204 protein-coding genes, 2 tRNA genes and 2 pseudogenes (2 of these 208 cut by a window edge) are annotated in these 230,686 nt (G+C 46.8%); 130 read left to right on the top strand and 78 right to left on the bottom strand.

The annotated features are described in order from the left end of the window. The 3 genes in view from ACINK7_RS09825 to ACINK7_RS09835 are tightly spaced (each overlapping or abutting the next) and all read right to left on the bottom strand, a layout consistent with a single transcriptional unit that may run on beyond the window. On the bottom strand, positions 1–1,570 hold the start of the coding sequence (locus ACINK7_RS09825; RefSeq protein WP_404361179.1) for an efflux RND transporter permease subunit. It extends 1,592 nt beyond the left edge of the window; only the first 1,570 of its 3,162 coding nucleotides appear in the window; it begins with the start codon at positions 1,568–1,570; its stop codon lies off the left edge, out of view. Continuing rightward, a complete protein-coding gene (locus tag ACINK7_RS09830; RefSeq protein WP_404361180.1) occupies positions 1,563–2,903 on the bottom strand; it encodes an efflux RND transporter periplasmic adaptor subunit in 1,341 nt (446 codons plus the stop codon). Before ACINK7_RS09830 ends, ACINK7_RS09825 begins: the two co-directional genes overlap by 8 nt. Beyond that, positions 2,896–4,179 (bottom strand): TolC family protein, encoded by a 1,284-nt coding sequence (locus tag ACINK7_RS09835; protein ID WP_404361181.1) that lies wholly within the window; start codon positions 4,177–4,179, stop codon positions 2,896–2,898. The genes ACINK7_RS09830 and ACINK7_RS09835 overlap by 8 nt, the downstream gene beginning before the upstream one ends. A gap of 317 nt (positions 4,180–4,496) precedes the next feature. Between ACINK7_RS09835 and ACINK7_RS09840 the strand changes: the two genes are divergently transcribed. Together ACINK7_RS09840 and ACINK7_RS09845 are read left to right on the top strand one after the other, a co-directional pair. After that, a complete protein-coding gene (locus ACINK7_RS09840) occupies positions 4,497–5,219 on the top strand; it encodes a hypothetical protein (RefSeq protein WP_404361182.1) in 723 nt (240 codons plus the stop codon). A 290-nt stretch (positions 5,220–5,509) separates the two neighbouring features. After that, a complete protein-coding gene (locus tag ACINK7_RS09845; RefSeq protein WP_404361183.1) occupies positions 5,510–6,100 on the top strand; it encodes a DUF502 domain-containing protein in 591 nt (196 codons plus the stop codon). Between the two features lie 64 nt (positions 6,101–6,164). Here ACINK7_RS09845 and pyrC read toward each other — a convergent pair whose 3' ends face one another. Further along, positions 6,165–7,214 carry a dihydroorotase gene (gene pyrC, locus ACINK7_RS09850; RefSeq protein ID WP_404361184.1) on the bottom strand — a complete coding sequence of 350 codons (1,050 nt, stop codon included), beginning with the start codon at positions 7,212–7,214 and terminating at the stop codon, positions 6,165–6,167. A gap of 101 nt (positions 7,215–7,315) precedes the next feature. Between pyrC and ACINK7_RS09855 the strand changes: the two genes are divergently transcribed. From ACINK7_RS09855 to gpmI, 18 genes are all read left to right on the top strand, one after another. Next, complete coding sequence (locus ACINK7_RS09855; RefSeq protein WP_404361185.1) at positions 7,316–7,591, top strand: FmdB family zinc ribbon protein; 276 nt, start codon at positions 7,316–7,318, stop codon at positions 7,589–7,591. A 69-nt stretch (positions 7,592–7,660) separates the two neighbouring features. After that, complete coding sequence (aspS, locus tag ACINK7_RS09860) at positions 7,661–9,451, top strand: aspartate--tRNA ligase (RefSeq protein WP_404361186.1); 1,791 nt, start codon at positions 7,661–7,663, stop codon at positions 9,449–9,451. A 270-nt stretch (positions 9,452–9,721) separates the two neighbouring features. Then, positions 9,722–10,819 (top strand): quinolinate synthase NadA, encoded by a 1,098-nt coding sequence (gene nadA / locus ACINK7_RS09865; protein WP_404361187.1) that lies wholly within the window; start codon positions 9,722–9,724, stop codon positions 10,817–10,819. Positions 10,820–11,201: 382 nt separating this feature from the next. Further along, positions 11,202–12,554, top strand: a complete 1,353-nt coding sequence (locus ACINK7_RS09870; RefSeq protein ID WP_404361188.1) for a Na(+)-translocating NADH-quinone reductase subunit A — start codon at positions 11,202–11,204, stop codon at positions 12,552–12,554. After that, positions 12,554–13,756 carry an NADH:ubiquinone reductase (Na(+)-transporting) subunit B gene (locus ACINK7_RS09875; RefSeq protein ID WP_404361189.1) on the top strand — a complete coding sequence of 401 codons (1,203 nt, stop codon included), beginning with the start codon at positions 12,554–12,556 and terminating at the stop codon, positions 13,754–13,756. Before ACINK7_RS09870 ends, ACINK7_RS09875 begins: the two co-directional genes overlap by 1 nt. Next, a complete protein-coding gene (locus ACINK7_RS09880) occupies positions 13,749–14,585 on the top strand; it encodes a Na(+)-translocating NADH-quinone reductase subunit C (protein WP_404361190.1) in 837 nt (278 codons plus the stop codon). The genes ACINK7_RS09875 and ACINK7_RS09880 overlap by 8 nt, the downstream gene beginning before the upstream one ends. Positions 14,586–14,594: 9 nt before the next feature. Beyond that, a complete protein-coding gene (locus ACINK7_RS09885; RefSeq protein ID WP_014148702.1) occupies positions 14,595–15,275 on the top strand; it encodes an NADH:ubiquinone reductase (Na(+)-transporting) subunit D in 681 nt (226 codons plus the stop codon). Continuing rightward, positions 15,275–15,883 carry an NADH:ubiquinone reductase (Na(+)-transporting) subunit E gene (nqrE, locus tag ACINK7_RS09890; RefSeq protein WP_404361191.1) on the top strand — a complete coding sequence of 203 codons (609 nt, stop codon included), beginning with the start codon at positions 15,275–15,277 and terminating at the stop codon, positions 15,881–15,883. Before ACINK7_RS09885 ends, nqrE begins: the two co-directional genes overlap by 1 nt. Positions 15,884–15,895: 12 nt before the next feature. Next, positions 15,896–17,116, top strand: coding sequence for an NADH:ubiquinone reductase (Na(+)-transporting) subunit F (gene nqrF / locus ACINK7_RS09895; RefSeq protein ID WP_404361192.1), 1,221 nt, complete (start codon positions 15,896–15,898; stop codon positions 17,114–17,116). Positions 17,117–17,158: 42 nt separating this feature from the next. Continuing rightward, positions 17,159–18,223 carry an FAD:protein FMN transferase gene (locus tag ACINK7_RS09900; RefSeq protein ID WP_404361193.1) on the top strand — a complete coding sequence of 355 codons (1,065 nt, stop codon included), beginning with the start codon at positions 17,159–17,161 and terminating at the stop codon, positions 18,221–18,223. Next, entirely contained in the window at positions 18,220–18,399 is a 180-nt protein-coding gene (nqrM, locus tag ACINK7_RS09905) for a (Na+)-NQR maturation NqrM (RefSeq protein WP_404361194.1), read from the top strand. The genes ACINK7_RS09900 and nqrM overlap by 4 nt, the downstream gene beginning before the upstream one ends. 225 nt (positions 18,400–18,624) lie before the next feature. After that, positions 18,625–19,020 (top strand): CBS domain-containing protein, encoded by a 396-nt coding sequence (locus ACINK7_RS09910; RefSeq protein WP_404361195.1) that lies wholly within the window; start codon positions 18,625–18,627, stop codon positions 19,018–19,020. A gap of 17 nt (positions 19,021–19,037) precedes the next feature. Continuing rightward, positions 19,038–20,492 (top strand): exodeoxyribonuclease I, encoded by a 1,455-nt coding sequence (gene sbcB, locus ACINK7_RS09915; protein WP_404361196.1) that lies wholly within the window; start codon positions 19,038–19,040, stop codon positions 20,490–20,492. Between the two features lie 493 nt (positions 20,493–20,985). Then, positions 20,986–22,572 (top strand): hypothetical protein, encoded by a 1,587-nt coding sequence (locus ACINK7_RS09920; RefSeq protein WP_404361197.1) that lies wholly within the window; start codon positions 20,986–20,988, stop codon positions 22,570–22,572. A gap of 246 nt (positions 22,573–22,818) precedes the next feature. Then, positions 22,819–23,361 (top strand): hypothetical protein, encoded by a 543-nt coding sequence (locus ACINK7_RS09925; RefSeq protein WP_404361198.1) that lies wholly within the window; start codon positions 22,819–22,821, stop codon positions 23,359–23,361. Between the two features lie 50 nt (positions 23,362–23,411). Further along, positions 23,412–23,486: transfer RNA gene (locus ACINK7_RS09930), tRNA-Gly, on the top strand. A gap of 47 nt (positions 23,487–23,533) precedes the next feature. Next, positions 23,534–23,607 (top strand) — tRNA-Cys (locus tag ACINK7_RS09935). Between the two features lie 654 nt (positions 23,608–24,261). Further along, entirely contained in the window at positions 24,262–25,914 is a 1,653-nt protein-coding gene (gene gpmI, locus ACINK7_RS09940) for a 2,3-bisphosphoglycerate-independent phosphoglycerate mutase (protein ID WP_404361199.1), read from the top strand. 578 nt (positions 25,915–26,492) lie between these two features. Here gpmI and ACINK7_RS09945 read toward each other — a convergent pair. Next, complete coding sequence (locus ACINK7_RS09945; protein ID WP_404361200.1) at positions 26,493–28,442, bottom strand: helix-hairpin-helix domain-containing protein; 1,950 nt, start codon at positions 28,440–28,442, stop codon at positions 26,493–26,495. 329 nt (positions 28,443–28,771) lie between these two features. Between ACINK7_RS09945 and ACINK7_RS09950 the strand changes: the two genes are divergently transcribed. The 5 genes from ACINK7_RS09950 (at position 28,772) to ACINK7_RS09970 (ending at position 39,463) form a co-directional block, all read left to right on the top strand. Next, positions 28,772–29,872, top strand: coding sequence for a two-component system response regulator (locus ACINK7_RS09950; RefSeq protein WP_404361201.1), 1,101 nt, complete (start codon positions 28,772–28,774; stop codon positions 29,870–29,872). A 4-nt stretch (positions 29,873–29,876) separates the two neighbouring features. Further along, positions 29,877–32,108, top strand: a complete 2,232-nt coding sequence (locus ACINK7_RS09955) for a PAS domain-containing protein (RefSeq protein WP_404361202.1) — start codon at positions 29,877–29,879, stop codon at positions 32,106–32,108. Between the two features lie 490 nt (positions 32,109–32,598). Then, entirely contained in the window at positions 32,599–34,218 is a 1,620-nt protein-coding gene (locus ACINK7_RS09960; RefSeq protein WP_404361203.1) for a PAS domain S-box protein, read from the top strand. Then, positions 34,215–37,775 (top strand): PAS domain S-box protein, encoded by a 3,561-nt coding sequence (locus ACINK7_RS09965; RefSeq protein WP_404361204.1) that lies wholly within the window; start codon positions 34,215–34,217, stop codon positions 37,773–37,775. Before ACINK7_RS09960 ends, ACINK7_RS09965 begins: the two co-directional genes overlap by 4 nt. A 416-nt stretch (positions 37,776–38,191) precedes the next feature. Further along, a complete protein-coding gene (locus ACINK7_RS09970; RefSeq protein ID WP_404361205.1) occupies positions 38,192–39,463 on the top strand; it encodes a response regulator in 1,272 nt (423 codons plus the stop codon). 75 nt (positions 39,464–39,538) lie between these two features. Here the strand turns inward: ACINK7_RS09970 and ACINK7_RS09975 are convergent, their stop codons facing one another. Genes ACINK7_RS09975 through ACINK7_RS09990 form a run of 4 tightly spaced genes read right to left on the bottom strand, consistent with a single transcriptional unit; the run spans position 39,539 to position 42,764 of the window. Then, positions 39,539–40,477 (bottom strand): ABC transporter ATP-binding protein, encoded by a 939-nt coding sequence (locus ACINK7_RS09975; protein ID WP_404361206.1) that lies wholly within the window; start codon positions 40,475–40,477, stop codon positions 39,539–39,541. Between the two features lie 12 nt (positions 40,478–40,489). Beyond that, entirely contained in the window at positions 40,490–41,119 is a 630-nt protein-coding gene (gene hflD, locus ACINK7_RS09980) for a high frequency lysogenization protein HflD (protein WP_341325254.1), read from the bottom strand. After that, entirely contained in the window at positions 41,116–41,556 is a 441-nt protein-coding gene (locus tag ACINK7_RS09985; RefSeq protein WP_404361207.1) for a rhodanese-like domain-containing protein, read from the bottom strand. Before ACINK7_RS09985 ends, hflD begins: the two co-directional genes overlap by 4 nt. 8 nt (positions 41,557–41,564) lie before the next feature. Beyond that, positions 41,565–42,764, bottom strand: coding sequence for an EAL and HDOD domain-containing protein (locus ACINK7_RS09990; RefSeq protein WP_404361208.1), 1,200 nt, complete (start codon positions 42,762–42,764; stop codon positions 41,565–41,567). 216 nt (positions 42,765–42,980) lie between these two features. On the opposite strand from ACINK7_RS09990, the gene ACINK7_RS09995 reads away from it, so the two are divergent. The 4 genes from ACINK7_RS09995 (at position 42,981) to ACINK7_RS10010 (ending at position 49,957) form a co-directional block, all read left to right on the top strand. After that, a complete protein-coding gene (locus tag ACINK7_RS09995; RefSeq protein WP_404361209.1) occupies positions 42,981–43,190 on the top strand; it encodes a heavy-metal-associated domain-containing protein in 210 nt (69 codons plus the stop codon). A 143-nt stretch (positions 43,191–43,333) separates the two neighbouring features. Next, entirely contained in the window at positions 43,334–45,589 is a 2,256-nt protein-coding gene (locus ACINK7_RS10000; RefSeq protein WP_404361210.1) for a heavy metal translocating P-type ATPase, read from the top strand. Further along, entirely contained in the window at positions 45,589–46,101 is a 513-nt protein-coding gene (locus ACINK7_RS10005; RefSeq protein ID WP_404361211.1) for a hypothetical protein, read from the top strand. Before ACINK7_RS10000 ends, ACINK7_RS10005 begins: the two co-directional genes overlap by 1 nt. Before the next feature lie 1,060 nt (positions 46,102–47,161). Further along, a complete protein-coding gene (locus ACINK7_RS10010) occupies positions 47,162–49,957 on the top strand; it encodes an EAL domain-containing protein (RefSeq protein ID WP_404361212.1) in 2,796 nt (931 codons plus the stop codon). Positions 49,958–49,977: 20 nt separating this feature from the next. Here the strand turns inward: ACINK7_RS10010 and ACINK7_RS10015 are convergent, their stop codons facing one another. Next, on the bottom strand, positions 49,978–50,517 hold the full coding sequence (locus tag ACINK7_RS10015) for a hypothetical protein (protein ID WP_404361213.1): 540 nt from the start codon (positions 50,515–50,517) through the stop codon (positions 49,978–49,980). Positions 50,518–50,956: 439 nt separating this feature from the next. Here ACINK7_RS10015 and ACINK7_RS10020 point away from each other — a divergent pair, with 439 nt between their 5' ends. From ACINK7_RS10020 to ACINK7_RS10055, 8 genes are all read left to right on the top strand, one after another. Then, positions 50,957–52,105: a DUF484 family protein gene (locus ACINK7_RS10020; protein WP_404361214.1), complete on the top strand. Its 1,149-nt coding sequence runs from the start codon at positions 50,957–50,959 to the stop codon at positions 52,103–52,105. A 503-nt stretch (positions 52,106–52,608) separates the two neighbouring features. Next, positions 52,609–53,970 carry a V-type ATP synthase subunit B gene (locus ACINK7_RS10025; RefSeq protein ID WP_404361215.1) on the top strand — a complete coding sequence of 454 codons (1,362 nt, stop codon included), beginning with the start codon at positions 52,609–52,611 and terminating at the stop codon, positions 53,968–53,970. Further along, positions 53,951–54,553: a V-type ATP synthase subunit D gene (locus tag ACINK7_RS10030; RefSeq protein WP_404361216.1), complete on the top strand. Its 603-nt coding sequence runs from the start codon at positions 53,951–53,953 to the stop codon at positions 54,551–54,553. Before ACINK7_RS10025 ends, ACINK7_RS10030 begins: the two co-directional genes overlap by 20 nt. Beyond that, positions 54,554–56,350, top strand: a complete 1,797-nt coding sequence (locus ACINK7_RS10035) for a V-type ATP synthase subunit I (RefSeq protein ID WP_404361217.1) — start codon at positions 54,554–54,556, stop codon at positions 56,348–56,350. It abuts the gene before it with no gap. Beyond that, positions 56,350–56,799, top strand: a complete 450-nt coding sequence (locus tag ACINK7_RS10040; protein WP_014148134.1) for an ATP synthase subunit C — start codon at positions 56,350–56,352, stop codon at positions 56,797–56,799. The genes ACINK7_RS10035 and ACINK7_RS10040 overlap by 1 nt, the downstream gene beginning before the upstream one ends. An 11-nt stretch (positions 56,800–56,810) precedes the next feature. Further along, the gene (locus ACINK7_RS10045) at positions 56,811–57,500 is read left to right on the top strand and encodes a hypothetical protein (protein ID WP_404361218.1); all 690 of its coding nucleotides are present in this window, start codon (positions 56,811–56,813) and stop codon (positions 57,498–57,500) included. Next, the gene (locus ACINK7_RS10050; protein ID WP_404361219.1) at positions 57,497–58,183 is read left to right on the top strand and encodes a DUF2764 family protein; all 687 of its coding nucleotides are present in this window, start codon (positions 57,497–57,499) and stop codon (positions 58,181–58,183) included. Before ACINK7_RS10045 ends, ACINK7_RS10050 begins: the two co-directional genes overlap by 4 nt. Before the next feature lie 10 nt (positions 58,184–58,193). Continuing rightward, positions 58,194–60,035: a V-type ATP synthase subunit A gene (locus ACINK7_RS10055; protein WP_404361220.1), complete on the top strand. Its 1,842-nt coding sequence runs from the start codon at positions 58,194–58,196 to the stop codon at positions 60,033–60,035. Between the two features lie 625 nt (positions 60,036–60,660). On the opposite strand, the gene ACINK7_RS10060 is transcribed toward ACINK7_RS10055, so the two are convergent. Continuing rightward, positions 60,661–62,406: a methyl-accepting chemotaxis protein gene (locus ACINK7_RS10060; RefSeq protein ID WP_404361221.1), complete on the bottom strand. Its 1,746-nt coding sequence runs from the start codon at positions 62,404–62,406 to the stop codon at positions 60,661–60,663. A gap of 1,183 nt (positions 62,407–63,589) precedes the next feature. Here ACINK7_RS10060 and ACINK7_RS10065 point away from each other — a divergent pair. The 6 genes from ACINK7_RS10065 (at position 63,590) to rplI (ending at position 67,820) form a co-directional block, all read left to right on the top strand. Next, positions 63,590–64,072, top strand: a complete 483-nt coding sequence (locus ACINK7_RS10065) for a low molecular weight protein-tyrosine-phosphatase (RefSeq protein WP_404361222.1) — start codon at positions 63,590–63,592, stop codon at positions 64,070–64,072. A 392-nt stretch (positions 64,073–64,464) separates the two neighbouring features. Next, positions 64,465–65,187: a dienelactone hydrolase family protein gene (locus ACINK7_RS10070; RefSeq protein WP_404361223.1), complete on the top strand. Its 723-nt coding sequence runs from the start codon at positions 64,465–64,467 to the stop codon at positions 65,185–65,187. A gap of 523 nt (positions 65,188–65,710) precedes the next feature. Then, entirely contained in the window at positions 65,711–66,148 is a 438-nt protein-coding gene (gene rpsF / locus ACINK7_RS10075; protein WP_014148141.1) for a 30S ribosomal protein S6, read from the top strand. Between the two features lie 24 nt (positions 66,149–66,172). Beyond that, positions 66,173–66,400 (top strand): 30S ribosomal protein S18, encoded by a 228-nt coding sequence (rpsR, locus tag ACINK7_RS10080; RefSeq protein ID WP_341328708.1) that lies wholly within the window; start codon positions 66,173–66,175, stop codon positions 66,398–66,400. A gap of 16 nt (positions 66,401–66,416) precedes the next feature. Next, complete coding sequence (locus tag ACINK7_RS10085; protein ID WP_404361224.1) at positions 66,417–67,316, top strand: hypothetical protein; 900 nt, start codon at positions 66,417–66,419, stop codon at positions 67,314–67,316. A gap of 57 nt (positions 67,317–67,373) precedes the next feature. Next, positions 67,374–67,820: a 50S ribosomal protein L9 gene (gene rplI, locus ACINK7_RS10090; RefSeq protein WP_404361225.1), complete on the top strand. Its 447-nt coding sequence runs from the start codon at positions 67,374–67,376 to the stop codon at positions 67,818–67,820. A gap of 86 nt (positions 67,821–67,906) precedes the next feature. Here rplI and ACINK7_RS10095 read toward each other — a convergent pair whose 3' ends face one another. Further along, positions 67,907–68,269 carry a hypothetical protein gene (locus tag ACINK7_RS10095; RefSeq protein WP_404361226.1) on the bottom strand — a complete coding sequence of 121 codons (363 nt, stop codon included), beginning with the start codon at positions 68,267–68,269 and terminating at the stop codon, positions 67,907–67,909. 567 nt (positions 68,270–68,836) lie between these two features. Here ACINK7_RS10095 and ACINK7_RS10100 point away from each other — a divergent pair. Beyond that, on the top strand, positions 68,837–69,226 hold the full coding sequence (locus ACINK7_RS10100) for a C40 family peptidase (protein ID WP_404361227.1): 390 nt from the start codon (positions 68,837–68,839) through the stop codon (positions 69,224–69,226). Here ACINK7_RS10100 and chrA read toward each other — a convergent pair. Beyond that, positions 69,216–70,550, bottom strand: a complete 1,335-nt coding sequence (chrA, locus tag ACINK7_RS10105) for a chromate efflux transporter (protein ID WP_404361228.1) — start codon at positions 70,548–70,550, stop codon at positions 69,216–69,218. The genes ACINK7_RS10100 and chrA overlap by 11 nt on opposite strands. A gap of 704 nt (positions 70,551–71,254) precedes the next feature. Here chrA and ACINK7_RS10110 point away from each other — a divergent pair. The 33 genes and pseudogenes from ACINK7_RS10110 (at position 71,255) to ACINK7_RS10270 (ending at position 112,518) form a co-directional block, all read left to right on the top strand. Then, positions 71,255–71,593 carry an STAS domain-containing protein gene (locus ACINK7_RS10110; protein WP_341328712.1) on the top strand — a complete coding sequence of 113 codons (339 nt, stop codon included), beginning with the start codon at positions 71,255–71,257 and terminating at the stop codon, positions 71,591–71,593. A gap of 8 nt (positions 71,594–71,601) precedes the next feature. Beyond that, entirely contained in the window at positions 71,602–72,027 is a 426-nt protein-coding gene (locus ACINK7_RS10115; RefSeq protein WP_404361229.1) for an ATP-binding protein, read from the top strand. A 252-nt stretch (positions 72,028–72,279) separates the two neighbouring features. Continuing rightward, on the top strand, positions 72,280–76,974 hold the full coding sequence (locus ACINK7_RS10120) for an NAD-glutamate dehydrogenase domain-containing protein (protein WP_404361230.1): 4,695 nt from the start codon (positions 72,280–72,282) through the stop codon (positions 76,972–76,974). Between the two features lie 654 nt (positions 76,975–77,628). Further along, complete coding sequence (gene tagH, locus ACINK7_RS10125) at positions 77,629–79,098, top strand: type VI secretion system-associated FHA domain protein TagH (protein WP_404361231.1); 1,470 nt, start codon at positions 77,629–77,631, stop codon at positions 79,096–79,098. Positions 79,099–79,649: 551 nt separating this feature from the next. Continuing rightward, positions 79,650–80,987 (top strand): type VI secretion system baseplate subunit TssK, encoded by a 1,338-nt coding sequence (gene tssK, locus ACINK7_RS10130; RefSeq protein WP_404361232.1) that lies wholly within the window; start codon positions 79,650–79,652, stop codon positions 80,985–80,987. A gap of 5 nt (positions 80,988–80,992) precedes the next feature. Beyond that, the gene (gene icmH, locus ACINK7_RS10135) at positions 80,993–82,354 is read left to right on the top strand and encodes a type IVB secretion system protein IcmH/DotU (RefSeq protein ID WP_404361233.1); all 1,362 of its coding nucleotides are present in this window, start codon (positions 80,993–80,995) and stop codon (positions 82,352–82,354) included. After that, positions 82,351–85,920 carry a type VI secretion system membrane subunit TssM gene (gene tssM / locus ACINK7_RS10140; RefSeq protein WP_404361234.1) on the top strand — a complete coding sequence of 1,190 codons (3,570 nt, stop codon included), beginning with the start codon at positions 82,351–82,353 and terminating at the stop codon, positions 85,918–85,920. Before icmH ends, tssM begins: the two co-directional genes overlap by 4 nt. Further along, complete coding sequence (gene tagF, locus ACINK7_RS10145; protein WP_404361235.1) at positions 85,920–87,518, top strand: type VI secretion system-associated protein TagF; 1,599 nt, start codon at positions 85,920–85,922, stop codon at positions 87,516–87,518. The genes tssM and tagF overlap by 1 nt, the downstream gene beginning before the upstream one ends. Before the next feature lie 27 nt (positions 87,519–87,545). Continuing rightward, the gene (tssA, locus tag ACINK7_RS10150; protein WP_404361236.1) at positions 87,546–88,598 is read left to right on the top strand and encodes a type VI secretion system protein TssA; all 1,053 of its coding nucleotides are present in this window, start codon (positions 87,546–87,548) and stop codon (positions 88,596–88,598) included. Between the two features lie 47 nt (positions 88,599–88,645). Further along, complete coding sequence (gene tssB / locus ACINK7_RS10155; RefSeq protein ID WP_404361237.1) at positions 88,646–89,176, top strand: type VI secretion system contractile sheath small subunit; 531 nt, start codon at positions 88,646–88,648, stop codon at positions 89,174–89,176. 3 nt (positions 89,177–89,179) lie between these two features. Beyond that, positions 89,180–90,679, top strand: coding sequence for a type VI secretion system contractile sheath large subunit (tssC, locus tag ACINK7_RS10160; RefSeq protein WP_404361238.1), 1,500 nt, complete (start codon positions 89,180–89,182; stop codon positions 90,677–90,679). Between the two features lie 118 nt (positions 90,680–90,797). Continuing rightward, on the top strand, positions 90,798–91,289 hold the full coding sequence (locus ACINK7_RS10165) for an Hcp family type VI secretion system effector (protein WP_404361239.1): 492 nt from the start codon (positions 90,798–90,800) through the stop codon (positions 91,287–91,289). Between the two features lie 149 nt (positions 91,290–91,438). Further along, the gene (locus tag ACINK7_RS10170; protein WP_404361240.1) at positions 91,439–92,242 is read left to right on the top strand and encodes a type VI secretion system accessory protein TagJ; all 804 of its coding nucleotides are present in this window, start codon (positions 91,439–91,441) and stop codon (positions 92,240–92,242) included. Between the two features lie 3 nt (positions 92,243–92,245). Then, on the top strand, positions 92,246–92,746 hold the full coding sequence (gene tssE / locus ACINK7_RS10175) for a type VI secretion system baseplate subunit TssE (RefSeq protein ID WP_404361241.1): 501 nt from the start codon (positions 92,246–92,248) through the stop codon (positions 92,744–92,746). Positions 92,747–92,749: 3 nt separating this feature from the next. After that, positions 92,750–94,630 (top strand): type VI secretion system baseplate subunit TssF, encoded by a 1,881-nt coding sequence (gene tssF / locus ACINK7_RS10180; RefSeq protein ID WP_404361242.1) that lies wholly within the window; start codon positions 92,750–92,752, stop codon positions 94,628–94,630. After that, a complete protein-coding gene (gene tssG / locus ACINK7_RS10185) occupies positions 94,594–95,610 on the top strand; it encodes a type VI secretion system baseplate subunit TssG (protein WP_404361243.1) in 1,017 nt (338 codons plus the stop codon). Before tssF ends, tssG begins: the two co-directional genes overlap by 37 nt. Before the next feature lie 153 nt (positions 95,611–95,763). Continuing rightward, positions 95,764–98,481 carry a type VI secretion system ATPase TssH gene (tssH, locus tag ACINK7_RS10190; RefSeq protein WP_404361244.1) on the top strand — a complete coding sequence of 906 codons (2,718 nt, stop codon included), beginning with the start codon at positions 95,764–95,766 and terminating at the stop codon, positions 98,479–98,481. Positions 98,482–98,551: 70 nt separating this feature from the next. Then, the gene (locus ACINK7_RS10195; RefSeq protein ID WP_014148418.1) at positions 98,552–99,082 is read left to right on the top strand and encodes a papain-like cysteine protease family protein; all 531 of its coding nucleotides are present in this window, start codon (positions 98,552–98,554) and stop codon (positions 99,080–99,082) included. Between the two features lie 141 nt (positions 99,083–99,223). Continuing rightward, positions 99,224–99,838, top strand: coding sequence for a hypothetical protein (locus ACINK7_RS10200; protein WP_404361245.1), 615 nt, complete (start codon positions 99,224–99,226; stop codon positions 99,836–99,838). Positions 99,839–99,962: 124 nt separating this feature from the next. Then, positions 99,963–101,906, top strand: a complete 1,944-nt coding sequence (locus ACINK7_RS10205) for a type VI secretion system Vgr family protein (protein ID WP_404361246.1) — start codon at positions 99,963–99,965, stop codon at positions 101,904–101,906. A 10-nt stretch (positions 101,907–101,916) separates the two neighbouring features. Further along, positions 101,917–102,504, top strand: coding sequence for a DUF6931 family protein (locus ACINK7_RS10210; RefSeq protein WP_404361247.1), 588 nt, complete (start codon positions 101,917–101,919; stop codon positions 102,502–102,504). A 46-nt stretch (positions 102,505–102,550) separates the two neighbouring features. Further along, a complete protein-coding gene (locus tag ACINK7_RS10215) occupies positions 102,551–102,844 on the top strand; it encodes a PAAR domain-containing protein (protein WP_404361248.1) in 294 nt (97 codons plus the stop codon). Between the two features lie 113 nt (positions 102,845–102,957). Further along, complete coding sequence (locus ACINK7_RS10220) at positions 102,958–103,518, top strand: papain-like cysteine protease family protein (protein ID WP_404361249.1); 561 nt, start codon at positions 102,958–102,960, stop codon at positions 103,516–103,518. Between the two features lie 42 nt (positions 103,519–103,560). After that, positions 103,561–105,693 (top strand): type VI secretion system Vgr family protein, encoded by a 2,133-nt coding sequence (locus ACINK7_RS10225; protein WP_404361250.1) that lies wholly within the window; start codon positions 103,561–103,563, stop codon positions 105,691–105,693. Positions 105,694–105,877: 184 nt separating this feature from the next. Beyond that, entirely contained in the window at positions 105,878–106,363 is a 486-nt protein-coding gene (locus ACINK7_RS10230; RefSeq protein WP_404361251.1) for a DUF6484 domain-containing protein, read from the top strand. Between the two features lies 1 nt (position 106,364). Beyond that, positions 106,365–107,480 carry a DUF2169 domain-containing protein gene (locus ACINK7_RS10235; protein WP_404361252.1) on the top strand — a complete coding sequence of 372 codons (1,116 nt, stop codon included), beginning with the start codon at positions 106,365–106,367 and terminating at the stop codon, positions 107,478–107,480. Then, entirely contained in the window at positions 107,477–108,505 is a 1,029-nt protein-coding gene (locus ACINK7_RS10240) for a hypothetical protein (protein WP_404361253.1), read from the top strand. Before ACINK7_RS10235 ends, ACINK7_RS10240 begins: the two co-directional genes overlap by 4 nt. Before the next feature lie 9 nt (positions 108,506–108,514). Beyond that, positions 108,515–109,294, top strand: coding sequence for a DUF4150 domain-containing protein (locus ACINK7_RS10245; protein WP_404361254.1), 780 nt, complete (start codon positions 108,515–108,517; stop codon positions 109,292–109,294). A gap of 117 nt (positions 109,295–109,411) precedes the next feature. Continuing rightward, positions 109,412–110,038, top strand: a complete 627-nt coding sequence (locus ACINK7_RS10250) for an ankyrin repeat domain-containing protein (RefSeq protein WP_404361255.1) — start codon at positions 109,412–109,414, stop codon at positions 110,036–110,038. Beyond that, positions 110,004–110,207, top strand: a complete 204-nt coding sequence (locus ACINK7_RS10255; RefSeq protein WP_404361256.1) for a hypothetical protein — start codon at positions 110,004–110,006, stop codon at positions 110,205–110,207. The genes ACINK7_RS10250 and ACINK7_RS10255 overlap by 35 nt, the downstream gene beginning before the upstream one ends. Before the next feature lie 272 nt (positions 110,208–110,479). After that, positions 110,480–111,013 (top strand): annotated as a pseudogene (locus ACINK7_RS10260) (Uma2 family endonuclease). Positions 111,014–111,057: 44 nt separating this feature from the next. Next, complete coding sequence (locus ACINK7_RS10265; RefSeq protein ID WP_404361257.1) at positions 111,058–112,332, top strand: TIGR02270 family protein; 1,275 nt, start codon at positions 111,058–111,060, stop codon at positions 112,330–112,332. 15 nt (positions 112,333–112,347) lie between these two features. Beyond that, a complete protein-coding gene (locus ACINK7_RS10270; RefSeq protein WP_404361258.1) occupies positions 112,348–112,518 on the top strand; it encodes a hypothetical protein in 171 nt (56 codons plus the stop codon). Between the two features lie 35 nt (positions 112,519–112,553). On the opposite strand, the gene ACINK7_RS10275 is transcribed toward ACINK7_RS10270, so the two are convergent. Next, positions 112,554–114,437: a protein kinase gene (locus ACINK7_RS10275; RefSeq protein WP_404361259.1), complete on the bottom strand. Its 1,884-nt coding sequence runs from the start codon at positions 114,435–114,437 to the stop codon at positions 112,554–112,556. A gap of 490 nt (positions 114,438–114,927) precedes the next feature. On the opposite strand from ACINK7_RS10275, the gene ACINK7_RS10280 reads away from it, so the two are divergent. Both ACINK7_RS10280 and ACINK7_RS10285 read left to right on the top strand, forming a co-directional pair. Then, a complete protein-coding gene (locus tag ACINK7_RS10280) occupies positions 114,928–116,286 on the top strand; it encodes an autotransporter outer membrane beta-barrel domain-containing protein (protein ID WP_404361260.1) in 1,359 nt (452 codons plus the stop codon). Between the two features lie 190 nt (positions 116,287–116,476). Beyond that, on the top strand, positions 116,477–120,307 hold the full coding sequence (locus tag ACINK7_RS10285; RefSeq protein ID WP_404361261.1) for an autotransporter domain-containing protein: 3,831 nt from the start codon (positions 116,477–116,479) through the stop codon (positions 120,305–120,307). 11 nt (positions 120,308–120,318) lie between these two features. Here ACINK7_RS10285 and ACINK7_RS10290 read toward each other — a convergent pair whose 3' ends face one another. The 7 genes from ACINK7_RS10290 to ACINK7_RS10320 form a co-directional block, all read right to left on the bottom strand. Then, positions 120,319–122,076 (bottom strand): protein kinase, encoded by a 1,758-nt coding sequence (locus tag ACINK7_RS10290; protein WP_404361262.1) that lies wholly within the window; start codon positions 122,074–122,076, stop codon positions 120,319–120,321. 254 nt (positions 122,077–122,330) lie between these two features. Continuing rightward, the gene (locus ACINK7_RS10295; protein WP_404361263.1) at positions 122,331–124,601 is read right to left on the bottom strand and encodes a PAS domain S-box protein; all 2,271 of its coding nucleotides are present in this window, start codon (positions 124,599–124,601) and stop codon (positions 122,331–122,333) included. A gap of 60 nt (positions 124,602–124,661) precedes the next feature. Then, on the bottom strand, positions 124,662–125,675 hold the full coding sequence (locus ACINK7_RS10300) for an NAD(P)/FAD-dependent oxidoreductase (RefSeq protein WP_404361264.1): 1,014 nt from the start codon (positions 125,673–125,675) through the stop codon (positions 124,662–124,664). Between the two features lie 11 nt (positions 125,676–125,686). Next, a complete protein-coding gene (locus ACINK7_RS10305) occupies positions 125,687–125,854 on the bottom strand; it encodes a rubredoxin (protein WP_404361265.1) in 168 nt (55 codons plus the stop codon). A 126-nt stretch (positions 125,855–125,980) separates the two neighbouring features. Further along, the gene (gene hypA, locus ACINK7_RS10310) at positions 125,981–126,331 is read right to left on the bottom strand and encodes a hydrogenase maturation nickel metallochaperone HypA (RefSeq protein WP_404361266.1); all 351 of its coding nucleotides are present in this window, start codon (positions 126,329–126,331) and stop codon (positions 125,981–125,983) included. Next, positions 126,324–126,560 carry a HypC/HybG/HupF family hydrogenase formation chaperone gene (locus ACINK7_RS10315; protein ID WP_341328889.1) on the bottom strand — a complete coding sequence of 79 codons (237 nt, stop codon included), beginning with the start codon at positions 126,558–126,560 and terminating at the stop codon, positions 126,324–126,326. The genes hypA and ACINK7_RS10315 overlap by 8 nt, the downstream gene beginning before the upstream one ends. Positions 126,561–126,580: 20 nt before the next feature. Beyond that, a complete protein-coding gene (locus tag ACINK7_RS10320) occupies positions 126,581–127,168 on the bottom strand; it encodes a HupE/UreJ family protein (RefSeq protein WP_404361267.1) in 588 nt (195 codons plus the stop codon). A gap of 200 nt (positions 127,169–127,368) precedes the next feature. On the opposite strand from ACINK7_RS10320, the gene hypE reads away from it, so the two are divergent. Next, on the top strand, positions 127,369–128,394 hold the full coding sequence (gene hypE / locus ACINK7_RS10325; protein WP_404361268.1) for a hydrogenase expression/formation protein HypE: 1,026 nt from the start codon (positions 127,369–127,371) through the stop codon (positions 128,392–128,394). 393 nt (positions 128,395–128,787) lie between these two features. Here the strand turns inward: hypE and ACINK7_RS10330 are convergent, their stop codons facing one another. From ACINK7_RS10330 to hypB, 6 genes are all read right to left on the bottom strand, one after another. Next, positions 128,788–129,462 carry a response regulator gene (locus ACINK7_RS10330; protein ID WP_404361269.1) on the bottom strand — a complete coding sequence of 225 codons (675 nt, stop codon included), beginning with the start codon at positions 129,460–129,462 and terminating at the stop codon, positions 128,788–128,790. Between the two features lie 150 nt (positions 129,463–129,612). Next, complete coding sequence (locus tag ACINK7_RS10335; protein WP_404361270.1) at positions 129,613–129,753, bottom strand: hypothetical protein; 141 nt, start codon at positions 129,751–129,753, stop codon at positions 129,613–129,615. 182 nt (positions 129,754–129,935) lie between these two features. Beyond that, on the bottom strand, positions 129,936–130,430 hold the full coding sequence (locus tag ACINK7_RS10340) for a hypothetical protein (protein WP_404361271.1): 495 nt from the start codon (positions 130,428–130,430) through the stop codon (positions 129,936–129,938). A 581-nt stretch (positions 130,431–131,011) separates the two neighbouring features. Further along, positions 131,012–133,285, bottom strand: coding sequence for a carbamoyltransferase HypF (hypF, locus tag ACINK7_RS10345; RefSeq protein ID WP_404361272.1), 2,274 nt, complete (start codon positions 133,283–133,285; stop codon positions 131,012–131,014). Between the two features lie 20 nt (positions 133,286–133,305). Then, positions 133,306–134,430, bottom strand: coding sequence for a hydrogenase formation protein HypD (gene hypD / locus ACINK7_RS10350; protein ID WP_404361273.1), 1,125 nt, complete (start codon positions 134,428–134,430; stop codon positions 133,306–133,308). 9 nt (positions 134,431–134,439) lie between these two features. Further along, positions 134,440–135,297 (bottom strand): hydrogenase nickel incorporation protein HypB, encoded by an 858-nt coding sequence (gene hypB, locus ACINK7_RS10355; protein ID WP_404361274.1) that lies wholly within the window; start codon positions 135,295–135,297, stop codon positions 134,440–134,442. 193 nt (positions 135,298–135,490) lie between these two features. Between hypB and ACINK7_RS10360 the strand changes: the two genes are divergently transcribed. Further along, a complete protein-coding gene (locus ACINK7_RS10360; RefSeq protein WP_404361275.1) occupies positions 135,491–135,931 on the top strand; it encodes a VOC family protein in 441 nt (146 codons plus the stop codon). 72 nt (positions 135,932–136,003) lie between these two features. Here the strand turns inward: ACINK7_RS10360 and ACINK7_RS10365 are convergent, their stop codons facing one another. Then, positions 136,004–136,411 (bottom strand): ketosteroid isomerase-related protein, encoded by a 408-nt coding sequence (locus tag ACINK7_RS10365; protein WP_404361276.1) that lies wholly within the window; start codon positions 136,409–136,411, stop codon positions 136,004–136,006. Between the two features lie 476 nt (positions 136,412–136,887). On the opposite strand from ACINK7_RS10365, the gene ACINK7_RS10370 reads away from it, so the two are divergent. Continuing rightward, positions 136,888–138,009 (top strand): aminotransferase class V-fold PLP-dependent enzyme, encoded by a 1,122-nt coding sequence (locus ACINK7_RS10370; protein WP_404361277.1) that lies wholly within the window; start codon positions 136,888–136,890, stop codon positions 138,007–138,009. A 144-nt stretch (positions 138,010–138,153) separates the two neighbouring features. Beyond that, positions 138,154–138,840, top strand: a complete 687-nt coding sequence (locus tag ACINK7_RS10375) for a metallophosphoesterase (protein WP_404361278.1) — start codon at positions 138,154–138,156, stop codon at positions 138,838–138,840. 135 nt (positions 138,841–138,975) lie between these two features. Here the strand turns inward: ACINK7_RS10375 and ACINK7_RS10380 are convergent, their stop codons facing one another. Then, a complete protein-coding gene (locus ACINK7_RS10380; protein ID WP_404361279.1) occupies positions 138,976–139,290 on the bottom strand; it encodes a pyrimidine/purine nucleoside phosphorylase in 315 nt (104 codons plus the stop codon). A gap of 212 nt (positions 139,291–139,502) precedes the next feature. Then, entirely contained in the window at positions 139,503–139,886 is a 384-nt protein-coding gene (locus ACINK7_RS10385) for a hypothetical protein (RefSeq protein ID WP_404361280.1), read from the bottom strand. Positions 139,887–140,214: 328 nt separating this feature from the next. On the opposite strand from ACINK7_RS10385, the gene hrpA reads away from it, so the two are divergent. After that, positions 140,215–144,102 carry an ATP-dependent RNA helicase HrpA gene (gene hrpA, locus ACINK7_RS10390; protein ID WP_404361281.1) on the top strand — a complete coding sequence of 1,296 codons (3,888 nt, stop codon included), beginning with the start codon at positions 140,215–140,217 and terminating at the stop codon, positions 144,100–144,102. Between the two features lie 294 nt (positions 144,103–144,396). Here the strand turns inward: hrpA and ACINK7_RS10395 are convergent, their stop codons facing one another. From ACINK7_RS10395 to smpB, 5 genes are all read right to left on the bottom strand, one after another. Continuing rightward, the gene (locus tag ACINK7_RS10395; protein ID WP_404361282.1) at positions 144,397–144,759 is read right to left on the bottom strand and encodes an exosortase system-associated protein, TIGR04073 family; all 363 of its coding nucleotides are present in this window, start codon (positions 144,757–144,759) and stop codon (positions 144,397–144,399) included. A 123-nt stretch (positions 144,760–144,882) separates the two neighbouring features. Continuing rightward, a complete protein-coding gene (locus ACINK7_RS10400) occupies positions 144,883–145,455 on the bottom strand; it encodes a class I SAM-dependent methyltransferase (RefSeq protein ID WP_404361283.1) in 573 nt (190 codons plus the stop codon). Further along, positions 145,421–146,500 carry an NAD(P)/FAD-dependent oxidoreductase gene (locus ACINK7_RS10405; RefSeq protein WP_404361284.1) on the bottom strand — a complete coding sequence of 360 codons (1,080 nt, stop codon included), beginning with the start codon at positions 146,498–146,500 and terminating at the stop codon, positions 145,421–145,423. Before ACINK7_RS10405 ends, ACINK7_RS10400 begins: the two co-directional genes overlap by 35 nt. Positions 146,501–146,541: 41 nt before the next feature. Then, positions 146,542–146,895, bottom strand: a complete 354-nt coding sequence (locus ACINK7_RS10410; protein ID WP_404361285.1) for a HopJ type III effector protein — start codon at positions 146,893–146,895, stop codon at positions 146,542–146,544. Between the two features lie 351 nt (positions 146,896–147,246). Next, positions 147,247–147,732 carry an SsrA-binding protein SmpB gene (gene smpB, locus ACINK7_RS10415; protein WP_017839606.1) on the bottom strand — a complete coding sequence of 162 codons (486 nt, stop codon included), beginning with the start codon at positions 147,730–147,732 and terminating at the stop codon, positions 147,247–147,249. A 103-nt stretch (positions 147,733–147,835) separates the two neighbouring features. Between smpB and ACINK7_RS10420 the strand changes: the two genes are divergently transcribed. Genes ACINK7_RS10420 through ACINK7_RS10430 form a run of 3 tightly spaced genes read left to right on the top strand, consistent with a single transcriptional unit; the run spans position 147,836 to position 149,908 of the window. Continuing rightward, positions 147,836–149,197, top strand: coding sequence for a sodium-dependent transporter (locus ACINK7_RS10420; protein ID WP_404361286.1), 1,362 nt, complete (start codon positions 147,836–147,838; stop codon positions 149,195–149,197). A gap of 2 nt (positions 149,198–149,199) precedes the next feature. Next, complete coding sequence (locus ACINK7_RS10425) at positions 149,200–149,631, top strand: type II toxin-antitoxin system RatA family toxin (protein WP_125219487.1); 432 nt, start codon at positions 149,200–149,202, stop codon at positions 149,629–149,631. A 7-nt stretch (positions 149,632–149,638) separates the two neighbouring features. Beyond that, complete coding sequence (locus ACINK7_RS10430) at positions 149,639–149,908, top strand: RnfH family protein (protein ID WP_404361435.1); 270 nt, start codon at positions 149,639–149,641, stop codon at positions 149,906–149,908. A gap of 56 nt (positions 149,909–149,964) precedes the next feature. On the opposite strand, the gene ACINK7_RS10435 is transcribed toward ACINK7_RS10430, so the two are convergent. Then, a complete protein-coding gene (locus ACINK7_RS10435; protein WP_125219489.1) occupies positions 149,965–150,432 on the bottom strand; it encodes an outer membrane protein assembly factor BamE in 468 nt (155 codons plus the stop codon). 452 nt (positions 150,433–150,884) lie between these two features. Between ACINK7_RS10435 and fur the strand changes: the two genes are divergently transcribed. Genes fur through lolD form a run of 3 tightly spaced genes read left to right on the top strand, consistent with a single transcriptional unit; the run spans position 150,885 to position 153,252 of the window. Continuing rightward, positions 150,885–151,301 (top strand): ferric iron uptake transcriptional regulator, encoded by a 417-nt coding sequence (gene fur / locus ACINK7_RS10440; RefSeq protein WP_014148470.1) that lies wholly within the window; start codon positions 150,885–150,887, stop codon positions 151,299–151,301. Positions 151,302–151,328: 27 nt separating this feature from the next. After that, on the top strand, positions 151,329–152,576 hold the full coding sequence (locus tag ACINK7_RS10445) for a lipoprotein-releasing ABC transporter permease subunit (RefSeq protein ID WP_125219490.1): 1,248 nt from the start codon (positions 151,329–151,331) through the stop codon (positions 152,574–152,576). Next, positions 152,569–153,252: a lipoprotein-releasing ABC transporter ATP-binding protein LolD gene (gene lolD / locus ACINK7_RS10450; protein ID WP_404361287.1), complete on the top strand. Its 684-nt coding sequence runs from the start codon at positions 152,569–152,571 to the stop codon at positions 153,250–153,252. The genes ACINK7_RS10445 and lolD overlap by 8 nt, the downstream gene beginning before the upstream one ends. 418 nt (positions 153,253–153,670) lie before the next feature. Here the strand turns inward: lolD and ACINK7_RS10455 are convergent, their stop codons facing one another. Next, positions 153,671–154,177: a DUF2062 domain-containing protein gene (locus ACINK7_RS10455; RefSeq protein ID WP_404361288.1), complete on the bottom strand. Its 507-nt coding sequence runs from the start codon at positions 154,175–154,177 to the stop codon at positions 153,671–153,673. Between the two features lie 83 nt (positions 154,178–154,260). Here ACINK7_RS10455 and ACINK7_RS10460 point away from each other — a divergent pair, with 83 nt between their 5' ends. The 5 genes from ACINK7_RS10460 (at position 154,261) to sufD (ending at position 160,691) form a co-directional block, all read left to right on the top strand. Beyond that, entirely contained in the window at positions 154,261–156,534 is a 2,274-nt protein-coding gene (locus ACINK7_RS10460) for a DNA internalization-related competence protein ComEC/Rec2 (protein ID WP_404361289.1), read from the top strand. A gap of 103 nt (positions 156,535–156,637) precedes the next feature. Then, positions 156,638–157,087, top strand: a complete 450-nt coding sequence (locus tag ACINK7_RS10465; RefSeq protein ID WP_404361290.1) for an SUF system Fe-S cluster assembly regulator — start codon at positions 156,638–156,640, stop codon at positions 157,085–157,087. A gap of 14 nt (positions 157,088–157,101) precedes the next feature. Then, a complete protein-coding gene (gene sufB / locus ACINK7_RS10470; RefSeq protein ID WP_404361291.1) occupies positions 157,102–158,550 on the top strand; it encodes a Fe-S cluster assembly protein SufB in 1,449 nt (482 codons plus the stop codon). 64 nt (positions 158,551–158,614) lie between these two features. Beyond that, positions 158,615–159,367, top strand: coding sequence for a Fe-S cluster assembly ATPase SufC (gene sufC, locus ACINK7_RS10475; RefSeq protein WP_404361292.1), 753 nt, complete (start codon positions 158,615–158,617; stop codon positions 159,365–159,367). A gap of 1 nt (position 159,368) precedes the next feature. Continuing rightward, positions 159,369–160,691, top strand: a complete 1,323-nt coding sequence (gene sufD, locus ACINK7_RS10480; protein WP_404361293.1) for a Fe-S cluster assembly protein SufD — start codon at positions 159,369–159,371, stop codon at positions 160,689–160,691. Positions 160,692–160,776: 85 nt separating this feature from the next. Here the strand turns inward: sufD and ACINK7_RS10485 are convergent, their stop codons facing one another. Then, positions 160,777–161,337, bottom strand: a complete 561-nt coding sequence (locus ACINK7_RS10485; protein WP_404361294.1) for a Uma2 family endonuclease — start codon at positions 161,335–161,337, stop codon at positions 160,777–160,779. 229 nt (positions 161,338–161,566) lie between these two features. Between ACINK7_RS10485 and ACINK7_RS10490 the strand changes: the two genes are divergently transcribed. The 12 genes from ACINK7_RS10490 to ACINK7_RS10545 all read left to right on the top strand — a co-directional run bounded on the left by ACINK7_RS10490 (position 161,567) and on the right by ACINK7_RS10545 (position 173,529). Next, a complete protein-coding gene (locus ACINK7_RS10490; protein WP_404361295.1) occupies positions 161,567–162,790 on the top strand; it encodes a SufS family cysteine desulfurase in 1,224 nt (407 codons plus the stop codon). Continuing rightward, entirely contained in the window at positions 162,790–163,242 is a 453-nt protein-coding gene (sufU, locus tag ACINK7_RS10495; protein ID WP_125219500.1) for a Fe-S cluster assembly sulfur transfer protein SufU, read from the top strand. The genes ACINK7_RS10490 and sufU overlap by 1 nt, the downstream gene beginning before the upstream one ends. 6 nt (positions 163,243–163,248) lie before the next feature. Then, a complete protein-coding gene (locus ACINK7_RS10500; RefSeq protein ID WP_404361296.1) occupies positions 163,249–164,028 on the top strand; it encodes a class I SAM-dependent methyltransferase in 780 nt (259 codons plus the stop codon). Positions 164,029–164,043: 15 nt separating this feature from the next. Continuing rightward, complete coding sequence (locus ACINK7_RS10505; protein WP_404361297.1) at positions 164,044–164,364, top strand: non-heme iron oxygenase ferredoxin subunit; 321 nt, start codon at positions 164,044–164,046, stop codon at positions 164,362–164,364. Between the two features lie 132 nt (positions 164,365–164,496). Next, positions 164,497–165,595 (top strand): peptide chain release factor 2 gene (gene prfB, locus ACINK7_RS10510; protein WP_404361298.1). Its coding sequence is split into 2 segments (ribosomal slippage): positions 164,497–164,571 and positions 164,573–165,595, totalling 1,098 coding nucleotides; the frame shifts between segments, so codons are not numbered across the junction. 140 nt (positions 165,596–165,735) lie between these two features. Next, a complete protein-coding gene (gene lysS, locus ACINK7_RS10515) occupies positions 165,736–167,232 on the top strand; it encodes a lysine--tRNA ligase (protein WP_404361299.1) in 1,497 nt (498 codons plus the stop codon). Positions 167,233–167,638: 406 nt separating this feature from the next. Further along, the gene (locus ACINK7_RS10520; RefSeq protein WP_404361300.1) at positions 167,639–168,199 is read left to right on the top strand and encodes a Uma2 family endonuclease; all 561 of its coding nucleotides are present in this window, start codon (positions 167,639–167,641) and stop codon (positions 168,197–168,199) included. A gap of 21 nt (positions 168,200–168,220) precedes the next feature. Then, positions 168,221–171,544 (top strand): VanZ family protein, encoded by a 3,324-nt coding sequence (locus tag ACINK7_RS10525; protein WP_404361301.1) that lies wholly within the window; start codon positions 168,221–168,223, stop codon positions 171,542–171,544. An 87-nt stretch (positions 171,545–171,631) separates the two neighbouring features. Beyond that, on the top strand, positions 171,632–172,042 hold the full coding sequence (locus tag ACINK7_RS10530) for a hypothetical protein (RefSeq protein ID WP_404361302.1): 411 nt from the start codon (positions 171,632–171,634) through the stop codon (positions 172,040–172,042). A 76-nt stretch (positions 172,043–172,118) separates the two neighbouring features. Beyond that, on the top strand, positions 172,119–172,670 hold the full coding sequence (fae, locus tag ACINK7_RS10535) for a formaldehyde-activating enzyme (protein WP_404361303.1): 552 nt from the start codon (positions 172,119–172,121) through the stop codon (positions 172,668–172,670). 487 nt (positions 172,671–173,157) lie between these two features. Next, positions 173,158–173,295, top strand: coding sequence for a hypothetical protein (locus ACINK7_RS10540; RefSeq protein WP_404361304.1), 138 nt, complete (start codon positions 173,158–173,160; stop codon positions 173,293–173,295). 42 nt (positions 173,296–173,337) lie between these two features. Beyond that, positions 173,338–173,529, top strand: coding sequence for a hypothetical protein (locus ACINK7_RS10545; protein ID WP_404361305.1), 192 nt, complete (start codon positions 173,338–173,340; stop codon positions 173,527–173,529). 355 nt (positions 173,530–173,884) lie between these two features. Here the strand turns inward: ACINK7_RS10545 and ACINK7_RS10550 are convergent, their stop codons facing one another. Next, a complete protein-coding gene (locus ACINK7_RS10550) occupies positions 173,885–174,160 on the bottom strand; it encodes a nitrogen fixation protein NifZ (protein ID WP_404361306.1) in 276 nt (91 codons plus the stop codon). Positions 174,161–174,355: 195 nt separating this feature from the next. Between ACINK7_RS10550 and ACINK7_RS10555 the strand changes: the two genes are divergently transcribed. From ACINK7_RS10555 to ACINK7_RS10570, 4 genes are all read left to right on the top strand, one after another. After that, positions 174,356–174,712 (top strand): HesB/IscA family protein, encoded by a 357-nt coding sequence (locus ACINK7_RS10555; RefSeq protein WP_404361307.1) that lies wholly within the window; start codon positions 174,356–174,358, stop codon positions 174,710–174,712. 18 nt (positions 174,713–174,730) lie between these two features. After that, positions 174,731–175,627, top strand: a complete 897-nt coding sequence (gene nifU, locus ACINK7_RS10560) for a Fe-S cluster assembly protein NifU (protein WP_404361308.1) — start codon at positions 174,731–174,733, stop codon at positions 175,625–175,627. Positions 175,628–175,629: 2 nt separating this feature from the next. Next, positions 175,630–176,838, top strand: coding sequence for a cysteine desulfurase NifS (gene nifS, locus ACINK7_RS10565; RefSeq protein ID WP_404361309.1), 1,209 nt, complete (start codon positions 175,630–175,632; stop codon positions 176,836–176,838). A gap of 760 nt (positions 176,839–177,598) precedes the next feature. Continuing rightward, the gene (locus ACINK7_RS10570) at positions 177,599–179,974 is read left to right on the top strand and encodes a M48 family metallopeptidase (RefSeq protein ID WP_404361310.1); all 2,376 of its coding nucleotides are present in this window, start codon (positions 177,599–177,601) and stop codon (positions 179,972–179,974) included. A gap of 145 nt (positions 179,975–180,119) precedes the next feature. Here ACINK7_RS10570 and ACINK7_RS10575 read toward each other — a convergent pair whose 3' ends face one another. From ACINK7_RS10575 to ACINK7_RS10630, 12 genes are all read right to left on the bottom strand, one after another. Further along, entirely contained in the window at positions 180,120–180,395 is a 276-nt protein-coding gene (locus ACINK7_RS10575) for an antitoxin (RefSeq protein ID WP_404361311.1), read from the bottom strand. Beyond that, positions 180,385–180,666, bottom strand: coding sequence for a BrnT family toxin (locus tag ACINK7_RS10580; protein ID WP_404361312.1), 282 nt, complete (start codon positions 180,664–180,666; stop codon positions 180,385–180,387). The genes ACINK7_RS10575 and ACINK7_RS10580 overlap by 11 nt, the downstream gene beginning before the upstream one ends. A 118-nt stretch (positions 180,667–180,784) precedes the next feature. Then, positions 180,785–181,549 carry a DUF2971 domain-containing protein gene (locus tag ACINK7_RS10585; protein WP_404361313.1) on the bottom strand — a complete coding sequence of 255 codons (765 nt, stop codon included), beginning with the start codon at positions 181,547–181,549 and terminating at the stop codon, positions 180,785–180,787. A gap of 81 nt (positions 181,550–181,630) precedes the next feature. After that, entirely contained in the window at positions 181,631–182,221 is a 591-nt protein-coding gene (locus ACINK7_RS10590) for a hypothetical protein (RefSeq protein ID WP_404361314.1), read from the bottom strand. 64 nt (positions 182,222–182,285) lie between these two features. Next, entirely contained in the window at positions 182,286–182,903 is a 618-nt protein-coding gene (locus ACINK7_RS10595) for a hypothetical protein (protein ID WP_404361315.1), read from the bottom strand. Between the two features lie 112 nt (positions 182,904–183,015). Then, positions 183,016–184,113 (bottom strand): hypothetical protein, encoded by a 1,098-nt coding sequence (locus ACINK7_RS10600; protein WP_404361316.1) that lies wholly within the window; start codon positions 184,111–184,113, stop codon positions 183,016–183,018. Positions 184,114–184,198: 85 nt separating this feature from the next. Next, positions 184,199–184,672: a hypothetical protein gene (locus tag ACINK7_RS10605; protein WP_404361317.1), complete on the bottom strand. Its 474-nt coding sequence runs from the start codon at positions 184,670–184,672 to the stop codon at positions 184,199–184,201. 139 nt (positions 184,673–184,811) lie between these two features. Then, positions 184,812–185,366: a hypothetical protein gene (locus tag ACINK7_RS10610; protein WP_404361318.1), complete on the bottom strand. Its 555-nt coding sequence runs from the start codon at positions 185,364–185,366 to the stop codon at positions 184,812–184,814. A 98-nt stretch (positions 185,367–185,464) separates the two neighbouring features. Further along, positions 185,465–185,839 carry a hypothetical protein gene (locus ACINK7_RS10615; RefSeq protein WP_404361319.1) on the bottom strand — a complete coding sequence of 125 codons (375 nt, stop codon included), beginning with the start codon at positions 185,837–185,839 and terminating at the stop codon, positions 185,465–185,467. Positions 185,840–186,077: 238 nt separating this feature from the next. Further along, a complete protein-coding gene (locus ACINK7_RS10620; RefSeq protein ID WP_404361320.1) occupies positions 186,078–186,443 on the bottom strand; it encodes a hypothetical protein in 366 nt (121 codons plus the stop codon). Between the two features lie 343 nt (positions 186,444–186,786). Continuing rightward, positions 186,787–188,265, bottom strand: a complete 1,479-nt coding sequence (locus tag ACINK7_RS10625) for a hypothetical protein (RefSeq protein WP_404361321.1) — start codon at positions 188,263–188,265, stop codon at positions 186,787–186,789. Between the two features lie 149 nt (positions 188,266–188,414). Next, positions 188,415–188,615 carry a DUF2281 domain-containing protein gene (locus ACINK7_RS10630; RefSeq protein WP_404361322.1) on the bottom strand — a complete coding sequence of 67 codons (201 nt, stop codon included), beginning with the start codon at positions 188,613–188,615 and terminating at the stop codon, positions 188,415–188,417. Positions 188,616–189,020: 405 nt separating this feature from the next. Here ACINK7_RS10630 and nifV point away from each other — a divergent pair, with 405 nt between their 5' ends. The 8 genes from nifV (at position 189,021) to ACINK7_RS10670 (ending at position 193,804) form a co-directional block, all read left to right on the top strand. Beyond that, the gene (nifV, locus tag ACINK7_RS10635; protein WP_404361323.1) at positions 189,021–190,145 is read left to right on the top strand and encodes a homocitrate synthase; all 1,125 of its coding nucleotides are present in this window, start codon (positions 189,021–189,023) and stop codon (positions 190,143–190,145) included. A gap of 8 nt (positions 190,146–190,153) precedes the next feature. Then, positions 190,154–190,306, top strand: a complete 153-nt coding sequence (locus ACINK7_RS10640) for a hypothetical protein (RefSeq protein ID WP_404361324.1) — start codon at positions 190,154–190,156, stop codon at positions 190,304–190,306. Further along, positions 190,306–191,055, top strand: coding sequence for a serine O-acetyltransferase (cysE, locus tag ACINK7_RS10645; RefSeq protein WP_404361325.1), 750 nt, complete (start codon positions 190,306–190,308; stop codon positions 191,053–191,055). The genes ACINK7_RS10640 and cysE overlap by 1 nt, the downstream gene beginning before the upstream one ends. Then, positions 191,055–191,555 carry a hypothetical protein gene (locus tag ACINK7_RS10650; protein WP_404361326.1) on the top strand — a complete coding sequence of 167 codons (501 nt, stop codon included), beginning with the start codon at positions 191,055–191,057 and terminating at the stop codon, positions 191,553–191,555. Before cysE ends, ACINK7_RS10650 begins: the two co-directional genes overlap by 1 nt. Before the next feature lie 107 nt (positions 191,556–191,662). After that, entirely contained in the window at positions 191,663–191,971 is a 309-nt protein-coding gene (locus ACINK7_RS10655) for a (2Fe-2S) ferredoxin domain-containing protein (protein WP_404361327.1), read from the top strand. Between the two features lie 2 nt (positions 191,972–191,973). Continuing rightward, entirely contained in the window at positions 191,974–192,432 is a 459-nt protein-coding gene (locus ACINK7_RS10660) for a hypothetical protein (protein ID WP_404361328.1), read from the top strand. A gap of 2 nt (positions 192,433–192,434) precedes the next feature. Next, the gene (locus ACINK7_RS10665) at positions 192,435–192,803 is read left to right on the top strand and encodes a hypothetical protein (protein ID WP_404361329.1); all 369 of its coding nucleotides are present in this window, start codon (positions 192,435–192,437) and stop codon (positions 192,801–192,803) included. Between the two features lie 5 nt (positions 192,804–192,808). Continuing rightward, positions 192,809–193,804, top strand: coding sequence for a Rossmann-like domain-containing protein (locus tag ACINK7_RS10670; RefSeq protein ID WP_404361330.1), 996 nt, complete (start codon positions 192,809–192,811; stop codon positions 193,802–193,804). Between the two features lie 193 nt (positions 193,805–193,997). Here ACINK7_RS10670 and ACINK7_RS10675 read toward each other — a convergent pair. Beyond that, positions 193,998–194,777 (bottom strand): annotated as a pseudogene (locus ACINK7_RS10675) (nitrogenase component 1); the annotation flags it as partial. A 137-nt stretch (positions 194,778–194,914) separates the two neighbouring features. Beyond that, a complete protein-coding gene (gene nifH / locus ACINK7_RS10680) occupies positions 194,915–195,784 on the bottom strand; it encodes a nitrogenase iron protein (RefSeq protein ID WP_404361331.1) in 870 nt (289 codons plus the stop codon). A gap of 556 nt (positions 195,785–196,340) precedes the next feature. On the opposite strand from nifH, the gene ACINK7_RS10685 reads away from it, so the two are divergent. The 3 genes from ACINK7_RS10685 to ACINK7_RS10695 all read left to right on the top strand — a co-directional run bounded on the left by ACINK7_RS10685 (position 196,341) and on the right by ACINK7_RS10695 (position 199,525). After that, the gene (locus tag ACINK7_RS10685; RefSeq protein WP_404361332.1) at positions 196,341–197,099 is read left to right on the top strand and encodes an SIR2 family protein; all 759 of its coding nucleotides are present in this window, start codon (positions 196,341–196,343) and stop codon (positions 197,097–197,099) included. Positions 197,100–197,837: 738 nt separating this feature from the next. Next, the gene (locus tag ACINK7_RS10690; RefSeq protein WP_404361333.1) at positions 197,838–198,296 is read left to right on the top strand and encodes a hypothetical protein; all 459 of its coding nucleotides are present in this window, start codon (positions 197,838–197,840) and stop codon (positions 198,294–198,296) included. 14 nt (positions 198,297–198,310) lie between these two features. Then, positions 198,311–199,525, top strand: coding sequence for a hypothetical protein (locus ACINK7_RS10695; RefSeq protein ID WP_404361334.1), 1,215 nt, complete (start codon positions 198,311–198,313; stop codon positions 199,523–199,525). Here ACINK7_RS10695 and ACINK7_RS10700 read toward each other — a convergent pair. Then, entirely contained in the window at positions 199,522–202,392 is a 2,871-nt protein-coding gene (locus ACINK7_RS10700; protein WP_404361335.1) for an EAL domain-containing protein, read from the bottom strand. The genes ACINK7_RS10695 and ACINK7_RS10700 overlap by 4 nt on opposite strands. 4 nt (positions 202,393–202,396) lie before the next feature. Then, positions 202,397–203,131, bottom strand: coding sequence for a PEP-CTERM/exosortase system-associated acyltransferase (locus tag ACINK7_RS10705; RefSeq protein WP_404361336.1), 735 nt, complete (start codon positions 203,129–203,131; stop codon positions 202,397–202,399). 95 nt (positions 203,132–203,226) lie between these two features. Here ACINK7_RS10705 and ACINK7_RS10710 point away from each other — a divergent pair, with 95 nt between their 5' ends. Continuing rightward, positions 203,227–204,009: a methyltransferase domain-containing protein gene (locus ACINK7_RS10710; RefSeq protein WP_404361337.1), complete on the top strand. Its 783-nt coding sequence runs from the start codon at positions 203,227–203,229 to the stop codon at positions 204,007–204,009. Between the two features lie 13 nt (positions 204,010–204,022). Here ACINK7_RS10710 and ACINK7_RS10715 read toward each other — a convergent pair whose 3' ends face one another. The 14 genes from ACINK7_RS10715 to ACINK7_RS10780 all read right to left on the bottom strand — a co-directional run bounded on the left by ACINK7_RS10715 (position 204,023) and on the right by ACINK7_RS10780 (position 215,019). Continuing rightward, positions 204,023–204,802, bottom strand: coding sequence for a TatD family hydrolase (locus ACINK7_RS10715; RefSeq protein ID WP_404361338.1), 780 nt, complete (start codon positions 204,800–204,802; stop codon positions 204,023–204,025). Positions 204,803–204,873: 71 nt separating this feature from the next. Then, positions 204,874–205,227, bottom strand: coding sequence for a PilZ domain-containing protein (locus tag ACINK7_RS10720; protein ID WP_404361339.1), 354 nt, complete (start codon positions 205,225–205,227; stop codon positions 204,874–204,876). An 8-nt stretch (positions 205,228–205,235) separates the two neighbouring features. Then, positions 205,236–206,225, bottom strand: a complete 990-nt coding sequence (locus ACINK7_RS10725) for a DNA polymerase III subunit delta' (RefSeq protein ID WP_404361340.1) — start codon at positions 206,223–206,225, stop codon at positions 205,236–205,238. Then, complete coding sequence (gene tmk / locus ACINK7_RS10730) at positions 206,209–206,850, bottom strand: dTMP kinase (RefSeq protein WP_404361436.1); 642 nt, start codon at positions 206,848–206,850, stop codon at positions 206,209–206,211. The genes ACINK7_RS10725 and tmk overlap by 17 nt, the downstream gene beginning before the upstream one ends. Next, on the bottom strand, positions 206,850–207,842 hold the full coding sequence (gene mltG / locus ACINK7_RS10735; protein ID WP_404361341.1) for an endolytic transglycosylase MltG: 993 nt from the start codon (positions 207,840–207,842) through the stop codon (positions 206,850–206,852). Before mltG ends, tmk begins: the two co-directional genes overlap by 1 nt. Continuing rightward, positions 207,836–208,666, bottom strand: a complete 831-nt coding sequence (gene pabC, locus ACINK7_RS10740; protein WP_404361342.1) for an aminodeoxychorismate lyase — start codon at positions 208,664–208,666, stop codon at positions 207,836–207,838. The genes mltG and pabC overlap by 7 nt, the downstream gene beginning before the upstream one ends. A 28-nt stretch (positions 208,667–208,694) precedes the next feature. Next, positions 208,695–209,939, bottom strand: a complete 1,245-nt coding sequence (gene fabF / locus ACINK7_RS10745) for a beta-ketoacyl-ACP synthase II (protein WP_404361343.1) — start codon at positions 209,937–209,939, stop codon at positions 208,695–208,697. 231 nt (positions 209,940–210,170) lie between these two features. Next, positions 210,171–210,401, bottom strand: coding sequence for an acyl carrier protein (gene acpP / locus ACINK7_RS10750; RefSeq protein WP_014148504.1), 231 nt, complete (start codon positions 210,399–210,401; stop codon positions 210,171–210,173). Positions 210,402–210,542: 141 nt separating this feature from the next. After that, the gene (fabG, locus tag ACINK7_RS10755) at positions 210,543–211,271 is read right to left on the bottom strand and encodes a 3-oxoacyl-ACP reductase FabG (protein WP_404361344.1); all 729 of its coding nucleotides are present in this window, start codon (positions 211,269–211,271) and stop codon (positions 210,543–210,545) included. Further along, positions 211,264–212,214, bottom strand: coding sequence for an ACP S-malonyltransferase (fabD, locus tag ACINK7_RS10760; protein ID WP_404361345.1), 951 nt, complete (start codon positions 212,212–212,214; stop codon positions 211,264–211,266). Before fabD ends, fabG begins: the two co-directional genes overlap by 8 nt. A gap of 11 nt (positions 212,215–212,225) precedes the next feature. After that, positions 212,226–213,194, bottom strand: a complete 969-nt coding sequence (locus ACINK7_RS10765; protein WP_404361346.1) for a beta-ketoacyl-ACP synthase III — start codon at positions 213,192–213,194, stop codon at positions 212,226–212,228. Further along, positions 213,191–214,219: a phosphate acyltransferase PlsX gene (plsX, locus tag ACINK7_RS10770; protein ID WP_404361347.1), complete on the bottom strand. Its 1,029-nt coding sequence runs from the start codon at positions 214,217–214,219 to the stop codon at positions 213,191–213,193. The genes ACINK7_RS10765 and plsX overlap by 4 nt, the downstream gene beginning before the upstream one ends. 93 nt (positions 214,220–214,312) lie before the next feature. Continuing rightward, positions 214,313–214,495, bottom strand: coding sequence for a 50S ribosomal protein L32 (gene rpmF, locus ACINK7_RS10775; RefSeq protein WP_083877628.1), 183 nt, complete (start codon positions 214,493–214,495; stop codon positions 214,313–214,315). Continuing rightward, a complete protein-coding gene (locus ACINK7_RS10780) occupies positions 214,495–215,019 on the bottom strand; it encodes a YceD family protein (protein WP_404361348.1) in 525 nt (174 codons plus the stop codon). Before ACINK7_RS10780 ends, rpmF begins: the two co-directional genes overlap by 1 nt. 60 nt (positions 215,020–215,079) lie before the next feature. On the opposite strand from ACINK7_RS10780, the gene ACINK7_RS10785 reads away from it, so the two are divergent. Further along, a complete protein-coding gene (locus tag ACINK7_RS10785) occupies positions 215,080–215,664 on the top strand; it encodes a Maf family protein (protein ID WP_404361349.1) in 585 nt (194 codons plus the stop codon). Positions 215,665–215,690: 26 nt separating this feature from the next. Here the strand turns inward: ACINK7_RS10785 and ACINK7_RS10790 are convergent, their stop codons facing one another. The 8 genes from ACINK7_RS10790 to ACINK7_RS10825 form a co-directional block, all read right to left on the bottom strand. Then, the gene (locus tag ACINK7_RS10790) at positions 215,691–216,545 is read right to left on the bottom strand and encodes an HDOD domain-containing protein (RefSeq protein WP_404361350.1); all 855 of its coding nucleotides are present in this window, start codon (positions 216,543–216,545) and stop codon (positions 215,691–215,693) included. Between the two features lie 13 nt (positions 216,546–216,558). Next, on the bottom strand, positions 216,559–217,131 hold the full coding sequence (locus ACINK7_RS10795; protein WP_404361351.1) for a transglycosylase SLT domain-containing protein: 573 nt from the start codon (positions 217,129–217,131) through the stop codon (positions 216,559–216,561). Between the two features lie 294 nt (positions 217,132–217,425). Then, complete coding sequence (locus ACINK7_RS10800) at positions 217,426–219,039, bottom strand: DNA mismatch repair protein MutS (RefSeq protein ID WP_404361352.1); 1,614 nt, start codon at positions 219,037–219,039, stop codon at positions 217,426–217,428. Beyond that, a complete protein-coding gene (locus ACINK7_RS10805; protein ID WP_404361353.1) occupies positions 219,036–219,227 on the bottom strand; it encodes a hypothetical protein in 192 nt (63 codons plus the stop codon). Before ACINK7_RS10805 ends, ACINK7_RS10800 begins: the two co-directional genes overlap by 4 nt. Before the next feature lie 45 nt (positions 219,228–219,272). Beyond that, complete coding sequence (gene folE / locus ACINK7_RS10810; RefSeq protein ID WP_404361354.1) at positions 219,273–219,815, bottom strand: GTP cyclohydrolase I FolE; 543 nt, start codon at positions 219,813–219,815, stop codon at positions 219,273–219,275. A 39-nt stretch (positions 219,816–219,854) separates the two neighbouring features. Next, positions 219,855–221,063: a tRNA dihydrouridine(20/20a) synthase DusA gene (gene dusA, locus ACINK7_RS10815; RefSeq protein ID WP_404361355.1), complete on the bottom strand. Its 1,209-nt coding sequence runs from the start codon at positions 221,061–221,063 to the stop codon at positions 219,855–219,857. Between the two features lie 8 nt (positions 221,064–221,071). Continuing rightward, entirely contained in the window at positions 221,072–221,632 is a 561-nt protein-coding gene (locus tag ACINK7_RS10820; RefSeq protein WP_404361356.1) for a gamma carbonic anhydrase family protein, read from the bottom strand. Positions 221,633–221,713: 81 nt separating this feature from the next. Beyond that, complete coding sequence (locus tag ACINK7_RS10825; protein ID WP_404361357.1) at positions 221,714–221,893, bottom strand: hypothetical protein; 180 nt, start codon at positions 221,891–221,893, stop codon at positions 221,714–221,716. A gap of 88 nt (positions 221,894–221,981) precedes the next feature. On the opposite strand from ACINK7_RS10825, the gene ACINK7_RS10830 reads away from it, so the two are divergent. The 3 genes from ACINK7_RS10830 (at position 221,982) to ACINK7_RS10840 (ending at position 225,711) form a co-directional block, all read left to right on the top strand. Continuing rightward, complete coding sequence (locus ACINK7_RS10830) at positions 221,982–222,989, top strand: SPFH domain-containing protein (protein WP_404361358.1); 1,008 nt, start codon at positions 221,982–221,984, stop codon at positions 222,987–222,989. A gap of 5 nt (positions 222,990–222,994) precedes the next feature. Next, a complete protein-coding gene (locus ACINK7_RS10835) occupies positions 222,995–223,657 on the top strand; it encodes a zf-TFIIB domain-containing protein (protein WP_404361359.1) in 663 nt (220 codons plus the stop codon). A gap of 1,127 nt (positions 223,658–224,784) precedes the next feature. Next, a complete protein-coding gene (locus ACINK7_RS10840; protein ID WP_404361360.1) occupies positions 224,785–225,711 on the top strand; it encodes an ExeA family protein in 927 nt (308 codons plus the stop codon). Here ACINK7_RS10840 and ACINK7_RS10845 read toward each other — a convergent pair. Next, positions 225,708–227,438: a hypothetical protein gene (locus ACINK7_RS10845; RefSeq protein ID WP_404361361.1), complete on the bottom strand. Its 1,731-nt coding sequence runs from the start codon at positions 227,436–227,438 to the stop codon at positions 225,708–225,710. The two genes, ACINK7_RS10840 and ACINK7_RS10845, sit on opposite strands and share 4 nt — an antisense overlap. 129 nt (positions 227,439–227,567) lie before the next feature. Between ACINK7_RS10845 and ACINK7_RS10850 the strand changes: the two genes are divergently transcribed. From ACINK7_RS10850 to ACINK7_RS10860, 3 genes are all read left to right on the top strand, one after another. Next, positions 227,568–228,848 carry an HDOD domain-containing protein gene (locus ACINK7_RS10850; protein WP_404361362.1) on the top strand — a complete coding sequence of 427 codons (1,281 nt, stop codon included), beginning with the start codon at positions 227,568–227,570 and terminating at the stop codon, positions 228,846–228,848. Between the two features lie 5 nt (positions 228,849–228,853). Then, positions 228,854–230,200, top strand: coding sequence for an HDOD domain-containing protein (locus ACINK7_RS10855; RefSeq protein WP_404361363.1), 1,347 nt, complete (start codon positions 228,854–228,856; stop codon positions 230,198–230,200). A 219-nt stretch (positions 230,201–230,419) separates the two neighbouring features. Continuing rightward, positions 230,420–230,686, top strand: the start of a protein-coding gene (locus ACINK7_RS10860; protein ID WP_404361364.1) for an HDOD domain-containing protein. 891 nt of this gene lie beyond the right edge of the window; 267 of the gene's 1,158 nt are visible here — the first part of the coding sequence; its start codon is at positions 230,420–230,422; the stop codon falls past the right edge of the window.

A 230,686-nucleotide genomic window follows, 5' to 3' on the forward strand; every position in this document is an offset into this window, starting at 1 on the left:
GGAGGAAATGCAGAAAACGGTTAGCCGGGTTCTTGTGTTCGGGAATGACTTTTCCGTGAATACAATAGCCCATCAAGACCGGTACGGCCGTAATCGTCAAGATAGCCGCTGCGGCCATTGCGTAAGTTGCAGTGAAGGCGAGCGGGCTGAACATACGGCCTTCCTGAGCCTGCATCACGAAAATGGGTAGGAACGACACGGTGATGACCAGCAATGAAAAAAATAGTGACGGCCCAACTTCCTTCGATGCGGTGGTAATGGCTTGCCAGCGTTCTTGCTGCGTCAGTTCGGCCTGTTTTTTTTCGGCGGCTTCGGCCAGATGCTTATGGGCGTTTTCGATCATCACGATGCCGCCGTCGACCATGTCGCCGATCACGATGGCAATACCGCCCAACGACATGATGTTGGCGTTCAGCCCTTGCATCTTCATGACGATGAAGGCCATCAGCACGGCCAGCGGCAGGGTGATTACGATCACCAGCGACGAACGTAGATGCAATAGAAATAAGCCGACCAGTACACAGACGATGACGAGTTCTTCGGACAAGGCCTGATATAATGTATCGACCGCGCGTTCGATCAAGTCGCCCCGGTCATAAACCGAGACAATTTCGACGCCTTCGGGCAGGCTTTGTTCGAGTTCTTTCAGTTTTTCCCGCACGCCGAGAATCGTAGCCCGAGCGTTTTCACCGTAGCGCATGATCACCACGCCGCCGACGACTTCGCCTTCGCCGTTCAACTCGGCGATGCCCCGGCGCAATTCGGGTCCGATCTGTACATGCGCCACGTCTTGTATACGGATCGGCGTGCCGTTATTGTCGACTCCGAGCGGAATCGTCTTAATGTCTTCCAGGGAGCTAATATAGCCTGGCGCGCGCACCATGTATTCAGTTTCGGCCTTTTCCAACAAGCGGCCGCCGATGTCGTTATTGCTGCGTTTGACGGCCTGTTTGACTTGCGCCAGCGAAATGCCGTAGGCGGCCAGCGCGTTCGGGTCGATCTCGATTTGATATTGCTTGACGAAGCCGCCGATCGACGCGACTTCGGCAACACCTGGCACGGTTTGCAACGGATAACGCAAATACCAGTCCTGTATCGAGCGCAATTGCGCCAAATCGTGCCGTCCGGTTTTATCCACCAAAGCATATTGATAGACCCAGCCGACTCCGGTCGCATCGGGACCCAGCGAAGGATTGACGCCTTGCGGCAAACGGTCGCGGATATAGTTTAAATATTCCAGGACGCGCGAGCGGGCCCAATAGATATCGGTACCGTCCTCGAAAATGACATAGATGATCGATAATCCGAAATCGGAACTGCCCCTGACGACTTTGGCCTTCGGTACGGCCAACATCGCCGTGGTCAATGGATAAGTGATCTGGGTTTCGACGACTTGCGGCGCCTGTCCCGGATATTCGGTGAATACGATGACTTGCACGTCGGATAAGTCGGGGATCGCGTCGAGCGAGATAGTCTTAAACGACCAGAATCCAGTCACAGCTAGAAGCACCGCCGCGAGTAAAACCAGAAAGCGGTTGTTCAAGGCGCTGCCGATAATGAATTCAATCATGCCGATGATCTCCCGCATCATGATGCATCGGCATTGCTTCGTCTGTTGAATGGGGCGATGGCTCCAGCATTTTTGCCGTCGCCTCGCGCAGTTTCGATTCGGAGTCGATTAGAAATTGCGCCGAGATAACAATCTCTTCGCCTTCGTCGAGACCTTCGATAATTGCCACTTGTCCATCCGAGTCCAAGCCTAGTTTGACCCGGCGAGGTTCGAATTTGCCGGGTTCCCTGACCACGAATACTTGGTTCCGGGTGCCGGAGCGGATGATTGCTTCAGTCGGAACGACTAGGGTTTCCAACTGCTTTTGAGTGGCTATCGTCACGTCGGCAAACATATCCGGCTTTAATAAGCCTTCGGCGTTATCGAGAACCAAACGAATTCGTGTTGTGCGAGTTCGTTTTTCGGCATAGGGATAGATGAACTCGACACGGCTTTCGAAAACTCGTCCCGGAACACCGACTAATCGGATTTCGGCTCGGTCACCCGGCCTAATCCACGGCAACTCGTATTCATAGACATCGGCATAAACCCAGACATTGGCGATATTGGCTATCGTGAAGATTTCTGTATCCGGCGTGACATATTGGCCTTCGCGGGCGCCGATTTGTATCACAATGCCGTCGGTTGGTGCATGAATATGCAGGCTTTTTGTGATGCGTTGTCTATCGGTCAATTCGTGGAGTTGGTGAGCCGGGACATCGAGTAATTGCAGACGTTTTCTTGAACTTGCCAGTAATTCTTCCGCGCCCTGGCGGATGCTTTCGAAGGGGCTGTCGATAAGAATTTTCTGATTTTGTAGCGCTAGAATATATTCCTGCTGAGCCGCAACGAGTTGCGGCGAATAAATACTCAACAGGTCGGTATCCTTTTTGACCCATTGGCCGGTTTTATCCACATGAAGCGACTCAATCCAGCCGGCCGTTTTCGGGTGCAGACGGACGATACGTTCCTCATCGTAATCGACTCGACCGACCGCACGCACATTTCGGGAGAGCGTGGTGCGCGTCGCTTTTGCGGTACGCACGCCGATATTTTGTACCGTCACAGGATCGATTCGAACCGTTCCGGGTTCGGCGGCGGTTTGTTCGTCCGCGTAAACCGGAATGTAATCCATGCCCATCGAGTCTTTGGCCGGAACCGGCGAAGTAATTTCAGGGTTCATTGGGTGGCGGTAAAACAATGGCTGACGGTCTTCCGGCTTGTTATCGTCGAGTCGATGTTCGGGTAAGTGTGCTTCAATGGATAGTCTGTCGATACGGTCCGCTAACCAATAGCCTGCGCCGAGGCCCAAAGCGAGCATCGATAAGCCCGTGATCAATAAGCGTCTACTCATAAATGTCTTCCTTGCCTGTTGCTGCGACAAGCTGCGCCAAAGCTTGGTTGGCTTCGGCGAAGGCCTGCCAATATTGCGCTTCATAGTCGTAGACCGTAATTTGGCTGCGTATGAGATTCAGGAAGTCAACTTTATTGACCTGATATCCGGCCAGCATCGATGCGACTGTTTGCTGGGCTTGAGGAATGATGCCTGTTTCATACAATAGCACTTGTTCCTTGGCTCGCCGGTAGTCGTTGCCGGCTTGCGATATTTGTTTGCGGACGCCGTTCCATTGATCTTGCAGCGCGTATCGTTCACGCATCAGCTCGCTCGAAGACTGGCTTACGCCCTGGGCCTGTTTTTGCGCATAAAATATCGGCACATTCATGCTGATACCGAAGCTGAGCAAATCCGAGCGCCGGGTGCCGTCGGGCGTATTATCACGAGCGCCGTAAGCGGCATTGACATTAAAATCCGGTAATATCTCTTTTTTGGCCAAGTCTAGCTTGGATCTTGCCGCGTTGATCCTTTCCCGTTCGCTTGCCAATAAGGGTCTGTTGGTTTCGGCCAATTGATAAAGCACTCGATCGTCATAAATGTCGGGCAATTGTAACGGTACTTTTGTGGGCAGTTGCACGGCGTCATTGCTTGGCCGGTCCAGTAGGGCATTCAAACTTGCAGAGGCATTGGCGCGCATGCCGTTGATCTTGATTTTCCGGTCCAATAATTTCGACAATTCGAGTTGCGCCAGCAAGACGTCTTGCTGTAAACCCTCGCCAACTTCGTATTTAGTTCCGGCAATATCGACTAATTGCTGCAACAGTATTCGATTGTTATCGGTGATTTCTAGTAAGCGGTCCAAATAAAACAGTTGCCACCAGACAGTTTTGACGTCGCTCAGCAGACTCAAGCGCCATTCATCTTCGTTGTAGGCAGCGGCTTGTGCTTCATAAGTTGCCGCTTGTTCGCGTAAGGCCAGTTTTCCCGGAAACGGAATGGCCTGAGAAATACCGAATCCGATTTGCGCCATGGGTTCTTTCCGGGTATCGAAATGATCGACCGGCAAGTTCATGACATTGAAGCCGATGACAGGATCGGGCAGCGCACCGGCTTGCGAAGGAACTGCCGCTAATGCCTCTGCGGCAGCCTTGATTCGGGCCAGATTGGGATTGTTTTGAAGGGCCGTGGCAAGCGCCGCTTCGAGCGTCAAAATGTTTTCTGCTTTTGCAAGGCAAGATACCGGGACTAAAGCAATAGCAATGCAAATTATTATTATGAATTTTCGGGCTGGCATCAGAAGCTCTTATGTCCTTTAAAAAGCGATAGGTGGTTCATAATGAGAGTTGAGGAGCGTGGCAAAAGTCCGGTTTAATTGATGGATCTAGCATTCATACTGCGTTTCGCGTTTTAATACTTCTTGAAAGGTAATGCAAAACGGCAATTATTAGGCGATTTCCATCCTTAATTTATCGTAACGCTGCCTTTTGGGGTTGTCAGCCGTTTTATAAAAATGGCTGCATAGCATGAAGGCTTTAGTGTAGCGAACCTTCAAATTTATTTTTAATTATGGGTATATAATGCCAAAACTTATAAAATAAAAAGGATATATCTATGCCATTGGATATTTTGTTAACAATCGTAGCGACGACCGTTATTCAGTCGATTTTTGGCGTTGGCGTTTTATTGTTTGGAACGCCCTTGTTATTGTTGTTGGGCTATCAGTTCATCAATGCACTTGAGATTTTGTTGCCGATCTCAATCGCCATCAACTTGTTGCAGTTGGTTAAACATCATTATTTTATAGATATCAACTTTGTTAAGAATGTACTTAAATACAGCATACCATTCATTGTGGTATTTTTATTTATCGTAACTAGCGTTCGGATCAATATCGGTGCATTGATTGGGGTATTTTTAATTTTCGTTGCACTTAAGGATGCGGTCGGCGCCGTCAATAAAATAATTAAAAAACTGGTCAGTTACGAAAGAACTTATTTAATTTCAATGGGCATCGTGCATGGCTTGACTAATTTAGGCGGTTCTCTATTGACTGCTATGGTACATAGCAAACAGTATGAAAAAAATCAGACTCGGTCGACTGTTGCGGTTTGTTATGGCATGTTCGCAGTATTTCAGATTTTGACGTTATTTTTTGTTAAACATAAGTATGTGATTTCTTATGCCGATAATGTGTCGTTGTTGCAAATTGCCGTGGTTGTATTTTTGTTGACTGAGGAAATGCTTTATAAGAACATCGATAACGAAAAATACGCTAAAATCTTCGCGGCATTTTTGGGAATTTCGGGCGCTGTATTGATTTGGAAATCTTTGTAGTCTTGTTGTCAGATTAAGTCTATGAGTACAGAACAAATAGCCTGTTATAACTTTCGCACTTCAAATTTCGGCAGTGCCTAAGCAGGTACCGGGGTGCTCGGTATAGAGCCTAATGGATGTATTCACTCGGCACCTAAATTTCATAGCCCATTAGGCTATGCTTAACCATCTGGGATAATAGGTGCTTGGTTCACGGTGTTCTTTGACGAGCCCTCGGTGCCGAATTTTGATCTACGATGGATATAAGTGTCACGGTCTACCATATTACATAACAACTAAAAGGGGGCATAATGAATCAACAGCTTAAGGCGATTTTAAATAATTTTTTGATCGGAATTTTCGCGGTTATTCCGATTGTGGTCATTTTACAGATCGTCATATTCGTAAAAGATCGGGTGTCCGACCTCTTTAGAATGGTATATGGTTATGCCGATAATTACTTGTATACATTGATGGTATTTGCGGTTAGTTTTTTAATTTTATCGATGATCGGGCACAAAATCGTTAAGGAAGGTAAGTTTTGGGCTATCGCGGCGTTCGATTTTATTATCGATAGAATTCCGTTGTTAAATAGCATTTATCGGGTAACTAAGAAAATCATTAATATGTTTTCCTCGCATGAGCGTAAGGAAGCGCGCGAGGTAGTTTATATTGAATACCCTAAAGAAGGGCTTTGGGTTCCTGCTTATGTAACCAACAAGCAGGATGATCAGTATGTGTTGTTTGTGCCGACATCGCCGAATCCGACTTCAGGTTTTACGGTGATTGTGCATCAATCCAGAGTCATAAAGTCCGAAATGAATATTGAGCAAGCGACTAGCTTTATCGTAAGTGTCGGGGTTGATTTCGATAAAATGGATGAGATGAAAAAACTTTCCTAATTGTAAGAATGGTTTTAACCGAGGGAAATGCTTCATGGCTCCTTCATGGTATATGCTATCGGAGTCAGTATTTACGGCCCTCGACTTCGAGTTTCCAAGCTAACGGCTCGCCGGCTTTAAGTGGTGTGATATTAATTTCCCCATGCCCATAAAATTCAGGTACGAGCCAAGGTTCTTTAATCAGTGTAACCGAACGAGTATTTCTGGGTAATCGGTAAAAATCGGCGCCGAAAAAACTCGCAAACCCTTCCAGTTTTTCTAAAGCGTCGGCCCTATCAAAGGCTTCGGCATAAAGCTCTATCGCTGCATGAGCGCTGAAACAGCCGGCGCAACCGCAGGCATTTTCTTTTGAGCCGGTTAGGTGTGGAGCGCTGTCGGTGCCCAAAAAGAATTTTGGGTTGCCGCTGGTTGCGGCAGCGACCAGAGCCTGGCGGTGCTGTTCTCGTTTCAAGATCGGTAGGCAATAGTAATGGGGTTTTATGCCGCCGACTAACATCGCATTGCGATTGTAAAGCAAATGCTGCGGCGTAATGGTTGCCGCAATCGTATTCGGTGCCGATTTTACGAATTCGACCGCATCACTTGTGGTGACGTGTTCGAGTACGATGCGTAAATTAGGAAATTGGCGAGTAATATCGTTGAGCGTGCGCTCGATAAATACGCGTTCCCGGTCGAATATATCGCAGTCCTGATCGACGACTTCGCCGTGAATCAGCAGCGGTATGTCGAATTGTTGCATCGTCTCGAAAATCGGATAAATCGTCTTCGGGTCGGCAACTCCGGCATCGGAGTTAGTAGTCGCTCCGGCCGGGTATAGTTTAAACGCATAGATGTGTTCGCATTCGGCGGCTTCTTTGACGTCTTGGCTAGTGGTTGAACCGGTCAGGTAAAGCGTCATCAACGGCGTGAAATAAGACCCCGAGGGGAGGGCGGACAAGATTTCATTGCGATACTGCAAGGCCTGTCGGGCCGTCGTCACCGGAGGCTTTAAGTTGGGCATGATGATGGCTCTTGCAAAGCGTTTAGCGGTATGCGGCAGTACGGTTTTGAGTATCTCGCCGTTTCTGATATGCAAATGCCAATCGTCGGGCTGGGTAATGGTGAGTTTATTCATTATAATGCGCGTATTTTTATAAACAATGATTTTACCTTATGGGCTTGAAAAATTAAATCGTGCCCTTATTTTGGCAATTATTTCTTGTTACGGAGTTGAAAATGCCTATTTACGAATATCAATGTCAAGCCTGCGGCCATGAGCATGAGGCTTTGCAAAAAATGAGTGATCCTGTTTTGGTTCATTGTCCTGCCTGCAGTCGTCCCGAGTTGATGAAAAAAATTTCCGCGGCCGGTTTTAGATTAAAGGGCGGTGGTTGGTATGAAACTGATTTTAAAAGCGGCAATAAGAAAAATGTCGCCGGCGAGACTTCTGCGCCTTCGTCGTGTTCTTCAACTGACGGCGGATGCTCCAGCGGTGCTTGTTCTGCCCAATAACGGCGGCTTGCATAACAGGGTGTAAGTAAGTAACATCGGCGAATTTTTTGGATTAACACGAGAAGAGTTATGCGTAGCCACAAGTGTGGAGAATTGAATACCCAACATTTAGGACAATCGGTTGCTTTATGCGGCTGGGTGCATCGTCGCCGGGATCATGGCGGCGTTATATTTATCGATCTGAGAGATCGTGCAGGCTTGGTGCAAGTAGTATTCGATCCCGATGCGCCGGAGTCGTTTTCAATAGCCGAGAGTGTGCGTAGCGAATATGTATTACGTATCGAAGGTATTGTTAGAAACCGTCCTGAGGGTACGCATAATTCGAATATGGCAACCGGTGAGATTGAGGTGCTGGGTAAAAGCATCGAAGTCTTGAATGAATCCGAAACGCCCCCGTTTCCAATCGAAAGCGAGATCGAAGTCAATGAGGAAATGCGTCTGCGTTTTCGTTATATTGATCTTCGCCGCACCGAGATGCAGCATAAAATGAAGGTGCGTCGCGATGTGACGCGCAATTTGCGTCAGTTTCTCGATGATAAGGAGTTTTTCGAAATTGAAACGCCTTATTTAACCAAAGCAACGCCGGAAGGTGCGAGGGATTACATCGTACCGAGCCGCACGCATCCAAACGCCTTTTTTGCCTTACCGCAATCGCCGCAACTCTATAAGCAGTTGCTGATGGTTGCCGGCATGGAGCGCTATTACCAGGTGGTACGGTGTTTCCGAGACGAAGATTTGCGCGCCGACCGACAGCCGGAGTTCACGCAGCTCGATATCGAGACTTCGTTCATGAACGAACAAGAAATTATGGCGATTATGGAACAGATGATTCGCCGTTTGTTCAAGGATATCATCGATGTTGATTTGGCCGATCCGTTTCCGGTTATGAGTTATAGCGAGGCGATGCGTCGATTCGGCTCCGATCGCCCGGATCTCCGTATACCTTTGGAATTAGTCGATATTGCCGAAGAAATGCGTGAAGTCGATTTCAAAGTGTTTTCAGGGCCTGCCAACGATCCTCATGGGCGTGTCGTTGCGATGCGCTTGCCTGAGGGTGGCGAGTTGAGTCGCAAGGAAATTGACGATTTGACTCGATTCGTCGGAATTTATGGCGCGAAAGGACTGGCATATATTAAAGTTAATGATTTGGAGGCTGGTGTCGAAGGTCTGCAATCGCCGATTGTTAAATTTGCGCCTGATGAAGTCTGGGCCAAGGTGATGGCTAAAGCCGGTGCGCAAAACGGCGATTTGATTTTCTTCGGTGCCGATAAGGCCGATGTCGTCAATGAAGCCATGGGTGCTTTACGGGTTAAGTTGGGCCTGGATCGCGGCTTGCTCGATGGCGATTGGAAACCGGTATGGGTCGTCGATTTCCCTATGTTTGCTTGGGACGATAAGGCTCAACGCTATACCGCGATTCATCATCCGTTCACGGCGCCGAGTTGTTCGATTGAGGAATTGAAAGCCGATCCGGGCCATGCTTTGTCGCGTGCTTACGACTTAGTGCTGAACGGCACCGAAGTCGGAGGCGGTTCGATTAGGATTAATCGGACCGACATGCAGCAAATCGTATTCGCGATTCTCGGAATAGGCCACGATGAAGCGCGCGAGAAATTCGGCTTCCTGTTGGATGCATTGAAATACGGTGCGCCGCCTCATGGCGGTATCGCTTTCGGCTTGGATCGTCTAGTGATGCTGATGACCGGCGCGCATTCGATCCGCGATGTGATTGCATTCCCGAAAACGCAGACCGCGGCTTGCCCTTTGTTCAATGCCCCGGCGTTCGTCAGCGAGGAACAATTGAAGGAATTGGGTATCAAATTGCGTAAACCGGCCGGAAAAGACGAAAAGCAAGATTAACGTTGCTCGAATTGTGGATCTCCCATTTTAAACGGGACAGATTGACCTTTCGTTTAAGCGGATCAATCGAGCTGCTGGCTGAGCGGAGTCGGAGCCAATCGCTTTGTTCGCTTCGACTCCCCTCAGCGAACAAAGCTTAAACCGTCCCGGCTTAAGTGTGTAGCCGGAGTGTGTTTATCGGTTCGTATGCGACGCTAGTCTTATGAATAAAGCGAACGAAGTTTAAAAACGGTGCGCGCTGCGCACCCTAACAAAATTTGAGTGATAAAAATGTCTGCGACAGCCTTAGCAATCCAAGATTATGCGCTTCTCGATGATGACGAATGCGATGCGCGTATCGTAGCCGCGAAGGAAAAACTCGGTTCGCGCTGTGTCATTCTTGGGCATCATTACCAACGTGACGAAGTGTTCAAACATGCCGACTATAGTGGGGATTCGTTGAAGTTATCGCGTAATGCGGCAGCGTCCGAAGCCGAGTATATCGTGTTTTGCGGTGTACATTTCATGGCCGAAGTCGCCGATATTCTGTCTCGGCCCGACCAGATTTCAATTCTTCCCGATTTGGCGGCCGGTTGTTCTATGGCCGATATGGCGAATGTCATCAAAGTCAATAAATGTTGGAAAGAATTGTCGTCGGTTTTAGACCCGGATAGCATGGTGACGCCAGTCACATACATTAATTCCGCAGCCGATTTAAAGGCATTTTGCGGTGAGCATGGCGGTATCGTTTGTACATCGTCGAATGCGCAAAAAATTCTTGAATGGAGTTTTGCTAGACGCGAGAAGGTGTTATTTTTTCCTGATCAGCATTTAGGACGTAATACCGGTTATCGGATGGGCATCCCACTTGAGGAAATGGTAACCTGGGATTTCGATAAGCCGATGGGAGGCCTGACCGAGGAGCAAATTCGAAATGCAAAAATGATTCTTTGGAAAGGGTTTTGTTCGGTTCATCAAATGTTTAAGCCCGAGCATATCGACCGGTTCCTGGAAAAACATCCCGAAACGCATGTGATTTCGCATCCCGAGGCCAGTTTTGAAGTCTGCCAAAAATCCGAATACATTGGCTCGACCGAAGCGATTTTGAAGATCGTGCGTGAGGCCGAGCCCGGTACACGTTGGCTGGTTGCTACCGAATTGAATCTGGTCAATCGATTGCACGACGAATGCAAAGGTCAAGGCAAAAATGTGCATTTTATGTCGCCGACGGTATGCATGTGCTCTACGATGTTCCGAACCGATCCGCAGCATTTGGCTTGGGTGCTGGAAAATCTGGTCCAAGGACATGTTGTTAATCGGATATCGGTGCCGGAGCGCGAGTCCGTCCTAGCTAAAAAAGCATTGGATAATATGCTTTCGATACATTGATATCCTCTTAAGAAGTAGGCATCCAATGACTTTGGTATTTTATTACTCTGAATAGCATTTAAGATCTATATAATGATAGGAAACTTTAATGTTGTGCTTTTTATATAGCATCGAATCGACACAAAAAGCCGTTACATACTTGGTATGTAACGGCTTTTTTGATTTTCAATATTGTGTCGCAAATTTTCAATTTATAACAGTAAGCCGAATTGTGCTCGATAGGTGACAGTGTGTTGACTCAATAGACATTTTAACGATCTTGAGAACGGCACGAAATTATGGTCTAATGCCTCGGTTTACGTCTTCAAGTGCCTCTTGTTCCGGCTGTTTCGAATAAGGGGGTTGTTCGCCGCGATATGTCTGGAGAGCAGGCTTATTTACTATGCAATTTAATTTAAAAAAAGGTTTGGATCTTCCGATCACGGGAGAGCCCGAACAAATAATAGAAAACGGTAATAAGGTTAAGTCGGTTGCCGTTCTGGGGATGGATTATGTGGGAATGAAGCCTACCATGACGGTAGCCGAGGGTGACAAAGTCAAACTCGGTCAGGTGCTTTTTTCCGATAAAAAAAATCCAGGGGTCAATTTTACATCGCCCGGTGCCGGTATCGTCAAGGCGATTAACCGCGGAGCCAAGCGCGTTTTGCAATCGGTTGTCATCGAGCTGAAGGGTAACGAAGCAGAATCGTTTGCTAAATATAAAGATTCCGAATTGGACGGTTTATCAACCGATCAAGTCAAGGAAAATCTCATCGCTTCCGGTTTGTGGGTTGCGTTGAGAACGCGTCCTTATGGTAAAACGCCGACAATCGATAGCAGTCCTAGCTCGATTTTTGTAACCGCAATCGATACCAATCCATTGGCCGCCGATCCGTCAGTAATCATTCAGGAACGCTCTGCCGACTTTAGCAACGGCCTGGCAGTGATTGCTAAGTTGACCGATGGCAAAGTTTATGTTTGTAAAGCTCCCGGTGCCGAAATACCGACCGGAAACGCGTCTTCCATTACAGTTGCCGAGTTTTCAGGCCCGCATCCGGCCGGTTTGCCAAGCACTCACATTCATTTTATTGACCCTGTTAACGCTAATAAATCGGTTTGGCATTTAGATTATCAAGCCGTGATGGCAATCGGTGCGTTGTTCACGACCGGTAAATTGAATGTTGAAAGAGTGGTTTCATTGGCGGGGCCTACCGCTAAAAAACCAAGATTGCTTAGAACCCGTGTCGGTGCATGTCTCAGCGAACTCGTTGCTGGAGAGCTGATGGACGGGGAAAGTCGTGTGATTTCCGGTTCGGTCATCTATGGCCACAAAGCGGCCGACTGGTCGGACTATCTGGGTTATTACAGCAACCAAGTTTCGGTGTTGAAAGAAGGTCGTGACCGTGAGTTCTTCGGTTGGATCGTTCCGGGCAAGGATAAATATTCGGCCCTCAATGTCTACACCTCCAGTAAAGACCGAAATAGTGAACGTAAGTTTCCGTTGACGACGAATAAAAACGGCAGTAATCGGGCGATTGTTCCGGTTGGCGTATACGAATCCGTGATGCCGATGGATATTTTGCCAACGCCATTGCTAAAGTCTTTGGTTGTCGGGGATACGGATCAAGCGCAAATGCTAGGTTGTTTGGAGTTAGACGAGGAAGATATGGCTCTGTTTACCTTTGTCGATCCGGGTAAACATGAGTTCGGTCCGGTTCTGAGAGCGAATTTAACTAAAATCGAGAAGGAAGGCTAATGTCGGCTAGAAATTTTTTAGACAGCATAGAGCCGCATTTTACCAAAGGCGGTAAGCTAGAGAAGTACTACGGTCTCTACGAGATGGTCGATACTTTTTTATATACGCCCGCCGAGGTGACGCGCGGTAAAACTCATGTTCGAGACGGTAATGATTTGAAACGTACGATGACGTTTGTCGTTATTGCAACGTTTTTTTGTATCCTAATGGCTTGGTATAATACAGGTTATCAAGCGAATGTCGCGATGGAAGCGATGGGGCTAGAAAAAGCGGACGGCTGGCGTAGTCTGCCAATGATGATATTCGGTTATAGCCCATATAATCCGCTATCCAACTTGATTCATGGTGCTCTGTATTTTTTGCCAATTTATATAGTAACTCTGGCTGTCGGCGGTGTTTGGGAAGTTCTGTTCGCGACCGTGCGTGGTCATGAGGTCAACGAAGGCTTCTTGGTCTCGTCGATGCTTTATACCCTGATCATGCCGCCGGACATGCCGTTGTGGCAGGTCGCGCTGGGTATTTCGTTCGGAATTGTAATCGGCAAGGAAGTTTTCGGAGGTACCGGTAAAAACTTCTTAAATCCTGCATTGACTGGACGTGCATTCCTATACTTTGCCTATCCGGCATCGATTTCAGGTGATTCAGTCTGGGTTGCGGTTGACGGTTACACGGCTGCTACGCCTTTAGGTTTGGCTGCGTCAGGTGGCCTGGATGCCGTGCATGAGGCCGGTTACGGCTGGATGCAAAGTTTTTTCGGTTTCATGCCAGGGTGTTTGGGTGAAACCTCGACAGTCGCTATTTTGATTGGTTGTGCATTTTTACTTTACACCCGTATCGCTTCTTACCGTATTGTGGGCGGCGTGTTTCTCGGCATGCTGATTATGTCATCGCTATTCAATTTTATCGGCAGCGACAGCAATCCTATGTTTGCTTTCCCATGGTATTGGCATTTGACTGTCGGCGGTTTCGCTTTTGGCATGGTTTACATGGCTACCGATCCTGTAAGTGCAGCAATGACTAATACCGGTCGCTGGATTTTTGGAATGTTAGTGGGTGTTATGACGGTTTTGATCAGAGTAGTGAATCCGGCGTTTCCCGAGGGAATCATGCTGGCGATTCTATTCTCGAACATGTTCGCGCCTATCATCGATTACTTTGTCGTTCAGGCAAACATTAGAAGAAGGGTGAAGCGTCATGCCTAATCTAAAAGATTGTAAACACTACGAAAAATTCAAGATATACGCGGATAAAGTTTTAGCGCAGAGCAACGATAGTCTCGAGAAGACGCTTGCGATTGCGTTATGGGTTTGTTTTGTTTGCGCGATATTGGTTTCCATTGCAGCGGTTGCGCTGAGGCCAATGCAAGCCAATAACAAAGCCTTGGATATGAAAAAGAATATCCTGGATGTAGCCGGATTGCTGGAAGAAGGCGTCGATATCAATGCTGCTTTCGATCAGCAAATCGAGGCTAAGTTGGTTGATCTGGAGACCGGCGATTATGTCGAGGGCATCGATGTTGCGACTTACGATCAACGGAAAGCGACTAAGGATCCTGAGCTAAGTATCGCTATTCCGCCGGAAGAGGACATTGCCAGTATCAAGGCCAAAGCCAAGATTGCTAAAGTTTATCTGGTCAAGAAAGGCGAAGAAATACAATCGATCATTCTGCCGGTTAGCGGATATGGTTTATGGTCGACGCTCTATGGCTTTTTAGCGCTGGAAGCTGACGGTCAAACCGTGCAAAGCATCAACTTTTACGACCAAGCTGAAACGCCGGGCTTGGGCGGTGAAGTGGTCAATCCAAATTGGCGAGCTTTATGGCAAGGTAAAAAAGTTTACAACGAAGCCGGTGAGCCTGTTTTGAAATTGGTCAAAGGTACGGTCGATACCAACAAGCCGGGCTCCGAATACCAAGTTGATGGATTAGCCGGCGCCACTTTAACCAGCGTGGGTGTGTCCAATCTGGTTAAGTATTGGATGAGCAAAGAAGGCTTTGCTACCTATTTAGATAAAGTCAGAACAGACGGGTAGGGGTTAATCATGAGTGCAATATTAACGAGCGAAACTAAAAAGGTTTTAATTAAACCTTTAATTAACGAAAATCCGATAACCCTTCAGGTATTGGGTATCTGTTCGGCTCTGGCGGTGACGTCGCAAATGTCGACGTCATTGATCATGGCGATTGCTTTGACGTCGGTAACGGCGTGTTCAAGCGCATCAATCAGTTTAATCCGGAATCATATTCCGAGCAGTATCCGGATCATCGTGCAAATGACGATCATTGCTTCTTTGGTTATTGTTGTCGATCAAATATTGAAGGCGGTTGCTTACGACATCAGCAAGCAATTATCGGTATTTGTCGGCTTGATCATCACTAACTGTATCGTGATGGGGCGCGCCGAAGCTTATGCGATGAAAAACCCGCCACTGGAAAGTTTTATGGACGGCATCGGTAATGGATTGGGCTATAGCTTGATTTTGGTTATCGTCGCGTTTTTCCGCGAATTGTTCGGTTCCGGCAAACTTCTTGGTATCGAAATTTTCGAATTGACCAAAGACGGAGGTTGGTACGATCCGAATGGTTTGATGCTGTTGCCGCCTAGCGCGTTTTTTATTATCGGAATGATCATTTGGGTGTTTCGTCAATTCAAGCCCGAGCAACGCGAGCATGTTGAATTTGAAATCATGCCGATTGCTCACGGTGAAGGAGGGCATCACTAATGGAAGCCTATATCAGTTTGTTTGTTAAAGCGGTTTTCATCGAAAACCTGGCGTTATCGTTTTTCCTGGGGATGTGCACATTCCTGGCGGTTTCGAAAAAGATTTCGACTGCTATGGGGCTGGGTATTGCAGTGATGGTCGTGCAAACTATCACAGTTCCGGCCAATAATATTATCTATCACAGCTTGTTGAAAGAAGATGCGCTGTCATGGCTAGGGATTACCGGCGTCGACTTGAGCTTTCTGTCGTTGTTGAGCTGTATCGGTATGATCGCCGCACTGGTTCAAATCCTGGAAATGATTTTGGATAAGTTCTTTCCGGCTTTATACAATGCCTTGGGTGTGTTTTTGCCGTTGATTACGGTCAACTGTGCGATTCTTGGCGGCAGTTTGTTCATGATCGAGCGCGATTACAGTTTGGGCGAAAGTGTCACTTACGGAGTCGGTAGTGGTTTCGGCTGGGCATTGGCTATTACGGTCATGGCTGGCGTGCGCGAAAAGCTCAAATACAGTGATATACCGGGTGGCCTGCAAGGTCTTGGCATCACTTTTCTTACCGCGGGTCTGATGTCTCTTGGCTTCATGGCTTTTTCTGGAATCCAACTTTAAAAAGGTATCGTAATGCTGGAAATTGCATTAGGAATTATTATTTTCACGGTTATCGTGATTGCGCTGGTCTTCGTGATCATTGGCGCAAAGAGTAAATTAGTGGCTTCGGGAGACGTCGAAGTTCTCATTAACGATGAAAAATTGATTCATGTTCCTGTCGGCTCCAAGTTATTGACCGCGTTAGCGGACAACAAATTGTTCGTTCCCTCGGCTTGTGGCGGCGGCGGGTCATGCGCGCAATGCCGTGTGAAAATATCTGAAGGAGGCGGCGAAATTTTACCGACTGAGCGTTCTCATATAACTAAACGCGAAGCGGCAGAAGGCGAGCGTCTGTCTTGTCAGGTAACGGTAAAGCAAAACATGAAAATTGAAGTCGAAGATTCTGTTTTCGGCGTCAAAAAATGGGAATGCACTGTCAAGTCCAACCATAACGTTGCGACGTTTATTAAAGAATTGGTTTTAGATTTGCCGGAAGGTGAAGCGATCAATTACCGCGCAGGCGGTTACATTCAAATTGAATGTCCTCCTCATGTCGTAAAATACAAAGATTTCATTGTAGAAGAACGTTTCCGTGAAGATTGGGATAAATTCAATCTTTGGCGTTATGTTTCCGAAGTCAAAGAGCCTGCCTTGAGAGCTTACTCGATGGCGAGTTATCCGGAGGAAAAGGAAATTATGTTAAACGTCAGGATCGCCTCGCCGCCACCGGGAGCACCTGAAAACGTTCCGCCAGGCATCATGTCATCCTACATCTTTAATTTAAAACCAGGCGATAAATGTATAATTTCAGGTCCGTATGGTGAATTCTACGCGCAGGAAACTGATAAAGAAATGGTGTTTATCGGGGGGGGGGCCGGTATGGCACCGATGCGATCGCATCTCTTCGATCAGTTACGTCGTTTAAAATCGAAACGCAAGATCACTTTCTGGTATGGCGCAAGAAGCAAACGCGAAATGTTCTATGTTGAAGACTTCGACATGCTGGCGGCCGAGAATGATAACTTCGAATGGCATGTCGCGTTGTCCGATCCTCTTCCTGACGATGAGTGGGACGGGTACACAGGCTTTATTCACAATGTGTTGTATGAGAATTATCTTAAAAACCATCCGGCACCGGAAGATTGTGAATACTACATGTGTGGGCCTCCAATCATGAACTCGTCGGTTATCAACATGCTGTTGGAAAACGGAGTTGAACCTGAAAGTATCTTCTTGGATGATTTCGGCGGTTGATAATTTAAAGGCAAACACCTCTCCCGAGTCTTTCGGGAGGGGATGAAAAAAAGATCTATGAATGTAAAACAAAATCAACGAGGATTCGGGATTTTCCTGGTCCTCGTTTTTTTATTAGTGGGCTGTGATGATCAGGGGGCTAGTAAACCGGTTTTCCCTTTCGAGATGACCGGTCAAACGATGGGTACCAGTTTCAGCATCAAAGCATCGGTGTTGCCTGTCGGGGTCAAAACCGACCAGCTTAACATTGACATTAAAGAATTGCTGGAACTCGTCAACGATCAGATGTCTACCTATCGGCCGCAATCAGAATTATCGATAATCAATAACAGCGACTCTGTCGAATGGCAACTGGTTTCCGAGGCTCTGTACAGTGTTTTGGCCGAAGCTAAACGCATTAGTGACTTGACGGAGGGCGCCTTTGATATTACGGTCGGTCCGTTAGTTAATTTATGGGGCTTCGGTCCTGATCCTTTATCGTTTCAGGCACCTTCGAACGAAGCGATTCTTCTTGCGATGCGGCGAATTGGTTATCGGAATCTGAAGTTAAGGGACGAGCCATTATCGATCAAAAAAAATTATTCTGATCTCTATCTTGATTTATCGGCGATCGCTAAAGGTTATGGGGTCGATCAAGTTGGTTTGCTGTTGGAAAAGCTAGGTATTAAAGATTATTTAGTTGAAATTGGCGGCGAGCTTCGATTGAGAGGACGCAAACCGGATGGTAATGCTTGGCGTATTGCTATAGAAAAGCCGTCTTCAGAGCAGCGAATGATACAGAAAATCGTATCGATTACCGATATGTCGGTGGCGACCTCCGGAGATTACCGAAACTATTTTGAAGTAGAAGGGGTCAGATTTTCACATACAATCGATCCAAGAACGGGAAAATCTATCAATCATAATCTTGCCTCGGTAACGGTATTGAGCGAAACCGCGATGGAGGCTGATGCATGGGCAACAGCCTTTATGGTCTTAGGCGCCGAAGACGGTTTACGATTGGCAGAGCAACTACATCTTCCTGTCTTATTTATTACTAAAACCGCGCAGGGGTTCAGTGAAACATCAACCTCTGCGTATCGCGATTATTTTAAGGAGGGACAATGACTTATTTTTTAGTAACATTTGTATTTATGCTCATTGTTATTGCGATAATGGCAGTGGGCGTTATTTTTGGAAGAAAAGCTATTAAGGGCTCGTGCGGCGGGGCTAATAAAGGCGATTGCGTTTGCATTAAAAAGTGTGATAAAAGAAAAAAAATGGAAGCGGAAGGACAAGTTTAACACTTGTGTTTGTGTGTAATGGTTCCTTTTGTTGATATACTTCGCGCGGTCATGTTTGCGGTTTTTATGGCAAAGCTATTTTGTTCGGTAGCAAGGCGCGAAAACAGGCGCATAGCAAGCTATGTAACTGTTTTCATAACGCATATACCGGACAAAAGAGCGCGTCAGAAATCCGCAAATGTGGCCGCGCGAAGTATAATAATAACCATAATCAGGAGTTAATCCATGCTGGCTAAAATTACTGTTGCCGATTATATGACCAAAAGAAATATGGTCACACTCAAGGAAAATGCTAATGTCGTTGAAGCAATTAAACAATTACTTTCCCATAAAATTACGTGTGCTCCCGTGATAAACGGTCAAGGCAAGTTAGTCGGTATGTTCTCCGAAAAGGATAGCATGAAGGTCGTATTGGAATCGGCTTATAACCAAGGTTCGGCGGGTAAGGTTTCCGAATTTATGTCCACAGATATTGTTTCGGTCGATGCGGATGCGAGCATCGTCGACATTGCGGCCAAGTTCAAGGACTCTACGATTAGAAGTTTTCCTGTTTTTCGAGATTCCGAACTTGTTGGCGTTGTCAGTCGGACCGATGTGCTGAAAGCCCTGGTCAATCTTTAAAAGGCTGTCGATCCATTGTGACCGGACGGACTTTTTATTGGCATGACTACGAAACGTTCGGAATAGATCCTAGGCGCGATAGGCCGGTTCAATTTGCCGGAATTCGCACCGATTATGATTTCAATGTTTTAGGCGATCCGCTTGTCATTTACTGCAAGCCCGCACTCGATTGTCTTCCCGATCCCGTTGCCTGTTTAATTACAGGCATTACTCCGCAAATTGCTGAAGCAAAAGGCATTTGCGAGGCTGAGTTTATCGAGGCGATTTCTCGTGAAATTTCTCAGCCTAATACTTGCACTCTAGGCTATAACAATATTCGTTTTGATGATGAAGTCACACGCAATACTTTGTATCGAAACCTTTACGATCCTTATCAACGAGAGTGGCAAAACAGTAATTCGCGTTGGGATATAATCGATGTAGCCCGAGCCGCTTACGCGCTTCGTCCCGGCGGTATTGAGTGGCCGGTAACCGAACAGGGTGTTGTTACTTTTCGGTTGGAAGAATTGACTAAGGCTAATGGTATTGAGCATGCGATGGCTCACGATGCCTTGTCGGATGTTTACGCAACGATAGCCGTGGCTAAACTGATTCGAGAGTCGCAACCGAAACTATTTAATTTTCTTTTTGATAATCGAGTTAAATCTGCTGCAAACCGTTTGTTGCAAACAGGCAGCTTTAAACCGGTTGTTCACATTTCAGGAAAATACTCTGTCAGAAATCATTGTATGGCCGTGGTTCTGCCTATTTGTCGGCACCCGAGCAATAACAATGGAATCGTGGTTTATGATCTTTCTAGTGATCCTGAAATTCTGCTTAATTTGTCTGTCGATGAAATCAAGCAAAGAATTTTTACAGCTATAAAAGATCTTCCGGAAGGAGTCGAACGGATTCCGCTAAAAACCGTGCATGTCAACAAATGCCCTGTTCTGGCGCCGATAGCAGTTATAAGGCCTGATGACGCAGTGAGGCTTAATTTAGATATCGATCGTTGCTATCGGTATATTGATAAAATCCGCAACGATTCTAATATCTTAGAAAAAATTACCCATGTCTTTGAAACGGATTTTCCGGGATCTGATGCCGACCCTGATTTGATGATTTACAGTGGCGGTTTTTTCAGCGATAGCGACAAAAAAACAATGGAGAAAGTTCATAAAACTCTTCCTGAGGATTTAGCTAGTTTGTGTTTAAACTTCAGCGATCCGCGGTTACCGGAAATGTTTTTCCGATATCGAGCCCGGAACTATCCTGAAACGTTAAATGAGGAGGAGTGGCCTCGCTGGATGAAAGATTGTGTTAATCGTTTAACCGGTGCTGTTAGCAATGGTATGGCTATTAATGAGTATTGTTCAAAACTGCAGGAGTTGCAGGCCGAGAGCTCAGCGGATCCAGCGATTTTATCGGCGTTGCGAGAATATGCGCTGGATAAAATGAGACTTTTGTCGATTGCCGGAATGGATTCAGAATAATTTTAATAATACTCCCTTTATACTTAAAAATGGCTAACTTTATGAAGACATGAGGGTTTGGTTAGCCAAAATGTCGGCAGCTGGGCAAATTTTTCTTCTCGGCAGTTTCTGAGTTACAGGGATGTAATGAATGCAGCAAATGCAGGAGCATTTTCTGTCCTGCATCGCCAAAGCGCCTACTGTTGGTTCCCTAATATACGCCATCCTTGGTGTTCGAGAACTGTCGTCAAGCCTCCAGCACCTGAATTTCATAGAATATTGACTATAATTAAAAATTTTATGTGCTAGGTGAATACAATCTTGTAAGTTCTATAATCCTAACCTGCTTACCTTGCGCATTATAAATAGGGAAGTTATTTATGACCGAATCCTTTAAAGGTGTATAAAAACATTTGTAATAATCGAGCGTTTTTTCTGTATATTTGTTGCAAACGAGATGTTGGGTCAAGCACATGTTTCAGTTTTTGGTTGAGCGCTTAAACCTGAGGGATCAGTGAAAAATTCTTTTTTTTTAGTAATACCCGCCCAACAGAATATTCCTGAAAGATTAAGAATATTCGAAGAAAAGGCATTGAAACATTGGTTGGATGAGCTGCCGGTTGCCAACCCCGGGTTGTCTACGCGTTTAATATACGATTTTTTGAAAGAGTTTAATAGTCTGGCAATGAGCGCTCAGACCCGTCTCGATGCGCTGGAAATATTAAGTTTTCGAGTTTCCAGTGTAGAGGAATATTTGCGTTTCAGATTAATGCAGGAGGGATTTCCGAAAGAGCCTGACGAGCACAAAATATTTAACGTATTGATCGCAATAGAAAAGGAATTTACGCTCGGCTATTGGATTGTTGTGAAAGAGCTTACTCGCAGAAGCTTAGGTTGGTTTCAAGGTAAGAGTGCTCCTTTATCTATTCAAAGAGCGATCAGAGGTCTGAGCAACATTGTCGTCAGTTATTATCTAATGAATTTTCCGGTTCCGGATTGGGTATGGATAGATATTCATTCGCTGTATCGCTTAAGCGTGAAAATCAAAAAAGATTCGACCAATGTTCCTAAAAGTCATTTAGAACCAGGGCAGGGGCTTTCCGTGGGTGATTGCTATAGGCAAATTTTGTTGCTTTGCCTGGCTGAACCTTCGGGTCTTATGCAAAAAGAGGTGTTGCAGGTATATAATTTCATTGAACAACACAGCGCTCATTTGGTGATAGGTCATAGTCCCTTCGAGACTCAGCCACATCAATGCATTATTTTGACGGATGAGGACCAAGGACCTCATTTTATATCGGAATCTGCTCCGCCTTCTGATTCTTCGGTTTTATATTTGGGTTTTAATAAGCTAATAAAAGTACTTCAAAACAAATCCAGGTTTGTTTCGAAGGAGCAAGCGCGTTTTAGTTCATTAATGCTAGTGAAAGACGGTGATGGCTTATTGCCGGCTGAATTACTAGATTATTTGATTTCGAGATGGACCGGAATCGAGTTTCATGGCGTGCCGGTATTCGGTGACAGGTTGGAGCGGTATTTTTGTATTGGATTGGAAGCATGCCACGATTTGCTTAGCGGAGACCCCGCGAAAAAATTAGGAGAGGATGAGATGTTAGCCGAGTCGGCTTCGGAAAGGTCGCTGGCGTGTCACTTCAACAAGGCAGGCATGATCTCAATCGGAAGTTTAATCGGTTTTAGAAAAAAAAATTCACCGATTTCTAAACGATCACTAGGTGTTGTCAACAAAATTTCTTCAGTTAAAGCTGACGGAAAGATTGGATTTGAAATCCAATTGTTGGCTAATCAAGTGTTTGCGGTTTCTTATAAGTCTTACACAAGGAACGAAACAGACGAGTTACCTCAAAAAGCATTGATTTATGGCGTTAAGAGTCAAGAAAGCGAAAAAAGCTTTATCATACTTGAGTCCTTTAATCTTAAAGATGGTGATTTGATTCGTATGGCTATGAATAACGAAACGTTCCCGATTATTCTCCGGGATAGAAAAAATATTGGATTGGGTTATTGGCAGTTCGAATGTAGAAGAGTCGAGGAGTTAAGTGCTCAAAAGACTGAAACCAAAAAAGGATATGACTTCATTTGAGTAGGCCGGATTTAACTAAAGCGTGCTAAAAAACTCTGATAATTCTAATTATTATTGAAGTAGAGTTAAGTGACTTAATTTTAAGCTTGAAAACTTTTGCTATCGTGGTAATTTGATCAGTCCGAGTCGAGTGTATTAGCATTGCAATACTTAATGCAATGGGATTAGGTTTGTACTGACTTTGTTTGATAAGGAGTAGAGACCTATTATTAACTTTATAATAACTAGAAGATTGAGAGGAAAAATATGAGCAGCGAAGACAACAATAACCAAGCTTCGGAAAGCACCCAGGAAACAATTGAAAAAGAGACAGCTTCAAAGAGCTCTGAAGATAAAGCAGAATCAATAAAAAAAATGGCGGGTGGTTTTTTAAGTTCCGCATTGAAGCTCAAGGATGAAAAACCTAAGATTTTTTACGGTGCTGTAGGCGGTGTCGTAGTCTTGTTGGGTATTATGATGTTTGGAGGCGGGTCAGGTTCCTCCGTATCCGGGCCGGTTATGAAAAACTTGGTCATCGGTCAAAAATATGTTCTACAAGGGCCGAATGCTTACGATAAGAACTCCACAATACGATTGGTTGCCGTACCGGGTACGATTGCAGCTTATGATGATACAGAAGAAGACGACAGAGTAGGCGGATGTAAACATATGGCGCCTGGAACACCTGTTACTATTCTAGGTTTTCAAGATGCTTTCGGCAAAAAAAATGCCTTCGTTAACATAAAAATTGAAGCAGAAGGTGAATGCCAAGGCAAAACAGCTTGGACCAATTCAATAAATGTTCAATAAAAAGTTGACGGGCTGAAATATTCAAGTATAATGCTCGTTATTGAAGCGATGCGGGAATAGCTCAGTGGTAGAGCACAACCTTGCCAAGGTTGGGGTCGCGAGTTCGAATCTCGTTTCCCGCTCCAATAAATTTTTAAGCCGCGAATCTCGCGGCTTTTTTATTTAATACTATGGCTGCGTAGCAAAGTGGTTATGCAGTGGCCTGCAAAGCCATCTACGCCGGTTCGATTCCGGCCGCAGCCTCCATTGATTTTCAAAAAACCGCTTGTCAAAGCGGTTTTTTTTTGCTTGAAATTTATCGCACTAATTCAACTAAATATACTCATTTTTCAGCGGTAAAGTTTATCGACCGTTAGTACTTGGGTTTAAATTCAAAAAAAACGTACACCGATAGAAATCTCCTGGCTCATTAAATTCTACGCACTTGGATCTATTTGAAAAATGTTCTAAGCAGAATCAATGGTTTACAGCGGTTGCAATAAATAGGTTAGAATAACTAATTAGGAATAGTTTAAACAACTTTGCTGAAAATACCTTTCGCCCTTCAAATTTCGGTGATGCTTAAGGAAGCGCCGGTGCGGTCCCTCTCTTAACGCTAAGTGAGGGACCAACATGGGTGCAGGCATAGAGCCTACATGGACGCTTCACCCAGCCCTAAATTACCCAAGATGGTTAGCCATAGCAAATGGACTATGGAAATTAGGTGCTGGGTTCACTGCGTCCTTTGACGGTCTCGCCGGTGCCGAATTTTGATCTACGATGGGTATAGGTAAGTGTGTTAGCTATGGCAGTCTTTATGAGTTATCAGCGGATTCAGATAGATTCAGCTAACGTATCATTATCGATGTTCATATTGAAACCGAGTTAAATAGTCTTAGCTTATCTCTAAAGGAGTTTGAAATGATTGAATTAAAAAAGAATAAGGATTTTGCGGGGCCTAAGGGCCCTTTGGTATTGGCCATTATGGATGGTATAGGAATTGGTAAAAACCCGGAAAGCGATTTTGTGTTGCAATCTGCGACTCCAAATTTGGATTGGTTACGTGAGCAGGCCTTGTATACAGAGTTGCGTGCTCATGGCGTTGCAGTGGGGCTCCCCGATGACGGCGATATGGGCAATTCGGAAGTCGGTCATAACGCGATTGGTTGCGGCCGTGTTTTTTCTCAAGGGGCATCCTTGGTTGGCAAGGCGATCGAATCCGGGGCTATGTTCGCGCCCGAGTCGGTTTGGGATGAGTTGATTCGAAACGTCACTAACAAAGAATCCTCCTTACACTTTATCGGCTTGTTTTCGGATGGCAATGTGCATTCTAATTTGAATCATTTGGAAGCGATGTTGCGGAAAGCCAAGGAACAAGGCGTTAAAAAGGCGCGAATTCATGCCTTGATCGATGGTCGCGATGTGCCTCCGACTTCGGCGCTGGACTATGTCGAGCGCTTCGAAGCCTTTTTGAACGAGATCAATTCCGACGGCAGCGTCGATTATTGTGTCGCATCCGGCGGCGGACGCATGAACATTACGATGGATCGTTATAATGCTAATTGGGATATGGTGCGGCGCGGTTGGGATACGCATGTGAAGGCCGAAGGCCGGCGATTTGCGTCGATGAAGGAAGCGATAGAAACCTTCCGTAAAGAAAAACCCGGCATTTTGGATCAAGATTTGCCTGCGTTCGTCATCGAGCGTGACGGAGCGCCGGTCGGACCGATTGTCGATGGCGACAGCGTAATCTTCTTTAACTTCCGAGGCGACCGAGCATTGGAAATTACCAAGGCTTTTGAAGCGGACGAATTGACCGAGTTCGATCGTGGTCCGAAACCGGATGTATTATATGCGGGTATGATGCAATACGACGGCGATCTTGGTGTGCCCGAGCGTTATTTGGTAACGCCACCCGCGATCGATCGTACGATGAGCGAATATTTGTCGAACGCCGGCGTAAAGCAGCTGGCGATTTCCGAAACCCAGAAATTTGGACACATGACCTATTTTTTCAATGGGAATAATTCCGGCAAATTCCCGACCGAGACATGGGTGGAAATTCCGTCGGATTCCTGTCCGTTCGAGGAAGCGCCGCGAATGAAAGCGGACGAAATCACCGATGCCGTCGTGCAGGCGATCGAGAGCGGGGAATATAAATTTATCCGCTTAAATTATCCGAATGGCGATATGGTCGGTCATACCGGCGATGTTAATGCGGTAAAGGTGGCTGTCGAAGCCGTCGATCAAGGTATCGGCAGGATTATCGAGGCGCTGAAAAAGACCGGCGGAATTCTGGTGTGTTCGGCAGACCACGGTAATGCGGACGACATGTGTGAGTTGGATAAAAAGACAGGTAAGCTTGTGCTCGACGATGAAGGTAAGTTCAAGCCGAAAACGGCGCACTCGTTGAATCCGGTCCCGGCAATCATTTACGATCCTTCAGGGGCGGCGCATGCGAGTTTGGCCGGAGTGCCAAACGCCGGTATTGCGAATCTGGCGGCGACTTGCATCTCGTTGTTAGGCTTCGAGCCGCCTGAAGATTATGTTCCAAGCCTCGTGAAAGTCGGTTAAGAAATGAGTACGAATTAACTTAGGCTTTTGATTCCCTCTTCCTGAAGGGAAGAGGGGGTATCTATTGTTCCCACGCAGAACGCTGATTGTTATAAATAAGTTGTAAAAGGCGTCTTTCCGTCTTAGCCAATGTGACTTCGATACCATTTATTGTCACCTAACGTTCATGAAGAAGCCGCCATCAACCCGGGTAATGAAAGTTCTCCGGGTGGTGTGGGCACGGTCCCTCGCCCGACAGGACGCCGTGAACCCAGCACCTAAATTATCCAAGATAGTCAACCATAACCAGGACTATGGAATTTAGGTGCTGGGTGAATACGTCCTTGTAGGCTCGACGGCGGAATCTGATTGCCATGGATGGCATGAATGCAGATTTTGCATTACGCCATGGATGGCGTGTATTAGAGCAATGCAGGAGCAATTGTCGAGGAGCAAAAATCTGCCCTGCCGCCGACGCCTGCCGGTCGAGCAACCGCACCCTCTTCGGAAGCGGCTGAGGTTTAATATCCGCAGACTTATTAAGCAACCTCGTTCCTAAATATACGGCGATAAATGCTCAATCTGGGTGTCAGGCAATTCTAATGACCTATTAAATCCAGATATTCGGCTTCGCTCAGTATGCGAACGCCGTGTTTTTCGGCGGCATTTAATTTTGTTGCGCCTACCTTTTCCCCGATGACTAGATAGTCGGTTTTACCGCTGACCGCGCTACCGACTTTCGCGCCCATTGCTTTGGCTTCGCGAATCATATCCTCGCGCGAGCCTTGTTGCATCGTGCCGGTGAACACCAAGGATTTGCCGGCGATAGTGCTTTGTACCTCAGGCATTTCCTGGGTTTTGGTTTCGTTCAATGCAAAACCTAAACGATATAAGCGGTTGAACAACGGTTCGATTTTTTTCAAACCTTTCAGCACGACATCGGCGGTTTTTTCGGCGAAGCCTTCGAGCGCGACGATCTCTTCTTCGCTCAACGAAAAAATTTCCGGTAAACGGTAGTGCGCGAGCAGTTTTTCGCAGTTGCCCAGCCCCATTCGGAACACGCCGAACGCAGCCAGAAAACGCCAGTCCTCGATCGGTTCGGACAAACTGCGCTGCAATTGATCAACTAGATTTTGCGACTGTTTCGGGCCGAAACCCATCGCTTCGAAATCCGATGCGTTCAGTTGGTAGATCTTATCGATCGTTCGGATATCGTTATCGTAAAGCTTTGCGATCGTTGCCGGGCCGAAGCCGTCGTTATTGCCGAGTACCCGAAAAAAGTGTTCTATCGAATGACTGACTTGGGCGGGGCAGTCGAAATTGTTCGTGCAGTATAAAAAGTCGCCATCCCAAACCAACTCGCTGCCGCAACTCGGGCATTGTCCCGGAAGGTCGGGTTCGGCCGGTGTGATGACTTCCTCGATTTTGGGGATTACTTCGCCACTTCGGGCGAGTCTAATCACCGCGCCGGGACCGATCCCTTTGTCGACGACCATCTTATAATGGTGAGCGGTCGCTCGTTGCAACAGTGCGCCGCTCAAGCGGATCGGTTCGACTTCGACGACCGGTGTGATGCGGCCTGAGCGCGAGGTTTGCGGTACGACTTGGAGGATTTTGACTTCGGCTGTCGCGACATTCTCTTTGTAGGCGATTTGCCAACGATGATGATGGCGGGTGGCGCCCATATCGGTTTTTATTCGCTCGTCGGTAATTTCGAGTATTACGCCGTCGACGTCATAATCTACCGCATGCCAGATTTGTTTTACGATCTTATCGAAGCGTTCGACAAGTTCCGTCCAACTGCCTTGCCAAGCGGGGAGCACGGCAAATGGAAAAAAAACCGCGGCCCGATCCTTGATGGCCTGTTCGGCATGTTGCTCCAGTTCTTTTTCCTTGATGACGCTGGCTTGAAAGTTACGCGTGTTATCGAAAAACTCGGACAAATGCCGTTGAAAGTAGGTTTTATTGACGACGATTTCGCCGGCGCCCAGTCCGCGGGAGCCATTATCCGCGACTTGTAAGCCGCGCTCGAAGACGCGTGTGATGTCGGTGCCTTTTCTGCCGTCGCCGCGCGTGTAAAGTCGTTCGCCGTCGTCATAGGCCGCATAGCCGTCTAGCTTCGGCGTGACCTTGAAAACGACCGAATCGAAGTCGATGTTTAATTCGTCCGCCGATTTTTTGATGCGCTTGGCCCAATTTTCGATTTCGCCCTGACTGTAGGCTTTGTCGGTCGATAACATTCTGACCGGTAATTCAACCGTCTTACCGGCGAAAGCCGATTCCGGTTCGACGCGTGTTACGAAAGGGTGGTTCGGTTGACGGCGCTTCAGTTCGGCGATAAAAGTAAGGTCGTACTCGGCATCGCTAATCAGTGCATCGCCGCCTCGATACAAGGCATTGGCTATCTCTATGAATTCGATGAGTTCCTTGTCGTTGAGTTTCGCTTCGTCGGTCACGCGCGAGGCGATTGCCCATAGTTTTTTTTCGTTCAGATGTTTTAATTGAACATTTGAGTGCTCGAGAATGTCTTTCTGATTATCGGTTAGCATCTGCGGAATGATTTAATAATTTTTATGCGGATAAGGACGAAATTATAGCCGAAATCTCCATATGACGCCTGAGTGGCTGTCGAGCGGTATGCGGAAGACACTAGGTTGAAGCAATCTTCCTATCGGATCAAAAAATATATCCATAATCGTTGTGCGGCACTTGCGTTTGTATGTTAGATTTAATGAAAATTTCGTAGTTATTAAGTCACCTTCAATTCTCGTTCCCATGCTCTGCGTGGGAAGAATAGGAGGGGGAATAATTACAAAATTTCAGGTGCTTGGAAGTTTTTAGCGCTCTACTCCATTTCCACTCATCCATGAGCCTGTCAATGCCGGAAAACTCTAACGCTAAAATACTGATTGTCGACGACTCGCCGGAAAATTTATGCGTTCTCAGCGATTTGCTACAAACTCAATTTCAAGTACGCGTTGCCACGTCCGGAGAGAAGGCCTTGCGTATTGCCGGTACTGCGCCGCATCCCGATTTAATTTTGCTCGATGTGATGATGCCGGGTATGGACGGTTATCAAGTATTCAAGCATTTACGAGCCGATTCAACCACGCGAGATATTCCGATTATTTTCGTGACTGCGATGGACAGTGACGAAGCGCAACTTCAAGGTTTGGACTCCGGTGCGGTCGATTATATTACCAAACCAATTTCGCCTCCGATCGTCATGGCGCGCGTTCGAATTCAATTAGAGCTTAAACAAGCGCGCGATCGCTTGTCGCATCAAAACGCCTGGTTGGAGGCGGAGATTGCCCGGCGTATGGCGGAATCCGAATTGATACAAGAAGTCAGTATCAGGGCTCTCGCCCATCTTGCCGAAGCGCGCGATCCCGAAACCGGCAATCATATTCTACGCACCCAAGGTTATGTGCAGGAGTTGGCCATGGCTTTGCAAAATTGCCCAGGATTTTGCGATGTGCTGACCGATAAATTTATTAAGCTATTGAGTCGTTCGGCGCCGTTGCACGATATCGGCAAGGTCGGTATTCCCGATGCCATCTTGCTAAAACCGGGGCCATTGACACCTGCCGAATGGGCCGTGATGAAGACGCATGCCCGTATCGGTAGCGAAGCGATAGAAATGGCCGAACAAGAAGCCGCAGGACAAGTCGAATTTTTGTCGTTGGCTAAGGAAATAGCCCATTGGCATCATGAAAAATGGGATGGTTCCGGTTATCCGGATGGCTTGGCCGGCGAAAGCATACCGGTTTCGGCGCGCATCATGGCGTTGGCCGATGTATTCGATGCTTTGATTTCTCCGCGTGTTTATAAGGCGCCGATGAGTTACGGTGAAGCCAGGGACATTATTGCTTTGGGGCGCGGCAGTCATTTCGACCCGGTCATGGTCGATGTATTTTTGAAGCATTTCGATGTCTTTTGCGAAATAGCCGACCGATATAGCGAATCGGTAATGGCATAACAACATGTCTCGTCGATACCCTCGGGCCGAAATTATCTGTGTCGTATTGACTTATGCGTTGTGCGCCGCATTGTGGATATTCTTTTCCGATAGGTTGTTATCATGGCTTATTGATGAGCCGAATAAAATAGCGTTTATCAGTATCGTTAAAGGTTGGCTCTTCGTTATCGTCACATCGTTGCTGCTGTTTCAATTAATGCACCGCTTGATGGACCCGAAGGCAATTGCAGAAAATACCGATAAAAATCATTTCGGTACCGGCTTGCATTGGACGCTATTGATTGTCGCCGTTCTTCTACTCGGGTTTGCCTATAGCCAATATCGATCTTTCGACAATCAACAATTGCAATTATCGCGAATACAATCGGCAGCGACGCACGATACAGCTTGGCTAGGGCTTTTCGTTTTGATGACGATATTCACCGTCGGAGTGGTTTTCTATCTGTTTCGCCAGCGGCAACGTTTAGCCGAATCTCAAACAATACAACGAGCTCAAGCCGAACGTTTGAAAGCGCTCGGTTTATTAGCCGCAATTGCCGATAGTTCGAACGATGCGATTTTTGCAAAGGATTTGGAAGGTCGTTATACGCTTTTTAATCCTGCTTCGGAGCGTTTTACCGGGAAAAAGGCCGTCGATGTTCTGGGGCTTGACGATACGGTGCTTTTTTCACCCGAACAGGCCGAAATGCTTATCGCGAATGATCGGGCTGTATTGGAGGAAGGTCGAACCGTCACTTACCACGAGGAACTCGATGTTTCGAACGGAAAACGCACTTTTCTCGCGACTAAGGGGCCTTTGTTCGATAACGATAACAATGTTATCGGGATATTCGGGATTTCGCGCGACATAAGCGAGCTAAAACAGGCTGAACAGTCGTTACGCGATAGCGAGGAGCGTTTTCGGGCATTGGTGGAACAATCGCTAGCCGGTATTTATATCATTCAGGATTATCGATTTCTCTACATCAACCCTGCTTTTGCATCGATTTTGGGATATGACTCCACCCGATATATTATCGAAACTATGACGGTCGGCGATTTAATCAGTCCCGAGTATCGTGAGGAGGTCATGGTAAACATCGCCCGTTTGGTAGGTGGATCGGTATCGTCTATTAGTAATTACCGTTTTACCGCATTACGCCGCGACGGAAGCCCAGCATATATCGAAGCGCATGGCAGTGCTTTCGACTATCAAGGCCGACCGGCCGTCATAGGGCTCTTTCTCGACATCAGCGCGCGCAAAGCCGCCGAAGACGCGCTTCGTGAAAGCGAGCGGCGTTTTTACGATATCGCCAATGTTTCTGCGGACTGGATTTGGGAAACCGATGTCTACGGGCGGTTGACTTATTCGTCGGGCGGCGTATTGGAAATGCTCGGCTATACTTCCGAGGAAGTGTTAGGTAAGACACCCTTCGATTTCATGCCGTCCGATGAAGCAGATAAGCTACGTGAATGGTTTGTCGACATTAGAGCCCATCGAAAATCGTTTCGTAATATTGAAAACATATGCCGGAAAAAAGACGGTCACTTGCGTTATATTCTGTCTCACGGCACGCCGATCTTCGATGATAACGGGCGGTTACTCGGTTTTCGGGGACTCGATCAAGACATCACGGAACGAAAGCAAGCGGAATTGGCTGTGCGGCAAAGCGAAGCGTTTAAGCGTGCGATTTTGGATTCGGTTAATGCGCATATCGCCGTATTGGATAAACTGGGAATCGTTGTAGCGGTCAATCAACCGTGGCGGCGCTTTGCTAAGGACAACGGACTGGCGTCTGGAGAGGCGTTTAATTCAGTTGATGTCGGCGTAAATTATTTGGAGGTTTGTCAAAGAAGCATCGGCCCATCGTCCGAAGGCGCGATGACGGCAAGAGACGGAATTTTAGCGGTTCTGGAAGGCCGTGTTCCAGTTTTTTACTTGGAATATGCCTGCCATTCGCCGGAACAACAGCGCTGGTTTATGATGACCGCCACTCCACTGGAGACAGATGAACACGGCGTGGTCATCGCTCATACCGATATCACCGCTCGCAAGGCCGTCGAAGAGACGCTCCGCCGGCAAACCGAAGAGCTAGAGGATCGTAACCAGGAATTGGAGCGTTTTAATCGTGCGACGGTTGGACGTGAACTCGATATGATTGCTTTAAAGCAGAAAATCAATCAACTTTCTCAGCAGTTAGGGCAGAGTCCGCCTTATCCGCTGGCTTTTCTCGATAATTCTCAGCAAGAGACTTAAAATAACAATACCTGGTAAGAATATGGCTAAAGATATGTTCTCGAATGAAAGAAAGGATTCTGTCGCTCGCTAAAACTGGAAATTATTTCGCCTCCCTATCCTAAGAATTTGGTCATAAATAACTTCCCTATTTTACCGAACCCTCAACATAGCTCATAGTCCCCGGATATTATTTATCACGAAATCATAAGTGTCTATTCATGGCTATGTCGGCATGAATGCCGATTGAATAGACTATGCCATGGATTAATGATCAAGCTTATACCTTTCGCATTTCAAATTTCGGCAGTACCTTAGGAGGCGCCGGGGTGCTCGACAAAGGCTTTGCCAGCATGGAGCTGGCATAGAGCCTACATGGACGTATTCACGGCGTCCTTTGACGGGCACCCCGGCGCCGAATTTTGATCTCCGATGGGTATAGATTGACAGCTAGGAACTATTGAAATATGTCAAATACAATTAATTCTTCAAGCCTTGATTCGGTGGCATTATGATCGATGAACTGAGCCAATTTCTTTCGATAAAGGGGTTGCTCCCTCACGGTTATTGTTTAAGTTGGTCGCCGCCTTTGGTGATGACTTATGTCGTTAGCGAAACATTGATTTTTCTCGCTTATTTTTCCATGCCGGCCGCGTTGTCTTATTTCGCGAGACGGCGCAAGGATTTTCCTTATCAATGGGTGCTGTGGATGTTCGCCGCGTTTATCATGGCTTGTGGACTGACTCATTTGATCGGGGCAGTCTTACTTTGGCAACCTTGGTATGGCTTGGATGTTATTTTCAAGTCGGCTACCGCGCTGATCTCGATCGGCGCCGCCGTGTCGCTCTGGTATGTGCTTCCTGACGCGCTTAGATTACCCAGCCCCGCGCAATTGCGTCGAGTCAATGAGCAATTACAAGCTGAAATCATCGAACGAAGAAGGGTTGAAGAAGAATTAAGGCAAGCGAAGTCTAAAATCGAACTTAGTTTACATAAGGAGCGAATACTTCGTGCGGCTATTGTCGAGTTTTCCGATGATGCGATTATTGGCGGCAGTGCCGATGGAATCATGACGGATTGGAACAGAGCCGCTGAGGTTATGTTTGGTTATAACTCAGAGGAAGTTCTAGGGCAATCGCTGCTCTCGCTGATGGCACCCGTGCAACGCGATCAAGGGCAGGCGCTAGTCGAAGCTATCGGTGAAGGTCAATCGGTCAGGCAGCACGAATTACAGTGTTTACATAAGAATGGTAATTTGTTCGATGTGGCGATGACACTTTCACCTATTTTCGATAAAGAGAAAAAAGTGGTGGCTTTATCAACGATTGCTCGGGATATAACCGAACGGAAGCGTAACGAGCTGGAGATACTCAGACTTAATGCCGATTTAGAACGACGCGTAAAGGAACGAACCGCTGAACTGACCTTGGCGAACCGAGAGTTAGATAGCTTCGCTTATGCGGTTTCTCATGATTTACGGGCTCCGATCCGAGCATTGAACGGTTTTAGTTGGGCCTTGATCGAAGACTATGCGGATGAACTGCAAGATCAGGCTAAAGAATACTTGCAACAGATCGGTGTTGCGACCCTCCGGATGAATGATTTGATCGACGGTTTATTATCGCTATCGCGAAATACCCGCGGCGAGTTAAGCCGCGATCGGGTTGATATTTCTTCGCTGGCAATTCGTGTACTTGCTGAATTGTCCGATAGTAATCCCGATCGTCATGTCGATGTGCGGGTCGAACAGGGCCTGAGTGCCTGTTGCGATAAACGCATGATCGAATCGGTCATGTTTAATTTGCTCGAAAATGCTTGGAAATATACGGCTAAACAAAAGACGGCGCGCATTCGAGTGTTTGCTCGAGATCGAGACGGCGTTCGCTATTTTTGTGTGGGCGACAATGGGGCCGGCTTCAATAAAGCAAATGCCGAGCGTTTATTTCAACCTTTCCAACGGCTGCATCATCAAGACGAATTTCCCGGTATCGGCATTGGTTTGGCTACTGTTCAACGTATCATCAATCGGCACGGCGGCGTAATCGAAGTCGATAGCGAACCGGATAAGGGAGCCGAATTTTGTTTTTCATTACCTGAAATAGCGACCGAAGGAAGCAAGTTATCACAATGAATGACGTACAAAAAATTCTTGTCATCGAGGATAGTGCGGCAGATTTTTTGTTGCTGGAACGCTATTTACGCCGACATGGACTTGCGTCTGTGTGTTTTTGCGTAAAATCCAATGCGGAGTTGCGGCGGGCTTTGCAAAGCAAATGGGATGTGGTGCTCTCCGATTATAATGTGCCCGGCATGAATTTTCGTTCGACACTGCAATCTATCAAAGCACACCGGAGTGACTTACCGATTATTTTAGTGACGAGTGCGATCGGCGAAGAAGCCGCCGTGGACTTGTTATGGCAAGGCGTTAGCGATTTCGTGCTCAAGGATAATCTTGCCCGATTGCCATCGTCCATCCATCGTGCATTGAATGAAGTCAGAGAGCATCGAGCTTTGCAACAAGCCGAAGCCGCACTGAAACAAAGCCAGGCGAGATCTCTCGAAGAACAGCGTCAAGCACGTTTGGCGGCGTTAAACTTAATGGAGGACGCGATCGCGGCGCAAACTAGGGCTGAACAGGCGCATGCCGCATTGTTGGAGTCGGAAGCCAAGTTTCGTTTATTGGCCGAAAACTCTTCGGATTGTATTTTTTGGCTCGATCTTGAGGATCAATTTAAATATATATCACCGGCGTGTGTGCAATTAACAGGTTATCCCCCTGATGCCTTTCTAGAGAATTCGACGCTCATGAACGACCTAGTGCATGAAGAGGACCGGGACAGATATCGACACTATCTGGTGAGCGATAGCGAAGACAAAACGGGCTATTTGGAGTTTCGAATCGTGCACAAAGATGGTGCTATCCGTTGGGTCAGTCATCAGAATAAGGCAATCCATGACGAGAACGGGACTTATCTGGGCAAGCATGGTTGCCATCGCGATATTACCGCGCAAAAATCGATGGAGCAAGACCTGCGCGATAGCGAAGCGCGCTTCCGGGTGGCGGTGGAAAACATTTGCGATGCCTTTATTTTAATGGATGCGGACGGCCGGATAGTTATTTGGAATCCCGGAGCCGAGACAATATTCGGTTATACGCAAGACGAAGTGAAGGGGAAGTTGCTTCATGCTACGATTGCGCCTTCCCGTTTACATGATTCAGCCTCAGCCGGGTTATCGCATTTCAAACAAACAGGGGATGGACCGGTTGTCGGCCGTACTTTGGAATTGCCTGCCGTTCGCCGAAACGGCGAGGAGTTTTTGGTCGAGCTTTCCCTGTCTGCTGTCGAATTGGACGGGCATTGGCACGCTGCCGGTATTGTTCGCGATATTACCGAGCGCAAACGAACCGAAGAGCAGTTACGCAAGCTCGCACAGGCTGTCGAGCAAAGTCCCGAAAGCATTGTGATTACCAATTTGGATGCCGAGATCGAATATGTCAACCAGGCTTTTTTGATGATCACAGGCTATAGCCTTGACGAGGTAATCGGTCGTAATCCTAATGTTTTACACTCCGGTAAGACACCGCCTGAGACTTACGCTCAATTTTGGGATGCCATGACTCGCGGTGAAACTTGGAAAGGAGAATTTATCAACCGGCGCAAGGATGGTAGCGAATATATTGAGTTCGCGATCGTTTCGCCGCTGCGTCAACCGGATGGTCGTATTACGCATTATGTATCGGTCAAAGAGGATATTACCGACAAAAAACATAACGGCGAGGAATTGGATCGCTATCGTCATCATTTGGAAGAATTGGTCGCCGATCGAACGGCGGAGTTGGAAAAGGCGCGTGCCTTGGCGGATGAGGCAAATAGGGCCAAGAGCGCGTTTCTGGCAAATATGAGTCATGAAATCCGCACGCCGATGAATGCGATTCTCGGATTGACTTATTTATTAAAACAAAGCCCGTTGTCGCCCGTGCAAGGCGAACGACTGACTAAAATCGAGGTTTCCGCTCAGCACTTGCTGTCGATTATTAATGATATTTTAGACTTATCCAAGATCGAGGCAGGGCGCTTGCAATTGGAGCAAACCGACTTCGCGCTCGAGGCCGTATTGGATCACATTAAGTCATTGGTTGCCGATCAAGCCAAGCTCAAGGGCTTGTCGGTTATTTCGGATAGCGACGGCGTTCCTCATTGGCTTAGGGGCGATCCGACGCGTCTGCGTCAAGCGATGTTGAACTATGCGGGCAATGCCGTGAAATTCACCGAACAAGGTTCGATTGCTTTGCGCGCCAAACTGTTACAAGAGAGCGAGCATGGCTTATTAGTTCGTTTTGAAGTTCAGGATTCGGGAATCGGCATCGCCGAAGAGCACTTGCCGTTATTGTTTGAATCTTTTTCTCAAACCGATGTGTCGATTACCCGAAAATACGGCGGTACCGGTTTGGGATTGGCGATCACCAAAAGGCTTGCGGCTATGATGGGCGGGGACGTCGGCGTTGAAAGCCGAATTGGCCAGGGTAGTACTTTTTGGTTTACCGCTTGGCTTCGTCGCGGGCGTGGCGTGATGCCGGCGATACAAGTTGAAACAACTCAAGCTGTCGATGATCTATTGCGTCGCCGATATGCGGGCGCGCGTTTACTTGTGGCGGAAGACAACCCGATTAATCGAGAAGTCGTTTTGGAATTATTACATGGTGTCGGTTTGTCGGTGGACACGGCCGAAAATGGTCGTGTTGCATTGGATAAAGTCCGGTCGAAACAGTACGATTTGGTATTGATGGATATGCAGATGCCCGAGATGGACGGTTTGGCGGCTACCCGGGTGATTCGTTCTCAGCCGGAGTATGCGCCGTTACCGATTTTAGCGATGACAGCTAATGCTTTCGACGAAGACCGGCGCGTTTGTTTAGATGCCGGCATGAATGATTTCGTGGCCAAACCGGTGATTCCGGAGGTGCTTTATACCGTGGTGTTGCGTTGGTTGGCGCACGGCAAACATGATTTGCCGGAGCACGATAACCTGTCTGAAGAGCCTCAAGTAGTGTCCGATAAATCGAATAGCCAAAGCGAGTTAGGGGATATACCTGGCGTGGATACGGTTAAGGGGCTACAGATGGTCAATGGCGATATCGGTAAATACCGACGGCTGTTACGTATGTTTGCGCAATCGCATCGGCAAGACATGAGTCTGGCACGGAAACAATTAGCCTCCGGCGATAACGAAGCCGTTCGTCGCTTAGCACATGCTCTTAAAGGTGTAGCGGCGACTTTAGGCGCTAGCGTTGTCGCCGATTGTGCTGCAGCATTGGACAATGCCTTACGGGCAGATGCCGGGCTGGACGATTGTATGAAATTGGCGCTTGTATGCGAACTTGAATTAATACAGTTGGTCGAGGCAATTCAGTCTTTGCCCGAAGCAACCGAACAGGATGATTTCGAGTCGATTGATATCGATCTTGAGCGCTTGAGGAGCCTCATACAAGACCTTGAGCGCTTACTGGATGAGAGCAATGTTAAAGCCGGCAGTTTAAGCCGTGAATCGGCGGCGATGTTGCAGGTCTATTTGGGCGATCGTTATGCGATGTTTAATCGGTGTATTGATCGGTTCGATTATGATGAGGCTTTACGGATATTGAGAAGTGTACCGGATAGCGATAATGACGGTTTGTCTATATTCTAACGATCATGAATAAGCCGTCATTACACCGGCAAATGAAAGTCCGAGGCGAGGGTAGGCATTTTCGTTGCTGAACTTTTGCATATCGCAAAATTAGATAAAGAGTCTACATCTCCGAACTTTCACAGTAACGTTCATGAAGGTCTAGCCATCGCCCCGGCAAATGAAAGTTCTCTGGTGGCGGAGAGTGCGGTCACTCGCCCGACAGGACGCCGTGAATACGTCCGTGTAGGCTCGACGGCGGCTGTCCCTGCCGCCGACGCCTGCCGGTCGAGCAACCGCACCCTCTTCGGAACCGGAATTGCCAGAACGGAGATTTGTATATCGAAAAATTAGATAAAGAACCCAAATCTCCGAACTTTTACAGTAAGAGTTCGGTATGCGATTAATGCGCGGCGTGATAAGTATGAGAAATGAGCATGGATAATAAAAAAAAGATACTGATCATCGACGATATGCCGGCTAATCTTGAATTGATGGCTGGAGTTTTAAAAGATGATTATAACGTTCAAGTTGCAACCTCCGGTGAAAAAGGTTTGAAATTGGCGCGTGAGCACATGCCTGATTTAATATTGCTTGATGTGATGATGCCGGGCATGAGCGGTTACGATGTTTGTCGTCGACTTAAAGCCGAACCGGAACTTTGCGAAATCCCGGTGATTTTCGTGACGGCGCTAGACGATCAAGCCGATGAGGCGTTCGGTTTGCAATTGGGGGCCGTCGATTATATCGTTAAACCGGTTGTGCCGGGCATCGTCATGGCACGCGTTAAAAGCCAATTGGCGCTAAAAAACGAGCGCGACTTACTGGAAAGTCATAATGCTTGGTTAAAAAACGAAGTCGAACGCCGCATGGGCGAATTAAAAGAAGCTCAGGCGTTTTTATTTCAATCCGAAAAAATGGCGTCATTAGGTTTATTGGCGGCCGGCATTGTTCATGAGATTAATAACCCGTTGAGTTATGTTTATGCGAATCTTGAAGGCTTAAAAGATCGCTTACAGTCGGTATTGTCTATTTTTGAATTGACCGAAAAGTTTTCCCGGCAATTGCCGGAAGACCAACCCGATGTGTTGTTTTTCCAAAAACTTAAAGAAGAATTGGAGTTCGATTGTTTTAAAGTCGATTTAGCAGAATTGATCGAGGAGTCGATCGAGGGGGCATTGCGAGCTAGAAAAATAATTCAGAATCTTCGCGAGTTTTCGCATATGAATGAACGAGAAAGCGGTCTGCATGATATTGAGTCAGGCATTGATGCAACACTTAATATCGTGAATAACGAATTAAAATATAAGGCTGAAATTATCAAGGAATATGAAGGGCTTGCACCAATTGACTGCGTCGGTTCACAGATCAATCAGGTCGTGATGAATTTGCTGGTGAATGCCGCACAAGCCATCGAAAAATCAGGAAAAATAATGATAAGAACGGGCAGTCAAGGTAGCGATAGGGTATGGATAGAGGTTGAAGATACCGGTTGCGGTATATCCGAAGAGGTCAGGCGGAAAGTATTCGAGCCGTTCTTTACGACTAAGCCGGTCGGTCAGGGGACGGGTTTAGGTTTATCGCTGTCCTATAAGATCATTAAGGAGCATGGCGGTGCGATCGATTTAACATCGGAATTAGGTAAGGGGACAAAATTCCGTGTCTATTTGCCGGTCAATAAAGAGGCGGGAGCTGAGACTCCATCATAAAGGATAGAGCTGACTCATATTGACTTTTATTGACTTTGCTCAGAAAGTCACCGGATACCGTTAATAAATTACTTGTTATCTAGATGCATCACGGCCGCTCGATTCGGTCAGTTTAACAAAGACATCTTCAAGCGATTGTTTTATTTCGGTAGCTTCTATTAATCCCCAGCCCAGGCGAACGGCTGTTTCGGTAATATGTTCGTTAAGATTTTGCGTATTATCGTGCTGTATTTGCGTAATGTTTCCGGGTAGGCCTTCGACCGATAATATGCCGGGTATCGCTTTCAAGCTATTGAAATCGGCCGGTAGTCGAGTTTTAATTTGCAGTATGCTGGTTTTCATCTGCCTGTTGAGCCCTTCGATCGTTTCGTGAAAAATCAATTTGCCGTGCTGAATGATTTGTACATGAGTGCAGGATTCTTGAACTTCAGGCAGAATATGGGTGGACAGAATGACGCCGTGGTCTTGCCCTAATTCACGAATCAGACTTCGAATTCCTCGGATTTGAATTGGATCGAGGCCTACGGTCGGTTCGTCGAGAATGACTACATCGGGATTGTGTAAGATGGCTTGAGCGATGCCGACCCGTTGCTGAAAGCCTTTGGAGAGATTGCCGATGAGTCGTTTGGAGACTTCTCTCAGGCCGCAGCGCTCTTTGGCCGTTTCGATGGCTTTTGAGATATGTCCGCGGGTTAAACGATGGAGTCGCGCGCAATAATGCAAAAATTCATCGACAGTCAATTCACGGTATAGCGGAGGTGTATCCGGTAAATAGCCGAGTTTCAGTTTGGCTGATTTCGGCTTATCGAGGATGTCGTAGCCGTTGATAGTAATGAGCCCTGCGCTGGGAGCAAGATTGCCGCAGAGCATCTGCATCGTCGTGGTTTTACCGGCGCCGTTCGGGCCTAAAAAGCCTAGTACTTCGCCTTTAGACAGTGTAAAACTGACATCGTCGACCGCACAAAGTCTGCCGTAATAACGGTATAAATGTTCGGCTATTATCAGATGACTCATAACGCAATTCGATTAGATTCTTTGGAGCAGTGCTTCGACTTCCGTTTGTAGTTTTTTTCGGAAAAACAAAAATTTCCAACGCGAACCGCCGCATTGCTTCCATAGGATTGCCGAGCGTATGCCGGCGAGCAGCAGGGCTCTGATTTTATTGACGATATCGGGTCTCGATAGATAATGTTGTTCGCCGTTGACCATGATCCTCGGTTGCAGCGTACTGATCGTATTGTGATAAATGTCACCAAGGTTGGCTAATACGTTTTCGTGCAAAAGACCAAAAGTTTCGCTCTGCCGTTGGGCTTTTTCGATGCCTTTGCCGATGACTTCCATTAAGTCGGGACGGTTCGACACTTGTTTTTCTAAAAATACTAGCGATGCCGCATATCGTGCTTGTTCGGGGTCGGCGATATCGAAACCGGTCATTTGTTGGTTGAGTTGTTCCAATCCGAATTTGATACCGGCTAGACCGCCATAGATATCTTCTACCGTATCCGAGTCGATTTTAAGAATGCTGGCAATACTAGCTTCGGTTGCATCGGGATCTGATTTGCCGGTTGTTGCCAATTGCCTGACTAAAGCGGCCGCTTGGGCGATGCCTGCGAGTGCGATCGCTTGGTTAGTAATGGTGTTGAGATTGTTTGTCATTGTTTGCAAGCCAGTAAACCGGGGCAATGTTGAGTGGTGGCATAGCCAGCTTGAATCCAAGTCTGAATACCGTTTTGTAGATGGTTGATGTTGCCTAAACCGAGCTTTTGCGTCAAGAGATTACCGGCTTTTTCACTTCGGTTACCGGAACGGCATACCAGCACGACGGGTTGGTTCGGTGAAGTGCGTAATTTTTCCATTTCGCTTAGCCATTGTTCGGCATCGTATCGGCCTCGGTCATCGAAAAATTGCAGCCTTACGCTATGAGGTATGGTCCCGGTCTCGGCCCATTCTTTTTCTGTACGAATATCGATGATCAGCGCATTCTGCTTGGTTTTCATGTCGAGCATTTGCGGTATATCGATAGCTTCAAGCTCACTCGCCGATAGTAACTGCGTATGGATCATCAATAAAAATAAAAATAAGAGCTTGTTCACGGAATCGGTTATTCGATGTTGTTCATTATTTGATTTGCCCAGTTGATGCTTTCCAGATACGCATCATTAATCATTGCTGGCGTTAAAGTCTTAAAGTGTATCGATTGCGGCAACCATTGTTCGAAACCGAGCACAAATTGAAGGATTTCTCCGCCCAATCCTTTTTTTTCCAAAATAGCAATCGCGACATCGGCCGTCAATGGTAATTGACCAAGCGCTTCATCGATCGGCAAGTCTAGAATACTGTCGAGACTCGATAGTATACCGATTAAAAAGTAATGTTCGGGTTCCTCGCTAAGGTGCCGGGCTAATAGTTCGCACATTTTAGCCCGAATCAAGGTTGTTTGAAGTATGGCTTTCGGTTTATTCGATAACGAGGCGAAGGTCAGAATATTACACCATCGTTTGATTTCATTCAGGCCAAGATAAGAAACGGCATGCCGAATCGATTCGATGCGTCTTGGAATTGCAAAAAAAGCCGAGTTAATGTAATGCAATAATTTAAAGCTTAATGTGACGTCTTGCGAAATGATTTGTGTCAGTTCGAGAAATTCTACGTTGGGATTATTGATCGCAGCCAACAATCTGATTGCCGCTGTTTGGTTTATACCCAAACGTCGGCCTTCGACTATGTTCGGTTTGCTGAGAAAAAAACCTTGAAAATAGTCGCAGCCAAGTTCAAGTAGTTGTTCGTATTGTTGGTGGCTTTCGACTTTTTCGGCTAATAACTTAATGGGGTAATGTTTGAGTTGTTTAATTATGCCGAGGGTTTCTTGCTCGGACATTTGCAATACATCGAGTTTGATGATGTCGGCGTACTCTAATAAAGGCCTCCATTCGTCAGTCAATACAAAATCGTCCAGTGCTACGGTATAGCCGAGTTGCTTTAGCTCTTTAATATTGTTGATGATTCTTAGGTCGACTTTGATATCTTCTAGTAGCTCGATAACAATGCGTTCTTTGGGGAGGCTTAGCGGCGTTTTTTCAAGTATATTTTGACCGGTAAAGTTAATGAAGGCTTTGTGGCTTTCGACTAATTGATTAATGCCGAGTTCGAGTATCGTATCGGTAACGATTTGGTTCGTCGCTTGCGTGGCTTGGCTTTCTTGCGCCAAATCGAATTCATGGCCTCGAAAAAGAATTTCATAGGCATAAATTTCAAGTTTTCTATTAAAAATTTGTTGGCGACCAATCAAAAAGTTTGTCATTTAGATATGCCTTTTGCTGAATATCCCGGTGCTTCTTTAAACCTGCGCCAAAAATTGAGTATAAAATAAAGTATGAAAGCATAGTATTTGGTTGTATTGCATTTGAGCGTTAGACTATCGCAAATTATTGTTTAAGTTTATATCATGTTTGGCAAACAAGCGTCGATTGATGTGTAGGGCGATTCATTAGAATTATTTAAAAATAGTGGAGAGGAAATGAGCGAGAAAATTGTGCTGACGGTAACAGGTATGAAATGCGGCGGTTGCGAAACCAATATCAGCGATAAATTAAAAACTCTGGATGGTGTGTTATCGGTTTCCGCAAGCCATAAAGACAATAAAGTGGAAGTCGACTACGAACCGGCTAAGATCGATGTCGAAGAAATAGAAGATGCCGTGATCGACGCCGGCTTTTCAGTGGAATGAAAGAGGTTAAAGGTTAAAGATGAAAGATGAAAGATGAAAGATGAAAATTTATGTTCCGGATTTGGCCTTCGTTTATTTACCATTGCTCCTTGAACCTTGAACCTTGAACCTTGCCCCTTATTCACTTCTATTCGGAGATTATCATGAGCACGCAAAACGAATCCGAGATGCCGATGCCCGAACTGCGCCTGTCGATTTTGGGCATGCGCTGTGCCGGGTGCGTTGGAGCCGTTGAAACCGCATTGGCGGAAGTTGAAGGCGTGGCCGAAGTTTCGGTCAATTTTGCCGATCATTCGGCTCAAGTCAAAGGCGATGCCGATCCGGACGCATTGACCAAGGCGGTAAAAGCGGCGGGTTACGATGCGGCCGTCATGGAAGGTTTGGATGAAGATCCCTCCGAACAGGAAGAGCTCGAACTCAAACGCTATCGTTCGTTGATGAAAAAAGCCGCAGCTGCTGCCGCGTTGGGTATTCCGTTGATGCTGGCCGATCACTTCGACTGGTTACCCGAAATCGGTTCCGAAGCCGGGCAATGGTTTTGGCCGCAACTTTCCTTGATGACTTTGGGTATTTTGATTTATTCAGGCTGGCATTTTTATAGCGGTGCGATCAAGTCGTTGTCTCACGGTCAGGCCAACATGGATACCTTAATCGCGCTGGGAACCGGTTCGGCATGGTTGTATTCGTCGATTGTGATCGATTATTCCGATGCCTTGCCGTCGCTAGCCAAGCATGCTTATTTTGAAGCGGCCGTGATTATCTTGGCGTTCATCAATTTAGGTTCCGGTTTGGAAACTTTGGCGCGCGGCAAAACGTCGGGTGCGATTCGTCAATTGATCGGGCTTCAACCGCGTACCGCGAGAGTCATCCGTGAAGGAAAGGAAAGCGATATTCCGATTCACGATGTCGGGCTCGGCGAAATCCTGCGGGTTCGCCCCGGCGAAAAAATTCCGGTGGACGGAACGGTGACCGAAGGGCATTCGACTGTCGACGAATCGATGTTGACCGGCGAACCCTTGCCGGTCGAAAAAACGGAAGGCTCATCGGTTGCAGCGGGTACGATGAATCAAAAAGGGAGTTTTATTTTTAAGGCAACCCGTATAGGCCGCGATACCGCGTTGGCTCAGATCATTAAAAGCGTGCGTCAGGCGCAAGGCAGCAAACCCGATATCGCGCGTTTGGCCGACAGGATTTCGAGTGTCTTTGTCCCGACCGTTGTCGCTTTGTCAATACTCACATTTTTTATATGGTTGGGTTTGGGGCCCGAACCGTCACTCGGGTACGCTTTCGTCACTTCGATGACTGTGTTGGTGATTGCTTGTCCCTGCGCCTTGGGTTTGGCGACCCCGATTTCAGTTATGGTTTCGGTCGGACGCGCAGCACAAATGGGAATTTTGATTCGCAATGGGGAAGCCTTGCAGACGGCCGGTAAGATGACTTGTGTGATTCTCGATAAAACCGGCACGGTGACCGAAGGTAAGCCGTCGGTTTCAACAATCGAGGCAGTGAACGGTTTTTCCGAAGAACAAGTGCTGCAAATCTCCGCCAGTATCGAATCGGGTTCCGAGCATCCTTTGGCGGGAGCTATTTTGGCCGAAGCGGAGCGACGCGGTATCAAGCCGTCACGGGCACGGCGTTTCCAAGCTGTGGCAGGTCACGGAGTTTGTGCTGAAATCGATAAACGTCAGGTATATTTCGGTAATACCGCGCTAATGGCGCAAAAAGACGTCGATTGCGCAGCTTATTCGGAGCCAATGCAAGCTTTGTCGAAGCAGGGGCAAACGCCGATGCTGTTAGCGGTCGATAATGAAATCGCCGGTATTGTCGCGGTGGCCGATCCGATTAAAAAAGATTCCGAACAAGCGATTAAACAGCTTAAAGAGCAAGGCATACGCATTATTATGGTGACCGGCGATAACGAAGTTACGGCAAAAGCGATTGCCGGCCAGGCCGGTATTTCCGAAGTTAGGGCGCAAGTGCTGCCGCAGGACAAAGCCGCCGTCGTCAAGGAATTACAAGAGAGAGGAGAAAAGGTCGGCATGGTCGGTGACGGCATTAACGATGCGCCGGCCCTGGCGCAAGCCGATGTAGGTGTCGCGATCGGTACCGGCACCGATGTTGCGATAGAAAGCGCGGATGTCGTTATTTTGCAAGGTTCGTTGATGAAGGTGCCCGAAGCGATCGAATTGTCTAAGGCGACGGTCGTCAACATTAAACAAAATTTGTTGGGCGCCTTTTTCTATAATACGATCAGTATTCCGGTTGCGGCCGGCTTGTTGTATCCATTGTTCGGTATTTTATTGAATCCGATGATTGCCGGTGCTGCGATGGCTATGTCGTCGGTCACAGTGGTGATGAATGCCAACCGGCTGCGGTGGGTTAAATTAGGAGGAAGGTGATGAATAAATTATTAAAGCTTATTTTTTGTATGACTATTGTGTCAGTGGTAGCGGCTTGCGGTGATTCTTCCAGTAGCGCGAAACAAGTCGGGGTCAACTCCTCGCATGTTATTGAAGGAACCGTGACCGACCGAGACGAATTGATTGTTAGCGGAAAAATTGTCGCGAAGGATAAAAAAGGAGCGACGATTGCCACTGCTGAACCTGATCAAGAAGCCCACTATTCGATAGCATTGCCGCCCGGCTCCGCTTATCCGGTGACGCTCGAGATTGCCGTCGACGAGAATACTTTATTGCAAGCCGTCGTGATGGATTCGGCATTGGCGATGCAGGATATTTCGACGATGTCGACGCTGGTCGTCGAATCGGCTAGAAATTTGGGCGGTTTGACCAAGCAAAACATGGCTCAGGCCGCTATCAATGCGATTCGGCAAAATAAAAAATCGAGTGGAAAAGGAACGTCTACCGGCTTTAAAGGCGACCCGACTAAGCAATACGGCGGCTGGCATTAATGGAGTACGAGCGCTCACTGATTGGTTATCCTGGCCGGGGTTTACTCCTCGGCAATTGCTCCTACATTGCCCTAATACACGCCATCCGAGGCGTAATGCATTTTCTACATTCGTGACATCCTAGTCACTCAGCAGTTGCCGAGGGACTAGGCATAGGTATCTACACAAGCACTTGCCCCTTTTTCCTTGCGGGAGAAGGTTGGGATGAGGGGAACATAAGTGGTTGTTTTTACTCTCACCACCGCAGCCCTCTCCAACAGGAGAGGGTGCTAGGCCAGCTTATAACTCATTCTATTTATGATATAAAAACTTGTGTAGATACTTATGGGGACTAGGGGAGATTGTTAAAAAATCCCCTTTCAATCTCCCTTTTCTAAAGGGAGGCTAAATCAGCAACCTGTTTTATCGAAAGACCACCGGAGGGTGCCGTAGAACCTTTTTATGGTTTTTGTTTTTATATTTGCTCTGTCGAATATTTTTGTACTTCCATTTTTTGAATCGATTTCGTCAATTAATACCGGAATGATAAGGTTACGATAAATTATTAGTGGCTTGATTGAACAAAAAGGTTATACTTCATCCGTTAGAATTTTTTGCTTCAAAGGGTTTGTTATCATATTATTCTGAGATTACATCCATAAATTTTTTGTAAGTAATTGATTAATATATTTAAGTTTGTTTGAAAAATAAATTAAACCAATTCAATTATCTTTAATCCTAGAAACAGAAGAGACGGAAAGCGCGAAGTAACACCGTAGGGTTAAATAGGGTAAAAAGCGCTAAACTGCCGATTTTTGTTAAAACTTATCAGTTAACTATTTTCAAATAGTTATATTCCTAATGTTTTAATTGCTCAATTGAAGTAATTCGGTCCGCATTGCCTTGTGTGACCGGCTACGATAAGCCAAGCAATAGATTTCGGCAATGGTCAGATTGCTCTCGAATAGAGTATTTATTTCAGTTGAATCCGACGTCGCACTTTTTATGTCGTTCACCTTATGCGGAGCCATAATATTCAGGTAATAGAGGTGTTTATGTCATGGTTTGATTGGTAAGTCCGATGGATGAAGCCCCTTTTTTCAGTTTGCGCTGGAAATTATCGATTTTATTCGGCATAGGAATGTTGTTCGTTTATGGCGCTTATTTCTATTATGCTTATAACGAAGTGAATCGGGCTTTCAAGCTCGAACGCGAACATATTCAAAGCAAGCAATTCGACACCGCTCAGGTATTATCCAACGAAGCATTCCAAACTTTAGACCAGCTCGCCGAAGGTTTAGCTCTCTCGGTAGGGGATACTGATAAAGAAAAAAAACTGTCCGAAATGTTGGAGCGAAATGGAGAGCAATTACAATTAATTTGGGATATTGAAAATGTTACTCTATTTGATGAGAGTGGGCGACTCATTGGTGCATGGGGGCGTAAGCTGGCAATATCCGATGCTGATGTGCATCAGGTTTTAAAGGCCGAAGAACCTGTTCACCGGCTTGTATGTCCCGATGCTTGTTTTCAACAAACGATGATTCCAATGTTGGGGCAATCAAAGTCGTCCGGTGTATTGAGTGTATCTCAGTCTTTTGCAGACATTATCATAAAATACAAAAAGCTAACGAATAACGATATCGGCATTTTGGTCGAAGACTTCCTGACGTCTGAAGACCCAAATTATGCGGTCAAATTAACCGCTAAAACTTTTTCCGGTTTGGATTTCGACATCTTAGGTATTTTATCCAAGAGCGACGCAGTCAGTCGTTTTGCCGATCGTAACGAACGATTATCTTTCGGAGACCGTTACTATGAGCTCGGTATGAGACGCATGAATCACTCGGAGACAAATCGTGCGCCATTTTTTGTTTTTGTTAACGATATCACTCACGAAATAGATGTTTTAAATGTCGAGCGGAGATCAATTTGGATTCAAGTATTGATGAGTTTTTTCTTATCGCTACTTGTATTATTGATTGTTCTCCGGTTTTTCATTGGTCGCGTGGACAGACTGTCAAAAGCGATTCCGTTATTGGCCGGCAGGCAATTTCCGGCATTCAGGCAGCAAGTAAAGTCTAAAAGATTGTTTCCATTTTTTCATGATGAAATCGATCAACTAAATCATTCCGTATTAGGATTGGCTCAACAGCTTGAGTTGGTGGAACAAATCGTAAATACTAATACGCTTGAAATCATAGAGCATAACCGGAATTTAGCCGAAGAAAGAGATTTTATTAATCGTATGGTGAGTGCCGCTCCCGTCATAATGATTACGCAACGGATGAATGGATTGATTGCGAGTGCGAATCAGGCGGCGGCGGATGTTTTAGGCGAAGAAAGGGATTCGATTATCGGTAAATTATTCGATCTTTATTTGCCGTCTTCCGAGGAACATCATCGGGCTCAATTAGCCCGGCTAAGAAGCGATAGGCATGCGCAACGGTTGCAAATAGAAGGTAGTTTGTCATCGAAGCTAGGCGGAAGTCGCGACATATTTTGGATTCATGCGCCATTTTATCAGGATGGCGAAAACCAAGAAGCATTTGTGCTTTCGATGGGCGTCGATATGAGTGTCGAACATATCGTTGAGCAAAAGTTATTAGTCATAGCAAATTTTGATCCGGTTACCGGTCTGGGTAATCAGAGGAGCTTTGAATCCGAACTAGCCGATCGGCTCGCATCGGCTAAAAGACATGGTGGCAAGTTAGCCTTGCTGGTATTTGATGTGACTCCGCGCGGCACTGGCGATTTACGTTTCGATATATCTTACATGGTTCGTGTCGCAAGCAGGCTTAAGCCCATTCTGCGATCTTCCGATCGATTGTATCGTATTGGCGATAATCGTTTTGCGTTGATAATGCCGAATTGTCAACAACGAGGGATTATTGTATTAGCGAATAAAATCATTGATGAAGTCGAATCACTCAATGTGGAAATTGATTCGCCAAACCTTTTCTTATCAACGAATATCGGAATAGCGCTCTATCCGCAGCATGGCGATACGGTCGATCAATTAAGGGCTAATGCTCATTCGGCGATGCATCATGCAAAAAAAGACGGCTTCTATTTATTTTTCGATCAGCAACGTAATAGTCAAGGCAACGGCAAGAGGCGAAGCGAATGGCAAGTTTTATTCGATATTGCTTTCGATAGGGATCGATTTGTGTTGAGTTACCAGCCGGTTTGGGATATCGATCAGCGTTGCGTAAGTTATTTTAAAACTCGCTTATGTATACGACGAGATGACCGTAGTTTGATTTCGCCGGAGGAATATTGGCTTTATGCTGAGCAATTAGGACTCGCGGCTCGACTGGAGCGCCTTCTAGTCGTTACAGCAATTAATGAACTTGCTTTTTATAATCAATCGGGGAATCGGATTAGCATCTCGATCGGTTTATCCGGTGCTTTGTTTTTAGATCCCGACTTTTGCTCGGATATGGCTGGATTATTAAACAAAAACGCGGTTGATCCGAGTCAGATCATGTTTGAAATCAGTGAGTCTTCGGTGATTGGACAGTTCGTTATCGCACAACGTTTTGTAAGGCGCATTAAAGAATACGGTTGCCGGTGCGCATTAAACGATATCGGAATTGAGTTTTCATCGTTTTTTTACCTTAAACATTTGCCGGTCGATTTTGTTGAAATCGATGGGCAGTTCGTCGATCAAATTAAAAAGAACCAAGACAACAGCAAAAATTTACAGCTGATGGTCGAAGTGGCACAAGCACTTGATAAAGTTACTGTTATTGAGTCGGTGAGTACGCGTCGGATTTTCGATGTGGTTAGGAAAATGGGGGTTAATAACGTCGCTGGAGACTTAATCGGTAAGCCGAGCGAAACCCCAATCATTCAAGCGAATCGAGTGGGGTGATCGCTTTCTTGATTTGCAATTTACGCGTAAAACTCATATGGGTTATCGACTGATTCTTGTTCGATAGACATAACGGCTTGATTCAGAGCGATCAATTTTTTTTCTTCCTCGATTTGTAGGCCGATCATATAGAAAATAGGCATCCACAACGGGTTGATCAATAATCCGCCGAGCACTGATTTAAAGGTACGCTTGATATTTTTAAAGGGATTAAAAGATTGACCGAGCGATTCATAGGGCGATGCTTTAAGCGCTGCTTGAATTGGTCTGAGTTTGGATTGTTCCGGTTCTTCAATCATCACTAGGAAATTCGTCAATTTCCGTTCGATTTTTCGATAATTTAATCGCGCCAGTCCCGCCGATACTGCGAATGTAATAGCGACAAAAGGCAATAATACTGCCGGAGGCGCTATCGGTGCAAAAAAAGTCGACATCATTACGATACATAAGCCTGCCATCACAATGTCCTCTCCACGTTCGACATCACGATCAATGGACGCAACGATTTTAGTTACGTTATCGTCCAGACTATTAGCTGAATTGTCTGTTTCTCTATTCATTTTGCATGCTCCACAAGAAGAGTCAAACTGAGAGTATCCATACAAAGCTTACCTCTTTAACAGGTTATCATCAAAGTTTCAACGAACAAGTTGTGCTATAAAAAATTATATCAATAAGAAAGATGACGGCATTCGTAAATTTTTATTTTACTGCTAATCTTAATGTGCGAACTGTAGAGATGGTTATTACTCCTTATCCGAGTGGAAAACGTCTAGTTTTCAGTTGGTTTTGGGCGCGTTTGTCGGGAATGACGGTAGTAGATCAGCTTTTGCTTCAGCAAAACTGGTATTTCCGTCATCCTTCGTGGTTAGGATCTGCCGTCAAGTTCCCTAAAGATGAGTTTTTTCCGGCTCCTAAATCTTTCCATCTTTCTTATTGGATCGAATTTCGCTAAAACATCGAACAGTTTTATTAATAGGGGAGTAGGGCTTTTTATTAATGAGAGATTTAGCTTTGGAAGAAGATTTAACGACCGATTTGTCGATATTACAAAGTCATTTAGATGGCATGATCAATCGGGTCCAACAGAACAGTAATGCCTTAAGGCGATTTCAAGCATTTGAAAGACGCTTGCTTAACTTAAATTCTTTATCCGAAATGATTATTCATATCCTTGAAGACGGGAAGGCGTTTTTCGACCTCGATGCCATTAGTCTATGTTTGGTCGATAAAGAAAACGAATTATCGGAGTATTTGATACAAGACGGTTTCGATATCAAGGCCGCAAGGCAATTGACGTTGCTTAAAGATCGTCATCAGCTGAAAACTCTTTTCGGTTTTGCAGTAAAGCCATATATCGGTGCCTATCATCCAAAATGTTCTGAATTTTTTAATTATACTGATCGAAAGCCTATTAGTGTCGCATTGATTCCGTTAATCCGACGGGGAAAATACCTCGGATCGTTGAATTTCGGTAGCTTTCAGCAGGAACGCTTTATCGATACGATGGCAACTGATTTTATCGAACATATGATTTCGGTGGTCAGTATTTGTTTGGAAAATAATCTCAATTTCGAGATGATGCGCAGGACCAGTTTTATCGATACACTGACCGGCGTCAACAACAGACGTTTTCTTGAGCAAAGACTTGGAGAAGAAATCGATCGTTGCCAACGAAGCGGTGAGCCATTGTCTTGTTTGTTTCTCGATATCGATTATTTTAAGTCAATCAACGATACCCACGGACATCAAGCCGGAGATTATGTTCTAAAGCAAGTGGCCGGATCGGTAAAAAATCTGCTACGCAATAATGACGTTCTGGCTCGATACGGTGGAGAGGAGTTTGTAGCTTTGTTGTCGAACCTTAATGAAAGTAAATTAATAGCTATCGCTGAACGTATAAGATCTACGATTGAATCGCTCAATATGGTTTTTGATGGTAAACCGATTCAGGTGACTATTTCGATAGGGGCCGCGTCTTACTCGGCATCTAAGCATATACTTTCGAGCGCAGCCGATATTGCGATGCGGCTAATTGAGTCGTCCGATGCTGCGTTATATCAAGCCAAGCACAACGGTCGCAATCGTATTGAAAATAATGGCTTTATTATTGACCGAACGCTAATGGAAAGCGCGGTATCCTATTAACCTAGAAAAAGTATTTAACCATCAAGAATAAGAAGTTAGGATTCGGTCAAAAAGTAGGTGTCGGCGGTAGGGAAAGCCGCCGTCTAGCCTACACGGACAACATCTAAACTCCAAAGTCCATTGGCTATGGTTAACTATCTTGGATAGTCTAGTTGTTTGGCCTGGGCCTGCCACGCGAGCCGCCGAACTCTTAGCTCCAGGAAGTTATTTATCGCGAAATCCTTAATTGAATAGTTTGACATGCATTTGCAAAACAACTTCGCTATTTTGAACGGTTATTCATAGTTTATGAAAATATCCTCTTGAAGTACTTAAATGATCCCTCCAAGCTATCACTAGCCTAAGTATAAAATCACAACTTCCGCTCTGTGCGTTCAATATAACTTCTCTGTTCCGTGCCACATGTCAAAAATTAGACTTTTTATCGGCTTAGACTTGTTATCATAATGTCATCTTACAATATTATAATCCGCTTATATTTAGCCTAATTTTCGGGGTAACACATGATCGAGCATATGGTCAGACATTACAATATTTTGTCCATTGTCGGTAATATCATTACTGTAAATGTTGACAGTGCCTTTGCAAACCAAGAAATCACGACTCGATTCGGGGATTTAGCCGAAGTCGAAGACGTCAACGGCAGCGAATCTTTGGCTCAAGTCATCAAAATCGATGGAAGCAAGGTGGCTTTGCAGGTTTTTTCGGGAACTCGGGGCATTTCGACCGCAGCTTCGGTGCGGTTTTTAGGTCATTCGATGCGAGTGACTTATTCGGCGAATATTCTCGGCCGGATTTTTAATGGTACGGGGGGGCCGATGGACGGTGGTTCGATGCTTAAACCGGACCCGAAAGTGACGATTAACGGTGCGTCGGTGAACCCGATGAAACGAGTGTTAGCTTCGAAAATGATCCGAACGCAAGTTCCGATGATCGACCTATTCAATTGTCTGGTGGAAAGTCAGAAAATACCGATTTTCTCGATTTCGGGTGAGCCGTTTAACGCATTTTTGGCTAGAATCGGTATTCAGGCCGATGCCGATATCGTAGTTTTTGCTGGCCTTGGCTTAATTTTCGATGATTTTCATTATTTTAGGTCGCAATTCGAGGAAGCGGGAGTCTTTGCGAGGACAGTGATGTTTTGCAATCTAGCTTCCGATCCTATCGTTGAACGCCTATTGGTGCCGGATATGGCATTGGCGGTTGCTGAACGCTTCGCAGTCGAAGAGGGTAAACGGGTATTGGTGTTGATGACCGATATGACCGCTTATGCCGATGCAATGAAGGAAGTCGGTATTTCAATGGAGCATGTTCCGTCGAATCGCGGCTACATGGGGGATCTCTATTCGCAGTTGGCGCGCCGATACGAAAAAGCCTGCGATTATAAAGGTGCCGGTTCCGTTACAATTTTGTCGGTGACAACGATGCCGGGTAACGATGTGACGCATCCGGTTCCGGACAATACCGGTTATATTACCGAGGGTCAGTTTTATTTGCATGACGGCATGCTCGATCCGTTCGGTTCGTTGTCTAGATTGAAGCAGCATGTCATCGGTAAGGTCACACGCGAAGACCACGCACAAATCATGAATACGATGATCCGTTTTTACGCGGGCTCGGTCGATGCCGAACAAAAGCAGGCAATGGCCTTCGATTTGTCCGATTACGATAAAAAACTGCTCAGATTCGGACAATTATTCAAAAAACGTTTCATGGACATCAATGTTTCGATTTCATTGGAGCAGGCCTTGGATTTGGGATGGCAAACCTTGGCCGAATGTTTTGAGGAAAATGAACTGTTGATGAAACAAGCGTTGATCGATAAATATTTCCCGAAGAAAAATTATGGCAAGACTGTCGCTTAATAAGGCTTCATTGCATAAAGAAAGCGCTAAACTCAAGCGCTATCGACAGTATTTACCTTCGCTCGATCTCAAGCGAAGACAGTTGATGGCCGAGCGTGCAAAAGGCTTGGCACGGCTCAAAAATACCGAACTGCAAATCGAACAGTGCCGGCAAAAAGTTAGCGAAACATTACCGATGCTGTCTTATCGAGAGATTAATTTAAATAACCTGGTTAAAGTTTCGGGCGTTGAAATAGGCGAAGAAAATATTGTCGGTGTCAATGTGCCGGTATTGATCAATCACAATCTGGCGCTGATGGCCTATTCGCCTTATCTTAAGCCGCATTGGGTCGATGCGCTGGTTGTGCGATTAAAGATCATGTTGGAATTGAAATTGCGACAACAAGTCGATAGGCAGCGCTTGATGATTTTAGAAGCGGCAGTCAAAAAAGTAACACAAAAGGTTAATTTGTTCGATAAGGTGTTGATTCCTAAAACGGAGCGTAATATACGCAAAATCCGTATTTATCTGTCTGATGCCGAACGAGCCGATGTGGTCCGGGCTAAAATGACCAAACAAATCCGAATTAAACAGGGTGTCTAAATGGCAATCGTTAAGCTGAAAAAGATTACATTTTGCGGCATGCTACCTGATAAGCGTCAAATTTTGGAGCAAGTGCAAGCATTTGGCGGATTGCATTTGATTCCGCTCACCGATCCACCGGATCAGGAGTTCGGCGTACCTAAAAATACTGAGGGCGTGCTTGAAGCGCTTAAATATTTGAACGCTTGCGGAAACAAAAGACATCAGATCAGAGACAGTACTCGCTTCGATCTTGAGAAGGTTACCGAAGAAGTTTTGGCTATTAAATCGAAAGTCCGTGAATATACAGATACTTACGACACATTATTAAAGCGAATCGAGGAGGTCGAGCCCTGGGGCGATTTTCATTTGCCTGCCACAGAGCACTTGGCCGGCCACCGATTATGGTTTTACATCGTCCCGAAAAGAATGATGAAAAAACTCGAGGGCTGTGATTGGATTTGGCAGACGGTTTACCAAAACAATTTGTATTGTTATGTCGTGGTCGTTGCCGAATCCGAGCCGCCCGAAAGTAGCATGCCGGTGGCAAGAACGCATACCGGATCCGTTCCTCTTTCGACGTTGAAAAGCCAGCTCAGTCAGGTCGAGTTGACGCTCGAGGATTTACAAGCCGAACGAGAGTCTTTAACTCGCTGGATAACTTTAATGACAGTGCATTTCAGCGAGGCGCTCGATCTAGCGGATTTGACTAAGGCACAAACTATCACGCACGACGAGGCCGGCGTGTTTGCATTGCAGGGATGGTTGCCCGAAGCGCAAGTCGATAAATTCCGCCGTTTTGCCGATAATCAAGGCTTGGCTTTATTGGTCGAAGACCCGTCGCCAGAGGATAATCCTCCGACCTTGCTTGATAATCCCCGGCAATTGGCTGGTGGAGAAGACATCGTAAATTTTTATCAAACGCCGAATTATTACGGTTGGGATCCATCGGTTGTGGTGTTTTTTTCATTTAGCGTTTTTTTTGCGATGATTTTATCCGACGCAGGTTATGCCGCGGTTTTCGGATTTATATTGTTGTTCAAATGGCGCCGCCTCGGACAAAGCCTCAAGGGTCGGAGACTAAGGGTGTTGGCAGCTAATACGGTGGTTATCTCGCTCGTCTGGGGCGTTATTTCGGGCGGTTATTTCGGCTACAGTCCGCCCGAAGAAAGATTAGTGTCCGCATTAAAGATCATCGATATTAACGATTTCGATGGCATGATGCGCTTGTCGATCGCGGTCGGTGTCGGGCATATTGCGTTGGCCAATGCGATTCGAGCCTATCGGCGATACCCTTCTTTAACGGCATTGGCCTCTGGCGGCTGGCTGTTGGCAGTCGTTGGCGGATTTTGTTTTTGGTTGTCTGAGGCGATAGATAGTGTGCTGTTGCGCCAAATGGGCATTATTTTGCCGAGCGTTGGTGGCGTTTTGTTGTTGCTTTTCAGTAGTGAACGCGGTTTAAAACGCTGGAACGACTTGTTATGGCGTTTACTGGACGGTTCTAAGAGCTTGATCGGCATTACCCAATTATTCGGCGATGTACTCAGTTATATGCGTTTATTCGCATTGGGTTTAGCGAGTGCTTCGTTAGCGCTGACTTTCAATCAATTAGCGATGCAGGTTTATCATGCTTTACCCGGTCCCGGTTTGTTGTTTAGTATTTTGATTTTAATCGTCGGTCATGTCTTGAATCTGATGCTATGTCTGATGAGCGGGTTAGTGCATGGCTTGCGTCTGAATTTTATCGAGTTTTATAACTGGAGCGTTTCCGATGAAGGTTATCCCTTTAAAGCATTTTCCAAAAAAGGAGTCCGTTGATGGCTGAGGTATTAGTGATTTTAGGATGGATCGGTTTATACGCCCCGATGGCCTTGGGCGCGATCGGCAGCATTATCGGTTGTGCGGTCGCAGGTCAAGCAGCGATCGGTGCGATGCTCGATACCGAAACCGGGCATGGTCGCTATGTCGGCGTTTCGGCGATGCCGTCTTCTCAGGTGATATATGGCATTGTCGTGATGTTTACACTGAATCGGCCGATTACCGAAGCGAATGCTTCCGGCATTTTTGCGGTAGGCGTCTTGGCCGGATTCGCGCTGATGTTTAGTGCGATTTATCAAGGACAATGCTGCGCCTCGGCGATTCATGCCTCGAAAGCTAAACCTGAAATTTTCGGTTTATCGGTCGCTCCTGCCGCGATCGTCGAAGGCTTTGCCGTCTTTGCATTTATTTTCGCCCTCGTTATCAGCGGCGGAATTCCTCAATCTTAAGAGTCGAGAGTATGAAAGCGGAAAAAGCGGGAATCGCGTCAAGCGGCGTTGAGAAGCTGATCGAGCGCTTGAGAGATGAAGCGATTAATGCCGGACAGGCCAAAGCCGAGGATATCGTGCTTAATGCTCAAAAGCGTGCGGCTTGGATTATCGAAGAAGCCGAGCAAGAGGCGCAGTTATTGATCGAAAAAGCTCGTGTAGAGGCTGATGCCCTAAAAGCTTCCGGTGTCGATGCGCTACGCTTGGCGGGCCGAGATGCGTTGCTTAAATTACGCGATACTTTGCTCGGCAGCTTCAGTCAGGAAGTCATGCGCGTGGTCGGAAAACAAATGGCGAAAAGTGAGTTCATCGAACAGTTGATTTTGGCGCTTGCAGGGCGTGTTCGGGAAAAAACCGGCCTTGATCAAAATTCTAAAATTATTTTTCAATTACCCGAAGACGTTGTCGGCGTCGAGGATTTGCGAAGAAATCCGGAAGAGCTCAAGCAAGGTGCCTTATCGCATTTGACTGCCGCGATTGCATCGGATTTGTTGCGGGAAGGTGTATCGTTTGAGGTTTCGGATCAAATTAAAACGGGCTTGGTAATCAAGCTCGAAGAGAACAATATGATGATCGACTTTACAGATGAGGCGGTCGCGACATTGTTTCTCGAGCATTTGCAACCTCGCTTTAGAGCGCTATTGCAAGGTATCGTTAAGTGAGCGGCTGGAATTTTAAATATACCTTGTTACTTAGCAGTCTGCCTGTCCACCCGGTCGATTTATTCGAAGCTCGCCAGCTTCCGGTTTCTCGAATTCAATTAGATAAACGTTTGGCTTTGTTAGATGCCGAAGATGCCCAGGATTTGGCGCGTATTGAAGCTTTGCTGCATTGGTCGAAAATGAAAGAGCTTGATGACGAAGCCATTGTTAAGCAAGGTATGGCCGACTGGTATTCGATCAGGAGTCCGTTTTTAAAAGATATCGTTATGTGGCGATTGGAATTAAGAACTATTTTATCGGCGCTTAGAAGAAGGCGGGACGGCATGAACTTAGCGCCGGACATGCCTTTTTACGGCTTTGGCGATCGGTTGCGATTCATTAGACAGCATTGGCGTGATGCCGCTTTCGGGTTAGATTCTATATTGCCCTGGGTTAGGCAAGCCAGTGAACTAATCGAACAAGATCGATCACTGGAATTAGAAAAACTGATGCTCGAGGTGGTTTGGCGACATTATCAGAGAGTTGGGCAGGGGCATTATTTCGATTTTCCCGCAGTCGTTATTTATGTATTGAAATGGGATGTCATCAACCGTTGGTCGAGTTACGACAAAGAGCATGCCATGCTGCGCTTCGACGAATTAATCTCGGCCGGACTGGAAGGCGTTTCGATTGAATTTGGATAAAAACCCTACGATGAATGAAAGCAAATTGATAGCTGATTTAGATCAAGCGTCGGCGAGAGTCGTCTCTGTTCAGGACGATATTGTTTCGATCGAGTCGGTTGCTGACACGCCGCTGACAAAAAATGAAGTCATTTATATTTTGCCGAGCCGAAGCGAAGCTAAACATAAGGAGCGGCTTAAAGCAGAAGTATTGCGTATCTATGGTAATCGTGCCGATGCACAAGTTTATGAAAATACCTCAGGGGTTGGTGTTGGCGATCCGGTTGTACAAACCAGTGAATTACTGTCGGTCGAACTTGGGCCCGGGCTTCTGGGGCAAGTCTATGATGGCTTGCAAAATCCCCTCGATTTATTGGCAACCGAATACGGCTATTTTTTGCCTCGGGGCGTCGATTTGCCGGCTTTGGATAAAAATACCAAGTGGGCATTCACGCCGTGCGTGCAAACCGGTGCAAAACTGTATGCCGGCTGTGCAATCGGAGCCGTTCAGGAGCGACGCTTCAGCCATAAGATCATGGTGCCGTTCGACATCAATGGAGAGGTCGAGGTCACTTGGATTCAAGAAGGTAGTGTTACGGTCGATGAGGCCGTCGCAAAAATCAAACTGGCCAATGACAAAGAGCAAATCATTACGCTCAAACAGAGATGGCCGATTCGCTTGCCGTTATCGCAACAATTGCTGCGCAATAATGTGGTGCAACGTCAATATCCAACCGATCCCTTGATAACGCATTTACGTTTGATCGATACTTTTTTCCCGATTGCCAGAGGCGGTACCGGCTGTATTCCCGGGCCGTTCGGTGCGGGTAAGACAGTTTTACAAAGCTTGATATCGAGAAATTCGGAGGTCGACATTGTTATCGTAGTGGCTTGCGGCGAGCGAGCCGGTGAGGTTGTCGAGACCATTACCGAGTTTCCGTTGACGATCGATCCAAAAACCGGCGGGTCGTTGATGGACCGTACTATCATTATCTGTAATACTTCGTCGATGCCGGTTGCGGCTAGGGAAGCGTCGATTTATACAGGAATCACGCTCGGTGAATATTATCGGCAAATGGGCTTGAATGTATTGCTGCTGGCCGACTCGACGTCTCGTTGGGCGCAGGCGATGCGCGAAACCTCGGCGCGGCTTGAGGAAATTCCGGGGGAAGAAGCTTTTCCAGCCTATTTAGATTCGGCGATCAAAAATATTTATGAGCGAGCCGGCGTCATTAAAAATCGTGACGGAGGAACCGGAAGTCTGACTATGATCGGCACCGTTTCGCCGGCCGGCGGTAATTTCGAAGAACCGGTTACGCAATCGACATTGAGCACGGTCAAGACTTTTTTAGGACTTAGTGCCGACCGGGCCTATAAACGTTTTTATCCGGCTGTCGATCCTTTGTTGTCCTGGTCTCGTTATTTAGAGCAACTTAGGTCTTGGTATGATCGTGAGCTTATTGCAGGGTGGACTGAGCTCGTGTCCAAAATTTTGGACTTGCTTGCTCGGGGCGACAGTGTCTATCAAATGATACAAGTCGCCGGCGAAGAAGGCGTGACATTGGAAGATTTTGTGCTGTATCAGCAAGCCATATTCATCGATATGATCTATCTGCAACAGGATGCTTTCGACGATGTTGACGTGTCGGTGCCGCTTGAGCGGCAAAAAGAAATATTTATGCTGATTATCAAGTTGGTCGATGCGGAGTATCGCTTTACCGACCAAAACCATGTGCGGGATTATTTTACTCGGCTGACCGGACTGTTCAAAAATCTTAATTATGCGGTTTGGCGTTCAACCGAATATAACGATTTACTCGCTAAAATAGAGAATTTGTATAAATCGGCCGCTAATCAACAATTCCCGGTTTAAACATGTTCTCGCAGTTTAGAGTGGGGTGTGGAGCATGCCTGTCCAAGAATGTCGTGAACTTAGCGCTTTATCGCGTTAGCAGTTGAAACGGTTCTCTTTCCTACTAAATAAACCATTTAGGAAATAGTCAATGATTGCTTTCCAATACACTGATCGTGGAAGAGGGTGCGATTCAGCAATTCCCAATTTGAGAATAAAAAAGGGTGCGGAGTGTGCTTGGCGAAGATGTCGGCGGCAGGGGGTGATTTTTGCTCCTCGGCAATTGCTCCTGCATTGCCCTAATATACACGCCATCCTTCGCGTTTAGCCGCCGCCAAGCCTCCTTGGATGGGTTTACGGCGTTCCTCGACAGGCATACCCCGCACCCTGAAAACGGAGAAATTTCTCAAACTGAGAATTGCTGGGGTACGATTGCTCGCTTGACAGGACGCCGTAAACCCAGAACCTAAATGCCATAGCCTATTGGCCATGATTGGTTACATAGATAATTTAGGTCTGGGTAAATACGTCCATGTAGGCTCAATGCCAGTCCCTCGCCTAGCGTTAGGTGAGGGGACCGAAATCCACTGTGCCTCCTTAGGTACTGCCGAAATGTGAAGTGCGAAAGGTATATTTTTGTATATTCCTAGGTTTTAAATTGACCGACCATTTCTTTCAATTGGCTAGCTAAGGTCAACAATTCTCGGCATGCGGTCGTTGTGTTTCTAGCGCCGACCGATGTTTCGTTGGAGACCGAGCTGATATTGCTGATGTTGCGGTTGATTTCCTCGGCGACCATGCTTTGTTGTTCGGCGGCGCTCGCGATTAGATTGTTCATGTCGTTGATTGTATCGATTTTGTCGCTGATGCTGGCGATCGCCTCGCCTGCCGATGCGGCTTGATCGACGCTGGTTGTGGCTTGTTTTTTGCCGTTTTCCATAACTTTGACAGCTTGTTCGGCACGGGTCTGTAAGCGTTCGATCGTTTTTTGGATTTCCAGCGTTGAATTTTGCGTGCGGCTTGCCAGTGTTCTGACTTCGTCGGCGACAACCGCGAATCCTCGGCCTTGCTCTCCGGCTCTAGCCGCTTCGATTGCGGCATTCAGTGCCAGGAGGTTGGTTTGTTCGGCGATACCTTGAATGACGCCCAATACTTCGCCGATGCTATTGCTATCCGACTGTAGTTCATGAATGACATGCGCGGCATTTTCCACTTCGGATGCCAACCGGTTAATGTCTGCGACGGCAGCCGTCACAACATTTTTTCCTGTCAACGCTTCTGCGTCTGCTTTTGATGCGGCCTCTGAGGCTTTAACAGCATTGCGAGCGACTTCTTGAACGGTGGCTGTCATCTCTTCCATTGCAGTTGCCACTTGTGTGGTTTCGGATTGTTGCCTATCGACACCGTGTTCGGTTTCTTCGGAAATATTAGCAAGTCGTTGCGAGGCTTGAGTCAATTGTTCGCTGGTCGTGCTGATATGGTCGACTGTCTTGGCTATTTTTTTCACGAAATTGTTGAAGCTGTGCGCAACCCAAGCAAATTCTGTTTTTCCTTCGGTTTTTAGCCTGGCTCTGAGGTCGCCTTCTCCGCTGGCAATGTCCTGTAGTTTTATCGCCAGATCGGTTAGCGGTGCAATGATGATGCGGTTCATCGAAATATAACCGGCCGCACCTATTACGATCAATGTGATAATCGTAAAGCCGATTGCGTACAGTACATGGGTTCTTAGTTGTTCATTGACACGATTCAAAGGTGTAATGATTTCAAAAGCGCCATGAAGGTCGCCGGCACGTTTGTTTTCCATGCGATAACCAAGTATATCGCTTCCTGCATAATTGCCCCATAGTTCGCCTGAAGTAGCCGGATCGCCATGACAGACTTCGCATTGCTTGGCCAATCTTACCGGTCGAAAGTAACGGATTTCTTGGGTTTCTTCGTCGATGTAGGAGTATTCAGTGGACTGGGGATTATTTTGGAAAAACTGAAGGGCTTTTTGTTCCAGCGCATCGGCTTCGTTAGCAGGGTTCCGTGCGCCGACTCGAGGTGCTTTGAATCGGAAGTTCCCTTCTTTGGCTTTGGCTTCGACGACATCCATTGCATTCATAACCGGGACCGTCGCCAAAATTTTTGCTCTGCGTTCGGGGTTAATGCTGTCGCCGGCCATTATTTTTACTAGCTCGACAGAAAAAATACCGCTTTCCCATTTTTGATTGGTATTTTCCCTAACCGATTCGGAAACCAATAGCAGGTTCTTGGCATTTTGAATTTCGGATTCGATCAGTTTTTGTTTTTCCGATATCCCGTACGTTACCAATAAGCCGCAAGCTATGATTGCCAGTCCCGTAAGGGTGATAGCCACTACTTTAACGCCAACAGAGTTCCAATTCATCATTATCATTTTTGTTCTCCAGCATATCCTGAGTAAGTATTATATGCGATATGCATTGTCAATTGGCCGTACCGTCAAGCCTGGTTACGGATTTAGTTGTTAAAAAGTAATTCTTCGACGTAGGTTCTTTATTCATGGACAAGCTTGACCCGAGGCGCCGATTAGCTCGAAGCCGGTATTGTAAGTTGCAATCTAATCGACTTAAGTACTTGCCTATGGACTGATTACAAATCCGACTGCCGAAATAGCGGGTTTTGTATGATTAAAAAACAGTCTCGCCTCGGACCTCCTATAGAGTAGGCCTTTTTTCGATCGGATCAGGGTAATTTACGTAGAAAATAGTTACATTAAAAATTTAATTTTTACAGTACTTTCTATTACGTATTTATATCTAAAGAGCGGTTTAATGGAGCGGTCGCGAAGATCGCATCGTTAATTAGGATAGCTTATAAATCGGCTGATGAGTATTTTACTTTAATCGTCGTAAGGTTATGTCGCTAAATAACGAATTTTATGAATTAAATCATAAAAATAACCTGAGTCATCAGGTGCGTAAACACGAATCCGGAACCGCTTTATTGATTTTTTATCATAAATAAATATCTTAAACTAGTCTTAATAAATGCAGTGCCTATCGGCTAACATATTGAACTACATAAGTTAAAAGTCACCCTGGTTTTTAACCCGACGTTTAAAAGCATGACTGGATTTTATATAGAGTTATAATATTTATTATTTATTATTCAATGCTTTATAAGCGGAAGATGGTAAAGCTTGGTTGGTTTGTTTGAAGAAATCGCTTGTATGCATCGTATAGAGTATGCTCGCGGAAAAATCGGATCATTCGCATATCAAATTGCGGTTTTGTCTGAGTAGTCGGCTTCCCGGTGCCCGGTTTTTATCGACTTGAAAGTATAAATTGGATGAGACCAAATCGATACTCCAAAGAGTTATTGCCAGCAATTCCCATGTTGAACATGTTCTCGGAATTTAGGGTGTGGAGCATGCCTGTCGACAACTTCGCTAGCCACGCTCCATACATTCATTAAAGTTAGTCATTTTTATGAGTATAAAGGGAGTGATAGTGGTGTTCATATCGAAGATTAGTCGAGAGGATTCAATCCTTCAATCGTGATCAAGCTAATGTAAACTATAAGGCGTTTTAATCAAAAAAGATCGAACAGCTATGAAAAAAATCAAAGTTCTTTTTGTTTGCATGGGTAATATTTGCCGTTCTCCGACTGCCGAAGGAGTGTTTACCAAGCTAATTGAAGAGGAAGGGCTTAGGCACTTATTCGAAATCGATTCAGCAGGAACGCATGCCTATCATGTTGGCGAACAGCCGGATTTAAGGGCTCAAAAAGCCGCAAGAGAACGTGGTATCGAGTTGCAACATTTGCAAGCCAGGAAAGTTATTTATGGGGATTTCGAGGACTATGATTATTTGCTGGCGATGGATGACGACAATTATTCGATTCTGCTTGAAGCTTGTCCCGAAGTTCATCGGGACAAGATAAGTTATTTGTTGGATCATGCGCCGCATGTTGGTACACGTGAGGTGCCGGATCCATACTACGGCGGTCGGTATGGATTTGAACGTGTGTTGGATTTGGTTGAGGAAGCTGCGGCGGGTTTTTTGAATCGCTTAAGAGAGAAAGGCGAGATATGACCCGGAAAAATTTAAATCCAAGTTGTACTGGTTTGGCTTAAAAAAGCGGAGTCGTTCGTTAGGCGGCGAAGAGTTCGTCGAAGAATACTCATCGTAGATCAAAATTCGGCACTAGGATGCCTGTCAAAGGCCCAACACCTAAATTATCCAAGATCGTTAATCATAGCCAATAAATTATGGAATTTAGGTTCTGAGTTAACGGTGGTTCTTGATAGGCGCATCCCATGCCTTTTACTGTTTTTAAATCAAACAGAAAATAAAGTCGGTGCCGAGATCTGATGTGTGAAAAATATATACCTTTCGCGTTTCAAATTTCGGCAGTGCCCGAGGAGACGCTGAATTTTGATCTACGATGGGTGTAATTTATAAATTCAATCAACGAGGAGAACAATATGGCGATTGTATCGAATACTGTCGACTATCTGGATGGCGATGCGGTTTTAGAAGGTTTTTTTGCCTATGACGATGCATTGAAAGGTCGGCGTCCTGCTGTGTTGATTAGTCATGCTTGGGGTGGGCGAGACGAATTTGTTGCCGATAAGGCAACAAAGCTTGCAGAGTTGGGATATGTCGGTTTCGCATTGGATGTGTACGGTAAAGGCAAACGAGGGAACAGCGTCGAAGAAAACTCTCAATTGATGCAGCCTTTTATGGATGATCGCGCGATGTTGCAAAGAAGAATTGCTGCAGCATTGTCGGCGGTTAAATTATTGCCTTGGGTCGACGATCAAATGATTGCGGCGATCGGTTTTTGTTTTGGTGGCCTATGTGTGCTCGATTTGGCTAGGACCGGTGCCGATCTAAAAGGTGTGGCTAGTTTTCATGGTTTGCTGATTCCACCGGCCAATCTGTCTGCAGTTGATATCAAGGCTAAGGTATTAGTGATGCACGGTAATGATGATCCGATGGTGCCGGTCGACCATGTCGTGACATTGGAAAAGGAATTGACCGACGCAGGTGCTGATTGGCAAATGCATATATACGGTAATACCGTTCATGCGTTTACAAATCCGGTGGCTAACGATCCTGGTTTCGGTACCGTCTATAACGCTCTTGCCGATAAGCGTTCATGGAAAAGTTTGGTTGCTTTTTTGCAAGAAGTTTTCGTGCGATAGCTAAGGGACGAATATGAAATAACTTCGACAAATGCTGGAAGGAGCTTGATTGATAGGTGTCGGCGACATGGCGGATTTTTTGCTCTTCGGCAATTGCAGAGTTACAAGGATGTAACGAATGCAGAAAATGCAGGAGCATTTTTCTACCCTGCATCGCCTACGGCGCTTACTGTTGGTGCCCTAATACAAGCCATCCATGACGTAATGCAAACCTGCATTCACGCCAACCTTGGTATTAGAATTGCCATCAAGCCCCATAGGTTTACTCAGCACCTAAATTCCATAGTCTATGGCTATCTGGATAATTTAGGTGCAAGGTGACGGTATTCCTCGTCAAGCATATCCCACGGCCTAAGATCGGCGAAATTGCTTAAACTGGGGTTGCTGAGATAATAAGCAATCGCTTGCCTAGTATGAATAAAACATTTATAATTTCCGGTTTTGGCGCATTCCGTGCCATATCCTTGCTTTACCATCTTTACTTAAGACAGAGATGGAAGGCTTTTTCCCGAAAGGAGTAATCATGCGACATTATGAAATTGTCTTTTTAGTCCATCCCGACCAAAGTGCTCAGGTTACGGCGATGGTTGATCGTTACAAAGCGACCATTGAGGCTGCGTCTGGCAAAATTCACCGTCTTGAAGATTGGGGGCGTAGGCATTTAGCTTATCCCATCAACAAGATTCATAAAGCTCATTACGTGTTGATGAACATCGAATGCGATCAACCAACCCTTGAAGAACTGGAAAGCGGTTTTCGTTTTAACGATGCAATTTTGCGGAGCATGACGTTGCTGAGAAAGGAAGCCGTTACCGAGCCTTCTAAAATAGCGACCTCGACAGCGGATGAAAATAAAGCGGCCGAATTAAAGGCTAAAGCCGACGCTGACGACTCCGATGCCGAAGAAGTCAAAGACTCGGCAAAAGATGATAAGGCCGACGAAACAGTATCCGAAGAATAACCGTTATTGAATCGAGAGAATATTATGGCACGTAACATGAGACGTAAAAAACTAAGCCGCTTTAGTACGGATGGATCAAACGAAATCGATTACAAAGATATCGATACCTTGAGCGAATATATTACCGAAACCGGAAAAATAGTTCCTAGTCGCATCACCGGAACGAGCGCCAAGCATCAAAGACAGTTGTCGGCGGCAATTAAGCGCGCGCGTTTTATCGCATTATTGCCGTATTGCGACGCACATAAATAAAATTTAAACCGGGCGTATGAAATTTTTAGCGGAATACATCATGCGAGGGAGGATGCAGGCCATCATGGTTGCATCGACCTTGGCTTTAATATCGCTGATCATTCCCCCGGTAAGTATTGTAAGTTCGGCTACTGTTGCATTGGTGACATTGCGCCGAGGCGCGTATGAAGGGCTATGGGTGCTATTATTTGCCAGCGCCGCAGCTGCTGCATTGGGCCTTTTGGTTTTAGGCGGATATCAATTTGCACTGCTATACGGTTTGGTGATGTGGTCACCAATCTGGATTATCTCAATCGTTCTGAGAGAAGGCAGGCATTTGTCTCTTGCGGTTGAAATAGCAATATTGCTCGGTGCGTTTGGAGTGCTAGGGTTTTATCTTTATCAATCCTCCCCGTCCGAATTTTGGCTGCCGATGCTGGAACAGATGATTAAGCCAATGATGGCGTCATCGCCGGATGTTCCTGTTGACAATATCGAGCAATCGGTTCAGGCCATGGCTCATTATATGACAGGCGTCGTTGCTGCAGGCACCATATTTAGCCTTTTATTTGGGCTTTTTTTAGGCAGATGGTGGCAATCGATACTCTATAATCCCGGAGGCTTCAGGGCCGAATACTTGTCCTTGAGTACCCATCCTCGTCTGGCCATCGGTAGCATCATCGTAATAGCAATTGCGTGGTTTGACAGCGGCATATTTTCGGAAGTCGCGTGGAATATCACAATTCTATTGTTTGTGCTCTATACCTTCATCGGGGCTGCTGTATTGCATTTGATGTTATCAAGGTTGAGCTCCGGGCGTTTTTTGGTACCGATGTTTTACGTCACGTTATTAATCATACCTCATGTCATGTTTCCGGTTGCCGGTATAGGCCTGGCTGATGCGTGGTTGAACTTACGAAATAAATTTTCCAAATAATCCGGCGCCTGATGGCGCACAATAATTCGGTAATAGCCGAAACAGAGGTAGATAACGATGGAAGTGATTCTTCTTGAAAAAATTGCAAAACTAGGCAATCTGGGTGACAAAGTCAGCGTAAGATCCGGTTACGGTAGAAACTTTTTATTGCCGAAAGGCAAGGCCGTTGCCGCAACCGCTTCAAAAATAGCTGAATTCGAAGCGCGCCGGGCCGAATTAGAACAAGCGGCCGCCGAGAAATATTTGGCGGCTCAATCGAGAGCGGAAGCATTGAATAACCTATCGGTAACCGTTACACATAAAGCTGGAGACGAAGGCAAATTGTTCGGCTCCGTCGGTACTCAAAACATTGCCGATGCATTAACTGAAGCCGGTGCAAAGGTTGAAAAACATGAGGTTCGGTTGCCTGAAGGGGCTATTCGCCAAGTCGGCGAGTATGAAATCGATATCGATTTGCATTCGGATGTTGTTGCAACCGTTAAATTGATTGTCGCAGCCGAATAAATCTCAAGTTCGTTTAACCAAGGCAGGACCTTTCTGCCTTGGTTGCCTTTTAATCATTAGTCTTATACCACCCACCGTTCACCGGTTTAATGCTCCGGTGCCTTGATATCACCATCGTCTTTCGCAACTTGGTAAAAGTTAATGAATGAGGCAATGGCTTTTTTTAAGTCCTCCGATGCCGCTTGTTCATCAACGATGCCTGTTACAATCGCATAAGCAACGTTAAGATGAATATCTCCGTAGTTATATTTTTTATATAGAGATTTTGATGCGCCTGTTTCATGACGATGCACGCGATGACTCAATTCGCCACTGCTAATCGAACCATTGCGCCATTCAGCAAAACTTTTCTCCAGTTTTTTGAGCTCAAGAGCAAGTTCGTTTTCATAGGCTTGTGCAGCTAATTCTCGTAACTCGCGTTTAACCTTTTTAGAATAATTGTTGATCATAACTTTTAACCTAGAAAAAGCATTTCACCATGAAGAGTAACAGCAATTCTCAGTTTGAGAAATTTCTCCGTGTTCAGGGTGCGGGGTATGCCTGTCGAGGAACGCCGTAAACCCATCCATGGGGGCTTGACGGCTGCTTTCCCTGCCGCCGACGCCTGCCAATCGAGCAACCGTACCCTCCTTTCAACGATCCGCTCAATATTGAATAAAGCAAGTTATTTAGAGCTATATCCTTTGGTTTATTCTCAAATGGGTATCAACTATTAACGCGAACATAGCTTTAATTAAAGCATCTTTAATATTGAAATTGCGCGATTGAATCCCTCCAATTTCAGTTTGTCTTGAGCATATTCGAAAGTCTTCTACACGATTAGCGGATTTTATATTGCATAATATTTTTTAAGTTTGCGCTAGAATTGACCGAAATATAATGATTTTATCGTAATCAATATGAGTTTTCCTATGCGCTTCTTAACTAGTGATTTAAAAATTATTGTTTTAGTTTTTGCGCTCGCGCTGTTAACTGCTTGTTCGGGAGGTCAGAAAAAAACTTCCTCAATAGCTACTATGCCCGATTCCGAAGCGGCATTAAAGCAAACACTCTATGGCCATTACCGCGAATGGGCGTCGATTCCTTATCAATATGGCGGGCTTTCGAAATCCGGTATCGATTGCTCCGGTTTTGTTTATCTGACATTCGCAAAAAAGTTAGGTGTTCATTTGCCTAGAACATCCGACCGCCAAGCTCAGACTGGTAAGTCTATACCGCAGCAACAATTGAGAACCGGAGATTTGGTGTTTTTTAATACGGGGCCTCAACAACATCATGTCGGCATATATATCGAGCAAAGAAGATTCTTGCATGTCTCGACGATCAAGGGAGTTGCGATTTCCAGTTTGGATAATCAATACTGGTCCGATAGATATTGGAAATCGGTGCGTGTGTTCAGTTCGTAATGGACAACGAATAAAGTAATCCCAAAATTGCACTTAAGCCGATTACTGTCACAATTCCACGTTTAAATTTAAACAACAGTAAGAAAGCGGCTATGCCGGTTAATGCGGAAAACGGATCAAAAGACCCATTCAGGTTTTGCGGCCAAAGAACGTGCCAAGCAAAAAATACCGCAAGATTTAAAATTACTCCGACCACGGCGGCAGTAATGCCTTTGAGCGGTGCAGTCAATTTTAGGTCGTCGCGAGTGGCTTCGACTAAAGGCCCGCCGATCAATATAAATAAAAACGACGGTAAAAAAGTAAATAACGTTGCGATGCTTGCCGCGGCGATGCCGGACCAAGCTAAACTGTCAGGTTCGAACACCGGATGATTCCAACCGCCGACGAAGCCGACGAACGCAACGACCATAATTAACGGTCCGGGAGTTGTTTCGCCCAATGCTAAGCCATCCATCATTTGTGTGCCGGTCAGCCAAGAAAAGTGCTCGACTCCTCCTTGATAAACATAGGGCAATACGGCATAAGCTCCGCCAAAGGTTAATAGAGCGGCTTTGGTAAAAAACCAAGCCATATGTGTCAATAAGCTGTGTCGACCGAAGTTGATCAGCAATACTATAATCAGGCTTACCCAAATCCCGAAACCGGTCAAACCGGTTTTATAGATTTTTGACCACGTAAACTTAGCGTGGTCAGGCATGGGCGTATGATCGTCAATAACGGCAGGTCCATGGGATGTTATAGAGTTCACAGGATGTTCGGATATATGAAATTGGTTCGGAAAATAATGCGCGCCGAGCCAGCCTAGGATGCCTGCACCAAGCACGATCAAGGGAAACGGAATATTCAATGCGAAAATGGCGAAGAAGGAAAGTGTTGCAATCAGTTTAAGATATCGGTTACTTAGCGCCCTGGAACCGATTCGATAGGCGGCGAAAACGATAATGGCGGTGACAGCTGGTTTAATACCGTAGAGTATGCCGGATACGGCGGGAACCTCGTTGAATACCAAATAACTCCAAGTCAGAGCGATTAAAATAAACAGCGAAGGTAGTACGAATAAAACTCCGGCGGCAATACCGCCGCTTACACCATGCATCAACCATCCGATGTATGTGGCTAATTGCTGGGCTTCCGGGCCGGGTAGAACCATACAATAATTCAATGCATGCAAAAAGCGGTGTTCGGAGATCCATTTTCTTTTTTCAACCAACTCTTGATGCATCATGCTGATTTGGCCGGCCGGACCGCCGAAACTGATGAAGCCGAGTTTAAACCAATACCAAAGTGCTTGTTTAAAAGGAATCGTGTCGATATTCTTGTTCAATGTGATTGCCGAAGTGAATTGAGTCTCTTGATTTGCAAAGTGCTTCAGATTACGATGTCGTCATATATAACTTCCTAATCCCATTTGATCGAAAAACCGTCTAAGAATAAAAGGTATGGGATGTGTTTATTGAGGACCGCCGTTCACCCAGCACCTAAATTATCCTAGATAGCTAATCATAGCCAATGAACTATCGAATTTAGGTGCTGGGTAAACCCATCTATGGAGGCTTGACGGCAGCTATCGAGCGCCAGGGATGGCGTGAATGCAGATTTTGCAGGAGCAAAAATCTGCCCTGCTGCCGACATCCTCGCTAGCCACACCCCATACCTTCATAAAGTTAGCCATTTTTTGAGTATAAAGGGAGTAGAACTATGCGCTTTTTTGAAGGGGCGGTCACTCGCGCTTAACAGACTCCTCACCCTGAATACGGCAAAATTTCTTAAACTGAGAATTGCTGCCCCGATGCGGAATTTTGATCTACGATGAGTATATACCTTTCGCACTTCAAATTTCGGCAGTGCCTTAGGAGGCACCGGGGTGTTCGGCAAAGGCTTTGCCAGCATGGAGCTGGCATAGAGCCTACATGGATGTATTCACGGCGTCCTTTGACGGGCACCCCGGTGCCGAATTTTGATCTCCGATGGGTATAACTACTACAATCGGCAATTTTCGACTACTTTTGATTAAAGAATATTAAAAATATGAATTTAACGCAGCAACAATTAGACGGTTTCAATGTCCTTCACATCAATGAAGAACGGATCGATGCTCACAATTCGAGTGATTTAAAAGCATTTATTATCGATATGATAGAAGAAGGCGAACCTAATATCGTCGTGCAATTACAACAGGTCAAGTTTATCGATAGTTCGGGGCTGGGTGCGTTGCTGGCGGGATTTAAACATGCGACTGCAAAATCGGGTAAATTAGCTTTGTCGAACCTCCAGCCGCAAGTGTTGTCTATGTTTGAATTGACCCGACTGAATCGGGTATTCGAAATTTATAATGATTTGGACGAAGCGACCACCAGTGAATCTTAGAGGCTTTTATGCAAAGTGCGGATATTCAGGTTGATGTAATTATTCCGACACAAACCAAATACCTGGATTTGATCGGCAGCATCGGGGAGCGGATCGGTAGAGAGCTGGATCATTATTCCGGTGATCGAGATGCGTTGGCTTATCAATTGAACCTTGTGTTAACCGAAGCGACAACAAACGCAATTAAACATTCTAAATATAAAGGGCCGAAGGACTGTGTCAGAATTACGATTCACATACAGGAAGACGAACTCGATATTAAAGTTTTCGACCATGGACAAGGCTTTGATATCGAGTCAGTGCCGATTCCGGATTTCGATAATCCGAAGGAAAACGGAATGGGTATTTATTTTATTAAGACACTGATGGACTCGGTCACTTATACGCGAATGGAAGAAGCCAACGTTTTAGAAATTAAAAAAAGCCTACGATAATTATCGTCCCAAATTGTTGATCAAATGTATGTTTGATGAGCAATCTCCTTGCTAAATAGCCAATCTTTATCTCAAATCTTCATGCGCTACAATTTTCGCGTGGTAGAGTAATAACTGTGCATGAAATAATAGTCTCAAGTGATTCCCCGACCCCTCTTTGAAAGGAATGGCTTTCTAAGTCTTGATACATTTATTCCATGCGCGACTCTTAGCCGTGACGTTTATTATCAGAAACCAGTCAAGGAGTAGTTCGTGAAAGTATATCTGAGAGCCGGTAATCTTGCTCTAAAGGCATCGCGTCAGCGTCGGAAATTAAAGGCGGTGCAACATATCCTCGAAGGACAAGGCGACAATCAAAACCGACGGTTTTTAATTAAATTGGCGGAAATGCTGTTGTTTCCGGACAGCTATTTTGTTTCATTGCCGCCTAATATATCGTCATCGCTGATTGTCAGGATATTTGAGCTTTTTACTGACAATATCGAAACGCATAACGTCAAAGAACTAAGGATACCGAATGATCCTCAACAATTTATCGTAATTGTCTGTCGTAATTTAACGCATGTTGTCGATTCTTTATTGGCGTTACAAAGCGATCAACAACTTCCGTTTCAATTATTGGCACATCCTGTTTTGACTGTTAAGCGTCAGGGAGAAATGATAACCGGATTAGAAAGTAACGGTTTATCCGGAACCAAGCAACTGTTGATCGTATTGCGTCTAGAAGCGGTTGATCCAGGTATAAAAAATGCTTTTTTCGAAAGGATAACGGCAATTATCGAATGGGCCGAAGCCCTTGATCGAGACCGCATAGCCTTGAAAGAGAGCTTGCTTGGCCTCAATGATATTTCCGAGTTTTCTCAATTTAGCGCTTTGATCGATTGGCTTGAGCAAAAGGCTTTTATTCCTTTTAAGAGTCATCGATTGTCGGTTGACGATCAAGACGCGTTCACTTCGCTTAAAGCCTTGGGTTCAGAGTTTTGTCACGACAATAATCCCACTGCACTATCGAACTTTCTCCGAGTGATGCAGGCTGTTTTGGCGCGTGATTATCCTTTGATCATCCAATACTTACCGATACGAAGCCCATTGATTCACGACCAACCCTTAATTTACATAGGGTTCAAGCATTCGTTGCCGGATGGAGGCGGTGTTTGCGAATACGGTTTTTTCGGCGTTTTTGACGAAACCGAAATGGGGGGAGCATGTAGCAATATCCCGTTTTTACAGCGTAAAATCGAACAAACATTAGCGCATCATAAAACCCCTGAAAACAGTTATGAATATCTGCAGCTCAAAGAGATATTCAATTTATTTCCGAAAGTCGATTTATTTTTGCTCGAGATACCTCAACTCGATTTATTGATTCAATCGCTCAGGCGTTACCTGTATCGTCCGGAAGGCATCAAGTTAGTGGTGCTCGGTGGCTTCGGGTTGGAGTCGTTGTCCGCGCTGATTATTGCCCCAGTTCATTTGTATAGCGAAGAAATTGAATCCGTATTGTTAGGGCGCTTGTCGTCAAGTCTCGATAGCAGCGCCGAATTAGTCCGGAAAATTGTGCTTAGCGGTCCTTATCTGGGGCTGCATTTTTTGCTGAGGCCGACTTCCGAAACAATTACGATCGATGTCGATCAATTAGATAGAGATCTCAACAAACAGATCAGGCCCTGGTCTACGTCGTTGTGTCGAACTCTGGAGCGCGCCTACGGTAAATACAAAGCCTGTAAATTATGGCAAAAATACCGTACGGTTTTTCCGCCCGGATATCAAGCCTTGATGCCTCCGCGCCATGCCATCAAGGACATTGGCTTAATCGAATCGTTGTTGAATGATGATCCGATGACGATCGGCTTGTTGCGCCCGTACGGCCAGATTCGGCATTATCGTTTGCATTTTTGCAGCCGGCAAGAACGCTATTTGGATGAATATATTCCAATTCTCGAAAACTTTAATTTGCGAGTCTTGGATCAGGTTCAATTTCCATTGACAGTGTCCGGCCGTCCGGTTTTCATTAAAAGTTTTACGATTTCCGCTGCGAAGTCTCAACACGACAGTTTTACCGAGTTAAAATCTCGCTTATTATCCGGTATCGGTGCGGTATTTAACGGAAAAGCTGAAAACGATCAGTTGAATAGCTTACTCGTATTGGCTGGTATGACTTGGCAGCAGATCGATGTGCTGCGAGCATATCGCAATTATTATCTGCAATTGGGCTACCCGACGACGACTAGTAGCTTCAACCAGGCATTACTTGCTAATTCTAGTACCGCCTTCGCCTTGTTTGAGTATTTCGAGGCCCGTTTTAGGCCCGACCCTAATTTAGGGGAGCCGATGCAACGCGAGGAACAGTTGTTGTTTCCGTTACGTCTTAAATTGCTAGAGAATCTTAGCGGCGTTACCGATATCAATCACGACAAAATTTTGCGTACGCTGTTTAATTTAATCGATGCAACGATGCGCAGTAATTTTCATGTCAGACAAAAGCGGGACGATTTTTTTATCGCGTTCAAGATCAACAGTCTCGGCATTATCGACATGCCGGCTCCTAAGCCTCAAAACGAAATTTATGTCCATGCGGTCGATATGGAAGGAATACATTTGCGCGGCGGTAAAATCTCTCGGGGCGGCATTCGCTGGTCGGACCGGCCCGACGATTTCAGAACCGAAATATTGGATCTGATGCAGACTCAGATGAGCAAAAACGCGCTGATCATTCCGAAAGGCGCGAAAGGTGGATTTATCGTTAAAACGCCGGTTACGGACCCCGATTTCAAGGAAGCGGGCCGGAAGGCTTATGTCAAGTTGATTCAGGGCTTGCTCGATTTGACCGACAATTATGTCGAAGACCGGGTCGTGCGTTTGCCCGGTATCGTGAGCTATGACGATCATGATCCTTATTTGGTCGTCGCCGCCGACAAAGGAACGGCTCAATTTTCGGATTTGGCGAATTCGGTTTCAGCTCAGTATCATTTTTGGCTCGGCGATGCCTTTGCGAGCGGCGGCTCAAATGGCTACAACCACAAAGCGCTAGGAATTACCGCCCGTGGGGCTTGGGAGTGCGTTAAACGGCATTTTCGCGAACTCGGCAAGGACATCCAAAGCGAGCCTTTTACAGTCGTCGGCATCGGCAGCATGGACGGCGACGTGTTCGGAAACGGCATGTTGTTATCGAATAGCACGCACTTGCTTGCCGCAATTAGCGGTCGTCATATCTTTATCGATCCCGCACCGGCCGATCTTGAAAAATCGTATTTAGAGCGTAAGCGTTTGTTTGAATTGCCGGGGTCGAGTTGGGACGATTATGACCGAAGCCTGATTTCCGAGGGAGGTGGAGTTTATTCGCGGCATGCGAAGGACATTGTAGTTTCTCCGCAATTGCGCAAATGGTTGGGTATACGTTATAAAAGCTTGGATGGCTCGACCTTGATTCGCTTATTATTGACTGCGCCGGTTGAATTACTATGGTTTGGCGGTATCGGTACCTATGTGAAAGCAACTAACGAAAAACATGAAGATGTAGGCGACCGAAGCAACGACGATGTACGTGTCGATGCGTTGCAATTGCGTGCGGCGGTTGTCGGCGAAGGCGCTAATCTCGGTTTCACTCAAAAGGCCAGAATTGAGTTCGCGCTTGGCGGAGGGCGTATCGATACCGATGCGGTACATAACTCGGGTGGGGTCGATTGTTCCGATCATGAAGTCAACCTCAAAATATTATTGACCGGGCTTCAGAAAAAACAAGGCTTGAAGGATTATCGGCAAACTTTCGAATCCTTGACCGACGAAGTATGCGCGGCAGTATTAACCAATAATTACAAACAAAGTTTATGTTTGTCGCTCGAACAATTACGTGTAAAAGGGAATGCCGAACAGTACTTGTTGCTTTCAGAACGATTGGAAAGTGCCGGTGTACTCGACCGTGCCGTCGAGTCTTTTCCATCTTACAAAGCAGTGATGGGGAGATCCGGTCAAATCATTACACGACCTGAATTTGCCGTGCTGATGGCCGCCTGTAAGATTCAACTGACGCAAGACATCATGGATAGAAGCGAATTGATATCGGTTTCCGATTACGATATTTATTTGCAAAGCTACTTTCCAGATCCGATACGGCAGAACTTTGCCGAGCATTTAACCAGTCATCCTCTCGCGCCGGCAATTAAGGCGACCGTAATCAGTAATACGATTATCAATCAAGCAGGGTGCAGTTTTTTGAATTGGCATAATGACAATGGCGGCAGTATCATCGACAGCATTACCGTTTATTTGACCTTCGATCAAGTACTGGAAGCCGAGGATTTTCGCCGTGAAGTTTTTAGTTTGGATAATCTCATTTCTGCCGAACAACAGTACGGTCTGCTGTTGCAACTGGAAAATGTCTTGGCCGAATTCAGCCAATGGGTATTGATGAACGAACTGGTTGTGCGTCCTGATTCTCTTACGCTGGAAAATTATCGCTCTTGTTTAACGGCTTTCGCCAATGAGTTTATTTCGCCCGATTCAGAGAATGAAGCGGTTAATGGTATACCCGTCAAGCTGGCAAAGCGCATCGCATTCATCAATTCACTAAACGACTTTCCACAAATTGCGCTATTGTCTACTGAATCCGGGCATTCCTTCAGTACAGTACGCAAGACGTTTATCGATGTTGCGAAATTTTTGGACTTGGACAAGTTGTTGGAGCAACTGACGGTTATAACGGTGCAAAATCATTGGGAGCGCAAGGTTTTTAACAATCTCAAGGCTGAAATCAAACAAACGCAAGGAAGGCTCGTGCAATCTCTTTTGGCCTCGGATGCATACGATTGTAAAGCTTATTTTGCAGACTCATCTAATAAGCAGAAGCTCATCCGTTATCAACGAGTTTTTCAAGAAGTTTCGAGAAGTGCGACAAACAGCTTGATGCCTTATTTAACCTTGAATAAAGCATTGATGAATTTGATTTGATTATACTTTTCGCACTTCAAATTTCGGCAGTGCCTAAGGAGGAGGCACCGGGGTGCCTGGCAAAGGCTTTGCCAGCATGGAGCTGGCATAAAGCCTACATGGATGTATTCACGGCGTCCTTTGACGAGCACCCTGGCAGCAATTCCCAATTTGAGAATAAAAAAGGGTGCGGAGTGTGCTTGGCGACGATGTCGGTGGCAGGGGCAGATTTTTGCTCCTCGGCAATTGCTCCTGCATTGCCCTAATACACGCCATCCCGGCGTAATGCAAAATCTGCATTCACGCCATCCTTGGCGTTTAGCCGCTGCCAAGCCCCCATGGATGGGTTTACCCAGCACCTAAATTCCATAGTTCATTGGCTATGATTAGCTATCTAGGATAATTTAGGTGCTGGGTGAACGGCGTTCCTCGACAGACATACCCCGCACCCTGAACACGGAGAAATTTCTCAAACTGGGAATTGCTGGCACTCCGGTGCCGAATGTTGATCTACGGTATAGAATTCGGTAAATCCGAAGTTAATGCGTATTTGAAGAACCATCGGACAGAGACTAGAATTAATTGAATTAAGATCGAACGTATTTTTATTAAGACGTGAGTAGAACTAAATTTGCTTGAAAATAACGATTTTGTATTTATCATCGAGTAGTTGAAATGGCTTTATCTCTTAAGATCAAAATGTACAAAGGCAAGCCTTTATCCGAACCTAAACTAGTGGCCTTTCCAAACGACGAAGGCACGATAGGCCGTTCCGATGATAATACGCTGGTTTTACCTGATCCTGATAAATTTGTATCTCGACATCATGCATCGATCAAGTACGAAAACGGCACATATTATCTGACGGATTCAAGTCTTGCTGGCTTATTAATCGATAATGAAGCTAACCCGCTGCATAACGATTCGGCACCTCTTCATAACGGTACCCTTTTAAAAGTCGGCGAATATGAAATAGAAGCCATTATCACTGAAGACACTAGCCAGGATGATTTTCCTTTTCCGGACATTTTTGCTGATTCGCCATCAAAACCGACAGAACCCGAAGAGTTGTTTTCAACGCAGATCGATACAGAAGCCAATCGACTGATGGGCGATAGCGGTTCACCCTTTCCACGTCATGAAGAATTAATCGACGCCAAAGAAAGCGAAACGCCCGAATTTGAAAGTCACTTGCAAGATCATGCTTCACCGCTTTTCGACAGCTTTATCGCTCCTCAGGTAGAAGCGGCACCGAAACCTTTTGAGGAAATTCCTGAAAATTTGAGTTTCGAGGACCTTTTCGCCGACTCCGATTCGCCCTCAGGTAATGTAAAGATAAAGAGCGATTCAAGAGCATCGAGCACGGATATGCTTAACGAGGATTTCGATCCGAAACCGTCTCTAGCCGAGCCTGACCAATCGGCTTCAGAATCTTTTACATCGCCCGTCGCCCCTCCTGATAGTCCGCAAACTTCAAATATAAACAGCATTCTAGCCGAACCGTCCGATTCTTCCCCTGAAACGCCGCTAGATCAATCCGTACAGAGTATTTCCGACAACGGGCTATTCAATGCTTTTTTGCAAGGTGCCGGACTTGATCAAAACGAATGCGCAACTAAAAATCAATTGGAGGCGATGCAACGAGTTGGCAGAATGTTTCGGCAATTGGTTGCCGGCACCGTGTCGGTCTTACGAAGCCGAGCCGAATTCAAGAGTTTATTTCGCGTCAATGTGACCGTAATAAGAGCGGTCGACAATAATCCGTTGAAGTTCGCCGTTTCAACCGATGATGTTTTGAAGCAATTGATTCAAAACAAAGAAGGCGGTTTTCTCGAATCGGTCGAATCGATCGAGCAAGGCTTCAATGACATCATGAATCATCAGCTCGCCATGCAAGCAGGGATTCAAGCCTCATTGACCGACTTGTTGAAACGATTCGATCCGAAAACGATCGAAAAACAATTCGAGCAAGGCATCGTGTTACAAAAAAAAGCCAAGTGTTGGGACAGTTATCAGGACACTTATCGCATTGAGTCCGAAGAAGCCGTCGAGAATTTTTTCGGCGATGCCTTTGTAGAGGCTTATGAAGAACAAATGAAAGCCCTAACTGCAGCGCGGAACAAAAATGAAAAATTTGGACTATGATGATTGGAGGTTTGAGAAAGCCGTTCTTCAACAGCAACTCCCAATTTGAGGGTAAAAAGGGTATGGAGCATTGCTTGGCAAGGGTGTCGGCGGCCGGGAGGGGTTCAAGGCGTTCCTCGACAGGCATGCTCCACACCCTAAACTGCGAGAACATATTCAAACTGGGAATTGCTGCGTTATTCAATATAGTTGAACAATGATTGAGTACTTAGGATTTGGTCGTAAATAACTTCCCTATTTTACGGAGGGTTCGGTTGCTCGATTGGCAGGTGTCGGCGGCAGGACAGATTTTTGCTCCTCGGCAATTGCTCCTGCATTGCCCTAATACACGCCATCCATGGCGTAATGCAAAATCTGCATTCATGCCATCCATGGCATCAGTCGCCGCCGTCAAGCCTACAAGGACGTATTTACGGCGTCCTGCCAAGCGAGTTACCGTACCCTCAACAAAGCTCATAGTTTCAGGATGTTATTTATCACGAAATCCTTAATGGTATTAAACCAAGGTTAGCTCGAAAATTCATATCACAGGATAAAAGGTTACAAGAATAATGGCGGAAAATAACAGGACGGTTTGGTCGGAAGGCATGTTTTTGCGGCCCCAACATTTTCAACAACACGACCGGTATATCGAAACCCTCGTCAAGGAACGGTGCGGCAACCTTACGCCTTATGATTGGGGAGTCAAAAAAATTGCTATAGACCAGCGGCAGCTTGCCATGGGCAAATTTGCATTGGCCGAATGTAGCGGGATCTTTCCGGACGGAACGCCGTTTAATTTACCCGAAGACGACGACTTGCCTTTACCGGTCGATATTCCAAGCGACGTGCAGAATAATATCGTTTATCTATCGCTACCGGTCCGCCAACCGGGTACGATTGAAATCGATACCGACGAGAACCGTCATAATCTGGCGCGCTATCATGCTTTCGAAAGCGAAGTTCGCGACCATAATACCGGATCGAATGCGACCTCTGCGATCTTGGTCGGCAAACTTCATACTAGACTGTTATTGGAGCGACAAGAGCTTTTCGGTCATGTTTGTATCGGGGTGGCAAGAGTCATCGAATCGAGGGCCGATAAAAACGTGATTCTCGACCAGGGTTTTATTCCACCTTCGCTCGATTGCAATGCTATACCTGTCTTGAGCGGGTTTATCAAAGAATTATTTGGCTTATTGCATACGCGCGGAGAAGCTCTCGGCGGGCGGGCTTCCGAAGCGGGCAGGGGAGGTGTTGCCGAAATTTCCGATTACATGCTGTTGCAAATGGTCAATCGTGTCGAGCCGCTATTCGAACATTTGCAATCCATTCCCGCATTGCATCCGGAAAATTTTTACCGAATTGCGGTGCAATTGGCCGGCGAGTTATCGACATTTTGCAGGCCCAATAAAAGACCGGTGAGTTTTCCGGTTTATAAGCACGACGATTTACAAACGACCTTTATGCATGTCATGGAGGAATTGCGCCAATTATTGAGCGCGGTATTGGAGCAAAATGCGATTCCGATTCCGTTGACTGCTCCGAAGTACGGCATTCGCGGCGCGAAAGTACCGGATCCGAATTTGCTCAAGGATGCGGTGTTCGTACTAGCCGCCAATGCGCAAGTGTCTAAGGAACAATTGCGCAGCAGTTTTCCGACGCAGGTCAAAATCGGTCCGGTCGAACAGATTCAGCAATTGGTTCGTTCGGCCTTACCCGGTATTTCGATTCATGCGCTGCCGGTCGCGCCACGGCAAATTCCTTATCATGCAGGTTTCGCTTATTTCGAGCTCAACAAACAAAGCGAGCTATGGAAGCAAATGGCTCAGTCGGGCGGTTTTGCGATTCATATCGCCGGTGAGTTTCCAGGGCTTGAACTTGAATTTTGGGCAATCAAAAACGGGTAACGACAGTGAATCAAGACGACCCATTCGGTAATTACATCGATGACGACAAAACCATCCTCAGGCCTACGCCGGGCGGAAGAAAGCCCAAGCCTCAGGAACCGATGCCGGCGCATGTGCCCGATAATACGCCAATGCCTCTTGAAGGCCTACACGAACGAATCGTCTATTCGAAAGATAACCCGTTGACCGCCTGCGCGTTGTCATTGTTGTCTTTAGTCGCGCAATTACGCAATACCGCATCGCATCCGGACATTGCCGGTCTGAGAGATAATGTGATCAACGAAGTCAAGCGATTCGAAGCAAAAGCGCTAGGACGTGGCATCCCGCCCGATCAAGTACAGGCCGCGCGTTATTGTCTTTGTACCTTACTCGACGAAACGGTGCTAAATACGCCTTGGGGCTGTAACAGTATATGGAGCACGCACAGTCTGTTGATTACTTTTCATAAGGAAGCTTGGGGCGGAGAAAAGTTTTTCCAAATTTTGAAAAACATTATGCAGCAGCCCGGCACGCATCTGCATTTGTTGGAATTATTGTATTTTTGCCTTTGTCTCGGCTTCGAAGGGAAATACCGCATTCAGGAACACGGCATGACCCGGCTTGAAGAAGTTCGGGAAAATCTATATCAAATCATACAGCGGCAGCGCGGCGATATTGAAAAGGAACTGTCGATACAATGGCAGGGCATCAAAGACAAACGTAATGTGTTGACCCGCTTGGTGCCGCTATGGGTCATCGGCGCGGTGGTCGGTATGGTTCTAATGCTGGCCTATCTCGGCTATCTCTATTTAATCAATGCCGCGTCCAATCCATTGCTGGCAAAACTTTATGCGATCAAGGACGGTCTTGAGCCGCTACAAGTCGCAGTCGCCGAACCGTTGCCCGAAACGCCTAAACCGCCCGATGCGCCCCCTGCTTATTCATTGTATGACGATATCAGCGGTTTTCTTGCGCCGGAAATTGCGCGCGGCGAGGTCGTGTTGGATCGCAAGAACGACAAAATCGTGTTACGCATCATGGGCAAGGGGTTCTTTGCTTCCGGTAGGGACTCGGTAACCGCGAAATATTATCCTTTAATGAATAGAATCGGCGAAGCGCTCACCAACGTCACCGGCAGTATTCTAGTTGTCGGTCATACCGACAGCGATCCGATTTTTTCGGCGAGATTTCCATCCAATTGGGATTTATCGAGAGCCCGCGCACAGTCTGTTGCCGATATGCTCAGCAGCAAGCCGGGAGTCACTGCGACCATTACATCCGAAGGGCGAGCCGAAACGCAGCCGCTGGTGCCGAATGACAGCGCCGAACATAAAGCGATGAACCGCCGTGTCGAAATCATTTTTTCAGGATTAAAAGGACAAACGTGAAAAAAATCATCGGTTTCTTCAAAAATAAATGGGTCATTCAACTGATCGGCATTATTGCCGTCAGCCTGTTGATTTGGTATTTCGGTCCACTCATCGCGGTAGCAGGCCGTGCCCCCCTTGAATCCGAAGTTTCCAGGCTAATTACGATTTTAGTGATCGTCTTGCTATGGGGATTGAATAATCTTCGTATTCAGGTCAAAGCCAATCGCGCCAATACGAAAATGGTCAATGAACTGGTCGGGGGCGAGGGAGCGCAAGGAACGACCGGGCCTAGTCAAGTCGAGCAAGACAGCGAAGAGGAAATCGGCGAACTCGGCAAGCATTTCGACGATGCGCTACGCACGCTAAAACAAATCAAAACCCAGTCGGGCCAAGGTCGTCAGTATCTCTATGAATTACCTTGGTATATCATCATCGGGCCGCCGGGTTCCGGAAAAACCACCGCATTGATCAACTCGGGACTGGAGTTTCCGCTGGCCGACAAATTCGGAAAAAACGCGGTCAAAGGCGTCGGCGGGACCCGCAATTGCGATTGGTGGTTCACCGATCAAGCGGTGCTGTTGGATACCGCCGGGCGCTATACGACGCAAGACAGCCATGAAGCGGTCGATAAGGCGGCATGGCTCGGTTTTTTGAATTTGCTGAAAAAACATCGTCCGCGCCGACCGGTCAACGGCGTGCTGATCACGATGAGCCTGTCCGATTTGATCAAGCAGACTGAGGAAGAGCGAATTCAACATGCACAAGCAATTCGGCAGCGTATTCAGGAGCTGCACGAACATTTCGGCATTCGCTTTCCGATCTATATGCTGTTTACCAAATGCGATCTGGTTGCAGGTTTCAACGACTTCTTTGCCGATCTAGGCAAAGAAGAAAGAGCCCAAGTTTGGGGTGTTACTTTTCCTGAAGAAGATCAAGATCACCCTATCGATGCTGTTGGTCGGGTCGGCGATGACTTTGATGGACTGTTGGATCGTTTGAATGCGCGTTTGCCCAAAAGGCTTCAAGAAGAGCGCGATTTGCAGCGCCGTCATTCGATTTTCGGTTTTCCTCAACGCATGGCCTTGCTGAAAGAGAGTTTGTTGGAATTTCTCAAAGAGTGTTACGGCGCGAACCGATATCAACAAGCCCCTTATCTTAGAGGCGTTTATTTTACCAGCGGAACGCAAGAAGGCACGCCGATCGACCGTCTGATGGGGATTTTGGCGAGCACTTTCAAACTTGATCGTTTTTCGGTGCCGATGTTTAGCGGCAAGGGAAAGAGTTTTTTCATTACCCGTTTGCTGAAGGAGGTCATTTTCGACGAAGCCCTGATCGTCGGTTTGAACAAGCGCGTAGAGCGTCGTTATGCCTTGTTGCGTCAGATTGCATACGGTTCGGCGCTGGCTGTGACATTGTTGATGGCGGCCTTATGGACTTTCAGTTTTACTCGAAATCAATCGGCGTTGAACGAGTTAGGCGAAAAGATTCAGCAATACGAACAAACTGCTGCGAATTATCCGAACCGATCGGATTTTGCCGACTTATTGAAACGCATGAATGCGATGCAAGACATTCAACAAGTGTATGGCGACGAAAAACCCTTGTCGATGCGTTTCGGCTTGTTTCAAGGCAACAAAGTGCAACCGGTCATTAACGATACCTATGACCAAGTTTTATTGAAGCAATTTTTACCATTGATCAAGACAAGGCTAGAACAACGTATCCGAGGCGAAGAGGCGAATAACCCCGAAATTCTCTATGAACTCTTAAAAGTCTATTTGATGTTCGGCGAGCCCAAACGGCTCGAGCCCGGGTTGGTGCGGCCTTGGGTTGCTATCGATTGGAAAAAAAATTATGCCGACGATGTTCAAGTCGGCTTGCTCGGTCATCTCGATAATTTGCTCGAGCTAAAAATAGAGCCCCAGCCGCTCGACCAACGTTTAGTCGCCGCAACGCGGCAAGTGTTAAACCGCATTCCTGTTGCGCAGCAAGTCTATATGCGCATCAAGAGCGAGGCGATGCAGGATGGCAGCCGCGATCTCCATTTGTCGGATGCGCTAGGGCCGAATGCGTCTCGGGTTTTTACGGTCGCGTCCGGAAAACTCGAACAGCAAACCATCCCTTATTTGTTCACGCACGACGGTTTTTATCAAGTATTTCTAAAACAAAACCAAGCTTTGGCGAAAGAGACGGTCGAGGATAATTGGGTGTTGGGCGATGTCGGTAGAGCCCGCGCGCCCGATCCCGAACGCTTGCAGCAAGACGTTCAGACCTATTACGACAAGGATTTCATCCAGTATTGGAGCAATATGCTGGGCAATCTAAAAATCCGAAGCGTCGGCAATATTCAACAGTCGATCGAATTACTCGAATTCGCTTCAGCGCCCAACTCGCCGATTCGGCTTTTATTGGAGACCATCGACAAGGAAACTTCCTTGACACGTAAACCTCCGAGTCCTTTGGATGCTTTGGCGGCAGTCAAGGAAGACGCGGAAAAGACGGTCGATTCTCGAACGCAAAAACTGTTGCAAGCCGCACAAGCCGAAGGTGTCGTGCAAGCGCCGACCGATCCGCCGGGCACCGTCGTCGAGCGCCATTTTCAACCGCTAGCCTCATTAGTCAGAAGCGTTGGCGGCGCCGGTGCGCCATTCGACCAGACCATCAATCTGCTTGGTCAGTTGTACGGCTTCATGATCGATTTGGGCAGTACTTCAGATAGCGGCGGTGCGGCGATAAGGATCGCCGCACAGCGTAGCGAAGGGGGCGGCGGAGGCGATGTCATGTCGCGCATGAAAATGGAATCGGCGCGTTTGCCCGAACCGTTAAAAAGCATGACCGAGAAGCTTTCCAGCGGCAATTTGAATCTGATCATGGGGTCGAGCAAGGCGCAGCTCAATAAGCTTTGGCAGAGCGAGGTGATGCCGCTCTATAAATCGGGGCTCGAAGGACGTTATCCATTGTCCAGTCGTGCCAGTCGAGAGATTACATTACAAGATTTTAGCCGGTTTTTTGCACCGAACGGTATCCTGGATCAGTTTTTCAATGCCAATCTCAAACCCTTTGTCGATACCAGCGGCCGAACCTGGCGATTGATCACTCAAAATAATCAATCGATCGGTATTTCGCGATCGGTGCTGATGCAGTTTCAGTACGCGGCAAAAATCCGTGAAGTATTTTTTCAAGGAGGCAGTCAATTACCCTCGGTTCGATTCAATCTTAGACCGGTATCGCTTGATGCCAAAGCTTCACGGTTTTGGCTGAATTTAGAAGGTCAGCAATTGGATTACCGGCATGGTCCGGCGCGAAGTACTCAACTGCAGTGGCCTGGAACGGACGGAAGCGGTTCTGTGCGTTACGGTTTCGATACCTTAGACGGCCGTCAAGTCAGCCGTTCCGAGGAGGGCGCTTGGGCATGGTTTAAGCTGCTTGATAAAGCCCGAATTCAAATTACCGCGCAAGACAGGTTCATGCTGACATTTGCAATCGACAACTTGGAAGCGCGTTATGAATTGAGCGCGACCAGCGTCGATAATCCTTTTGCGCTCAAAGAACTGCAAAATTTTCAATTTCCAACGAGCTTGTAATGACTTTGCCTCATTCGGAACCCGGGTTTTACGGCAAACTGCCGATATTGGGCGACTTTGTCACCCGACGTTTGCCGCGCGACTTTCTGAATCCTTGGGATAGTTGGCTGCAAAGCTCGATTGCCGCCAGCAAGGAAGAGTTGGGGGATGCTTGGCTAAATAGTTATTTAAGTAGTCCGATTTGGCGTTTTGCGTTAAGTCCCGGGGTTTGCGGCAAAAATGCCTGGGCCGGAATATTAATGCCCAGCGTCGATAAGGTCGGACGTTATTTTCCGTTGACGGTTGCGGCGAGTATCGACAGCGGCAATTGCTTGGCTTATTTGATATCTTCAGCCGAACAGTGGTTTGAGCATCTCGAAGAAGCCGCATTGAGCGGTCTGGAAGACGGACTCGATCCAGAAGTATTCGATCGATTGATCAAAAATATTCCCGCCGCTCCGTTATCGGCTTCCGAGGTTTCAAGCAACGTTCTGGATATGCGCAAAAATGCCGGAAAAAATGCATTTTATCTGTCGATGGCTCGTCCTGAATCGATTGCCGATGCCTTTGTCGGATTGAGTGCATCCTTAATGAACCGCTTTGTTTCCGGCTTTACGCTTTGGTCTACCAGCGGCTCCGAGGATCAAACTCCGGCATTGTTGGCTTGCGAAGGTTTACCACCGATCGCTGCCTTCTCCGGATTTCTAAATGGACTTATTACGGAAAGAGGGTGGGATATTGAAAAAGGTACGGTTCCGGAAAACCTCGATAAATTACGCCAACCCGCCAATACGCCTGAGATTTTCGTCGACAATACTCATAATATTGAAAATGAGCATAATACCGTACCGCTCTATATGACGACTGAAACCTTGCCGGTTCAGCGTGAAGTGCGCTGGCAATCTTGGGCTCTCACCGATACCGGCAAACGCCGTAAATTCAATGAAGATTCGATACTCGACAGGCCTGAAGCAGGTCTTTGGGCGGTTGCCGACGGAATGGGCGGACATCAGGCGGGAGATGTGGCTAGCCAACTGATTGTCGATAGATTGAATAAGGTATCGCCGTGTTCTGATTTAGAAGAATATTGCAAAGATGTTTCCGCCTGTATCGTTAATGTCAACAAGGAATTACGGGAGCTTTCCAGTAACAGCTATAACGATTCGATTGTTGGCAGCACCGTCCTGGTCTTGATCGGTAATTCAAATCGTTGCGCTTTTTTATGGGCGGGAGACAGTCGCTTATATCGGCTAAGGGATAATAAATTGGAGCAACTGACCCGTGATCATTGCGCTGAAAATGAGATTGCCCCGGAACAATCCGTTTCTTCGGCAGGTTGGGCGGTCAAACAATCGAATGTTATCACTCGTGCCGTCGGAGCCGATGACGAATTGGAGCTGGATTGCGGCTACTCCGACGTGCGTCTCGGGGATTTGTTTTTGTTAAGTAGCGACGGTTTGGATAAAGAGCTAAGCTTTAATGAAATTGAGTCTATACTGGTCAATCAAAGTTTGAAGACGAGTGCTAAGGCATTGCTCGACCTCGCTCTTAATAGAGGCGCTAGAGACAATGTCAGTGTAATTGTCGTCAGTACCAACGGCAATTCGGTTGAAAAATAAGATTTGAATACAATTGTCGTTTAAGGAGTGAGTGCATTGAGTATCGATATCGAAAAATATTTACAGGACATCGATCCTGATAATGTTTGCGGCGACGATCTGGAATATGATCCCGCTTTTATTGCGTTGGAGCAGGACATAATCGGCAAGCCGGAACAGCAAATCGGCGACACCATACAAGAAGCCGAACCGCCGGACTGGAAGGAAATTAAAAAATCCGCTGAATCCTTGTTGGAACGGACACGCGATTTAAGAGTTCTGGTTTATTACTTGCGCTCCTTGATTGCACTTGAAGGACTTACCGGTCTTAGCGAAGGGTTAAAGTTAATAGACGCATTGGTCGCAAAGCACTGGGACGTTGTATATCCTCGGCTCGATCCCGATGACGACAACGACCCTACTGAACGCGTCAATATTTTGATGGCTTTATGCGATCATGAAACGATGTTGCGTCCTTTGCAGCTTGTCGCTTTAGTCGAGTCGAAAGCATTAGGCCGTTTTTGTTTTCGCGATGTCATGATTGCCACCGAGAAAATGACGGTTTCCGAAGATGATAATGCCCCGAAACTAGGGACTATCGAAGCCGCTGTTCAGGATAGCGATATTGCTGCATTACAAAGTAATTTGGCATCGATCGTGGCAAGCGCTGAAAGCCTGAATAATTTGGAAAACTTCGTTACTCAGCAAGTAGGCATCAACAATGCTCCTAACTTCGAGGCGCTTAGGCACTTATTGAAGGAGTTTGAGCATTTGTTATCGGGCTGGCTGGAGTCTCGCGGGGTCGACGACATCGACGCGCCACAAGTCGATCCCGAAAGCCTGGACGAGATAACAAGCAAACCGCAAGCCACGAAAAAATCGATCTCAGGCGCTATAAACAACAGTCAAGACGTCATCAATGCGCTCAAGTTGATTTGCGACTATTACAAAAAAAACGAACCATCGAGTCCTGTGCCCTTGCTTCTTGAGCGGGCGCAGCGGCTAGTCGGAAAAAGTTTCATGGACGCTCTCATGGATATTGCGCCGGACGGCATCAGCCAAGCCAGTATCATCATGGGAGCTAAGAGTGAAGATGAATAAATTAAGTTCGGAATTTCTGTTATAAATTTCTATCGAGGAGGTGTTACATGGCTGAAAGCAGTCAAAAGTTTATCGCGCGTAATCGCGCGCCGCGAGTACAAATCGAATACGATGTCGAACTTTATGGTGCGGAGAAAAAAGTTCAACTGCCTTTCGTAATGGGGGTACTCGCTGATTTGTCGGGAAAACCCGCCGATCCATTGGCGCCTGTCGCAGATCGTAAAATGCTCGAAATCGATGTGGACAACTTCAATGATCGACTGAAGGCAATGAAACCTCGGGCCGCATTTACGGTGCCCAACACATTGACAGGCGAAGGCAATTTGAATGTCGATCTTACTTTCGAAAACATGGATGATTTTTCGCCGGCGGCTGTGGCAAGAAAAGTAGACGGACTGAATAAATTGCTGGAAGCGAGAACGCAATTGGCCAATTTGGTCACCTATATGGATGGAAAAGGCGGCGCCGAAGAGTTGATAGCGAAGGTCATCAATGATCCGGCTTTATTGCAGTCGCTGACCGCAGCGCCGAAGCCGGCCGATCCAGCTGAAGCAAAAACCGAGGAAGGAGGAGAGTAAACCATGGCTGAAGCAGAACAGGCAACAGAAGCAGAAGTAACGACCGGAGAGGTCGCTGAAGGCAGCGATTTTTCGGCATTATTGACCAAGGAATTCAAACCGAAATCCGAACGAGCGAAAGAAGAAGTTGAAAACGCGGTTCAAACGCTTGCCGAATTTGTTTTAAAGGATACTTCGCTGGTATCCGATGACGCGATAGCTTCAATCGAGTCTATCATTGCGCAAATCGATAGTAAATTGACCGAACAAATCAACAAAGTACTGCATCATGAAGACTTTAAAAAACTAGAAGGTACTTGGCGAGGACTGCATTATCTGGTCAACAATACTGAAACCGACGAGATGCTTAAAATTCGGGTCATGAACATCTCAAAGAATGAGTTAGGTAAGACGCTCAAGAAGTTTAAAGGGACGGCTTGGGATCAGAGCCCCATGTTCAAAAAATTGTATGAAGAAGAATATGGTCAATTCGGCGGCGAACCCTTTGGTTGTTTAATGGGGGACTATTATTTCGATCATTCACCGCCCGACGTCGAATTATTGAATCAAATTGCGAAAATTTCCGCCGCATCGCATGCGCCGTTTATTACCGGACTGTCGCCTACTACATTGCAAATGGACTCATGGGGTGAATTAGCTAACCCTAGAGATTTGACCAAAATCTTTTCCACCCCCGAGTATGCGGCTTGGCGATCGTTACGAGATTCCGACGATTCCAAATATTTGGGAATGGCGATGCCGAGATTTTTGTCCCGTCTGCCTTATGGTGCAAAAACCGACCCTGTCGAGGAATTCGATTTCGAAGAAGATACCGAAGCGGCCAACAGCGCCAATTATACTTGGTCTAACGCGGCCTATGCGATGGCGACCAACATTAACCGCTCATTTAAACTTTATGGCTGGTGCTCAAGAATTCGCGGCATTGAATCCGGCGGTGCGGTTGAAGGTTTACCGGTCCATACCTTTCCGACCGATGACGGCGGCGTCGATATGAAATGTCCGACTGAGATCGCGATCAGCGACCGCCGCGAAGCGGAATTGGCTAAATCAGGGTTCATGCCATTGATTCACAAGAAAAACTCGGATTTCGCCGCATTTATCGGTGCGCAGTCTCTACATAAACCAGCTGAATACGACGACCCCGATGCAACGGCAAATGCCAATCTAGCTGCAAGACTACCGTATTTGTTCGCAACTTGCCGATTCGCGCATTATTTGAAATGTATCGTCAGGGATAAAATAGGGTCGTTCAAAGAGCGTGACGATATGGAAAGATGGCTTAATAGCTGGATTAGTAATTATGTTTTGACTAATCCGGCATTGGCAACGGAAGAGGACAAAGCCATTCGTCCTTTGTCCGCCGCCGAGGTGGTCGTTGAAGAAGTAGAAGGTAATCCGGGGTACTATGCGTCCAAATTTTATTTGAGACCGCATTATCAGTTGGAGGGCTTGACTGTTTCCTTACGACTAACTTCCAAATTGCCTTCACAAAAAGGCGGTTGATGATTGTAAATGGATTTAAGCGATAGATAAAATCTCTTGGAAAATGGTTAAATCCTTTTGAGATTATTCATCAGCAGTGTGTAATTTTATTTATTTCTGTAAATTATGAGGATAAACAATGATTTTATTAAAATTTGAACCCGAATTAAAAGGCGATTCCAAAGTCGATAAGCATGATGGTTGGATAACCATCGACTCAGTACAATGGGGGGCCGGGCGCGCCGTCAGCTCTAGCGGAACCGGCGCCGACCGTGATACCAGTAACCCATCCTTTTCCGAAGTCACATGCACAAAAAGTATGGATATTGCCTCTGCTCAGTTAATGCAGGAAGCGGCATGCGGTAAAACATTGGATAAAGCGACTTTTCATTTTATTCAAACAGGCGGAAAAGATGCTTCCGGACAAGAGTTTGTGGAAATTATTTTAGAAAAACCGCTGATCACTAGCTATAGCATGAGCAGCGGAGGTGAAAGGCCGAGTGAATCCTTTTCCATCAACTATGTGGGTATCACATTACAATATAACCAATTCGAAGAAGGCGGCACTGTTAAAAAAGGCGAAGCTAAAGGTTATGATTTAAAAACCAATAAAACCAAAAATAAAATCTGATGACTCCCTGTTTTAGCTGAATAGTGGTTGTAGTGTTTTTTGAAAGTTCAGCTAGGCGAATGAAATAAAGGAGCTACTCATCCTTCCGAATGGGCGGTTTATGCCGCCCACTTTTTATTTATGGAATGACTCTAGCCGAGGACCGATAAATGTTGAACAGTGAACAAGCATTGAAAGACGGCAATCTTGAACAAGCATTGGCCGACATTCAACAGGCCGTCAGAAAAGATCCTGCCAATGTCAAAAATAGAATTTTTCTCTTTCAGTTATTATCGGTTTTAGGTCAATGGGAAAGAGCGTTGACCCAACTCAATGTCTTGGCTGAAATGGATGCGGCAACTCTGGCGATGGTACAAACCTATCGTGAGGCGCTTCGTTGCGAAATATTGCGTAAAGAAGTTTTCTTGGGCTTGAAAACACCATTGATTTTTGGGGAGCCTCAACAATGGATGGCCTTGTTGTTACAGGCCCTTAATCTCACTGCGCAAGAAAAATACCAGGAAGCTCAAAACCTACGCAATCAAGCCTTCGACGGTGCTCCAGTTACGGCCGGTTCGATTGATGGCGAGCGTTTTGACTGGTTGGCGGATGCCGATGTCCGGCTCGGCCCCATGCTTGAAACAATCATAAATGGACAATATTATTGGGTTCCTTTTCAACATATCACCACTATCCAAATAGAATTGCCGGAAGACCTGCGCGATTTAGTTTGGATGCCTGTGCATTTTGCTTGGCAAAATGGCGGCGAAGCGGTCGGGTTTATTCCGACACGCTATGTCAACTCCGAAAGTAATCGGGATGCCGCTATTCGACTGGCGCGCAAGACCGAATGGCAAGAGTCGTATGAAGGGCTATTCATCGGTCTGGGACAGCGTTTGTTAAGCACTAATCACAATGATTATGCCTTAATGGATGTCCGTGAAATTAGTTTTGATGGCACTGATAACACATAAGTCATGGCCGAACTAACCCAAAAAGAACGCCTCCAACCTTCGTTACTCGATCGATTGACGGATGATGAGCCGAACAATCGAGTTGAATCCAGAGATAAACGAGTGTTATCGATGCAGAAATTGAGGCAGTCTGTACTGCGTGATGTTTCCTGGCTATTGAATGCCGATTCGTTCGAGTCCGTTGCCGATTTAACGGATTATCCGGAAGTCGCTCAGTCGGTGATCAATTTCGGCGTACAAAATCTGGCGGGTAGTTCCGTGGTCGGCGCGGATTTAACCAACATAGAAAGAAAACTTAAACAAGCCATTACCGTCTTTGAACCGCGAATTCTACCCAATAGCTTATCGGTCAAAGTATTGTCGGCGGATGTCATGAATCATCAAGCTATCAGCTTCGACATCGAGGCCAATCTTTGGGCGCAGCCCCTTCCGATACATCTTTATTTACGAACTGAAATCGATGTATTGACCGGCGATGTTAATCTACGCGACATGGGCGGTTAAGGCATGGATCCGAAATTATTGCGTTATTACAACACGGAACTGCACCATTTGAGGGAAATGGGCGGCGAATTTGCCGTCGAGTTTCCTAAGATTGCAGCGCGCTTGGGCATGGATAGCTTTGAATGCGCCGATCCTTATGTCGAACGATTATTGGAAGGATTCGCCTTTTTGGCGGCACGCGTCCAATTGAAGCTCGATGCCGAGTTTCCGCGATTTACCCAGCATTTGCTGGAAATGATATATCCGAATTATCTCGAGCCGACTCCGTCTATGGCCGTCGTGCAATTTCAACCCGATTTAACGGAAGGTTCGTTAAGTGAAGGTTTTACGATAGAAAGAGCAACCGCGCTACGAAGCCAGACGTCAAAAGGCGAACAAACCCCCTGCGAATATCGCACCGCGCACGAAATCAAACTTTGGCCTTTACAAATTCAAGAGGCGGAATATCTGCCGAATCTTGGTGCCGTGGCGAACCTCTGCTCACATAATCTTAGCGGTGTAAAAGCTGCGATTCGCATCCGGCTGAAAACCACGGCAGGTTTGAAATTCAATGAGTTAAAACTGGATTCCTTACCCGTTTTTTTACGCGGGCATGGAGAATTGCCGATGCACTTGTATGAACAATTGATTGGTGATTCGTTAGCCGTTTGCATGCAGCCGACCGAAAAACCTTATCGATGGCAACATTTAGTCAAAGATAATGCGATATCCCGGATCGGTTTTTCCGATGAAGAAGCCTTGCTCAATTATTCGCCTCGTTCTTTCCAGGGTTACCGTCTTTTGCAAGAATATTTTGCCTTTCCAGAACGCTTTATGTTTTCGGAATTCACAGGTTTCGCTCAAGCTTTGAATCAGTGCGATGCTGAAGAGATGGATTTAATCGTTCTGCTAAAACGAAGCCACGCAAAACTGATTAATGCTGTCGACAAATCTCAATTTGCGTTGTTTTGTACTCCGGCGATCAATCTGTTTCCCAGGCATGCCGATCCTATCTATATCGATCAGAAGTCATCCGAATTTCATATTATTCCGGATCGCTCTAGACCGATGGACTTTGAAATTTGCCAAGTCAAGGAAGTCATTGGCATTGGGAGCGGGGGCGTCGATGAAAAAAAGGAATTTCAGCCTTTTTATCGATACAGCGACGAACGAAGCCATGACGTCCGGCCTGCTTATTATTCGTTACATCGTCAACAACGGAAGGCTTCGTCGAAACAAAAACGTCAAGGGCCGCGATCGAGTTATATCGGCAATGAGACTTTTATTACGCTGGTCGACGGACAATCGGCGCCTTACGGTAAAGACCTTAAACAGCTATCGATCAAGGCGCTTTGCAGTAATCGCGATTTACCGTTGCTGATGCCGTTGGGTGGCGGAAAAACCGACTTCACGATGCAGAAGGGCGCACCGGTCGAAAGCATCCGTTGCCTTTCAGGTCCCACGAAACCTCGGGCATCGACCGCCTATGGCAATGTCAATTGGAGTTTAATCAATCATTTGTCGATGAACTATTTAAGTTTAATCGACCGTAATGACAAAGAAGGTGCCGTCGCTCTGAGGAGTTTATTGAAGTTATATAGCGAATACAATGTTGCCGCTATTACTAATCAAATCGAGGGATTGTTGTCGATCCATGCGAAAAATATCGTTAGGCGGATCAATACGGCTGGCCCCATCGTTTTTGGGCGCGGCTTAGAAATAACCTTAAATTTCGAAGAGTCCGCTTTTGAAGGCAGCGGGGTCTTCTTGATGGGGGCAGTGCTGGAAAATTTTTTAGCCCGCTATGTTTCAATTAACTCGTTTACCGAAACCGTGGTCAAGTCCCCGGATCGTGGAGAAATCATCAGATGGCCGGCGAGAATAGGTCGAAGAAAAACGATTTAATCGAAGGTTTACTCGAACAGCCGCATCAATACGATTTTTTTCATGCCTTACGGTTGATTGAATGTAGCTATGACGACAAACCTTTGATAGGACAATCCGGTCGGCCCGTAGACGACGCAGTAAGATTTTGTCAAGAAATCTCTATGGCTTTTGAATCGTCGACATTGAGTCAATTTATTGCAGCTCAAGAAGGAAAGCCGGCCCGATTGTCACAGCGTTTTTTAGGTCTGTTCGGACCCAACGGTCCGATGCCATTGCATCTGACTGAATATGTGCGAAGCCGGGAACATAATTTTCATGATCATACTCTGGCCCGATTTGGCGATATTTTTCATCATCGCATGGTTGCGTTGTTCTATCGCGCCAAAGCGGATGCCGAACCTGCCTTCAGTTTCGACCGGCCCGACGAAGACCGGTTTGGCGATTATTTAGGAGCGTTAGCGGGGATCGGCGATGAGGTATTTCAAGATCGCGATGCGATGCCGGATCTGGCCAAGTTTCATTACATAGGCCATTTAGCGAACCAGGCTAACAATGCTGACGGGCTGATTGCTATCCTAGCCGATTTCTATAAATTACCGGTGAGACTCAATGAGTTCATCGGCGAATGGTTACAGATAGAAACCGAGGATTTGACCCGATTAGGTGAATCGACCAAAACCGGTAGATTAGGCGAGTCGGTCGTATTGGGCTCCAGAGTTTGGAGTTGTCAGCATAAATTCCGGGTTCTGTTCGGGCCTTTGACCCTAACAGAATATGTCAGCTTGCTGCCTACCGGTAAACGGTTGGAAAAATTGATTGCGATCGTACGAAACTACAGTGGCTTTGAGTTCGATTGGGATGTCAATCTAATCTTGAAATCTGACGAGGTACCGATGAGTCAATTGGACGGCGGCACACGACTGGGCTGGACAAGCTGGCTCGGTGAGCGACACAGCACCGAAGATGCGAATGATCTATTGCTCAATCCGATACGATGATGAGTTGATCTAAATTTTTGAGTAGTGGGCAGTACGTAATGAACGGAAATAGCGTTTTAAGTGTTGGCGGAAAAGCCTATTGATGAGTGATGCCGAAGTTTGAGCGCAGATATAAGATGCGGGTCAATTTGACAATTATTTTAGGAGTGAGTTATGGGTGATATCAGCCGTGTCGCATTATTCGGTAAGCTGAATAAAGTGTGCTACAAATCAATAGAGGGCGCTACCGTGTTTTGTAAAATGCGTGGCAACCCTTACGTGGAACTGACGCATTGGTTGCATCAGATTCTTCAGTTGCAAGACTCGGATCTCCATAAAATCATTCGTCAGTTTAATCTCGACCCGTCCAAATTGGCGCGCGACTTTACCGAATCGTTGGATCGGCTCCCAAGAGGCTCTACATCGATTTCCGATTTATCGTCGCATGTCGAAGAAGCTGTCGAGAGAGGATGGGTATACGGTACCCTAATGTTCGGCGAATCGCAGGTACGTTCGGGACATTTGGTTGTCGGTATTCTTAAAACGAAGGGGTTGAATCATGCCTTGCTTGAAATTTCCAACGAATTCGGGAAAGTCAAGCCGGATACCTTAACCGAACGTTTCGCGGAGATTGTCAGCGGCTCGCCTGAAGAAGGACTGCATTCAAGCGACGGTTTTCAAGTCGGGGGCGGGGCTGTTCCGGGCGAAGCCAGCGGCGCGATGTCACCGGCACAGATGGGTAAACAAGAAGCCTTGAAACAATTCACCGTCGATTTAACCGAACAGGCACGCCAAGGCAAGATGGACCCGATCGTCGGGCGCGATGAAGAAATCCGTCAGGTCATCGATATTCTAATGCGTCGCCGTCAAAATAACCCGATATTGACTGGCGAGGCCGGCGTCGGCAAAACTGCCGTCGTTGAAGGCTTCGCGCAGAAGATCGTCGCCGGGGACGTGCCGCCGTCCTTGCTGGACGTCACGTTGCGTACGCTTGATGTCGGTTTGCTGCAGGCAGGCGCCAGCATGAAAGGCGAATTCGAGAACCGCTTACGTCAAGTGATCGAGGAAGTGCAATCGTCCGAAAAACCTATCATTTTGTTCATCGACGAAGCGCATACCTTGGTCGGCGCCGGAGGCACAGCCGGCACCGGCGATGCAGCGAACCTTTTAAAACCGGCTCTGGCTCGAGGTACGCTCAGAACCGTCGCGGCTACGACTTGGGCCGAATATAAGAAACATATCGAAAAAGATCCGGCATTGACGCGACGTTTTCAAGTCGTGCAAGTACTGGAGCCGAATGAGGAAAAAGCGATACTGATGATGCGAGGTGTCGCATCGGTCATGGAAAAACACCATCAGGTTCAAATACTCGATGAGGCTCTGGAAGCTGCGGTAAAGCTGTCTCACCGATATATTCCCGCCAGGCAGTTGCCCGATAAATCGGTCAGTTTGCTCGATACTGCATCGGCACGCGTAGCAATCAGCCAGCATGCCGTTCCTGCCGCAGTCGATGATTGCCGAAAACGGATTAACGGATTGGATACCGAATTGGCGATCATCGGCAGAGAAAAGTCGGTTGGCGTCGATATCAAAGACCGCGAAACGATTGTTCTGGAAAAACTAAAAGCCGAAAAAGATCGCTTGGCATTGCTAGAAGAGCGCTGGAATAACGAACGGGAACTCGTAAAAAACATTTTAGATATTCGTCAAAAACTGCGTGAGCAGGGCGGTAAAGTAGAGGGGACCGACAGCAAACTCGAAAAAGCGGTTGAAGAAGTTGCGGAAGTCGAGTCCGACTCGGCAACACGCGATAGTCTGCTTGAAGATTTAAAAAACTTGTTATCTCAATTGCATGATTTGCAAGGCGAATCGCCGTTGATTTTACCGAGCGTTGACGCTCAAGCCGTGGCTTCCGTCGTCGGCGATTGGACCGGAATTCCTGTCGGGCGTATGGTCAAGAATGAAATCGAGACCATTATTCATCTGGCCGATACTATCGAGCAACGAATCATCGGACAACGTCATGCGTTGGATATGATAGCGCGGCGTATTCAAACCTCACGAGCGGGTCTCGATAATCCGAACAAACCGATCGGCGTGTTCATGTTGGCCGGCACGTCGGGAGTCGGCAAGACCGAAACCGCTCTAGCTTTGGCCGAAGCCTTGTACGGTGGCGAGCAGAATGTTATCACAATCAACATGAGCGAATACCAGGAAGCCCATACCGTATCGACGCTGAAAGGTGCGCCTCCGGGTTATGTCGGATACGGCGAAGGCGGGGTGTTGACCGAAGCGGTCCGGCGCAGGCCTTATTCGGTCGTATTGCTCGATGAAGTCGAAAAAGCGCATCCGGACGTTCATGAAATTTTCTTTCAGGTTTTCGATAAAGGCTGGATGGAAGACGGTGAAGGCCGGGTCATCGATTTCAAGAATACGCTGATTCTTTTGACTACCAATGCCGGTACCGAGCTGATCGCCAATCTCTGCAAAGATCCGGATTTGATGCCGGAGCCTGAAGGCATTGCCAAAGCCTTAAGGGAACCGTTGCTAAAAGTCTTTCCGCCGGCATTGTTGGGTCGTCTAGTCGTTATTCCCTATTACCCGTTAAGCGACGAAATGATCGCCGCAATCGCGAAATTGCAGTTAAAACGTATCGAAAAACGTATTGTTGAAAGTCATAAAGTACCGTTTACCTATGATGACGACGTCATCAAGCTAATAGCCGAACGCTGTACCGAAGTCGAGAGTGGCGGCCGCATGATCGACGCGATATTGACCAATACGGTCTTACCCAGTATCAGCTCCGAGTTTTTAACGCGGATGATGGAAGGTAAGACAGTTGAAAGGGTTCATGTCGGTGTGGCGGATGGAGAGTTTGTTTATGAGTTTTGAATCAAACTACTTATTGGGAATGCTCGTTTCTTAAAGTCGTTAATGCAAATAATACACAAGGGTGTATCTTATGTCTTTTTATCTAAATGTACCATTTGTCACACAACTTGGTATTGGCGCAGAGATCGGTAAACATCACGGAAGAGATGATCCAACTGGATGTTGGTATGCCAGTTTGTGCATGGTTGGATTTTATTTTGAAGCAGGCCCTCGGTTAGGTAACCCGGAATTATTTAAACGTCCTCTTGACAAACTTAAACACGGTACAGATGTCGGACATTTTCCTATTGGTGGTGATGCTGAATTAAAAATGATGCAGAATGAAGGATTAGAAGAAGTCCCTGAACCGGCTGATAAAAAATGGAAAAATTGGCAACTTGCGAAAATGCTTAAAGAGTATGGACCTTTAATGATGTCATGGTGGGCTCCGGGGGCTCATGTTTCAGTTGTTATTGGTATAGACTCTGAAGCAAATGAAGTGATTTATCACGACCCAGAAAACGCGCCAAATTCTCGGATGTCGTTGAATAATTTTAACAGCAAGTTAATGTGGGGGAACCGCGCATTGATGCGAAAAAAAGGAAAACCACATCAAGGTTAATAAACTTATCTCACTGGTTTTTGCGGATAAGAACCTATTCTAAAGTTCACCTTAATAGTCGCATTGCCGATTAAGAGAAGTTATTGATGACCGAATTCTTAGGTAGTCGATAAAATTATTATTCATAAAATTGAGGTATTTATGCCAGCTGTAGACCGCTTTCTTTCTGACCCTGTTGAGTTTATGCAAAATAACATCGTTTCCACGCCTGAAGGAGGTGATGTTAATAAAACAGGAGGTAAAAAATTTTTTACTCTGGAAAAACTTAATGGTCTAGCAAGTAGTGTCGAACGTCCAGGGGCGCAGATTGCAACTTATATGGCTCGGCCTGCAGGTAATGGGGGTAATGCTGAAGGCATAATGGAAATATATTGGTGCCCTTACCAGGATGACTCTATTCAGTCTACGACAGTCAGCAATGCCGCAAATATCATGTTTACTGCACCGATGAACGGTTGCAGCTTTGGCGTTGGTTCTCCAGCCGAGGATGGTTCACGCTATGTCGCTCACATTAATATGAAATCGCAAAATAATGCATGGAACAAACAGGACGCTATCTTGAAGGGCAGCAAATTGGGAAGTACGATTGTGAGCCCGCATATGTATATGGGCTCGGATAAAGACCCTGTTCATGTGATCACTTTTGGTGTCCGTAACTCTAAAACTAGGCAATGGAGTTTCTATTACCAGCTTACCAAAATGGGTGTTGGCGCAAGCGGTATTATCAAGACATTGATTGGAGTATTTCCTGTTTGAAATAAGTAAGCGGTGAAACTGACAGAATTTAAATAAGCTAATAAACTTTGATATAGACGAGTCAATAAAACCAATTTTTCAGTCGCCTCTGTTAGGCCACTTTATAACCGGAATTTTATAAATCATGGCACAAAACAATAGATCCGTTACTGCCGATACCCCATTAGGTGATGATCAGCTGGTTTTCTATCGTATGACGGGGACAGAATCCATTGGCAGATTGTTTGAGTTTGAGGTTGAGTTAGTTCGCGATCTGAAACTGGGCAGTGTCAAAGCCGATCAATTATTGGGCAAAGGAATGACAGTCAAGCTGGATCTGCCCAACGGGGGCACGCGGTTTTTTAACGGTGAGATCGTTCAATTCAAGCATATAGGGCTCCGTAGTCGTTTCAGTTGTTACCGTGCAACTTTAAGGCCTTGGTTATGGTATTTAACCTTAAATGCCGATTGCCGAATTTTTCAAGACAAATCGGTTATCGAGGTGATAAAGGCCGTATTGGACAACTATGCTTTTGCCGATGTTCTATATAAATTGGACGGCGAATACAAAACCTTGGAGTATTGCGTTCAGTATAGAGAAAGCGATTTTGATTTCATCAGTCGCTTGATGGAACACGACGGCATCTTTTATTACTTTGAGCATCAAGATGGTAAACATAAACTAGTGATTACCGATTCGAACAAAGCTTTCGAAACTCAAAGCGGTTATCAGTCCATTCCATATTTCCCGGAGGGAAACTTAGCAAACCGCGAGCGGGATCATATTCACGAGTGGTTTCAAGAAAATCAAGTCACGGCAGGTAAATTCGAACTGAACGATTTCGATTTTGAATCGCCGAGTTCCGATTTAACAATCAAAAAACATAACCCGGGGGGGTATTCTCTATCCGGACAGGAAGTCTACGATTTTCCAGGAAAATTCTCGTCAACGACAGTAGATAGCAAGTTGGTCGATAAGCGCTTGGAAGAGCAGCAAAATGCCTATTCCGTTAAGCGAGGCCAGGGAAATGCGTTAAGACTCATTCCGGGCATGAAATTCACACTAACCGATTTTTATTTTGACGAAGAAAACATCGAACATGTCGTTGTGTCCGCATCCTATATTATTCAAGGCGACGATAGCGTTTCTGGCATGGGTGGGGGCGGTGAAATTTTTCAATGCAGTTTCGACGCGATCGATGCGAAGCAAGCTTTTCGTTCGATCAGATTGACACCTAAACCTTTGGTTTCCGGATCGCAGACCGCGATTGTCGTCGGTCCTTCAGGTGAAGAAATTTGGACCGATAAATACGGCCGCGTCAAGGTACAGTTCCATTGGGACAGGGAAGGGCAAGAGGATGAAAACAGCTCTTGTTGGGTCAGGGTTTCTCAGCCGATGGCCGGTAAGAAATGGGGGTGGGTTTCTTTGCCGCGGATCGGTCAAGAAGTTATCGTCAGCTTTTTAGAGGGCGATCCGGACCGACCGTTGATAACCGGGAGAGTTTACAACGACGATCAAATGCCGCCTTATGATTTACCTTCCAATAAAACTCAAAGCGGTATCAAGACTCGCAGTTCAAAAGAAGGTACGGCCGATAACTTCAACGAATTACGTTTCGAGGACAAAAAAGACGAGGAAGAAGTTTACATTCATGCCGAAAAAGACCTTAATTGTGTAATCGAAAATAACGAGACACGCAAGATCGGTTTAGATAAAAAAGACAAGGGCGATCAAACGATCGAGATCCAAAACGATAGAACCGTTACTTTGCACGATGGCAACGATAAGTTGAAAATTGAAACGGGCAATCGTAACATCGAGATCGATCAGGGTAATTATGATTTGAAGGTATCGACCGGCAATCATTCAGTCAAAATCGATTCCGGTAAAAGCACGATTGAAGCGATGCAATCCATCGAGCTCAAAGTGGGTGCCAACAGTATCGAAATCACCCAAGCAGGGATCACGATCAAAGGAACTATGATAAAAGTGGAGGGTAGTGCGATGTCTGAAATAAAGAGCCCAATGACCACGGTCAAAGGAGACGGCATGTTGATTCTGCAGGGCGGTTTGACAAAAATTAACTAGCGTATGGGCAATGACTGAAATAAATTTAATAAAAATAAAACAAGAAAAGGCTGCCGAAATTTCTGGGTTGTTCGAGTTAAGCGAATTAGGTCAATCGTTATTAACTCAAGAAGGCACGCCTGCTGAATTTATTGAAAAATTAATACAAGAAGAATGTTTCACCGACTGTATTAATTTTATCGCTTATGGCTTACCCAAAAGAGAAGCGACGTGGTGGGCTTGCTTGTGTGCTCGTAGTTGTCAAAGTACTCAAACGAATCCAAAGGATGCGAAGGCGGTGGAGTTGGCTGAAGCTTGGGTGTATAAGCCTATTCAAGAAAATGCCAAAGCCGCTTTTACTGCCGCCGAAGCGACAGCTTTTAAAACGGCTGCCGGTTGGGCGGCAACAGCGGCATTTTGGAGCGGCGATAATCTTTCGCCTTTGGATGGCAATATTGTTCCTCCTGCTCCAGACCTTACCGCAAAAGCGGTTGCAGGCGCCATTATGCTGGCTGCTTCCCAAGATGGTGCCGCTCAGGTCAAAAACAGAAAGCAGACATTTATTCGGCAAGGCATTGATATTGCCAATGGTGGCGACGGTCGTAAAGTTGAATCGTAGACAAAGGAAGTCAATGGCCAGTAAAACCATATAAAAAGGGGGAATCGTGTTTCCAGCAGCTAGAGTGACGGACATGCATGTTTGTCCCATGGTTACAGGTGTCGTGCCCCATGTCGGTGGGCCTATTTTGCCGCCTGGAGCCCCAACCGTATTGATAGGCAATTTACCGGCCGCAAAAGTCGGGGATATGGCGACTTGTGTGGGCCCTCCGGATACCATTGTCAAAGGTTCATCCACGGTATTGATTTGTAACATGCCTGCAGCGCGCTTGCTGGATAATACTTCACACGGCGGAGTGATTGTCGGCCCGGGTTGTCCGACCGTTTTAATAGGCGGCTGAAGCTTTATATACCCTATCGCTAAAGGCAAAGCCAATAGTTGGCAAGCGATTTTGGATTACGAATTGGCCGATATCTAGCTTTTTGATACACCACAAAAGTTAGGATACAGAAAATGAAGAATTATTGTTTAAATGTCCCCTTCGTAACACAGCTTGGCATTGGTTCCCATGTCAAAGGAATGACGCCTAGAGACGATCCAACCGGATGCTGGTATGCCAGCGCCTGTATGATAGGCTATTCTTTTGAAGCGGGGCCGCGAATGGGTGTTCCCGAGTTATTTACGCTTCCGCTGTCGAAAGATGATAAGGGCGTCGTTCAATACGGTCATTATGTGATCAATGCAGGATGGATGCCGACTCTTAAATCCAGAGAACAACTGGTCGATGTTACCGAACCTAATGATAAGCAATGGTCGATAGATGCTCTGTCCACCTTGCTGCAGAAATATGGGCCTATTTTTTTCGGTTGGCTGAAGACTCATAACGGTCATACCTATGGTCATGCGTCTGTAATCATTGGCGTTAAAGAGAATAAAGCGATCATTCACGATCCGGAAAACCGCCCATTTTTTGAAATTCCGTTTTCGGATCTGAATAAACAGTTTATCTGGGGAGCCGGGTTTACTTTGCGTAAAGCGGGCGGTGAATATCAGCATATGATTCCAACAAAGTAAACTGTTTGGCAATCCGAAACAACTTTCCAGGTAAGACGCATTATGGCCCAAAACAATCGATCCGTGACAGCCGACACTCCGCTAGGAGACGATCAGCTCATCTTCTACCGGTTGACCGGTAAGGAAGAAATCGGCCGATTGTTCGAGTTTGATGTCGAGATGATTCGCGACCAAAAATTGGGAAATGTTAAAACCGATCGATTGCTCGGCAAGGGTATGACCGTCAATCTCGATCTGCCGAACGGAACGACGCGTCATATCAACGGCGAGATCGTGCAATTCAAACATACCGGGCTGCGCGGACGCTATATCAATTATCTGGCTACGTTGAGGCCTTGGCTATGGTATTTGACGTTGAATGCCGATTGCCGGATATTTCAGGATAAGTCGGTCATCGATGTCATCAAGGAAGTCATGAGCCGATATTCATTCGCCGACGTTCAATACAAACTGGACGGCGACTATCAGCCCTTGGATTATTGCGTGCAGTATCGTGAAAGCGACTTCGATTTCATCAGTCGCCTGATGGAGCACGAAGGTATCTTTTATTTCTTCGAGCATCATAACGGCAAGCACACTGTGGTCATTGCCGATTCGAACAAAGCCTTTCAAACTCGGAGCGGTTATCAGACCATTCCTTATTTGCCGCTCGGCAATAAAGACAGCCGCGAACGCGATCATATTTACGAATGGCTCCAGGAAAATCAGGTAACGATAGGCAAATACGAGCTCAACGATTTCGATTTCGAATCGCCCAGCTCCGATTTGACGATCAAGAAGCACAATCCCGGCGGCTATTCGCATAGCGATCAAGAGATCTATGACTTTCCGGGGAAATTTACCGTTTCATCGGTCGATACGAAGCTGGTCGATAAACGACTGGAAGAGCGGCAAAATGCCTATTCATTGAAACGCGGCCAAAGTAATGCTTCGGCGTTGAGTCCCGGCATGAAGTTTTCGCTCGCGGATTTTTATTTTTCGGAAGAAAACAAGGAACATATTGTCGTGTCGGCTTCTTATGCGATGCAAGGCGACGATCTTGAATCGAGCGTGAGTGGAGCCGGCAAGATATTCGAGTGTAGTTTTGACGCGATCGATGCCACTCAGGCTTTTCGTCCGGAAAGACTGACTCGGAAGCCGATCGTTTCCGGCTCTCAGACTGCGATTGTCGTGGGTCCGTCGGGTGAAGAGATTTGGACCGACAAATACGGCCGCGTCAAGGTGCAGTTCCATTGGGACAGGGAAGGGCAAGACGATGAAAACAGCTCGTGTTGGGTCAGGGTTTCCCATCCGATGGCCGGTAAGAAATGGGGTTGGATATCGTTGCCGCGCATCGGCCAAGAAGTGGTCGTCAGCTTCCTGGAAGGCGATCCGGACCGGCCCCTGATCACCGGACGCGTCTATAACGACGAGCAAATGCCGCCTTATGATTTACCGGCCAACCAAACTCAAAGCGGTATCAAGACGCGCAGCAGCAAGGGCGGAGTCGCCGATAATTTCAACGAAATCCGCTTCGAGGACAAGAAAGGGTCCGAACAGCTTTTCATCCATGCCGAAAAAAATCAGGACATCGAAGTCGAAAACGACGAGACGCACTGGGTAGGCAACGATCGCAGCAAAAAAATCGATCATGACGAAACGACCGTCGTCGGGCACGACCGAACCGAGACGGTCGGTAACAATGAGACGATCACGATCGGCGTCAATCGCACCGAAACGGTCGGTTCTAACGAGTCGATCACGGTTGGCTCGAACCGCACCCGTAACGTCGGCCAGAACGAAGTCGTCAATGTCGGCTTGACCCGTACCCACAATGTCGGCGTCAACGAAATGATCAATGTCGGCGCAGCTCAGGAAGTCACGGTAGGCGCCGCGCAAACCATTACGGTCGGTCTGACTCAGGCCGTGACGGTCGGCAAAGACGTGAATGAAATGGTAGGCAACAATCGCAGTGCCAGCGTCGGCAAGGACAATTCCCTCAGCGTCGGAAAGAATCTGACGATAGACGCCGGCGACCAAGTCGTGATCAAAACCGGCAAGGCCAGCATCACGATGAAAAAAGACGGTACGATCATGATACAGGGCAAGAACATTACGATAAAAGGCAGCGGCGAAATCAATGCGAAGGCCGACAAAAATGTCGTAATCAAGGGTAAAAAAGTCCTGCAAAATTAATATATACTTCGCGCGGCCACATTTGCGGTTTTCTGACGCGCTCTTTTGTCCGATAGCGGCGTTGCGAAAACAGTTACATAGCTTGCTATGCGCCTGTTTTCGCGCCTTGCTCTCGAACAAAATAGCATTGCCATAAAAGCCTCAAACATGACCACGCGAAGTATAATTTTTCGGAGATGCAAGCATGACCGATGTTTTGACTCAGCAATCGAATCGACTGCATAAAGAAGAAATCATGCCGGAAAAGATCGACGGCGTGGTTGTCGGTTTATTGATCGGATTCGACGGTCAAGGCGCGCCGCTAGTCGGTTTTACCGGCAATCCTCAGGCGGAGGCAGTGCCGGCCCGTTCGACCGCGAACCTGACGCGCGAGGATATCGGATGCGAGGTGGCGTTATTGTTCGAAAATGGAGACCCGGCGAGGCCACTGATCATCGGTCGCATGCAGCAGCCGGTTATTTCAACCGAAAAGCCGAATGAACAAACTTTCGATGCAGAAATAGACGGAGAACGGGTAGTCCTGCAAGCCGATCAGGAAATCGTGCTACGCTGCGGCAAGGCCAGCATCACGTTGACCCGCGCCGGTAAAATCATCATCCGAGGCGCTTATATTCTCAATCGCTCGTCCGGCGTCAATCGCATCAAGGGCGGCTCGGTGCAAATCAACTGATATGGACCTGATCAACGCCACCCGCATGCAGGCAGCCTATACTCAAGGCTTGCAAGTCGATGGCCGAGAACTGTTGGTGGTCGTAATCAAAGGGACTTTTCAAATACCCAAATGGGCCAATCAGGCGCCCGAGCTTGCCGAAGAACAAGTGCCATTGGTTTTCGCCGATACTTTCACCGGAGAACCGGGATTTTCAGCGCCGATTTACGAAAGCGACTTCGCGCCAAGAAAACCCCGCTGCGACGTGTTGCTACTCGGAACCGCCTATGCGCCGGAAGGCATGCCGGTCAATCAAATTCCGGTCGGCCTTAAAGTCGGCGATTTTAAGAAAGTATTTCGCGTCGTCGGCGATCGCGTTTGGCAAGCGGGTGCGGGCGGCATCTCGGCAGGACCTGCAGCGCCCTTTTTGCAAATGCCGATCACCTATGATCGCGCCTTCGGCGGCCTGGACGATTTTCATGTCGATCCCGAAAAACATAGCGCCTATCGGCCCAATCCGGTAGGGCTTGGCTATCATCAAATTCTGAGCAGCGATTTGGTTAACGGTTCACCGATGCCGAATACCGAGGAGAGCGAACGTTCGATCACGAATCCCGCCGGCGACTATCGACCGATGTCCTTCGGGCCAGTCGGGCGCAGTTGGGAGCCGCGCTACCGATTGGCCGGCACCTACGATCAAAACTGGACCGACAACATTTTTCCGTTCCTGCCGCCCGATTTCGATGAAGCCTATTTTCAGGCGGCGCCGCTGGATCAACAAATTCCATATTTGCAAGGCGGAGAAGAGATCGTGCTGGCCAATCTGACGCCGTCGGGACGTAACCGTTTTTGGTTGCCAAAAATAGACATGCCAGTCGTGTTTTTCCCGAAAAAAGGCGGCAAGGAAGAAGCCCGTGCAGTGATCGATACCTTGATCATCGAGCCCGATTCGGGGCGATTCACGATCACCTGGCGTATCGCACGACCGTTGAAGAAGAGTATGTTCGAAGTTTCACAAGTACTGGTCGGCGAAATGTCTCGGGCTTGGTGGCGTGCTCGGGAGTTGGGCAAGACCTATTATCCTTCGTTGGCGCATTTGGCTAAAGCCAATCGATCGGAAGCGGAGGAGGAATCTTGAGCGGTATTTCGTTAGCGATTACCGGTACCGGCCTGGTCACAGGCGTCGGCCTCGATGCGCCGGCGAGCTGTGCCGCGATTCGCTGTGCAATAGACAATTTTCAGGAAACCCGCTTCATGGACCAAGGCGGCGAATGGATCATGGGCTGCGAAGTGCCTCTCGAACAACCGTGGCGCGGCAAAACAAAGCTGATCAAAATGGCCGCCGCTGCGATCCGAGAATGCTTGTCCGGCAACCCGTTGATCAATCCCGCCGAGACGCCATTATTGCTTTGTTTGTCGGAGCACGACAGAAAAGGCCGAGTCATCGACGACGACAATCAGTTTTTTCATGATTTGCTCGAAGAACTGCAACTGGAATTTCATGAAAAATCGCTGGTCATCGCCGGAGGACATGTCGGCGTCGCACTCGCGCTGAGGCATGCCAGACCGCTAATTCAGGAGTTGAAACTCAAGCATGTGTTGATTGCCGCCACCGATAGTTTATTGGTCGCGCAGACGCTGGCGCATTATGAAGAACACGAGCGCTTGCTAACGAGCCAAAACTCCAACGGTTTCATACCCGGCGAGGCCGGCGCCGCGCTGGTGGTCGAACCGCTTCACGCCAAACAGGAGCCGCAATTGATTTGCGCCGGCTTGGGCTTCGGTGTCGAAAAGGCCCATATCTATTCAGAAGAGCCGTTGCGAGCGGATGGATTGACGGCTGCGATAAAAGAGTCCCTATCTGATGCCGGCTGCAACGAGAGTATTCTGGATTTTAAAATCACCGACATATCGGGAGAGCATTACTACTTTAAAGAAGCGAGTCTGGCTTTTAGCCGAATTGATCGCACAAAGAGGGAAGAATTCGATATCTGGCACCCGGCGGATTGTGTCGGCGAAGTTGGCGCGTCTTTAGGCATCGTTATGTTGGCGGTATTCAAATCCGCGAGTGAAAAAGGATATAGCAAAGGTCACCATGTTCTGGCTCATCTAGGCAACGACGATGGTAAGCGTTCTTCGATGATTTTTTTGGCAAAAGATTAAGGTTCAATAATGGCGAATGATGTCTTTGCTAATGGTCGTGAAATATCGTGCAAGAAAGCTGACGGTAAGACTATTTGCGAATTTCCAGACGTTTGTTTTACACCCCCGGAAAATCCCGCCACTCCACCAGGAGTCCCCATTCCTTATCCCAATACCGCTTTCGCCAAAGACACCGCGAAAGGCAGCAAGACTGTAAAAATATCCGGACAGGAGGTCATGCTGAAAAATAAGTCCTATTTTAAAACATCGACGGGTGATGAAGCAGGATGTGCGGCTAAGAAAGGAGTGATTACCAGTAAAATAAAAGGAAAGGCTTATTTCATAAGCTGGTCAATGGATGTGAAGTTTGAAGGAGAAAATGTTGTTCGTCATTTGGATATGACAACGAACAACCACGCCAGTCCCATGGCTAATGGAGCTGTTCCTATGGCATATACTGATTCAATGGTTCCACCAGAACTGCCGTCAAGCGATGATCCTTGTGAAAATGCCAAGAAAGAGAAAAAGCGTGCTTGCGAATCTATCCCAACACTAAAAAAAGGTAAAAAAGTTATTGAGAATTTAAAGAATCCTAAAATGACTGCACATATTACCTGTGAAGAGATTCAGGCACGGCTTAAAGGTTTCGATGATTGTCTAGCAGCAAGGAAAGAAGTTACAAAACACTGTTTTGGTGGTGTGACGGATGAAAGGCACGCTAAAGAGGAAGCAGCCCTTGCTAGAGGTAAGGCAAATACAATTGAACTTGGCAAGACGACCTCAGCTGCGCGCCCTAATCCGTGTTTCTAATCCAGTAGCCAAATAAACTTAGCTCGGTTATTAAATAGCCATGAATCTAAATCTTGTCATAATCATAATATTACTTCTGCCCATAGCCTCATCACAAATAACGGAGATACAAACTTCATGTCAGATGAGTTATTTACTGCGATAGATCAACACGATATTAAATTAGTTGCCAAATTACTTGCTGAAGGTGCGGATCCAAATGCCCACTATACTCAGCCACCTGAGTGGCGTCCCCTTGGTGCAGCTATAGAGGAGATCGAATTTGGAGGGGGAGTCGAAATTGTTCAACTTTTACTCAGCTACGGTGCTGATGTTAACGCTCCCTATATTAACAGCAAGCTTACTCCACTGCATGCGGCAATGTTTGTAGGAAGTTTCGAAGTACTTGAACTACTACTTAAGGCTGGCGCTGATCCAAATGCTTTGAGCGATGAAGACCGCTCACCGCTTCGATTCGCAGTGGAACAGGACGACCTTGAAATGGCTGCGCTTTTTCTAAAATATGGTGCTGAAAAAACAATCAACGATAGTGGTGGTTTTTGTGGATACACAGCCTTAGGATTGGCAACTCGGAAACTAAACGTTCAAATGATTGAACTGTTGCTTAATGCGGGAGCCGATCCGGACGCCACTGACTCAGATGGTCAAACTGCTCGAGATTATTTACCTACACGAGATAATCTGAATTATGAAGCATGGAACACAATAAATGAATTATTCTATTTTAACCGTCGTAATCTGTAACGGCCGTTCGGCAGATGAACATAGGGAGGATTTGCCTTGGCAATCCACCAATGAACGAAGCCACGATGCCGAAATGTTCGCCAAGGTTTCTGGGCGGCTTGCTGGTGCGAAACCGCCCTACTATTCTGATTTGATATTCGGGAGATTGCATGCCGAATTATCGGCGTAATTTTGTACCGGGCGGTTGTTATTTTTTACGGTCAATTTGCTGAATTTGTTGACCGACCATATCGATTTGCTGCGGGATTCTGTTTTTTACGGTGCGGCGTTTGCATCCTTTTCATATCGATGCGTGCTGTCGAGCAACCCCAGACTCTTCCGATCCCGTACTTTCAGAGTAAGAAGTTTTGCTCTACAAAATTTGCCTATTCTGTACTTTAGGCCCTTTATAGAGACTTTATGGAGGCATTGACGATGTCTTTAACGGCAACAACTGAACCGATGTCCCCGGAAGAATTCCTCGAATGGGAGGAACGGCAAAAAGATAAACACGAATTCATCGGCGGCGAAATTTTCGCAATGGTTGGCGTGACGCGTCAGCATGCCACGATAGCCGGGAACCTTTTTCGATTCCTTGGAAATCATCTTGCAGGGACGCCTTGCCGTGTCTAAATGGCCGACATGAAATTGAAACTGGACTTGGCGGATGCTTTTTTCTATCCGGATTTGTTTGTCACCTGTTCCGAGTCGGATCATAAAGCCGAACGCTATATGTCCGAGCCGCGTTTGATCGTCGAAGTTTTGTCCGAATCGTCTGAAGCTTATGACCGGGGAGAAAAGTTTGCCAACTACAGGAAATTTGCATTCTTGGCCGAATATGCATTGATCGACCCGGTCGGCCATAAAACGGAACTCTTTCGGCGGGACGATACCGGACATTGGGTGCTGTATGAATTCAGCGAGAATGAACCGGTTCATTTTTTAAGTGTAGACTTGGTAATCGATCAAGCTTCGCTTTTCGAGAATGCCGATTGAGATCGATGCATCAGTTATCCGAATAGAACTCAGGAAAACAAATTTTGCATACTCCAGGCGCAATAACCAAAAGAATCATTCCACGGATTCTCGAACAACATGTCGAAGAGGCTGCTTTCCTTTGGATTCTGCGCGATAGTGCTGTCGGCGCGCCGCATTATCAATTATCCGATCTTGCCAAGCTCGATAGTCGCATCGAAGCGCATCTCGATGGCCTACGCATTGGGGGTGCCGATGCTTGGCGGTTGTGCGAAGAAGCTTTGAAACTCGGTGAGGCCGGGGAGGTTTTTGCCGCAGGTGTCTTGGCGCTGGAAAGCAAGGATGCGAATCGCCTTGAACGCGTTCTCGAAACCGTGGCACAATTTCCGGAAACGTTGCGCGGTCTGGTTTCGGCCTTCGGTTGGGTTGCGCCGCAACGACTAGCCGGTACGGTCAAAAGCTATTTGACATCGCAGTCGCCATTACTCAGGCAGATCGGCATTGCCGCCTGCGCGGTTCATCGCGCCGATCCGGGACAGATTCTTGCCAATATCATCGCCGACGATGCGGCGCCGGTCCCACTCCAAACCTGCGCATTACGAACGGCCGGGCAACTCAAGCGCCGTGATCTGATCGACCCGATAAAAGGGCACCAGCAGGCCGACGATGAAACCGTGAAATTATGGGCCGCCTGGTCCTCGGTGCTGTTAGGCGATAGAAAACGGGCGATCGAAACATTGAAATCTGTAGCCTGTAATAAATCTCCGCTGGGTCAGCGTGCATTTGATTTGTTATTGCGCGCAATGTCTCCAACCGATGCGCATCTATGGCTGAGGAGTCTGGCCCAATTTCCGGAATGGCAACGCGATTTGGTCGTCGGCGTCGGCATTATCGGCGATCCGTTTTACGTTCCTTGGCTGATCAAGCAAATGAGCATTCCCGAGTTGTCGCGAGTGGCCGGCGAGGCGTTCAGCAGCATCACCGGAGTCGATATCGCTTATGAAGATTTGGACGACGAACCGCCGCAAGATTTCGAAGCGGGATCGACCGAAAATCCGGAAGATGAAGATGTCGCGATGGACAGCGACGAAGACTTACCCTGGCCTAGTCCTCTAAAAATAGTCGCTTGGTGGGACGCGAACAAGGAGCGTTTCAACCAAGGCGTTCGCTATTTATCAGGCATGCCGATCTCGGAATTGCAGTGTAAACGCGTATTGACCGAAGGTTATCAACGCCAGCGTAAGTCTACTGCCTTGGAGCTTGCGTTGATGCAAGCTGAGGAGCCTTTGTTCGAAGTGCGCGCTCCAGGATGGCGGCAACAGTCTTGGTTAAGCGAATAAGCGGGAGAACGTTCCATGTCGATATCCATTGCAGGATTGATTTTTTTGCTCGTTTCGATTGTATTTTTAGGTTTGGTATTGAGAGACTTTTGGACTCACCGGCGTTGCCTAACGGTACAGGCACGAATATGGTTACGGCTCGCGATGATTTTCGGTATTGTCGCCGTTTTGCTGTTGTTCGTGTAAAGACTTTACCGGCTTAATGAATTGGCAGTTACTTTTTAGAATAAACGGAATTTGTTTCTCATTTCCTTGCGCAGATAAGTATAGTCGACAATTATTTTCCAATCATTTTTGGTGTTGAATTCAATTGAATCCCAAGCGGCAATCTTAAAAACTTCGGTGCCGTCTTCGCGATAACTGTAATAGCCGATGCTGTCGTCATCGACTATGGTTAATCTCCCGAACGCCTGCAGCGAAGATGATTGGCGGCTGACCGGATCGATGAATAGATTCGTGCCGATATAATCGGAATTGGCGTCATAAATAATTAGGCCGTCGCTACGCATGATCCAGATATCCCGGTTTGTTTCATCTTGTTTCAGAATAGCCGTAAACAGTTTGGGCAGCACCTTTTCAGGCGACATTTTAGCCTCAAGATATTCGGTAATGCGGCCGTTCTTTTCGATCGGTACTCGGTATTTGATTATGAGGCGGTTGTTTTCGACGTCGGCGATCGGTTTTAGCTCATCGTTTTCTTCACTTGCGATAAACGCTCCTGTTAGCACTGAAATAGGTTGAATAGAAAACGAATCAAACTGAGGATAACGGTTTTGTAATTCTTCTAAGATCGATGACTCGGCAATGTCGCCGGAACCGAGTTTCTCTGCGGCTTGGTTTAGATTAGAAAATACCAATGCGATTTTCGATTGCAGCGCATGCACGATAGATCGTGCTTGTTGCTGTGAACGTTCTCCGTAAAAAGTGATTCGGCTTAAGGCTTGTTCGGCTTCATGATTAGCTTCCTTCATTTGATGCGCATAATGAAGCGAAAATCCCGCTCCGATACTAATGGTAATGAGTAGTAATGCGGTCGTGAAAACGGCAAATTTATTTTGCGCAAAAAAACGGCTTAATAATTCACGTCTTGAATAGGCATAGACATTGACCATGCGTCCGTCACGAAAAGCCTTCAATTCTTCAGCTAATTTTCCGGCATCGGTAAAACGCTGCAAAGGATTCTTATGCACGGCTTTTTCGCAGATCGCAATCAATTCCGGAGGTGCTGCAGTATTGAATCGTTTAGGAGAGGGGGTTTCGACATCTTTCTCCATTTGTTGCTGTATTACGGTAATCGAACCTCGGTATGGTTGGCTGCCGGTAATAATTTTATAGAGGATCATTCCTAGGCTGTAAACGTCCGATGTTTTATCCGCGCGGCCGCTGAATTGTTCCGGCGCCATATAGGCAGGTGTACCAAGCGCTTCCGATGTGCTTGAGTCGCTTAAACTATCGCGTTGGTGAGTGAGCGCTTCTCGGTAAAAATAGGTATTGTCGTCATCATCCAGCACCTGGGCCAATCCCCAATCGACCACGATGGTCTCGCCGAAATTACCGACAATGATATTCGCGGGTTTTAAATCGCGATGAATGACGCCTTTGGCATGCGCATAGGCTAAGGTATTGCAAACATCGATTAGAATATCCAAAAGTTGAATGCGTTGATTGAATCCGGTTTTGGGATCGGTATCGGATATTTTTTCGAATTTTCGAGCCAGCGTTTCGCCTTTAATGTAGCGCATCACATAATAAGGCCTACCGTCGTTTCGTTGCCCCAGCTCATAAACAGGAACAATGCCCGGGTGCTCAAGTTTTCCGGTAATTTTGGCTTCATGTAAAAACGAATGATCGAGTTCGACGTCGCCGCTTAGTTCATCCAGCATTTCCTTGACTGCGACTCGCCTGCCGATTGTTTCGTCATAGGCTAGATAAACCCGGCCGACGCCGCCTTGACCGAGAATATCGAGTACACTCAGATTCTTGAATCTCTGATTGCCGGAATTTTTATTGTCGGATTCAATAGTCAAAGGACGATTTGTGGCAAAACGTGTCGAGTCGTCTTCTTCGATCAGCGGCGTATTAGAATGAGAATCGTCGTTAAACATTGGGCCTCGGCTGCATTTAAGTGGGGGTCACAATTGGCGGTTTTTCGGTGTTGGACAACAATAAAATTCAAAAAGAATCAATGTAGTTCAATTTTAGACGTTTATCATTCGTCGTTTGCGGTAATGAGGTGAGGCTCACACTGAAATCAGAATAATTACCGACAAACTAAACAATGAGCCGATAACTTTTTGTAAAATCTTGAGAAAACTTACGGTTAATCTATTTTACAATCAGAGCAATTTAAAATCCTGATTTGCTGATAAAATGAGTCTTATTAGTGACGCTTATCAAATTTATTCTGGATTGGGGCAAAAATAAGCCGGTCATTGATGGCCTCGGTTGTTAAACCCGACAAAAATAATAACACCCAAGTAACTATTCAGCCCCCGTTAATTCTCGTTCCCATGCTCTACGTGGGAATGATAGGGGTGTGAATAATTACACACCCGATATCATCATTTTTTAAGTATTCCAAATTTAGGGGGAGTCATGTTAAACCAGTCGAAAGCAAAACCGAATAGGCCAGTTTTGTATAGTATCTCGTTGCCATCTTTGATAGCCATTAGTGCGTTAGCCATGCCTCCGGCCAGTTTCGCCCAATCGTCTTCTATCGACACGAGCCTGTTCAATTCTAGCCAACAAAACTTGATATCTACGTTACAAAATGTGTATTCCAATTGTTTTCTGCCGGATAATGAGACAATATCTGACTCTAGTTTATGTACACAATTAGATTCAATAAGCAATATTTTATTTGATCCTGAACAAGCCGCCAACATCTTCCAGCAACTCTCTCCGGAGCAACTCATTCAACAAGGCACCCAAGCAACTCGAATCACAGCGGGGCAACTTGGCTTAGTCGAAAGTACGCTCAAAAACCGGCTGTCCAAAATTCATTCCAGCCATCAAGGCAGCATTCAAACATCGGGATTTCAATTTTATCGAAACGGTCAGTCGGTGTCTGAGCTTGGCGGAGCGGCCGGCGATGATTTCGGACTGTTCGGTCACAATCTCGGCGTCTGGCTAAACATGAATATTCAAGTCGGCGATGTCAATAATACGTTTGAACAGGTCGGCTTCAATTACGACAACTACGGTTTTACCGGCGGTGCCGATTATAAGCTGACTGAAGATTTGGTTTTAGGGGGCGCTTTTAGTTATTTGCGTTCAAATGCCGATTTCAGCAGAAATCAAGGCGAAACGACGACCGATACCTATACCGGTTCGATCTACGGAACCTATTATTTTTGGGATAACTTTCATCTCGACGCGATCGCATCCTATGGCGGAAACCAATATGATACGGTCCGACGAATAAACTTTCAAAACGTCAGCACTGAAGCTAGCGGTTCGACCGGCGGCAATCAACATGCCTATAGTTTGGGGATTGGTTATGACTTTTCCTACGGCGCATTTAGTTTAACGCCTTATTTCAGAGGCAATTATGTCGGGCTTTCAGTCGATTCGTTTAGCGAAAGCGGCGGTGCGGGTTTTGGTATGGCGTTCAGCGATCAGAATGTTGACTCATGGACAACGACGCTGGGCGGCGAGACTTCCTATGCGTTCGGCTTGCCTTTCGGCGTCGTGATCGCGCAATTCAGAGCCGAATGGCATCATCAATACAAGGACGGTAGCCGAAATATCGGTGCCGGTTTTGTAGATGATCCTACCGGACAGCGTTTCAACATCGTTTCGCAAAGTGGTGACCGTAATTTCGCAACGATCGGAACGAGCTTGTCGGGTACTTTTGCCGACGGCTTATCGGGCTTCGTTTCGTATGATGTGATGCTAGGCTATCAAGACATCAGCAGCCACAGTATCAATTTTGGCGCTAGGATGGAGTTTTAAAAGCAAACACTATTCATCGAATGGAACGTTTTGGCATATATGTTAAAGCAGACATGATTTCAAGAACTTTTCTTTTATCAGTCATCACGCCAATATTTGTTTCTAAGTACATTGTGTCATTCTCGATTGAACGGGTTTGTCAATGTTATTCAGTTTGAGAGGAGGAAGTTGTTTTTGCATCCTATGCCTGATGCAATTCAGCCCCATCTCCGATGCTGCCGTTTGTACGTGGAATGGAAGCGAAAACTCGTTATGGAATAATCCAGCGAACTGGACTTGCAATCCGGTTCCCGACCCCTTAGCACCGCCCGCTAATGCCGACGAGGCTGTTATCGACATCGACGACACCGTCGACCTCGATATATCTCCGACGGTTTCGAAATTTACTTTAGCCGCCCAGAATGCCTTTTTGACTGGAAATCAGACACTTACTGCAACGGATTTTAATTACGATATGCAGGCAGGCGGTGTTGATGCAACTTTATCCGGAGATATTGGACTCGATAAAACGACCGGCGGCACGGTGACGTTGAGCGGCAACAACACCTACACCGGCACGACGACCGTTAGCGAAGGTGTCTTGGCGCTCGGCGCCGATGATATTTTTGCCGATAACTCCACTTTACTGATCAACGGCGGCGAACTGGCGCTTGGGAATTTCAACGACACGTTCGCCGGCGTCACCTTGGCTTCGGGTTCGATCAGCGGCAGCGGCACATTAACCTCCAACAGCACATTCAATCTGCAATCAGGAAGCATAGATGCGGTGCTGGCCGGAAGCGACGGTGCGACTAAAACAACCGACGGCATTGTGATGTTGAACGTTAATAACACCTATACCGGCACAACTACCGTTAGCGAAGGTGTCTTGGCGCTCGGCGCCGATGATATTTTTGCCGATAATTCCAATTTGCGAATCAACGGCGGCGAATTGGCGCTGGGTAATTTCAACGACACGGTCGCCGGCGTAACCTTGGAATCGGGTTCGATCAGCGGTAGCGGTACATTAACCTCCAACAGCACATTCAATCTGCAATCAGGAAGCATAGATGCGGTGCTGGCCGGAAGCGACGGTGCGACTAAAACAACCGACGGCATTGTGATGTTGAACGTTAATAACACCTATACCGGCACAACGACCGTTAGCGAAGGTGTCTTGGCGCTCGGCGCCGATGATATTTTTGCCGATAATTCCAATTTGCGAATCAACGGCGGCGAATTGGCGCTGGGTAATTTCAACGACACGGTCGCCGGCGTAACCTTGGAATCGGGTTCGATCAGCGGTAGCGGTACATTAACCTCCAACAGCACATTCAATCTGCAATCCGGAAGTATCGATGCTGTGTTGGCCGGCACTGATGGCGCGACTAAGACGACCGGCGGCACAGTAACATTGAACGGTAACAACACTTACACCGGCACGACAAATATCGAAGCCGGTGTTCTGAGTTTTACCGGCAGCCGAGTTCATACCGGAACCTTCATTGGAAACGGTACACTCGAATTCGGAGGAGGAGTGAACGAATTCGAGCCGGGTGCAGCGATTTCAACCGCGAACTTAAACTTCAGCGGCGGAACCAATCAATTAAATGCTGGCGTGACTATTTCGTCGCAATCAATAGAATTCAGTGGTGGAAATAATACGGTCGGGAACGACCTCCTTTTGTCGCCGGATTGGTTGACATTCAGCGGAGGCACGAACCTGATTGAGGAAGGTGCGGGGCTGAAAGCGACGAACGTCCTTTTCAGCGGAGGGACTACTGATATTCTGGGCGTCTACGAGTCTATCGGTACGACGACCGTTAATGGCGGGGTCGTAAACTTCGCCAATACTTCGCCAGATGCGGTCAAACTAGGACATACGTTGATAATTAATAACGGCGTCGTCACATTTCAGGCAGCCAGTCTCAAAGTCGACCAATTAAACCTAACCGGCGGCGTACTTTCCGGACCCGGAGACTTGACGGTCACTTCGGCATTGTTATCCGGAGGAGAGATGCAAGGGCCCGGGCGTTTGATCATCGAAGGGACCGGCGGAACCTCCACCAATTTATTGCTGAGCGGCGATTTTGTCTTAAATAACGAATCGGTATTGCTCAATTCGGGCAATGTGGTCGTGTCTGCCGGGGCATCGTTAACAGGAGAAGGAACCTATATACAAACCGCCGGAAGTACACAGGTCGATGGAATATGGCTTCAAAACCTGACGAATATCCAAGCAGGCGTTTTCGGCGGTAACGGCATCATCGGCGGCAAATTAATTAACGAAGGCTTGGTGGGTGGGGCCGGTTCCAATCTGATGCTGAATGGGCCGGTTGCCGGGACGGGAGCCTACGGCGGAACTGTCATATTCAACAATACCTTTTCGCCGGGTCCGGCACCCGATGGCTTGGGTATCGCTCATATCGACGCTCCGTCTGCCGATCTGGTTTTTACCGGTAATAGCACCCTGAATATTGAATTCGGCGGTGTAAACGGCGCATTGGTAACCGATTCGATTACCGCTCGTAGCATCGACATACAAGGCGCTCAGTTGAACCTTACGCGCTTGGCGGGTCAACCCGACTTTTCACCGTCACAAGCGTTTGCACAAGCGGCGATCTTAACAACAACGACCGGAACGATTACCGGCAATTTTAACGAAAATATCGACTGCCCGGCCGACTCGAACGATCTTTATGTATTTTCCAAGCAAGAAAAAGCATTTTTGTTGACCATAGTGCCGCGTTTGCCGAATATCGTGCCGGCCGATGTCCAATCGCTGGCAAGTGCGCTACAGCAAATCGACTGCAGTCCCTCGACGCCTGCCGGCCTGCAAAGTTTACTCAACAGTTTGAAGCCCTTTTTGACTGAAGGGCTTTCAGATACCGACAAAGTTAATCAATTTATTAATGCCTTGAGACAAATTAGCCCGAAACAAATGGCGGTTGAGCAAGCCTTATCCGGGCAAGTCACTAAGCTGCAAAGCAGTCATGTCGTTCAGCGCATGGACAGTCAACGATCGGCATCGGTTTCTAGTTCAGCTCCTTCTGTCAGCGTGAGCACGGTAACGGCCGCGCCTCCTTCAGCGGATAAGCAAGCGCCGGTAGGAACTCCCTCTGCAGCGACTTTTTCGGTCGACATGCATTCCGATAGCGATATCAGAGACACCGGTTCTATGTTTAAAAATCTTGGCCTATTTATCAACGGTCAATTCGAATGGGTCGATAGAACGGCAACGGTGACTCAGCGAGGCTATAATTCAATTCTTTACGGTGTAACGGCCGGCGCCGATTATTGGTTTGGCGACAAATTGTTATTAGGATTGTCGGTTGGTTACGGTAATACAACATCAGACATTGCACTAGGCGGCGGTAATCAGACGGTCGACGGATATACCTTGTCGCTATTCGGGTCCTTGAATCTGACCGAAAATTGGTATGTCGATTTTGTAAACGGCTTTTCTTACAATCAATATCAGACGAAACGGACTGCATTTTACACCGATGCCAACGGATTCGATGTTCGAGAAAACGCACTGAGCGAAACCGATGGTTGGCTAAATCGCATTGCCTTGAGCACCGGTTATGATTTTTTTATTCAGGAATGGACATTAGGTTTACGCGCGCGGGCGGAATACGGCCATAATTACATTGCAGGGCGTGAGGAGCGGGGAGCCAAACTCGGCATGAACCTGGTCATTGATGATCAGCAATACGACTCGGTTACCAGTAGTTTCGGCGGCATGATCGCACATGCATACAGCGCACCGTTCGGCGTTATTTTTTCACAAGTCAATATCGAATGGGAACGGCAATGGATTGATAGACAGCCTGCGATGACAACCCGTTTCGTAGAAGCACCGGATATTCATTTTACGACCGATTCTTTTTCGGTCGATCAAGATTATGTCAACGTCAGGGCTGCGGTATCCGCACAATTACCCTATGGCGGATCGGCATTCGTTCAGTATGATACAACTATAGGGCAACAGCTTGTTTCAAGACATGCGGTTAATGTCGGGATTCGGATAGAATTTTAATCGACTGTTTGCTAGTAATTTAATATTTTTTTCTTTAACGCCAATAATTCGTCATGCTTGGGTATCGCTTCGAGCCCTTCTTCAATTTTGCTTAGGCTTTCATCGTATTTTCCTTCAGCATATAATTGCTGGGCTTGTTCTGCCAAGATATCGGCAATCTTCTTTAAACCGTTTTTGGCTTCTTTATTATAAGGGTCGATTTCGAGCGCTTGTCGATACGACCATAAAGCATTACTGCCGGTCGGGGCGGTCAGATAACCGACTTCAAAATGTATCTCAGCCAGTTCCAGTAAGTCTTTGACCTTAAGTTGTTGCTTTGGCGTTAGTTCAATAATTTTATCTTGAAGCGGGTCGGTTTCCTGCGATAGTTTGATATAGCCTCCGGTCGTAACGACAATGGCTATTATAGCCATTGTGCCCAGAATAATCGGTAGGGGCGATCGTGGCTGCAAATCGGTGATGAACTGCTTGACCGAGGGAGTGCGATCTTTTCTTTCCAAGGCCAAGGCGCGCTGCAGACCTTTCCACTGCCGACGACTTAGGCTAGGCACCGCTTTAGGCTGCAGATTAAGCTCATAGGCTTTGAGTGCCGATAATTTTCCGTAAGGATGCTTTCCAGTCAAAACTTCATAGATGACGCAAGCAAGCGCGTAAACATCGTCGCTAGGGTCGGGCTCTTTATTAGAAAACATTTCCAGACTGGCATAAGCCGGCGTCAATGCGCCTAAGTCCCTACGAGCATCGAAAACGGTTTCGTCCTGTTCCTTATCGGGGCGACTTACCGCACAAGCGATACCAAAATCGAGAACCTTGACTTCGCCGTTCTCTAATATCGAAACATTGCCCGGTTTAAAGTCGGAATGGATAATGCCGTTTTTATGCGCATAAGCCAAAGCCAAGCACATGCCTTTGATAATGTGCCAGGCTTTTTTGAACGGCATACCGTTAGGAATAACTTTATTGATGTAGTCTTTTAGTGATTGGCCGGTCAACACTTCCATCGACATAAAAATATGCGATCGGTCTCTGTCGAAGTCATAGACGGTAATGATATTCGGATGAGCCAGTGTTTGAGCCTTTCTTGTCTCCCGTTGCAAAGCAATATAGGAAGTTGGGTTATCCTTGAATTCGTCGTTTAAAATTTTCAATGCGACATAAGGAGACTTATCTTGAGCTTCCTGTTTGCGTAAATCCAGCGCTTTATAAACGACGCCCATGCCGCCGCTACCGAGTAATTCCTCCAGTATGAAACGGTCTTTTAACACCGAGCCGATACCAATTTTTTCAGATTCGGTTGAGCTAAATCCCGATGATCCGGAATATCTAGTGCCGCGAGTCGTATTAATCGTTTGTCCGGATGTTATATCAACCGAACTAACCGCACCCCTTTGGGCTGTGGATTCGAAACGATCAGTCAACCGGGTATTCTCGAAGTCAACATTCGGTTGAATGCTTTCGCCCGGTTTTGGTGTATTGGTTTTTGTTGTTGGCCGGACAATGGTTTCATCTTGCTCGTGAGAGGACGTGCTTATTCGTGTTTCGTCGGCATTATGCAGAGATAGGGTTGTTTGTGCGATTAAACCCTGGTGAATTTGCGGTGGTAAATAGCCCTGTTCAAAGAAGTCATCCAGCAACTTGCGCAGTTCGCCTGATTGTTCGGGATGTTGGCTAAGCAGCTGACGCATTTGTTTCGACAAATCGCCGAAGGTTGTTTCACCTTCGCGAAAAGAATTAAATACCTGAACAAAGTGGCTTAATGGGGTTTCCATGATTTTCCGGTGAATCGGTCTGTAACGGCTCTTAATGAGCGAAATGATAATGCAAAATAATAGGCGGGAATAGTGAATGGTAAATAGTAAAAGGTGAAAGGTAAATAGTGAATGACTAGCCGGACGGGTTTTGTAAACCCAGCGGTGCTTGTAAAAAAGCGGAAATGTCTCTACCAACTGCAGTAAGCGCAGGCTACTGAATTCAATAGAGAACAATTAATAAGTATTTCCGAACCTAAATCCAGGCAAGCAGTCTATTCACTATTCACCCTCTTAAACACCATCAGCGTAATATCGTCATTAAACACTTCGGTTTGGCAAAATTGTTTGAGCTGTTGAACAATATGATCGATTATGGTGTTCGGCTCGTATTCAATGGACTGAGAAAAAATATCCACGAGCCGTTCGGTACCGAAAAAGTCGCCTTGGGGGTTTTCCGCCTCGGTCAAGCCGTCCGTGTAAAGAAGTAAACAATCGCCTTCGGCCAGCATAGTCCTTTTTTCCTCGAATTCGACATGTTCCCGAACGCCGACGATGAGACCGTCCGTGTCGAGTTGCTCGCATTGAGCTCGATCACGACGGTAAAGTAGAGGAGGCGGATGTCCGGCATTGGCATACTTTAAGTGGTGAGTTTGCGTATCGTATTGCAGGTAGAATAAGGTGATAAAGTAGTCGGAATGGTTGAGATCGGCAAACAGAAAGTCGTTTAACACATTAAGCGTTTGCGCCGGCGATGCCGGCCAATGTGCTTGCGCCCTAATGGCGCTTCTTGCCGAAACCATAAATAAAGCGGGTCCCACGGCATGACCTGAGACGTCGGCAATGACTATGTCGAGATGTGTTTCGTCACGGTAAAAATAATCGAAATAATCGCCTCCGACTTGCGTTGCAGGTAGGCAAAACCCGGTGATTTTGAACTGATTCGATATAATCGGTGCAGAGGGAAGCAACGATGCTTGTATGTTTTGAGCAATTCTCATTTCATTTTGCGCAATGGCTAAATTGACCTGGGCCATGCGTATTTGGCGTTCGGCAGCTTTTCGCCCGGTAATATCATGCACAAATCCGCTGAATTCGTAAGCATGGCCGATTTTTAGCGGCGCTACACTGAGTTCGATAGGAAATTCGACACCATTCTTACGTAAAGCGATCTGTTCGGTCAGTTTATTCAAAACCGGGCTTTTGCCGGTTTGCAAAAAAGTTTGCAGTTCGTCGTTCAGCGATTTACGAAAGCGTTTAGGAACAATCAACCCGGCGACATTTTGACCTATTGCTTCCTCGCGAGACCATCCGAACATGAGTTCGGCTCTTTGGTTCCAATCGGTAATGATGCCGTAGGAATCCATGATGATAATGGCATTGAGCGCGGTTTCTATAATTAACCGTGTTCTTTTCTCACTTTCTATTAATGCGTCTTCATAATGTTTACGTGCCGTGATATCCCTGTCCACGCCGCGCCATTTAATCAAATTGCCTTGTTTGTCGGTAATCGGTAATCCGGTAGATTCAGCGATTACTTCGTGTCCGTCTTTATGACGATAATGATTCAGTAGTGAATAGAAAGGTTTATGTACCGAAGAGTAAGGCTGAAAGCTGGTTTGATCTTGAGGTGTCAATAGCTCGGTATAGTGCTTTCCTAAGACGTCTTCAGGGGTATAGCCGATGATGGTCTCGACCGCATTACTGCTATAGATGTAATATCCGTTCGGATCTTGCTCCCACAGCCATTCTCCGGTCATTTCGGCCATTTGCCGAAAGCGTTCCTCGCTTTCCTTAAGTGCCGCTTCAAAATGCTTGCGTTCGGTGATATCTTCTTCGACAGCGAGAACGTGAGTAATTTGACCTTGGCTGTTTTTTATGGTGCTGATGCTTTCAAACGCCCAGTAATTTTCACCGTTTTTCTTTTGATTTTTAATTTCTCCGCGCCATTCGCCCCGACTTAACAGTTGTTGCCACATGTTTAGATATTGCTCGGCTGTCGTATCGCCCGACTGCAAAATTTTCGGGTTAAAACCGAGTAGTTCTTCCTTAGCGTATCCGGTCATTTCACAGAATTTCGGATTAATGTATTCGATGCGCCCGGAAGGGTCGGTGATAATAACTGCGCTAGCGCTTTGCTCAACGGCTCTGAGCATTAAAATAAGGTTGATGTCGAGCTGAGTTTTTTCACCAAGCTTTTGAATTAGCAAAGCAAATCGGCTTACATTATCGGCTTCGCTTAAAGCAAGACGGCATAATGAAATCAATGCGGGAAATGGAGAATCGGTTGCATCCTTCAGTTCGGCTTGAAAACTGATGCTGGTTTGCTCGAAAGGCATTTTCTCCAGCATTTCCTGCCAAAATTTCTCAGGATTAGACGATGATAATAGTCTGTCGAGAGGTTTATCGATTAGCTGTTGCGTTTGATAACCAAAAAGCGCGATTGCGCTTTCGTTGACTGCTTCGATAACCGGTGTCGAAGGTGTCCGGTTTTCAATACTGGCGATGATTAAGCTTAAAACCGGGCCGTCGATAAACGAATGCATGTTAATCGGTTTATATGGTAGTGTGAATCAAAAGACTGGGCAGTAGTAATCGATCAAAAATTAAAAAAACTGTGGATTATCGGCGACAAAACCATGTACCTTCGATTTGGGCTTAAAGTCCGGGGCTATCCAAGGTTGAATATCTTCATCGACTAAGTATTCAGCCAGCCATTGTGCTTGCCCGCGTATCGGCAAAATAAAGGCATATAGTTTACCGTTAGGTAGTTCGGCGACATCACCGATTGCAAAGATGGCCGGATCGGTGGTTTGCATGAATGAATTCACCTTTATCCCTCGGTTGACAGCCAGTCCCGCTGCGGCAGCAATTTCAGTTCTCGGCTTGAATCCACAAGAGACTAGAGCCACATCAAATTTACCGCCGTTATTGGAATTAACAAGTATTTCGTCGCCTTTCTTGTCGATGCCGGTGACAGATTGGTTAAATAAAACGTTAACTCCGCTATTTTTCAAAATTTTAAGCAGTTTTGCCGAGTCTCCATTGCTCAGCTGCCGCTCCATCAAACGATCCATGGCATGAAACAAGCTGACTTTATCGCCCGAAACGGCTAAATCCGATGCCACTTCGCAACCGATTAAGCCACCGCCTATAATCGCCCAATGAGGCGGTTTGTTCTTGTTCAACAACGTTTTGCGTATCTGACGTAATTCTTTGAGGTCGGCCAAGCTGTTAAGGAGATGAAAATTATTGCGATCGACCATTAAGGTCGGCGGGATGAAGGCTGCAGAGCCTTGGGCTAAAACTAGAACATCATAGTCTATAGTTGTTTTTATCGATCCGGCTGCCAAATTGACGATTTTATGGTGGCGATCGATAAGTTCCGCTTCGGTCTCTGTTAGAACTTCAATTCCTTTTTGGCGAATAGTTTCAAATGTTTTGAGAATGATGGATTGCTCTATAGCATCCTTGCTGAAGCCGTGAGAAAGCAACGGCCGAGAATAAAAGCCGTCGCTTTCCCGTGTTATCACGGTGATATGAGCGTCCGGGTTTAAAGTATGTAGTTTTTCGGCAAAGGTTATGCCGGCAAACCCCGATCCGATTATCACGACTTTCATGGAAATAGTACTTAGAGTGGCTCGAAAGCGCTTTTTTCAGCTCCGCACTCAGGGCAAACCCAATCATCAGGAATATCATCCCAACGAGTACCTGGGGCGATTCCGCTATCCGGATCGCCTAATTGCTCGTCGTAAATATGTCCGCATTCTAAACATTGATATTTTTTATAATCGGCCATGAAGTTACCTTAATTAATAGTGAGTAAAATAGTCGTACCAAAAACAATTTTCTATGAAATACCGATAGTGATTTATTTATAACTCAATTAGCTAAGCCAAAGCAAACATGAGTTTTAACATAACAATCAAGCCAAAGTATCCAGTTCAAGCCTTTCGAGAATCATTTCGCTGCCGGCCGTAAGCCGAGTTTCCCGACTTTGGCAGATTGGGCAATAGAGCCGATTAGCCGGTACCTCCGACTCGATGCTGCACTGTTCGCAGACGATTTGCGCCGCTTGTCGTTCAATAATCAAAACGGCACCATCGGCTATCGTATCAACGCGATTGATTTCAAAAGCACTTTGCAACAATAAAGGCTCTACACCCGATAAAACACCGATTTTAACCGTGATGCTGGCAACTTTTGTCGCTTGATTTTGCCGGGCCAGACTTTTTACCTGATCCAGCAAATCCTCGCATAGCGACAGTTCATGCATGCTCCGCATCCTCGGTCAGCATTTGATCGAGTAATTCCCAGGTCGATCGTGCTTCTTCTGCACTGATTTTCTGGATTGCGTAGCCGACATGGATGAGAACATAATCGCCGATGGCTATCGGCTCATCCTGCAGTAGAAACAAACTGACTTCTCGTTCGATGCCTTTGGTCGAACAAACAGCGCGACTACCGTTAATAGAGGCAATTTGCATAGGAATGGCAAGACACATGAGAATTCCCGAAATGAGTTTTAAATTGTGGCAGTGGCTAGGTAAAGTCCTGTGGCCGCAATTGCGAGCCCCCCGGCTCTAGTCAACCAAAGCTGGCGTTTAATTAGCACGGCCATCGTAATGCCGAACGCATGGACTAGTGAGGTTGCTGCAATGAAACCGGCGCCGTAAAATAAAGGCGATGCGGCTTGCGGCATTTCCAATCCGTGCGCGTAGCCATGAACGCTTGCGAATAAACCGGCGATCAGCATACCGGCGGCGATGGGTAAACGCACCGAAAACATTAATATAATACCTAAAAACAATACCGTTGCGGCAATGGCTAATTCCAACAAAGGTAGGACCGGTCCATACGAGGCCAATAATGCCGCCAGGCTCATCGTACCGACAAAAGCGGCCGGCAAGCGCCATAGCGCTTTATGACCCAATTGTACGGCCCAAATGCCAATTGCCAGCATCGCCAGCAAATGATCGACGCCTATGAACGGATGGATGAATCCTTCGGCAAAACCCGCGCCTTCCGCGCCGAAGGTATGGGCTTGAGCCGCATTACCGTAAGCGAAGAACGCGGTGATTCCGATAATTGCATTGATTGACTTTTTATTCATGTCACACCTTTTCGGCTAATTTGAGGATAAAACTTAGTGCTTGTAGTAAAAAAACCAGTTTAACGCTCCAGGGCAATTGATTTTATAACATGCTAGTATCTTGGCGGCAAAAGCAGTTAATAGAGTCGTGATTGTTGAATGGCTTTACGGCTTGCGCATCCTAAAAAACATACCCACCTAAGATTTTTACTAAAGTCATCATGATAACAGAACATTCATTTTCCGATACCTACATTACGCTTGCACATGGTAATGGTGGACGTTTCATGCGCGAATTGATCGAGCATTTATTCGCCAAATATCTCGATAATGCCTGGCTCGATACCCGGGCCGATGCGGCCGCCATGCCTTTCGACGAATCGGATGGTGAGTTGATGATCACGACGGACGGTTTTACGGTCGATCCATTAGAATTTCCCGGCGGTAATATCGGTAGCCTGGCTATCCATGGAACAGTGAACGATTTGGCTGTGGCGGGCGCAACGCCGCGTTACTTGAGTCTCAATGCATTTATCGAAGAAGGCTTGGAGATAGCCGTGCTTGATCGGCTTATTCGAAGTATGGCTGAAGCTTGCCGAGAATGCGGCGTTAACATTGTAGCCGGCGATACTAAAGTATTGCGCCGGGGGCAGGGCGGCGGTGTTTATTTTGCCGTAACCGGTGTCGGTAAACGACCCCATTCGGTCAATCTGGGTATTGATAATATTCAGGCCGGCGATTGCATTTTGCTTAGCGGAACTGCCGGCGATCATGGTTGTGCCGTGTTGTTGGCACGCGAGCAATTCGGCTTGAGCGGATCGTTACAATCCGACGCGGCGAGTGTGTTCCCGGTGACTCGTGCGTTGTTGGGTCTGCCCGGATTACGATTCATGCGCGATCCGACCCGAGGCGGAATTGCGACTGTCGCGCACGAAATTGCTTCGGCTGTCGCCGGCACGGTCAAACTGGTCGAATCGGCAATACCGATTAACGAGCAAGTCAAAACCGTCGCCGAAATCCTAGGTTACGACCCTTATTATTTGGCCTGCGAAGGGCGGGTGGTGGCTGTAGTAAGTCCCGGCGATGCCGAAGAAGCGCTTAAACGAATGCGCGGCGCGGGCTGTAGCGAAGCGGTGGTTATCGGCGAAGTTCAAGCCGGGAGAGCCCAGGTGATTTTGGAGACGGCGTTAGGCGGAGAACGGATATTGGAGGAGCTTGAAGATGACCCATTGCCACGGATTTGTTAAGTCTTCGAACTGTCAAACACACCTTAGGAATATGCACAAAACAACTTATACAAGTAGTAGGCTTTGTGGCGGTTTGATGACTCGCTTGACAGGACGCCGTGAATACGTCCATGAAGGCTTGACGGCGGCTATCCCTGCCGCCGACACCTGTCAATCGAGCCACCAACCCCCCTTCCAACAATTGTCTAAGTTATTTCATGCTCGTTCCTTAGCTTGTTGAATCTTGAGTAAAAAATCAAAAGAGTGGCAGATTACTTGGTTTGCGTTATTTATTCAACGAATGAAAGATGAATCATTTTGGTTATGAGTCGTGGTGATGATAGGATTAACAGATCGTAACGTGAAACGTTTCGATCACTTAATCCCGCAATATACCGGCCAGTCGCGCAAAATTTAAGTATTTTTGCCGTTTTCCAACAAATATCCCAACCCTCTTATAGTTCTGATATTGACTTCGAAAGGCTTTAGACGTTTACGTAAACGGTGTATATAGACTTCTATGGCATTATCACCTAATTCATCTCCGCCAGTCGATAAACGCTGAGCGATTTTATCCTTACTGACTACGTATCCGGCCTGTAGCATAAGCGTTTCGAGCACACCGTATTCGCGCTGAAACAAAATCAATGGATCTCCGTCGACCAGAACTTGGTGCTCAAGGGTGTCGAGGGTTAGTCTACCAACCACAATATCTTTACTAAAACCGCAGTAACTTCGACGAATGAGAGCATGGACGCGTGATTCCAATTCTCGGCAATCGAATGGTTTCACCATGTAATCATCCGCGCCGCGCTTAAGCCCATCGATTCTGTCGTTTAATCCGTCTCGAGCCGTTAAAATCAAGATGGGAACCGTATCCTTGCGCATTCTCAATTTCCATAAGATTTCGCTGCCGTCCATGTCGGGCAATCCTAAATCCAGTATCAACAGGTCAAAGTCTTGCGCGAGCAAAGCGCCTTCCGCATAACTACCGTTCGGTGCACAGGTGACATCATAACCGGATCGGGAGAGGGTATATGCCAATCCATCCGCCAGAACGGCATCGTCTTCTACGAGTAAGATTTTCATGATTTTAATCACGTTGTAAATTAGATTACATTGTTTCCTCGGTTGCTCGCAAACGAGCAAAGGGTGTTTTTTTGCCGTTCTCTCTCTGGTCGTTTCAGAGTTAATCCCCCGGCTTTTCCGGAGAATTAAACATCACCTATCGTTTCTCCTTTAGTTGGTTTTAGAATAGGGCTGTTCCCAGAATCGGCTGACCAATAAAGCCTCCATGATACTCATTTGATCGCCGAAATGCTTAATCGCGAGCACCGGTATTTGAGCTTCGGCAATGACCTGCGAGGTTACTCTACCCAATAGAATAGTTGTCACCTGACTGCAGTCGCGTGGGCTAAGCAATCGGCGGAAGGTTCTGAAAAATCGATCAGAACGACTATTTTGCTAATATCGGAGCCGCCTAATTCTTCTTGAATATGTTTTAATAGTTCTCATAAATTGCTTGCAAAATATCAAGTTAATAAATGCCCGACTTGATTACCCTAAGCAAGTAGGAAGCCATTCGGCAATAGTATTAATTCTTGGTTACCTTGGGCGTTTTGCTTAGCGCCTAATGAAACTTCGGTGATTTTCAGGTGGCTTCTGCGAATGAAAGGAATCGGATTGAAGCTTTTTTGCCGGTTTAACCTAGGGTTGTAACGTTTCGGAATGACGGCTTCATTGATTTGGTTGCCGTCGATAAAGGTTTTGAAAGCGGCTTGATTCAAGCCGGTAAAGAGTTCCGTTTTAATTAGTACCTTGTCAGCTGAATAGCTTTGACGTAAGGCCTTGCAAGCTTTTTTGAATTCTGGATTCTTCAAGGACTGAAGCAATTCGGTCTTTGAATAATACAACAGGTCGATTGGACAATCGGAAAGAAATCGGCAATGCGTCAAAACGAAATACAGCTTGTCGTCTCCGGCGTTAGCTAGGGTATAGTTGACCAAATTCAGCGATTTCACCGAAAAATCGGTCGGAATCAAGATTGTTCTTTTCATATTCAATCCTTTTAAAAATGGGGCAAGCTCATGTTATTGATTAATACTTTCACATGCCTTTCACCAAGCTTTCGCGAAACTTGCTTGAAACTTTCGTGAAACTTACTCGGAGAGAATAAATGTGTTGCGGCTTGCGGAATTTAAGGGATTTAAATCGAATGAACCCGGAGGTAACTATTTTTTCGCGGATTCAACTAACAAGTGCAATTCATTTTGAGTGATAAAAAAGAGGGTGACCAAGTGCTAATGGGCTTTAAATGCAGGGAACTGATCAATTAAATGCGGAGTGCTATCTTGCAAAGGCAAAGGTCTTGAACATAAAAAGAGCAGTTAGCATATTTTATAGACCGTTCGTGCTGAGCTAAGTCGAAAGGAGAACAGAAAAGTCCGAGTTGATTTGTTAAGCTGTTCATGGTTCGACAGGCTCACTACGAATGGCTTAACTTAATGGCAATAAAGTGCGGGGGGCTAGTCAGTTTTTGCGTGAAATCAGAATAAGTCAAACTGCATCGGGTCAGCTCAAAATTGTCATTATTCCAGTGACTATCGCTACGAAAATTATAGAGTTTGTCGACAACGGATCAAGCCGAGCAGGCTTCGATGATTTGTCCGTAGCTGATGCCTGCGTCGTTTCCGGGTAATCGTTCAGTTAGATAAACCTCGAAACCTTCCTGTTTCAAATGTTCTATCGCCAATTCGGTCAACCGCTTATTTTGAAACACGCCTCCGCAAAGACCGATCCGGTCGATTCGGTGTGTTTTTCTGATCCGGACAGCCTGATCTCGGATCGTTTCGGCTAGACTGGCATGAAATTGACCGGCTCGTTCTTGTTTGGATGATTTATCATTCTGTAGCATCGCCAATAATGGTGTCCAATTACTGCGCCAAATACCGTTTTTGTCTTGTTCCAAGGGTAGCAGTGGCCCCGGTCCGCTATCGGCGCTCAAGGTTTCCAGTTCCATCGGTGCTTGACCGTCGTAATCGGCTTTCGATACCAGTCCCAGCAATGCCGATGCGGCATCGAACAATCTGCCGGCTGAACTGCATAAAGGCGCATTAAGCTCGTGTTGCCAAGCTTTTTTCAAGAGTTCGGTAGGGAATGGGCAGTCTTGCCATTCCCAGCCGCATTCCCAAAATAAAGCCGCTGCGCTTCGCCACGGTTCGCGACCGGCTTTGTCGCCGCCGGGTATTCTGAAGGGTTTTAAAGAACCCGCGCGACGCCATTGGCCTGGCCGGCCCAATAACGCTTCACCGCCCCAGATCGTGCCGTCTTCGCCAAAGCCGGTCCCGTCCCAGGTAAAAACCAGCATGGTTTCGGATAGGCCGTATTCGCCGACTAACGCCGAGGCATGGGCATGGTGATGAAATACCTGCGTTACCGGAAATCCCGATTGTTCGGCCCATCGGCTCGAACGGTAATCGGGGTGCGCGTCGCGAATGACTTTTTTGACGCTTATGCCGTAGAGCGTTGCGAGCTCGTCTATGGTTTGTTCGAAGACTTCTTGACTCCGCCTCGATCCGAGGTCGCCGATATGCGGGGATATCACTGCGCGGTTGTCCCAAGCTAGTGCTATGGCATTTTTCATGTGTCCGCCCACTGCAAGCACCGGCTCTTGTAACGTAAACGGGAGTGTCATTTCCAAAGGTGCACAGCCGCGGCCCAGTCTAATCGGTCTCATGCTACCGGCAATTTTTCTGAAGACCGCATCGTCCGCCGGTCTCAGTATCGGTCGGTTATGATGCAAAAAGGCATCGGCTACCCGGCTTAGCCGCCTCTCGATTTCTTCTCCGTTAGTCATGACGGGTTCGCCGCTGATGTTCGCCGATGTCGCAACCAAAGGACCGTCGAAGTCGTTAGTCAAAAGGTGATGCAGCGGACTATAAGGCAGCATGATGCCGATTTCGGTGATGAAGGGTGCGATCGATTCGGCCAGTGGACTTCCGTTCCGTTTTTTGACCAAGACGATCGGACGGAGCGGGTCTTGCAGTAAAGTCAATTCCGCCGGGTCAGGTTCTGCGTATTTCATCACGGCGGTTAAACCGTCTTCGCCGCGCCAAGGCAGGAGAATCGCGAGCGGTTTGCGGGCGCGTTGTTTACGTTCACGCAAGCGCTGGACTACCGATTCCGAGCTTGCATCGCAGATCAAGTGATAACCGCCGACGCCTTTGACCGCAACGATTGCCCCTGCGCGTAAGGCTTCAATGCAGGCGGTCAAAGCCTTTCCGGTATCCGAAATGGTTTTTTCGCCGGAGATGTGAAAAGTCAATGACGGTCCGCAAACCGGACAAGCCAAAGGTTGTGCATGAAATCGCCTATCCAGGCGATTGTCGTATTCTTTTCGGCAATCGGAACACAATTCGAATTCGGCCATCGCGGTATTGACGCGGTCATATGGCAGTTTTTTGATCAGCGTGTAACGGGGTCCGCATTGCGTGCAATTGATGAACGGGTAACGGTAACGGCGTTGTTTCGGGTCATTCAATTCGGCAAGACAGTCGTCGCATAAAAAATAATCCGGTGGTATGTGTATGGCAGATGACGACTCGGCAATGCTATCGAGAATCGAAAATGTATCCAGGTCGTCAGGTTCGGCGGTTTGCCAACTTGTGAGTGTCGGTCTTGCGAGAGGAGGAGCGTTATCGATGAGACGTTCCATGAACCGGTCAATCCGGTTCGGTTCGCCTTGTATCAAAATTTCAACAGTACCGGTCCGGTTGAATACCCAACCGCTTAAGTTTAATTCATGGGCCAAACGGCATACGAAAGGGCGAAAGCCGACGCCTTGCACTTGACCGGTGACAATCAAGCGTCGCGCATCGGTTTTGCAGGAAAAAGGGGTTTGAGTGGATTTCAATACAAGGTGGGTTCGGCAAATTAAGTGCAGGTTGTTTTTTCGTGTTCGGCTGATCGGGTCCTGATTCCCGACGACCACCAAATTCGGCAGGCGCCTTCATCGGAAACCATGCACGGCCCAACCGGCGAGCGAGGCGTGCAGGAAGCGCCATATAATTTGCAATCAACCGGCTTGATGCGTCCCAGCACGACTCTCGCACAGTCGCAGCCCGGCGGCATCGCACCGGCATTTTTTCTTGCATTTTCGGCATGAACAGGAAAACGAAACCGGGCGTTATGCTGTGCATAGTCGGCGCTAAGTTCAAGTCCCGATGCCGGTATGATGCCGATTCCTCGCCAAGGGGCGTCGACGATCGTCAGGGTGCTTTCGATCAATCGGCGGGCGGTCGGATTGCCATGCGGTTTAACGACTTGCTCGTAGCAATTATCCAAAAAAATTCGACCTTCGAGTTTCTGCCGCAAGACCGAATAAATCGCCGCCAATAAACTGTCCGGCGTGAAACCGGCAATCGCGGCCGGGAAGCCGTGGCGGTCCACGACGAATTGCCATTCCTCAGGCCCCATCACGGTTGAAACATGGCCCGGGGCAATCAGCGCATCGAACGACGGCGTTTCGTAGTCGAGTAGCATCGCAACCGCCGGCCAAGTCAGGCGGCCGCTCATCAGTAGCAACAAGTTATCGGGAATGCCTTCTGCGAGCATGCCGGCGACCGGGGCGCAGGTCGTTTCGAAACCGGCGACGAAAAACACGACGGTTTTACCAGGTTCGGATTTCGCGATTTGAACCGCTTCGGAAGGCGAGGCGATCGGGCGAATGTCGGCGCCGGCGGCTTTGGCTTGTTCGAGAGAACGTACCGACTTGCTCGAAACATTGACCGGCACGCGCAACATATCGCCGAACGCCACGACTATGCTATCGGGTTCGTTCAGGCCGATTTGTATCGCTTGATAAATATCTTCTTCCGGACAAACGCAAACCGGGCAGCCGGGGCCCGGAATCAGATCGATCATGTCGGGCAAGGCGCTTCTGAGTCCCGCCATCGAAATCGAACGCTCATGACCGCCGCAGACGTTCATGATGCGCACCGGCGAGGTCAAAGGCAGTGCGCGGATTTTATCGAGCCATTGTCGTGCGTCGAGTGCCATCGAAAGACCTCAGGCTAGTGCGCCGGCTTTAACAACCGGACGAAAGCGGACTTGCGCCGGATCGGTATGCAGTAATTGGCCGTCTCGCTGGACATTCGGGCGTGTCGTTTGTTCTTGTGCCAGTTTGTTTCGATGCGCTTGGAGTTGTTCGTGCAGCCAATCGATCCAGGCATCCAACCCGGAATCGTTATTCTGCCGAGAAGATAGGTTAAACACCGGCGCTTTACTGGCTAAATTACGTAGTGCTTGTTCGGCCCTTTCCGGTGAAAAATCGTCGAGAAACGGCAATAAGTCGGTCTTAGTGATCAGCATCAAATCCGCCGCTCGGAACATGACAGGATACTTGGCCGGTTTGTCGTCGCCTTCGGTCGTCGAGAGCAGGGTGACGTTCAGATGATGTCCTAAATCGAAACTGGCCGGACAAACGAGGTTGCCGACATTTTCTATGAACAAGATATCGATAGACGACAAGTCGATATGATGTAGTGCATCGTGAATCAGATGTGCATCGAGATGACACGCAGTCCCTGTCGTGATTTGATGCGCAGGTACGCCATGCGCGCGAATTCTGGCGGCGTCGTTTTCGGTTTCGAGATCGCCTTCGATTACGGCCAGGCCTAAAGAACCGTTCAGTCGCTTGATCGTCGCTTCGAGCAAGGCGGTTTTGCCCGATCCGGGTGAGGACATCAGGTTGATCGCTAAGACCTTTCGGGCATCGAAATGACTCCGGTTATGTTCGGCTTGGTTGTCGTTTTTGGCGAGTAAATTTTTCAGCACCGTGACCGTCGTGGTACCGTTAGCCGGTTTTTCCGCTAAAACGAACGGACGATTACCGGGCGTGATATTACAACCGCAGGTATTGCACATAGGGATAGCCTCTGTAACTTCTAAAAAGTGCATGGCTATGTTATATGAGCACCATGAATGGCACAAGCCGATAATAGCACTTCGGAGTTTTGAGGGTATTCAAAATTCGGCAATCCTGAGTAAGGTTGGAAGGTTGAATCTCAGAGTGGAATTCCCATAAACTCGTCTATTTGAAATATAAGGAGTCAACAACATGCGTTATTTACACACGATGGTCCGGGTTCGCGAATTGGACGAAGCATTGGATTTTTATTGCAATAAGCTCGGATTGACTGAAACCAAAAGGATGGAGAGCGAGCAGGGACGATTTACGTTGGTTTATTTGGCGGCGCCGAAAGATAAGGAGCAAGCCGAGATCCAAGAAGCGCCTTTGCTGGAATTGACCTACAATTGGGACCCTGAGGAGTACACCGGCGGCCGCAACTTCGGTCATTTGGCTTTCGAGGTCGACGACATTTATGAAACATGTCGAAAATTGATGGATGCGGGCGTTACGATCAACCGTCCGCCTCGGGATGGCCATATGGCCTTTATTCGTTCGCCGGATGAAATTTCGATCGAATTACTGCAAAAAAGCGAACCGCTGGAGCCGAAGGAGCCTTGGGCTTCGATGCAAAACACCGGAGCGTGGTGATCAAGTCCGCCGGATTTGGAAATTTAGGCATTCGATTCCCGCGTCGAGCACGGGAATCGAATGAAAGCCGAATTAGCTGTTAACTTGGGCAATCCAGTCTTCCAAGTTGTAATAATTGGAAATGCGAGCGACTTTGTTATCGCGGATTTCGAAGAAGGCGCCCGCAGGCAGTCTGTAAGTTTGTCCGGCAGCTTCCGGCAAGCCTTCGTCCGTTTGTAAGTATTCGCCCAAGACAACGAACTCCGCGGCGGCGCGTTTGCCGTCCGGGGTAGCCATGATGACCATGTCGACTAATTCTTCCTTGTAATTATTGTTCATGCAAGCCATGAACTGCGTAAAGGCTTCTTTGCCGATTTGGCGCTCGCCTTGATTAATATCGTGAATGACGTCATCGGTCAGCAAGTTTAAAAAGGTATCCATGTCGCCGGCATTGAAAGCAGCGTAGTATTGTTGTACTAGGTTAATGGTATCTTGATTCATAATGCCCTCTAGGGATTGAAAGGTAAATTTAAAAAACCGGCTATTCTATAGTTGTATTGGATTTTACGCCATAGAATGCATGGCATTCCAGCAATTCCCAATTTGGGGATCCAACAGGGTGCGGGGTATGCTTGGCGAGGATGTCGGCGGCAGGGCAGATTTTTGCTCCTCGGCAATTGCTCCTGCATTGCCCTAATACACGCCATCCATGGCGTAATGCAAAATCTGCATTCACGCCATCCCTGGCGTTCGAGCCGTCGTCAGGCCCCCATGACTGGGTTCACGGCCTTCCTCGACAGGGATACCCCGCACCCTGAACACGGAGAAATTTCTCAAACTGGGAATTGCTGATGGCATTCAGTTTCGATCGGGTCGAACATCGTTTGTAACAGGCGCGTCTAATTGACGCAGATGCTTGCATTACAGCGGTCCCTTGTTTAGTCTTCCCCGGGACATTACTAGAACGGACTTGACGTATGAATCATCCTGAATTTCCATTGGCCGAGGAATTAATTTATTTAAACCATGCTGCTGTTGCTCCCTGGCCATTACGAGCATGCAATGCCGTAAAAGAATTTGCCGAACAAAATACGCAGTTCGGCGCTTACTATTATCTCGATTGGCTCAAAAAAGAAAACGAGCTTCGCGGTCAATTTCAAGCTTTGTTGAATGCGCCTTCGTCTGACGATATCGCGTTGGTTAAAAATACGTCGGAAGCGCTTTCGTTTGTCGCTTACGGCTTGGATTGGAACGACGGCGACAATATCGTCTCGACAAACGAGGAATTTCCTTCCAATCGAATACCCTGGCAATCCTTGATAGGACGTGGCGTTGAATTTCGCCAGGCAGACTTGAATGGCACTTCCGCTCCGGAAGAGGCACTATTTGCATTAGTCGATAACAATACACGCTTATTGACCGTGAGTTCGATAGAATTTGCTTCCGGTTTGCGTCTGGATTTGGAGAAAATAGGTCGGTTTTGTAAAGCCAACGGCATCCTTTTTTGTATCGATGCGATTCAAAGTTTAGGCGCTGTTGAATTCGATGTGCAAGCTTATCAAGCCGATTTTGTGATGGCCGACGGTCATAAATGGATGTGCGGTCCCGAAGGCTTGGGGGTTTTTTATACACATCCGACCGCCCGAGCGCAATTGCAATTAACTCAGTTCGGCTGGCACATGGTTAAACACATCCACAACTATGAAAACAAGCCCTGGGAAATACATCCCGGCGCGAAGCGTTTTGAGTGCGGTAGTCCTAACATGCTGGGAATTCATGCCTTATCGGCCAGTTTGTCATTACTACTGGAAACCGGTATGGATCATGTTGAAGCAGCGGTTATCGGCAATGCCGATCGGCTTGCCGAAGGCATTATGCAAAATGAACACTTGGAATTGATTAGCCACCGAACTCGTAAATTAAAATCCGGCATTGTTGTATTTAGACATAAAACACTGTCGAATAAACTGTTGTTCGAGCAATTGCAAGCCTGCGGTATCGTTTGCGCATTGAGAGGCCAAGGAGTCCGCTTTTCACCGCACTTTTATCATTCGGTGAAAGACATCGAGCGTGTATTGGATAGCTTATCTGGATTGTAAGGGGACTTTTATTTAGACCTATTACGCTTCAATTTGATCGGCAAAGGGTGTTTAGGAATTTCACTTGCTTGAAATACCTCCGCACGTCAAAATCGGCTACTTTTCTATACCAAGAGGTTTCTTCAAAATGTCTATCGATATTCTATGAGCCGGAATAATAGGATTTTATTTGCCGGAGATCCCCATGGAGATTTTAAATCCTTGATTGATTCGGCGATTGCAAACAGACCTGATGCAGTAGTTTTATTAGGCGATTGCGACCTTGAACGGCCTTTGGAGCACTATCTACAAAAGATAATCGCTTTGACACGAATTTGGTGGATTCCAGGCAACCACGATTTCGACTTTCCACGCCGTTATCATTATCTTTTCAACTCCGAATTGGCCGAATACGGCCTTCATTTGAAAGTCCATGAAATCGCAGGACTTCGAATAGCCGGTTTAGGCGGAATATTCCTTGGACGCATCTGGTATCCGCCACAAAAGCCCCGATGGAAAAACAAAGCGCATTATCTCGCTAGCCAGTCCGGGCATATTAAAAAAAATGGATTATCGCTTAAATTAAAATCAGCGATTTGGCATGACGAAGTGGAATCATTGAAACGCCTTAAAGCCGATATCTTGGTGACGCATGAAGCGCCAGGTTGCCATGAATACGGTTTTAGTGCAATCGATGATATTGCCAAGGCCATGGGGGTTAAAAAAATTTTTCATGGGCATCAGCATGACAGTTATTACGCAAAGCTACCTTATGATATTGAAGTCTTCGGGGTTGCCGACCGGAGTGTTGTCGATCTTTCCGGTAACGTCTATCCCGTAAAGATCGACTAAGCAATGAATGTCATGAGAACTATTTTGATAGTGATTGAGCAAATATTTGCCGAAAACGCGATGCAGAAATCATTACAAAAATGCCGAAATTGATGATAAGTAATTATTGGGAAGAGTTATTGTTATTTATCCGCGTTATTTAAAATAAGAGCAGCAATAATCGGTAGGGCTTTTGATGTTAATTTGAAATTGCGCATTCGCAGGAATGTCGAACGAGTCGCCCCCCTTAATTTTTTGCCATTGTTCGGAGCCTGGCAATAATACCTCCAGTTCTCCGTCGATTATTTCCATCAATTCTTTATCGGCGGTGTTGAAAGTGTATTCTCCCGGCAACATAAAGCCTAAAGTTTTGATGCTACCGTCGGCAAATTTAATAGTACGACTCGTAACATTACCGTTATGATAGACGTTAGCCTTTTTGACGACAGAAACATTATGGAATTCCGACATGGCGATCCTTTATTATGCACAGTAAAAAAGGATGCAATTTTAGCAGACTTTTTGGGCTGCTCGAAATTAAAAAGTAGGTTTGCTTGCGGAGAGCGGGAGCTCAGGAGAGATTTACGCGAGATGGGGTTTGGCTGCAAGAACCATATTAGAATCTTGCGGTTTTGGTCAATCTTGGGCAACCTGCAGTCGCCCAAGCGCCGGTTTAACTTAAATTAATATTCGGCTTTAACTTCTTGGTAGCCTTTAATTGCTTCGATTAAAGAAGCCTCGGCTTGAGCCTTGTCGCCTTTTCTGATGGCTCTACGCGCTTTTTTCAAATGAGCCGCAGATCGGGTTCTTTTGACATCCAATCTGCCGACTTCAATGCGTTTAGAGTCTTGACGCGCTCCTTTAATCAGATCCAATACAGTTTCGTCAGCTTCGCCGTTTTTCAGTGCAGCCAAAGCATCCTCTGACTTTTGCGCGGCACCTGCAATAGATGCGGCGACTTCTTCCGGTGTTGCGTTTTCAATCTTTCCTGCGGCCATGACTTGAGTAAAGCTTCCTATGGAAAAAGTGACGGCGAGAGCGATGACGATCTGTTTTAAAAATTTCATGTTCTAGTTTACCTTTTGTGAGTTAATAATTTTGGCTATTGCTAAAACCTCGGGATTACGAACGCGGGTAAGACGCGTGTTCCGCAAACCTGATGCGCATATAGAGCGTCTTGTCTAACTTTAGCCAATGTAGGGCCTTGCCATGAGCAAGCCTCATGCTATGACCTTACAAAATCCATAGTAACATACTCAGAAATATTTACTTAGTAATTCTTACAATGGATGCCAAAATCATGCTTTGATCCATAAATTAATCAAAGTAAACTTGGCCAAATCTCTAAATGATCAAGTTTAACGTTATAATGTTAATTTTTATCGCCTAAAGCGAATGTCCATACACGCACAATTCAAACAACTTGCCCATCGATTACCGGAATGTCTGAATCAAGACCGCCATCGCCTTAAACGCCAACTCGACCGTTTGCGCCAAGACGCCAAAAATGGCAAGGTCCCGTCCGACAAACTCACTGACTTGAGCGGCCGCATCGAACAATCGGCAGCATTGTTTTCGAAACGGCGCGCGTCGATTCCCGCCATCTCATTTCCCGATTTGCCGGTCAGCGGCAAAAAAGACGAAATCGCGCAGTTGATTCTGGACAATCAGGTCGTTATCGTCTGCGGCGAGACCGGTTCCGGCAAGACCACGCAGTTGCCGAAAATCTGTTTGGCTATCGGCCGAGGTTCTGCCGGCTTTATCGGTCACACGCAACCGCGCCGCATCGCCGCGCGCACGGTTGCGGACCGCATTGCCGAGGAGTTGGGCGAGCCGGTCGGCAAATCGGTCGGTTATAAAGTTCGCTTTCACGATCAAACGCGCAAGGAATCGCTGGTCAAATTGATGACCGACGGTATTTTGCTGGCCGAAACGCAAAACGATCCGTATCTGAATCGGTACGATACGATCATCATTGACGAGGCACACGAGCGCAGCCTGAATATCGATTTTCTACTCGGCTACATGAAATGGCTGCTGCCGAAGCGTCCCGATCTGAAATTGATCGTCACGTCGGCGACGATCGACCCGGAGCGTTTTTCGAAACATTTCGCCGATGCGCCGATCATTGAGGTATCGGGCCGCACCTATCCGGTTGAAATTCGCTACAGGCCAATAGACCAGATCGAGGAAGATGACGAAACGACGGCCGATCTGCAACAAGCGATTCTCGATGCCGTCGACGAACTGTCGCGCGACATGCGCGGTGATATTTTGATATTTTTGAGCGGCGAGCGGGAAATACGCGAAACGACCGAATCGCTGCGCAAGCATCATCCGACCGGATACGAAATTCTGCCGCTGTATTCGAAATTGAGCGTCGCCGAACAGGAGCGGGTGTTCAAGCCGAAAGGCGGACAGCGCATCGTGCTCGCGACCAATGTAGCCGAAACATCGTTGACGGTGCCGGGCATTCGTTGCGTGATCGATACCGGGCACGCGCGTATTAGCCGTTATAGTCATCGCAGCAAGATTCAACGCCTGCCGATCGAGCGCATCTCTCAGGCCAGCGCGAATCAAAGAGCAGGGCGCTGCGGCCGCGTCGCCGAAGGTATCTGTATTCGCCTGTATTCGGAAGAAGATTTTCAAGCACGCCCGGTGTTTACCGAACCGGAAATTCTGCGCACCAATCTGTCGTCGGTGATTCTGCAGATGATTGCGCTGAACCTCGGCGATATCGAGGATTTTCCGTTCATCGAGCCGCCCGAGGACAAAATGATCCGCGACGGCAAAACGATGCTGCATGAAGTCAATGCGCTCGATAAACAGGGTAATTTGACCGAAACCGGTAAGCAACTGGCCAAGTTGCCGACCGATCCTAAATTGGCCAGGATGCTGTTGGCAGCTGCCGAGTATCAATGCCTCCATGAAGTATCGATTATTGTCGCGGCCTTGAGTATCCAAGATCCCCGTGAAAAACCGGCCGACAAGATGCAGCAAGCCGATGCGAAACATGCCGTTTTCCGTCATGAAGAATCAGACTTTCTGACCTTGCTGAATCTATGGAATCATTTCGAGGAGCAGAAAAAGCATCTGTCGAACAACAAGCTTCGCAAATATTGCAAGGATCAGTTTATATCCTATGTCCGCATGAAGGAATGGTTCGACATTCATGCGCAGATCATGCAGGTGATCAAAGGCGAGTTGAAGCTGAAGCCGAACATGATTGAGGCCGGTTACGGCGAAATTCACCGTGCATTGCTACCGGGCCTGTTGTCGAATATCGGCTTCCGGCACGAACAATACGAATATCTCGGCGCGCGCGGACTCAAGTTTTTCATCTTTCCGGGTTCGGGACTGCACAAGGCGCGTCCGAAATGGATCATGGCCGCCGAGCAGGTCGAAACCAGCAAGGTTTATGCACGCACGGTCGCACGCATAGAACCGGAATGGATCGAGGCCTGTTCCGGACATCTGGTCAAGCGTAATTATTATGATCCGCATTGGGAGAAAAAAGCCGGTCGTAGCGGCATCTACGAACGCACGCTACTGTACGGTTTGACTTTGCAGGCGAAGCGCAAGATTCCATACGAACACGTCGATCCGAAGGCGGCGCGCGATTATTTCATTCGTTTCGGTCTTGTCAATCAGGATTATCAAACCAATGCGCCGTTCTTCAAGGCCAATCAGCAATTACTCGAAGAAGTCGGCTACATTCAGCACAAGGGCCGGCGCGTCGATTTGATCGAGGACGAGGAATGGCTGTATCAATTTTATGATAAAAAAATTCCCGAATCGGTCGTCAACGGTATTACGTTCGATCAGTGGCGTAAAAGCGTCGAGCGCGACAATCCGAAATTTTTGTTCCTAACCAAGGAGGATTTGACGCGGGAACAGGATAATTTCATCAACGAATGGGATTTTCCGGACAGCAAGAAAGTCGGGCGCCTAACCTTCGCTTTGCAATATCGCTTCGAACCGGGTCACGACGAAGACGGAGTGACGGCAGTCATTCCGGTACATCAACTCAATCAAGTGAACGCGCAACCTTTCGATTGGTTGGTGCCGGGCATGATCGAGGAAAAAATAATCGCGTTAATCAAGTCGTTGCCGAAACAGCTACGCAAGCATTTCGTGCCGGTGCCGCAAACGGCCAAGCAGTGTCTCGAAATCGAGCCTGATTTTAAAGGTTCATTATATGAATGGCTCGGTATGCGCCTGCGCAAATTGACCGGAGAGGCGATTCCGTTGACCGAGTGGCATCCGGAAACCCTGCAAGAGCACTTGACGATGAATTTCCGCATCGTCGACGAGCACGGCAAGTTGCTCGACTACGGCCGTGATCTAAAAAAACTGCAGGACAAATATGCGGTCGAGGCCGGCGACAGTTTCGACAAGAAGGCCGCCGATGAATTGAATTTCACAGGCTGCATTCAATGGGCCTTCGATGATTTGCCGGAAACCTATGAATTCATACACGAAGGTCAGTCGTTCATCGGCTTCCCTGCGATCGTCGACGAAGGCGATTCGGTCGGCGTCAAGATTTTCGATACGCGTGAAAAAGCCGACCGATTGCACAGAGCCGGATTGACCCGGTTGTTCCAATTGCAGTTAAAGAAGGAAAAGACCTATCTGACAAAAAATATGCCACATAAGCCGGCTGCGGAGCTCTTTATCAATCAATTGCTAAAACATCCGTTGTTGAAGGATTATCAAGGTGTTTCATACAAGGAAGACTTGCTCTATACGGTGTTTTCGGAATTGTTTGTCGGTGACCGTTCGATCAGGTCGCAGTCGGCTTTCGAACAGAGCATTCGAGAGCACAAAGGCGAACTGGTTTCGTTTTCGAACGAAGCGGGCAGAATCGCGCTGGACATCGTCGAGATTATTGTTGCGATCAAAAACCGGCTATCTCGTTTGCAGCAAGACAACGCCTCGGTCATCGATATTAACGAACAGTTGAACCTGATGATTTATTCGGGATTTATTCGCAATACGCCGCTGACGCAACTCAAGCAAATACCGCGCTATTTGAAGGCGATCGATTACCGTCTCGATAAAATCGTCAGCGATGCACCCAAAATCCCGCTAGTGCAGCGTTATTGCACGCGCTACTGGAAAGATGTCGCGAACCGGGCTAAGAAAACCGTCGTGCTGCCGGAACAAGAAGCGTTCCGCTGGATGCTCGAAGAATTTCGCGTGTCGGTGTTCGCGCAGCAATTAAAAACGCCATATCCTATTTCGGAAAAGCGCATCGAAAAAGCCTGGGATCAGCGGCAATAGTTCGGAGTCGCTACGAGTTATGCACAACATAAATCAACGACTTATCCAGCTTGTTTCCATAAGCCATTGAAACATCAAGTTTCAATGTAAGTCTTTGATTTTTGGTTTAATAAGCTGCCTGTATCGATTTTGGACAATTTAACTGAAGCCTAATAAATCCGGTACTTTAGCGATTAAAAAAACAATCAATCCACAGAGTTATCCACAGCTTTTGTGGGTAACTTTTTAAGGAAAAATTGAGGTCGGAAAGGACAGAAAACCTCCCCGAAAAATTTCGGGGAGTGGGGCTGGAGATTACTTGAAAGTACCGCCGTAAGTTGTGGTTTGATCGAATTCCGACCAAACATATTTGGGTTCTACCATGCTTTTGGTCGGAATCGGACTGGTTATCACGTCAAAGACTCCGGATGCGGTTCTTCCCAATGTATGCAATGTACCGTTGATCAAACCTCCGGTTGAACCGACGACCGGATTGGTTTTTTTACTGGCATCGACGATATTTTTAGGTACTTCGCCGATACCGGTAAAAATGTTTGCAAACCCGGTTAAAAACTTATCGCCAACTTGTGAAAAATAGCTTTCCTCCGCATGACTGCTTGGAGCATAAGCACCGAATGTCAACACTAAAGCCATTGCGATGGGTTTGAATTTATACATTGATTCTCTCCGTTGTAGTAATAAATAGTATCGTATCGCTATTAAATTATAGAGGAATCGATATGACCGGTCAAAGGCTATGCATATAAAACTTAAGTGACGCTTAACTCGTGTTCTAGGATTTCAGACTGGTTTAACGAGGTATAGACGAGGCGTATTATTTTGATTTTCCTGACTGTTGATGCATGACCTATCGTAGCGAGAACCCTCCAAATCGGCGCACCATTTGTCGACTTCATCGGCTTCTTGATCGCCGCCGGGATGGCCCGGATAGGCAAGTATCGTCAATAGACCATCCGGTGCAAGTATTCGAAGAGCCTGATTCAGTGCGGCAATCGTCGTATCGGTTCGAGTGATCAGCAATTTGTCGCCGCCTGGAAGATATCCCAGATTGAACATGACCGCTTTGATGCGACCGTGAAATTGTGCGGGAATCATATTTGTCATTTCCGCATGACTCACCCTGAACAGATCAACCCGAGTGTCGACTTTTCCCTGTTCGAGTCTGCGCCGCGTTTGATCGATCGCGCTTTGCTGAATATCGAACCCGAACACGATGCCGTCGGGGCCGACATGCCGAGCCAGAAACAGTGTATCGTGCCCGTTGCCGACCGTGGCATCGATCGCGTAATCGCCGGCTTGCAATAGAGTCTGTACAGCTTTATGTGCTTCGTGAACCAAGGAAATGCGTTTCATAATATCGCCGAATGTTGCAGTGTTTATCCAAGCCTGAGCCGTTCAGCAAGGCATCGGCCAAATGACGGCTGTACCACGGAATTTGCAGGCTGCCCTTGGCGCCGAAACCATTGAATACCCAAAGTTTGGGATTTGCGGGATGCCTGCCTAGAAAAGGCATTCGGTCCGGCGTGCAGGGGCGGATGTTGGCTTGTTGATCGACGACGCGTGTTTTGGACTCGAAACGTGAATCTATCTTGGCAAGCGATTGAATTAATTGATGCTTGGCCTGCTCTGTAATGGCTGTATCAGTGCAATACCTGTCGAATGTCGCACCGGTCCGGCAACGATTTTTCCCTATGGGAATCAGCCAGTTTCCGAAATTGATGATCTGTTCCGGTAAGGCAAAGTCGCTTTCGATGGTCAGTATCTCGCCTTTGACCGCTTGCAATGGTAGCCAGGAAAACCACGGGTTATAGGTTAAACGGTATCCTTCGCAAAAAACGATTTGTTTCGGCTTGAGTCCCAGCCGGTAGAAAGACTCAACCACTTGTGTGCCGCGAAAATCGAACGTGACTTTTCGATAGCTGTCGAGGCCGATAAAGAAGCCCCGCAAAGCATCGAGCAGCGGACGGGTATTTAGATAGCCGGTTTGTTTTTGCTCCAATAACCGACGGCAGTCTTGAAACGGATAAGCGAATGACTCTCGTGGATGTATTTTCGATAGGTAGGCGTCATATTCCGGGGAGTTCAAGCGTTTTTGACATTGCGCGACTTCGGCCTCGTTGCGCAGCAGGCGAAACATCGTTTTTTCTACGAAGAAAGTCCAGTCGAAAATTTTCGACAGGCGGCTGTAGAGCGCTTTCGCTTCCGGCAAACAATCGTCAACCCGATCGGATTTGGTAAGGCGTATGCCGGTAACTGGATTAATAAGGCCGGCCGCAACTTGCGAAGCATTTTCGCGGCAGTCGTCGACGACAATAACCCGTGCGTCGCGTTGTATCAATTCAAAGGCAAGCAGGCTCCCGGCTAGTCCTTGTCCTACGATCAGAAAATCGATATCCATTTTGTATTTTTAGCCGCGACGTAGGCATCGCACCGAAAGGGCTATTTGAGCGTGAGCGGCATACTCTTGAATTGTATGCCTTGCCAGCCGTAGCGCATGAAATTACGAATATTTTGATGACCGGTTCCGTTCGGGTCGTTCAACACGTCCAAGCGGTAATAATCGCCGAATAGATTGAGGGTTTGCTGCGCGTCGAGTCCGTTCATTTTTGCGAATGCGAAAATTTTGCAGGACCCTTCGTTTGTACCGGCTTTATTGATCAATTCATTATCATCAAGGCCGTTGCTAAATTCGGCTGCTTGATATTCGTAGTGTTCGGCAATCACGGCCATCGTTTCATCGAAACCGACCGGTTTATTGGATTTTAATTTGTCGAGAAATTCAATCAAAGTCATTGTTATCGATTGTTATGTTAACCCAGTATTAATATTTTCTGGATATAAGTTTTTGAATATTAAAAAATAATAAATTTTATAGCGCTATGGTGCCATTCCAACCTTATTTGTAAAAACTGAGAGAAAAGCTGTTTCCCAAACTCTTGTTTGAGCGACCCGTCACGTAAGCTCTTGCTTACCGGTTTCGAGAAGCTCATGCCTTGAGCTTTTGTCGAAGGCTTGCCCTGAGCCCCCCCTTGTCGAAGGGGGGGAGCTTCTCGTACTGTATTCCCAAGCAAAGAGCTTGGGAACGAGCGACAGGCCGAAGTACTTCCGTCCGCTCACTGCTGACAGTTAACCGCTAACTATTTTTTAAGCGTGTTTCATCAAGCGTTCTTTTTCACGTTGCCAATCTCGATCCTTCGACGCTGTCCGCTTGTCATGTAATTTTTTGCCTTTGGCCAAGCCGATTTCAATTTTGGCTCGACCGTTTTTCCAATACATCGATAAGGGAATCAACGTATACCCTTTGCGCTCGACGCTACCTATCAATTTGTTCAGTTCTTGACGATGCAGCAGAAGCTTTCTACCGCGTATGGAATCCGGATTGACGTGTGTGGAAGCGGATAATAGCGGCGAGATATGCGCACCATACAACCACGCTTCGCCTCGCTTGATTTGCACATAACTTTCCTTTAGTTGCGCACGGCCCTCTCTCAGGCTTTTGACTTCCCAACCCTCTAAAACTAAACCCGCTTCGAAGCGTTCTTCAATAAAATATTCGTGCGTAGCCTGGCGATTTGTAGCGATGGTATTGTTTTGCGACTTGTTTTTTTTCTTCGATTTTTTATCGGCCATGGCGTGTTAAGTGGATTTATAAACTGACGGGATCTAATAATTTTGGTATTTTACTCGATTTATTAATAATTATTCAGCTTTATAGCAAAGAACAGGCACGGAAATGACGCAAACAAAGAAATCAATTCATGGTGAATGGTCGTCGCGCTTAGCATTCATTTTAGCGGCGACCGGTTCGGCGGTCGGTTTAGGCAATATCTGGAAATTTCCTTATATTGCGGGAGAAAACGGTGGCGGAGCTTTTGTTATCGTTTATCTGCTTTGTATTCTGTTGATCGGCCTTCCGATTATGATGGCGGAAACGCTCATAGGTCGCCGCGGACGGCAAAGCCCCATTAATACGATGTCGGATTTAGCCGATGAGGCGAATGCCGATCCTAAATGGCATTATGTGGGTTGGTTGGGCGTTATTTCCGGATTTTTGATTTTGTCTTATTACAGCGTAGTAGCCGGTTGGGGTATCGCCTATGTTTTCAAAGCTTTTTTAGGTAGCTTTTCAGACGCGGACGGCACAGCAATCAAGAATACTTTTAGCGATCTAATGAGCAGTCCGCTGCAACAGATTTTTTGGCATAGTATTTTTATGCTGGTGACTATGCTAGTGGTATCGAGAGGGGTAGCCGGCGGCTTGGAGAAAGCAGTCAGATTTTTGATGCCCGGTTTGTTTGTGATTTTAATGTTGCTGGTTGCATATGCGATGACGACCGGGTCTTACCAACAAGGCATTAACTTTTTGTTCAATCCGGATTTTAGCAAAATTACCGGTCAAGCCGTTTTAACCGCAATGGGGCATGCGTTTTTTACATTGAGCCTAGGCATAGGCGCGATCATGGTGTACGGTTCTTATTTACCGAATAGCATTTCGATTACACGGACCAGTATCTTGATCGCCGGAGCCGATACCGCTGTTGCTTTGCTGGCCGGTATCGCGATTTTTCCAATTGTTTTTGCAAATAACCTGGAAGTCGCTGCCGGACCCGGGTTGATTTTTCAAACGCTACCGATTGCATTCGGCAATATGACCGGCGGCTGGCTGTTTGGCATTTTGTTTTTCGTTCTGCTGGTTTTTGCGGCGCTTTCTTCGTCAATTTCACTAATCGAACCGGCTGTTGCATGGCTGGTCGAAAACAAAGAAGTCGATCGCAAGAAAGCATGTGTCTGGGCCGGGCTTGCTACGTGGGTGGTAGGATTAGGCACGGTATTTTCTTTCAATGTTTGGTCGGATTTTAAAATTTTCGACCGATCCATTTTCGATTTATTGGATTATTTGACGGCTAATTTATTGTTACCCATCGGCGGTTTCTGTGTGGCCGTTTTTGCCGGTTGGATCATGAGACCCGAAGATAGCGAGCATGAATTGCGCAGTTCCAAACCAATATATTATCAAGTCTGGTGGTTTCTGGTTCGATACGTCTCTCCCGCAGCAGTTTTTCTGGTGTTTTTGAACGTGGTCGGAGTGCTTTAAAAATGGTGTTGGTACAAAAAAGCGCGTTGGTTAAATACTCCGCGCAAAAGATGTTCGATCTGGTCGATAATATCGAAGCGTATCCGGAGTTTTTACCCTGGTGCTCAGGCAGCCGAATTTTGTCTCGCAAGGACGATGTTGTCGAAGCCGAATTAATGATTGCTAAGGGAGGGTTTAAAAAATCGTTTGCAACCCGTAACCAACTGGACCATGGCGGTCGGATTACGATTGAACTACTGAACGGGCCATTCACGCACCTGGAAGGCAAATGGGACTTTATGCCTCTGCGTGAGGATGCGAGTAAAATTTCATTGGATCTTGAATTCGAAATGTCCGGAAAATTGGCGAGTCTGGCTTTCGGGGCTGTCTTTAATCAAATATGCAATACTATGGTGGCCTCGTTTACCGAGCGTGCAAAGGAAATATATGGCTGAAAAATTCATTAGAGTAGAAGTCGCTTATGCTAAACCGGAAAACCAGGTTATTTTAAATACTACAGTACCGGAGGGTGCAACAGTCGAGGAAGCTATTATAAAATCCGGGGTTATAACGCGCTTTCCTGAAATCAATTTGTCTCAAGCCAAAGTTGGTATTTTTAGTAGCGCCTGCAAACTGGATCGGGTGTTAAAGGAGTTTGACAGAGTAGAAATTTACCGACCATTACTGCACGACCCTAAGGAGTCAAGAAGAAGCAAGGCTGCAAAAGAATAAGTGATTGGCTTGTAAAATTCCTTCAGAAAGTTCAACTCTCTGAGGGAATTCTTGATCTAATTGACCCTGGAAGATGAAGTGAGCGGATCATTATCGATTGTGTTGTCGTCCGCCGGTTTTTTGAACTCAATCGTGCTACTTGATGTTTCATCGCTACCAAACACACCGGTTATTTTTTCCCAAACTGTTTTTTCTAATTTGCGCTTGGGTAACACAAGTGTTGTCTCGTGCGAAACTCGTTCTGTGGGTTTTGAGCTGGGTCTGAAATCGCCTTGTACGCCTATCAATTGATCCTCATCAAAGAGCAGCGTCACTTTTTTTTGCAGTCTTGGTCCGCCTTCCAATTGTTCAGAAAAAATATAATCCCAACGTTGCTGTTGAAAAGGGTCGAGCAACATGGGCGAACCCATGATGTATAAAACCTGGCGTTTATTCATGCCGGGACGCAACTGATCGATGATTTCCTGGTCGATCATATTGCCTTGTTGAATATCCAAAGTATAGACACCCGGCAAGTTTTCCATGATGGTTGTACATGAGGCGAGTATAAAGCTTGCTAGGAAGCATGAAAAGACAAGCGGCTTTTTCATTTAGCGTCTAAGGGATAAGCAAAACGGCAATCTTACATCAATTGCAATAATTATCCTAGAATGCAGTTCTACACTGTTAAACTGTATGCTCATTACTAATAAAAAAGGCTACAATAGCTTTTTGATTTTAGTTCGCTGCTTTTTATACCTTTCGCACTTCAAATTTCGGCATTAGCCTGTGGAGGTGCCGGGGTGTTAGGCCCCTCACCTAACGCTAGGTGAGGAGATGGCATGGATGCTGTCACAGAGCCTACATGGACGTATTTACAGCGTCTTTTGACGGGCACCCCGGCACCGAACTTTGACTAGCAAAGGGTATAGGTACCGAACAGATTTAATTTATCCCGGACAGCAAAACGATCCATTTATTAATAGGAGATTTTATTTTGGAAAAACAAGATTTAAGGGACGCAGGCTTAAAAGTCACTCTACCTCGCGTTAAAATTCTTGAAATTCTTGAAAGCCAAAAAGACGATCGTCATCTAACTGCCGAACAGGTCTACAAAATCCTGTTGAGTGAAAATGAAGAAATCGGGCTAGCCACTGTTTATCGAGTTTTGACTCAATTTGAAGCCGCTGGTTTGGTTGCAAGACATCATTTCGAAGGTGGAAATTCGGTCTTCGAACTAAATACAGGCGGTCATCATGATCACATTGTTTGCGTCAAATGCGGAAAAGTCGACGAGTTCACCGACCCGGTCATCGAAAGCAGGCAAAAAGAGATTGCCGACAAGTTGGGGTATGAATTAACCGATCACAGCTTGTATTTATATGGATTGTGCGTTAATTGCAAAAAATCCTAATTCCGTCCATCCTCTATCCATCACTGAATGTTTAAACCTCTCATTTTGTATATTGGCCTGCGCTATACGCGGGCAAAACGCCGCACGCAATTTATTTCATTCATCACGCTGACATCCATACTCGGCATCGCTTTGGGAGTGACCGCATTGATCACCGTCTTGTCGGTGATGAACGGTTTCGAAGCGGAATTGCGCGAACGGATTTTGGGCATGACCTCGCACGCCACCGTTACGGGACTCGATGGCCAATTGGATGACTGGCAAAAACTAAATGGCTTGATTGAAAGCTATCCTAATATAGAAGGGACAGCGCCATTCATTAATGGCCAAGTCATGATTAATGCGGACCGACGAGTCAGCGGCTCGATGTTGCGTGGCATCTTGCCGAATGTGGAGCATCAGGTCTCCGAGGTTGCTGAAAAAATGAAAGCCGGTTCTCTCGAACAACTGGTACCCGGCGAATACAATATCGTTTTAGGTGCGGAATTGGCCGCCTATCTCGGTGCGATGGTCGGAGACAAAATTACTGTAATCACCCCTCAAATTACGTCGACGCCAGCCGGAATATTGCCTCGTATGCGCCGATTTACCGTCAGTGGTGTTTTCGAAGTCGGTATGTATGAGTATGACCGAAATATGGCGATTATCCATTTAGATGATGCATCAAGATTATTCAGAATGGGGGAGGCGGTTTCCGGCCTACGCTTAAAGCTTGACGATTTGTTCAATGCACCGCAAATTAGTCGATCTATCGCTCAAGCATTGTATGAAGATTATCGAGTTAGCGATTGGACGCAAGCGCACAGTAATTTTTTCCGCGCGATTCAAACCGAAAAGCGGGTCATGTTTATCATTTTACTGTTAATCGTTGCGGTTGCCGCTTTCAATATTGTATCGACGCTGGTCATGGTTGTAACGGATAAACGCGGTGATATCGCTATTTTGAAAACTCAGGGTCTGTCTTCGCCTTCGGTCATGGGAATTTTCATCGTTTTAGGTGGAATCATCGGTGTAGTCGGCACTTTGTTGGGTACCGCGGGAGGTATTGCCTTGGCGCTGAATGTAGAAACCATTGTGCCCGCGATAGAACAATTTTTCGGCGTGCAGTTTATGGCGGCCGATGTCTATTACATCAGCGAGTTGCCTTCGAAACTGGAATGGGAGGATGTGTATACAATCGCTGGGATGGCTTTTTCGTTATCGTTACTCGCAACCCTTTATCCGGCCTGGCAAGCATCAAAAATCAATCCCGCGGAAGTTTTAAGATATGAATGATTCGACTATTTTACAGTGCCGCAACTTGACCAAAAGTTTCAAGCAAGGCGGACTCAATGTCGATGTATTGAAAGGCGTCGATTTAAATATCGGCATTGGTGAACGTGTGGCTATCATGGGCGCTTCCGGTTCCGGTAAAAGCACCTTGCTGCATATGCTTGGCGGGCTCGATAAACCCGATGGCGGCGAGGTCGTTTTGGACGGCGTCAACCTCAATAAAGTCAATTCGACTAAATTAAATAAACTGAGAAACAGCTCATTGGGTTTCATTTACCAATTTCATCATTTGCTGGGCGAGTTCACGGTATTGGAAAATGTGGCGATGCCGTTGTTGATCGGCGGTGAAACGGTCGGTCAAGCTCGTTATAAGGCCGATGAGCTATTGCAACGAGTCGGTTTAGGGCATCGAGTGGAGCATAAGCCCGGCGAACTTTCCGGTGGAGAGCGGCAGCGGGCCGCAGTTGCTAGGGCGTTGATCAATCAACCGAAATGCGTATTAGCCGACGAGCCGACCGGTAATCTAGACAGTAAAACGGCCGAGCAAATTTATCAACTAATGTTAGAGTTGAATCGTGAACTTAAAGTGAGCTTCCTAATTGTCACTCATGATCCGGATCTGGCTCAGCGCATGGATACCGTATTGCATATGGAAGATGGTTTGATCGTCAATTACTAGAAATGGTGAATGGTGCGGATTTTCAATCACTTGTCAAGGTCGTATCATTCATATTTCATCAGCTTTCAGATATTTGTACGAAACGTAACTATTCAGTCCCCCGGCTATTCTCGTTGCAACGCTCTGCGAACAACGTTATACATAAATTGTAGGGTACGCTTCGCGTACCTAAGGACCGAAACCCTGCCCAGGTCAAACCATAAGGGCTTGGGTTACTATTGGCGGAGTCGCCATGGTACGCGCAGCGTACCCTACTTCAGTTCCGGCGATTGCGTGATGTTTCTATTGCGCTGGACGGCCAACAACGTATCTCGAAGGAGATGTGTATAACGGCAAGCGCTGGAGCATGGAAACTATAGGGTTGTGAATAATTTCCACGAAACTGTTATTTTTAGAGCCGTCTCATAGCGCAAAGAAACTAACGCTTCTGCCGCTTAGTCCAGCGTTTACCGACATGATAGCGCCACAGATTGCTCATGCCGAAATAGCCGGCAGCTGAACTTATTGTACCGATGACCAAGCAACCCAACAAAAACGGAGCCCAAATATCGCCTAATTCCGCCATGGCATTTTCAAAGGTAAATTCAACGTCGTCATGCGGCTTTCTCGCCATCAGGAGCAACCCGACCCTATAGGCAAAATAAAACATCGGAGGCATCGTAAATGGGTTAGTGATCCACACCAACGCGACCGACAAAGGTAAATTGGCCCGAAAATAAAAAGCGCCAACCGCGGCAATTGCCATCTGGCCGGGGACAGGAATCCAGGCTGTAAATAAACCGATTGCAAAAGCCAGCGCTACCGAACGACGGTTTAAATGCCATAAATTCGGCTCGTGTAAGCGCTCACCCAAAAACTGTAGGTTTTTGTGTTCTTTGATTTTATCGGGATGAGGCAGATACTTTTTGATGAGCTTTTTAGGCATGATCTTTGTAATTATAGTTTTTCAGACCCTTAGTTTATCAGGTTTTTTAAAAGCCGAAAAAGCATAAATAACTCGGAGAACTGATGGCTAGATCCGCGTTTTTATTCGCAGCCGGCATTTGGATTGTTCAACAATTTCCACAATTACCTGATGATTGGCATTGGCTGGCCTCTGCTTGCGTCCTGGTCGGAATTTTACTCAGACTAAAATTTCGAAAAGCCGCGACCTTTTTGTTCGGCATGCTATGGGCTATTGTTTTTGCTTCGATTGCTTTATCGAATCGACTCCCGATCGATTTGGAAAGCAAGATAATACCGATACAGGGACGCATTACCGGGCTGCCCCGTCAAAGCGATAGGCGTGTTCGTTTCAACCTAACCGATATTCAAGGTCCTGAAGGCATCCCTAAGAAACTGCGCTTGAGTTGGTATAATCCCAAGCACGAAATTAAAGCCGGCCAGTATTGGTCGTTTTCGGTCAAACTAAAACGGCCGCATGGCAATTTGAATCCGGGCGGTTTCGATTATGAGCGTTGGTTACTGGGCGAAGGTATCGGGGCAACCGGTTATGTTCGTGATAGACCATCGCCTGTAATGGTTTCGGACAAGTCATCGTTTTTTAATATTTCAACTTGGCGTCAACAACTTTCGAATAGGCTTAATAATGCAGGTGTTTCAAGCGATACAATCGGCATTATCAAGGCTCTGGCAATCGGCGATAGGCAGGAGCTTAGTTCAGCGCAATGGAATATCTTCCGTAACACCGGAACCGTTCATTTAATAGCGATTTCCGGTTTGCATATCGGGCTAATTTCAGGATTGATTTATTTAACGGTCGTTAAATTCTGGGCCAGAACCGGAGTATTGAGACTGTCGCCCCATCATGCCGGCGCGCTTGCGGCGCTGTTTATCGCTGCGCTCTATGCCGGTTTGGCCGGGTTTTCGGTGCCGACACAACGCGCCTTGATCATGTTGGCAGCAGTTATGTTCTCGGTCATTTGGCAAAGAAACGTCATTCTCTCCAATACATTAGCGTTAGCTTTATTTGCCGTACTGTCGATGGATCCCTTGGCGATATTATCCCCCGGTTTTTGGCTCTCGTTTTTGGCGGTTATCTTTATAGTCTTCATTGCAGGGGGGCGACTTCAGGAAACAAACCGTTGGCTGGCGGCGCTAAAAATTCATTGGGCGATGGCATTAGCACTTGCGCCGGTATTGTTATTCTTTTTTCAGCAGACGTCATTAATTGCGCCATTGGCAAATTTAATTGCAGTTCCTGTCGTTAGCTTTCTGGTTGTACCCATTCTGCTTCCTTCCATGTTTCTTCTCGGGCCGATACCTGAGTTGGCGGAACCTTTATTGTTGGTAGTCGACACAATATTAAAAGGATTGTTTTGGTTTTTGGCTGAGTTAGCCGATTGGCCATTCGCGATACTTTCTTACCCTCAACCTACGTTGATTGCAGTGGCTTTTTTTGTGCTGGGTGTTTTTATTTTATTAACGCCGCGAGGGTTAGACGGGCGCTGGCTAGGATGCCTAATGCTTTGTCCATTATTTTTTCCGAGCTTGGATCGTCCGGAAGATGGCGGGGTTAAGCTATCCTTACTCGATGTCGGCCAAGGTTTGGCTACCGTAGTGCAAACCGCAAAGCATGTTTTGGTATTCGATACCGGAATTCGTTTCGATTCCGGATCGGATAGCGGCATATCGGTCTTGTTGCCGTTTTTACATTATCATGGCATAGATCGAGTCGATAAGCTTATTATCAGTCACGGCGATAACGACCACATCGGCGGCGCGGCTTCATTACTCAGGGGGATTAGGACGGATGCAGTTTTGAGCAGTGTGCCGGAACGAATTGATCATGTGTCGGCTGATTTTTGTAGAACCGGTCAAAGTTGGTTATGGGACGGCGTCTCTTTTATTATGTTGGCGCCCGGCGAAACGGCCAGTTTTCGCTCGAATAATGATAACTCCTGCGTACTCAAGGTTGTTACAGAACAAGGCATTATCTTGTTGACCGGCGATATTGAAAAAAACGTTGAAGCTTGGTTAATTGAAAAATACGCTTACGATTTGCTTGCCGATATTTTGATAGTCCCGCATCATGGCAGTAAGACATCTTCGACGCATGCATTTTTGCAAGCCGTTTCCCCAAGTTATGCACTGATTCCATCCGGTTATAAGAACCGTTTCGGATTTCCTCATCAAGAAGTCATCGAACGTTTGGATGATTTAAACATCAATTGGTTTGATACTGGGCGCCATGGTGCTTTGACCGTAACGACGACAAAACACACGCTAAAATTGGAAGCACAACGCCTAGCCCATCGGCGCTATTGGCATGCGACGCCATGATTAGCCTAAGCCCATAAAAAAGCCTAATGGAAAAAATAATAACCAAGTACTTTACTATGGTATTAAATAGGACTAAAATAGTCCTGAATTTTTGGAGCAGGGTATGTTGCGTCTAGGCAAGTTAACAGATTATGCGACAGTGATTTTAAGCTATATGGCAAAAAACCGCTTCCAGATGCATGCCGCCAATGAAATCGCCGATATAACCGGTATTGCACCGGCAACGGTCAGTAAACTTCTAAAACAACTCGCCAAGGCGGGCCTAGTTTGCTCGACTCGAGGAGCGAAAGGCGGTTATGAGCTGGCGAACGTACCCGAACATATTACTGTGGCGAGCATTATTAGCGCCGTAGAAGGCCCTATTGCTTTAACCGAATGCAGTATTTCGCAACAAAACTGCGAACAGGCCGGCGGCTGCGAAATCCGCGGCAGTTGGGGAAAAATCAATCAAGCCATCTTTAATGCGCTTGATTCAATTACACTAGCGGATTTGATTTTGCCGGCATCGAAGCCGGAAGAATTTTATGTGCCGGTAGCGAGTCTTTACCGGTAACGACGGAGAACGAAATGTCAGCAAGCGCAAAAGAAATCGAACAACTGATCGGAAAAGAATACAAGCAAGGCTTTGTCACAGAATTGGAAACCGACACTTTTCCGCCCGGTCTGAACGAAGAAGTGATTCATAAGCTCTGGAAAATCAAAAATGAACCCGAGTTTATGCTGGAGTACAGACTGAAGGCGTTTCGTCATTGGCAAACGATGAAGTCGCCGGAGTGGGCTTTCGTCAAGTTCGACCCGATCGATTATCAAGCAGTGAGTTATTACTCGGCGCCTAAGCGTAAGGAAGACGGACCGAAAAGTCTCGACGAAGTCGATCCGCAAATTCTAGAAGCCTACAAAAAACTTGGCATTCCGCTCGACGAACAGGAGCGCCTGGCCGGTGTTGCGGTCGATGCGGTGTTCGACAGCGTCTCGGTCGCGACTACATTTAAGAGTAAGCTGAAAGAAGCCGGGGTAATTTTTTGCCCGATTTCCGAAGCCTTGCGCGAATATCCGGATTTGGTTCAACAATATCTCGGCTCGGTCGTGCCGACCGGAGATAATTTTTTCGCAGCACTGAACTCTGCCGTGTTTACCGACGGTTCTTTCGTTTATATTCCGAAAGGCGTACGCTGCCCAATGGAGTTGTCGACTTATTTTCGAATCAATGCAGCCAATACCGGACAATTCGAAAGAACCTTGATTATCGCCGACGAAGGCAGTTATGTCAGTTATCTCGAAGGCTGCACAGCGCCAATGCGCGACGAGAACCAATTACATGCCGCAGTCGTCGAATTGATCGCATTGGATAATGCCGAAATCAAATATTCAACTGTACAAAACTGGTATCCCGGCGACAAGGAGGGTAAGGGCGGTATTTATAATTTCGTGACTAAGCGCGCCGATTGCCGCGGTGAAAACTCGAAGGTATCGTGGACGCAAGTCGAAACCGGATCGGCAATCACCTGGAAGTATCCAAGCTGTGTATTGACCGGCAATAATTCGATCGGAGAATTTTATTCGGTCGCGTTGACTAACAATTATCAACAAGCCGATACCGGCACGAAAATGATTCATATCGGCAAAAACACGCGCAGCACGATCATTTCTAAAGGCATTTCGGCGGGCAGGGCGCAGAACACTTATCGCGGCTTGGTCAAAGTCTTGAAAGGTGCCGAGAATGCGCGCAACTATACGCAATGCGATTCGCTCTTGGTCGGCGACAAATGCGGCGCGCATACGTTCCCTTATGTCGAGGTCAAACAACCTTCAGCGCAGGTCGAACACGAGGCGACGACATCGAAAATCAGCGAGGATCAATTGTTTTTCTGCCAGCAGCGCGGTCTTTCCGCCGAAGACGCGGTTTCCATGATCGTCAACGGTTTCTGTAAAGAGGTCTTCAAGGAATTGCCGATGGAATTTGCAGTCGAGGCACAGGCTTTGTTAGGGCTCAGTTTGGAAGGATCGGTAGGTTAGCGACGATCATCTAATGAACGCGGCTTTATAACGATCAAACCATATAAATTTTTAGGAAATCAACATGCTCAACATTGAAAATCTCCACGTTAGCGTGGGCGACAAACCAATTTTGAAAGGTATTAATCTTCAAGTGAAACCCGGCGAAATTCATGCCATCATGGGGCCTAACGGCTCCGGAAAAAGCACGCTATCCCATGTTTTGTCAGGCAAGAGCGGTTATACCGTCACCCAAGGTCAAGTAACTTATGAAGGCCAAGACCTGACTGAAATGGCGCCTGAAATCAGAGCCCGCGAAGGCGTGTTCTTGGCCTTTCAGTATCCGGTCGAAATACCGGGGGTCAGCAATATTTACTTATTGAAAGCTGCGCTGAACTCGATTCGCAAACACCAAGGCTTGCCCGAAGTCGACGCGATGGATTTTTTGACGTTGATCAAAGAAAAAGTTCGTCTGCTCGAAATGGATGAAAGATTCCTGTACCGGGCCGTCAACGAAGGCTTCTCGGGCGGAGAGAAAAAGCGCAATGAAATCCTGCAAATGGCGGTGTTGGAGCCGAAACTATGCATTCTCGACGAAACCGATTCCGGTCTCGACATCGATGCATTGAAAGTCGTCGCCGAGGGCGTCAATTCAATACGTTCGCCGGAGCGTTCGTTCGTAATGATTACGCATTATCAACGACTGCTCGATTACATTAAGCCGGATTTCGTGCATGTCTTGGCGCACGGACAAATCGTCAAATCGGGCGGGCCGGAGTTGGCATTGGAGCTCGAAGAAAAAGGCTATAGCTGGGTTGAAAACAAACAGGCCGCTTGATATGACTACGCAAACCGCTAGCCGTTATACGGCAGAATATTCGAAAATCGAAGCGAAGTTGCCCGGAGGATTGCTGCCGTGGCTGCGCGAATTGCGCAATGATGCGCTGAAACAATTTTCCGGGCGCGGTTTTCCGTCGCTGCGGGAAGAAGAATGGCGCTATACGAACGTATCCAGCATCGAGAAAAATTTGTTCGAACCTCGTCTTGAGCCGAGCGATCAACAAATCGACAACGATTGGCTCAAAAATTATCGTTTGGCCGATTGCTGGCAAATTGTGTTAGTCGACGGCTATTACTCGGCTGAATTGTCCAACCTAGCAGGCATTCCGAAAAACGTCACGATAAAGAGCCTAAACGAACTACTTGAAGCCGATGCCGAGCAAGTCGAACCTTACTTCGGCAAAGCGGTTAGCATTGATGAGCACAGTTTCGTCGCGTTTAATACCGCTTGGTTCGGCGATGGCGCATTCATACGCATACCGGCCAAAACCTTGCTCGACAAGCCCGTGCAATTGCTGCATGTCGTCACCGACCCGAATCGCTTGGCGGCGACGCGTAATCTCGTGATTGCCGAATCGATGGCGCAGGCGCAAATGATCGAAACCTACGTCGGCGTCGATCAAGCCTATCTATCGGCGGCGGTCACCGAAGTGTTCGTCGAGCCGAACGCCGATTTGACTATGTTCAAACTGCAATGCGAATCGGAAAAAGCGTATCACTTCGGCGGTACTTATGTGAAACAGTCTCGTGACGCACGTTTCAGTCATCACAATTTCGCCTTCGGAAGCCTATTGGCGAGAAGCGATATTCATGTCGACCTCGGCCATGCGAGCGAATGTAATTTGAACGGTTTGTATCTGGGTATCAAACGGCAGCATCTCGACAACCATACGCGCATCAATCACCTTGAACCGTATGCAGTCAGTCGCGAAGTTTATAAAGGCGTGTTGGACGACAGAGCGCGCGGCGTGTTTCAAGGGCGTGTCGTTGTCGCCGAGGATGCACAAAAGACCGATTCGGAAATGAACAATCGCAATTTATTGTTATCGAACGATGCTGAAGTCGACACCAAGCCGCAGCTGGAAATCTATGCCGACGATGTCAAATGCGCGCATGGCGTGACGGTCGGACAGCTCGACGAAAAGTCGGTGTTTTATCTGCAATCGCGCTGCGTCGATGAGGAAACCGCCCGTAACATGCTGACTTTCGCGTTCGCGAACGAGATGGTTACTAAGATAAAGCAAAAAAGCCTACACGACCTGGTGCTTGCCGAAGTGCTGAAGCGCTTTCCGCAGCAAGGGATCACGCAAGATTGGCTGTAAGGGGTATTTGCCGGGATTTCGCTTTGTTTCATCCCAGCCGACCGGTTCAAAACGCGGCGTAGGCTGGGGTGATACCAAGGCTGGGTTAAAGTATGTCGCCGATATCGATTGTGATTTCAGGGAGTTCGGACAAGGCCATCGAATCACCGAACGTCAATGTTCGCTTCTCCGCATAAAGATCGCCGGCCGGCTTTCGGTAAATTTCGACACAGGAATCTTTCAGGTTGAGAAGCCAGTACTCGGGAATTCGGTGTAAGGCATAAAGATGCATTTTCTGGTTACGGTCGAAATCGAGCGACGAATCGGCAACTTCGATCAGCAATAAGACATCGTTGGCGACAGGATGACGGGTCGAGTAAAAGTCCGGGTTCGGCTTCAAGAGCATGAAGTCAGGTTCCGGTTCGGACAGATCGCCGAGTTGCAACGGGTTTTGCGCATTCATGATAGCCTTTCCCGCTACGTGCATGGCAAAGAAATTCATTAGCCGAATGACATGACCTGCATGATTGCAGCCTATTGGGGACATTTCCAAGATTTCTCCGTTGATCAGTTCGAGACGGCTGTCGGGCGGGAAAATGCCGGCTTCGGCCAATCTGCGCCATTCGTCGATATTGGTCAGATGTTTTCGAGGATTCGCGATCACCATAATTGAAACCGGTTGATTTTAAAAAAGATGTAATTATTCAGCATAACTCATGTATGAGAAGGTGTCAGGCATTGATTTATAAGTCTGTCTGCAACAGGACGTTGCAGACAGAGCTTACAGGGATGTGTTCACGCGTGCTTAGAAATCAATGCCTGACACCAACCTATCGCATGCGCTGAATCGTTACAAAAAGATAAAATATAAAGAATATACGCCAAACTAGCAAACCATGACTCAATTTCCTATCGATAAAATACGCAACGATTTTCCGATCCTGAACGAGAAAATCCGTAATAAACCGCTGGTCTATCTGGACAATGCGGCCTCAAGCCAGAAACCGAACGTCGTGATCGATTGCATCAGTCACGTCTATCGCCATGATTATGCAAATGTGCATCGCGGAGTGCATACGCTCAGCGTACGCTCGACCGATAAGTTCGAAGGAGCTCGGGAAAAGATCAAAGATTTTATCAATGCCGAATCGGACAAGGAAATCATTTTCACAAAGGGCACTACCGAATCGATCAATCTGGTCGCGCAAAGCTATGGGAAAGCCAACATCAAAGCCGGCGACGAAATTCTAATCAGCGCGATGGAACACCATTCCAACATCGTGCCATGGCAAATGTTGTGCGAGCAGACCGGCGCGATACTGAAAGTCGCTCCGATCAATCTTCGCGGCGAACTGATTCTCGACGAATTCATCAAATTGATCGGCGATAAAACGCGTCTGATCTCGGTCGCTCATATGTCTAATGCCTTGGGTACGATTAATCCGGTCAAACAAATCATCGCGGCCGCGCATGACAAGAATATTCCGGTATTACTCGACGGCGCGCAGGCGATACCCCACATGCCTGTCGATGTGCTCGATCTCGACTGCGATTTTTATGCTTTTTCCGGCCATAAGCTATACGGCCCATCCGGCATCGGCGTGTTGTACGGCAAACAAGCCTTGCTCGAAGCGATGCCTCCGTATCAAGGCGGCGGCGACATGATTCGCAAAGTCACGTTCGAAGAAACCGAGTACAATACGCTGCCTTATAAATTTGAGGCCGGTACGCCGAGCATCGCCGACGCAATAGCCCTTGGCGCAGCAATCGATTATCTGAACGAAATCGGCATGGGCGCTGTCGCCTTATATGAGGCCGAGCTACTCGATTACGCGACCGAACAGGCTAAGAAAATCAAAGGCCTTCGAATCATCGGCGAAGCAGCCGAAAAAGGCGCTATCCTATCCTTCGTACTGGACAAAATCCATCCGCACGATATCGGCACGATGCTGGACAGCTTAGGCATCGCGGTGAGAGCCGGGCATCACTGCGCGATGCCGGTCATGGACTTTTTCGAAGTGCCCGCAACCGCGCGAGCGTCGTTCGCGATATATAATACGAAGCAAGAAATCGATGTATTGATGAACGGAATAGAATCTTTAATAGAGGTATTTGGTTAATGTTTGACGATTTAAGAGATCTCTACCAAGAGGTCATTTTCGACCACAACCGCAATCCGCGTAATTTCAGGATCATCGAGAATGCGGATAGGAAAGTGGACGGTTTCAATCCGCTGTGCGGCGACCGCCTGACGCTCTATTTGAAAATGAACGGCGATGTAATCGAAGACGCGAGCTTTCAAGGTTCAGGCTGCGCCATTTCGACCGCCTCGGTTTCGTTGATGACCGAAATCGTCAAAGGCAAAACCGAAGCCGAAGCCGAAGCCTTGTTCAAGACTTTTCACGAAATGACGACCGGCAAGGACGAACAGATCAATCTCGAAGCCGTCGGCAAGCTGGCCGTGTTGGCCGGCGTCAGAGAGTATCCTGCACGTGTCAAATGCGCGACGCTGGCTTGGCATACGCTCGATGCCGCGCTGAAGAACGAAAAACAAGCGGTTTCGACCGAATAAGCGCCTTTGTCCGAGCAACTTTATATCGGTAAACTCGCGGTGCTTTATGAAGGGCAGGGCGATGCCGCTGATTTTAAGCGATTGGCCGAAAGGTTGCGCGTTCCGCTTAGAGTAAGGTCCGAACCCAACTTCGATCCGCTTGAATCATTTTATTTGACCTGGCGCGACGGTGTGCTGAAACTGCTCGATCGTGAACTGCTGAAAAAAGGCGGTCTGGCGGTCGATATCGAACCACGGCCCGGCGAGCAAAGATCCTGGCCCGCGCCGAAAAACACGCCGCTTGGCCAAGCCTTGGGACGAAAAACGCAGACCGTCGTCGACGCTACGACCGGTTGGGGCCAGGACAGTCTGCATATTTTCAGAATGGGCTATCGTTTGCGCTGCATCGAACGTTCGCCGGTCATGGTCGAGTTATTGCTAGATGCTTTTCGGCGTTTAGGCGAATTGGAGTGGGTCAAAAACCTATCGCTCGAATTACCCGAATTGATCGCCGGCAATGCCATACAAATTCTCGCTGGGCTCGACCCGAAGCCCGACTGCATCTATATCGATCCGATGTTTCCGCCGAAACGCAAAAAATCGGCGTTGGCGAAAAAATCGATGACAATCTTGCACGAACTACTCGGCGATGATCCGGATAAAGACGCCTTGTTTGAAATCGCGATGCAGGCAGCAGAGAAAAAAGTGGTCGTGAAGAGTCCCGATTATGCGCAGCCGCTCGGCGGGAAACCGAGTCAGAGTTTTCATGGCAAACTGTTGCGTTACGATGTGTATATCAAAAGCTAAAACTCAGGAGTTATCATGTCCGATTGGATAGATGTCGTCGATCAAGATGCATTGGCCGACGGCGAACATGTCGTTGTTGAAGTCGATGGCGCTGATGTCGCGATATTCAAAATAGACGGCGAATTTTTCGCGATCGAGGATGTATGCACGCATGACGGTGCAGAAATCGCCAGCGGCGAACTCGACGGAGACGAAATCATTTGCCCGAGACACGGCGCTCGATTCTGCGTCAAAACCGGCGCAGTCAAGTCCGCGCCGGCTTATGAAGACATCCCCTGTTTTCCTTTGCGTATCGAAAACCACCGTCTTCAAGTTCGCGACGATCGTTGGGATTAGCCGTTCAATCGTTTTTCGTTTATGAATGAAACGCGCTAATCGTATATAATCTAATGTTTTTCCATGAGGCCGATTAATTGCGAGTCAATGTTCGGCCAATGGTCTTTCGGTTTCATTAGATTATAAAAATTCATGCAAGAAATTAATCCTATCAAAAACAAAATCACCGACCTCAAAAGCCGCGGCGACGCGCTTAGGAGGTATCTTTGACTTCGATATCAAAAGCGAACGCCTCGTCGAAGTTCTGAAAGAACTCGAAGATCCCTCAATTTGGAACAACCCCGAACAGGCTCAAGCGATGGGTAAGGAACGGGTGCAACTCGAAAAAGTCGTCAATACGATCAACGAATTGGATCACGGCCTCGCCGACGCCGAAGAGTTACTAGTGATGGCAGTAGAAGAGGGAGACGAAGAAACTGTCGATACGGTTGCGAACGACCTTGATCAACTCGAAAGAAAAGTCGCCGAACTCGAATTCCGACGCATGTTCTCCGGCGAAATGGACGCGAATAATGCCTTTCTCGACATCCAGTCTGGTTCCGGCGGTACCGAAGCACAAGATTGGGCTTCAATGATCGAACGCATGTATCTGCGTTGGGGCGAAGCGAAAGGTTTCAAGACCGAATTGATCGAAGAGTCGCCGGGCGATGTCGCCGGCATCAAGAGCGCAACGATCAAGTTCGAAGGCGAATACGCCTTCGGTTGGCTGCGAACCGAAACCGGCGTGCATCGATTGGTAAGAAAATCACCGTTTGACTCCGGCAACCGCCGCCATACCTCATTTGCCTCGGTTTTTGTATCCCCCGAAATCGACGATGATATCGATATTGATATCAATCCGGCCGATTTGCGCATCGACGTTTATCGAGCCAGCGGGGCCGGTGGTCAGCATGTTAACCGGACCGAGTCCGCGGTCAGGATTACTCATGGGCCAAGCGGCATCGTCGTGCAATGTCAAAGCGATCGTTCGCAGCATAAGAACAAAGACACCGCAATGAAACAGCTCAAGGCCAAGTTATATGAAATGGAAATCATGAAACGTAGCGAGCAACAGCAGGCGCTTGAAGATTCCAAATCCGATATTGGCTGGGGCAGTCAGATCCGCTCGTATGTCTTGGATCAATCGCGCATCAAAGATTTGCGCACCAACATCGAAACCGGCAACACTCAAGCCGTGCTTGACGGAGAATTGGATCAATTTATCGAAGCAAGTTTAAAAAGCGGGTTATAAACTAAAGGACTGAAGCTCAATACGATACAGTCGGAATCCTAAAGAAAGATGCTATCGCCGCGAAACTACTGATGGCATGAGTAGCCCCTTATTAACACCGGCTTTTTTAAATTTAAAATCTTAAATAACACCTTAAAATCATGTCCGAACTTTTGCAAGACGAACAAGAACAAATCAGACAACGCCGCGGCAAACTCACTGAAATCCGCGAACGCGGCATCGCTTTTCCGACCGACTTCAGACGCAATGTCGTAGTCGGCGAACTGCTGGCGGAATACGGCGAAAAAACCAAGGAAGAGCTCGAGGCCGATCCGATCCGAGTCAAGGTTGCCGGGCGCATGATGACTCGCCGCATCATGGGTAAGGCAAGTTTCTGTCATATTCAGGACATGTCCGGCAAAATGCAGCTTTATGTCGCGCGCGATCATCTGGCGGAAGGCTTTTATAACGACCAGTTCAAGAAATGGGACATCGGCGATATCATCGGCACCGAGGGTGTATTGTTCAAAACCAATGTCGGCGAATTGAGCATCAAGGTCGACGATATTCGTTTATTGACCAAGGCGCTTAGGCCGTTGCCTGAAAAATTCCACGGTATCGCCGACCAGGAAATCAAATACCGCCAGCGTTATCTGGATTTGATCATGAGCGAGCAATCGCGCAAGACTTTCCTGATCCGTTCGAAAATCGTTACATACATAAGAGAATTCTTGGTAGCGCGACAATTTCTCGAAGTCGAAACGCCCATGATGCAGGCAATTCCCGGTGGTGCGACCGCGCGTCCGTTCAAGACGCATCATAATGCCTTGGATATGGAGTTGTTTTTACGCATTGCACCGGAATTGTATTTAAAGCGTTTGATCGTCGGCGGTTTCGAGCGGGTTTTCGAAATCAACCGCAATTTCCGCAACGAAGGACTGTCGACACGGCACAATCCGGAATTCACGATGCTCGAATTCTATCAAGCCTATGCCGAGTATCACGACTTGATGGATTTGACCGAAGAAATGGTGCGAGGCATCGCACTCGAAGTACTCGGTCAAACACTGATTACTTATCAAGGCGAGCAATACGACTTCGGCAAACCTTTCGATCGCATGACCGTGGTCGAATCGATTCTGCATTTCAATCCGGATTTGACGATCGACGATTTGGCGACGCGCGAAGCGGCGGCTAAGGTGGCTGAAAATTTGAAAATCCCGGTCAAGGACGGCTACGGTCTCGGTAAGATTCAAATCGAAATCTTTGAAAAAACCGTGGAACATCGCTTGATGAATCCGACGTTTATTACCGCCTATCCGGTCGAAGTGTCGCCGTTGGCCAGACGCAACGATGACGATCAGCATGTGACCGACCGCTTCGAATTTTTCGTCGGCGGGCGTGAAATTGCGAACGGTTTTACCGAGTTGAACGACGCCGAAGACCAGGCGGAACGTTTTCGTAAGCAGGTCGAGGAAAAAGAAGCCGGTGACGATGAAGCGATGCATTATGATGCCGATTACGTGACCGCATTGGAACACGGCATGCCGCCGACGGCGGGCGAGGGCATAGGCATCGATCGCTTGGTGATGTTGTTTACCGATGCTCCGTCGATACGAGATGTATTGTTGTTCCCACATCTTCGGCCTAAGAATTAACCTATACCTACCGTAGGTCAAAATTCGGCACCGGGGTGCCCGTCAAAGGACGCCGTTAATATGTCCATGCTGGCCCCTCACCTAGCGTTAGGTGAGGGGCCGAGCACCCCGGAGTCTCCTTAGACACTGCCGAAATTTGAAGTGCGAAAGGTATAGAAAAAGCATTTCATGGTTAAACTACCGAATTTAGGTTGAATGGCTGATTCTGTAGGGCCTGACCGGTTTCTTCGCGATTACAATCTAACCGGCTTAGTTCATCGTCAAGGCTGGGAGTTTTAGACGGCGATCTTTTCGCTATTCGTTGTATTCGCGCTGGCGGGTTTCATTTATCATTACGACTTGAAAAGGATTTTATCGGGCAAAAAGGAAATGTAATCAACGAACTGCTTAAACCGAAGAGTCCATCATGAATCAACCGGCTTTACGCGAGGCGACTTACGAAGACTTGTTCGATCTGCCCGAGCATATCATCGGCGAAATCATCAACGGGCAGTTAATTACTCAACCGCGCCCGGCACCAAGACATGCCTTGGCCGCTTCGGTGATCAGCGACCAGTATATCAGTCCTTATCATCGAGGTAGGGGAGGGCCGGGCGGTTGGTGGATATTGTTCGAACCCGAATTGCATTTGGGTCGAAATATTCTGGTCCCGGACTTAGCCGGTTGGCGTCGCGAAGGCATGCCGCAACTACCCGAAGAAGCTTATTTCAGCATTGCTCCCGACTGGGCTTGCGAGGTGATTTCGCCCGGAACTTCGCGCATCGATCGCGCCGTTAAGATGCCTATTTATGCGGCATGCGAAGTGTCGTGCCTATGGCTGGTCGATCCGGGGCCAAAAACGCTTGAAGTCTATCGTTTGCTGGAAGGGCATTGGTTGCTTGAGCATACCTGGCAGAATGACGATATGGTTAGGGCGCCGCCTTTTGACGAAGTTGAACTGGCCCTGGCGGACTTGTGGGCTCCTTGATGGTCACTCGCGGGCTTTCGTATGAATAAAAAACTTCTTATCGGTGCAACGCTATATACCTTGTTCGTCGTCTACGGCAGTTTGGTTCCGCTCGATTACCGACCAATGCCTTTCGACGTTGCTTTGGAAAAATTCCGAAATATTCGTTATCTCAATCTAGGCATAGAATCGCGTGCGGACTGGGTTGCGAATATTTTGCTTTACATACCGCTGACTTACTTGTGGGCGGCTGGTTTTGGCTGTCAATTTCGCGAATACACCCGGCTACTGGTTGCGGTGCCGGTTTTGCTGTTTTGTTGGACTTTGGCTGTTTCGGTCGAGTTTGCTCAGTTATTTTTCCCACCCCGTACCGTTTCGATCAACGATTTGATCGCCGAGGCAATGGGCTCGGCCATGGGCGTAGGACTTTGGTTATTTTCAGGCGATTATTTCCGCCGTTTATCTCGTCATCTCTCGCTTGGTAATTTTCTATCGATTAAAGCGGCGATTATTTTCTATATCGCCATCTATTTTGCCTTAAGTTTTTTTCCGTTCGATTTTGTTATATCCCATCAAGAGCTTGACACTCGGTTGGCCTCGGGCAATCACAGCCTGTTTATATCCATCGATACGTGCCGAGCCGATGGTATTCGCTGTGTGGTCAAGCTGGGGGCCGAAATAGTCGTATTGATTCCGTTAGGCATTTTACTCTGTTTATTGCCTTATATTTCGCACCCCAAACTGGTTTGCATCTTAACCGGTTTTTTTATCGGATTGTTCGTCGAAATCGGTCAATTATTTTTGGCATCAGGCGTGGCGCAAGGCATTTCGGTGTTGACCCGTATGACCGGATTGGGGGTGGGCGCGGTTGTGTTTGCCTTTTTTTCTAAACACGACAAAGATTATTGGATCGCTTGTTTAAAACCCACGGTGTTAACGCTTCTACCTCTTCATGTTTTTTTGGTAGCCGCACTGAACGGCTGGACCGGCGGGAATTGGATCGGTCTTGAAAAGGCGCTTGAAAAACTCGATACGGTTCAGTTTTTACCGTTTTACTATTTCTATTACACGACCGAATCCTTGGCCATGGTGAGCTTACTCAGCAACATCGGCATGTATTTTCCGATTGGTTTGGCTTTTTGGTTATGGAACTATGCAGACTCCAAACCCGAGCGCTTTCATTGGGTTTTAGTCGGATTAACTGCTGCTGTCTTTGCCACGTTGATAGAAACCGGCAAGTTGTTTTTAGCGCCTAAGCATCCCGATCCAACCGATGTGTTGATCGCATTTGCTTCGGCGGCATTGGTCTATGAATTGCTTAATCATGCGATGCGCTGGTTTTCAAATGGTAAGATCAAGCAGGGAAGGGGATTGTCGATTGCCGAAGCATTCCACGATCACGACAATCCTATTTCGGAAGAGGATCCTATTCGGTCATCGACAACCGTCAAACCGGAAGAAATCGATAAACGTTGGCGGGTATTATCGGGGATTCTTGCGCTGATTATCGGTTGGGCTTTATTGAATTATCCGATCGGCGCACCATTGCTATCGGTCTTATTGATTGCTTACGCAGTTTTATTGTTTCGTTATCCTCATGCCTGGCTATTCGTCTTACCGGCAATGCTACCGGTTCTGGATTTTGCCCCTTGGACCGGTCGGTTCTTTTTTGACGAGTTCGATCTGGTCGTCATGACAACCCTTGCTGTTTATTATGGGCAAAAATCCAGCATTCGGTTAACCCGACAGTTTTCCGGAACGGTTAAGTTATGTTTAGTATTGTTTGCTTTAATTTACCTAATTAGCTTATATAGAGGTTTATTTCCACTGCAAGATATCGATATCAACGCCTTTTCCAATTACTACAGCCGCTATAATAGCTTACGAGTGGGCAAGGGGGTCATTTGGGCCTTCTTTTTGTTTCCGCTGATAAAACAAACATTGCAGCAATACCCAAAGGCAAAACAGCATTTCGGTTACGGGGCATTGTTGGGATTGATCGGCGTCATTGGCGTTTCGATTTGGGAACGCTTTTTGTTTTCCGGGTTGTTTAATTTTGAAAGCGATTATCGCATCACCGCAATGTTTTCAACCATGCATACCGGTGGTGGGCATATCGATGCCTATTTAGTCTTGGTATTACCTTTTACCGCGATGCTATTTCTCTACGCGCCCCGCAGATTGATAGGCGGAATGGCCGGCTTTGGAATTTTTGCTGCCGGCCTTTATGTCCTGATGGTGACCTTTTCCCGAGGACCTTATCTGGCTTTTGCTATAGCGTTGATCGTTTTTTTGATCAGTCTAGTTTTTGCCCTTAACGCGAAACATTCGCGCACTAACCGAAAATCAATACCGCTGTTGAGCGTGGTATTGCTAGTTCCGGTAATGGTCATTCCGGTCTTTCAAGGCGGCTTTATACAAGAGCGCTTCAAGCATATCAATCAAGATCTGGATGTTCGCCTGCAGCACTGGCAAGCTATTCTCGACATGAGAGATGACGACGTCATGACGACTTTATTTGGAATGGGCGTTGGCAGTTACCCAAGAACCTATTTTTGGTGGCACAGAGGCATTGGCATGCCGGCCACTTATACGATACAAAGCGATGACGGAAATCGCTATTTGCGTTTAGGATCGGGTGGTTCGCTTTATTTAGACCAACAAGTCGCGATAGAGCCCGACACCGAATATCGCTTATCTGCGGATTTACGTACGGAGTCGGGGCGAGGAGAGGTTACCTTACCCATCTGTGAAAAATCGTTATTATATTCGTTTCGTTGCGTCTGGAGTACCCTACGAATCGATTCCGAGCCGGGCTCCTGGAGCCGGACGAAAGCAACCCTAAATACAAAATATGTCGGATCCAGTTTGGGTAAAACAGCGGGAGAATTGTCGAGACGTCCGGTTAAACTGGGTATTTACAATAATAGTCAAGGCAATGTCATTGACATCGATAATATCAGCTTGATTGATTCTAATGATAAAAATCTGCTTAGCAATGGCGACTTTTCCGAAGGTACGGATTATTGGTTTTTTACGATCGATAATCACCAGGCTCTCAATATCGACAATTTTTGGGTACATCTATTATTCGATCTAGGCTGGTTTGGTACTACTGCATTTATAATCTTGCTGATTTATGCTTGTTATCGTCAGCTTAAAGCGCTTAGCAAAGGTGACTACTATGCGGCGATTTTACTCTCATCGTTTTCGGGATTCGTGGTTGTCGGTACAGTTGGAAGCCCATTCGAAGCGCCTCGACTCAGTTTATTATTTTTTCTAATCGTGTTTTTTGCATTGAGCGAAAACAAAAAATTACCATTACGCAAGCGAACCCCGGAATTCGTTAAGTCGTCATTAAGTTAATCCTTGGAAAATGTAGCCCGGCCATAGCTAAAAGGCTACGGATACGTTAACCGTTATACGCGTTACTTTTTTTAAGGAGATTCAAAAATGATGAAATTCATTGCAATAATCATCACAGGTTTGGTTTTTTCAACATCGGCCTTGGCTTCAGGCGGACATCATCATAAGGGCCGAGGTAAAGGATATAGCAAACACTATTACCAACCGAAGCATAGAGCTAAACGATACCGGCCGGTTGAACGCGTTTATTATCGCGAAGAGGTCCATCACTATCCGCAAAGAGTCACTGTTTACGAGACAGTGCCTCGTTATATACCGGCACCTGCCTATGTACCGGCTCCACGCTATAGCCGCTATGATCAAAGATCCACTCAAGGTCTGGTAGGCGGCGCTGTAGGTAGCATGTTAGGGTATGAGATCGGCAGAGGCGATCCGATTGCATCGGGCATCGGTGCGGCGGCCGGCTCATTGCTCGGCAACGAATTGGGCCGTAGATAACGATTGTAATTAAATCGTTGCGGATTGCTATACGCCAAGAATAGAATGCCGATTTTTAACCTTACAGGTGTTTTATATGTCAGATTCAATTTGGTTTAGAACCGGCGAAGCCACTGTATTTTCCAGCGAAGGGCAAGGCACGGATGCCATGCCTGAAATTCTTATCGGCAGCGTTAAAGGGCCTGCAGGCCACGCATTTGCCAATTTAATGGGGCAAACCGAAGGGCATACTCGGATGTTTGCAATACGGGCCTGTAACCAACAAGTGCGTCCTGCTACCATCATGGTACCTAAAGTTACGATAAAGTCGACCGACTATGTGAATCTATTCGGCGGCCCCGTTCAATCGGCAGTCGCCGATGCAGTACTGGACAGTGTAATCGACGGCGTGATTCCGGCCGACCAGGCCAATGAAATTTGCATCATCGCAATGATATGGATAGCACCTGAATGCGCAACCGATCCAAACCTTGATCGCAAAGATTTGTATCGAACCAATTATGAAGCGATGAAGTTAGCTATTCAGCGCGCAATGTCTCAATCGCCGAGTATCGAGGATCTGATTGCCAACCGTCATAAAATCGTACATGAGATGTACGACCCGGAAACCGGCAAGTCACAATGGTAACTAGATACTGTTAGGCTATAGCTCATAAAAAAGTTAATTAACCACCAGGGGAACACATTGGGGTTCTTGGTGGTTAATTGTCGCCATCAATCGCTAAATCTTAACAAGTATTCAATAATAATCCATAGTAAAACTATGACAATTATTACCATATTTTCACAATTATTTTTCTTCAGATTAGTCAATAACATTTCTTTTTTCTTTTGAAACCAATTTCGATTTTCCAGACTCAATTTTAAGGGCTCCAGTACTTTTGTTGGGTCGAGTTTACGTGTGTCATTTACGTCTATCAACGTTTTCTAAAAACAAAAAACGGCGTCCAGCCAGCCGGATGCCAAAACGGCTAAAATTAAGTTCATAATTACAGCGCATAAAAGCATTTACCGTCTGTCATACGAACGACATGCGTCAAAGTGGCCGACCCTCATGACTGCGGTTAAGCGTTGCTTGCCTATCAGCGTTTCGAAGTTTGCCACGGGGCGAGCGCTTGCAAGTCCTTCAATTTTTGGAATCGTTCAATCGTGCCGCGAAACAGGTCGGGCTGAGTTACAAGGGCGCGTGGGAAATTCTGGAGCGCCAACAATCTTTCGCCACGGCTACTGGTAACGACTACAATCGGCGGTAAGCATGGTGGCGGCAGTGTTTTGACCGACGCCGGCAAAACCTGTTGAAACTGTTGGCCAAGCTGCGTAAGGAGCACGATGGATTTTTAGATCGCATCAGTCAGGAGTTGATTAACCATAACGAGTTCAATTGTTTAATCAGGAGAACGTTTATGAAAGCTAGTGCTCGTAATCAATTTTTCGGAACCGTCAGCGAAATTCACGAAGGCGATATCAATGTCGAAGTTGTCATTTAATTTAAGGGTGGGGACACGTTGGTTGCCGCGATAATCCAAGAGTCGATAAAAAACCTGGGGTGGCCGAGGTCGTGGCATTGATCAAGGCGCCGCAGGTTCCGATCGTGACCGATTTGGGGCCGTTCCGAATCAATTGTCGGGAACGGTGTCGCGTTTGCAGAAATGCGTGGTGAATACCGAGGTAGTTTTGCTGCCTGGCGGTTGCATCTTGATTGATGACGAATAAAGGTGCGGGGACTGCCGGCAATCCCCGCGCCGAGATATCAAAACAATTGCCTTTATGGTTCCGGTTTGTGCGGGTCGATTAACCGAAATAGAACGTAAATGGGTATCGGCGGAGTAGGGTTGTCGTTCGTTACCGATTAGTTTTCGTCGTGTCTTGCCGATCGATGGACAAATCCTCTGACCAACAGCCGATAGGTCTTCCTAGGGTTAGCGTTTCGTCTTCGAAGCGGACCAGAAATACTTGCCTTTGCGGCTCCTCTCCGATGTGGCCTTTCATAACAATGACTCCGCGCGAACCTGCCGGAGCCAATAGTTCACCCTCACTGCAATCGGGCATCGATCCGTCATCGGTGATGGCTTTTGCCGAGTAAACTACATCGCCGATGTCGAGCTCATTTATATTCATTAATTTCTCCTGTTGAAATTTTGTAGCAAATGCAACAAAACATTTACGAATGTCGTGGATCGCGCCCGCAGTCCTGTCCTCTAATTTCAGATAGCCTTCATATTATCAGACACTTGAAAACCTGATTCCGGTCTGGCATGGGCGTTGCTATATAGATTTACAAAATCAATGCCAAACCGTTCAGGAGACTCAATCATGATTACGTTAACCGAAGGCGCCGTCAAAGCGGTGAGCCGATTCATCAGCAGTTCCGACAAGCCGACCGGCGGACTGCGCATCGAAGTGACCGACGGCGGCTGTTCCGGCTTGTCCTACGGATTACGTTTAGAGGCAAAAGAAAGTCAGGACGACACCGTGATCGATTGCGGCGAAGTCAAGGTTTTCGTCGATCCGCTCAGTCTGCCCAAACTGGACGGCATGTCAATCGACTTTGTCGATAGTCTGGACGGCTCCGGCTTCAAATTCACCAATCCGAACGCAGTGAAAAGCTGCGCGTGCGGCTCGTCGTTTACTACCGGCGATAACGGCGGTACGCCTAAAACCTGCTCTTGAAACGCGGAGAATAACGTCATGTGGGATTATTCAGAAAAAGTCAAAGACCATTTTTTCAATCCGAAAAATGCCGGCGCCGTGGCAGGTGCGAATGCGATCGGCGAAGTCGGCTCGATCAGTTGCGGCGATGCGTTGCGGCTGACCTTGAAAGTCAACGAAGATACCGAGGTGATCGAAGACGCGGGATTTCAAACCTTCGGCTGCGGTTCGGCGATCGCCTCGTCGTCGGTGCTGACCGAAATCATCAAAGGTATGACGCTCGATGATGCTTTGAAAGTCAGCAATCAGGACATTGCGAACGAGTTGGACGGGCTGCCCCCGGAAAAGATGCATTGTTCGGTGATGGGCCGAGAAGCCTTGCAGGCCGCCGTCGCGAATTACCGCGGCGAGGAATGGCAGGATGACCACGAAGAAGGCGCGTTGATTTGCAAATGCTTCGCGATCGACGCGGTGATGATCGAGGAAATGGTTTGGGCGAACAAACTCCGCACGGTCGAGGACGTCACCAACTTCACGAAGGCGGGCGGCGGCTGCGCGGCTTGTCATGAAGACATCGAAGGCATACTCGAGCGGGTCATGAAGGAACGCGGCGAGACCTTCGACCCGAATGCCGCGCCGATCGAAGCCGTCGTCATGGAGAAAAAGCCGCTGACCAACTTGCAGCGCATCAAGAAAATTGAGGAAGTGCTCGAATCGCTGCGTCCGCAATTGATGGCCGACGGCGGCGACGTCGAGTTGGTCGAAGTCGTCGACAACACCGCCTATGTCAACATGACCGGCGCATGCAGCGCCTGCCAGATGGCCGCGATGACGATCGCCGGCATACAACAGCGTTTGATGGAGGTCTTGGGCGAGTTCATCCGCGTGATTCCTGCCTCGCAAATGCCCAAGGTCGCCGTCGCGGCGGGAGGCTGATCATGAGCGACATTTACCTCGACAATAACGCCACGACCAAGGTCGACCCGCTCGTCGTCGACGCGATGCTACCGTTTTTTACCGAACAGTTCGGCAATCCGTCGTCGATTCACAAATTCGCCGACGGTGTCGCGAAGGCGCTCAAGAAAGCGCGGCAACAGGTGCAGGAATTGATCGGCGCCGAGCACGATTCGGAGATCATATTCACGTCGTGCGGCACCGAGTCGGACTCGACCGCGATCTTGTCGGCGATCAAGGCTCAGCCGAACAAGAAGGAAATCATCACGACGACGGTCGAGCACCCGGCGGTACTGAGTCTTTGCGAATATCTCGAAAAGGAAGGCTATACGATACACCGACTGCCGGTCGATAAATGCGGTCGCTTGAACCTCGACGCCTACAGGAAAATGCTGTCCGACCAGGTCGCGATCGTGTCGGTGATGTGGGCGAACAACGAGACCGGCACGATCTTTCCGGTTGTCGAAATGGCCGAAATGGCAAATGCGGCCGGCGTGATGTTTCATACCGACGCGGTGCAGGCGGTCGGCAAGATTCCGATGATGCTGCAGGATACCAAGATCGACATGCTGTCGATTTCCGGGCACAAGCTGCATGCGCCGAAAGGCATCGGCGTGTTGTACCTGCGGCGAGGCACGCGCTACCGGCCGCTGCTTCGAGGAGGTCACCAGGAGCGCGGCCGCCGGGCCGGCACCGAAAACTCAGCCTCTATCGTCGGTTTGGGTAAGGCCTGCGAATTGGCCCTGGAATACATGGAATATGAAAATATCCAGGTCAAGGCGATGCGCGACCGCTTGGAGCGAGGCATCGTCGAACAGATTCCGCATTGCTTCATTACCGGCGATTTGAGCAATCGTCTGCCGAACACGACCGACATCGCGTTCGAATACATCGAGGGCGAGGCGATCTTGATGTTGCTGAACAAGGCCGGTATCGCCGCGTCGAGCGGTTCGGCCTGCACCTCGGGCTCCCTGGAGCCGTCGCATGTGATGCGCGCGATGGATATTCCGTACACCGCCGCGCACGGTACGATCCGCTTTTCGTTTTCGCGCTACAACACGATGCATGAGGTCGAGGAGGTCTTGAGAGTCATGCCGGGCATCGTCGCGACTTTAAGGAAACTGTCGCCGTACTGGGACGGCAACGGTCCGGTCGCGAATCCCGAGCAGGCGTTTCAGCCGACTTATGCTTAAAAACGCGGCATTCGACTGCCTTGCATCTCGATGAAATTCCCCTCTGTATCCACAAGACTGAAGTGTCTCGGAAAATAAGAGAAACTTCAGTCTTGGGATTTCCTTACATAATTTCAATTCTCAAACTATCATTCGCCCTAAATTTGTCGAAGGCCGTTCTATCCGGAATAGAATAATTCACGGTAACTATCCGAAGTAAATTTGACTACGTCAGCCGACACACAAATTCGCCGAATAGATACTTCTACTTTGTCAGATTCTCGTCATTCCGGCAGGGATTGCCGGAATCCAGGCCCAAGGATGGGGGAAACTTGCCATCCATGACACTGGATGCCGCTCTTGTGCCCTTTGGGTATCCCGGAGAGTATGACGGCTTTTTCTTAAATCTGACAAAGTAGAATTACTATTCACGCAGAGACTTTAATTAGTAAATAGGTACCGGTAGTCGCTGACAATGTTCCCGTTGACTTTTGATTGCGACCGGCGGATTCATCATATTTGCTGTTCTCGCGCTTTAAGTCTCGGTGCGATTAAATAATATCAAAGCAAGATATACCTTTCGCACTTCGATATTCGGCAGAGGCCGCGACAACCTCCGAACAGGCGCGCCTATGCCGAATTTTGATGAGCGAAGAGGGGAGATCAGGTCCTCAAGTTTCCCGTAGTTCTCTATGGTGTATTAGGGCTACGGGAGGTTATTCGTGGACCGATTCGTATCATGTGTAAGCAGTTAAGACGTTAATTAATCGAGGATTACCGTATGCCGCAACTGTTATTGACCGTAATATTTATCGCGATATGGCTGCCGGCCGTCGTTTTTACCGCCGGGAATCAATCCACGACACCGCCCATTCGTGAAACTTATACGCTGAAGGGACCTTTTCATTGGCGTTATGAAAAACGCGATATCGTCATGTTCAATTCCCGTCCCGAGTTTTTGTTGTATGGTAGCGCCAACACCAAGAATGGCCCGAAGCCTGCGATATTACGTGCCGGCGTGCTTGAATGGAGCCTGTCCGGAATCCGGAGCAACAAAAAAAAGCGAATTTATCATACCGGCCGAGACGAGATGCCGTTCGTCAGTGAATGGGGGCTGGAGCACGATGCAGGGTTGACCTATCGCATCGGCAATTTCCGGTTTAACGGAATATTCATTTTTGCGCTATTTTTCAGTCTGACCTTGCCGATACTGTTTATTTTGTTGCTGATATCCGACAAAGTATCGATTGAATCGCCTGAAATCAGAAAACAAAGAAATCTGGATTTCGTCTCACTGGTCAAGTCGATAGAAAGTCGCGCGGGCTCCGATCCTAAATGGCTGAAGCGCAAGACGCTTATCTTGGCGGTTCTTGGATACTTTGTCGTCGTCGGTAGTATCTTTTTGATGATACCGGTCGGAATCGGCATACTCGCCAGCGCATTCGTATTGGCAGGATTTACGGGTTCCAATGCCCTCGGCGCCAAAATCGCGTTCTTGCTCGCATTGATCCCCATCGGCTTTGCGTGGCATCTTGGAAAATCGCTGTTAATGCCGGGCTATCGATACAGCGGCATCGAACTGAAACGCAAGGAATGTCCGGCGCTGTTCGCCTATTTGGACAAAATTCGCAAGAAAACCAAGGGTCCTAATTTTTCCAGAGTTTTCATCGATTCGAATCTCAACGCTTCGGTTTCGAGAAATGGCGGGCTATTGGGTTTTTTCGGCATGGGTCCGGTGGTGCTGACGCTAGGCCTGCCATTGATGCAGTCGCTGAATCATAAACAGCTTGCCGGTGTCATCGGTCATGAATACGGTCATGTCGCGGCCAAGGACAATGCGCTGGGTCAATGGATCTATCGAATTCGCAACAGTTGGTTGGTGCTGGGCGAACGGTTGAGATTCGATCCGCTCTGGTACGCATTGAGATTGAACCGATTTTACGATTGGTTCATCGCGGCTTTCAGCGCGCACAGTTTTGCGCTGTCCAGATACTGCGAATACGAGGCGGACGCCTTTTCGGCCCGCATGGTCGGAAAGGAGGCGATGGCCGAATCATTGTCGGCTATCGCCGTTTACGGCAATCAATTCGACTCCGTGTTCTGGAGAAAGATTTGGGATAAAAGTCATCACGAAGACGATATTCAATCCGTTAGACCTTATGCCGATGTTCCGCAGTTTTTTGCTTCGGTTGAAAACGTTTCCGAAGCGGCGGAATTTGCATTGAAGGAAAAAACCAATTACTCGGCGACCCATCCGGCGATATCCGACCGCTTGGCGGCATTGTCGGCGTCATTCAAGGCTCCGCAAGCGCCGGCAGAATCCGCAGCTACCAGATTGCTCGGTGCGATGGAGGCCAAGCTGATCTGCCGATTCAACGACGAGTGGCAAGTCGAGGCGCAGGAAAATTGGCAAGTCAGCCATAATGAATTTCGTTCATGGTCGGAAAAATACCAAGAGCTTCGGGATAAAGCAATACAAGATTTGAACGATGTCGAGTTGAACGAGCTGATTACAGCGGCTAACCGTTTGAACGACTATGCGCTTTTTAATAGCGCGAACCGGGAACTGTTGCGCCGCTATCCTGAAAACTCAAGCGCCGCAATCAATTGTTTCTGGTATCGGTTGATCATTGAAAAAGATGAAAGCCAGCTGGTGGATATTGAGAAATGGATGGAAAAATTCCCCGAATATTTGCCCAATCTGTGCCGCTACGCGATCGAGTTTTATAACGATACAGGGCGTGAGCAAGAAGCCGAGCCATTTTACGAGCGCTTGGAAAATTGGGAATATCTGCGTAATTCCGCGCAGGAAGAGAGATCGCTGATTCTGGAATCCGACGAATTCATTCCTCACGGCCTAGACCCCGACATAGTCGCCGATTTTGTCGGCTATTTCGATCGGCACCCAGTCATTGCGAAGGTGTATCTGGTGCAAAAATCGGTCAAATACATGCCGGAATATCCTTGCTATGTGATCGCTTACCGAACCCAACCGAAATTTTGGCAGACGCAGGCAAAAGTCGACGAACAAGTTTCATCGTTCATCGATAACTCCGGTTTGTCGCAAGACTATATGTTTATCTCCGCCGATTCGGTGAAAGGATTGGAATCCAAGCTGAAAAAAGTCGAAGGTTCCGATGTTTATCGCAGAAAATAACCTAGCGATCATGAAGATACTCATCACCCAGGATAATGGAAGAACTCGGAGTGGTGAGGGTGCGGATATTCGCCAAACAATCGGTAACCGGCGCCTTTTGTAGTGAGCGTAGCGAACGAAAAATGCGTCCGTGTTTACGGCCTTGCTATGCATTTTTATCTACTAGCCGACCCGTTACATATTTATGTAGGACACTAGACATTAATGTTTGATATGGCAAACCTTCAATCAGAGCTTTTTCCTGCAACAACTCTAAATCCAATTCTGAGATTCGAATATTTACCCGCTTGTCTTTCCTGAAGGTGTTTTTTGCTGCTGCCTTATATTTATTAATTTCATCAGGGCTTGCAACTGAAACCCACTCATCAGCTTCATAAGACTTAAGTAGTTCCTTCTCTTCCCGGGATAACTTATTCATCATTCACCTCGATATATTTCTTTGTGGCCTTCCTGCTTGGAATGATGGTTTTCAGGAAGAACTCTGTTTCGTTTTCAACGAATGGCACAAGGTAGGCATAGTTTTCGATGTTGACTATGAACATACGCTGCTTCGGATATTTTGCAGGATTCGGGGGCTTCACCACATCCAAAAGCCCTTCATTCTCAATGTGATAGATAACTCTCTCGAACGATATACCCCGTTCCCGAATTAGCTGCTCATTCTTCTCTGAGTTCCATGCGAAGTGACTCATGCTTAAAATTTAGCACAACGTGTGCCTATTGCAATCATTTTGTTGCATAACGTAAAGCTCAGCCGGCGAGTAACCGCGTAGCGGTTGCGCGGTCGGCTGGAGCGCCTTGTTGTGGGCATCAGCTGACTTCAACAAATGTGACCTCAAAACGATCCTTTCCTTGAGCAGCCTGATACAGCTGAACGAAATGGCCGCGCTTTTCGAGCCATTTCTTTATTAGAGCCTTCTGCTCCTCTTCCATCCTGAGTCCGAACGTAACGCTCTTTAGAAATTCTGAAGGATACTCTCGGAGTCCGGGGCCAGTATCATGGTCAATGATTCTCCACTCTTTCTCGTACGACCAATCAGTGAACTTGGTAAGAAAGGTTAGCGCCACCTTATCTTCGTTTGGTGTATTATAGAAGCTGATCTCCGGGTAAGCATCAGAGTAAGAAACACGCTGAGAAGTACCGAAAACCGGTGTGTAATCGGTTGCTTCAAACTCCAAGCAGTACCCTCTATGATCTGCTGCATAGTGTGACCACATCAGGATACTGTCCTTTCGTTCCGTGAGGCAGTACAGACCAACCTTGTGCCTATATGCGTGAATTAGATCGCCCTTCAAAGCCTCCCAGGTGGCAGGATTTCGGTGCCGGCCCTGTAAATAGATGGCAGTTGCTTCGGTAACTGCTGAGTCATGGGTGATGCTGGGGTCATTTTGTCGAAGAGCCCGGATTAGCTGAGCCATGATTTTGTCTGGCTCGCGCGTAAAAACAAACGACGGCGTGCATTCAAAGGGATCATTAAGAGAGGCAGCGGACGCCTGCCAGATTGTAGGGCTCGAAAACAGCTGCTCGCTATACTCATTTATGCAGCCGTACTTATAAAGTCGTTCGATGATCATTGGCGCTATCGTGATGCCCAATGTCTAAACTCAATGGCGCAAATGAAGCGCAGCGAAATTTGCGCCCAGTGGAGTGCCTTGTTAGCCACTGAATTGCAACTCGTAATGCGGACACTTCTCCACACCTGGGTCATATGACACAAGTAAGAATGCTCTTGTTAAATACTCAGGCCTCTCAAACTGATGACCATCTAAATATGTCTCTACTGTTGAGCGATCTAGCATAGGTTCATCGGTGAATATAACCACGTAATAGCCTCCATCATAAGGCGGCTCTTTTAATTCCGGAAATCTCGAATCTTTCCGACAAAGCAATTTTTCTAAAGAACTTATGAATTTGGCTTTGTCCCAGTCCGCCCATTCATAGACCGCACCTGATTTGTAGGCTTGGATTGCTTTTCCATCAACAAGCTCAGTAACTTCAATTGCTATTCGCTTGCCTTCGGTATCAAGCGCTTCACAATCAGGCGGATCATTAGGCCGGCCACGCCTCTTTAAGGAGGAGAATAAGCTTTTGCCTTCGGACTCTAGTGATTCGGAAAGACTTGTAACTACTCCCCACTCTTCAATGTCACGATCTGAGCCCCAGCCAAAAAAGTCGGCGTAACCTCGGGCTCTATTCCTCGCTTCCCGCATCAAATGCAATATTTCTTTTTCTTCGTCGGTCGTCATGTTTTGTGGCTAACGTAAAGCTAAGGGGCGCGTAGCGAAGCGGAGCGTCCCTTTGAGCGCAATGTTATGCCATCGTCCATCCATTTTTTGCTCTTCCTCTACAAAACCATTTATTTGCTCTTTGATTAATCGGAGTGAGGTACTCATTGATTTCATTACATGCCTTGCGCAATAAATCGTTATCCACCGTTTGAGCAGATGGGTGCGGCATTTGTATCCATTGCAATTCCGGGTTGTTTTTCCGTACAGTATCCCTCAAGGTTTCTGAGAATAGCTCGAAAGCGCTATTACCGAGCAACACCGCTATATGAGGACGTAATCCAACTTTTTCGTCTTTTGAAGTGAAGTATTCAATAAGTTCAAGCCTGTTTGAATTAATGTAATCGGCAATTTCACTTTTTGTCGATTTAGGACCGCCAGAAGTCGCTTTTAAGTCCAGAAAGCGGAAATGATTAAAGTTTGATGGCGATTCGGCACCAAGAATACCGTCCAGAATCAGTTTGCATCGGTTATAAAAGCGCCTATTTGAGTGGTAGTTGTTTGATTCAGCCGTTCTGAACCATTCACCCATATCTCTGCCAGGATTTGGATTATTACCATTTGGCTCTGGTGCGACAAATAGAATTCTCGAATCCGATTTGTTCCACTCTTGTAGGTTGAAAGGTGTAAATTCCCATTTCATAGAGGCATTTTTTCTTATTTATGCATAACGCTTCGCATCACCGGCAGCAAAAAGCAGAGCGACGAAGGAACGGCGCTTTTTGCTGTCCGCTTGCATGCGATTGTTAGATTTTTCATTCTTCGGTTTCATTGCTATTTTCTGGAAGAAAGAGCACCGGTTCGCCCACCTGTTCTAGGTATTCAATGCTTGATGCCGAATCAAGTATTTGCTGTCTAGCTGCTGCTTGAGTCTGGGCATCTTCAGTTACTTCCTCTTCTTCATCTTGAGCTTGCTCGGAAACCCTAAGCTCAATATTGAAACCACGATCTATCCTATTGGCAATTTTGTTCAGTGAGCGCCGCACTTCGATTGAAACCTCGTTTTTTCTGGCGGGGTCAAGGTGGTCACCATATTTTTCCATGAGTTCATTCGCGAGCTCATCTAGTTTTGGACTCACAATCGATGCTGCATACTCTTCGATTCCTGTGAGCTTGTCTTCGGGAACCTCCTGTGCGACGAGGTCTTTCTTGAGCTTTTTAATTTCTAATAGCTGCTTATATAGGGCAACGATTCTCTCAACTGCAATTGCAATACATGCACCGATTTCAGGTATGTAATCTAAAAATACAGACAGCTCGCTGGAAGATATTTGGCGAATTTCTAGGGGCTCACGTTTCCCTGTGGCAAGTTCAGAAAAAACAAGAAGTGATTTTTCAATCTCAATTAATTCAGCACCAAATGCCTTTAAATTGTCTTTCACATATGCACGAGGAATAATAATCCCCACTTCGCACTCATTTGTTTCTAATTCGTCTTCGCCAACTCCAAAGTACTCAAGCCCACTAACTAGGCCTGTTAATTGAGTTTCAGTGCCGCTCAGGTCTTCGTGGAGCTTTTTCATTTCTTCTAGTGCAGTTTGCGGGGTAATTTGATTTCGCTCAAAAATACCTCTTACTCTTGCCTCGAGTTTCTCACCAAACTCTTCTGAAACACTCAGCTCCTCCATTGCATCCCGCCAAGCAGGGCTAAAATCATCAACTGGCGAATCTTCCAGTTTTTTATATAAATTTGTTAAGTGATTAGACAGTTGTTGCTGATGGTTTGGTTGTTGGGGCTGATTAATTTGATTTTGCAATGCCTGCATAGCCTGATTTACAAGCGATACTGACCCAACGCGCACCATTTCCTTTTTAAGTGCTTTAGCAATAATGTGTAGTTTTGTCGTATTCATAATTAAAATCTAACACCCCTGAAAATCTAACGCTCGGGTTAAGGCGTGGCGGCGCGTCAGCGCCGACGTCGCCTGGAACCCTTTGTTAGCGCGATGTGGTTTGATTTTCGACATAGGCCTCAAAGCCAGAACCGAATTTCGTGTCGTTCTTGATGGACGCCCATGCCTGTTTGAATGCAGACTTGGAAAACGCCACCTCCATTCCACCTTTCCATATTGACCATAGATCGTTATCTATGAACTTCTTTTCATGGAGCGTGAACTCTTCAAAGCAGAGATCAAAGTAAGCGCGCATGTATCGCATGGTTTTGTTCTTGATCTCAGGCGACAAGGCATCGAACGAAAAACTCTGTTCGTTTATGTTCTCCGGAAAATTGAGAATAATCTCTTGGTACCTATTGGTGTACTCGATGAAGTTCTGAAGTTTGACCTGCTTCCGTGTTGCATAGGACTGGTAGATAAGCCCTGCTATCGCGACAAGGGCCGCAAATGTGGAAATGAGATTTCCAACACCCCCAGAATCCAAGCCCTTCACCCATTCGTAGATTGCTGTGCACATGTTTGTTGTCCTTGAGCGCTAACGCCAAATTCAGTGGCCGCTGGCAAATGTCCGATGAACTCTGCAAGTACACTGAACTTTGATATAAAACGACCTTTGAAAGCACGCTGTGCTGCCAGCGGTCGATTGGAATTTTTTGTTATGCTTTCGGGTTAACATCTGGTATGTTTTCGCCTCTAGCAAGTAATGAATCTCCCATTGATTTATGCCAAAAAATACCACTTGATTTTAAGTGATAATTTTCATCTCTAAACCACCCAATATATAAAATAATAACGATGAGTGCTGCCATTGAATCTAGCACGTTATTTAAACTGGCAAGAGAATAATTTTTTATACGATTATGTTTGATACTCGTAAACGCATCCCACCACTCTAATTTTGAACCATTTCCCCATTCTTTAAATGGAATTCTACTTTCATTGATACGAGTAATTTCAACTTCATTTTCACCAATATTAGGAAATAGTTCCAATAGGTTTTGTTTTATTTCTCCGATATTTCCAACTTTTGCACTAGGACGGTGATATTTAATTAATGCTTTTGAAAGGGATTCAAACTCAATAGATACTGAATTAAGTAAAGATGTGAATTTAGCACCATAACACTTTAAATTATCATTTTCAGGCTCAATATAATTGAATGAATCTTCGAGTTCTTTTTCTAAAGAAATAAAATAATGCATTTCTTTCATTTATAAACACTTCCTTGAAGCATAACGATGCAAATAACCGGACGTGAAAAGCACGTAGCGGTTTTTGCGGTCCGAGTTAATTTGCCTGGTTATGTGATTCACTCATTTTCCCACTGCGACAGATCATCTACAGGCTTCGGTAACCTTTCTTCTAGCCATTTTGCGCAAGTTCCAGGACGAAACTTTGAATCATGGCATTCGATTACCCAAGACAAATATTCTTCAGGGCCCCCATTCATATATGGTGGAGGTGATACTGGATGAAACGTGGTTGGTAAACGCTCTTCGATAGACAAATAATTTAAAACATGACCAAGTTCTTGAACTGCATGCCAAGCAAACTGATTGTTTATGTCAATCTCAAATTTGACCCACCAACGCCCATCTTCTTCCGCACCTTTACCAATTGTGCCAGTAATTGCCGGCACCTTTGATAAAAAGTCGATTAACGATGTAAATGTCCTATCATCCATCTCTTTTATTCACATAATCGCGGCGCTCACCAGCGGAGTAGGCGGCAAGCTGTAAGCTTGACGGCTGCGCAGTCTGGTGAAGTGCCTTGTTCCGGCGCAAGGCGACGGGACAAGGCCGAACGAAGTGAGCGCCGCGATTCCCGGCGGCGAAGCCGCCGGGAACGCCGCAAATCACCGGAGACAAAAAGCAAAGCGAAGCGGCGCGTTTTGGCGTCCGAGTGGATTTGCCTTGTTATGTTTAAATTAGCTTCCACTTTTTCTCGAGAGTGGCAATTTCATCAAGCAACTTTGGCGCGAAGTTGTTTGCCCCGCCGCCACGTCCACCCATTTGAATATGAATTGTGTCGCTCTCAATTTGCATTCTTACACGTTCGGAAAGGTGTGGGCGCAATCTTGCATATTCCGGTGTTTCTCTGAACTCTTGGCTTGATATCTCCGAGGCAATTAAGGTTCTGCACGATTCGATAAACTTCCGTCGTGCACTTGCTCTTTCACGCGTTTCTTCAATCTTCCACTGCGCCCATGGAGCTACTAACGAGCCAACTATTCCTGCGCCTAATCCAGATGCCGCGGCAACAAGTATTGGTGTCCATTCGATTGCCATCTATTTTCTCTTAAACATAACGGGTCAGATAAGGAGCGCCCAAGCGCCTGCTTGATCTGATTGATGGCGTTGCGTTTGATACTGTATGTCGTTTTGACATGCTCAAGCTCCTTATCTGACCCGATGGCTCCGCGAAGCGGAGCCATCAAGTCATTGTCCCGACCGGGCTAACATACGGCTTTTCCTACTCAATTGTCAATAATGCAGCTTCAACGCTTGATTTTCTAAAAGGTATAGCCTGCATTTATTCATGACAAACCGATCGGGATAATTCCAAAGCCATGTTTTGAATAACCAACTCAAACGACAGTTAAACATCTAAATTTGGGAGTAGATGCGGGTATCATTTTTCCGGAGCAATCAATCGTTCCAGTAAGAACGCATCGTCGAAATGTCTTCGGCCGACGAACGCGATCGCATGGCTGCCCCATTGGCGCATTGCTCCGGGACTCTCCACGCCGAAAGGCCATAACAGGAATCTTTCGGCTCTTCGGCTGACCTCGATAATGCCCTCGGGCCCGAATAGATTGCGCCGTTCGCCGTTGCCGATAGGCAGCGATCGCAAGCTGTCGTAAGGTTTGGTGCGATACGGCGTGGCGTTAGCGGCATCGGCTACCGATACTTGCTGCAGATAATGCGTTCTGTTCGACAAGCGTAACAGCAAGCGTGTTTCGTAGGGATTAACCGATATTCGTTTCGGCGATAACACGGCTTCCGTTCCGTCTGCGTTTGGCAATGCGATGAAACCTTTTACCGGAAATAGTTTGTAATAACAGCCGCAGGCATGGATGCTGTCGTAGGCGATCGGTAAGCCCTTGCTATTCAATGTGACGCGCCAAATCACGCTGTCCAACTCGCCTCCGTAAAGATCGAACGTCCCCGTTTTTTCGCGCGCCGGCATCCAGACTTGATAAATCAACTGCAACAAAATTTCGCCGTGAAAACGCGTAAAGGCTTGTTTGACGTAGACCGTCGGTTTTTCGGTGTCGATCGACGGTTTGCCGTCCGCATCGAGCGTCACGGTACCGATTAGATCGGTTTCGTTGCTCGTGTCGATTTCCCAGACCGGTGCGAATTGCGCGAACAGGATGTCAAGTAGCCCGGTTTCGAACAGCGGAATTTGCAGCGGGTTGCGGTAGGCTTTGGCGAATCTATCGGCTGCTTCTTGCCGGGTCATCGACGCAGTTTGGGGCGGCGCGTAGCGGATCGGTTTGCCGGATACCGGAATTTGCTCGATCGGCAGTTGAAAGGGGGTGTTTAATTCACTGTGCAAGTCGTCGAGTGCAATCTCGGCGAACCAGCGCAGCAGCGGGTAGGCTCCGGCAACTCGTTGCCAAGTTCGGTAATGGTCGGGCACCGCGACTCGATCGGCTAATTCGGTTTTGTATCCGGTTTTTTTAAAAGAATCCGAACCGACCAGTGCGAGGCCGCATTCGTTGAGTCTTTGCCGAAACGACGAACCCGCCGGCAAGCGGGAAGTTATGCCGGCGGCTGCGTCTTGCGGCAAATTCGCGAATTCCGTCAGCCTCCCGTTCTCATCCAGTTGCCGCATTTGTTCGAGCCACTGCGCGTAAGCCGAATCGGACATTGACGCACCGGCAAATGAAGCAAAAAAACGATTGCCGCGAAGATAGGGAAAGCCGGGGATCCGCATTTCGCCGGTATCCTCGGTGCTATTTGCGAAAACGGCATCATCGAGGTCTCGATAAAATTGCAAACAAGTCGCTTGCTGTCCGCCCTGCGGAGCAATCAAAACGGCGTCGGTCGAAACACAGCCCGTGATGAATAGACATATCAATAAGGCGCTTCTCATCGCGTGCATCGTGGCAATCCTTGGGGAGAACGGGCATGACAGGTCGTCATTGTATTCAATTTTCCCAGTCAGCCTGTGCATTGGCAGCGGTGAGTATTAAGACAGGGCGCTTTTTGTGCGATGAAAGATCGGTAAACGGAAAGGGGAGTAAAACGATTTCAGACGGCTGGGACATCGTTCCACACCTCGTCTTCATCGTTGTCCCAATCGTCGAGCGAGCGGGTCTGAGCATTAATCAAGTTTTGCCACTCGGCTTGTGCTTCGCGTTGGCGCAGGAATAGCGCAAAGTCTAAAATTTCCTGTACGAGGGGTTCCGGCATGGGTTTGATGGTTTGAAAAACCTGTTCGGCAAGATCCATATTGGCTCACTCTTAATTTAATCGGTAGTTACCGGAATATTAGCAAATCGAACTTAACCTAGCCAATATTGCCGGTTTGTTTCAATCATACGTTTACTTAGCGGGGCGGGTTATTCAACCCGCTCCAAACGTTTTAGATAAGCTTGGGACATGGTCGAAACATTGATGACGAGGTTGTAATTCCCGTCACGCTCAAGGTTTGTTCGAATCTTCCTTTTACGATTGTAGCGTTTGCGACAATGCATCATTCCGATGCCGTTATGTCTTGTCGTAACCCTACCGAATCGCTCTGCAAGTCACTGTTTTTCATAGACTGAGAACTTGGCAAGCGATTTGCTTTGATACGGGTAAAGGCGCTATTCCTCTCGGAATAGATTGTTGACCAAAGCGATTTTGAGGTGATGCATGGCAGACCGTCCGCGCACGATCGTCATCGACGACACGACACTCAGAGACGGCGAACAGTCGGCGGGCGTTGCTTTTTCGCTCGATGAGAAGCTGGAAATCGCTCGGCGATTAGCAAGTATGGGCGTGCCGGAACTCGAGATCGGTATTCCGGCGATGGGCGGGCAGGAACGCGACGACATACGCGCAATCGCCGCGTTGGGTTTGCCTTGCAGTCTAATGGTTTGGTCCAGGATGCGCGAGGACGATTTGCGGCACTGCTCGGATTTGGGAATCGATTGGGTCGATTTGTCGATTTCGGCCTCCGATCAGCATATCCGCTATAAATTGAAGCAGAGCCGTTCTTGGGTTTTGAAAACAATAGACCGACTGGTCAAAACGGCCATCGATGCAAGCCTGAACGTTTGCGTCGGAGCAGAAGACGCTTCCCGCGCCGATCCGGACTTTTTGGCTCGCATCGCCGAAACGGCGCAAAGAGCAGGGGCCAAACGCATTCGTTTCGCCGATACGGTCGGCATCATGGAACCGTTCGGTGTGTTAGAGGCTATTCGAAGATTACGCGCCGCGACCGATCTCGATATCGAAATGCACGCCCACGACGATCTGGGATTGGCGACGGCGAATACGCTTGCGGCTGCCGTGGCCGGCGCGACGCATTTGAATACGACGGTCAACGGCTTGGGCGAACGGGCCGGCAATGCCGCGCTTGAGGAAGTCGTCGTCGGTTTACGGCAATTATACGGTATCGAAAGCGGTGTCGACTTACGCGAGTTCACTGAATTGTCCAGGCTGGTCGCCGAAGCGTCGGGCGATACGATCGGCTCGCGCAAAAGCCTCATTGGCAGCGCGGTATTCAGTCACGAAGCCGGCATTCATGTCGACGGGTTTCTGAAAGACCCGAACAATTATCAAGGCATCGATCCGGCCGTGGTCGGGCGCTATCATCAGTTGGTATTGGGCAAGCATTCCGGTACGCAAGGAGTGATTCATGCCTACCGACAGTTGGGCATTCATCTAAGCAAGACTCAAGCAGCGGCGGTGTTGCCGCAGGTCAGGCAGTTCGTCAGCCTATACAAACGGACACCGCAAGCATTCGAATTGGATCATTTTTTACAAACCGTGTGAGGTGTGTCATGAACGAAAACCACGAAGCAGAACGTACCGAACCTGAAATCGAACTTATCGCAAGCGAGGAAATTCATGAACAAGATGATAATTACCCGGGTAGTTTTTTCAGAGTTCCGGGTACGCCGGTGCCCGGTCAAACCGAGTGGAGTTTGTTGTAATGGTTGCCGTGATACCGGAACGAGCCGTGACGGTTGATCTTAGTCCATGGCGGCAATGGCGCGAGGATGTCGCCTGTGTTTTTGCCCGCGACCCTGCAGCGCGCAGCCGGATAGAAGTGTTGCTCGCCTATCCCGGTGTGCATGCGGTGTTGCTGCACCGGGTCAGTCACCGTCTGTGGCGATCGGGCTGGTATTTGTCGGCCCGTCTGTTGTCGGCGTTCGCCCGTTGGATCACGCATGTCGATATACATCCCGGCGCGACGATAGGCCGGCGTTTTTTCATCGACCACGGCGCGGGCGTCGTGATCGGCGAAACCACGATCATCGGCGACGATGTCACGCTCTACCACGGCGTGACATTGGGCGGCACGTCATGGAACAAAGTCAAGCGCCATCCGACCTTGGGCAAAAATGTGCTAATCGGCGCCGGTGCGAAGGTGCTCGGCGCGATCACGCTGGGCAATAACGTTAGGGTCGGAGCGAATTCGGTCGTCGTCAAGGATGTGCCGCATTGCTGCACGGTGGTCGGCATTCCGGGGCGGGTGATTCAGAGCAAGGGCGTCAAGATTCAGAATCCGAACGGCATCGATCTCGATCATCATCTGGTGCCCGATCCGGTCGGCAAGGCTATCAATTGTTTACTCGAACGCATCGATCAGCTCGAGGCCCGGCAAGAAAAGCTCAGCGACAAACACTACGAAACCTGTGATGCGGATTCGGTCTGTCATCCCGAAACGGAGGCCGCCTGATGGATCTGCTCGATTTCGATGCTCAGGATCTCTATTTCGAACGTGAGGACTCGCTTGAGGTCCAGACCTTGATAAAAGAGGCCGCCGAATCCTACGGCAGGGGAGACGGCGAATTGCCGTTACTTCAGGCCTATCTGCGCGCGCCGGAATCGCTGAACGTTTTGGTCGCATTGAACCGCTTTTATTACTACCGACACCGTTTGAGAGAAGCGCTACTGATTTCGGAAAAAGCCCTGGCGATTATTCGTGCCGGCCTTGCGTTCCCCGAAGATTGGCGGCAATTGAACATCGGCTTGCTCGGTTCGGTTCCGTCGGCGAGTTTGACCCGGGTAAGGCTTTATTTATTCACGTTGAAATCGATCGGCTTTCTACACATGCGTCTCGACAATCTGGAATTGAGCCGCGGCATTTTCGAGAAACTGGTCGAGCTGGATGTCAAGGACCGCATCGGCGCACAGGCTTTGCTGGAATTGATCGTCGAACGGCAAATTCAAGTGTAGGCGCGCATCGCGCACCTTCTTCCATGCCTTTTGTGTCTGCCAGTGATAAATGGGTCGCGATGCGTACCCGACGACATTTGTAAAATTATTTGAAAGGAACGACAGCCATGCCAAGACCCGATAAACATGTTTTCGTCTGCACGCAAAACCGGCCGCAAGGTCATCCTCGCGGGTCCTGTGCCGCGAGCGGTTGCAGCGACGTCATCAACGAATTCATGAACGAAATTCAAAACCGTAATCTGTTCGAAAAAATCGCACTGACCAATACCGGCTGCATGGGGCCGAGCGTGTTGGTCTATCCCGAAGGCGTGATGTACGGCAAGGTCAATAAGGAAGACGTGAAGACCATCATCGACGAACATCTGCTCGGCGGCACGCCGGTCGCCGCGTTGCAAGTTCCCGATGAGATTTGGTAGCGATGAACAGGTTTAACTCGATCGAAGAGCGCGTCATTTTCAGCCCGGATATTCCGGCGCCGGTCAATGCGCTGTTACAGGAAGCGGTAGCGGCCAGTCGATGTGATGAAACGGAAGCCGAGAGGCTATTTATCGAAGCTCGCCGGCTGGATTGTCAGTGTCTCGATACCTATTTCGCATTGTACAAATTCTATTTTTACCGGGCGCGTTTGGCCGATGCCGAACAGACGGCGCTGGCCGGGCTCGAAGAAGCCGCGCGGCAGGGGCGTTTTCCCGCCGATTACAAACGCTTGGCGCGCGAAAAGGAAAAATGGAATCTCTATGCGAACGGCATCACGCATTTTTATTTGTACTCGTTGAAGGCACTGGCTTTCATCAAATTACGCAGCGGCCAGGATGCGGAAGCTCGGGTGATCCTATCGGTGATCAGCGACTTGGCCTCGGCATTGGATCAGGAGTAGTCATGGCAACGCTGACGCAAAAAATCGAAGAGCGGCGCGAATTCGGCGAGGCTATATGCCGCGCGATCGGCGAGTCGATACGGAAATTGGACTTAGCCGAGAATGTAGGCTTTCCGGTTTTCGACCAAGCCGAATTCCGGTTGGTCACCGACCCCTATAGCCGTCATGACGATTTGGTCGGTTATTGGTTCGATGCCGAAAGGCAACGCGTCGGGCAAATTCAATTTCACGGCGATGGCAGCTTTTATGCCGAATACGATGTGCTGAAACCTCACCCGGTCAAGCCCGATTATTTCATCGATACGATGACCGCTTGGGGTCGGAAAGGGCAGATCAAGACTGAAGCTCAACTTTTGGCGATGGCGTGTTGAGCGGTATGGACGATCCCCGGCGAATTTATGAAATGCTGCTGGATTATTGCACCGGCGGCGCTACGGTAGGTTACTTGACGATCGGCTTGGTGTGGACCGTCTGCCGCGAGAGTCAAAGCGATAACGCCGGATTATGCATGAGCCCCGGCGTGCCGACGCGAACCTTGCCGTGGGCAGGCGCTTTGACCGGCAAACCCTTGAGCGAACTGGCCGCCGGTCTTATGTCGTGGGATCCCTATCAAGCCTGCCTGGCGATGGCAGCGGTCAATTGTTGCATCAACGCGCGTTCCTTGCCGGAGTCGGAGCCGCTCGAGGCTACTCCCGGACGGGAAAATCTCGCGGTTTTCGATTATTTCCTGCCGCTCCTGTGCGATAAAAAAGTAGCGGTCGTGGGGCGTTATCCGGGACTCGAACTGTACCGCGAACAATTGGATTTAACGGTATTGGAATTGAATCCCGAGCCGGGCGACCTGCCGGCGGCGGCCTCGGAATATGTCTTGCCAGAAGCCGATTGGGTATTTTTGACCGGCAGCTCGATTCCGAACAAGACATTCCCGAGGCTCGCCGAACTGTCTGAGAGTGCCGTCACGGTGTTGATGGGGCCGACCGTGCCTTGGCTGCCGCAATGGCATGAATTCGGCATCGACTATTTGGCTGGAATCGAAGTGACCGACGCGGACAGCCTATGCGAGACGGCGGGGCAAGGCGGAGGCGTCAGGATTTTCGGTAACGGCGTGCGTTACCGCGTCGCCGAATTGTCGGATCGAAACAGCCTGGCGTGGCTGAAGACGCAGATCGCCGAATGTTATGCCGAAAAAACACGGCTGACTGAAGCCATGGAGCAGTGGTATGAAAGAGGCAATACGGCGCGTTTTGAAGCGTGGCAAACTTTGGAACGCGTAAATGCCCGGTTATCTCGTCTCGACTTCGGATTCAAAAAAGCATGGGACCAAACGAATAGTGATTTTGATTGCAAAAATAGGCGGTTATCTCGCGCGTAAGTGCGATGGACCTCTTGGCCCTAAGGTTATGTGGATCGGACTCTAGCGATTGCGTGATTTTGCCATCGCGCTATATGCCCAGCAGTGTATCTTAAAGAGATGTGTATAACGATGAGTGCTCTGCGTGGGAATGCAGCCTAAACCGCTTTGCGGTTCAGAGGCTCTGGAGCGTCCCTAATTGGGTTCCCACGCAGGCGATCGTGCCGTCGCCCGACCATTGCGCGACGACGCGCAGGCCCATTTCCTCGAGCAGGGTCCGCGAAGCCCAGGCATCGCCTCCGATGTTGTAATCGCCGATCACGGCTACATCGTAAGGCGTGGTCGGGAAGCTGTCGTCGCCGTCGCGGGCTTCAAGTACCCAGTCGCGGATCGCATCGTTCGCGATATGATGACCGAGCGATTGCGAAACGCCGCGGAAACCTTCGCAGCGTACCGGCACGACCGTTTTGCCGTGTTCCTTTTTCTTCATCTTGGCGACCGCTTCGATGTCGTCGCCGATCAGACCGATCGGACATTCCGATTGAATCGAGATACCTTTGTTGAGCGGGAACAACACTTCGATCTCGTCGATCAGTTTCGCGAGTTTTTTGTCGCCGCCGAAAACAATGTCCTTTTCCTGGAAATCGGACGTAAAGTTCATCGTGCCGAAGGTGTTGACGCCGGTCGTGCCGACGTAGTAATTTCGGCGTCCGGCGCGAGAATACTGGCCGCAGCCGACCGGGCCGTGCGAGATATGGATCATGTCCTTGATCGGACCCCACACCACGCCTTTCGAACCCGCGTAGGCGCAGCCGCGTATCGTCATCACGCCGGGCAGCGACTTGCGGTTCGAGGTGATGCATTTGTTGGCTTTTTCCAAACTTTGATCGTTGACGGCCAAGTGTTTGGCGCGATCATTTTTGGCTTTTTCCGGATAGACCTCGAGCACTTCCTGTATGAGCGCTTCGGTCTCTTCTCTAGTCATGGCTGGCATAATCTTATCCTCTCTTGCCGTGGGCAATCCCCCAACAGGCAGTTTTGGGAATCGGAGGTTGGGTTAAGCATTTGCCATAACCCAACCTGGTTAGCTCGGAGTCGGGTCATGCTCTTTCGAGCCTGCCCGGCTAGCCGTTAAGCGGCAGCGGTTTTACCGACAATGGACTCGTCGACTTCTTCCATGATGCCGAACTCCATCAACAGGTCTTCCAACTCGTCCATCGTGATTGGCGTTGGAATGACCATATTTTTGTTGTCGATAATTTTTTGGGCTAATGAACGGTATTCATCGGCCTGTTGTGCGGAAGGTTCATATTCGATCACCGTCATGCGGCGGATTTCGGCGCGTTGAACGACGTTATCGCGCGGTACGAAATGAATCATTTGTGTGCCGAGGCGGCGAGCCAGTTCCATGATCAGCTCGTCTTCGCGCGCGGTGTTGCGGCTGTTGCAGATCAAGCCGGCCAGACGCACGCCGCCCGAGTTCGCGTATTTCACGATACCTTTGGCGATATTGTTGGCGGCGTACATCGCCATCATTTCACCCGAACAGACGATGTAAATTTCTTGCGCCTTGTTTTCACGGATCGGCATGGCAAAGCCACCGCAGACAACGTCCCCAAGTACATCATAGAAAACAAAATCAAGGTCTTCATCGTAGGCACCTTCTTCTTCAAGGAAGTTGATCGCGGTAATGACGCCGCGGCCGGCGCAACCGACGCCGGGCTCGGGACCGCCGGATTCGACGCACTTGATTTCGCCGTAACCGGTTTTCAATACGTCTTCCAATTCAAGATCTTCGACACTGCCGGCGTCGGCCGCCATCTGCATGATCGAATTTTGCGCTTTCGCGTGTAGAATCAAACGCGTCGAGTCGGCTTTCGGATCGCAGCCGACGATCATGACTTTTTTGCCGAGCTCGGCTAAGCCGGCAACCAGATTTTGGGTAGTGGTCGATTTTCCGATTCCACCTTTACCGTAAATAGCACATTGACGTAATGCCATGGTCTTCTCCTCTGTGAACTTGTGGTTAATGGCAATCAAGATAATGCAAACGTTGTGCCACCAATGCAAGCAATTGATATAGTTATTTAAATTATATTTTTATCAGAGGATTTCAGGTTGTGTTAACGACAAATTGTTGGGCCAGGTAGTTTTGGCTACATCCGAAAAGTGATTTTTTAGGCGTTTATCGAAAGGTTATAGTTCGGAAAAGGCCGGGCAGGGTATTTGATGGGGAGAAATAATACTCATCGGAGATTAAAATTCGGCGCCGAGGTGCATGTCAAAGGATGCCGTAGATACGTCCCTGTAGGCTCTATGCCAGCTCCCTGCTGGCAAAGCCTTTGCAGAGCACCCCGGCGCCTCCATAGGCACTGCCGAAATTTGAATTGCGAAAGGTATAGTTTGTTCGAAATCCGACAAATGCAATTGTTATGTTGCCTATGGTATGCGCCAATTTTCAGATTGATGATGTAAAAATTTAAATATTACAAGTGGATACATGTTTGGTTCGGAAGTTGCTTTCACTCTGGAATGTTAATTCAAACAGGAGCAAAGCATGAACAACAAGTTCTTTTCCGAGATTCTTTCCGGTCTCTATGATAACAAGGTCGTACCTTACTTAGGTCCGGGTGTTTTATTCGATTCGAGTCATAAAAAAACTGGTCAGCCGATTCCGGCCGATAGCGAAAGCCTGATTTTGGCGATGAACGACGGGCAGCCGATGGCGCCAAAACTGATGTACGAATTTCCGCGAGCGGCAATGAACCGTGAACTGAAACGCGGTCGAAATTTCCTGACGCAGTTTTTGGACGGCGTCTACGGTCATTCGGACTGGACGCGGGCGGGTATTCACGACTGGCTCGCCGAATGGCGGCCGCATTATGTCGTCGACATCAATCGCGATACGCAACTTCTCGACAGCTATGCCGATCAAGAACACACGCTGATCGTAGGCGTCGCGCGCATTTCCGCGAGTCAACATCGTTTCAAGATCTACCACTACGACGGCAGCGAGTATCATGAAATCGACCAGGCCGGCGCGAACCAAAAGATCCCGATACTGTTCAAGCCGATGGGTTCGCCCAGACCGGTGTCGAACTACATCGCCTCGGACGCAGACTATGTCGACTACATTACCGAATTGATGGGTGGCTTCGCGATTCCCAATTTTTTGAAGGAATACCGCAAAGGCAAGAAATATCTGCTGATCGGTCTGCCGCTGAACCGCGATTCCGAGCGCATGGTCATGAACGACATCGTTTACGCAGCCAGCGAACCGAAAGGCTGGGTGCTGCGGAAAAACCCTACCGAGTAGGAACAACGCTTCTGCAAACGACTGGGGCTGGAAATCATCCCGGCCAACTGCCGTGATTTTCTGGATTATATGATGACGAAAGAAGCGGCTTAGCAGTGTAATCTTAGGGCGGGGCGGGGCGGCGCTCCGTCATGAATTTCAAAAAAGCTTCATCGACTTTGTTGCAAGATCCCCAAGTTTTGTCTTCATCCTCACTTTCTGTCGCGGCATTCAGATCTATACTTCGCACGGCCCCAAACGCGGCGTTTTGAACTGGTTGGGAAAAGACAAGAATAAATCCGGAACAACCACGCCGGCTCCGCCAAATGTTAGCGGTATTCTGAACATTCGGAAAGGATAGTTAGTCGGATTTGTCGGAACGCAATTGCAACCGCTATTATCTCTATGCAATTCGCAATTTCACGCGATTCGTACAACTGTTACCGGGGAAGTCTGCGTTAACGCATTGAAGTATACGACGCTTGTATCTGTTGTCGAAAAGCGGCGGAGCCGAGAAGATAGCCGCCAAACAAGACTTATGGGTTGCCGAAGGAATAAAGCCAGGATCATAAAAGGCAAAGCAATAAGTAGTTATAGTTGCGCATAATGTATATTATGTTAAATAATGACATGGTCATGATAGCTTTGTCGCTTACAAGAATCTTTATCAATTAACCCTGATCATTTGATATTCACAGAATAGTAACTAAACTTTGATTTCTTTTTACAGCTCACTTTAAGACCTAAGGCGCTTCCAATTTGAAGTCAAACGAATCGAATAAAAATCTACGACGAAAGCAATTAGGATTTTTAGTGTTGCTCTTTGTTTTGATGTCGCAGGTTTTATCCGCTCCCACGCTAAGTATTTATCCCGTTGTCAACAGCGCATTAACGCAAAACTCTGTTAGCCGAAACGGATTGAGTGCTATTTTTAGAATGCGGCTTCGCCAATGGCAAGACGGTTCTCCCATTACTGTTTTTGTATTACATGACAGCAACCCTCTTCATAAACAGTTTTGTAAACAAGTATTGAATGTATTTCCACATCAGATGCGTCGAAGCTGGAACAAGCTGGTATTTAGCGGGACCGGCCAGGCTCCTGTTACCGTAGCCAGCAAGGAAGAAATGGTTGATAAAATCGCATCTACACCTGGCGCAATAGGATATTTAAGCGATGAAGACATCCCTGAAAATATCAAAATCCTGATCATTAAATAAGGCCTTTTCCAGTCATGCGTCATACGTCGACTTTAAACCGTTTTTTTAAATTGCATAGCTACGGTATCGTATTAGTTTTATGCTGTCTGTTTACAAATACTCAAGCCTTTGAAAGCGATTGGTTACCTCAAAACCTTCAAATTCACGGTTTTTTATCCCAAGGATTTATTCATACTTCCGATAATAACTTTTTTGGTAAAACTGACGACTCGATATCAACCGACTTTAGAGAACTCGGTATCAATGCCTCTTATAGGATTTTGCCGGAATTGCAAATTGCCATGCAGGTAGTATGGCGCGATGCGGGTAAAACCGACGATAGCAACGTCCGAATCGATTACGGAGTAGCCAGTTATACTTTATATTCGTCGGAACTTTCACTATTAACACTTAGGGGCGGCAGAGTCCCTACTCCGCTAGGCTTATACAACGATACGCGGGACGTGGCTTCGACTCGCCCCAACATCTTATTACCGCAATCGATTTATTTCGATGTCAATAGAAATTTAGCGTTATCAGCCGATGGCGGCTATATCTATGGAGAACATAGAACCGACTATGGCGATTTTTCGTTGAATTTCGGTGTAGTCGTCCCAAGAATGGATGATCCTGATTTCAAAAATACACTAGTCGGTTCAGATCCTGGGAAAATGGAAGGCGACATATCCTGGGTGTTGCGTACCGGGTATGAATGGGAAAACGGCTTAGCCAAGCTAGCTATAACCTATGCGGATTTTAATGGCGATTACAAACCATCAGCCGGCGCTTTTTTTCAGGCAGGCTCCTGGCGATTTAATCCATTAATCTTTTCAGCACAATATAACGCCGAAAAATGGTCACTTACCGGAGAATACGCCTTACGCCGGGCCCAATTGAGGAATTTCGGGGCTATTCCGGACACTGAATTTACCGGCCAAAGTTTTTATATACAAGGCACCTACAGACTGACTTCTTCTCTGGAAGCATTAGTGCGTTATGACGAATTAATTTGGGATATGGATGATAGAAAAGGTTTGAAAATCGCGCAAGCCGCACCCGGAATTGCCAATCATTCCAGGTTTGCTCAAGATTGGACTTTTGGTTTACGTTATGAAATATTGCCGGCATTGAATTTCAGTGCCGAATACCACCGAATTAATGGAACCGGCTGGTTATCCAACTTGGAAAACCCCCAAGGAACAACGCAGCATTGGGATATGTATACCATTATGATGTCTTACGATTTCTAATAGTCTGCATCGTCATTCTTATGAAATTCAAGAAATGGCATCGGCTTGCCTATTCCATAACCTTGGGCATAATCGACACCAAGTGTTCCCAGTTTTTCGAAAATAGCGTCATTTTCAACGAATTCGGCAATCGTTTTTAAGCCCATTCCTTGCCCTACACTGTTAATGGCGTTGACAAATAATTGGTCATCGAGGCTTGAATTAATATTTTTTACAAATGACCCGTCTATTTTTAAATATTCAACCGGTAATTGTCTTAGATAGCTCATCGATGAAAAGCCCACACCGAAATCGTCCAAAGCAAAACTTCCGCCTATGTTGTTTATTTTATTTATAAATTCATGGGCGGACTGCAGATTGGTTACGGCCTGAGTTTCGGTCACTTCAAAAATAAATTTATGTGCATCGAGCCCATATGAGCGCAACAGCTTATCGATTTTTGAAAAAGCATCGACATTTGAAAGCGTCTCCCCGGATAAATTAATTGACAGCCTAATATCGATTCCTTGTTCTATCAATTCAACCTGCTTTACGAAAGCGAGTTCGACAACGCACATATCGAGTTGAAAAATTAATCCCGTTTGTTCAGCGACTTCGATAAACATACCTGGCGGAATGATTTCGTCGTTGCTTCCAATCATTCTCAATAAACACTCGTAATGAGATATAGTCTTATCACGAATATGCATGATTGGTTGGTAAAACAGCTTAAATTGCCGATCGTTAAGTGCCTGTTCAATTTTGGCTTTCCAATTGACCTTCGTTTTGATTTCGCTCCGATGAATATCCTCGCTATTTGCGAGTCTCCACCCTCCCCGGCCGGATTCTTTGGCTTTATACATTGCAACATCGGCAGTTGCCAAAAGGTCTTGAGCAGAGCAATTAGGCTCCGGAAACATTAACAAACCCGCGCTAACCGAAACCCGGTGTTGTTGATTGTTGTCCGTTATCGATACCGAGGTCATTCCTGTACAAATTTTTTGCACTAAATCCTCAGCCGCTTGTTGACTGATTTCAGGAGCCATCACGATAAATTCATCGCCTCCAAAGCGAGCGATTACATCGGTATCGCGAGTGAAACTGCGCAGTTTTTCGGCCACTTTAACTAATAGTTCGTCACCGATTTGATGTCCGCTGCTATCGTTAACGTATTTAAATTGATCGACATCGAAAAAAATCAAGGCCGAGCTATGATGATAGCGATTCGCTATATTGATAGCATGCTCGAACTCTTTTTCGAATTTTCGGCGGTTATATAGACCTGTCAACGGGTCGTGTTCGGCTAACCAAGTCAATTGTTTTTCGGATTTGCGTCTATCGGTTAAATCCAACCCGACAATGAGAACTTCAGGATCGGCATCGATACCTAGCTCTTTGAGCACTAATGGCGATAAAAACCATGAGATATAGAGTTGAGCACCGTCGACGGAATAAATCGGACATTCGTATTGAAAGGTATTATTATGCTTATCAAGTAGTTGTGTTATTGAACTTTCAATCATTCCTCTATGTTCTTCAGTAGGAATAAATTCAACAAAATCTGTATTTAATAATTCGGCTTCCGTATATTGAAGCAAATATTGCGCATACTGATTGACGGATTTAATGCGCCCCACACTATCGACCGTCATAATAATGACTTGAGCCGAATTAAGAATATTGTCAATAAAATTCTTTTCAATTTGCAGTTCCAAAGCCTGTTCGGAGAGGCGTTGGGTGCGTAAATTAACTTCATCGTCCAGTTGCTTAAGGGTTGAAATCAGTTGATGCGAGGCGAATTCCAAAACATCAATTTCATCTTTAAAGAAACTGTGTTTTTTCGAATGAAGTAATAATTTAGCCACTAAGTCGTATTGTTTTTTTGCGATCAACGGCAATAATGCAATGAGTCTTTTTAATTTTTGCGTCGGTCCAATCAATAATAGTAACAATACTCCGCCGGACAACAATAAACTAAGCAATCCATTAATGGCATAGAGAGCAGTCGCTTTTTTGATTTCGTCCAAGCCCCGACTAATGTCTTCAATAATCAAAAGTACTGTATTGTTGTTTCCGTTAAACGGAAAAGGAATGATCTCATAAGTCCTATTCTCAAACTTAAATATCTTCGGATGATCGGGTATTCCATCAGGATATTGCCGACTAAAAGCGTTAAGTAATCCGATATTGCGTTCTGAATCCGTTAAAGCCACTATATTTGCTTGCCATGGCGGAATAGAAAGTAATTCTTTTTTTGGATTTGTGAATTCATGAGGTAACGTTAAGATACTAATCCCGGAACCGGTCAAGTCTCTCATCTTTAAAACCGTATCGGCAAGATCGATACCAAAAATGAATACGCCGATAAAACTTCCGTGATGTAAAAACGGCGTAGCATGAAAATGAACGCAGCGCTCCTCGCACAAAATATTGTCGAACGGTGATTCGTGGGTAATGACATAATCCAACCATTCTGAAAACTGCCCTTGATACGGCGTATTCCCCCAAGAAGCAATCAACTTTCCATCCGTGCTAAACAAAAATGCCGACTCAATATCCGATTCGACTTCAATTTTAAACCAGTTGTTATCGATAAAATGGTCAATGACCTCTAATGCGTTTTGGGGGCTGGTTTTGTCATCGATAAATGCCGGAATCAACCAACCGATATCGACCCTGTCGTTCTTGATGCCTTCCAAAATACCTTGAAAGGCTTGTCGATAAAAGCGATGAACACGAGACCTTTCTTGCTGATAATTTTGATTCAATGAAAACTGTCCGAACAAAACAATGGCACCGGATGCTAATGCTGTTGCAAAACCGACAGCGAGTATTGTTTTCCAAACCAGACTAAGAGACGGCTGTTTTTGTTTTTTGACAGATGGCATGTTGTCAATGAGAATCTTTTAGTTCCGAACTGATAATGTCAAATAAGAGTCGATATTCCGGCATTAAGTTTTGATAAGTTTTTTTAGGAAAAATAATAAAAGGTGCACGTATGCCAAAGTGGTCTATGGGTTGTCCAATCTGTTTTAATTCAACGCCAAAGCGCACTAATAATCTAGCTAAACGAGGCTCCATTAATGCAATACCATAATCGAGTGCGTGTTCCAGCATAAGAGAGATAGAAGAGAAAGTTAAGCTCATTGGTAGGTAATTAGTGGAAAATCGTCTGTTTTCGTGATCATTTTCACGCATATTGTTATTTATCGAATAGTCTTTATCGGATGGTCTTCTTCTAAAACGAGAGATCAGAGCCATTCTGGATACTTCGCCTGTCTTACCTTCTTTTAGTGAAGTTATACCAGAGCCTCTAAAGTCGAATTCTTTTTTATAATACAATTCAATCGGTAACTTTTTCTCCGTGTCACCTTCTAATGTGATGATACGAATATTTCCAATAGGTTTTTTATCTCTTTTATAAAATAAAAGACCATGAACGGCATCGTCATCCCATTCATCCGATTCTTGAAATTCGTTTTCAGAATTCGGCGATAATTTTTTTAATTCCTCACAATAAACCTGGTATCTAACGTGATAAGCTTGCTCTAGTAAATCCTGAGTATTCGCCTTAACCGTATAAAAATAATTTTGATAGTGTTCGCATAGCGTCATTGTATCTTTCATTTGTATCCTTCTTCCTTCTCATATCCTAAAATATTGACTAGACTCTAAGCATAGTTCAAAGCATTTATTTATCTAGAACCCATGTTAGGTCAACTATGAAAGTTTTTCACGGAGAAGTCAGCTCGGAATATCTGCAAAAAGCGGCAGATATTTTTTTACCGATTAAGCATCACAGTTATAAAAAAATGAATATTTCCAACGGAAATATAATAGCCGACATCGGATGTGGGCCTGGGGTAGATGTTGCCGAACTATCGAAAATGGTTGGGAAAGACGGTGAAGTCTTCGGGTATGATCATGATCAAGAGATGTTAAAAAGCGCTATCCAGAATTGTAGACAACTTTCTACAATTCAACAGGCTAATTTAATACAAGGTAGTGCCGAAAAGTTACCTTTCAGGAATGGGTTATTCGATAGTTGTCGAAGCGAGCGATTATTCATGCACCTCAAACAGCCGGAACAAACACTTTTGGAAATAAAAAGAGTGACTAAAGACAATGGATACGTTGTCGTTGTGGAAACAGACTGGGCTAGCTTGTCGATCGATACCCAACTACCCGGAGTCGAGCGCACTCTTTCTCATTATCGTATGTCGCATATGATGAACAATGGCTACTCAGGCAGAAGCTTATACAGGCAATTCAAAAAATGTGGTTTCAGTCATATTGAAGTCGAAGTATTTCCGATTATTGCAACCGATATAAACCTTTTCTATTCATTATCGGTACAGCAGATTGTCGAAAATCAAGCCTTGGCCAATCATGCGATTACGGAACAAGAACTGAACCATTGGCGAACCGACTTACAACGCGCCGCAACGGATGATTCTTTCTATGCCTGTATCAACGTTTTAGTGGTTTCAGCTCAAAAGTCTTGAAAAGTATTGAATTTCATAGGCATTCAAAATTAAATAAGCGTACAAAGTTCTCTTTACTCTGGTCCGCGATGACTTCCAACGAAGTATTTCTTAATTTAGCTATAAATTCGGCCACATGTCGAACATAAATCGGATAATTAGGCCGCCCGCGAAAAGGAACCGGAGCTAGGTAGGGCGAGTCGGTTTCAATCAAATATCTATCCGCCGGAATTTTTTGCGCCACTTCTTGTATTGCTTTAGCATTATTGAACGTTACAATTCCTGAAAAGGAAATATAAAAATTCAACTCGAGCGCACGAAGCGCAAATTCCCAGTCTTCGGTAAAACAATGGATAATACCGCCTACCGAATCGGCACCTTCTTCTTTCAAAATGCGTAAAGTGTCTTCTCGGGCTTCTCGCGTATGGACGATTAAAGGTTTATTTAAACTTTTCGCTGCCGCGATATGTCGTCTAAATCGCTGGTGTTGCCAAGATAAGTCCCCTTCACTTCTAAAATAATCCAATCCGGTTTCACCGATGCCGATGACTTTTTCGGCTTGGCCGAGTGTGATCAATTCATCAGTTGTCGGCTCCTTTCCGTCATGCGAATTAGGATGCACGCCGACCGTCAAGGAGATCTGGGGATAAGGAGCGACCAATTCGCACATCGACGGGTAAGCTTCAAGATCGATGCTGATACACAGCATGTGCTCGATTTGATGTTTCGAAGCTTCTTGCATGAAGCAAGAAAAATCATCTTGATAGGGAGTCAGGTCGATACGATCTAAATGGCAGTGAGAGTCGATTAGCATGGGATAACACAGATTTTAAGATTGAGTTTAATTGGAGAAATTGGAGCGTGAGGCCCGACAAAACCAAACCGTTACATTGTATGAGTGGCTCGATCCGAATCCAGTGCGCCGGCCAAATAGGTTTCTATTTTATTACGAGCCATACCGCCATCCTGGTCGCTGAACTGAACGCCGATACCGGTAGTACGATACCCTTCCGAACCGGCTGGTGTTTTCCAAATGATTTTACCGGCAATCGGCAATCGCTCTGTTTCTTCCATTAAATTCAATAGCATAAAAACTTCCTGCCCCATTTCATATTCGCGATTTGTCGGAATAAACAATCCGCCATTGGTAATGAAAGGCATATAGGCGGCATAGAGTGCATTTTTATCTTTAATCGACAAGGATAATATTCCTTGTCTGGGCGATGATGATTCGGACATGCTTTTTCCTATTTTTCGTTAAGCCGCGCCCACTCGATTAATAGCTCTTCGAATAGCAATTGTTTATTGAGCTGGGTATCGATGCGGTTTCGAGTGGTAAGCATAAGATCGTAGACGCTATACAAATGAGATAATTCTAAAGTTTGCGCGGATTTGTACAAGTCTTCAAATAAATCACGATTAATCAGTTTTTCGGCAGGTAATTGAAAACAACATTTAATTAAATCCGTAACCCACCCTGTCACCCAAGTCAACAATAGGCCGGGATCCAGTTTAACCCATTGTTCCGAGACAATATACGGATGAGTGCGCAAAGCGGCTATGTCGAGCCATTGATCGAAACATTTTCGACGTAATTCAAGGGTATCGTTTTTCGCATAATCCAAGGCCAACAAGGGCGAGCCATTCGATACGCTTAGCAATAAGTCACTATCTTTTTTTATTCCTTGATCTAACAACCACTGTTTAACACGTTCCGGATCGGGCCTCGAAAAATAGACCTTTTGACATCGACTCATCAAAGTAGCCGGGAGTCGGCTAGGTTTATCCGTGATGAGTAGCAGAACGGTTCGCTCGGTCGGTTCTTCAAGAAATTTCAAAAAAGCATTAACCGCTGAGATATTTAATTGATCGGCCGGTTCAACTATGACGACACGATTTGCCTCATATTGCGGTTTTAATGATAACACCGAAAGGATGTGTCTGATTTGATCGATTTTGATAGTCTTGCCGGGCTCTTCCGGATTCAGTCTGATATAGTCAGGGTGCGTTTGTGCATTGACTAATTGACAGCTATGACATTGGCCGCAAGGCAATCTGTTAGCATCTGTTTCAGAACAAAACAAGGAATGTGCGAAACGCTCCGCCAACCGGCTTTTGCCTATGCCTTTATTTCCGGCAAACAATAGGGCTTGAGGTATGCGTTGACCGGTAATATAGCGGACAAGATGCTGCCAGTCCGCTTCCTGCCAAGGCAATAGATCAGGAGTGATGGTCATTAAAAACAAACGGGTGTAAAAAACGCGTTATTTCGCTTTGTACATCGATGAGTGGTTGGTCGGATTTAATAACTTTGATACGTTCCGGTTCCAATTTAGCCTGCAATAAATAAGCACGCCTAACTTGTTCGAAAAAAACTAAGGTCTCGGATTCGATGCGATCTAACGAACTGCGATGACGAGCACGCTTGAGTCCTATTTCGACCGGCGCATCAAATAAAAAGGTTAAATCGGGCCGAAGATTACCTTGAACGAAATTTTCCAGCCACTGAATCGCTTGAGCACTCATATTGCGCCCTCCGCCCTGATAGGCGTAGGTCGCATCGGTAAAGCGGTCGCATATTACCCAAGAGCCGGCATGTAAGGCCGGCTCGATCACTTGTTTGAGATGTTGAGCGCGGGCAGCGAACATTAATAACAATTCCGCTTGATCGGTGATGACTTCGTCGGATGACTGTTGTAATAACAAGGTTCGAATATGTTCCGCGAGGGGAGTGCCTCCGGGCTCTCGAGTGAGAATCACCGGAATTCCGTGCAAGCTTAGATAATCCTTTAAAAAACTCATATTGGTGGTTTTGCCTACCCCTTCCCCACCTTCAAGCGTTATGAATTTTCCTTTAATCATCATTGTTTCAATTGATAAGTGGTCACGGCCTGGTTGTGTTCGGCAAGATTGGCGGAAAAAACATGCGTGCCATCCCCCTTAGAAACAAAATAAAGGCTCTCTCCTGCCTCAGGATGAAGAACCGCATGTATCGAGGCTTGTCCGGGCATCGCGATCGGCGTCGGAGGTAACCCGCTAATGACATAGGTATTGTAGGGAGTATGCGTCAACAGGTCTTTCTTGCGAATATTGCCTTGATAATCCTCGCCCATACCGTAAATAACGGTTGGATCGGTTTGCAGTAACATACCTTTTTCAAGCCTGCGAATAAACACGCCGGCAATTATCGGACGTTCCTCGGGAACGCTCGTTTCTTTTTCGACAATCGACGCCAGTATCAATGCTTGATAAGGAGACTCAAACGGAAGATTATCCTGCTTTTGCCGCCACTCCTGGTCCAAGATGCTCAGCATGCGATCATGAGCCCTTTTTAATAAGGCAAGATCGGTCGTGTTTTTATCAAAAAAATACGTGTCGGGAAAAAAAAGACCTTCGGGATGACCGTAATCAGAGTTTAAATAACTGAGCAAAGATTCGCTATCCGATTTATCCAGTGTTCTTTGAATGTAAGGGTGGCTATTTATTTGCTCAAGAAACTGATTGAAATTCCACCCTTCCGGAAAGGTGATGGCATATTGTCTGCTTTTTCCGGATGCGAATAAGGAAAGAATATCAAAAGCGGTAGCGCCTTGAGCGATTTCATAATCTCCGGCTTTCAAACGACCGGCGGATTGTGTTTGCAGGGCTAGTATTTTTAACCATAGCGGTTTAACCGCTAATTCTTGTTCCTGAAGTTTTTCAGTAATGCGGCCGAAGGAATCGCCTTTGTTGATTTCAATATAAACCGGCTTGTCGACTAAAGGAGTAGCCACAAAGTGCTGGTAATCGATCCATAGCCAGCCGAGTAAAAAGCTGGTTAATACAATCGAAATCCCCATGAGTTTATTTAGCATGCTTGAAGCCATTCTTTTTTGTACTGTTCGAGCCAGGCCGTTATTTCGCGCGTTACAGGGCCGACAGCAAATGGCTTGCCATCAATTTGGGTGACCGGCCATAAACCGATGACCGAATTACAAACAAATATTTCATCCGCGTTTAATAATTCGTCGATACCGAAATAACGTTTCGACAAGACTAACGCATTTGATTCGGCGAGTTCTAAGATAATTTCGCGCATAATCCCGGCTACGCCGGAATGAAAAGTCTCGGAGGTACGGAGTTGTCGGTTAATGACATAAAACAAATTAGTCATCGTTCCTTCTATAACGTTCCCATCGGCATCAAGCATCAAACCTTCTTGAATGCCGGGATCGTTCCATTCGGCGCGAGCTAAAATCTGTTCGAGGCGATTGAGGTGTTTAATGCCGGCAAGTGCCGGATTTAGCCCTAAGCGGGTAGAACATATCCTGGCAGTAATGCCATTGCTGGTATAATTTTCAGGATAATCAGGAAATGGATAAACACTAATAACACGAGTTGGTTTGATGCTGTCCGGTTGCCGATAACCTCGACCGCCCGTTCCGCGCGTCAGGATAATTTTTAACACGCCTCGATCGACGTCTTTAGCCGCATTCTCGGCTTCCGCGACTAAATTGCCGGTATCTTCTAAAGGGATTTGTAGACGCCGGCAACCTTCATTTAGGCGGCGGATATGTCTGTCGAAAAAAACCAGTCGACCTTTATCGATTTCAATCGTTTCAAATAAACCGTCGCCATATTGGAATCCGCGATCCGAAACATCGATGGTGCAACTCATCGCACCATTGATTAAAAACACCGAAAACTCACCTATGTCATCGAGCTAATTATTCAAATCGCTTAAAAACCAACGTGCCGTTAGTTCCGCCGAAGCCAAAAGAATTCGATAAGGCCACATTCATCGACATATCCCGAGCAACATTCGGAACATAATCCAAATCGCATTCGGGGTCTTGGTTATCCAAGTTAATAGTCGGCGGCGCTAATTGATTTTTGAGGCTTAATGCCGTGAGTACCGCTTCGATGCCGCCTGCAGCACCCAAGAGGTGCCCTATCATCGACTTAGTTGAACTAATCGCAACCTTATAGGCATGATTGCCTAACGCGGATTTCATCGCCTGTGTCTCACCGAGATCGCCGGCGGGCGTAGATGTTCCATGCGCATTGATATAGTCGACGTCTTCAGGATTCAAACCGGCATCGCGTAATGCATTTTTCATGCATCGAGCAGCGCCTTCTCCGCCTGGCGAAGGTGAAGTCATGTGATAAGCGTCTCCGCTCATGCCGTAACCCACCAGCTCGGCATAGATTTTCGCACCTCGTGCTTTAGCATGTTCCAACTCTTCCAGAACAACAACACCGGCACCATCGCTTAACACAAAGCCGTCACGGTCTCGATCCCATGGGCGACTTGCACGTTGCGGATCATCGTTTCTCCTCGATAAGGCTTTCGCTGACGCAAACCCGCCCATCGCGGTCGGTGACGTGGTACAGCGTTCGGCGCCTCCGGCGATCATCACGTCGACATCACCGTATTTGATCATTCTGGCAGCATCGCCAATGTTATGTGTACCGGTTGAACAGGCGGTAACAATCGCAAAATTAGGTCCTTTTAAGCCATATTTAATCGATAAATTACCGGAAATCATATTGATGATATTGCCGGGTACAAAAAACGGCGAAATACGTCTCGGACCGCTTTTATCATATAGCGCATAACAGTCTTCAATGCCTGTTATCCCGCCTATTCCCGAACCGATTGCCACACCGATTCTTTCGGCATTATTATCATTAACCTCGATGCCGGAATCCTCGAACGCTTGAGACCCTGCGGCTAATCCGTAATGGATAAAACCGTCCATGCGTTTTGCATCTTTTTCAGGAATATATTGTGAAATATCGAAGTTTCTTATTACGCCACCGAAAGTCGTGGCAAATGCAGAAATATCGAAGGAATCAATGGCGGAAATACCGCTTTTACCATTGACGATTCCGTCCCAGGTTTCCGAAACTGTGTTAGCTAAAGGCGTAACCGCGCCTAGTCCAGTTATTACAACTCGGCGTGTGCTCAATGTTTTGTACCCGAAGTTAATTTTAAAGAGGGGATATTAAGGCATGCATAAGTGGACATTAACAGCATCCACTTACATACTTCGAACGGTCATATTTTCGGTGGTTTGACGCCCTCTTTTGTTCTATAACGCTCACACTTCAGTTTGCTACTTACTTCCCTGTATGCGTCGAACAAAATTATCATGTCATAATTCGCCGAGAACATGACCGTTCGAAATATAAAGCAGTTTTTATGCGTTTTTTTCGACGTAATCGATCGCTTGTTGAACAGTAGTGATTTTTTCGGCTTCGTCGTCCGGAATTTCACATTCGAATTCTTCTTCAAGGGCCATGACGAGTTCAACGGTATCCAAAGAGTCTGCACCAAGATCATCGACAAAAGAAGCATCGTTAGCGATATCTTCTTTAACACCTAATTGCTCAGCGACAATCTTTTTTACTCTTTCTTCAACATTACTCATAATTATTATCCTCAACAATGTAAGATTATTTTTAAAAAATATTACTTACAATAGTATAGTTATTTGTTTTACTTAGAAATCCCGTCATCTCATTCCAGACGGCGGGGGAATTATACTTTATATTATAAAAATATCACAATATTATGCCATGAACATGCCGCCGTTCACATGCAGCGTTTCTCCGGTGATATACGCGGCACGCTCCGATGCTAAATAAGAAACGGCATAGGCAATTTCTTTAGCATCGCCCAAGCGGCCTAATGGTATTGAGCTTAAAAGTGCCTGCTTATGCTCTTCGGCGAGTTCACGGGTCATGTCGGTATCGATAAACCCGGGAGCAACTGTATTCACGGTAATTCCGCGCGAACCGACTTCCTTGGCTAGCGACTTGGAAAACCCCACGATACCGGCTTTAGCTGCGGCATAATTGGCTTGGCCGGCATTGCCGGTCGCACCAACTACCGAGGAAATATTGATAATTCTACCGGTTTTCGCTTTCATCATGCCGCGCAAAACGGCTTTACTCATACGAAAAACCGATGAAAGATTCGTGGTAATAATATCATCCCATTCATCATCCTTCATACGCATCAGTAAGTTATCCCGGGTAATACCCGCATTATTGACGAGAACATTAGGAGTCCCAAAATCGTCATTAATGGTTTTTATTACCGCATTAATCGAGTCAGGATCGGCGACATTGAGTTTGATGCCCGTTCCCGCATCGCCTAAGTAGCCGGCAATCGCTTCAGCACCCTGATCGCTTGTTGCCGTTCCGATCACAAAAAAATCGTCGGCAGCCAATTGCTCGGCAATTGCGCGACCGATACCCCTGCTCGCACCGGTTACCAATGCTATTTTTTTAACCATTCACTATCTCCAAGGCTTGATTTAATGAGTCAGGATCATAGATGCTTAAATGTTCGGCATTTTTGGCAATTCGTTTATTCAAGCCAATGAGCACTTTACCGGGACCGCATTCAACAAACGCAGTAACACCTTGGTCGGACATAAACTTTATTCCGTCCACCCAACGCACCGGCTTAAATAATTGCTCCCTTAGCGCATTGCGAATGACTTCCGGAGCACTATGGGTGCTGACGTCGACATTGTGGATTAGGGTGATTCGGGGTGAATCGATGCTGGTTTGCTGTAAGAGGTCGCTTAATTGCTCCGCAGCTGACTGCATTAATGCACAATGTGAAGGTACGCTAACCGGAAGCAAAACTGCGCGTTTTGCACCAACTTCCTTAGCCTTTGCCATTGCACGCTCGACCGCTGCTTTGTCACCGGCAATGACAACTTGACCTGGCGCATTAAAATTAGCCGGCGCAACCACTTCGCTCTCGGCCGAATCCTTGCATAGCTTTACGACTTCGTGATCTTCCAGCCCTAAAATTGCCGCCATAGCGCCCTGCCCGGCCGGAACCGCCTCCTGCATCAGGCGGCCTCTTTCGGAGACTAATTTGATCGCATCTTCATAAGCCATCGCACCGGAGCAAACCAATGCAGTATATTCACCCAAACTATGCCCTGCCACCCAACCGGGTTGGACCGGACACTGTTTATTCCATATTTTCCAAACAGCATAGCCGGCAGCCAACATGGCCGGTTGAGTTATTGCCGTTTGATTTAATTTTTCTAAAGGACCGGCTTCAACGATTGACCATAAGTCATAAGACAACACCTCGGAAGCCTGCTCAAAAGTTTGCTTAATTTCCGGATAGGCTTCTGCCATGGCCGATAACATACCTACCGATTGGGAGCCTTGACCCGGAAAGACAAAAGCCAAATTATAAATTTGTTCAGTCATTCATTTATTCTCTAGTATTTGATTAAAGCGGAGCCCCAAGTAAACCCAGCACCGAAAGCCTCCAATAAGAGCACTTGACCGCGCTGAATTCTCCCGTCTCTAATACCTTCATTCAACGCCAGCAACACGGACGCCGATGAAGTATTGCCTTGAGTTTCCAATGTCAATATAACGTTATCCATCGACATTTTAAGCTTCTTAGCGGTTGCAGCAATGATTCTCGTGTTGGCTTGATGGGGGACCAGCCAGTCGATTTCGGAGCGTTCCATGTTGTTTGCCGCCAATGTTTCATCGACTATTTGGCCGAGTGTGTTGACAGCGATCTTGAATACCTCGTTACCGCGCATATTGACATAGCCGAGTTCATCGCGATTAGACTCTGCCGCGACTTGCGGATTAGGTAAATAGAGTAACTCTTCATATCCGCCGTCCGAGTGGATATGGGTCGATAAGATGCCCGGACTATCGGAAACTTGCAATAAAACGGCGCCTGCTCCATCGCCGAAGAGGATGCAGGTACTTCTATCGGTCCAATCCATGATCCGAGAATAGATTTCGGTGCCGACAATCAAAATGGTCTTGGCCGCGCCTGACTTAATATATTGGTCGGCAATACTTAATGCATAGATGGTTCCCGAACAAGCGGCTTGAATATCGAATGCCACACAATTTTTGATATTCAAACGCTCTTGCAATAAACAGCCAGTGCTCGGATAAATGCGATCCGGTGTTCCGGTCGCGACAATAATCATATCTATTTGCTCCGGAGCTATGCCTGCCGCCGCAATAGCTTGACGTGCGGCAATTTCTCCCATGCTTGACGCCGTCTCGTCGGGAGCGGCGATACGGCGACTTTTAATGCCGGTGCGCTCATAAATCCAAGCATCAGAGGTATCGACGACTTTTGAAATATCGTCGTTTGTTCGGATTTGCTTAGGCAAATAACCGCCTGTGCCAATTATTTTAGAGCAATGCGTCATAAACTCTCTCTTTTCGATAAAATGGTTTCGACCTGCTCGCCAATCTTTCTAATGACGCCTTTGGAAACTTCTATTTCCGCTAATTGCACGGCCGTTTTAAACGCCAGAGCATCCGCACCGCCATGGCTTTTGATCACTAGACCATTCAAGCCAAGAAAACTGGCACCATTATACATTCTCGGGTCTATTCTCTGCTTGAAGGATCGAATGACCGGATAGATTAGCAAACCCGACAGTCGCGTAAAAATATTTTTATTGAACGCTTCTTTCAAAACGGTGCCGATCATCTTAGCCGCACCCTCGATGGATTTTAAAGCTACATTGCCGACAAACCCGTCGGCGACAATCAAATCGACCTTGACGTTTCCAGCCGTCAAAGAATCCCCTTCCACATAGCCAATATAATTTAACGATGAGTTTTCGAGCAGTTTCGCGGCAGCTTTAACTTGCTCATTACCTTTGACTTCCTCTTCGCCGATGTTGAGTAAACCGACGGTCGGATTATCGATGTTTTCAACGGCTTTAACCAATTCAGATCCCATTACCGCGAATTGAAAAAGATGCTCTGCCGTGCAATCGACATTGCCGCCTAAATCCAAAACATGAGTGTGACCGAATATCGAAGGTATTGTCGAGATAATAGCCGGTCGATCTATGCCTGGAATCATTTTTAAAACAAAACGTGCGGTTGCCATCAAAGCACCGGTATTACCCGCGCTCACACAAGCATCCGCTTCGCCGCTCTTAACTAGATTAATCGCGACGCGCATCGAAGAATCTTTTTTATTTTTTAATGCTTTAGAAGGAGACTCATCCATGCTTACACATTGCGATGCATGGTGTATCGAAAGTCGGCCGGCAAAATCGACCAAAGCCTGAGACATATGATCTTTTAACACGACTTCGTCGCCTACTAAGATCAGCTTTAAGTTTGGATTGTTCTTTAAGCAATCCAATGACGCCGGAATAGTTACCGCGGGCCCGTGGTCCCCGCCCATCGCATCAATTGAAATTGTTAAACTCACGCCTGCGAATGACCCTAAAAAATAAGATGCTCAACCGAGTCGGACAAATTCCGGTCCGGTTGAGCATCTTGGTATAAAAGAAATCGACTTAACTTAGTCTTCGTCGTTAGTATTCACGATTTGGCGGCCTTTGAAAAAACCATCGGGGCTAACGTGATGACGCAGGTGAGTTTCTCCAGTCAATGGGTCCTGAGACAGGGTTTTACTGGTTAACGCATCATGAGAACGACGTTGTCCACGTCTTGAGCGGGTTACTTTACTTTTTTGTACAGCCATTATTTCACTCCAGTATGCTTTAGTTTGGCTAAAATTGAAAAAGGGTTATTAGAATTCGATTGTTCGGTATTTAAGTCGTCTTGATGATCGTGACTAACCTTGACTTTAAGACAGGCTTCCGAATGCCGCGGAAAATCAGGTAGGGCGAGCAATAGCTCATCTTCAACAATATCTTTGAGAGGGATTTTCCCTTCTCCGACCAGCAAAGGCTCGTAATCTTGCGGTAACCGATCCGCTTCATCCAGTGAACTGACGATTCCGAGCTTAATGTTGTTTTCTATATGCCAATCCATTGCATTTAAACAGTTTTGACACGCCACGGTCAAAGTCGCTGAAATTTTCCCTTCAATGCTTGCCAGTCGTCCTTGTCTGCTAAAAAAAAGATCAACAATAGCAACGCCCGAGTCATCTTTTAGCAAAGGCGCTAAACGACTTAGGCTTTTTAGTTTTATTTGTCCCGAGAGTTCGCTATGCTTATCAGCAAAACTCAGAGGGTCTATAAGTTCGGGTAATCGATCCAACATAACCGGGCAATAATAGCTCTAATAGAGGCCTTCGTCAAACCGCAATCTAACTTTACTAAAATGGAATTCAAACACCTGGTTCTCGCTTCATCTTCCGAATATCGACAATTTTTGTTACGGAAATTGCATTTGGAATTTATTTGTGACTCGCCGGAGCTTGATGAAACACCGCTACCCGATGAGTCTCCAAGGCAAACCGCTCTCCGGCTTAGCCAAGCCAAAGCCAGTGAATTAATCGGAAAATTTCCAGGCAGTTTAATTATCGGTTCCGACCAAGTCCCGGTTCTCAAGGGCTGCCGGCTTAGTAAGCCTGGCAATAGAAAAGCCACCATTGAACAACTATTGGCCGCCTCAGATCAATGCATGACATTTTACACCGGAGTAGCGGTTGCAAACACCTTAACAGGTGAAGTGATTAGCGCCATCGATGAATGCCATGTTTATTTCAAAAAACTAACGAACACCACCATCGAGCGTTATGTCGATTTGGAAAAACCGTTTAATTGCGCGGGAGGATTCAAATCAGAAGGAATGGGTATCGCTTTATTGAACAAAATTGAAGGAGACGATCCTAATGCTCTGATTGGGCTGCCTTTAATTAAATTAATTAGCTTACTGGAAAAGTTCGGCTTCAAGGTGATTTAAATAATTCGTCAAGGCCTTGAAAAGGCTCAATGGAACTGCTTGCCCGGAGCCAATATATCGAATGTGGCATTAGCCTCATCAACCGCCGCCGCCATCACTTGTTTTATTTTAGCTTCATTGAGACGAAGAATAGATAAGGTTGATGACGATAAGGTCGACAAAAACTCATCACGCGTTTTACTTTCATTCAAATTTATCGCCAAATAAAGCAAATGGGCATCCAATTTATGGATCAACGCCCTTTCAGGGTGCATTTGGTAACGTATCGCTTCCGATATCGATTCCGGGAGTTTCCATGATTCTGCCAACTCACCTCCCACATCGGCACGAGTAAAGCCCAAGACTTGCCGCTCTAAATTGGCCAGTTGGCGCTTGTTTTGGAAATTGTTCTTCAGTATTTGCCGAGATTGATCGGGCAACTTGGTATAGATGACTAATGCCCCGATGTCGTGCAGCAAACCGGTCAAAAATAATCGTTCGCAATGCAAAACTGCCGCCTTCTTAGCTAGTAATTTAGCAATGACTGCGCAATGAATACTTTGTATCCAAAAGTCGGTCATGTTAATTAGGTCGTCGGGAATATTGTCGAAAGTATCGACAACTGAAGTCGCTAACGCTAAGCTCTGTAATTCCTCTATTCCGATAATGGTAACGGCTCTAGAAATCGTATCGATTTTTGCTTGAAAACCGTAAAATGAACTATTGACGATTTTCAATAAACGCATACTTAAAGCCGGATCTTTCGTTATGACCCTACCGATATCGATAGCGGTATAGCGAGGATCTCGAACCATTTCCCTGATTTGAAAATAGATATCGGGCAACGAATAGAGCTTGACGGAGTCTTCAATTAAGGATTTTGCAGTCAAACTCTTTGTCACCGTTGAGCCCGCCTTACTTGTGATAAAGCGCTAAAACCTGTTTAACATAATTACGGGTTTCAGGATAAGGAGGAATGGAATTATTATATTTTTTTACCGCGCCTTCGCCAGCATTATAGGCTGCAACGGCCAATGTTAAATTTGAATTGAACATCTTTAGCAAATCCTTCAAATAGCGTGTACCGCCATTGATATTTTGCACCGGATCGGTACGATCTCGAACGCCGTAGCGCTTGGCGGTACCGGGCATCAATTGCATTAACCCTACCGCTCCCGCCGAGGAAATTGCTTGGGCATGGTAAGCGGACTCTGCTTGAATAACGGCATGCAATAACTTTTCATCGACCTGATGTTTCGAGGCCGCTTTCGCAATGATATCGTTATATTTCTGCTTATTACTTTTCATTCGTCCCACAGCCCAATTGTAACTCGAAGGACGGGTGCGGATGATTCGCTTATAAAATCGATGAGAAGGCCGATCGGTATAATAAACTTTTCCGTCGGGCGAAACATACTTATAAATATCGGCCGACAAAACCTCGGAGAACAAAAAAAAGGCTACATAGAAAAAAATCTTTTTTCGCATGACTTGTTCCCAATTTTTATATTTCGAACGATCAGTCCAAAGTATGCGTAACAATTGTCATAAACCTAAGGATTTCGTGATAAATAACATCCTGGAACTATGAGCTTTGTTGAGGGCTCGGTAACTCGCTTGACAGGACGCCTTGAATACCTCCATGTAGGCTTGACGGCTGCTTTTCCTGCCGCCGACACCTGCCAATCGAGCTACCGAACTCTCCATAAAATAGGGAAGTTATTTTCGACCAAATCCTAAGCACCATTTCACACAATCAGTATAGTTCAACTCATAAACACTTTATGTTTTATCGGCACTGCTTTTTGAATCAGCCAAATATTTGTCGATATCTTCCTTGGAAAACCCGATCTTCTTGGCTACCCGGTCGGCATGGCTGACTCTGGATATACCCTCTATCAACGTATAAGTGGGTGCACCGCCGGCAAATTCGACTTGTTTCGGCAAGCCGATGCCCTTCGCGACAAAATTATCGACTAATTGATGGTTATGTGTGATTAAAATAGTGCTATTGCCTTTTCGGTAAAAACCGTCAAGCACATTTGAAGACGACTCGAGCTTTTCTTCGAAGGTCGTGCCTTCGGATAGCTCATCGAGCACAACGAGGCTTTTAGCCGTCGTAGCCAAAAAGATATCCCGGGTTCTTTTTAGCTCGGTACCGAATCGCCCTTCTCCATCATCCAAATGACTTATTTCAGGTACTTGATAGAAAATCTTATCGGCAACGGTTAGAGTCGCTGATTTGACCGGTACATAGCAGCCGATTTGCCCTAATAGTTGAATTTGCGTGACCGTTTTACAAAATGCTGTTTTACCACCGCTGTTGGGGCCCGTAACTAAAACCAGCTTATCATCATCCAATTGAAAATCGTTACCGACATACTCCGGATTCTGGTAAGCAAGAACAGGATTGCGCGCATTAACCAGATTGATACGATGATGATCAGCCTCAATAAAATGCGGCAGAGCAAGATCCCCACCAAAGCTTTCTCGGAACCTTATAAAAGCAAGCAATTCATCTAATTGGCCAAGCGCATCTAAGGTTTCGCCAACCGCTTGCGAAATTTTAAACTCATTGCGTAACGGAATAATACAACTGTCCCGATCAAAACCGCCAACTATAGGAAAATAAATTAATAGTAGCGGCACAAAGAAAATCGATGCCACCGGTATCGATTCCTTCGAAATACTAAACAAGTTGGTAGGAAAGAAGTTCGCAAGCGCCCAAAGCACCCCAAAAAAAAGAGCAATTAATAAGGGTTTAAAGAGATTAGGCTTAAAAATAATCGCTGGAATCCACGATCCTTTTCGTTCTGGTTTGCTCTGTATGCCTTGTTCGCTGATAAATACCGGGCCTTTCATCAACGAATAAGCTCGGCTATCGGTAAAGTTTTTAATCTGCCCCAACACCTCATTCAGATAGGTGCTTTGCGTTTCAGGCACGGTCTTGACTTGACCAACTAGGTCCAACATGAACCGGGTGCCACGTTTGTATTGAAGATAGCCGAAACCTTCGATTTCATTTTCTTCACGCGCTGTTCCGAAAGAGCCCAAAAACTCTCCGTATAACAACAAATAAAGATTCTTTTCATTACTCGAGGCTTGTTCAACAATGCCTTGAAGCTGTTGCCTCAATTCGGCGTCATCAGCAATGGCTTCGGTCGCTTGTTGCTTCGCTTTGATGGCTTCGATCGAGTCGAGCGGTTTGGCGAGCGAGCGATACAAAACCGATTGTCCGGCGATAGTTTGAGCGTGATTTAAAGTATCGAAGATTTCATCGACTTCAATCGCGTTGAAAGCGCCTGCGTCGATTACGCCCTGTTCGCCCTCGGCAAATCGGCTTGATCGTATATCCGGCCAATTTTCAGGCCAAGTTTGTAATATTGTCGACTTCATGGTTTCTTCTTTCTATCGATAATTCCAAACACAAAAATGGCCGCAGTCACAATTCCGACCATCATGATGGTTTCTCTTGACGCTCCGAACAGATAAGCGATTCCACCGCCGATACCCATGCCGAGCCCGCTAAACGCTAAACTGCGCATCAGCCTACAAACCGCGCAATTTCTATCGTAGTCTTTCATCGCAAAACCTTACGAGGATTCAATGCCTACCTTTATTGGCAAACATTAACGATTGATCAAATTCAAAAACTCCGAGCGGGTACTAATTTCTTCCCTAAAAATTCCCGTCATCACTGACGTCGTCATCACCGAATTTTGTTTTTCGACACCGCGCATCATCATGCATAGATGTTTTGCTTCTATGACCACCGCAACACCTCTGGCATTGATGGATTTCTCGATAGCATCGGCAATCTGTTTAGTCAATTTTTCCTGGATCTGTAAGCGTCTAGCATACATATCGATAATTCGCGCAACCTTCGAAAGACCCAGCACCTTACCTTGAGGTAGATAACCGACATGGCATTTGCCAATGAAGGGTAATAGGTGATGTTCGCATAACGAATAAAGCTCGATATCCTTAACGATGACCATGTCTTCAGTATCGGCCTCAAATATAGCGTTATTTAACACATCGTCCAAAGATTTTTCATAACCGTTATTCAAAAACCTGAATGCATCCGATGCCCGCTTAGGCGTATCGACCAAACCTTCCCGGGTTACATCTTCGCCGACTGCTTCGATAATTTTGGAAAAATACTCTTCCATCGTTCGTTCTCGATAATTAAAAAAGCAGGCCAGTATACCTTATCGGGATATTAAATCTAATGCCTTGAGTAGCGTATTTTGATCGGCCCCCAGTTTCGTCCCGTTTTCGCTAATATGCCTCCGCCAAGACCTGGCGCCGGGAACTCCGTGAAAAAGTCCAAGCAGGTGTCGTGCTATCGAATACAATCGCACACCTTGTTTTAATTGTTCACCAATATAAGGAAGTAAAACTTCTACTATTTCTTCACGACTCTTAATTGCATGAAAGTCCCGGTAAAACAGTTCATCGACGCCGGCTAATAAATAAGGATTCTGATAAACCTCTCTTCCGACCATGACGCCATCGACCTCATCATTAATGATAAGCGCTTGATCCAATGAATGGACGCCGCCATTCAAAATAATTTCCAATTCTGGAAAATCCCTTTTAATTCGATATACCACATCGTAGCGTAGCGGCGGAATTTCCCGATTTTCCTTTGGAGACAGTCCGCTCAACCAGGCTTTTCTGGCATGAATGATAAACACCCGGCACCCGGCTTCGGAGACCAGAGTAATAAAACGATGTAACGCTTCGTAGGAATCTTGGTCGTCGATACCGATCCGACATTTGACGGTCACCGGAATCGACACGGCCCGATTCATTGCCGATAAGCATTCGGCAACTAATTCCGGAGTCTCCATCAAACATGCGCCAAATCGTCCATTTTGTACACGGTCGCTAGGACAGCCGACATTCAGGTTAACTTCGTGATAGCCGTAATCTTCGACCATTTTAGCGCATGCCGCCAGATCCTGTGGGTTACTGCCGCCCAATTGACATGCCAATGGATTTTCGTCTGGGTGGTATTGTAAAAACCGATCCCTGTCGCCATGCAATAAGGCACCGGTCGTAATCATTTCGGAATATAAATAAGCGTGTTTTGACATCAACCGATAAAAATACCGGCAATGCCGGTCCGTCCAATCGAGCATCGGGGCAACGCAGAACCTTCTTGGCGTTATGATTTCCGGCGATGCTAAATCGGACATTGATGTGATGACAGAGGCGTCTTTCGAGGTTTGAAAGTTACTGTGAAAGCCCCCGACCTGAAGAGGGGGGCGGTTGCTCGACTGACAGATGTCGGCGGAAGAGACTGCCGCCGTCAAGCTTACAGGGACGGATTCACTGCGTCCTGTCGGGCGAGAGACCTCCCTTTCAATTGCATGGGTAATTTCAAGATCTTTATAAACGTTAGATTGAGTCATGATTGCATTTAGCAACTGTGCTGGGCTGGTTGTACCGTATTTTGTTGCAAGTGCTCATTTTTCAATTGAATATAATGCTGATACGAATATTCCAAAAATTCTTTTTCGCGATCCGTCAATGGACGAACCTGCTTGGCGGGACTGCCGATATAAAGAAATCCGCTTTCGAGCTTTTTGCCAGGCGGCACCAACGCACCGGCACCGAGCATGACGTAATTTTCTAAAACCGCCCCATCCAAAATGATTGCCCCGATGCCGATTAAACAATAATCGCCGATGGTACAAGCATGAACCACCGCATTATGACCTATCGTAACGCCTCTACCGATCGTTAAAGGATGACCTTGAGGCGAAAACGGGCCGGCATGTGAAACATGCAAGACCGACCCGTCTTGGACATTAGTACCATCGCCGATACGTATCGACTCTACATCGCCTCGAATAACGGTTGAAGGCCAAACCGACACGTCGTCGCCCAATTCAACATCGCCAATGACGACAGCGCTTTCGTCAATCAAAACCGAGCGGCCTAAAATAGGTTGCTTTTCGTTAAACTTTCTAATCGACACATAACCTCCGGATGTTTACTATAATTTGGTTGAATTGACTTTAAAGTGGCGTGTTATCGTCGTCAATCGGCTTAGAAATTTTTACTGTGAAAGTACGATGCCGGCTCCGAGCAGGGTGCGGTTGCTCGATCGACAGGCGTCGGCGGCAGGGAAAGCCGCCGCCGAGCCTACACGGACGTATTCACGGCGTCCTGTCGGGCGAGTGACCGCACCCTCCAAAGCTCGCACTTTCATTTGCCGGGGCGATGGCCAGGCCTTCATGAACGTTATTATATCTTTCCTAATAGGATTCGAGATATTCGAATGTTTAAATTGATGCTAAACAGACTGAAATATTGAGGTACCCGCTGTGATTTTTAACGGTATAAAACGGCAGCTTCGCTCCGTCATCCAATGGAATAACCCGCATCCGGAAGCGCTGCTCGAACAATGGACAGACAACGGCGATGAAATCAAAAATGCTTCCAAGTTAATAGTCGGCCCCGGACAAGGCTGCATTTTTGTTTACGAAGGTAAAGTCAAAGCGGTCATTCAAGAACCTTGCCTAGTCGAACTCAACACCGCGAATATTCCGTTTTGGACGACGATTAAAAAATTCATGCAGTTTTTTGTCAGCGAACATAAAGCCGCGATCTATTTTTTCAGAAAAACTAAAGTTCTCGATCAAAAATGGGGAACCACATCACCCATCAAATATGAAGATCCGAAATATCATTTTCCGGTAGGACTGAAAGCCTACGGCAACTTCAGTTATCGAATTTTCGATGCCGAGGATTTTTTCAATAACGTCGTCGGCAATCATAACAATTTTTACATCAACGAGTTTCGCGAGGTTATGGCCGCGCGAATCATGCATCCTTTAGCCGATTATCTTGCCGAAAGCTGTTTTAGTTACGCCGACATCGATGCGAATCGCGAAGAAATCGCGTACGGCATGCACATCAAATTATCGACCGCCTTTCAAAAACTCGGCTTTGAAATCACCGATTTTCGCATCGAAGGCACCGATTTCGACGACGATACGCAAACACGCATCAAACGGATTGCCGACTTAACGGCCGAAACGCATGCCGCGCAAATCGCAGGTATCGATTATACGCAACTGCAACAACTAGAAGCGATGCGCGATGCAGCCAGAAACGAAAGCGGCGCGGCAGGACTCGGCATGGCCATGGGGGCGGGCCTAGGCTTCGGGCAGTCCATGGCGCAAACCGCTACACCGGTTCAAACCAGCCAACCGCAAGGTACTTCGGAAGCGGTACAAAAGTTAGCGCAATTAAAACAGATGCATGATTCCGGCTTGATTTCCGAGCAAGAATACGCCGATAAAAGAAAAGAAATTCTCGATCGTTTTTAAGTCCTATGAAACGCTGTCATAGCTGCTCTGCGCCGCTGCTCGCCAACACCAACCTGTGCCGCTATTGCGGTACGCGAAATGACGTCGACTTGCATGGAAAGCATCATTTTGTCACCATTGATCATGAATCGGAACGAAAATGTCCGCACTGCGCCGAGTCTTTACACACGGTTGGCTTAGACCTCGATGATGGCCTCGGCGAATTCATGATAGAACGCTGCGAACACTGTTTCGGCTTGTTTTTCGACCCCGGTGAGATTGAACGATTATTGAAAAGTTCGGTTTCTAATGTTTTCAGTATCAATCAACAATTGCTTCATAATATCAGTGTCGAGCGTTATCAAGCACACAGCAAAAAAGTTAAATACATCAGATGTCCTGTATGCGATGCCTTCATGCGTCGCATTAATTACGGTCATCGAAGCGGCGTTGTCATTGACCGATGTAATGCACACGGAATATGGCTCGATAATGGGGAAATTACGCACTTGATGGAATGGAAAAAAGCGGGCGGATTACTACTACATGAACAAAAAATTCGCCATAAAAACCAAAGAAAGCAATATGTTAAATCTCCTTCAATACCTAGACCTACTTCCGAAAACGCAATGAGCGAACCCGTTTTGCTGGACACGCTATCTTCGTTAATTGCCAAACTTTTTAATTGATCGCATACCCATCGAAGATCAAAATTCGGCACCGGAGTGCCCGTCAAAGGATGCCGTTCAGCCAGCACTTAAATACCATGGGTTTTGGCCGTAAATAACTTCCCTATTTTAGGGGGGCTCGGTTGCTCGATTGACAGGTGTTGGTGGCAGGGCAGATTTTTGCTCCTGCAAAATCTGCATTCATGCCGTCCTTGGCAATCAGCCGCCGCCGTCAAGCCTACACGGACGTATTCACGGCGTCCTGCCAAGCGAGTGACCGAACCCTCAACAAGGATCATAGTTCCAGGACGTTATTTATTACGAAATCCATAGTTCATTGGCCATGGTTAATTGTCTTGAATATTTAGGTGCTGGGTGAACGGCGGTCCTCGATAAACACACCCCATAACTTTTATTTTTACACGGTTTTTCAATCAAAGAGTGTAGCTACTCATTAGATTTGAACGAAAAAACGTCTAATAATTTAAAAGGCGCTGGGTTGATTCACTCCTTCCATACCAATCAGGTTGACGCTAAACCTTCATGGATTTACTACGGTCCTGGGCAGACACATCCTCCACCTTCACGACTTTTCAGGCTGACAGGAGTAGATATCAACAATTCCTCTGCTAATATGAAGGCTCGGCAAACCCTTACAACTTCAGCAATTCCCAGTTTGAGAAATTTCTTCGTGCTCAGGGTGCGGGGTATGCCTGTCGAGGAACGCCGTAATTCCATCCATGGGGGCTTGGCGGCGGCTAAACGCTAGGGATGGCGTGTATTAGGGCAATGCAGGAACAATTGCCGAGGAGCAAAATTTGCCCCTGCTGCCGACATCCTCGCCAAGCACACTCCGCACCCTGTTTGATCCCCAAATTGGGAATTGCTGGTACAACTTTAACGAAACTACTTCGGATGCTTATTTCAGTTATAATGGGCAGCTCAATTTTTAAACTTATTTTCAAAGATCTTTGAATGACAAAAAATTTCTTATCCATTAAATGACGCTAAGTACATGACGACACTCATACATTGACGGGAAACCAGCAAAATGCAACTGTTATTGAAGTATTCTATATTTTTTAACCGTTATTTAAGTTTTGCTGAATCTAATACCGCAATCAATTCAGCTTGAATGAGAAATCTAAATGTACACAAAATTCTTTGGTCTTAAAAAAAAGCCATTTTCATTGATTCCCGACCCGGAATTCTTATACCTAAGTTCGAAGCATCGAAAAGCTTTAAGCACCTTGCAGTACGGCTTGATGAGTCACGCCGGCTTTACTGTGATAACCGGCGAAATTGGCTCTGGTAAAACCACACTGATTCGAAGTATGTTAAATAAAATCAAGGATCAGTGCACCGTCGGCGTTATCACCAATACTCATAGTGCTTTCGGTGATTTGTTGACTTGGGTACTAGGTGCGTTCAACATCAGCCATGACACGAAGTCCAAGGCAGAGCGCTACCAATTATTCGTCAAATTCATTAGTGAACAAGCCCGCAAAAAGCGGCGCGTAGTACTCATTGTCGACGAAGCTCAAAACATGGAAATTGAAACGCTGGAAGAACTCAGGCTACTCTCTAATATTAATGTCCAGCAAGAGATCATGCTCCAGTTAATTTTGATCGGTCAACCTGAGCTCGTAGATAAATTGAACGAACCGCAGTTGATTCAGTTCGCTCAGCGTATTTCGATCGAATACCACTTGACTCCCCTTAATTTTGAAGAAACCGAGCTTTACATCGACCATCGCTTGCAAACCGCCGGCAGCCAAACCAAAATATTTAACCAATCGGCTTGCGCAGCCATTTTTTATTACAGCGCAGGCGTCCCTCGTCTAATCAACAACATATGCGACTTAGCAATGGTTTTTGCATTCGCCAACGATACGAAGGAGATTGGCTGGAAAACGATTGTCGAGGTTATCAACGAAAGAAAAACGGGCGGAATTAAGCGCTTCAGAGGAAAGCATTGCCCAGAGCCAGACTTAATGCAGAAAGTAGCGGAAGCAGAAAAATTACGCCGGGCAATTCTCGAAAAAACCGGAGTCGATATTTCAAAATGCCATTAATTACAACCCTCATTAATAGCCACTAATTCAATATGCTGTAACGCGGCTGTGACATGCAAAATTTTTCCGGTACGATACAGCGTTCTATGTTTTTCGCGATGAACCTCAATCGTCTGCCCCGGTTTTAAGCAATGCGTATCTAAAACAATACTCTCCGGCTGATGTAAAATCGAATCGGCAGGAATATAAATCGCCATCTGTCCTTGTTGCTTATTAATATCAAGTAAAATGATCCAAACCAATTCAGAACGCATTCCCATCAGTTCAATACCCAGAATCAAATCCTCGTCTTCAAGTCGACTGATTCTTCTGATCTGACCGATTTCCAATTCATTAAATTCTGGTTGTTGAACTGCGAACAGCTCGCCAACTTTGATTCTTTGGTCTTCCGAATTCCAAATCAAGGCATAGCCCTTAATACTGCTATTCAAGATCAAAAAATCGCCGAATGGAATTTTATTGAGCAGCTCAATCGGTTCAGGTTGCGACCAAATTTTATTACCGCTTGAAGCCAGTGCGCCGAGTTTATGGATTTTGGCTGCTTTCGGATCGATAGCCAAATGCCCGGATTTTTTCTGGTTTAGGTTATAGGCAATTTCATCGCCTTCCGGAACTAAGTCTAAATCCGGTACTTGCCAACTTCCGGCAATTCTGGGGTCATGCTCAAACTTTACCTTAATCGTTTCATTGTCGACCCCCTGTATTTTTGCGAGCATACTGACGATCGACTTAAAACCGATATAGCCTCTAGCATTTTCTGTCGATACGATTCGAGTGTATTTTCGGGTACGCTTTTTGGTCAATACTTCCGCTACTCTGAAAAGCAAGTCCTTGTCGATAAAGCGATAATTCGATTTTTTATCTTTTCTTTTTTGAGCGGCAGTAATGAGATTATTAACGACCGGCAGTGTGGCGATATAACGGGTATTATTTTGTGGTTCGGCCTGGAATTGCAAGCATTTGGTCGGCGCTTCATCGACATCCAAATTAAGCTGAAAAACACCCTGTATCGCCTCAAGCTCAATAGCGTTAGTTAAGCTGATAGTTTCAACACATTCTTCTAACAGATTGAAAAGCGTATTCATTTCACTAACTCTAAAACAATCGGTATCACAGCATGAAAAAATCAGCATTTGCTTGAAGATGCTAGCGATCGTTGTATGCTTTACATGACTCATATTTACCGGAATATTTAAAAGCCCAAGGGTTTCCGCCCTTATGTAATTACGGTAACAATTTAACCAAAAGCCTTTCTGAACGCTAGCATAGACTTGGCTTATATGCAGTAAAACTTGACTCGCGGCATACATTGCCGAAAATAATATTTGCGCTTGTTCCTGCTTGCTCCAATTGGAATCTATCGATTCGAGCTGATGACTCAAATCCGAAAAATTCATCGTCAATTGTGTGTAAACCCAAACTAAAATTTCGACATTCGAAGTTTCTTCTTCAGATAAGGGAAAGCCGCTATCCAAATATACGCTTTCAAGCTTCTCGGCAACTTCATTAACCAGCGGCATTGCTTGATACAGACATATAAAGCGAAATCGAGGACTGATATCCATGCTATTCATAACATGAAAAGCCGAAGCCAGTTCACGACAAATCTCGTAACCATTTTTAGAAGACAGTAAATCCAGCCATTTTGCAAAAGATTGTTCATCAGGAGCAAATGGCATTGCTTCGTTTGTTAAGTTGGGTTGCATTCTGAATTTAAGTTTATTCATTTTGTCCTTAATCATCAGTAAGTGTCATTAAGCGAACGCAGTTTCTGCTATACTCGAATGCAGTTTAGACTAACAGTCGAATCGGTATTCCAATTTTTACTTTTGGCGAATGTTTTTTACGGAATCATCATGTCTTTATTGAATTTTTTTTTCAAGGATAACAAACAAGGTTCCGCGTGCAGCATTAAACCTAACCCGATAACGGTTGAAACGCTGAAAACGTTGATTCCCATTCGCAGTTTAAATGAAGAAATGTTGGAGTCTTTCGCAACAGACCGATACTCTGAGGTTTTCCCCGCCAACACTATTTTGTTCAATCAAGGTGAACAAAACGACTCTGCTTATTTTTTATTGAAGGGAACGGTTATTATTTCCGACAGCGCCGGAAAAAATTATGAGGTCGAAGCCAATACCGCACGCGCTAAATTTCCCCTCTGTAGCGGTATCAAATACGCCTTGAACGTTATCGCAAAAACCGACGTAAGTCTATTGAGGGTTTCACATAAAATCATGTGCACGCCGCCGCCTTCTTCCCATCATCCCGTTCCGCTTAACATACCTAAAACTTTAACCGATAACCGTTTATTGCAAGCTTTTTCACAGTATTACCTAGAAGAAGAAATGGACGTACCGTCGCTGCCGGATATTGCGTTTAAACTGCGCAAAGCCATTCAAGCCGACATTGGCGTGGCCGAAGCCGTTAGAATAATCCAGTTGGATCCGGTTATTGCGGCGAAATTGATTCAAGTTGCAAACTGCCCGTTATATTTAACCGCCATTCCAGCTAAAACATGTTTCGAAGCAGTCAATAGAATCGGTTTAAAGGCAACCCAAAATCTAGTGATTTCTCTCAGTCTCAAACAAATATTTCATTCACCGAATCCACTGATCAAAAAAATACTGGATCGGATTTGGAGGCAAAGCATCTACATTTCCTGTATTTGCTACGTATTAGCTAGTGAAACTAAAAAAGTTAATCCGGAAGAGGCATTACTAGGAGGCTTAGTTTGCGATATAGGGATTGTCCCTTTTTTAAATTTTGCCGCGAACCTTCCAGAGGATTACTACAAGGAAGAGTCGCTTGAGCGTGTCATGCCCTTTATAAGAGGCCCCGTCAGCGCCTATATCTTGCGAGAATGGGGATTTCCCAAAGAGCTCTATGAAATACCTTTATATGCCGATGATTGGTACCAACATCGCGACAACCAAATTTCGCTGATCGATATCGTCGTATTATCACGGTTACATAGTAAAATCGGCACATCGGAAATGGCTAATTTACCGGAAATAACCTCCATACCGGCGGCAAGCAAACTAGATTTCATCCAACTCTCGCCGGAAAACTCGTTACATATTCTTCATGACGCGCAAATTAAAATTAACGAAGCCAAGCGAGCTTTTGCAATATAGATACTATGCTACTGAATCTATTTAAAAAAAAACCTATTCCAAAGCCTAAGCAAGCCCCCAAAAGGGAACAAACGATAACGGCTGAAAGACAATTTTCAGGAACCAAGCAATCGAGCAACAACATTAAGCCGGTTAACATTCCGGTTAAATTTCTTAAACGGTTAATGCCTTTAGGACAACTATTAATTGAAGAAGAGATACAAGCTTTAAAAATCTGCACCGAAAATTTTACCCCTGGGTCTGCCCTTTTCATACGCGGCACCGAGGTCGATTCACTCGTTTATTTGTGCAAAGGTACGATATATTTAGAAACGGCCAATGGCATCGGACAAGAAATTAACGAAGCCACTCTAAAAGCATTGTTTCCATTATCGAGTGGGGATTTCCACCAGTTTACCGCCATCGCTAAATCGAATGTTACGGTCATCTATATTCCAAAAACTGTATTACTACTTAACCGTAACCCGATTAACCCGTTAAATGACCCGCTACTTGCCTCGGATTCGCTGCAAAATAATCCATTTTTCCTTCGATTTTACGAGCATTTTCAGCAACACGATTTAAAAATCCCCAGCTTTCCCGATGTCGCTCTCAAGCTTAGGCGATCGGCAATGCAAGACATCGGGATTGCCGAAGTTGTCAAGATCGTCAACATGGATCCGGTTATCGCTGCAAAATTAATTCAAATCGTCAATAGCCCGATATATCGAACACTAAACCCAATTTCCAACTGTCATGATGCGGTTAATCGATTGGGGCTTAAAAATACCATGAACCTGGTTACAGCGATCAGCATGAAAAGCCTGATAAAGAGCGAGAAACCAACAATCAAGAAGCGTATTCAGGAAAATTGGACTCAGAGTATTAAGGTTTCGTGCATTAGCTATACACTGGCGAACTTGACTCGTCAAACCACCCCGGAAGAAGCTTTGCTGGCCGGGCTTCTGCATAATATCGGAACCCTACCCATGCTAATGTTTGCCGACCAATTATCGGAAAACGCGTTCACGCTGAGCGAGCTTGACCAATGCATTAAGTCATTGCAAGGCCAAATTGGCACGATCATTTTGGAAAGATGGGAGTTTCCTGATAGTCTCAAAACAGTTCCAGTAAAAGTAAGCAACTGGTTCGACCACTCCGGCGAAGCCTTAAACCTAAGCGATATTGTGTTGCTCGCTAAATTCCATTTCTTATTGACGCAGCATGAGCAAAGGGTTGAACTACCGTTAATCAATACTTTACCGGCATTTCAAAAGCTGGACGCTCAATTATTAACTCCGGAACAATCATTGCAAATATTACAAGACGCGAAGCAGCAAATTAGCGAAACAATGAAATTTTTCATGGCTTGACGTATGTCCACTTGGTTTTCACATATAATCGAGCATTTTACGTCCGAGCCCCCGGAATCTAAAAACGATCCACAGGAACATTTTGATAGCTGTCCCGTTGCGGCTGCTCCTATTTTATCCTGCAACAAACCTTTCAAGACAAGCCGCATAAAACAGTCAGTCGAAATACTAAAACAATTCGTACCGATAAGGAACCTTGACGATGCGGCAATCGAGCTTTTGCAGCAACGGACATACTCTTATCAAGCTGGCGATACGATTTTTGTAAGAGGCCAAAACAATAAAGGCAAAGTGTTTTATTTGCACAAAGGAGCACTCGAATTGACGCCAGACTGCGAAAGCATCTATCAAATAAGCGCCGATTCACCGCTGTCGCATTTACCAATTAACAGCGGCAAAATTATTGGCGCTACGGCACTCGCCAAAACCGATGTTGAGATCATTGAAATCTCAGCAGAGCTCATTAATTTGTGGACAGAACAAAGT

Source organism: Methylotuvimicrobium sp. KM1 (assembly GCF_044788715.1).
Taxonomy (GTDB): Bacteria; Pseudomonadota; Gammaproteobacteria; order Methylococcales; family Methylomonadaceae; genus Methylotuvimicrobium.

Bases quoted from the DNA above. Each gene is read 5' to 3' on its own strand.
- ACINK7_RS10610 (WP_404361318.1), bottom strand. From the start codon at position 185,366: ATGAAAGAAATGCATTATTTTATTTCTTTAGAAAAAGAACTCGAAGAT.
- ACINK7_RS10285 (WP_404361261.1), top strand. From the start codon at position 116,477: ATGCAATTCAGCCCCATCTCCGATGCTGCCGTTTGTACGTGGAATGGA.
- ACINK7_RS09950 (WP_404361201.1), top strand. From the start codon at position 28,772: ATGCCGGAAAACTCTAACGCTAAAATACTGATTGTCGACGACTCGCCG.
- nifH (WP_404361331.1), bottom strand. From the start codon at position 195,784: ATGGCATTACGTCAATGTGCTATTTACGGTAAAGGTGGAATCGGAAAA.
- ACINK7_RS10340 (WP_404361271.1), bottom strand. From the start codon at position 130,430: ATGAAAAGAACAATCTTGATTCCGACCGATTTTTCGGTGAAATCGCTG.
- ACINK7_RS10235 (WP_404361252.1), top strand. From the start codon at position 106,365: ATGGACCTGATCAACGCCACCCGCATGCAGGCAGCCTATACTCAAGGC.
- nifV (WP_404361323.1), top strand. From the start codon at position 189,021: ATGGCAGACCGTCCGCGCACGATCGTCATCGACGACACGACACTCAGA.
- fae (WP_404361303.1), top strand. From the start codon at position 172,119: ATGTCAGATTCAATTTGGTTTAGAACCGGCGAAGCCACTGTATTTTCC.
- ACINK7_RS10660 (WP_404361328.1), top strand. From the start codon at position 191,974: ATGAACAGGTTTAACTCGATCGAAGAGCGCGTCATTTTCAGCCCGGAT.
- ACINK7_RS10115 (WP_404361229.1), top strand. From the start codon at position 71,602: ATGCAAAGTGCGGATATTCAGGTTGATGTAATTATTCCGACACAAACC.
- ACINK7_RS10055 (WP_404361220.1), top strand. From the start codon at position 58,194: ATGAATGAAAGCAAATTGATAGCTGATTTAGATCAAGCGTCGGCGAGA.
- pyrC (WP_404361184.1), bottom strand. From the start codon at position 7,214: ATGAATAAACTCACCATTACCCAGCCCGACGATTGGCATTTGCATATC.
- ACINK7_RS10280 (WP_404361260.1), top strand. From the start codon at position 114,928: ATGTTAAACCAGTCGAAAGCAAAACCGAATAGGCCAGTTTTGTATAGT.
- ACINK7_RS10095 (WP_404361226.1), bottom strand. From the start codon at position 68,269: ATGATCAACAATTATTCTAAAAAGGTTAAACGCGAGTTACGAGAATTA.
- ACINK7_RS10835 (WP_404361359.1), top strand. From the start codon at position 222,995: ATGAAACGCTGTCATAGCTGCTCTGCGCCGCTGCTCGCCAACACCAAC.
- ACINK7_RS09840 (WP_404361182.1), top strand. From the start codon at position 4,497: ATGCCATTGGATATTTTGTTAACAATCGTAGCGACGACCGTTATTCAG.
- tssC (WP_404361238.1), top strand. From the start codon at position 89,180: ATGGCTGAAGCAGAACAGGCAACAGAAGCAGAAGTAACGACCGGAGAG.
- ACINK7_RS10590 (WP_404361314.1), bottom strand. From the start codon at position 182,221: ATGACGACCGACGAAGAAAAAGAAATATTGCATTTGATGCGGGAAGCG.
- ACINK7_RS10085 (WP_404361224.1), top strand. From the start codon at position 66,417: ATGAAATTTTTAGCGGAATACATCATGCGAGGGAGGATGCAGGCCATC.
- sufD (WP_404361293.1), top strand. From the start codon at position 159,369: ATGACTACGCAAACCGCTAGCCGTTATACGGCAGAATATTCGAAAATC.
- ACINK7_RS09870 (WP_404361188.1), top strand. From the start codon at position 11,202: ATGCAATTTAATTTAAAAAAAGGTTTGGATCTTCCGATCACGGGAGAG.
- ACINK7_RS10385 (WP_404361280.1), bottom strand. From the start codon at position 139,886: ATGAAATTTTTAAAACAGATCGTCATCGCTCTCGCCGTCACTTTTTCC.
- ACINK7_RS10630 (WP_404361322.1), bottom strand. From the start codon at position 188,615: ATGGATCTTGCCGAACAGGTTTTTCAAACCATCAAACCCATGCCGGAA.
- ACINK7_RS10405 (WP_404361284.1), bottom strand. From the start codon at position 146,500: ATGGATATCGATTTTCTGATCGTAGGACAAGGACTAGCCGGGAGCCTG.
- ACINK7_RS10110 (WP_341328712.1), top strand. From the start codon at position 71,255: ATGAATTTAACGCAGCAACAATTAGACGGTTTCAATGTCCTTCACATC.
- ACINK7_RS10275 (WP_404361259.1), bottom strand. From the start codon at position 114,437: ATGTTTAACGACGATTCTCATTCTAATACGCCGCTGATCGAAGAAGAC.
- ACINK7_RS10620 (WP_404361320.1), bottom strand. From the start codon at position 186,443: ATGGCAATCGAATGGACACCAATACTTGTTGCCGCGGCATCTGGATTA.
- ACINK7_RS10780 (WP_404361348.1), bottom strand. From the start codon at position 215,019: ATGTTGGATCGATTACCCGAACTTATAGACCCTCTGAGTTTTGCTGAT.
- ACINK7_RS10795 (WP_404361351.1), bottom strand. From the start codon at position 217,131: ATGCGAAAAAAGATTTTTTTCTATGTAGCCTTTTTTTTGTTCTCCGAG.
- ACINK7_RS10650 (WP_404361326.1), top strand. From the start codon at position 191,055: ATGGATCTGCTCGATTTCGATGCTCAGGATCTCTATTTCGAACGTGAG.
- ACINK7_RS09945 (WP_404361200.1), bottom strand. From the start codon at position 28,442: ATGCTAACCGATAATCAGAAAGACATTCTCGAGCACTCAAATGTTCAA.
- ACINK7_RS10165 (WP_404361239.1), top strand. From the start codon at position 90,798: ATGATTTTATTAAAATTTGAACCCGAATTAAAAGGCGATTCCAAAGTC.
- ACINK7_RS10855 (WP_404361363.1), top strand. From the start codon at position 228,854: ATGCTACTGAATCTATTTAAAAAAAAACCTATTCCAAAGCCTAAGCAA.
- ACINK7_RS10210 (WP_404361247.1), top strand. From the start codon at position 101,917: ATGACTGAAATAAATTTAATAAAAATAAAACAAGAAAAGGCTGCCGAA.
- ACINK7_RS10765 (WP_404361346.1), bottom strand. From the start codon at position 213,194: ATGACGCATTGCTCTAAAATAATTGGCACAGGCGGTTATTTGCCTAAG.
- ACINK7_RS10460 (WP_404361289.1), top strand. From the start codon at position 154,261: ATGGCTAGATCCGCGTTTTTATTCGCAGCCGGCATTTGGATTGTTCAA.
- nifS (WP_404361309.1), top strand. From the start codon at position 175,630: ATGAGCGACATTTACCTCGACAATAACGCCACGACCAAGGTCGACCCG.
- ACINK7_RS10010 (WP_404361212.1), top strand. From the start codon at position 47,162: ATGGATGAAGCCCCTTTTTTCAGTTTGCGCTGGAAATTATCGATTTTA.
- ACINK7_RS10230 (WP_404361251.1), top strand. From the start codon at position 105,878: ATGACCGATGTTTTGACTCAGCAATCGAATCGACTGCATAAAGAAGAA.
- nadA (WP_404361187.1), top strand. From the start codon at position 9,722: ATGTCTGCGACAGCCTTAGCAATCCAAGATTATGCGCTTCTCGATGAT.
- rpmF (WP_083877628.1), bottom strand. From the start codon at position 214,495: ATGGCTGTACAAAAAAGTAAAGTAACCCGCTCAAGACGTGGACAACGT.
- ACINK7_RS10395 (WP_404361282.1), bottom strand. From the start codon at position 144,759: ATGTATAAATTCAAACCCATCGCAATGGCTTTAGTGTTGACATTCGGT.
- lolD (WP_404361287.1), top strand. From the start codon at position 152,569: ATGAATGATTCGACTATTTTACAGTGCCGCAACTTGACCAAAAGTTTC.
- acpP (WP_014148504.1), bottom strand. From the start codon at position 210,401: ATGAGTAATGTTGAAGAAAGAGTAAAAAAGATTGTCGCTGAGCAATTA.
- ACINK7_RS10360 (WP_404361275.1), top strand. From the start codon at position 135,491: ATGCGTTATTTACACACGATGGTCCGGGTTCGCGAATTGGACGAAGCA.
- ACINK7_RS10595 (WP_404361315.1), bottom strand. From the start codon at position 182,903: ATGAAATGGGAATTTACACCTTTCAACCTACAAGAGTGGAACAAATCG.
- ACINK7_RS10365 (WP_404361276.1), bottom strand. From the start codon at position 136,411: ATGAATCAAGATACCATTAACCTAGTACAACAATACTACGCTGCTTTC.
- ACINK7_RS10040 (WP_014148134.1), top strand. From the start codon at position 56,350: ATGGCTGAGGTATTAGTGATTTTAGGATGGATCGGTTTATACGCCCCG.
- ACINK7_RS10640 (WP_404361324.1), top strand. From the start codon at position 190,154: ATGAACGAAAACCACGAAGCAGAACGTACCGAACCTGAAATCGAACTT.
- ACINK7_RS10485 (WP_404361294.1), bottom strand. From the start codon at position 161,337: ATGGTGATCGCGAATCCTCGAAAACATCTGACCAATATCGACGAATGG.
- ACINK7_RS10670 (WP_404361330.1), top strand. From the start codon at position 192,809: ATGGACGATCCCCGGCGAATTTATGAAATGCTGCTGGATTATTGCACC.
- tagF (WP_404361235.1), top strand. From the start codon at position 85,920: ATGACTTTGCCTCATTCGGAACCCGGGTTTTACGGCAAACTGCCGATA.
- ACINK7_RS09965 (WP_404361204.1), top strand. From the start codon at position 34,215: ATGAATGACGTACAAAAAATTCTTGTCATCGAGGATAGTGCGGCAGAT.
- dusA (WP_404361355.1), bottom strand. From the start codon at position 221,063: ATGACTCAATCTAACGTTTATAAAGATCTTGAAATTACCCATGCAATT.
- ACINK7_RS10705 (WP_404361336.1), bottom strand. From the start codon at position 203,131: ATGAAAGATACAATGACGCTATGCGAACACTATCAAAATTATTTTTAT.
- rplI (WP_404361225.1), top strand. From the start codon at position 67,374: ATGGAAGTGATTCTTCTTGAAAAAATTGCAAAACTAGGCAATCTGGGT.
- ACINK7_RS10505 (WP_404361297.1), top strand. From the start codon at position 164,044: ATGTCCGATTGGATAGATGTCGTCGATCAAGATGCATTGGCCGACGGC.
- ACINK7_RS10245 (WP_404361254.1), top strand. From the start codon at position 108,515: ATGGCGAATGATGTCTTTGCTAATGGTCGTGAAATATCGTGCAAGAAA.
- nqrM (WP_404361194.1), top strand. From the start codon at position 18,220: ATGACTTATTTTTTAGTAACATTTGTATTTATGCTCATTGTTATTGCG.
- tssB (WP_404361237.1), top strand. From the start codon at position 88,646: ATGGCTGAAAGCAGTCAAAAGTTTATCGCGCGTAATCGCGCGCCGCGA.
- ACINK7_RS10445 (WP_125219490.1), top strand. From the start codon at position 151,329: ATGTTTAAACCTCTCATTTTGTATATTGGCCTGCGCTATACGCGGGCA.
- ACINK7_RS10665 (WP_404361329.1), top strand. From the start codon at position 192,435: ATGGCAACGCTGACGCAAAAAATCGAAGAGCGGCGCGAATTCGGCGAG.
- hrpA (WP_404361281.1), top strand. From the start codon at position 140,215: ATGTCCATACACGCACAATTCAAACAACTTGCCCATCGATTACCGGAA.
- ACINK7_RS10330 (WP_404361269.1), bottom strand. From the start codon at position 129,462: ATGAAAATCTTACTCGTAGAAGACGATGCCGTTCTGGCGGATGGATTG.
- ACINK7_RS10655 (WP_404361327.1), top strand. From the start codon at position 191,663: ATGCCAAGACCCGATAAACATGTTTTCGTCTGCACGCAAAACCGGCCG.
- ACINK7_RS10725 (WP_404361340.1), bottom strand. From the start codon at position 206,225: ATGACCATCACTCCTGATCTATTGCCTTGGCAGGAAGCGGACTGGCAG.
- ACINK7_RS09855 (WP_404361185.1), top strand. From the start codon at position 7,316: ATGCCTATTTACGAATATCAATGTCAAGCCTGCGGCCATGAGCATGAG.
- ACINK7_RS09885 (WP_014148702.1), top strand. From the start codon at position 14,595: ATGAGTGCAATATTAACGAGCGAAACTAAAAAGGTTTTAATTAAACCT.
- ACINK7_RS09875 (WP_404361189.1), top strand. From the start codon at position 12,554: ATGTCGGCTAGAAATTTTTTAGACAGCATAGAGCCGCATTTTACCAAA.
- ACINK7_RS10840 (WP_404361360.1), top strand. From the start codon at position 224,785: ATGTACACAAAATTCTTTGGTCTTAAAAAAAAGCCATTTTCATTGATT.
- ACINK7_RS10700 (WP_404361335.1), bottom strand. From the start codon at position 202,392: ATGCCATCTGTCAAAAAACAAAAACAGCCGTCTCTTAGTCTGGTTTGG.
- mltG (WP_404361341.1), bottom strand. From the start codon at position 207,842: ATGCTAAATAAACTCATGGGGATTTCGATTGTATTAACCAGCTTTTTA.
- ACINK7_RS10045 (WP_404361218.1), top strand. From the start codon at position 56,811: ATGAAAGCGGAAAAAGCGGGAATCGCGTCAAGCGGCGTTGAGAAGCTG.
- ACINK7_RS10850 (WP_404361362.1), top strand. From the start codon at position 227,568: ATGTCTTTATTGAATTTTTTTTTCAAGGATAACAAACAAGGTTCCGCG.
- ACINK7_RS09880 (WP_404361190.1), top strand. From the start codon at position 13,749: ATGCCTAATCTAAAAGATTGTAAACACTACGAAAAATTCAAGATATAC.
- ACINK7_RS10375 (WP_404361278.1), top strand. From the start codon at position 138,154: ATGAGCCGGAATAATAGGATTTTATTTGCCGGAGATCCCCATGGAGAT.
- ACINK7_RS10205 (WP_404361246.1), top strand. From the start codon at position 99,963: ATGGCACAAAACAATAGATCCGTTACTGCCGATACCCCATTAGGTGAT.
- ACINK7_RS10720 (WP_404361339.1), bottom strand. From the start codon at position 205,227: ATGTCCGAATCATCATCGCCCAGACAAGGAATATTATCCTTGTCGATT.
- smpB (WP_017839606.1), bottom strand. From the start codon at position 147,732: ATGGCCGATAAAAAATCGAAGAAAAAAAACAAGTCGCAAAACAATACC.
- tagH (WP_404361231.1), top strand. From the start codon at position 77,629: ATGGCTTTATCTCTTAAGATCAAAATGTACAAAGGCAAGCCTTTATCC.
- ACINK7_RS10825 (WP_404361357.1), bottom strand. From the start codon at position 221,893: ATGAAGGCCTGGCCATCGCCCCGGCAAATGAAAGTGCGAGCTTTGGAG.
- hypE (WP_404361268.1), top strand. From the start codon at position 127,369: ATGATAACAGAACATTCATTTTCCGATACCTACATTACGCTTGCACAT.
- ACINK7_RS09835 (WP_404361181.1), bottom strand. From the start codon at position 4,179: ATGCCAGCCCGAAAATTCATAATAATAATTTGCATTGCTATTGCTTTA.
- ACINK7_RS09970 (WP_404361205.1), top strand. From the start codon at position 38,192: ATGGATAATAAAAAAAAGATACTGATCATCGACGATATGCCGGCTAAT.
- ACINK7_RS09925 (WP_404361198.1), top strand. From the start codon at position 22,819: ATGAGCAGCGAAGACAACAATAACCAAGCTTCGGAAAGCACCCAGGAA.
- ACINK7_RS10220 (WP_404361249.1), top strand. From the start codon at position 102,958: ATGAAGAATTATTGTTTAAATGTCCCCTTCGTAACACAGCTTGGCATT.
- sufU (WP_125219500.1), top strand. From the start codon at position 162,790: ATGTTTGACGATTTAAGAGATCTCTACCAAGAGGTCATTTTCGACCAC.
- ACINK7_RS10555 (WP_404361307.1), top strand. From the start codon at position 174,356: ATGATTACGTTAACCGAAGGCGCCGTCAAAGCGGTGAGCCGATTCATC.
- ACINK7_RS10305 (WP_404361265.1), bottom strand. From the start codon at position 125,854: ATGGCCGATTATAAAAAATATCAATGTTTAGAATGCGGACATATTTAC.
- ACINK7_RS10465 (WP_404361290.1), top strand. From the start codon at position 156,638: ATGTTGCGTCTAGGCAAGTTAACAGATTATGCGACAGTGATTTTAAGC.
- ACINK7_RS10005 (WP_404361211.1), top strand. From the start codon at position 45,589: ATGAATAAATTATTAAAGCTTATTTTTTGTATGACTATTGTGTCAGTG.
- ACINK7_RS10200 (WP_404361245.1), top strand. From the start codon at position 99,224: ATGCCAGCTGTAGACCGCTTTCTTTCTGACCCTGTTGAGTTTATGCAA.
- ACINK7_RS10060 (WP_404361221.1), bottom strand. From the start codon at position 62,406: ATGATGAATTGGAACTCTGTTGGCGTTAAAGTAGTGGCTATCACCCTT.
- ACINK7_RS10320 (WP_404361267.1), bottom strand. From the start codon at position 127,168: ATGAATAAAAAGTCAATCAATGCAATTATCGGAATCACCGCGTTCTTC.
- ACINK7_RS10435 (WP_125219489.1), bottom strand. From the start codon at position 150,432: ATGGAAAACTTGCCGGGTGTCTATACTTTGGATATTCAACAAGGCAAT.
- ACINK7_RS10570 (WP_404361310.1), top strand. From the start codon at position 177,599: ATGCCGCAACTGTTATTGACCGTAATATTTATCGCGATATGGCTGCCG.
- ACINK7_RS10490 (WP_404361295.1), top strand. From the start codon at position 161,567: ATGACTCAATTTCCTATCGATAAAATACGCAACGATTTTCCGATCCTG.
- ACINK7_RS09900 (WP_404361193.1), top strand. From the start codon at position 17,159: ATGAAAAAAAGATCTATGAATGTAAAACAAAATCAACGAGGATTCGGG.
- rpsF (WP_014148141.1), top strand. From the start codon at position 65,711: ATGCGACATTATGAAATTGTCTTTTTAGTCCATCCCGACCAAAGTGCT.
- hflD (WP_341325254.1), bottom strand. From the start codon at position 41,119: ATGACAAACAATCTCAACACCATTACTAACCAAGCGATCGCACTCGCA.
- nqrF (WP_404361192.1), top strand. From the start codon at position 15,896: ATGCTGGAAATTGCATTAGGAATTATTATTTTCACGGTTATCGTGATT.
- ACINK7_RS10315 (WP_341328889.1), bottom strand. From the start codon at position 126,560: ATGTGTCTTGCCATTCCTATGCAAATTGCCTCTATTAACGGTAGTCGC.
- ACINK7_RS10290 (WP_404361262.1), bottom strand. From the start codon at position 122,076: ATGGAAACCCCATTAAGCCACTTTGTTCAGGTATTTAATTCTTTTCGC.
- tssH (WP_404361244.1), top strand. From the start codon at position 95,764: ATGGGTGATATCAGCCGTGTCGCATTATTCGGTAAGCTGAATAAAGTG.
- ACINK7_RS10065 (WP_404361222.1), top strand. From the start codon at position 63,590: ATGAAAAAAATCAAAGTTCTTTTTGTTTGCATGGGTAATATTTGCCGT.
- ACINK7_RS10000 (WP_404361210.1), top strand. From the start codon at position 43,334: ATGAGCACGCAAAACGAATCCGAGATGCCGATGCCCGAACTGCGCCTG.
- hypB (WP_404361274.1), bottom strand. From the start codon at position 135,297: ATGTGCAATACCTGCGGTTGTAATATCACGCCCGGTAATCGTCCGTTC.
- ACINK7_RS10225 (WP_404361250.1), top strand. From the start codon at position 103,561: ATGGCCCAAAACAATCGATCCGTGACAGCCGACACTCCGCTAGGAGAC.
- ACINK7_RS10015 (WP_404361213.1), bottom strand. From the start codon at position 50,517: ATGAATAGAGAAACAGACAATTCAGCTAATAGTCTGGACGATAACGTA.
- ACINK7_RS10695 (WP_404361334.1), top strand. From the start codon at position 198,311: ATGCGTCATACGTCGACTTTAAACCGTTTTTTTAAATTGCATAGCTAC.
- ACINK7_RS10520 (WP_404361300.1), top strand. From the start codon at position 167,639: ATGAATCAACCGGCTTTACGCGAGGCGACTTACGAAGACTTGTTCGAT.
- ACINK7_RS10255 (WP_404361256.1), top strand. From the start codon at position 110,004: ATGAATTATTCTATTTTAACCGTCGTAATCTGTAACGGCCGTTCGGCA.
- gpmI (WP_404361199.1), top strand. From the start codon at position 24,262: ATGATTGAATTAAAAAAGAATAAGGATTTTGCGGGGCCTAAGGGCCCT.
- ACINK7_RS10805 (WP_404361353.1), bottom strand. From the start codon at position 219,227: ATGAAAGACTACGATAGAAATTGCGCGGTTTGTAGGCTGATGCGCAGT.
- tssK (WP_404361232.1), top strand. From the start codon at position 79,650: ATGGCGGAAAATAACAGGACGGTTTGGTCGGAAGGCATGTTTTTGCGG.
- ACINK7_RS10710 (WP_404361337.1), top strand. From the start codon at position 203,227: ATGAAAGTTTTTCACGGAGAAGTCAGCTCGGAATATCTGCAAAAAGCG.
- tssG (WP_404361243.1), top strand. From the start codon at position 94,594: ATGGCCGGCGAGAATAGGTCGAAGAAAAACGATTTAATCGAAGGTTTA.
- ACINK7_RS10800 (WP_404361352.1), bottom strand. From the start codon at position 219,039: ATGAAGTCGACAATATTACAAACTTGGCCTGAAAATTGGCCGGATATA.
- ACINK7_RS10410 (WP_404361285.1), bottom strand. From the start codon at position 146,895: ATGACTTTGATTGAATTTCTCGACAAATTAAAATCCAATAAACCGGTC.
- tssE (WP_404361241.1), top strand. From the start codon at position 92,246: ATGGCCGAACTAACCCAAAAAGAACGCCTCCAACCTTCGTTACTCGAT.
- fabD (WP_404361345.1), bottom strand. From the start codon at position 212,214: ATGACTGAACAAATTTATAATTTGGCTTTTGTCTTTCCGGGTCAAGGC.
- ACINK7_RS10035 (WP_404361217.1), top strand. From the start codon at position 54,554: ATGGCAATCGTTAAGCTGAAAAAGATTACATTTTGCGGCATGCTACCT.
- ACINK7_RS10250 (WP_404361255.1), top strand. From the start codon at position 109,412: ATGTCAGATGAGTTATTTACTGCGATAGATCAACACGATATTAAATTA.
- ACINK7_RS09845 (WP_404361183.1), top strand. From the start codon at position 5,510: ATGAATCAACAGCTTAAGGCGATTTTAAATAATTTTTTGATCGGAATT.
- lysS (WP_404361299.1), top strand. From the start codon at position 165,736: ATGTCCGAACTTTTGCAAGACGAACAAGAACAAATCAGACAACGCCGC.
- nqrE (WP_404361191.1), top strand. From the start codon at position 15,275: ATGGAAGCCTATATCAGTTTGTTTGTTAAAGCGGTTTTCATCGAAAAC.
- ACINK7_RS10100 (WP_404361227.1), top strand. From the start codon at position 68,837: ATGCCCGATTCCGAAGCGGCATTAAAGCAAACACTCTATGGCCATTAC.
- ACINK7_RS09910 (WP_404361195.1), top strand. From the start codon at position 18,625: ATGCTGGCTAAAATTACTGTTGCCGATTATATGACCAAAAGAAATATG.
- ACINK7_RS10400 (WP_404361283.1), bottom strand. From the start codon at position 145,455: ATGAAACGCATTTCCTTGGTTCACGAAGCACATAAAGCTGTACAGACT.
- ACINK7_RS10625 (WP_404361321.1), bottom strand. From the start codon at position 188,265: ATGCACGCGATGAGAAGCGCCTTATTGATATGTCTATTCATCACGGGC.
- aspS (WP_404361186.1), top strand. From the start codon at position 7,661: ATGCGTAGCCACAAGTGTGGAGAATTGAATACCCAACATTTAGGACAA.
- hypD (WP_404361273.1), bottom strand. From the start codon at position 134,430: ATGGCACTCGACGCACGACAATGGCTCGATAAAATCCGCGCACTGCCT.
- ACINK7_RS09975 (WP_404361206.1), bottom strand. From the start codon at position 40,477: ATGAGTCATCTGATAATAGCCGAACATTTATACCGTTATTACGGCAGA.
- ACINK7_RS10425 (WP_125219487.1), top strand. From the start codon at position 149,200: ATGGTGTTGGTACAAAAAAGCGCGTTGGTTAAATACTCCGCGCAAAAG.
- sufB (WP_404361291.1), top strand. From the start codon at position 157,102: ATGTCAGCAAGCGCAAAAGAAATCGAACAACTGATCGGAAAAGAATAC.
- ACINK7_RS10070 (WP_404361223.1), top strand. From the start codon at position 64,465: ATGGCGATTGTATCGAATACTGTCGACTATCTGGATGGCGATGCGGTT.
- ACINK7_RS10550 (WP_404361306.1), bottom strand. From the start codon at position 174,160: ATGAATATAAATGAGCTCGACATCGGCGATGTAGTTTACTCGGCAAAA.
- ACINK7_RS10020 (WP_404361214.1), top strand. From the start codon at position 50,957: ATGAGAGATTTAGCTTTGGAAGAAGATTTAACGACCGATTTGTCGATA.
- ACINK7_RS10845 (WP_404361361.1), bottom strand. From the start codon at position 227,438: ATGAATAAACTTAAATTCAGAATGCAACCCAACTTAACAAACGAAGCA.
- ACINK7_RS10420 (WP_404361286.1), top strand. From the start codon at position 147,836: ATGACGCAAACAAAGAAATCAATTCATGGTGAATGGTCGTCGCGCTTA.
- ACINK7_RS10295 (WP_404361263.1), bottom strand. From the start codon at position 124,601: ATGCATTCGTTTATCGACGGCCCGGTTTTAAGCTTAATCATCGCCAGT.
- ACINK7_RS10785 (WP_404361349.1), top strand. From the start codon at position 215,080: ATGGAATTCAAACACCTGGTTCTCGCTTCATCTTCCGAATATCGACAA.
- ACINK7_RS10370 (WP_404361277.1), top strand. From the start codon at position 136,888: ATGAATCATCCTGAATTTCCATTGGCCGAGGAATTAATTTATTTAAAC.
- ACINK7_RS10600 (WP_404361316.1), bottom strand. From the start codon at position 184,113: ATGAATACGACAAAACTACACATTATTGCTAAAGCACTTAAAAAGGAA.
- ACINK7_RS10300 (WP_404361264.1), bottom strand. From the start codon at position 125,675: ATGAAAGTCGTGATAATCGGATCGGGGTTTGCCGGCATAACCTTTGCC.
- ACINK7_RS10380 (WP_404361279.1), bottom strand. From the start codon at position 139,290: ATGTCGGAATTCCATAATGTTTCTGTCGTCAAAAAGGCTAACGTCTAT.
- ACINK7_RS10685 (WP_404361332.1), top strand. From the start codon at position 196,341: ATGAACAACAAGTTCTTTTCCGAGATTCTTTCCGGTCTCTATGATAAC.
- rpsR (WP_341328708.1), top strand. From the start codon at position 66,173: ATGGCACGTAACATGAGACGTAAAAAACTAAGCCGCTTTAGTACGGAT.
- ACINK7_RS10575 (WP_404361311.1), bottom strand. From the start codon at position 180,395: ATGATGAATAAGTTATCCCGGGAAGAGAAGGAACTACTTAAGTCTTAT.
- ACINK7_RS09960 (WP_404361203.1), top strand. From the start codon at position 32,599: ATGATCGATGAACTGAGCCAATTTCTTTCGATAAAGGGGTTGCTCCCT.
- ACINK7_RS10615 (WP_404361319.1), bottom strand. From the start codon at position 185,839: ATGGATGATAGGACATTTACATCGTTAATCGACTTTTTATCAAAGGTG.
- cysE (WP_404361325.1), top strand. From the start codon at position 190,306: ATGGTTGCCGTGATACCGGAACGAGCCGTGACGGTTGATCTTAGTCCA.
- ACINK7_RS09830 (WP_404361180.1), bottom strand. From the start codon at position 2,903: ATGAGTAGACGCTTATTGATCACGGGCTTATCGATGCTCGCTTTGGGC.
- ACINK7_RS10605 (WP_404361317.1), bottom strand. From the start codon at position 184,672: ATGTGCACAGCAATCTACGAATGGGTGAAGGGCTTGGATTCTGGGGGT.
- ACINK7_RS10030 (WP_404361216.1), top strand. From the start codon at position 53,951: ATGGCAAGACTGTCGCTTAATAAGGCTTCATTGCATAAAGAAAGCGCT.
- ACINK7_RS10585 (WP_404361313.1), bottom strand. From the start codon at position 181,549: ATGATCATCGAACGACTTTATAAGTACGGCTGCATAAATGAGTATAGC.
- ACINK7_RS10025 (WP_404361215.1), top strand. From the start codon at position 52,609: ATGATCGAGCATATGGTCAGACATTACAATATTTTGTCCATTGTCGGT.
- ACINK7_RS10715 (WP_404361338.1), bottom strand. From the start codon at position 204,802: ATGCTAATCGACTCTCACTGCCATTTAGATCGTATCGACCTGACTCCC.
- ACINK7_RS09990 (WP_404361208.1), bottom strand. From the start codon at position 42,764: ATGACAAACTTTTTGATTGGTCGCCAACAAATTTTTAATAGAAAACTT.
- ACINK7_RS10455 (WP_404361288.1), bottom strand. From the start codon at position 154,177: ATGCCTAAAAAGCTCATCAAAAAGTATCTGCCTCATCCCGATAAAATC.
- tssF (WP_404361242.1), top strand. From the start codon at position 92,750: ATGGATCCGAAATTATTGCGTTATTACAACACGGAACTGCACCATTTG.
- nifU (WP_404361308.1), top strand. From the start codon at position 174,731: ATGTGGGATTATTCAGAAAAAGTCAAAGACCATTTTTTCAATCCGAAA.
- fabG (WP_404361344.1), bottom strand. From the start codon at position 211,271: ATGGTTAAAAAAATAGCATTGGTAACCGGTGCGAGCAGGGGTATCGGT.
- hypA (WP_404361266.1), bottom strand. From the start codon at position 126,331: ATGCATGAACTGTCGCTATGCGAGGATTTGCTGGATCAGGTAAAAAGT.
- folE (WP_404361354.1), bottom strand. From the start codon at position 219,815: ATGGAAGAGTATTTTTCCAAAATTATCGAAGCAGTCGGCGAAGATGTA.
- ACINK7_RS09995 (WP_404361209.1), top strand. From the start codon at position 42,981: ATGAGCGAGAAAATTGTGCTGACGGTAACAGGTATGAAATGCGGCGGT.
- ACINK7_RS10580 (WP_404361312.1), bottom strand. From the start codon at position 180,666: ATGAGTCACTTCGCATGGAACTCAGAGAAGAATGAGCAGCTAATTCGG.
- ACINK7_RS10170 (WP_404361240.1), top strand. From the start codon at position 91,439: ATGTTGAACAGTGAACAAGCATTGAAAGACGGCAATCTTGAACAAGCA.
- ACINK7_RS09955 (WP_404361202.1), top strand. From the start codon at position 29,877: ATGTCTCGTCGATACCCTCGGGCCGAAATTATCTGTGTCGTATTGACT.
- ACINK7_RS10270 (WP_404361258.1), top strand. From the start codon at position 112,348: ATGTCGATATCCATTGCAGGATTGATTTTTTTGCTCGTTTCGATTGTA.
- ACINK7_RS10195 (WP_014148418.1), top strand. From the start codon at position 98,552: ATGTCTTTTTATCTAAATGTACCATTTGTCACACAACTTGGTATTGGC.
- sufC (WP_404361292.1), top strand. From the start codon at position 158,615: ATGCTCAACATTGAAAATCTCCACGTTAGCGTGGGCGACAAACCAATT.
- ACINK7_RS10530 (WP_404361302.1), top strand. From the start codon at position 171,632: ATGATGAAATTCATTGCAATAATCATCACAGGTTTGGTTTTTTCAACA.
- ACINK7_RS10525 (WP_404361301.1), top strand. From the start codon at position 168,221: ATGAATAAAAAACTTCTTATCGGTGCAACGCTATATACCTTGTTCGTC.
- tmk (WP_404361436.1), bottom strand. From the start codon at position 206,850: ATGATTAAAGGAAAATTCATAACGCTTGAAGGTGGGGAAGGGGTAGGC.